This is a genomic window from Pacificibacter marinus, assembly GCF_018860665.1.
Taxonomy (GTDB): Bacteria; Pseudomonadota; Alphaproteobacteria; order Rhodobacterales; family Rhodobacteraceae; genus Celeribacter; species Celeribacter marinus_A.
Genome location: NZ_JAHKPK010000022.1, coordinates 1 through 230,686, shown reverse-complemented (window position 1 = coordinate 230,686; position 230,686 = coordinate 1). Strand labels below are relative to the sequence as shown.

At 51.8% G+C, this 230,686-nt stretch carries 218 protein-coding genes, 4 tRNA genes, 1 pseudogene and 1 riboswitch (1 of these 224 cut by a window edge); of the genes and pseudogenes, 129 read left to right on the top strand and 94 right to left on the bottom strand.

The window, feature by feature from the left end:
- The 10 genes from regB to KO497_RS07055 form a co-directional block, all read left to right on the top strand.
- On the top strand, positions 1-358 hold the end of the coding sequence (regB, locus tag KO497_RS07100; protein WP_215943268.1) for a sensor histidine kinase RegB. 1,037 nt of this gene lie to the left of the window's left edge; the window shows 358 of its 1,395 coding nt (coding positions 1,038-1,395); the start codon falls outside the window, past its left edge; it ends in the stop codon at positions 356-358.
- A 79-nt stretch (positions 359-437) separates the two neighbouring features.
- Positions 438-2,024, top strand: a complete 1,587-nt coding sequence (locus KO497_RS07095) for a PAS-domain containing protein (RefSeq protein ID WP_215943267.1) — start codon at positions 438-440, stop codon at positions 2,022-2,024.
- 40 nt (positions 2,025-2,064) lie between these two features.
- Entirely contained in the window at positions 2,065-3,087 is a 1,023-nt protein-coding gene (locus tag KO497_RS07090) for an aminoglycoside phosphotransferase family protein (protein WP_215943266.1), read from the top strand.
- Entirely contained in the window at positions 3,087-3,743 is a 657-nt protein-coding gene (locus KO497_RS07085; protein WP_252729553.1) for a nucleotidyltransferase family protein, read from the top strand. The genes KO497_RS07090 and KO497_RS07085 overlap by 1 nt, the downstream gene beginning before the upstream one ends.
- Positions 3,743-6,718, top strand: a complete 2,976-nt coding sequence (addB, locus tag KO497_RS07080; RefSeq protein WP_215943264.1) for a double-strand break repair protein AddB — start codon at positions 3,743-3,745, stop codon at positions 6,716-6,718. Before KO497_RS07085 ends, addB begins: the two co-directional genes overlap by 1 nt.
- On the top strand, positions 6,715-10,113 hold the full coding sequence (gene addA, locus KO497_RS07075; protein ID WP_215943263.1) for a double-strand break repair helicase AddA: 3,399 nt from the start codon (positions 6,715-6,717) through the stop codon (positions 10,111-10,113). The genes addB and addA overlap by 4 nt, the downstream gene beginning before the upstream one ends.
- Positions 10,114-10,168: 55 nt before the next feature.
- The gene (gene trxA, locus KO497_RS07070) at positions 10,169-10,489 is read left to right on the top strand and encodes a thioredoxin (protein ID WP_215943262.1); all 321 of its coding nucleotides are present in this window, start codon (positions 10,169-10,171) and stop codon (positions 10,487-10,489) included.
- Between the two features lie 136 nt (positions 10,490-10,625).
- Entirely contained in the window at positions 10,626-11,183 is a 558-nt protein-coding gene (gene hslV / locus KO497_RS07065) for an ATP-dependent protease subunit HslV (protein WP_252729552.1), read from the top strand.
- Positions 11,180-12,481, top strand: a complete 1,302-nt coding sequence (hslU, locus tag KO497_RS07060; protein WP_215943261.1) for an ATP-dependent protease ATPase subunit HslU — start codon at positions 11,180-11,182, stop codon at positions 12,479-12,481. Before hslV ends, hslU begins: the two co-directional genes overlap by 4 nt.
- Before the next feature lie 72 nt (positions 12,482-12,553).
- Positions 12,554-13,798: an MFS transporter gene (locus KO497_RS07055; RefSeq protein WP_215943260.1), complete on the top strand. Its 1,245-nt coding sequence runs from the start codon at positions 12,554-12,556 to the stop codon at positions 13,796-13,798.
- Here the strand turns inward: KO497_RS07055 and KO497_RS07050 are convergent.
- The 3 genes from KO497_RS07050 to KO497_RS07040 are packed head-to-tail and all read right to left on the bottom strand — an operon-like array spanning position 13,760 to position 16,082.
- The gene (locus KO497_RS07050) at positions 13,760-14,386 is read right to left on the bottom strand and encodes a Smr/MutS family protein (RefSeq protein ID WP_215943259.1); all 627 of its coding nucleotides are present in this window, start codon (positions 14,384-14,386) and stop codon (positions 13,760-13,762) included. The two genes, KO497_RS07055 and KO497_RS07050, sit on opposite strands and share 39 nt — an antisense overlap.
- Positions 14,383-15,426, bottom strand: a complete 1,044-nt coding sequence (gene mltA / locus KO497_RS07045; RefSeq protein WP_215943258.1) for a murein transglycosylase A — start codon at positions 15,424-15,426, stop codon at positions 14,383-14,385. The genes KO497_RS07050 and mltA overlap by 4 nt, the downstream gene beginning before the upstream one ends.
- Positions 15,423-16,082, bottom strand: coding sequence for a Tim44/TimA family putative adaptor protein (locus KO497_RS07040; RefSeq protein WP_215943257.1), 660 nt, complete (start codon positions 16,080-16,082; stop codon positions 15,423-15,425). The genes mltA and KO497_RS07040 overlap by 4 nt, the downstream gene beginning before the upstream one ends.
- Before the next feature lie 106 nt (positions 16,083-16,188).
- On the opposite strand from KO497_RS07040, the gene KO497_RS07035 reads away from it, so the two are divergent.
- Together KO497_RS07035 and secB are read left to right on the top strand one after the other, a co-directional pair.
- A complete protein-coding gene (locus KO497_RS07035) occupies positions 16,189-16,689 on the top strand; it encodes an FxsA family protein (RefSeq protein ID WP_215943256.1) in 501 nt (166 codons plus the stop codon).
- A 58-nt stretch (positions 16,690-16,747) separates the two neighbouring features.
- Entirely contained in the window at positions 16,748-17,251 is a 504-nt protein-coding gene (gene secB, locus KO497_RS07030) for a protein-export chaperone SecB (RefSeq protein ID WP_215943255.1), read from the top strand.
- A 9-nt stretch (positions 17,252-17,260) separates the two neighbouring features.
- On the opposite strand, the gene dnaQ is transcribed toward secB, so the two are convergent.
- Genes dnaQ through KO497_RS07010 form a run of 4 tightly spaced genes read right to left on the bottom strand, consistent with a single transcriptional unit; the run spans position 17,261 to position 20,039 of the window.
- Entirely contained in the window at positions 17,261-17,995 is a 735-nt protein-coding gene (gene dnaQ, locus KO497_RS07025) for a DNA polymerase III subunit epsilon (RefSeq protein ID WP_215943254.1), read from the bottom strand.
- Positions 17,988-18,605: a dephospho-CoA kinase gene (gene coaE, locus KO497_RS07020; RefSeq protein ID WP_215943253.1), complete on the bottom strand. Its 618-nt coding sequence runs from the start codon at positions 18,603-18,605 to the stop codon at positions 17,988-17,990. Before coaE ends, dnaQ begins: the two co-directional genes overlap by 8 nt.
- Positions 18,606-18,612: 7 nt before the next feature.
- Complete coding sequence (locus tag KO497_RS07015) at positions 18,613-19,443, bottom strand: shikimate dehydrogenase (protein ID WP_215943252.1); 831 nt, start codon at positions 19,441-19,443, stop codon at positions 18,613-18,615.
- Entirely contained in the window at positions 19,440-20,039 is a 600-nt protein-coding gene (locus KO497_RS07010; protein ID WP_215943251.1) for a Maf family protein, read from the bottom strand. Before KO497_RS07010 ends, KO497_RS07015 begins: the two co-directional genes overlap by 4 nt.
- Positions 20,040-20,448: 409 nt before the next feature.
- On the opposite strand from KO497_RS07010, the gene hemJ reads away from it, so the two are divergent.
- The 7 genes from hemJ to KO497_RS06975 all read left to right on the top strand — a co-directional run bounded on the left by hemJ (position 20,449) and on the right by KO497_RS06975 (position 27,834).
- Positions 20,449-20,901, top strand: coding sequence for a protoporphyrinogen oxidase HemJ (hemJ, locus tag KO497_RS07005; protein ID WP_215943250.1), 453 nt, complete (start codon positions 20,449-20,451; stop codon positions 20,899-20,901).
- Between the two features lie 124 nt (positions 20,902-21,025).
- Positions 21,026-22,297: a transcription termination factor Rho gene (rho, locus tag KO497_RS07000; RefSeq protein ID WP_215943249.1), complete on the top strand. Its 1,272-nt coding sequence runs from the start codon at positions 21,026-21,028 to the stop codon at positions 22,295-22,297.
- Positions 22,298-22,322: 25 nt separating this feature from the next.
- On the top strand, positions 22,323-23,612 hold the full coding sequence (mnmE, locus tag KO497_RS06995) for a tRNA uridine-5-carboxymethylaminomethyl(34) synthesis GTPase MnmE (protein WP_215943248.1): 1,290 nt from the start codon (positions 22,323-22,325) through the stop codon (positions 23,610-23,612).
- Positions 23,613-23,627: 15 nt separating this feature from the next.
- Entirely contained in the window at positions 23,628-25,511 is a 1,884-nt protein-coding gene (mnmG, locus tag KO497_RS06990; protein WP_215943247.1) for a tRNA uridine-5-carboxymethylaminomethyl(34) synthesis enzyme MnmG, read from the top strand.
- Positions 25,508-26,125, top strand: coding sequence for a 16S rRNA (guanine(527)-N(7))-methyltransferase RsmG (gene rsmG, locus KO497_RS06985; RefSeq protein ID WP_215943246.1), 618 nt, complete (start codon positions 25,508-25,510; stop codon positions 26,123-26,125). The genes mnmG and rsmG overlap by 4 nt, the downstream gene beginning before the upstream one ends.
- On the top strand, positions 26,118-26,915 hold the full coding sequence (locus tag KO497_RS06980) for a ParA family protein (protein ID WP_215943245.1): 798 nt from the start codon (positions 26,118-26,120) through the stop codon (positions 26,913-26,915). The genes rsmG and KO497_RS06980 overlap by 8 nt, the downstream gene beginning before the upstream one ends.
- Positions 26,916-26,919: 4 nt before the next feature.
- Positions 26,920-27,834 (top strand): ParB/RepB/Spo0J family partition protein, encoded by a 915-nt coding sequence (locus KO497_RS06975; protein ID WP_215943244.1) that lies wholly within the window; start codon positions 26,920-26,922, stop codon positions 27,832-27,834.
- A 3-nt stretch (positions 27,835-27,837) separates the two neighbouring features.
- Here the strand turns inward: KO497_RS06975 and hemW are convergent, their stop codons facing one another.
- From hemW to rph, 4 genes are read right to left on the bottom strand one after another with little or no spacing between them, the layout of a single operon-like run.
- Entirely contained in the window at positions 27,838-28,989 is a 1,152-nt protein-coding gene (gene hemW / locus KO497_RS06970) for a radical SAM family heme chaperone HemW (RefSeq protein WP_215943243.1), read from the bottom strand.
- A gap of 2 nt (positions 28,990-28,991) precedes the next feature.
- On the bottom strand, positions 28,992-29,375 hold the full coding sequence (locus KO497_RS06965) for a RidA family protein (protein WP_215943242.1): 384 nt from the start codon (positions 29,373-29,375) through the stop codon (positions 28,992-28,994).
- Positions 29,372-29,992 (bottom strand): RdgB/HAM1 family non-canonical purine NTP pyrophosphatase, encoded by a 621-nt coding sequence (gene rdgB, locus KO497_RS06960; protein WP_215943241.1) that lies wholly within the window; start codon positions 29,990-29,992, stop codon positions 29,372-29,374. Before rdgB ends, KO497_RS06965 begins: the two co-directional genes overlap by 4 nt.
- Positions 29,992-30,705 carry a ribonuclease PH gene (gene rph, locus KO497_RS06955; protein WP_215943240.1) on the bottom strand — a complete coding sequence of 238 codons (714 nt, stop codon included), beginning with the start codon at positions 30,703-30,705 and terminating at the stop codon, positions 29,992-29,994. Before rph ends, rdgB begins: the two co-directional genes overlap by 1 nt.
- 121 nt (positions 30,706-30,826) lie before the next feature.
- On the opposite strand from rph, the gene hrcA reads away from it, so the two are divergent.
- On the top strand, positions 30,827-31,891 hold the full coding sequence (hrcA, locus tag KO497_RS06950) for a heat-inducible transcriptional repressor HrcA (protein ID WP_215943239.1): 1,065 nt from the start codon (positions 30,827-30,829) through the stop codon (positions 31,889-31,891).
- A gap of 49 nt (positions 31,892-31,940) precedes the next feature.
- Complete coding sequence (locus KO497_RS06945) at positions 31,941-32,453, top strand: nucleotide exchange factor GrpE (protein WP_252729560.1); 513 nt, start codon at positions 31,941-31,943, stop codon at positions 32,451-32,453.
- On the opposite strand, the gene mutS is transcribed toward KO497_RS06945, so the two are convergent.
- Positions 32,450-35,077 (bottom strand): DNA mismatch repair protein MutS, encoded by a 2,628-nt coding sequence (mutS, locus tag KO497_RS06940; RefSeq protein ID WP_215943291.1) that lies wholly within the window; start codon positions 35,075-35,077, stop codon positions 32,450-32,452. The two genes, KO497_RS06945 and mutS, sit on opposite strands and share 4 nt — an antisense overlap.
- 167 nt (positions 35,078-35,244) lie before the next feature.
- On the opposite strand from mutS, the gene KO497_RS06935 reads away from it, so the two are divergent.
- Positions 35,245-37,509: an NADP-dependent malic enzyme gene (locus KO497_RS06935; RefSeq protein ID WP_215943237.1), complete on the top strand. Its 2,265-nt coding sequence runs from the start codon at positions 35,245-35,247 to the stop codon at positions 37,507-37,509.
- 16 nt (positions 37,510-37,525) lie between these two features.
- Complete coding sequence (locus KO497_RS06930; protein WP_215943236.1) at positions 37,526-38,401, top strand: ribokinase; 876 nt, start codon at positions 37,526-37,528, stop codon at positions 38,399-38,401.
- A 67-nt stretch (positions 38,402-38,468) separates the two neighbouring features.
- Here the strand turns inward: KO497_RS06930 and KO497_RS06925 are convergent, their stop codons facing one another.
- Positions 38,469-39,692 (bottom strand): argininosuccinate synthase, encoded by a 1,224-nt coding sequence (locus KO497_RS06925; protein WP_215943235.1) that lies wholly within the window; start codon positions 39,690-39,692, stop codon positions 38,469-38,471.
- Positions 39,693-39,829: 137 nt separating this feature from the next.
- On the opposite strand from KO497_RS06925, the gene KO497_RS06920 reads away from it, so the two are divergent.
- On the top strand, positions 39,830-40,579 hold the full coding sequence (locus KO497_RS06920; RefSeq protein WP_215943234.1) for a hypothetical protein: 750 nt from the start codon (positions 39,830-39,832) through the stop codon (positions 40,577-40,579).
- On the top strand, positions 40,576-41,832 hold the full coding sequence (gene ilvA / locus KO497_RS06915) for a threonine ammonia-lyase IlvA (RefSeq protein WP_215943233.1): 1,257 nt from the start codon (positions 40,576-40,578) through the stop codon (positions 41,830-41,832). The genes KO497_RS06920 and ilvA overlap by 4 nt, the downstream gene beginning before the upstream one ends.
- Here the strand turns inward: ilvA and KO497_RS06910 are convergent.
- Positions 41,829-42,161, bottom strand: coding sequence for an Hpt domain-containing protein (locus tag KO497_RS06910; protein ID WP_215943232.1), 333 nt, complete (start codon positions 42,159-42,161; stop codon positions 41,829-41,831). The two genes, ilvA and KO497_RS06910, sit on opposite strands and share 4 nt — an antisense overlap.
- Before the next feature lie 213 nt (positions 42,162-42,374).
- Here KO497_RS06910 and KO497_RS19405 point away from each other — a divergent pair.
- Both KO497_RS19405 and KO497_RS06905 read left to right on the top strand, forming a co-directional pair.
- Positions 42,375-42,701 (top strand): annotated as a pseudogene (locus KO497_RS19405) (response regulator); the annotation flags it as partial.
- 33 nt (positions 42,702-42,734) lie between these two features.
- Positions 42,735-43,589: a PP2C family protein-serine/threonine phosphatase gene (locus tag KO497_RS06905; RefSeq protein WP_354668099.1), complete on the top strand. Its 855-nt coding sequence runs from the start codon at positions 42,735-42,737 to the stop codon at positions 43,587-43,589.
- On the opposite strand, the gene KO497_RS06900 is transcribed toward KO497_RS06905, so the two are convergent.
- Positions 43,552-44,007 carry an NUDIX hydrolase gene (locus KO497_RS06900; protein WP_215943230.1) on the bottom strand — a complete coding sequence of 152 codons (456 nt, stop codon included), beginning with the start codon at positions 44,005-44,007 and terminating at the stop codon, positions 43,552-43,554. The genes KO497_RS06905 and KO497_RS06900 overlap by 38 nt on opposite strands.
- A gap of 77 nt (positions 44,008-44,084) precedes the next feature.
- Here KO497_RS06900 and KO497_RS06895 point away from each other — a divergent pair, with 77 nt between their 5' ends.
- The 5 genes from KO497_RS06895 (at position 44,085) to KO497_RS06875 (ending at position 48,611) form a co-directional block, all read left to right on the top strand.
- Positions 44,085-45,086 (top strand): Hsp33 family molecular chaperone HslO, encoded by a 1,002-nt coding sequence (locus KO497_RS06895; RefSeq protein WP_215943229.1) that lies wholly within the window; start codon positions 44,085-44,087, stop codon positions 45,084-45,086.
- Positions 45,070-45,669 carry a CoA pyrophosphatase gene (locus tag KO497_RS06890; protein WP_215943228.1) on the top strand — a complete coding sequence of 200 codons (600 nt, stop codon included), beginning with the start codon at positions 45,070-45,072 and terminating at the stop codon, positions 45,667-45,669. The genes KO497_RS06895 and KO497_RS06890 overlap by 17 nt, the downstream gene beginning before the upstream one ends.
- A complete protein-coding gene (locus KO497_RS06885; RefSeq protein WP_354668098.1) occupies positions 45,666-46,829 on the top strand; it encodes a CCA tRNA nucleotidyltransferase in 1,164 nt (387 codons plus the stop codon). The genes KO497_RS06890 and KO497_RS06885 overlap by 4 nt, the downstream gene beginning before the upstream one ends.
- On the top strand, positions 46,826-48,043 hold the full coding sequence (locus KO497_RS06880) for a class I SAM-dependent RNA methyltransferase (protein WP_215943227.1): 1,218 nt from the start codon (positions 46,826-46,828) through the stop codon (positions 48,041-48,043). Before KO497_RS06885 ends, KO497_RS06880 begins: the two co-directional genes overlap by 4 nt.
- 67 nt (positions 48,044-48,110) lie before the next feature.
- Positions 48,111-48,611 carry a L,D-transpeptidase family protein gene (locus KO497_RS06875; protein WP_215943226.1) on the top strand — a complete coding sequence of 167 codons (501 nt, stop codon included), beginning with the start codon at positions 48,111-48,113 and terminating at the stop codon, positions 48,609-48,611.
- Between the two features lie 22 nt (positions 48,612-48,633).
- On the opposite strand, the gene KO497_RS06870 is transcribed toward KO497_RS06875, so the two are convergent.
- Positions 48,634-49,170 (bottom strand): CAP domain-containing protein, encoded by a 537-nt coding sequence (locus KO497_RS06870; protein ID WP_215943225.1) that lies wholly within the window; start codon positions 49,168-49,170, stop codon positions 48,634-48,636.
- 161 nt (positions 49,171-49,331) lie between these two features.
- Here KO497_RS06870 and KO497_RS06865 point away from each other — a divergent pair, with 161 nt between their 5' ends.
- Positions 49,332-49,925 carry a L,D-transpeptidase gene (locus tag KO497_RS06865; RefSeq protein ID WP_215943224.1) on the top strand — a complete coding sequence of 198 codons (594 nt, stop codon included), beginning with the start codon at positions 49,332-49,334 and terminating at the stop codon, positions 49,923-49,925.
- Positions 49,926-49,987: 62 nt separating this feature from the next.
- On the opposite strand, the gene hemH is transcribed toward KO497_RS06865, so the two are convergent.
- Both hemH and KO497_RS06855 read right to left on the bottom strand, forming a co-directional pair.
- On the bottom strand, positions 49,988-51,073 hold the full coding sequence (gene hemH, locus KO497_RS06860; RefSeq protein WP_252729551.1) for a ferrochelatase: 1,086 nt from the start codon (positions 51,071-51,073) through the stop codon (positions 49,988-49,990).
- Between the two features lie 53 nt (positions 51,074-51,126).
- Positions 51,127-51,963 carry a methyltransferase domain-containing protein gene (locus KO497_RS06855; protein ID WP_215943223.1) on the bottom strand — a complete coding sequence of 279 codons (837 nt, stop codon included), beginning with the start codon at positions 51,961-51,963 and terminating at the stop codon, positions 51,127-51,129.
- A 39-nt stretch (positions 51,964-52,002) separates the two neighbouring features.
- On the opposite strand from KO497_RS06855, the gene KO497_RS06850 reads away from it, so the two are divergent.
- From KO497_RS06850 to KO497_RS06835, 4 genes are read left to right on the top strand one after another with little or no spacing between them, the layout of a single operon-like run.
- The gene (locus tag KO497_RS06850; RefSeq protein WP_354668097.1) at positions 52,003-52,725 is read left to right on the top strand and encodes a ComF family protein; all 723 of its coding nucleotides are present in this window, start codon (positions 52,003-52,005) and stop codon (positions 52,723-52,725) included.
- Between the two features lie 35 nt (positions 52,726-52,760).
- Positions 52,761-53,018, top strand: a complete 258-nt coding sequence (gene grxC, locus KO497_RS06845) for a glutaredoxin 3 (protein WP_215943222.1) — start codon at positions 52,761-52,763, stop codon at positions 53,016-53,018.
- A gap of 4 nt (positions 53,019-53,022) precedes the next feature.
- The gene (locus tag KO497_RS06840; RefSeq protein ID WP_215943287.1) at positions 53,023-53,859 is read left to right on the top strand and encodes a carbon-nitrogen hydrolase family protein; all 837 of its coding nucleotides are present in this window, start codon (positions 53,023-53,025) and stop codon (positions 53,857-53,859) included.
- Positions 53,856-54,305, top strand: a complete 450-nt coding sequence (locus KO497_RS06835) for a MarR family winged helix-turn-helix transcriptional regulator (protein WP_215943221.1) — start codon at positions 53,856-53,858, stop codon at positions 54,303-54,305. The genes KO497_RS06840 and KO497_RS06835 overlap by 4 nt, the downstream gene beginning before the upstream one ends.
- 8 nt (positions 54,306-54,313) lie before the next feature.
- Here KO497_RS06835 and ubiG read toward each other — a convergent pair whose 3' ends face one another.
- Positions 54,314-55,060 carry a bifunctional 2-polyprenyl-6-hydroxyphenol methylase/3-demethylubiquinol 3-O-methyltransferase UbiG gene (ubiG, locus tag KO497_RS06830; protein ID WP_215943220.1) on the bottom strand — a complete coding sequence of 249 codons (747 nt, stop codon included), beginning with the start codon at positions 55,058-55,060 and terminating at the stop codon, positions 54,314-54,316.
- Positions 55,061-55,146: 86 nt separating this feature from the next.
- Here ubiG and pip point away from each other — a divergent pair, with 86 nt between their 5' ends.
- From pip to infB, 5 genes are all read left to right on the top strand, one after another.
- A complete protein-coding gene (gene pip, locus KO497_RS06825) occupies positions 55,147-56,124 on the top strand; it encodes a prolyl aminopeptidase (protein WP_215943219.1) in 978 nt (325 codons plus the stop codon).
- 153 nt (positions 56,125-56,277) lie between these two features.
- Positions 56,278-56,877 (top strand): ribosome maturation factor RimP, encoded by a 600-nt coding sequence (gene rimP, locus KO497_RS06820; protein WP_215943218.1) that lies wholly within the window; start codon positions 56,278-56,280, stop codon positions 56,875-56,877.
- 3 nt (positions 56,878-56,880) lie between these two features.
- Positions 56,881-58,503, top strand: a complete 1,623-nt coding sequence (gene nusA, locus KO497_RS06815) for a transcription termination factor NusA (RefSeq protein WP_215943217.1) — start codon at positions 56,881-56,883, stop codon at positions 58,501-58,503.
- Between the two features lie 23 nt (positions 58,504-58,526).
- Positions 58,527-59,159: an RNA-binding protein gene (locus tag KO497_RS06810; RefSeq protein ID WP_215943216.1), complete on the top strand. Its 633-nt coding sequence runs from the start codon at positions 58,527-58,529 to the stop codon at positions 59,157-59,159.
- On the top strand, positions 59,156-61,669 hold the full coding sequence (gene infB / locus KO497_RS06805; protein WP_215943215.1) for a translation initiation factor IF-2: 2,514 nt from the start codon (positions 59,156-59,158) through the stop codon (positions 61,667-61,669). Before KO497_RS06810 ends, infB begins: the two co-directional genes overlap by 4 nt.
- Positions 61,670-61,768: 99 nt before the next feature.
- Here infB and KO497_RS19280 read toward each other — a convergent pair whose 3' ends face one another.
- From KO497_RS19280 to KO497_RS06790, 4 genes are all read right to left on the bottom strand, one after another.
- The gene (locus KO497_RS19280) at positions 61,769-61,894 is read right to left on the bottom strand and encodes a hypothetical protein (RefSeq protein ID WP_289846664.1); all 126 of its coding nucleotides are present in this window, start codon (positions 61,892-61,894) and stop codon (positions 61,769-61,771) included.
- Between the two features lie 154 nt (positions 61,895-62,048).
- Positions 62,049-62,447, bottom strand: coding sequence for an 8-oxo-dGTP diphosphatase MutT (gene mutT, locus KO497_RS06800; RefSeq protein ID WP_215943214.1), 399 nt, complete (start codon positions 62,445-62,447; stop codon positions 62,049-62,051).
- A gap of 9 nt (positions 62,448-62,456) precedes the next feature.
- A complete protein-coding gene (argJ, locus tag KO497_RS06795) occupies positions 62,457-63,701 on the bottom strand; it encodes a bifunctional glutamate N-acetyltransferase/amino-acid acetyltransferase ArgJ (protein WP_215943213.1) in 1,245 nt (414 codons plus the stop codon).
- A 46-nt stretch (positions 63,702-63,747) separates the two neighbouring features.
- Positions 63,748-64,590, bottom strand: a complete 843-nt coding sequence (locus KO497_RS06790) for a peptidylprolyl isomerase (RefSeq protein WP_215943212.1) — start codon at positions 64,588-64,590, stop codon at positions 63,748-63,750.
- 179 nt (positions 64,591-64,769) lie between these two features.
- Here KO497_RS06790 and secA point away from each other — a divergent pair, with 179 nt between their 5' ends.
- Both secA and KO497_RS06780 read left to right on the top strand, forming a co-directional pair.
- Complete coding sequence (secA, locus tag KO497_RS06785) at positions 64,770-67,472, top strand: preprotein translocase subunit SecA (protein ID WP_215943211.1); 2,703 nt, start codon at positions 64,770-64,772, stop codon at positions 67,470-67,472.
- A 188-nt stretch (positions 67,473-67,660) separates the two neighbouring features.
- A complete protein-coding gene (locus KO497_RS06780) occupies positions 67,661-69,265 on the top strand; it encodes a phosphate ABC transporter substrate-binding/OmpA family protein (protein ID WP_215943210.1) in 1,605 nt (534 codons plus the stop codon).
- On the opposite strand, the gene radC is transcribed toward KO497_RS06780, so the two are convergent.
- The 4 genes from radC to KO497_RS06760 all read right to left on the bottom strand — a co-directional run bounded on the left by radC (position 69,228) and on the right by KO497_RS06760 (position 74,372).
- On the bottom strand, positions 69,228-69,995 hold the full coding sequence (gene radC / locus KO497_RS06775; protein ID WP_215943209.1) for a RadC family protein: 768 nt from the start codon (positions 69,993-69,995) through the stop codon (positions 69,228-69,230). The genes KO497_RS06780 and radC overlap by 38 nt on opposite strands.
- Before the next feature lie 84 nt (positions 69,996-70,079).
- On the bottom strand, positions 70,080-71,234 hold the full coding sequence (dnaJ, locus tag KO497_RS06770) for a molecular chaperone DnaJ (protein ID WP_215943208.1): 1,155 nt from the start codon (positions 71,232-71,234) through the stop codon (positions 70,080-70,082).
- Positions 71,235-71,307: 73 nt separating this feature from the next.
- Positions 71,308-73,230 carry a molecular chaperone DnaK gene (gene dnaK / locus KO497_RS06765; protein WP_215943207.1) on the bottom strand — a complete coding sequence of 641 codons (1,923 nt, stop codon included), beginning with the start codon at positions 73,228-73,230 and terminating at the stop codon, positions 71,308-71,310.
- A 320-nt stretch (positions 73,231-73,550) separates the two neighbouring features.
- Complete coding sequence (locus KO497_RS06760) at positions 73,551-74,372, bottom strand: ABC transporter permease (RefSeq protein WP_215943206.1); 822 nt, start codon at positions 74,370-74,372, stop codon at positions 73,551-73,553.
- Between the two features lie 146 nt (positions 74,373-74,518).
- On the opposite strand from KO497_RS06760, the gene cysQ reads away from it, so the two are divergent.
- The 8 genes from cysQ (at position 74,519) to KO497_RS06720 (ending at position 83,542) form a co-directional block, all read left to right on the top strand.
- Positions 74,519-75,316: a 3'(2'),5'-bisphosphate nucleotidase CysQ gene (cysQ, locus tag KO497_RS06755; protein WP_215943205.1), complete on the top strand. Its 798-nt coding sequence runs from the start codon at positions 74,519-74,521 to the stop codon at positions 75,314-75,316.
- Positions 75,316-76,116, top strand: a complete 801-nt coding sequence (locus KO497_RS06750) for a 3-deoxy-manno-octulosonate cytidylyltransferase (protein ID WP_215943204.1) — start codon at positions 75,316-75,318, stop codon at positions 76,114-76,116. Before cysQ ends, KO497_RS06750 begins: the two co-directional genes overlap by 1 nt.
- A 182-nt stretch (positions 76,117-76,298) precedes the next feature.
- Positions 76,299-77,195: a UTP--glucose-1-phosphate uridylyltransferase gene (locus tag KO497_RS06745; protein WP_215943203.1), complete on the top strand. Its 897-nt coding sequence runs from the start codon at positions 76,299-76,301 to the stop codon at positions 77,193-77,195.
- Between the two features lie 9 nt (positions 77,196-77,204).
- Positions 77,205-78,191: a UDP-glucose 4-epimerase GalE gene (gene galE / locus KO497_RS06740; protein ID WP_215943202.1), complete on the top strand. Its 987-nt coding sequence runs from the start codon at positions 77,205-77,207 to the stop codon at positions 78,189-78,191.
- Positions 78,192-78,203: 12 nt separating this feature from the next.
- Complete coding sequence (locus tag KO497_RS06735; RefSeq protein ID WP_215943201.1) at positions 78,204-79,223, top strand: glycosyltransferase family 2 protein; 1,020 nt, start codon at positions 78,204-78,206, stop codon at positions 79,221-79,223.
- A gap of 285 nt (positions 79,224-79,508) precedes the next feature.
- Entirely contained in the window at positions 79,509-80,441 is a 933-nt protein-coding gene (locus KO497_RS06730) for a glycosyltransferase family 2 protein (RefSeq protein WP_252729550.1), read from the top strand.
- Positions 80,438-82,135: a beta-1,6-N-acetylglucosaminyltransferase gene (locus KO497_RS06725; RefSeq protein WP_215943199.1), complete on the top strand. Its 1,698-nt coding sequence runs from the start codon at positions 80,438-80,440 to the stop codon at positions 82,133-82,135. Before KO497_RS06730 ends, KO497_RS06725 begins: the two co-directional genes overlap by 4 nt.
- A gap of 3 nt (positions 82,136-82,138) precedes the next feature.
- A complete protein-coding gene (locus KO497_RS06720) occupies positions 82,139-83,542 on the top strand; it encodes a nodulation protein NodH (protein WP_215943198.1) in 1,404 nt (467 codons plus the stop codon).
- A 9-nt stretch (positions 83,543-83,551) separates the two neighbouring features.
- Here the strand turns inward: KO497_RS06720 and KO497_RS06715 are convergent, their stop codons facing one another.
- From KO497_RS06715 to KO497_RS06680, 8 genes are all read right to left on the bottom strand, one after another.
- A complete protein-coding gene (locus tag KO497_RS06715; RefSeq protein ID WP_215943197.1) occupies positions 83,552-84,016 on the bottom strand; it encodes a PTS sugar transporter subunit IIA in 465 nt (154 codons plus the stop codon).
- A 46-nt stretch (positions 84,017-84,062) separates the two neighbouring features.
- Positions 84,063-84,638: a ribosome hibernation-promoting factor, HPF/YfiA family gene (gene hpf, locus KO497_RS06710; RefSeq protein WP_215943196.1), complete on the bottom strand. Its 576-nt coding sequence runs from the start codon at positions 84,636-84,638 to the stop codon at positions 84,063-84,065.
- 251 nt (positions 84,639-84,889) lie between these two features.
- Positions 84,890-85,627 (bottom strand): LPS export ABC transporter ATP-binding protein, encoded by a 738-nt coding sequence (gene lptB, locus KO497_RS06705; RefSeq protein ID WP_215943195.1) that lies wholly within the window; start codon positions 85,625-85,627, stop codon positions 84,890-84,892.
- Positions 85,627-86,133 carry a lipopolysaccharide transport periplasmic protein LptA gene (gene lptA / locus KO497_RS06700; RefSeq protein ID WP_215943194.1) on the bottom strand — a complete coding sequence of 169 codons (507 nt, stop codon included), beginning with the start codon at positions 86,131-86,133 and terminating at the stop codon, positions 85,627-85,629. Before lptA ends, lptB begins: the two co-directional genes overlap by 1 nt.
- Positions 86,134-86,152: 19 nt before the next feature.
- A complete protein-coding gene (gene lptC / locus KO497_RS06695) occupies positions 86,153-86,752 on the bottom strand; it encodes an LPS export ABC transporter periplasmic protein LptC (protein WP_215943193.1) in 600 nt (199 codons plus the stop codon).
- A 9-nt stretch (positions 86,753-86,761) separates the two neighbouring features.
- Entirely contained in the window at positions 86,762-87,724 is a 963-nt protein-coding gene (locus KO497_RS06690; protein ID WP_215943192.1) for a KpsF/GutQ family sugar-phosphate isomerase, read from the bottom strand.
- Positions 87,725-87,782: 58 nt separating this feature from the next.
- On the bottom strand, positions 87,783-88,394 hold the full coding sequence (locus KO497_RS06685) for a ribonuclease D (RefSeq protein ID WP_215943191.1): 612 nt from the start codon (positions 88,392-88,394) through the stop codon (positions 87,783-87,785).
- A gap of 128 nt (positions 88,395-88,522) precedes the next feature.
- A tRNA-Leu gene (locus KO497_RS06680) sits at positions 88,523-88,609 on the bottom strand.
- Positions 88,610-88,750: 141 nt separating this feature from the next.
- Here KO497_RS06680 and KO497_RS06675 point away from each other — a divergent pair.
- Complete coding sequence (locus tag KO497_RS06675; protein ID WP_215943190.1) at positions 88,751-89,737, top strand: complex I NDUFA9 subunit family protein; 987 nt, start codon at positions 88,751-88,753, stop codon at positions 89,735-89,737.
- A gap of 74 nt (positions 89,738-89,811) precedes the next feature.
- Here KO497_RS06675 and KO497_RS06670 read toward each other — a convergent pair whose 3' ends face one another.
- Positions 89,812-90,618, bottom strand: coding sequence for an undecaprenyl-diphosphate phosphatase (locus KO497_RS06670; RefSeq protein WP_215943189.1), 807 nt, complete (start codon positions 90,616-90,618; stop codon positions 89,812-89,814).
- 228 nt (positions 90,619-90,846) lie between these two features.
- Here KO497_RS06670 and KO497_RS06665 point away from each other — a divergent pair, with 228 nt between their 5' ends.
- The 5 genes from KO497_RS06665 (at position 90,847) to queG (ending at position 99,601) form a co-directional block, all read left to right on the top strand.
- Positions 90,847-92,280, top strand: coding sequence for an NAD(P)-dependent oxidoreductase (locus KO497_RS06665; protein WP_215943188.1), 1,434 nt, complete (start codon positions 90,847-90,849; stop codon positions 92,278-92,280).
- A 115-nt stretch (positions 92,281-92,395) separates the two neighbouring features.
- Positions 92,396-96,931 (top strand): glutamate synthase large subunit, encoded by a 4,536-nt coding sequence (gltB, locus tag KO497_RS06660; RefSeq protein ID WP_215943187.1) that lies wholly within the window; start codon positions 92,396-92,398, stop codon positions 96,929-96,931.
- Positions 96,932-97,051: 120 nt separating this feature from the next.
- Positions 97,052-97,822, top strand: a complete 771-nt coding sequence (mtgA, locus tag KO497_RS06655) for a monofunctional biosynthetic peptidoglycan transglycosylase (protein WP_215943186.1) — start codon at positions 97,052-97,054, stop codon at positions 97,820-97,822.
- Between the two features lie 51 nt (positions 97,823-97,873).
- Entirely contained in the window at positions 97,874-98,539 is a 666-nt protein-coding gene (gene fzlA / locus KO497_RS06650; RefSeq protein WP_215943185.1) for an FtsZ-binding protein FzlA, read from the top strand.
- 30 nt (positions 98,540-98,569) lie between these two features.
- A complete protein-coding gene (gene queG / locus KO497_RS06645) occupies positions 98,570-99,601 on the top strand; it encodes a tRNA epoxyqueuosine(34) reductase QueG (protein WP_215943184.1) in 1,032 nt (343 codons plus the stop codon).
- A gap of 12 nt (positions 99,602-99,613) precedes the next feature.
- Here the strand turns inward: queG and KO497_RS06640 are convergent, their stop codons facing one another.
- Positions 99,614-100,114, bottom strand: coding sequence for a hypothetical protein (locus tag KO497_RS06640; RefSeq protein ID WP_215943183.1), 501 nt, complete (start codon positions 100,112-100,114; stop codon positions 99,614-99,616).
- Between the two features lie 61 nt (positions 100,115-100,175).
- Positions 100,176-101,045, bottom strand: coding sequence for a branched-chain amino acid aminotransferase (locus tag KO497_RS06635; RefSeq protein ID WP_215943182.1), 870 nt, complete (start codon positions 101,043-101,045; stop codon positions 100,176-100,178).
- A 166-nt stretch (positions 101,046-101,211) separates the two neighbouring features.
- Here KO497_RS06635 and KO497_RS06630 point away from each other — a divergent pair, with 166 nt between their 5' ends.
- The 5 genes from KO497_RS06630 (at position 101,212) to dxs (ending at position 105,564) form a co-directional block, all read left to right on the top strand.
- Entirely contained in the window at positions 101,212-101,718 is a 507-nt protein-coding gene (locus tag KO497_RS06630) for a MarR family winged helix-turn-helix transcriptional regulator (protein WP_215943181.1), read from the top strand.
- The gene (locus KO497_RS06625; RefSeq protein ID WP_215943180.1) at positions 101,715-102,410 is read left to right on the top strand and encodes a response regulator; all 696 of its coding nucleotides are present in this window, start codon (positions 101,715-101,717) and stop codon (positions 102,408-102,410) included. The genes KO497_RS06630 and KO497_RS06625 overlap by 4 nt, the downstream gene beginning before the upstream one ends.
- 101 nt (positions 102,411-102,511) lie before the next feature.
- Complete coding sequence (locus tag KO497_RS06620) at positions 102,512-102,754, top strand: exodeoxyribonuclease VII small subunit (RefSeq protein WP_215943179.1); 243 nt, start codon at positions 102,512-102,514, stop codon at positions 102,752-102,754.
- Entirely contained in the window at positions 102,754-103,620 is an 867-nt protein-coding gene (locus tag KO497_RS06615; protein WP_215943178.1) for a polyprenyl synthetase family protein, read from the top strand. The genes KO497_RS06620 and KO497_RS06615 overlap by 1 nt, the downstream gene beginning before the upstream one ends.
- A gap of 15 nt (positions 103,621-103,635) precedes the next feature.
- Positions 103,636-105,564 (top strand): 1-deoxy-D-xylulose-5-phosphate synthase, encoded by a 1,929-nt coding sequence (gene dxs / locus KO497_RS06610; protein ID WP_215943177.1) that lies wholly within the window; start codon positions 103,636-103,638, stop codon positions 105,562-105,564.
- A 1-nt stretch (position 105,565) separates the two neighbouring features.
- Here dxs and KO497_RS06605 read toward each other — a convergent pair whose 3' ends face one another.
- Entirely contained in the window at positions 105,566-106,426 is an 861-nt protein-coding gene (locus KO497_RS06605; RefSeq protein ID WP_215943176.1) for an SDR family oxidoreductase, read from the bottom strand.
- 136 nt (positions 106,427-106,562) lie between these two features.
- On the opposite strand from KO497_RS06605, the gene KO497_RS06600 reads away from it, so the two are divergent.
- The 3 genes from KO497_RS06600 to KO497_RS06590 all read left to right on the top strand — a co-directional run bounded on the left by KO497_RS06600 (position 106,563) and on the right by KO497_RS06590 (position 109,395).
- Positions 106,563-108,041 carry an AMP nucleosidase gene (locus KO497_RS06600; protein WP_215943175.1) on the top strand — a complete coding sequence of 493 codons (1,479 nt, stop codon included), beginning with the start codon at positions 106,563-106,565 and terminating at the stop codon, positions 108,039-108,041.
- Between the two features lie 129 nt (positions 108,042-108,170).
- Positions 108,171-108,458 carry an HU family DNA-binding protein gene (locus KO497_RS06595; RefSeq protein WP_215943174.1) on the top strand — a complete coding sequence of 96 codons (288 nt, stop codon included), beginning with the start codon at positions 108,171-108,173 and terminating at the stop codon, positions 108,456-108,458.
- Between the two features lie 70 nt (positions 108,459-108,528).
- Complete coding sequence (locus KO497_RS06590; RefSeq protein ID WP_354668096.1) at positions 108,529-109,395, top strand: DMT family transporter; 867 nt, start codon at positions 108,529-108,531, stop codon at positions 109,393-109,395.
- A gap of 1 nt (position 109,396) precedes the next feature.
- Here KO497_RS06590 and aroC read toward each other — a convergent pair whose 3' ends face one another.
- Positions 109,397-110,500, bottom strand: a complete 1,104-nt coding sequence (gene aroC, locus KO497_RS06585) for a chorismate synthase (protein ID WP_215943173.1) — start codon at positions 110,498-110,500, stop codon at positions 109,397-109,399.
- Positions 110,501-110,600: 100 nt separating this feature from the next.
- Positions 110,601-110,703, top strand: a riboswitch (TPP riboswitch).
- Between the two features lie 43 nt (positions 110,704-110,746).
- Between aroC and thiB the strand changes: the two genes are divergently transcribed.
- The 3 genes from thiB to KO497_RS06570 are packed head-to-tail and all read left to right on the top strand — an operon-like array spanning position 110,747 to position 113,929.
- Positions 110,747-111,721: a thiamine ABC transporter substrate binding subunit gene (thiB, locus tag KO497_RS06580; RefSeq protein WP_215943172.1), complete on the top strand. Its 975-nt coding sequence runs from the start codon at positions 110,747-110,749 to the stop codon at positions 111,719-111,721.
- Positions 111,697-113,247 carry a thiamine/thiamine pyrophosphate ABC transporter permease ThiP gene (locus KO497_RS06575; protein WP_215943171.1) on the top strand — a complete coding sequence of 517 codons (1,551 nt, stop codon included), beginning with the start codon at positions 111,697-111,699 and terminating at the stop codon, positions 113,245-113,247. Before thiB ends, KO497_RS06575 begins: the two co-directional genes overlap by 25 nt.
- A complete protein-coding gene (locus KO497_RS06570) occupies positions 113,234-113,929 on the top strand; it encodes a thiamine ABC transporter ATP-binding protein (protein WP_215943170.1) in 696 nt (231 codons plus the stop codon). The genes KO497_RS06575 and KO497_RS06570 overlap by 14 nt, the downstream gene beginning before the upstream one ends.
- Positions 113,930-113,982: 53 nt before the next feature.
- Here KO497_RS06570 and KO497_RS06565 read toward each other — a convergent pair whose 3' ends face one another.
- From KO497_RS06565 to petA, 3 genes are read right to left on the bottom strand one after another with little or no spacing between them, the layout of a single operon-like run.
- Complete coding sequence (locus KO497_RS06565; protein ID WP_215943169.1) at positions 113,983-114,774, bottom strand: cytochrome c1; 792 nt, start codon at positions 114,772-114,774, stop codon at positions 113,983-113,985.
- A 17-nt stretch (positions 114,775-114,791) separates the two neighbouring features.
- Positions 114,792-116,117 (bottom strand): cytochrome b, encoded by a 1,326-nt coding sequence (gene petB / locus KO497_RS06560; RefSeq protein ID WP_215943168.1) that lies wholly within the window; start codon positions 116,115-116,117, stop codon positions 114,792-114,794.
- Between the two features lie 11 nt (positions 116,118-116,128).
- Positions 116,129-116,692, bottom strand: a complete 564-nt coding sequence (gene petA, locus KO497_RS06555) for a ubiquinol-cytochrome c reductase iron-sulfur subunit (protein ID WP_215943167.1) — start codon at positions 116,690-116,692, stop codon at positions 116,129-116,131.
- 260 nt (positions 116,693-116,952) lie between these two features.
- Here petA and KO497_RS06550 point away from each other — a divergent pair, with 260 nt between their 5' ends.
- Positions 116,953-117,618, top strand: a complete 666-nt coding sequence (locus KO497_RS06550; RefSeq protein ID WP_215943166.1) for an outer membrane protein — start codon at positions 116,953-116,955, stop codon at positions 117,616-117,618.
- Here KO497_RS06550 and KO497_RS06545 read toward each other — a convergent pair.
- The 3 genes from KO497_RS06545 to dapF are packed head-to-tail and all read right to left on the bottom strand — an operon-like array spanning position 117,615 to position 120,387.
- Positions 117,615-118,280, bottom strand: a complete 666-nt coding sequence (locus tag KO497_RS06545; protein WP_215943165.1) for a glutathione S-transferase — start codon at positions 118,278-118,280, stop codon at positions 117,615-117,617. The genes KO497_RS06550 and KO497_RS06545 overlap by 4 nt on opposite strands.
- The gene (gene mtaB / locus KO497_RS06540) at positions 118,277-119,539 is read right to left on the bottom strand and encodes a tRNA (N(6)-L-threonylcarbamoyladenosine(37)-C(2))-methylthiotransferase MtaB (RefSeq protein WP_215943164.1); all 1,263 of its coding nucleotides are present in this window, start codon (positions 119,537-119,539) and stop codon (positions 118,277-118,279) included. The genes KO497_RS06545 and mtaB overlap by 4 nt, the downstream gene beginning before the upstream one ends.
- On the bottom strand, positions 119,539-120,387 hold the full coding sequence (dapF, locus tag KO497_RS06535; RefSeq protein ID WP_215943163.1) for a diaminopimelate epimerase: 849 nt from the start codon (positions 120,385-120,387) through the stop codon (positions 119,539-119,541). The genes mtaB and dapF overlap by 1 nt, the downstream gene beginning before the upstream one ends.
- Positions 120,388-120,490: 103 nt before the next feature.
- Between dapF and KO497_RS06530 the strand changes: the two genes are divergently transcribed.
- Positions 120,491-120,566, top strand: a tRNA-Lys gene (locus tag KO497_RS06530).
- Positions 120,567-120,712: 146 nt separating this feature from the next.
- Here the strand turns inward: KO497_RS06530 and KO497_RS06525 are convergent.
- The 3 genes from KO497_RS06525 to KO497_RS06515 all read right to left on the bottom strand — a co-directional run bounded on the left by KO497_RS06525 (position 120,713) and on the right by KO497_RS06515 (position 124,618).
- Positions 120,713-121,411, bottom strand: coding sequence for a GntR family transcriptional regulator (locus KO497_RS06525; protein WP_215943162.1), 699 nt, complete (start codon positions 121,409-121,411; stop codon positions 120,713-120,715).
- A 140-nt stretch (positions 121,412-121,551) separates the two neighbouring features.
- Positions 121,552-123,396, bottom strand: a complete 1,845-nt coding sequence (ilvD, locus tag KO497_RS06520) for a dihydroxy-acid dehydratase (protein WP_215943161.1) — start codon at positions 123,394-123,396, stop codon at positions 121,552-121,554.
- Between the two features lie 172 nt (positions 123,397-123,568).
- Entirely contained in the window at positions 123,569-124,618 is a 1,050-nt protein-coding gene (locus KO497_RS06515) for a LacI family DNA-binding transcriptional regulator (protein ID WP_215943160.1), read from the bottom strand.
- Positions 124,619-124,920: 302 nt separating this feature from the next.
- Here KO497_RS06515 and KO497_RS06510 point away from each other — a divergent pair.
- A tRNA-Arg gene (locus tag KO497_RS06510) sits at positions 124,921-124,997 on the top strand.
- A 302-nt stretch (positions 124,998-125,299) separates the two neighbouring features.
- Positions 125,300-126,514, top strand: a complete 1,215-nt coding sequence (locus KO497_RS06505) for a helix-turn-helix domain-containing protein (protein ID WP_215943159.1) — start codon at positions 125,300-125,302, stop codon at positions 126,512-126,514.
- Positions 126,515-126,881: 367 nt separating this feature from the next.
- Here KO497_RS06505 and KO497_RS19095 read toward each other — a convergent pair whose 3' ends face one another.
- Positions 126,882-127,352, bottom strand: a complete 471-nt coding sequence (locus KO497_RS19095; RefSeq protein ID WP_252729547.1) for a hypothetical protein — start codon at positions 127,350-127,352, stop codon at positions 126,882-126,884.
- Positions 127,353-127,722: 370 nt separating this feature from the next.
- Between KO497_RS19095 and KO497_RS19090 the strand changes: the two genes are divergently transcribed.
- From KO497_RS19090 to KO497_RS06490, 3 genes are all read left to right on the top strand, one after another.
- Positions 127,723-128,277 (top strand): hypothetical protein, encoded by a 555-nt coding sequence (locus KO497_RS19090; protein WP_252729546.1) that lies wholly within the window; start codon positions 127,723-127,725, stop codon positions 128,275-128,277.
- 6 nt (positions 128,278-128,283) lie between these two features.
- Entirely contained in the window at positions 128,284-128,514 is a 231-nt protein-coding gene (locus tag KO497_RS19085) for a hypothetical protein (protein WP_252729545.1), read from the top strand.
- Positions 128,515-128,632: 118 nt separating this feature from the next.
- Positions 128,633-128,917 carry a hypothetical protein gene (locus tag KO497_RS06490; protein ID WP_215943156.1) on the top strand — a complete coding sequence of 95 codons (285 nt, stop codon included), beginning with the start codon at positions 128,633-128,635 and terminating at the stop codon, positions 128,915-128,917.
- 593 nt (positions 128,918-129,510) lie between these two features.
- On the opposite strand, the gene KO497_RS06485 is transcribed toward KO497_RS06490, so the two are convergent.
- From KO497_RS06485 to hsdR, 5 genes are all read right to left on the bottom strand, one after another.
- Positions 129,511-131,358, bottom strand: a complete 1,848-nt coding sequence (locus KO497_RS06485) for an ATP-dependent nuclease (protein WP_215943155.1) — start codon at positions 131,356-131,358, stop codon at positions 129,511-129,513.
- A 9-nt stretch (positions 131,359-131,367) separates the two neighbouring features.
- Positions 131,368-132,129, bottom strand: a complete 762-nt coding sequence (locus tag KO497_RS06480; protein WP_215943154.1) for a hypothetical protein — start codon at positions 132,127-132,129, stop codon at positions 131,368-131,370.
- A 91-nt stretch (positions 132,130-132,220) separates the two neighbouring features.
- Complete coding sequence (locus KO497_RS06475) at positions 132,221-133,975, bottom strand: restriction endonuclease subunit S (RefSeq protein ID WP_215943153.1); 1,755 nt, start codon at positions 133,973-133,975, stop codon at positions 132,221-132,223.
- Positions 133,972-135,450, bottom strand: a complete 1,479-nt coding sequence (locus KO497_RS06470; protein ID WP_215943152.1) for a type I restriction-modification system subunit M — start codon at positions 135,448-135,450, stop codon at positions 133,972-133,974. The genes KO497_RS06475 and KO497_RS06470 overlap by 4 nt, the downstream gene beginning before the upstream one ends.
- Entirely contained in the window at positions 135,451-137,805 is a 2,355-nt protein-coding gene (gene hsdR / locus KO497_RS06465) for an EcoAI/FtnUII family type I restriction enzme subunit R (protein ID WP_215943151.1), read from the bottom strand.
- A 121-nt stretch (positions 137,806-137,926) separates the two neighbouring features.
- Here hsdR and KO497_RS06460 point away from each other — a divergent pair, with 121 nt between their 5' ends.
- Positions 137,927-138,151 (top strand): helix-turn-helix domain-containing protein, encoded by a 225-nt coding sequence (locus tag KO497_RS06460; RefSeq protein WP_215943150.1) that lies wholly within the window; start codon positions 137,927-137,929, stop codon positions 138,149-138,151.
- Between the two features lie 306 nt (positions 138,152-138,457).
- On the opposite strand, the gene KO497_RS06455 is transcribed toward KO497_RS06460, so the two are convergent.
- Positions 138,458-139,159, bottom strand: a complete 702-nt coding sequence (locus KO497_RS06455; RefSeq protein WP_215943149.1) for a helix-turn-helix domain-containing protein — start codon at positions 139,157-139,159, stop codon at positions 138,458-138,460.
- A 137-nt stretch (positions 139,160-139,296) separates the two neighbouring features.
- Here KO497_RS06455 and KO497_RS06450 point away from each other — a divergent pair, with 137 nt between their 5' ends.
- The 3 genes from KO497_RS06450 (at position 139,297) to KO497_RS06440 (ending at position 141,883) form a co-directional block, all read left to right on the top strand.
- A complete protein-coding gene (locus KO497_RS06450; protein ID WP_215943148.1) occupies positions 139,297-139,533 on the top strand; it encodes a hypothetical protein in 237 nt (78 codons plus the stop codon).
- A 243-nt stretch (positions 139,534-139,776) separates the two neighbouring features.
- On the top strand, positions 139,777-140,814 hold the full coding sequence (locus KO497_RS06445) for a site-specific integrase (RefSeq protein ID WP_215943147.1): 1,038 nt from the start codon (positions 139,777-139,779) through the stop codon (positions 140,812-140,814).
- A 472-nt stretch (positions 140,815-141,286) separates the two neighbouring features.
- Positions 141,287-141,883 carry a hypothetical protein gene (locus KO497_RS06440; RefSeq protein WP_215943146.1) on the top strand — a complete coding sequence of 199 codons (597 nt, stop codon included), beginning with the start codon at positions 141,287-141,289 and terminating at the stop codon, positions 141,881-141,883.
- Positions 141,884-141,887: 4 nt separating this feature from the next.
- Here KO497_RS06440 and KO497_RS06435 read toward each other — a convergent pair whose 3' ends face one another.
- A complete protein-coding gene (locus KO497_RS06435) occupies positions 141,888-142,589 on the bottom strand; it encodes a winged helix-turn-helix domain-containing protein (protein WP_215943145.1) in 702 nt (233 codons plus the stop codon).
- Complete coding sequence (locus KO497_RS06430) at positions 142,561-142,863, bottom strand: hypothetical protein (RefSeq protein WP_215943144.1); 303 nt, start codon at positions 142,861-142,863, stop codon at positions 142,561-142,563. The genes KO497_RS06435 and KO497_RS06430 overlap by 29 nt, the downstream gene beginning before the upstream one ends.
- A 190-nt stretch (positions 142,864-143,053) precedes the next feature.
- On the opposite strand from KO497_RS06430, the gene KO497_RS06425 reads away from it, so the two are divergent.
- The 4 genes from KO497_RS06425 to KO497_RS06410 all read left to right on the top strand — a co-directional run bounded on the left by KO497_RS06425 (position 143,054) and on the right by KO497_RS06410 (position 146,122).
- The gene (locus KO497_RS06425) at positions 143,054-143,578 is read left to right on the top strand and encodes a hypothetical protein (protein WP_215943143.1); all 525 of its coding nucleotides are present in this window, start codon (positions 143,054-143,056) and stop codon (positions 143,576-143,578) included.
- A gap of 290 nt (positions 143,579-143,868) precedes the next feature.
- On the top strand, positions 143,869-144,132 hold the full coding sequence (locus KO497_RS06420) for a hypothetical protein (RefSeq protein WP_215943142.1): 264 nt from the start codon (positions 143,869-143,871) through the stop codon (positions 144,130-144,132).
- 142 nt (positions 144,133-144,274) lie between these two features.
- Entirely contained in the window at positions 144,275-144,886 is a 612-nt protein-coding gene (locus KO497_RS06415; RefSeq protein WP_215943141.1) for a ribonuclease HII, read from the top strand.
- Positions 144,887-145,021: 135 nt separating this feature from the next.
- The gene (locus KO497_RS06410; RefSeq protein WP_215943140.1) at positions 145,022-146,122 is read left to right on the top strand and encodes a site-specific DNA-methyltransferase; all 1,101 of its coding nucleotides are present in this window, start codon (positions 145,022-145,024) and stop codon (positions 146,120-146,122) included.
- Positions 146,123-146,347: 225 nt separating this feature from the next.
- Here the strand turns inward: KO497_RS06410 and KO497_RS06405 are convergent, their stop codons facing one another.
- Together KO497_RS06405 and mutY are read right to left on the bottom strand one after the other, a co-directional pair.
- Positions 146,348-147,487, bottom strand: coding sequence for an alkane 1-monooxygenase (locus tag KO497_RS06405; protein WP_215943139.1), 1,140 nt, complete (start codon positions 147,485-147,487; stop codon positions 146,348-146,350).
- 43 nt (positions 147,488-147,530) lie between these two features.
- The gene (mutY, locus tag KO497_RS06400; protein ID WP_215943138.1) at positions 147,531-148,580 is read right to left on the bottom strand and encodes an A/G-specific adenine glycosylase; all 1,050 of its coding nucleotides are present in this window, start codon (positions 148,578-148,580) and stop codon (positions 147,531-147,533) included.
- A 104-nt stretch (positions 148,581-148,684) separates the two neighbouring features.
- Between mutY and KO497_RS06395 the strand changes: the two genes are divergently transcribed.
- Positions 148,685-149,254, top strand: a complete 570-nt coding sequence (locus tag KO497_RS06395; RefSeq protein WP_215943137.1) for a DciA family protein — start codon at positions 148,685-148,687, stop codon at positions 149,252-149,254.
- Entirely contained in the window at positions 149,251-149,922 is a 672-nt protein-coding gene (locus tag KO497_RS06390) for a DsbA family protein (RefSeq protein WP_215943136.1), read from the top strand. The genes KO497_RS06395 and KO497_RS06390 overlap by 4 nt, the downstream gene beginning before the upstream one ends.
- Positions 149,923-149,925: 3 nt before the next feature.
- Here the strand turns inward: KO497_RS06390 and lpxK are convergent, their stop codons facing one another.
- The 3 genes from lpxK to KO497_RS06375 are packed head-to-tail and all read right to left on the bottom strand — an operon-like array spanning position 149,926 to position 152,459.
- Positions 149,926-150,918, bottom strand: a complete 993-nt coding sequence (gene lpxK / locus KO497_RS06385) for a tetraacyldisaccharide 4'-kinase (protein WP_215943135.1) — start codon at positions 150,916-150,918, stop codon at positions 149,926-149,928.
- Positions 150,915-152,201: a 3-deoxy-D-manno-octulosonic acid transferase gene (locus KO497_RS06380; RefSeq protein ID WP_215943134.1), complete on the bottom strand. Its 1,287-nt coding sequence runs from the start codon at positions 152,199-152,201 to the stop codon at positions 150,915-150,917. Before KO497_RS06380 ends, lpxK begins: the two co-directional genes overlap by 4 nt.
- A gap of 12 nt (positions 152,202-152,213) precedes the next feature.
- Positions 152,214-152,459: a DUF4170 domain-containing protein gene (locus tag KO497_RS06375; protein ID WP_215943133.1), complete on the bottom strand. Its 246-nt coding sequence runs from the start codon at positions 152,457-152,459 to the stop codon at positions 152,214-152,216.
- 166 nt (positions 152,460-152,625) lie between these two features.
- Here KO497_RS06375 and KO497_RS06370 point away from each other — a divergent pair, with 166 nt between their 5' ends.
- Together KO497_RS06370 and KO497_RS06365 are read left to right on the top strand one after the other, a co-directional pair.
- Positions 152,626-153,426 carry an HAD-IIB family hydrolase gene (locus KO497_RS06370; RefSeq protein ID WP_215943132.1) on the top strand — a complete coding sequence of 267 codons (801 nt, stop codon included), beginning with the start codon at positions 152,626-152,628 and terminating at the stop codon, positions 153,424-153,426.
- A gap of 3 nt (positions 153,427-153,429) precedes the next feature.
- Positions 153,430-154,662, top strand: a complete 1,233-nt coding sequence (locus tag KO497_RS06365; protein WP_215943131.1) for a glycosyl transferase — start codon at positions 153,430-153,432, stop codon at positions 154,660-154,662.
- 13 nt (positions 154,663-154,675) lie between these two features.
- Here the strand turns inward: KO497_RS06365 and KO497_RS06360 are convergent, their stop codons facing one another.
- Genes KO497_RS06360 through KO497_RS06350 form a run of 3 tightly spaced genes read right to left on the bottom strand, consistent with a single transcriptional unit; the run spans position 154,676 to position 158,366 of the window.
- Positions 154,676-155,461: an inositol monophosphatase family protein gene (locus tag KO497_RS06360; RefSeq protein WP_215943130.1), complete on the bottom strand. Its 786-nt coding sequence runs from the start codon at positions 155,459-155,461 to the stop codon at positions 154,676-154,678.
- The gene (locus KO497_RS06355; protein WP_215943129.1) at positions 155,448-156,794 is read right to left on the bottom strand and encodes a TldD/PmbA family protein; all 1,347 of its coding nucleotides are present in this window, start codon (positions 156,792-156,794) and stop codon (positions 155,448-155,450) included. The genes KO497_RS06360 and KO497_RS06355 overlap by 14 nt, the downstream gene beginning before the upstream one ends.
- A gap of 57 nt (positions 156,795-156,851) precedes the next feature.
- Positions 156,852-158,366 (bottom strand): DUF2125 domain-containing protein, encoded by a 1,515-nt coding sequence (locus tag KO497_RS06350; protein WP_215943128.1) that lies wholly within the window; start codon positions 158,364-158,366, stop codon positions 156,852-156,854.
- 178 nt (positions 158,367-158,544) lie between these two features.
- On the opposite strand from KO497_RS06350, the gene KO497_RS06345 reads away from it, so the two are divergent.
- Entirely contained in the window at positions 158,545-158,712 is a 168-nt protein-coding gene (locus KO497_RS06345; RefSeq protein ID WP_215943127.1) for a hypothetical protein, read from the top strand.
- Complete coding sequence (locus KO497_RS06340; protein WP_215943126.1) at positions 158,709-159,908, top strand: TIGR03862 family flavoprotein; 1,200 nt, start codon at positions 158,709-158,711, stop codon at positions 159,906-159,908. The genes KO497_RS06345 and KO497_RS06340 overlap by 4 nt, the downstream gene beginning before the upstream one ends.
- Here the strand turns inward: KO497_RS06340 and holA are convergent.
- The 5 genes from holA to KO497_RS06315 form a co-directional block, all read right to left on the bottom strand.
- On the bottom strand, positions 159,874-160,899 hold the full coding sequence (gene holA / locus KO497_RS06335; protein WP_215943125.1) for a DNA polymerase III subunit delta: 1,026 nt from the start codon (positions 160,897-160,899) through the stop codon (positions 159,874-159,876). The two genes, KO497_RS06340 and holA, sit on opposite strands and share 35 nt — an antisense overlap.
- The gene (gene lptE, locus KO497_RS06330; RefSeq protein ID WP_215943124.1) at positions 160,896-161,381 is read right to left on the bottom strand and encodes an LPS assembly lipoprotein LptE; all 486 of its coding nucleotides are present in this window, start codon (positions 161,379-161,381) and stop codon (positions 160,896-160,898) included. The genes holA and lptE overlap by 4 nt, the downstream gene beginning before the upstream one ends.
- Positions 161,368-163,929 (bottom strand): leucine--tRNA ligase, encoded by a 2,562-nt coding sequence (gene leuS / locus KO497_RS06325; RefSeq protein ID WP_215943123.1) that lies wholly within the window; start codon positions 163,927-163,929, stop codon positions 161,368-161,370. Before leuS ends, lptE begins: the two co-directional genes overlap by 14 nt.
- Positions 163,930-164,018: 89 nt before the next feature.
- Positions 164,019-164,582 carry a DUF3576 domain-containing protein gene (locus KO497_RS06320; RefSeq protein ID WP_215943122.1) on the bottom strand — a complete coding sequence of 188 codons (564 nt, stop codon included), beginning with the start codon at positions 164,580-164,582 and terminating at the stop codon, positions 164,019-164,021.
- A gap of 160 nt (positions 164,583-164,742) precedes the next feature.
- Positions 164,743-165,819, bottom strand: a complete 1,077-nt coding sequence (locus KO497_RS06315) for a porin (RefSeq protein ID WP_215943121.1) — start codon at positions 165,817-165,819, stop codon at positions 164,743-164,745.
- Between the two features lie 217 nt (positions 165,820-166,036).
- Between KO497_RS06315 and KO497_RS06310 the strand changes: the two genes are divergently transcribed.
- A complete protein-coding gene (locus KO497_RS06310) occupies positions 166,037-166,696 on the top strand; it encodes a YggS family pyridoxal phosphate-dependent enzyme (protein ID WP_215943120.1) in 660 nt (219 codons plus the stop codon).
- An 18-nt stretch (positions 166,697-166,714) separates the two neighbouring features.
- Here the strand turns inward: KO497_RS06310 and KO497_RS06305 are convergent, their stop codons facing one another.
- Both KO497_RS06305 and ribA read right to left on the bottom strand, forming a co-directional pair.
- Positions 166,715-167,236 (bottom strand): L,D-transpeptidase family protein, encoded by a 522-nt coding sequence (locus KO497_RS06305; RefSeq protein ID WP_252729543.1) that lies wholly within the window; start codon positions 167,234-167,236, stop codon positions 166,715-166,717.
- A complete protein-coding gene (ribA, locus tag KO497_RS06300) occupies positions 167,236-168,324 on the bottom strand; it encodes a GTP cyclohydrolase II (RefSeq protein WP_215943119.1) in 1,089 nt (362 codons plus the stop codon). Before ribA ends, KO497_RS06305 begins: the two co-directional genes overlap by 1 nt.
- Positions 168,325-168,511: 187 nt before the next feature.
- Between ribA and KO497_RS06295 the strand changes: the two genes are divergently transcribed.
- From KO497_RS06295 to KO497_RS06260, 8 genes are all read left to right on the top strand, one after another.
- Complete coding sequence (locus tag KO497_RS06295; protein ID WP_215943118.1) at positions 168,512-169,198, top strand: response regulator transcription factor; 687 nt, start codon at positions 168,512-168,514, stop codon at positions 169,196-169,198.
- Positions 169,199-169,416: 218 nt separating this feature from the next.
- Positions 169,417-170,094 (top strand): amino acid ABC transporter permease, encoded by a 678-nt coding sequence (locus tag KO497_RS06290; protein WP_215943117.1) that lies wholly within the window; start codon positions 169,417-169,419, stop codon positions 170,092-170,094.
- The gene (locus KO497_RS06285; RefSeq protein WP_252729542.1) at positions 170,091-170,777 is read left to right on the top strand and encodes an amino acid ABC transporter permease; all 687 of its coding nucleotides are present in this window, start codon (positions 170,091-170,093) and stop codon (positions 170,775-170,777) included. The genes KO497_RS06290 and KO497_RS06285 overlap by 4 nt, the downstream gene beginning before the upstream one ends.
- 42 nt (positions 170,778-170,819) lie before the next feature.
- Positions 170,820-171,608: a transporter substrate-binding domain-containing protein gene (locus KO497_RS06280; RefSeq protein WP_215943116.1), complete on the top strand. Its 789-nt coding sequence runs from the start codon at positions 170,820-170,822 to the stop codon at positions 171,606-171,608.
- Positions 171,609-171,786: 178 nt separating this feature from the next.
- Positions 171,787-172,575, top strand: coding sequence for an exodeoxyribonuclease III (locus KO497_RS06275; RefSeq protein WP_215943115.1), 789 nt, complete (start codon positions 171,787-171,789; stop codon positions 172,573-172,575).
- 55 nt (positions 172,576-172,630) lie between these two features.
- Positions 172,631-173,536, top strand: a complete 906-nt coding sequence (locus KO497_RS06270; protein ID WP_215943114.1) for a thioredoxin family protein — start codon at positions 172,631-172,633, stop codon at positions 173,534-173,536.
- 26 nt (positions 173,537-173,562) lie between these two features.
- On the top strand, positions 173,563-174,198 hold the full coding sequence (locus KO497_RS06265; protein WP_215943113.1) for an LON peptidase substrate-binding domain-containing protein: 636 nt from the start codon (positions 173,563-173,565) through the stop codon (positions 174,196-174,198).
- Positions 174,198-174,386, top strand: coding sequence for a Trm112 family protein (locus tag KO497_RS06260; RefSeq protein WP_215943112.1), 189 nt, complete (start codon positions 174,198-174,200; stop codon positions 174,384-174,386). Before KO497_RS06265 ends, KO497_RS06260 begins: the two co-directional genes overlap by 1 nt.
- A 21-nt stretch (positions 174,387-174,407) precedes the next feature.
- Here KO497_RS06260 and KO497_RS06255 read toward each other — a convergent pair whose 3' ends face one another.
- Positions 174,408-175,631, bottom strand: a complete 1,224-nt coding sequence (locus tag KO497_RS06255) for a UbiH/UbiF/VisC/COQ6 family ubiquinone biosynthesis hydroxylase (protein ID WP_215943111.1) — start codon at positions 175,629-175,631, stop codon at positions 174,408-174,410.
- A gap of 124 nt (positions 175,632-175,755) precedes the next feature.
- On the opposite strand from KO497_RS06255, the gene KO497_RS06250 reads away from it, so the two are divergent.
- The 4 genes from KO497_RS06250 (at position 175,756) to KO497_RS06235 (ending at position 182,073) form a co-directional block, all read left to right on the top strand.
- Positions 175,756-177,084, top strand: a complete 1,329-nt coding sequence (locus KO497_RS06250; RefSeq protein ID WP_215943110.1) for an amidase — start codon at positions 175,756-175,758, stop codon at positions 177,082-177,084.
- A 129-nt stretch (positions 177,085-177,213) separates the two neighbouring features.
- The gene (locus KO497_RS06245) at positions 177,214-178,395 is read left to right on the top strand and encodes an aminotransferase class I/II-fold pyridoxal phosphate-dependent enzyme (protein ID WP_215943283.1); all 1,182 of its coding nucleotides are present in this window, start codon (positions 177,214-177,216) and stop codon (positions 178,393-178,395) included.
- A gap of 11 nt (positions 178,396-178,406) precedes the next feature.
- Entirely contained in the window at positions 178,407-181,355 is a 2,949-nt protein-coding gene (locus tag KO497_RS06240; protein ID WP_215943109.1) for a DNA translocase FtsK, read from the top strand.
- A 106-nt stretch (positions 181,356-181,461) separates the two neighbouring features.
- The gene (locus tag KO497_RS06235) at positions 181,462-182,073 is read left to right on the top strand and encodes a LolA family protein (RefSeq protein WP_215943108.1); all 612 of its coding nucleotides are present in this window, start codon (positions 181,462-181,464) and stop codon (positions 182,071-182,073) included.
- 49 nt (positions 182,074-182,122) lie between these two features.
- Here KO497_RS06235 and KO497_RS06230 read toward each other — a convergent pair whose 3' ends face one another.
- On the bottom strand, positions 182,123-182,707 hold the full coding sequence (locus KO497_RS06230; RefSeq protein ID WP_215943107.1) for a lytic transglycosylase: 585 nt from the start codon (positions 182,705-182,707) through the stop codon (positions 182,123-182,125).
- An 87-nt stretch (positions 182,708-182,794) separates the two neighbouring features.
- Positions 182,795-183,676, bottom strand: a complete 882-nt coding sequence (locus KO497_RS06225) for an AEC family transporter (RefSeq protein WP_215943106.1) — start codon at positions 183,674-183,676, stop codon at positions 182,795-182,797.
- Positions 183,677-183,761: 85 nt separating this feature from the next.
- Between KO497_RS06225 and hspQ the strand changes: the two genes are divergently transcribed.
- A complete protein-coding gene (hspQ, locus tag KO497_RS06220) occupies positions 183,762-184,088 on the top strand; it encodes a heat shock protein HspQ (RefSeq protein WP_215943105.1) in 327 nt (108 codons plus the stop codon).
- A gap of 13 nt (positions 184,089-184,101) precedes the next feature.
- On the opposite strand, the gene KO497_RS06215 is transcribed toward hspQ, so the two are convergent.
- Complete coding sequence (locus tag KO497_RS06215) at positions 184,102-184,563, bottom strand: ATP-binding protein (protein WP_215943104.1); 462 nt, start codon at positions 184,561-184,563, stop codon at positions 184,102-184,104.
- Positions 184,564-184,582: 19 nt separating this feature from the next.
- Positions 184,583-184,927: an STAS domain-containing protein gene (locus KO497_RS06210; RefSeq protein ID WP_215943103.1), complete on the bottom strand. Its 345-nt coding sequence runs from the start codon at positions 184,925-184,927 to the stop codon at positions 184,583-184,585.
- A gap of 205 nt (positions 184,928-185,132) precedes the next feature.
- On the opposite strand from KO497_RS06210, the gene KO497_RS06205 reads away from it, so the two are divergent.
- Together KO497_RS06205 and KO497_RS06200 are read left to right on the top strand one after the other, a co-directional pair.
- Entirely contained in the window at positions 185,133-185,780 is a 648-nt protein-coding gene (locus tag KO497_RS06205; RefSeq protein WP_215943102.1) for an RluA family pseudouridine synthase, read from the top strand.
- An 86-nt stretch (positions 185,781-185,866) separates the two neighbouring features.
- The gene (locus tag KO497_RS06200; RefSeq protein WP_215943101.1) at positions 185,867-186,520 is read left to right on the top strand and encodes a peroxiredoxin; all 654 of its coding nucleotides are present in this window, start codon (positions 185,867-185,869) and stop codon (positions 186,518-186,520) included.
- Between the two features lie 515 nt (positions 186,521-187,035).
- Here KO497_RS06200 and pnp read toward each other — a convergent pair.
- Complete coding sequence (gene pnp, locus KO497_RS06195; protein ID WP_215943100.1) at positions 187,036-189,165, bottom strand: polyribonucleotide nucleotidyltransferase; 2,130 nt, start codon at positions 189,163-189,165, stop codon at positions 187,036-187,038.
- Between the two features lie 401 nt (positions 189,166-189,566).
- Here pnp and KO497_RS06190 point away from each other — a divergent pair, with 401 nt between their 5' ends.
- The gene (locus KO497_RS06190; RefSeq protein WP_252729541.1) at positions 189,567-190,184 is read left to right on the top strand and encodes an SGNH/GDSL hydrolase family protein; all 618 of its coding nucleotides are present in this window, start codon (positions 189,567-189,569) and stop codon (positions 190,182-190,184) included.
- A gap of 417 nt (positions 190,185-190,601) precedes the next feature.
- On the opposite strand, the gene KO497_RS06185 is transcribed toward KO497_RS06190, so the two are convergent.
- From KO497_RS06185 to KO497_RS06165, 5 genes are all read right to left on the bottom strand, one after another.
- Positions 190,602-192,617, bottom strand: a complete 2,016-nt coding sequence (locus KO497_RS06185; RefSeq protein WP_215943098.1) for an alpha-amylase family protein — start codon at positions 192,615-192,617, stop codon at positions 190,602-190,604.
- Between the two features lie 75 nt (positions 192,618-192,692).
- The gene (locus KO497_RS06180; RefSeq protein WP_215943097.1) at positions 192,693-193,829 is read right to left on the bottom strand and encodes an ABC transporter ATP-binding protein; all 1,137 of its coding nucleotides are present in this window, start codon (positions 193,827-193,829) and stop codon (positions 192,693-192,695) included.
- 9 nt (positions 193,830-193,838) lie between these two features.
- Positions 193,839-194,660 carry a carbohydrate ABC transporter permease gene (locus KO497_RS06175; RefSeq protein WP_215943096.1) on the bottom strand — a complete coding sequence of 274 codons (822 nt, stop codon included), beginning with the start codon at positions 194,658-194,660 and terminating at the stop codon, positions 193,839-193,841.
- Complete coding sequence (locus KO497_RS06170; RefSeq protein WP_354668095.1) at positions 194,657-195,568, bottom strand: carbohydrate ABC transporter permease; 912 nt, start codon at positions 195,566-195,568, stop codon at positions 194,657-194,659. Before KO497_RS06170 ends, KO497_RS06175 begins: the two co-directional genes overlap by 4 nt.
- Positions 195,569-195,622: 54 nt before the next feature.
- Entirely contained in the window at positions 195,623-196,915 is a 1,293-nt protein-coding gene (locus tag KO497_RS06165; protein ID WP_215943095.1) for an ABC transporter substrate-binding protein, read from the bottom strand.
- Between the two features lie 390 nt (positions 196,916-197,305).
- Here KO497_RS06165 and KO497_RS06160 point away from each other — a divergent pair, with 390 nt between their 5' ends.
- Both KO497_RS06160 and KO497_RS06155 read left to right on the top strand, forming a co-directional pair.
- Positions 197,306-198,343 (top strand): LacI family DNA-binding transcriptional regulator, encoded by a 1,038-nt coding sequence (locus tag KO497_RS06160; protein ID WP_215943094.1) that lies wholly within the window; start codon positions 197,306-197,308, stop codon positions 198,341-198,343.
- A 28-nt stretch (positions 198,344-198,371) separates the two neighbouring features.
- A complete protein-coding gene (locus KO497_RS06155; protein ID WP_215943093.1) occupies positions 198,372-199,970 on the top strand; it encodes a GH39 family glycosyl hydrolase in 1,599 nt (532 codons plus the stop codon).
- Between the two features lie 219 nt (positions 199,971-200,189).
- On the opposite strand, the gene rpsO is transcribed toward KO497_RS06155, so the two are convergent.
- Together rpsO and KO497_RS06145 are read right to left on the bottom strand one after the other, a co-directional pair.
- Complete coding sequence (gene rpsO / locus KO497_RS06150) at positions 200,190-200,459, bottom strand: 30S ribosomal protein S15 (RefSeq protein ID WP_215943092.1); 270 nt, start codon at positions 200,457-200,459, stop codon at positions 200,190-200,192.
- Between the two features lie 155 nt (positions 200,460-200,614).
- The gene (locus KO497_RS06145) at positions 200,615-200,911 is read right to left on the bottom strand and encodes a DUF5665 domain-containing protein (RefSeq protein WP_215943091.1); all 297 of its coding nucleotides are present in this window, start codon (positions 200,909-200,911) and stop codon (positions 200,615-200,617) included.
- Positions 200,912-201,065: 154 nt separating this feature from the next.
- Here KO497_RS06145 and KO497_RS06140 point away from each other — a divergent pair, with 154 nt between their 5' ends.
- Positions 201,066-202,445, top strand: a complete 1,380-nt coding sequence (locus KO497_RS06140; RefSeq protein WP_215943090.1) for a calcium-binding protein — start codon at positions 201,066-201,068, stop codon at positions 202,443-202,445.
- A 14-nt stretch (positions 202,446-202,459) separates the two neighbouring features.
- Here the strand turns inward: KO497_RS06140 and KO497_RS06135 are convergent, their stop codons facing one another.
- Genes KO497_RS06135 through rbfA form a run of 3 tightly spaced genes read right to left on the bottom strand, consistent with a single transcriptional unit; the run spans position 202,460 to position 204,347 of the window.
- The gene (locus tag KO497_RS06135) at positions 202,460-202,969 is read right to left on the bottom strand and encodes a DUF1643 domain-containing protein (RefSeq protein WP_215943089.1); all 510 of its coding nucleotides are present in this window, start codon (positions 202,967-202,969) and stop codon (positions 202,460-202,462) included.
- 32 nt (positions 202,970-203,001) lie between these two features.
- Complete coding sequence (gene truB / locus KO497_RS06130) at positions 203,002-203,907, bottom strand: tRNA pseudouridine(55) synthase TruB (RefSeq protein ID WP_215943088.1); 906 nt, start codon at positions 203,905-203,907, stop codon at positions 203,002-203,004.
- Complete coding sequence (gene rbfA, locus KO497_RS06125) at positions 203,907-204,347, bottom strand: 30S ribosome-binding factor RbfA (RefSeq protein WP_215943087.1); 441 nt, start codon at positions 204,345-204,347, stop codon at positions 203,907-203,909. The genes truB and rbfA overlap by 1 nt, the downstream gene beginning before the upstream one ends.
- Positions 204,348-204,451: 104 nt before the next feature.
- Here rbfA and dapB point away from each other — a divergent pair, with 104 nt between their 5' ends.
- Complete coding sequence (gene dapB / locus KO497_RS06120; protein ID WP_215943086.1) at positions 204,452-205,261, top strand: 4-hydroxy-tetrahydrodipicolinate reductase; 810 nt, start codon at positions 204,452-204,454, stop codon at positions 205,259-205,261.
- A 40-nt stretch (positions 205,262-205,301) separates the two neighbouring features.
- Here dapB and KO497_RS06115 read toward each other — a convergent pair whose 3' ends face one another.
- Positions 205,302-205,508, bottom strand: a complete 207-nt coding sequence (locus KO497_RS06115) for a DUF1674 domain-containing protein (RefSeq protein ID WP_215943085.1) — start codon at positions 205,506-205,508, stop codon at positions 205,302-205,304.
- 47 nt (positions 205,509-205,555) lie between these two features.
- On the opposite strand from KO497_RS06115, the gene KO497_RS06110 reads away from it, so the two are divergent.
- The 10 genes from KO497_RS06110 to KO497_RS06065 all read left to right on the top strand — a co-directional run bounded on the left by KO497_RS06110 (position 205,556) and on the right by KO497_RS06065 (position 218,651).
- Positions 205,556-206,836, top strand: a complete 1,281-nt coding sequence (locus KO497_RS06110; RefSeq protein ID WP_215943084.1) for an RsmB/NOP family class I SAM-dependent RNA methyltransferase — start codon at positions 205,556-205,558, stop codon at positions 206,834-206,836.
- A 98-nt stretch (positions 206,837-206,934) separates the two neighbouring features.
- The gene (locus KO497_RS06105; RefSeq protein ID WP_215943083.1) at positions 206,935-208,680 is read left to right on the top strand and encodes a heparinase II/III family protein; all 1,746 of its coding nucleotides are present in this window, start codon (positions 206,935-206,937) and stop codon (positions 208,678-208,680) included.
- Between the two features lie 58 nt (positions 208,681-208,738).
- Positions 208,739-210,328 (top strand): bifunctional phosphoribosylaminoimidazolecarboxamide formyltransferase/IMP cyclohydrolase, encoded by a 1,590-nt coding sequence (purH, locus tag KO497_RS06100; RefSeq protein ID WP_215943082.1) that lies wholly within the window; start codon positions 208,739-208,741, stop codon positions 210,326-210,328.
- A gap of 18 nt (positions 210,329-210,346) precedes the next feature.
- Entirely contained in the window at positions 210,347-210,820 is a 474-nt protein-coding gene (gene lspA, locus KO497_RS06095) for a signal peptidase II (protein ID WP_215943081.1), read from the top strand.
- A 54-nt stretch (positions 210,821-210,874) separates the two neighbouring features.
- Positions 210,875-211,378, top strand: coding sequence for a DUF3035 domain-containing protein (locus tag KO497_RS06090; RefSeq protein WP_215943080.1), 504 nt, complete (start codon positions 210,875-210,877; stop codon positions 211,376-211,378).
- Between the two features lie 87 nt (positions 211,379-211,465).
- Positions 211,466-212,815, top strand: a complete 1,350-nt coding sequence (locus tag KO497_RS06085) for a M16 family metallopeptidase (protein WP_215943079.1) — start codon at positions 211,466-211,468, stop codon at positions 212,813-212,815.
- Complete coding sequence (locus KO497_RS06080; protein ID WP_215943078.1) at positions 212,812-214,131, top strand: M16 family metallopeptidase; 1,320 nt, start codon at positions 212,812-212,814, stop codon at positions 214,129-214,131. Before KO497_RS06085 ends, KO497_RS06080 begins: the two co-directional genes overlap by 4 nt.
- 45 nt (positions 214,132-214,176) lie before the next feature.
- On the top strand, positions 214,177-216,108 hold the full coding sequence (mutL, locus tag KO497_RS06075; RefSeq protein WP_215943077.1) for a DNA mismatch repair endonuclease MutL: 1,932 nt from the start codon (positions 214,177-214,179) through the stop codon (positions 216,106-216,108).
- Positions 216,105-217,415, top strand: coding sequence for a DNA recombination protein RmuC (locus KO497_RS06070; RefSeq protein ID WP_215943076.1), 1,311 nt, complete (start codon positions 216,105-216,107; stop codon positions 217,413-217,415). Before mutL ends, KO497_RS06070 begins: the two co-directional genes overlap by 4 nt.
- Positions 217,416-217,487: 72 nt before the next feature.
- On the top strand, positions 217,488-218,651 hold the full coding sequence (locus KO497_RS06065) for an MFS transporter (RefSeq protein ID WP_215943075.1): 1,164 nt from the start codon (positions 217,488-217,490) through the stop codon (positions 218,649-218,651).
- 91 nt (positions 218,652-218,742) lie between these two features.
- Here KO497_RS06065 and ykgO read toward each other — a convergent pair whose 3' ends face one another.
- Together ykgO and KO497_RS06055 are read right to left on the bottom strand one after the other, a co-directional pair.
- On the bottom strand, positions 218,743-218,868 hold the full coding sequence (ykgO, locus tag KO497_RS06060) for a type B 50S ribosomal protein L36 (RefSeq protein ID WP_085850311.1): 126 nt from the start codon (positions 218,866-218,868) through the stop codon (positions 218,743-218,745).
- A 59-nt stretch (positions 218,869-218,927) separates the two neighbouring features.
- A tRNA-Val gene (locus tag KO497_RS06055) sits at positions 218,928-219,002 on the bottom strand.
- 175 nt (positions 219,003-219,177) lie between these two features.
- Between KO497_RS06055 and KO497_RS06050 the strand changes: the two genes are divergently transcribed.
- The gene (locus tag KO497_RS06050) at positions 219,178-220,038 is read left to right on the top strand and encodes an N-formylglutamate amidohydrolase (protein WP_215943074.1); all 861 of its coding nucleotides are present in this window, start codon (positions 219,178-219,180) and stop codon (positions 220,036-220,038) included.
- 20 nt (positions 220,039-220,058) lie between these two features.
- Here KO497_RS06050 and KO497_RS06045 read toward each other — a convergent pair whose 3' ends face one another.
- Entirely contained in the window at positions 220,059-221,309 is a 1,251-nt protein-coding gene (locus KO497_RS06045; RefSeq protein WP_215943073.1) for a DNA polymerase IV, read from the bottom strand.
- 94 nt (positions 221,310-221,403) lie between these two features.
- Between KO497_RS06045 and KO497_RS06040 the strand changes: the two genes are divergently transcribed.
- From KO497_RS06040 to KO497_RS06030, 3 genes are read left to right on the top strand one after another with little or no spacing between them, the layout of a single operon-like run.
- The gene (locus tag KO497_RS06040) at positions 221,404-222,297 is read left to right on the top strand and encodes an SPFH domain-containing protein (RefSeq protein ID WP_215943072.1); all 894 of its coding nucleotides are present in this window, start codon (positions 221,404-221,406) and stop codon (positions 222,295-222,297) included.
- A gap of 8 nt (positions 222,298-222,305) precedes the next feature.
- Entirely contained in the window at positions 222,306-222,593 is a 288-nt protein-coding gene (locus KO497_RS06035; RefSeq protein WP_215943071.1) for a hypothetical protein, read from the top strand.
- Between the two features lie 8 nt (positions 222,594-222,601).
- Entirely contained in the window at positions 222,602-223,045 is a 444-nt protein-coding gene (locus tag KO497_RS06030; RefSeq protein ID WP_215943070.1) for an NUDIX domain-containing protein, read from the top strand.
- Here the strand turns inward: KO497_RS06030 and pyrF are convergent.
- Entirely contained in the window at positions 223,042-223,746 is a 705-nt protein-coding gene (gene pyrF, locus KO497_RS06025) for an orotidine-5'-phosphate decarboxylase (RefSeq protein ID WP_215943069.1), read from the bottom strand. The two genes, KO497_RS06030 and pyrF, sit on opposite strands and share 4 nt — an antisense overlap.
- A 237-nt stretch (positions 223,747-223,983) precedes the next feature.
- On the opposite strand from pyrF, the gene clpB reads away from it, so the two are divergent.
- The 4 genes from clpB (at position 223,984) to msrQ (ending at position 230,026) form a co-directional block, all read left to right on the top strand.
- Positions 223,984-226,602, top strand: coding sequence for an ATP-dependent chaperone ClpB (gene clpB / locus KO497_RS06020; protein ID WP_215943281.1), 2,619 nt, complete (start codon positions 223,984-223,986; stop codon positions 226,600-226,602).
- A gap of 211 nt (positions 226,603-226,813) precedes the next feature.
- The gene (locus KO497_RS06015; protein ID WP_252729540.1) at positions 226,814-228,310 is read left to right on the top strand and encodes an FMN-binding glutamate synthase family protein; all 1,497 of its coding nucleotides are present in this window, start codon (positions 226,814-226,816) and stop codon (positions 228,308-228,310) included.
- Between the two features lie 67 nt (positions 228,311-228,377).
- The gene (msrP, locus tag KO497_RS06010) at positions 228,378-229,322 is read left to right on the top strand and encodes a protein-methionine-sulfoxide reductase catalytic subunit MsrP (protein WP_215943068.1); all 945 of its coding nucleotides are present in this window, start codon (positions 228,378-228,380) and stop codon (positions 229,320-229,322) included.
- Between the two features lie 65 nt (positions 229,323-229,387).
- Positions 229,388-230,026 carry a protein-methionine-sulfoxide reductase heme-binding subunit MsrQ gene (gene msrQ / locus KO497_RS06005; protein ID WP_215943067.1) on the top strand — a complete coding sequence of 213 codons (639 nt, stop codon included), beginning with the start codon at positions 229,388-229,390 and terminating at the stop codon, positions 230,024-230,026.
- Positions 230,027-230,686 lie beyond the last annotated feature (660 nt).

The window sequence follows — 230,686 nt, the reverse complement described above, 5'->3', positions numbered from 1 at the left end:
GTCTTGGACGAAAGACGTCATTCGCGTGCGCATCATTGACGACGGCGCGGGGTTTCCTGCATCGGTGATCGGCAAAATCGGGGACCCATTTATGCGCAGGCGCAGGCGCGAGGACGATGTGGAAAAACGCCCTGCCTATGAGGGCATGGGTCTGGGGCTTTTCATTGCCAAGACGCTGTTGGAACGCACCGGCGCGGACATTTCATTTGCGAACGGATCGCCCTCCCATGATCAGCATTTGCATGCGGGGAGGCGCTCTGGCGCTATTGTCGAACTGGTTTGGCCGATGTCGCGGATTGCAGTGTCAAAGGAAGAGCAAACCAAGGCCTTAGGCGAAAATGTGCTGTTTGAGCATTGAAAATTCGATGTTTTAACGGACCATTAACCTAAATTTTGAATTGTCATCCCCAACGCGATCGCGCGCAAAGGGGATTCTCATGACTGCCGATACAGTGCTTACGCTTTCGATTATGTGCCTTGGAACGCTTTGCACAGCATTTCTGGTTCTATACGTATTGGCATGGCTTGGCGGGCGCAAAACGGCGGCTGACACCATTGCCCTGCACGGCGACGACAGTGATATTATATTCCTGTTCGATGACGAAACTCTGATCAACGCCACGAAATCCGCGCGTCATGTGATCAGTGCTGCAGCGGAAGTCGGTTCTGATTGGTCGCGCCTACTCAGCGTGCTGCTGCATCGGTTCCCGACGTTTCAAACAGATATCAGTGAGCTCGCTGATCTGGGACAAATCGATGTGAAATCTCGTGACGGCGGTGCGGTTTTGCGTTGTGAGTGGCGCAATGGGCTTGCGCGCGTGTCATTGCTGGATCTGGAAACGGTGCGCGATGATGTGGACATGGATCACCATTCTCTTGCGGCCATGGAACAGGAACTTGAAACCCTGCGCGCCACATCTGAACATGTCCCGTTTTTGGTTTGGCGTGAGCTGAAAGATGGCACCATAAGCTGGGCCAACTCTGCCTATGTTGCGCTTGCCGATGCGCAATTGCCCACCGGCGACATTCCCAGATGGCCGCCCCTGTCTTTATTTGACACCAAACAATTGTGCTCCACCACACCGGGCGCATTCAAACGTCTTGCTTTGACCAATGACACTGCTGGTGATCACCCTTATGAAGTCTTCCCGACGCCAGTGGGAGACGACACATTGTTCACCGCCATTGCAGCAGACCGCACTGTTAAGGCCGAAAAAGCGTTGCGAGAGTTCCGCCAAACACTGACCAAAACCTTTGCGCATCTCACCATCGGACTTGCTATTTTTGATCGTGATCGCAATCTTGCGCTGTTCAACCCTGCCCTTATGGATTTGACAACTCTACCTGTCGACTTTCTATCCAATCGACCTGCCCTGACCGCATTTTTGGACCGACTGCGCGATATGAAAATGATGCCTGAGCCCAAGGACTACAAATCTTGGCGTCAAGAAGTTTCCGAGTTGGAAACAGCCGCAAGTGTCGGACAATACGAAGAGATTTGGTCCCTGCATGGCGGAGTAACTTACCGCGTATCTGGCAGACCCCACCCCGATGGCGCCATTGCGTTTTTGTTCGAAGACATCAGCGCCGAAATGTCGCTCACACGGCGCTTTCGAGCGGAAATAGAAACGGGCCAAGCCGTGTTTGATTCCCTAGATGAAGCCATCGCGGTGTTTTCAAATGATGGTACACTGCTTATGGCCAACAGCGCTTATACCTCGCTTTGGGGGGCTGACGGCTTGGAAGACGCCCGCGATGTCGGCGTGATGGACGCCACACGTCTTTGGCATTCGAAATGTGCACCCAGCCCTATTTGGGGTGATGTACGTGATTTTATTGGTCGTATGGGCGAACGCACAGAATGGACAAATTCAGCACGCCTATGGGATGGCCGACGCTTGAACTGTCGCTTTGTCCCGCTGGCCAATGGGCAAACATTGGCAGGGTTTTCACCAGAAGAAACCACGCAGTTCGTCCGCCCCATCCCCCAACCCCAGGCCGATCCACGCTTCGTCGAGATGTGATCTCGCTTGCCATGGCTGTTGAGCGGTTTAATGTCGGCGCATGGAAAAACGTGCGCAGCTTTTAGATAACTTTCTATCCACAACCGATTGGCGAACAGCCAAACGTACTCCTCTCGCGGGGGATGCGTCTTTGAGACGTTATGAACGTTTGCTTGATGAGACCACGGGTCGTCATGCGATTGTGATGGATGCCCCGCCAGAAAAAGGCGAAGATGTCCGACCCTTCTTAACCGTCGCGGCCTATTTGCGTGCCAATGGGTTGGCCGCACCTGAAATATATGAGGCCGATGAATCCAACGGCTTTTTGGTTTTGGAAGACTTTGGGCATGATTTGTTTGACGTTGTTTGCGATGCGTCGCCTGAACATGAGCGCAGCCTTTATACCGCTGCGGTTGATGCTTTGGTCGTGTTGGCGCAGGCCCCTGTTTTGGCTGGCGCGAAAGACTATCATCCGAAAATGCTTGATCTCGCGCTGGCCAGTTTTCGATGGTACGCCGAACCTGCGACAGATCACGATCTCAGCGATGCGCACGCGGCCTGTCGCGAGGCATTGACGCCATTGATTGCCTCTTTAGGGGCGGGATCCGTCACAACCTTGCGCGATTTTCATGCACAAAACCTGCTTTGGTTGCCGACGCGCCCTGCCCCAAAAAATGTTGGCTTGTTAGACTTTCAAGACGCCATGCTGGGGCATCCTGCCTATGATTTAATATCCCTGACCACCGATGCACGACGCGATGTCTCACCGGATGTGCAAAAGATGTGCGTGGAGCGTTTCACCCAAAGCATGTCGTTTGATCCTGAACAGTTTGCACGCGAGGCGGCGATTTGTTCTGTACAACGGAATTTGCGCATTTTGATGATCTTCGCGCGTATGTCGCTGTATTTCAAAAAGCCGCATTACGTCGATCTGATTCCGCGCGTTTGGGGGCATTTGATGACGGACCTTGCCCATCCAGATTTGGTGGATGTAGCGAAGATAATCACATCTGCGATCCCTGCACCGACCCCTGAGATTCTTGGAAAGTTGAAAGCGCAATGCGGCACTGTCTCGACACTGTAATGTTTTTTTGCGCAGGCCGTGGCACGCGGATGCTTGAGCTGACACAACATCAACCGAAACCAATGATCAACGTGGCGGGGCGGCCACTGATTGATCATGCAGTTGACGCCATGGGCGACATCCCGCGACAGTTTGCCAATCTGCACTACCAGCCCGAAATTTTGGAAAAACATCTAAAATTGGCTGGAATCGAGCCTATTTTTGAAACTGATTTGTTAGAAACCGGCGGTGGGTTAAAGCACGCCTTGCCCCTGCTGGATCGTGATGCTGTTTTCACAATGAACACCGATGCGGTGTGGTCTGGTCCTGCGCCAGCAGAGTTTTTGCGCATGCATTGGAACCCAAACATTATGGACGGGCTGCTGCTTTTAATCCCCAAGGCCAATGCCGTCGGTCATAAAGGTAGTGGTGATTTTTTGCGCGCTATTGATGGCACTCTCTTACGCGGCGCTGGTGATGTTTATACGGGACTTCAGGTCATCAAAACCAAGTATGTTGCAGAGATTGAACAGTCACATTTCTCGCTCAATATGGCTTGGGAAACGCTTTTAACCCGTAGAACGCTATATGGTGCGATATATTCGGGCCACTGGTGTGATGTTGGATATCCCGATGCTATTCCACTTGCTGAATCTATGTTGGAGATCCATTCGTAATGTTCACTGAAACAGACCGCCCCCGCGTTTACGGCCTGCCCTGCGGCGTGCGCTTTCCATTCGCGCTTAAAGACGGACTGATGGAGCGATTAAAGTTGCAATCGCCAGACGCCTTGGCGCGAGTGGAAATTTTCGTGAACTCATCACGGATGCGCAAAGATTTGAAACTGGCGTTTGACGATGGGGGCACGCATTTCTTACCCAAAATCCGTCTGATCACCGATCTGGGCACCGACATTGCGGCGCGCGATGTGGCCACAGGCGTGTCCGGTTTACGGCGTCGACTTGAACTATCGCAGCTTGTGGCGCGTTTTTTAGATCAAGAGCCTGATTTTGCAGCACGCTCAACCATTTACGATTTGGCAGACAGTCTTGCGGGTTTGCTGTCTGAAATGCACGACGAAGGCGTATCGCCAGCGGATTTGGACGCGATCAACATCGAAGATACATCCGGCCATTGGACACGGGCACGGCGATTTATGTCGATCATTTCTACTTTTTTCGATCCAACGCAAAACCAACCCCCGATGCCTGAGGCGCGATTGAAGATGGTTGTGGATTTGCTGAGCGACAGTTGGAGCGCCACGCCCCCAAGTCATCCGATTATCGTTGCGGGGTCAACAGGGTCGCGGGGGACCACCTCGGCCTTTATGAAATTGGTCGCGAGCCTGCCACAAGGGGCTGTGGTTTTGCCTGGTGTGGATTTTGATATATCGGCCGAAACTTGGGATAAAATTCATGAGACAGACGCCTTTGAGCATCCGCAGGCACGCTTTTCGGCTTTTGCTAATAAGCTGGGCATATCGCCCCGTGGCATTGAAAAATGGGTGAAAAACTCTGATGAAAATGTGACCCTAAACCAGCTTGTATCGCTTGCTTTGCGCCCCGCTCCCGTCACCGATCAATGGATGACCGAAGGGCCGAATTTCAAGAATGTATCAGATGCTTGCAATGATTTAACTTTGATCGAAGCCCCAGATTCACGATCAGAAGCTGTCAGCATAGCCTTGGCACTTCGCAAGGCGGCCGAAGACGGTAAAAAGGCCGCGCTGATCACGCCCGATCGTGCACTTGCCCGTCATGTCACCGCTGTTTTGGATCGGTGGGACATTGCCCCCGACGACAGTGCGGGCATTCCGTTGAACCAAACTCCACCAGGTCGGCTGTTGCGCCACGTGTCAACAGCGCTTGGTCGGGCCATATCATCAGAGGATCTGTTGGTTTTGCTCAAGCACCCGCTGGTCGCGCGCGGCATGTCTGATGATGAGGGCATTCGCGGTTATCATTTGCTATGGACGCGCAACCTTGAGCGCCATCTGCGTCGCTATGGGCCTGCATTTCCCAAGCGTAATGACCTGTTGGCTTTTGCGGAAAAAAAATCTGATGATGGCACCATTGATACCGCGCTTGTCGCATGGGCGATGTGGGCTGCTGACATCATTGAGCGTCTCGAATCCAGCCCAATAGCTCATCTATCGGATCATTTGGATCATGTGATAGAGCTGTCTGAAACGTTGGTTTGCGGACCAAAATCAACTGATGCGACAGAGTTATGGGCACAGTCTGCGGGCCGCGAAGCTCTGCGCGTGGTGACAGAGCTAAAATTTGAGGCGCCACACGGTGGTCAGATGACCACATATGAATTCGCTTCAATGTTCAATGCCATCGTAGGGCGCGGTCTTGCGCGCGATCCGTCACCCAAACATCCCGACATCATGATTTGGGGCACGCTTGAGGCCCGCGCTCAAGGGGCTGATGTGGTTATTTTGGGCGGATTGAATGAGACTGTTTGGCCCGCAGCCCCTGCCCCCGACCCATGGTTCAGTCGCGATATGCGCAAACAAGTCGGGCTTTTACCCCCCGAGCAACAAATCGGCCTAGCCGCGCATGATTTTCAGCAATCCATAGGGGCCAAAACGGTGATCTTAGCACGCGCCAAACGCAACGCCGAGGCAGAAACCGTGGCGTCGCGTTGGGTGATACGGCTCACCAATCTGCTGGCGGGTATGTCAGATGACGGCGCAAATGCACTGGCACAGATGCGTGCCCGTGGCGATGTGTTTGTCGATATGGCCCGTGTGCTTGAGCGCCCCGATGTAACAGTTCCGCTGGCGCAACGGCCCAGCCCGCGCCCCCCTTACGCGGCGCGGCCACGACAATTGTCTGTCACACGGATCGAAACTTTGGTGCGCGATCCTTATCAGATTTACGCCAGTCGCGTGTTGCGATTGAGCAAACTGAACCCTTTAACGCAAGCTGCTGATCCGCGTGATCGCGGCACCGCCTTTCACAAAGTCATGGAAGAGTTCGTCGCAGATAGCTCTGATAAAACCGATGAAACACCATCTGAGGCCGCCGCACGGCTGATTGCAACCGCAGAGCACGTTTTGGAAAACACAGTGTTGTGGCCTGCCGCACGCCGCGTTTGGTTGGGGCGGTTGAAAAAAATTGCTTTGCCTTTGGTTCTACGAGAGGCCGAAAACCGTGAAATAGGCACGCCCATCGCCACGGAAGCCAAAGGCGGTTACCACTTTAAAGACATTGATTTTTCTCTCACCTGCGAGGCAGATCGCATCGACGAGACCAAAGGTGGTGACTATATTATTTACGATTATAAAACCGGGTCGCCACCGACGAAAAAGCAAACCGAGACCTTGAAAATGCAGCTTCATCTTGAGGCCGTAATGCTTGAAAACGGCGGATTTAAGGGACTCAATACCGGGCGCGTGTTTGAACTGGCTTATCTCGGCCTAGACGGAAACACCAAACAAACCCGCTTGCCGTTATTGCCTGGCGATACACAAAAAATCGAAGACCGCTTTATTGATCTGATCAAAAACTATGACGATCCCGAACAGGGCTATACCTCGCGGCGGATCGTTCAAAGCGTATCCTTTGCCGGTGATTTCGATCATTTGGCGCGCGTGGGTGAATGGTCTGACAGCGACGCGCCTTTTCCGGAGGATGTGCAATGAACTTGCTTGATGACGCAACTCTGCGCCAAATCGCGGCTGCGAAACCTGACAGTTCGACTTGGGTGTCGGCCAATGCGGGTTCTGGCAAGACCAAGGTGTTGACGGATCGCGTGGCACGATTGTTACTGGCGGGCACGCCGCCGCAACATATTTTGTGTCTGACATACACCAAGGCTGCGGCCTCTGAGATGCAAAACAGGCTGTTCAAGCGGCTTGGAGCTTGGGCAATGATGCCTGATGACACTTTATCGATTGAGTTGAAAGCCCTTGCGCCAGACACCCTTTTGACAGACGAGGAGATGCGTCACGCGCGCACTTTATTTGCCCGTGCTGTCGAGACCCCGGGTGGATTAAAAATTCAAACCATTCACTCGTTTTGTGGAGCATTATTGAGACGATTCCCGCTGGAAGCGGGTGTTTCACCACAATTCAAGGAATTGGATGATCGCGAAACCAATGCCATTCTGGCTGAGGTTTTAGATGCTTTGGCCGAGGGTCAAGGCCGTGATGCGATTGATGCAGTTGCCACACATATTTCAGGGCAAGACGACATTGACCCGTTGCATTTGGCACAGCAGATCGTGCGCAAACGCGAGGCCTTTCATCCGCCTGTTACTTCAGAAGACATCTGGAAATGGTTTGGTCTAACGCACGGATATGATGAGCAAGATTTGCTTGAATCTGTGTTTCTAGGCGACGAAGATCATGCGCTGAGCAGTGCTGCCACAGCCATGGAGGCTTCTCCAAACAAAACCGATGTAAAGGCAGCCGCAATGCTGCGCACTTGGGTTGGTGCCGCACCATCAGTGAGTTTGTTGCAAGATATGATCGGTACGTTTTTGGTCAAGTCCGGCGAAAACCAAGGGCTGACACGATTTGGGCGTGCGAACGCAGGGCTACCGACCAAGAAATGCGCGACGCTTGAACCAGAAGCCTTGCGGCAACTTTCCGAATTAATGGAGCGCGTGTCGGAGGCCACAGACAATCTGCGTGCACTGCAATCTGCGAAAAAAACCGCAGCGCTGCATCAATTCGCAAGCGCGCTGTTGCAACCCTATTTCGATACCAAAGCACGGCTTGGCTTGCTGGATTTCGACGATCTGGTGCAAAAGGCGCGGGATTTACTGTCGATTTCTAGTGTCGCACAATGGGTGCTGTTTCGCTTGGACGGCGGTATCGATCATATTTTGGTGGACGAGGCGCAAGACACCAGTCCCGATCAATGGACGGTGATCAGGCTGCTGGCCGAAGAGTTTACAGTGGGCGAGGGTGCGCGACCCAATGTGACGCGCACGATCTTTGTTGTCGGCGATAAAAAGCAGTCGATTTATTCGTTTCAAGGGGCTGCGCCTGAAGCTTTTGACCAGATGAAGCACCATTTTGAAGCGCGACTTGGGGATGCAGGGCATACCTTGCAAGACATTGCATTGCAGCACTCTTTTCGGTCCTCACCTGCAATTTTGAACATGACGGACCAGACTTTTGCGCAATCTGATGGGCAAGGCGTTGGAGGCGACACGCATCACATCGCGTTTTTTGAAGATACCCCCGGACGTGTGGATCAATGGCCATTGGTCGAACCTGAGCCTGTGGAAGCTGATCCCGATGACTGGGAAAATCCGACCGATCTGATCGCCCCTGAACATCACAGCATTCGACTTGCAGGGATGGTGGCCCGCAATGTCAAAGACATGATCGAAAAAGGCTCGATTCCTCGTAAAGGCAGTGAAAATACTCACATTGAGCCAGGCGACATATTGATTTTGGTACGCAACAGATCGGGGTTGTTTTACCCGATGATCCGCGCGCTTAAAAAGCTGAACCTGCCTGTTGCAGGGGCAGATCAGTTGATTTTGAATGACGAGCTGGCCGTCAAAGATATGACATCGCTTTTGGCATTTTTGTCGCTACAAGATGATGATTTGGCCTTGGCTGAGGCATTGAAATCACCGTTGTTTTGCTGGTCTGAACAAGACCTGTATTCGCTCGCACACAAACGTACCGCGGCAACCTTGTGGCGTGAATTGCGTGCACGGCGTGACGAATGGCCTGTCACTGCGGATATTTTAGATGATTTGCGCAAGACATCTGACTTTTTGAGGCCATATGATTTGATCCAGCGCGTCTTGGTGCGTCATGGCGGACGTAAAAAGTTTTTGGCGCGGCTTGGCAATGAGGCCGAAGACGGGCTTGATGCGTTGCTGCACCAAGCCTTGCATTATGAGACCACACAAACGCCGAGCCTGACGGGGTTTATCGGTTGGCTTGGGGCTGAGAAAATCAAGCTCAAGCGTGTATTGGATGAGTCTTCGAACCTTATCCGCGTGATGACAGTACATGGATCTAAAGGGCTGGAAGCGCCGATTGTGATTTTGCCCGATACCTTGCGTGAAACCAGCGAGCCGAAAGACGAACTTGTCGCGCTTGAGCATGGCGGGATCGCATGGAAATCGAGCAAGGAAAACAATTCTGAGGTGCTTAAAGAGGCTCTAACCCAGCTCAAAAATAAGAATGACGACGAAGAGCGGCGGCTTTTATATGTGGCGATGACGCGGGCGGAAAACTGGTTGATCGTCGCGGGCGCAGGCAAGATAAAAAAGGACGGCAGCTGTTGGTATCAACTGGTTGAAAACGGCATGCTGTCTGCGGGCGCGGTTGAGCAAGCTTTTCCAAGCGGCATGGGAAAGCGCTATGCACATGGGGTTTGGCCCACGCGCACAGGTGATACCGCCATAAAGTCAGAGAAAACAACCGCACTGCCAGATTGGGTGCAAAAAACCGCTGCGATTGACGAGGAACCAAAAGTGTTTTTATCACCCTCGGATCTGGGTGGACCAAAAGCGTTGTCAGGATCAGCGTCAAACCGTAGCGAGGACGCCGCGATGCGCTATGGCAGTCAGTTGCATTTGCTGCTGGAACACTTGCCCAAGCACCCAAAGAATGACTGGCCAGAGATTACACGATCGTTGCTTGGATCAGGTGAATTATTTGCGACTTTGGCTGAGTTAGAGCCGCTTTTGAACGAGGCAACGCGCACCATTGAACATTCTTATCAATGGGATGTCTTTGGCGATAAATCCTTGGCCGAGGTGCCGTTTTCGGGCGTTTTGCCATCGATGAACAATCATCCTGTGCATGGCATTATTGACCGGTTGATCGTTGAAGATGACGTGGTGCGTGTGGTCGATTACAAATCAAACGAAGTTGTCCCCATGACGCCGTCAGAAGTACCCGATGGATTGTTGCGCCAAATGGGCGCTTACTTAGAGGTCTGTTCTGCCATTTATCCAAACAAAAAAATTGAGGTAGCGATCTTGTGGACCCGCACTGCGACGCTTATGCCGCTGCCACACGATATGGTGATGTCTGCCCTACAAGATGCCGCTACATCTTGACCCTTTAAGGCAGGACACATAGGTTCTGCTCAACATTGAAATCAGGAGAAATCAAATGGCCACTGTTGCTGTCACAGATGCAAGCTTTGAAGCCGACGTTCTTAAATCCGACATCCCAGTGATCGTGGATTTCTGGGCTGAATGGTGCGGGCCTTGTAAACAAATCGGCCCAGCGCTTGAAGAATTGTCTGCCGAATTTGAAGGCAAAGTCAAAATCGTCAAAGTTAACATTGATGAGAACCCAAATTCACCGGCACAATTTGGTGTGCGTTCTATCCCAGCACTTTTCATGGTGAAAAACGGCGAAGTCGTGTCCAACAAGGTTGGCGCTGCGCCAAAAACTGCGATTTCCAGCTGGATTACTGAAAGCGTTTAAGGCTTTTGGGAGCAGAATTTGAAAAGGGGTGCCAATGGTGCCCCTTTTTGTTTGTGTGGCGTTCAATTGGTTGTAACCCCCGCTTGAACCCTCATAAATGAAACCGCATATAAAAACTTCATTGAAAGGACACATCATGGCTGATGATCAATTCCCAGGCTGGCATGGCACCACCATTATCGGTGTACGCCGCGGCAATGAGGTCGTTATCGCGGGCGACGGGCAGGTGAGCCTTGGACAAACTGTAATCAAAGGCACTGCGCGCAAGGTGCGCAGGCTGAAACCAGGCGGGCATGAAGTGATCGCAGGCTTTGCGGGATCGACGGCGGATGCATTTACATTACTTGAACGCCTAGAGGCAAAACTTGAAGCCACACCCGGTCAATTGGCTCGCGCAAGCGTGGAGTTGGCCAAAGATTGGCGCACGGATAAATACCTGCAAAAACTTGAAGCGATGTTGATTGTCACCGATGGCACTGAGCTTTTGGTCATCACGGGTGCCGGCGATGTGCTTGAACCTGAGCATGATATTGCAGCGATTGGGTCAGGCGGCAACTTTGCCTTGGCCGCCGCACGCGGATTGATGGCCACTGATAAAACTGCCGAAGAAATTGCCCGCGAAGCCATGGCAATTGCTGCGGATATTTGCGTGTACACCAACGGAAAATTGACCGTGGAGACGATTAAATCATGACTGACCTAACCCCACGCGAAATCGTATCTGAGCTGGATCGCTTTATCATCGGACAAAACGACGCCAAGCGCGCTGTGGCTGTGGCCCTGCGCAATCGCTGGCGGCGCAAGCAATTGGTGGATGATCTGCGCGATGAGGTTTATCCGAAAAACATCTTGATGATCGGGCCAACGGGTGTTGGTAAAACCGAAATATCACGTCGTTTGGCAAAGCTGGCCCGTGCGCCGTTTATCAAAGTTGAAGCCACTAAATTTACCGAAGTGGGCTATGTGGGCCGTGACGTAGAGCAGATCGTGCGCGATTTGGTCGATGCGGCGATTGCGCAAACCCGTGAGTACATGCGTGAAGACGTAAAAGCCAAGGCGCATCAAGCCGCCGAAGACCGCGTGATTGAAGCGATTGCAGGCACAGATGCCCGTGCGCAAACCCGCGAGATGTTCCGCAAAAAGCTGAAATCTGGCGAGTTGGACAACACTGAAATTGAACTTGAAATGCAAGATACATCCTCGCCAATGGGGGGCTTTGAAATTCCTGGTCAACCGCAAATGAGCGGGATGAACCTTGGGGATATTTTTGGCAAAGCCTTTGCGGGGCGCACCGTTAAAAAGAAGATCAAAGTGTCGGACAGCTACGATCTTTTGATTTCGGAAGAAGCCGATAAGCTGCTCGATGACGAGACAGTGACCCGCGCGGCGTTGGACTCTGTTGAACAAAACGGCATCGTGTTTTTGGACGAAATCGACAAGGTCTGTGCGCGAGCTGATGCGCGTGGTGCTGATGTTTCACGTGAAGGCGTGCAGCGTGATTTGCTGCCGTTGATTGAGGGCACAACAGTGTCGACCAAACATGGCCCAGTGAAAACTGATCATATTTTGTTTATCGCCTCTGGCGCGTTCCATGTGGCAAAACCGTCAGATTTGCTGCCCGAATTGCAGGGACGCTTGCCCATTCGCGTTGAATTGCAAGCCCTGAATGAAGGCGATTTTGTACGGATTTTGACGGAAACCGACAATGCTCTGACCCTGCAATACACAGCCCTAATGGCCACCGAAGAGGTGACAGTGTCGTTCACGGCGGAAGGCATCAAAGCCATCGCATCGGTCGCCGCTGAGGTGAATACCAGCGTCGAAAACATTGGTGCGCGACGTCTGTACACGATTTTGGAACGGGTGTTTGAAGAGCTGTCTTTTGCAGCCCCTGATCGAAGTGGTGACACTGTTGTGGTGGATGAGGCTTACGTGCGCGCAAGCGTCGGCGACATGGCACAAACTGCTGATGTCAGTCGCTTTATGCTATAGATCAAAATTGCACAGGGCTTGATCTGTGACGATTTGCTCTTTCTTTTTCATGGGCAAAGCGTACATGGACCTATGAGCTATATTCATTTTATCATCCAAAACGCCCGTTGGTTGCTGGCCGGTTTTTTGCTGTGCCTAACGTCGTCCTATGGGCAGACGTTTTTCATATCTGTATTTGCTGGAGAAATCCGCGCCGAATTTGGCCTAAGTCACACAGCTTGGGGCTGGATTTACGCTATCGGAACCATGGTGTCAGCTGCGACGATGGTCTGGGCGGGGACGCTGACGGATCGGTTCCGCGTGCGCCAATTGGCACCTGCCGTGTTGGTCGGGCTGGCGCTGGCCTGCTTATCGATGTCATTCGTGCCAAATGCTATGGCTTTGGTCGGCGTGATCTTTGCGCTACGCCTGTTTGGTCAAGGCATGTCAGGGCATATTGCTATGGTCGCAATGGCGCGCTGGTTTCATGCCACAAGGGGGCGGGCCTTGTCTGTAGCCTCGCTGGGGTTTGCAGTTGGGAATGCGATCTATCCGCTTATTTTCGTCGCTTTAATGGCCTATTTCAGCTGGCGCGAGCTTTGGGTTCTGGCAGCAGGATTGGCGGTTTTTCTGATCCCCATGATTATGTGGCTGTTGCGCACTGAGCGTACCCCGCAATCGATTTCGAAATCTCACGCATCGCTTGGCATGAATGGCGTTCATTGGACGCGCCATCGGATGCTGAAGCACTGGTTGTTTTGGATGGCCATTCCACTGATTGTTGGCCCACCAGCATGGGCTACGGCGCTTTTTTTCCAGCAGGTACCATTGGTTGAGGCCAAAGGCTGGGCGCTGTTGGATTTTGTGGCCTTGTTCCCGATTTTGACGCTGGGCTCGGTGACGTTTAATGTCGCCGCAGGAGCAGCTGTCGACAAATGGGGCGCAGGGCGTTTATTGCCCTTTATGATCGTGCCTTTCGCAGTCAGTTTCATGATGATTGCCGCAAGTGACACCTTGCTGATGGCGGGGGTGGCGATGGTGTTTTTAGGCATGGGAATGGGATCACAAGGGACTATTGTGGGCGCCTTTTGGGCCGAGCATTACGGCACACAATTCATCGGATCGATCAAAGCGGCAGCCATGGCTATCGTTGTGCTTGGGTCTGCAATTGGTCCAGCGGTATCGGGATCCATGCTAGATGCGGGCATAACCTTTGACACCCAGTTGATAGTCTATGCGGTGTATTTTCTATCGACTGGTGTTTTGGCCTATTTTGGCACCAGAAGCGCGCGCGCGCTGTTACCCGCCTCGCCGAAGGTAGACGTAATAAGCGCCTGAGCCACCATGGGACAAATGCGCTTCGTTCACCTGCATCACAAGCAGGCGCAAAGGGCCTGAGCGCAGCCAATGCGGTGTTTGGTTTTTAAGCACGCCGATACGCGTCGGAATAGGGCCGCCATCATCGCGATCTTTTCCCTTACCGGTGATCACCAAAACAAGCCGCAATCCCCGTGCATGTGATGAGATAATGAAATTGGTCAGGGCAGGGTGCGCTTGGGCCATGGTCATGCCATGCAGGTCGATACGAGCCTCTGGGGCAAGTTTGCCACGACGCATTTTGCCAAATTTTTTACGATCCATTTGCAAGGGCGCTTGCCTGATTTCATCGGAAATAGACGGCATTAAGTTGTGACGGGGTTTGGTAGGCTTGGCTTTGCTGCCCAACTCAAATTCTTTGATATGCTGGTGTAATGATTTGGTTGCCTCTGTGCGCTCGATGGCTTTGGGGGCCGGATGCACGGGCACGGCGGACATGCCATGTTTCACAGGTTTTGCATTGGGGCGCAGAGGAATGGCGGTTTTTTTAACCTCATCCCACAGCGAGCGATCTTCGTCGCTCAGTGATTTTGTGCGCCGCCGCGTCATCTGTTGTTCTGTTCCTCAAGTCCGTAGGCCAATTGAATGGGCATCAAGACCACCATGCGACCAGTATCGCGAATTCTGCCCGCGACGTCACCCGCGCTATCCCCTGTGCCGTAAAATATATCTGCGCGCTGTGCGCCTTTGATCGCAGACCCCGTATCTTGAGCGATCATCAAGCGGCGCAGCGGGGCCTCGCCGTCTTTTTCCAACCAGACAGGCGCACCCAAGGTGACAAAGGCAGGATCAACAGCGACACTGCGCATGGGCGTGATCGACCGGCTCATCGCCCCAATAGGACCTGAAGAGGCTTTAAGGGATTTGAGTTCTTTGAAAAACACATAGGACGGATTTTTGTACAAAAGCGCCTGCCCATCCACAGGATTTCGCCGCACCCAGTTTTTGATCACCTGCGCGGAAACTTGATGTTCGTTATAAACACCCATGCGGACCAGTTCTTGACCGATGGAGTTGTATTGATAGCCATTGTGACCTGCATAGCCGACACGAATGGTGCTGCCATTGGTCAATTGAATGCGACCGGATCCTTGGATTTGCAAAAAGAACAGCTCGACAGGATCATCCACCCAAGCGATCTCTAGCCCACGCCCTGCAAGCGCGCCTTCGCCAATGTCGCGTCGTGTGTGATAAGGGCTGGACTGAACCCGATCACTTGGCATTGCGTAAACAGGATAGCGATATGTGGGGGTGCGTACGCGCGACCCTGACAGTTCGGGTTCAAAATACCCTGTGAACAAGGGCTTGGCATCATCCGCGATCAAGACAGGTTTGAAAAACAGTTCAAAAAATGTTTTGGCGTTGGACTGATTTTGGGCCAAAGCGCAGATTTGTGGCCACTCAAATCCTTTGATGCGGTCACAGGTGTTTAAAAAAACATCCAGCGCATCTTGGTGGCTGTCATCATCCCAGCCTTGTAAGTCGGAAAAAGAAAGAATTTTTGCCACAGGCTCATCCTCGCACTGGGCAGGCGCCGACAGGGCCAGCACGGCTGCAAATGCAGCGCTTGCTAGCCCTCGAAAGATCATGCGCCAGTTGCGACCAATTGCCAGTTGGGGTCATTGCTGCCCATCTCGCGTGCAAAGGTCCAAATGTCTTTTTGACGTTTTACTTTGTTGGGGTCGCCCTCAACAATTGCGCCCGCGGCATCGCGTGCAACGGATGTGATTTCAGAAACAAAGCGCAGTTTGATTTCTTCTTCGCGCGCGGCTTCGTCCAGATCGACATCTATGATTTGGGATTCGTGCAGGCCGATGAATTGGGCTTCCACTGTCAGGCCAGCCTCTTTGCGGTTGTCGATAACATACTGAAATGCCTCCTCAACATCATCAGAAATGAAATCAGACACAGAGGATAGATCGCCGTTTTCAAAGGCCATCAAGATCATTTCATAGGCGGCACTTGCGCCTGTTAAAAATTCGGAGACGGTGAAATCAGGCTCGTTACGCTTGAGCACCAAAAGATTTTCCGCAGCACGCGAGCCTTCGGGAACGTTATCGATGATATCATGATCTACGCCGCCTTCGATCACTTCAAACTGACGTTTGGGTGTTTGGGTTTCAACGATAGGATCAACGCGAGGCTGCTCGAACCCGTCACGTGTGCCAAGGATATTGCGCAAGCGCAGGACTAAAAAAATTGCTATTCCGGCGAGAACCAGAAGCGAGACCAGTGAACTTCCCATCAATACCTCTTTTGCTGCAGAACGTAGTAAAATGCGCTCTTTGACCTTATGTAGGGTGTCGATGGTGCCAAGTCCACCAGTGCCTAGAAATTTGAGAGGAAGTTCTATGTGGTTATTTGCGCTTTTTGTTGCCGTCCCTGTGATTGAAATTGCCCTGTTTATTCAAGTGGGTGGGTTCATTGGGTTGTTTCCGACCTTGGCCATTGTCGTGTTGACGGCGTTTTTGGGCACTTACTTGGTTAAACAACAAGGCGCGATTGCGATGTCGCAACTGCGATCGTCCTTTGGCGAATTGCGTGACCCAAGTGAACCGCTTGCACATGGAGCGATGATTTTATTCTCTGGCGCGCTGTTGCTAACCCCTGGTTTTTTCACTGACGCCGTTGGTTTTTCATTGTTAGTCCCAGCTTTTCGCACGCGATTGTTCGTTGAGCTGCAAAAACGCATCAAAGTCCAAAGCTTTACCATGGGTGGTGGCGGCTCTGCTGGCTTTGGCGATACACAGCCTAGCAACACCCAAGATCCAAACACCATTGATGGCGAATGGGAGCCCGTTTCATCCAATGATATCGAGAATAATGACCCTTCAGGCTGGACGCGGCATTGAGCCGCGTTTTCCAACCTGATACAAAGTCGCAACTTTAGTTTTTTTGAGGAATATACAGATGGCCGAAACCGGTGAAACAGCTGCACCAGCAGCAGAAGTCAAAATGCAAGTTCTAGGCCAATTTGTGCGGGACATGTCTTTTGAAAACATTCTCGCACAAAAGGGTATCAAATCTGAAGGCCGTCCGAACATTTCTGTTCAGGTAGCTCTGGATGCGAAAAAACGTGAAGGCGCCGAGAACCAGTTCGAAGTTGCGATCAAATTGAACGTAAAATCCGAAACGGAAACTGGTGAGACACTGTTCATTCTTGAACTGGATTATGCTGGTATCTTCCTTATCGAAAACGTGCCAGATGCGCAGATGCATCCGTTCTTGATGATCGAATGCCCACGTATGCTGTTCCCGTTCACACGTCGCGTCGTTCACGACCTGACACGCGACGGTGGTTTCCCGCCGCTGAACCTCGATACCATCGATTTCGTGGCGCTTTACCGCCAAGACATGCTGCGCCGTGCCGAAGCTCAAAAAGCCGCGGCCCCTGCGGATGCGCCTGTTAACTAATAGCTGACGCTATTTGGTCCACAACGCGCCGTCGCCCAACGCCTCTACAAAGGCTGCATGGGCGGCGGCTTCTTCGTCTGTCAGGCGTGAAGGCAGGGCGACATCACGCCGTTTCGGACGCCATTGTTGTGACGCCTGCAAATCTTGCGAGGCCTTGTCGTCTTTTGGCTCAGGGGCCAACACCAAATCAGGCTGACGCCCACCGATCAGCTCAAGATAAACCTCAGCCAAAATTTCGGAATCAAGCAAAGCCCCGTGCAAGGTACGGTTTGAATTGTCGATGTGAAATCTGCGACACAGCGCATCCAAGGTGGCAGGCGAACCGGGGAATTTTTTACGGGCAATCGCAAGCGTATCCAGCGCTTGTTCCCACGGAATTTGACGCAAACCCGCTGCTTTAAGCTCTGCATTCAAGAATTTCATATCAAAGGCCGCGTTGTGGATCACCAATGTGCTATCGCCGATGAAATCCAAAAAATCCTGCGCGACTTCTTTGAACACAGGCTTATCCAGCAGGGTCACTTCATCTGCGCGTGCAGGGCGGGGCGGTTCTAAAATATCAGGACCAATCCCGTGCACTCCAAAAGCCCCTGCAGGCATGGTGCGTTTCGGGTTTATATATTGATGATAGGTACGCCCAGTTGCGAGATGATTATCGAGTTCAATCGCACCGATTTCGACCAAACGGTCGCCCGTCAGCGGATCAAACCCTGTGGTTTCCGTATCAAGAACGATTTCACGCATCTGGTGTCTCCTGTGGCTGATCCGGTTGAACACTGTCCAATATCTTTTGCACGGAGGCTTTGGCCAGTTCAATCGAAGATGTGTCGATAACAAAATCAGCCTGTGCGCGCTTGTCGGCATCTGGGGTCTGTTTTGCCAAAATCGCTTCAAATTGCGCAACTGTCATATTGGGTCGTGCCAAGACGCGAGCGCGCTGAATGTCAGCGGGCACAGACACCACGACAACAAAATCAACAGATGTACTCAGACCTGTTTCAAACAGCAAAGGCACATCTAAAACAACGATTTTGGCTAGATTTGTCTCTAAAAAGGCTTGTCTGTCTTGGGCGACCAAAGGATGCACAATCTGTTCAAGTTGGCTCAACCCTGATGGCGTTGCCTTGATCCAGTCTTTGAGAACCTCACGATCAACGGTGCCCGTTGTGGTGGCTTTGGGGCAAATTTTAGAAATGGCCTCAATGGTGTCGGCGTCACTGGAATAAAGCCGATGCACGGTGCTGTCGGCATCCCATACAGGCACACCAGCGGCTTTGAACATTTCAGCCGTGGTGGATTTTCCCATTCCGATGGACCCTGTCAGCCCAATCACAATTGGCCGTGAGTGTTTCATGAATCTCTCATTCGGTCAGAAGGACTTGGCGGGTCTCATCATCCACGTCTGGGCGCACGCCAAACCAGCGCTCGAACCCCGGTGCGGCTTGGTGTAAAAGCATGCCCAAGCCATCGACAGTCTGACAACCATTTTTGGCAGCGTTTTCTAAAAACGCGGTGCGCAGTGGCGTGTAAACTAGGTCGGTGACAACGGCTTTAGGCGATAAAGCGTCAAGCGGCACTTTGAACTCAGGCTTTCCCACCATGCCCAGCGACGTAGTATTAACCACAGTCATGGCACCCTCAAGCATATTGCCTGCTTGCACCCATTCATAGACAGTTACCTTACTGCCAAATTCGGCTTTCAATCCGTCTGAACGCAAGCGCGTGCGATTGGACAGGCGAATCTCGGTCACACCCACATCAAGCAAAGACGCGATCACCGCACGGGCAGCACCGCCAGCACCAAAAATGGCCGCAGGGCCTGCTTTAGGATCCCAATCAGCGTTGGATCGCAGGTTCTCAACAAAACCATATCCATCGGTATTATCTGCGTGAAGCTTTCCATCTGCCCTAAAAATCAATGTATTTGCCGCGCCGATCAGCGCCGCACGGTCTGTAACGATATCAGCAAGCGCGAGTACAGATTCTTTGTGGGGGATCGTCACGTTCGCACCGACAAATCCCATTTTTGGCATCATACGCAAGACTTCGGCCAGATCACTTTGAGCGACATCAAGATGCACATAGTGCCCTTTAATGCCATAACGTTTCAGCCAAAATCCATGTAAATCGGGGGATCTGGAGTGGGCTATTGGGGAACCGATCACGCCAGCCAATGGGATTTTATTGCTCATGATGAAATGACTCCTGTTTGGCCAAGGTATCCTAAAATTTCTAAGAGGGGCAGGCCTAGGACATTGAAATGATCTCCGTCTATACGTGAAAACAACCGCGCGCCTTCTTCTTCAAGTTTATACCCCCCGACTGAATGGCGAATGCTGTCCCAATTGCGGGTAACATAATCATCGAGATAAGCGTCAGAATTTTGCTTCATCTGCAATTTGACTTCGCCGATGTGCCGCCATTTGGGCTCACCACCTTCATATATAACGGCAGCAGACATTAATTTATGCCGCTCGCCGTTAAGTTCCGTCAATTGTGCGCGGGCCTCTTTGGGTGTTGTAGGTTTGGAAAACAACCGGCCTTTAAAGGACAAAACTTGATCGCAGCCCAAAACCACAGCTTCAGGCATTTTCATCGATATTTTGCGGGCTTTACCTTCGGCCAGTGCGTCTGCGATATCTCGTGGGGATGTTCCCTCTGCTAAGAGTGCATCTTTAATGCTTTCTTCATCAATCCGCGGCACATTTACGTCGAATGGCACCTTTGCATTGGCAAGCAAGGTCTGACGAATGGTTGAACCCGACGCCAGAATGAAAGTTTTGGTCATGTTGATGATCCTGTGGAAAAGACACACTGAACTGTGTTGGCCGATGACGGGATAACCATGTCATGAATGAATGGGCGGGAAAAGTCGGCAGTTTGGTATTTTTCGTGCGCGTGTTTTCCTAAGTAGATAAAAAAAAATAATGACTGTGGATGACATACCTCAAATCTATTAATTCAAAAATTATACATGACATGATCCCAGATACAGATGTGTTAAGTAATTGTTAAATTAATATTTTGTAAATTTATCCCCAGTATTTCTTTCGTATGAGAGTTAAAATTTTCCTTGTGCAAAACTCAAGGGGATAAGCTATTAATCCACACAATCCACAGGCCCTACTAACAACATCAACTCTTTTTACTTTCTTATATTATTATATAGATAGGCATAGAAACTCGGAGTGCATGAGATGAGTGATTTCCTATCAAGCCTATACCCATGGACCAAATCGCTTCACGTCATTTCTGTAATCGCTTGGATGGCTGGTATTTTTTATCTGCCACGTTTGTTTGTGCGTCATACAGAAAACGTAGAAATTGGCAGTGAAACCGATCTGCTGTTCCAAGACATGGAAAAAAAGCTGTTCAAGGTCATCATGAATCCTGCGTTTGTTTCCACTTGGATTTTTGGATTGAGCTTGGTGTTTACCCCAGGTGTTGTTGATTGGACCTCGGGCTGGTCGTGGATCAAAGCGGCTTGCGTGATCGTTATGACCTGGTTTCATCACTGGTGTGGGCACAGGCGCAAAGACTTTGTCGTGGGCAACAATCGTTTGACGGGCAAGCAATACAGGCTGATGAACGAAGTCCCAACTGTGTTGATGATCGTGATCGTCATCATGATTATCGCGCGTCCATTCTGAGAAACATTGACTCACGGGCGCGTCCTGTCTATTGAACCTTAAATCCCTGCCGTCCGGCATCACGGGATATTTCACACCACTTATAAAAAACGGATCGCTTGGCGGTCATAGTTTGGATGTCTCGATGACTGTAAATTCCCTCAATCTCTCTGATCTTAAAGCAAAAACGCCAAAAGACTTGCTGTCTATGGCGGAAGAGCTTGAGATCGAAAACGCGTCCACGATGCGCAAGGGCGAGATGATGTTCTCGATCCTCAAAGAGCGTGCTGAGGAAGGTTGGGAAATCACCGGCAACGGCGTTTTGGAAGTTCTGCAAGACGGATTTGGGTTCTTGCGCTCTCCTGAGGCCAACTATCTGCCTGGGCCTGACGATATTTATGTGACGCCTGAGATTATTCGCCAGTTTGGTATGCGCACCGGCGATACTGTCGAAGGGTTGATGCAATCCCCAAACGACAACGAGCGTTACTTCACGATGATCAGCATCACGCAGATCAACTTTGAAGAGCCTGAAAAAACCCGCCACAAAATCAACTTTGACAACCTGACACCGCTCTACCCTGATGAGCGTTTGAACATGGAAATCCAAGATCCGACGTTGAAAGATCGCTCAGCTCGCATCATTGATCTTGTTGCGCCGATTGGTAAAGGCCAGCGCTCATTGATCGTGGCGCCGCCGCGTACTGGTAAAACGGTTCTGCTGCAAAATATCGCGTCCTCTATCGGTATCAACCACCCTGAGTGCTATTTGATCGTGCTGTTGATCGATGAGCGTCCAGAAGAGGTGACAGACATGCAGCGTTCTGTGAACGGTGAAGTTATTTCCTCGACCTTTGATGAACCCGCATCCCGTCACGTTGCGGTCTGTGAAATGGTGATCGAGAAAGCCAAGCGTCTTGTGGAACACAAACGCGATGTTGTGATTTTGCTCGATTCTATCACTCGTTTGGGCCGCGCCTACAATACTGTTGTGCCGTCTTCAGGTAAGGTCTTGACCGGTGGTGTTGATGCCAATGCTCTACAACGTCCAAAACGCTTCTTTGGTGCTGCGCGCAATATCGAAGAGGGTGGGTCTTTGACCATCATCGCCACAGCTTTGATCGACACAGGCTCGCGCATGGATGAGGTTATCTTTGAGGAATTCAAAGGCACGGGTAACTCTGAGATCGTTCTGGATCGCAAAGTGGCAGACAAACGCGTCTTCCCTGCTATGGACATTCTCAAATCAGGGACGCGTAAAGAAGAGCTTTTGGTGGATTCAAAAGATCTTCAGAAAACCTATTTGCTACGTCGTATTTTGAATCCGATGGGCACGACAGACGCGATCGAGTTCTTGATTTCCAAGCTCAAGCAAACCAAATCAAATGCTGAATTCTTCGATTCGATGAACGCATAACATTTAATTATCAATGGGTTAGCCTATGGATACGATTTATGCTCTCGCATCCGCCCGCGGTAAAGCGGGCGTCGCAGTGGTCCGGATTTCCGGGCCTCTTGCGTTTTGGACTGTCGAAAAACTCACTGGGTCTGTTCCGAAGGCGCGCCACGCCTCCCTTCGAACGTTGAGGGATGATCAAGGCGATATTCTTGATAAAGCCTTGGTAATTTGTTTTGAACCAGGTGCGTCTTTTACGGGCGAACAAAGCGCAGAATTGCAGATACACGGTTCCATCGCCATCGTAAAATCCGTTTTGGAAGTGCTGTCAAAACTGGACGGGTTGCGTATGGCAGAGGCAGGTGAATTTACCCGTCGCGCACTTGAAAACGAACGCTTGGATTTAGCACAGGTCGAAGGCCTCGCAGATCTGATTGAATCAGAAACAGAGGCGCAGCGTAAACAAGCAATGCGGGTGCTGTCTGGCGCTTTAGGTGATAAGGCCTCTGGTTGGCGCACATCGCTAATCCGTGCAGCTGCTTTGATCGAAGCCACAATTGATTTTGCTGACGAAGAAGTCCCTGTTGATGTTTCGCCTGAGGTTCTTGAACTTTTAGCGGGCGTCATGCTTGAGCTTGAATCTGAAGTCTCCGGAGTGCGTATTTCAGAACGCATCCGTGAGGGCTTTGAGGTTGCCATCGTTGGTCCTCCCAATGTCGGAAAATCCACTTTACTTAATGCTCTAGCTGGTCGTGAGGCTGCAATCACGTCCGAAGTCGCGGGCACTACACGCGATGTTATTGAAGTGCGGATGGATTTGGTCGGCTTACCAGTGACTTTGCTTGATACTGCAGGTTTGCGCGACACCACTGACGTTGTTGAAACCGTTGGTATAGCACGAGCTAAAGAACGTGCAGAGACGGCAGATTTACGGGTGATCTTAGTTCCATCAGTGGATTCTGAACCTGAGATTATACCAAAAGACGGTGATCTTGTCGTTATCGGAAAAGATGACATAGGTACTGAATCTGACTTGTCGGTATCTGGTTTGTCGGGGCAGGGGCTTGATGCCTTGGTTGCGCTAATCTCGGATCGCCTGTCGTCAATGGCCTCTGGTGCATCCACTGCGACACGCGAGCGTCATAGAATTTCGATGATGACCGCTTTGTCCACTTTGGATTCGGCAAAAAATGAAGTACTGATGGGGGCAGACCGCGCTGAGCTTGCAGCTGAGGATATGCGTACAGCGATTCGTGCGCTAGATGCACTTGTAGGCCGTGTTGATGTTGAAAATCTTTTAGACGAGATTTTCTCAAGTTTTTGCATCGGTAAGTAACCGTAGACTTAAGGAATGTTTCACGTGAAACAACGAGATTTTGATGTCATCGTCGTGGGCGGCGGTCATGCTGGGGCTGATGCTGCGGCTGCCGCGGCGAGAACTGGCGTAAAAACTGCCCTTGTGACGCTGAAACTTAGCAATATAGGCGTCATGTCATGTAATCCAGCTATCGGAGGACTTGGAAAAGGTCATCTGGTACGCGAAGTCGATGCGCTTGATGGTGTCATGGCACGTATAGCTGATAAAGCTGGAATCCAATATCGCCTTCTTAATCGTCGCAAAGGTCCAGCGGTTCAGGGACCACGCGCACAAGCAGATCGCAAAATTTACCGTACTGAAATGTTGGCTGAGCTGTCAAATACACCAAACCTATCGATTATTGAAAGCGAAGTGACAGATCTCGTCATGGATGGCGGGCGCGTTTGCGGAGTGGTTCTTGGTGATGGTGTTACACTGACCTCAGGTGCTGTTGTTTTAACCACTGGGACGTTTTTGAACGGTATCATTCATATTGGAGACGTTCATCACTCCGGTGGTCGTATGGGCGATAAGCCGTCCATTGCGCTCGCAGATCGCTTGTATGGATTTGGTCTTCCTATGGGGCGTCTTAAGACAGGCACCCCCCCACGTTTGAGTAGTAAAACGATCAATTGGGATATTCTGGAAGAGCAGCCTGGTGATGACGAGCCGGTGATGTTTTCATTTTTAAATACTAAACCATCTGCGCGTCAGGTGTCTTGCGGCATCACGCATACAAACAAACAAACCCATGACATCATTCGCGCAAATCTAGAAAAATCCGCCATGTACGGCGGCCATATCGATGGCGTAGGCCCACGTTATTGTCCTTCCATTGAAGACAAGGTCGTCCGCTTCGCCGATAAGACGTCGCATCAAATTTTTCTTGAACCAGAAGGACTTGACGACGATACCGTGTATCCCAATGGCATTTCCACCTCATTGCCGGTGGATGTTCAGGAAGCATATGTGCGTTCTATCACTGGCCTTGAGAAAGTTGAGATTCTTCAACCAGGTTACGCGATCGAATATGATTATGTCGACCCTCGCGCCTTGCGCCCGACTTTAGAACTCCGCGATGTGCCCGGTCTCTTTTTGGCAGGCCAGATCAATGGCACCACAGGATATGAGGAGGCCGCTGCGCAAGGTCTTGTCGCTGGCCTAAATGCTGCAAAACTGTCTGCCGACACAGAACAAGCATTGTTCAGTCGCTCAGAATCCTACATCGGCGTCATGATTGATGATCTTGTCACGCGCGGCGTTTCCGAGCCTTACCGAATGTTTACATCTCGCGCAGAGTTCCGTTTGACTTTGCGCGCGGATAATGCAGACCAGCGCTTAACGCCTATGGGCATTGATCTCGGCTTGATCGGGGCAGGTCGAAAGGTGGCCTTTGATCAAAAAATGTCGCTGCTGTCTGCGGGCAGGGCGTCTCTTGAGGTTGCGACATTTACTCCGAAAGAGATGCGTAAGGCTGATATCAGCGTGAGCGAAGATGGAAATCGACGCAATGCGTTTGAAATTCTTTCATTCCCAAATGTGACGTTTTCAAACTTGGTCAAACTGGAACCATCATTTGGTAGTATCGATGAAATTATACAAAACCAACTGTCTTGCGATGCGCTCTACGCCAACTACATCGAGCGCCAGAATCGCGATGTTGAAAAAATGAAGCGTGATGAAGCTCATGAAATTCCTGATGATTTTGACTATTCGGAGCTAAAAGGTCTTTCAAACGAGCTTCGTTCAAAGCTGGTTGTCGTTCGGCCCCAGACCATCGGTCAGGCCTCTCGTGTTGAGGGTATGACACCTGCAGCCTGTACGCTTATTCTCGCACGGCTTCGTCAGGCTAATCGTAAGAAGGTTTCCAACGGATGAATACAGTAGAAGGTTTCGGGTTAGATGTTTCACGTGAAACATTTGAACGCTTGTCAGTTTATGAAGCGCTTCTCAAAAAGTGGAATCCAGTGATCAATCTGGTTTCAAAATCCTCAATTACTGACCTTCGAAACAGACATTTTATAGATTCGGCGCAAGTATTTTCACTTATGCCTGAAGGTGCAACAACTTGGGTTGATATAGGTTCTGGTGGCGGCTTCCCTGGCATGGTCTGTGCGATCATCTGTGCTGAAAAGTCACCAAAAACAATATTCCATTTGGTTGAATCAGACGTTCGTAAGGCGATATTTTTACGCAGTGTAGCGCGCGAGACTGGTGTGAGCGTTTATGTTCACTCGGAACGAATTGAAAAAATGGACTCTTTTGATGCTGATGTTTTGTCTGCGCGGGCTCTTGCCTCATTAGAAAAACTTCTTGAGTTTTCTGCGCCTCACTTGCAAAAAAACGGTGTAGCGCTGTTTCCAAAAGGAGAAAATTACAAGTCTGAGTTTGTAAAAGCTCAAGAAAATTGGCGATTTGACTGTGAAGAGCACCAAAGTATAACAGGTTCAAATTCGGTCGTTTTAAAAATAGGAAATATACAACGTGTCTGATCCTACGCGCCCACAATCACCAAAAATTATCGCGGTTGCAAACCAAAAGGGCGGTGTTGGTAAAACCACAACAACTATCAACCTTGCTGCTGCTCTTGTCGAGTTAGGGATGCGCGTTTTGGTAGTGGATTTAGATCCTCAAGGAAATGCGTCAACAGGGCTAGGAGTTGAGCCTGAGCAGCGAGACCGAACCACCTATGATCTGATCATGGGCGATGTCGATTTGGCTGAAATCATTCAACTGACTCATACTGAAGATCTATATGTCACGCCTGCGACAATTGATTTATCGTCGGCTGATATTGAAATGGTTGCCAATGAAAAGCGCAGTTTTTTGCTGCATGATGCTTTGCGTCAATATGCGATAGATGGATATGCATTGGATTATATCCTGATTGATTGCCCTCCATCTTTGAGTTTGTTGACGGTAAATGCCATGGTTGCAGCAGATTCGGTGCTTGTACCTCTTCAAAGTGAGTTTTTCGCGCTTGAGGGACTATCACAATTGATGTTGACCGTACGAGAAGTGCGACAAACAGCCAACCCAAAGCTTAGAATTGAGGGTGTGGTTTTGACAATGTACGATCAAAGAAACAATCTTTCGCGTCAAGTCGAGCAAGATGCCCGCGAAAATTTGCAAGATTTGGTATTTGAGACGGTGATTCCGCGAAATGTACGGATCAGTGAAGCTCCTTCATATGCTTTGTCCGTTTTAGATTATGATACAAATTCAAAAGGCAGCCAAGCTTATCGCGCTTTGGCAGTCGAATTGCTGAATAAACGGAGTTAGTTAGATGTCCCAACCACCTAAAAGTTCAAATAAGCCACGCGGTTTGGGCAGAGGGCTTTCAGCTTTAATGGCTGATATTCCCAACGACCCTGTTGTCGTCGATAGTGAAAGTGGCGCGCGCCGCGCGGATATGGTTGTGCCGATTGAGCGCGTTGAGCCAAATCCAGATCAGCCGCGTCGTCAGTTTGTGCAAGAAGACTTAGACGACCTTGCAAATTCAATTCGAGAAAAGGGCGTTATCCAACCTTTGATTGTGCGTCCAAGCCCTCGGGTCGACGGAAATTTTGAAATTGTCGCTGGCGAGCGCCGTTGGCGAGCGTCGCAGCTGGCTAAACGTCATGATATTCCTATTATTGTGCGTGAATACGATGATATCGAAGTGCTTGAAGTTGCGATTATCGAGAATATTCAGCGTGCAGATCTTAATTCGATCGAGGAAGCTGCCGGTTACAAGCAGTTAATGGAAAAATTTGGCCACACTCAAGAAAAACTGGCAGAAGCCTTGGGTAAAAGTCGCAGTCATATCGCGAATTTGATGCGACTGTTGCAATTGCCTGATGATGTACAAGGCTTCGTTGTGTCGGGTGATCTATCTGCAGGACATGCGCGTGCTTTGATCACGTCAGAAAATCCGTCTGATTTGGCACGTATCGCGGTTAAAAAGGGTCTTTCTGTTCGGGATACCGAGAAACTCGCAAAGCAGGAAAAATCTCCATCAGCATCAAAGGCTCGCGTTTCTAAACCCACCAGCGAAAAAGACGCCGACACGCGAGCGCTTGAGGGGGATCTATCTGCCGCCATTGGAATGAATGTCAGTATTGCCCATAAACCTGGAACTGAAAGCGGCGTATTATCTATATCATACAAAGACTTAGATGATTTAGATGCTTTGTGTCAGATACTATCGCGTGGAGTTTAAGGTTTAAGGAATAAGCTCTCGTAAGATTGCGTTTAACAATGGGCGACCTTTTGGCGTAACCAAAAGGCGCCCATTTTCTGTTGCGATCAAACCATCTTCACTCAAGTATTTGTTTTGAATGATAAAAGGGTGCCCTTGTAGAGCTGACGCGCGCTCCAGATCAATGCCTTCAGAAAGGCGAAGGCCCATCAAAAGAAACTCTGTCAGCTGCTCATCTGCAGGAAGACTGGTGCAAGAGCCTTCGCCAGAACCCGTTTTTCTGACTTTTTCAAGCCAAAGGGCAGGGGATAGCGGTGTATCTGTTGCATGTCTTTGACCATCTATGGTGAGACGGCCATGCGCACCGGGCCCAATACCCGCGTAATCGCCATAACGCCAATATATTTCATTGTGGCGGCTTTCAGATCCCTTTTGGGCGTGATTAGAGACTTCATAAGCACTCATGCCAGCCGCATCACAAATCTCTTGAGTGGCAAAATACATATCTGTTGCGGTGTCTTCAGTTGGCAGGCCGCGAAGTTTGCCGCGACTGTAGCGATCACCAAAGGCCGTGCCGTCCTCAATTGTCAGTTGATAGAGCGATAGGTGATCAACTGCCATATCAAGCGCTTCTTTCAGCTCGATCTTCCAATCATCCAAAGTTTGCTGTTGGCGCGCGTAAATCAGATCAAAGCTGATACGATCAAAGGAATCTCTTGCGATATCAAAGGCCTTACGCGCATCTTTAACGGTATGAAGTCGTCCCAATGCTTTAAGGTCATTCTCGCGTAAGGACTGAATACCCATAGATAGCCGATTGACGCCAGCGTCGCGGTAGCCGCGAAAGCGACCTGCTTCAACAGAGGTTGGGTTTGCTTCAAGTGTGATTTCGCAATTGTTGGCGAGTGTCCAACGGCTTCGAATACGCTCCAATATCGCCGCAATCAATTCGGGTGACATTAGTGAAGGTGTACCGCCGCCAAAAAACACAGAATTTAGTAATCGTCCCTGCGTTAGGGTCGAAATACGATCAATTTCCGACAGATACGCGGTCTGCCAATCTGCCTCGTTAATTGTGTTGGAAACATGAGAGTTAAAGTCACAATACGGGCATTTTGCTTTGCAAAACGGCCAATGAATGTAGAGACCAAAGCCACCGTTTTGCCAATCTTCCATGATTATCCCTTGAACGCTGTCACTTCGATTTCGATCAACATCTCAGGCTTGATCAAATCGGCGACAATCATAGTGGCGGCTGGGCGAATATCGCTCAAAACTTCGCCAAGTGCTGGAATGACTTCATTGACCAAATCGGCGTCGGTAATCGTGTATTGCACACGCACGATGTCAGTCATTTGAAATCCAGCCTCTACCAGTGCTTTGGAAATGGTGGCAAAACAATTTAGGGCTTGGTCAGCCACAGAGACAGGCATTTCCATCGTGGTATAATCGTATCCCGTGGTGCCTGAGACGAAACACCAGTCGCCTTGAGCCACGGCACGAGAATAGCCCATGGTTTTCTCAAAGTCGGAACCGGATGAAATTAAAGTACGTTTGCTCATTTTTTCAAATCCTTGAAAGGGCCATTGACGAATTTGGTAAAAGCATCAGCGCGGTGACTCATGGCTTGTTTAAGAGCTGGGTCCATTTCGGCAAAGGTGATGTCGTAACCAAGGGGCACAAAAATAGGATCAAAGCCAAACCCTTTGTCGCCACGCATTGGCCACACAAGACGTCCCTCAACTTTGCCCTCAAACACTTCATCGTGACCATCCGGCCAAGCAAGACAGAGCGTACAACAAAACTGTGCGAGCCGTGGCTCTGCCGCATTTTTGTTCTCAAGCATATCCCATACCTTTTTCATCGCCATGGGGAAATCGCGACCATCTGGCGTTTCAGCCCAATCGGCGGTGTAGACGCCAGGATCGCCATCAAGCGCATCTACCATAATCCCGCTGTCATCTGACAATGCAGGCAGACCGCTTTTCTGCGCGGCATAATGCGCTTTGATGCGGGCATTGCCAGCGAAAGTGTTTTCGGTTTCCTCTGGTTCGTCAAACCCAAGATCGCCCGCAGAGACCACTTCGATGCCAAAAGGTGCAAGCAGAGCTGAAATTTCGATCAACTTGCCTTTGTTGTGCGATGCTAGGACGATCTTTTTGCCATCAAATGCGCGCATTATGCCACCGCAGCGTTTTGTGCGGCAACCAATTCGGCAACGCCTTTTTCAGCCAAATCAAGCAATTGATTCATTTGAGCACGCGAATAGGTGGACCCTTCGGCGCTCATCTGAGTTTCAACCATTTGACCGTTGGCGAGCATAATAAAGTTACCATCAACGCCGGCTTCTGAATCCTCAGGATAGTCGAGATCAAGAATGGGCTGACCCGCGTAGATGCCACATGACACCGCCGCCACATTGGACATTAAAGGATCTGTGGTGATATCGCCCGCTTTGATCAGCTTATTGACAGCAAGACGCAGGGCAACCCAACCACCCGTGATAGAGGCACAACGCGTGCCGCCGTCGGCTTGGATCACGTCACAGTCGATGGTGATTTGACGCTCCCCCAAGGCCACACGATCAACGCCAGCGCGCAGTGATCGCCCAATCAGACGTTGAATTTCAACAGTGCGGCCACCTTGTTTACCTGATGCGGCTTCGCGGCGCATGCGTGATGTGGTTGAGCGGGGCAACATGCCGTATTCTGCGGTGACCCAACCTTGACCAGAATTGCGCATAAATGGCGGGACGCGGGGCTCTAACGTGGCAGTACACAAGACATGCGTGTCGCCACAGCGGATCATGCAAGACCCTTCGGCATGTTTGGTCACGCCTGTTTCGATGGAAATGTCGCGCATTTGGTCTAGTGATCTACCGGAAGGTCGCATATTTTGTCCTTTGACTGATGTTTGAACTGACATAGCCAAGTGTAGGCAATCGGTGCAAGTGTCATTGACCCTTACGCTGCATGTCTTTTAACTGCAAACAGACCTAAATTTTGGCGGACCTATGTCAGAGCGCACCAGTTTGATTACCGAAATGAACGACAGATCGCGTGAAGTTTTTCGCAAGGTCGTCGAAGGCTATCTTGAAAGTGGTGATCCCGTGGGGTCTCGCAGCCTGACGCGGACGATGAACGAAAAGGTGTCAGCCGCGACGATCCGAAATGTAATGTCAGATCTTGAATACCTTGGCTTGCTTGACAGTCCACATACTTCAGCGGGTCGTATGCCGACGCAGCTTGGGTTGCGGATGTTTGTCGATGGGCTTTTAGAAGTCGGAAAAGTTGATCAATCGGATCGCGATAAAATCGAAGAGACGGTAAACACAGATCAAAACGATGTCGGTGCGACGCTGGATCGTGTTGGGTCAGTGTTGTCAGGCATTACCCATGGCGCCAGCTTGGTTTTGACACCAAAACATGAAGCGCCCGTCAAGCATATCGATTTTGTTAGTCTTGATCCCTCGCGCGCGCTTGTTGTTTTGGTTTTTGCTGATGGACATGTGGAGAATCGCGTGTTCAAGCCACCTGTTGGGCAGACAGCGGCATCGATGCGCGAGGCTGCGAATTTTTTAAACGCGCTGGCGCAGGGTAAAACTCTGTCAGAGTTACGCCGCAGTGTTGAGATTGAGATTAAATCGCGCAGGCAGGAACTTGATACGCTGGCAGCGGAATTGATTGAAAACGGTGATGCATTTTGGGAAGGCGAAGGTCCGCAAAATGAACGCTTGATTGTGCGCGGGCGGTCAAACCTGCTGGGAACTGGTGCTGACGATGGCGATCTGTCGCGCATTCGAAGTCTGTTTGATGACTTGGAGCAAAAGCGGGATATTGCCGAATTCTTAGAACTTACCGAAGATGGTGACGGTGTGCGCATTTTTATTGGCTCTGAGAACAAACTTTTCTCTCTTTCGGGTTCCTCTTTGGTGGTTTCTCCTTATATGAACGCAGAACGAAAAATTATTGGTGCCGTTGGCGTCATTGGGCCGACTCGTTTGAATTATGGACGGATCGTTCCAATTGTCGATTACACGGCGCAGCTTGTTGGCAAAATTCTGTCCAGTAAGTCTTAAAAGGTGAAACATGACGGATTCGAACAAAGACTTGAACGCTGAATTCGATATGGAAGTTGATGATCCCATCGATTTCCTTGGCGAAGACGTAAGCGAAGAAGAAATCGAAAAGTTGCGCGCTGAGCGTGACGAGATGCGCGACCGCTTTATGCGGGCTATGGCGGATGCGGAAAATTCACGCAAACGCTCTGAGCGTGATCGCAAAGAGGCCGAAAACTACGGTGGCTCAAAGCTTGCGCGCGATATGTTACCTGTGTTCGACAACCTCAAGCGTGCGGTTGATACGATCACCGACGAGCAACGCGAAGCACAAGCAGCGCTGATCGAAGGCATCGAACTGACCATGCGCGAGCTTTTGAATGTGTTCAAAAAACACGGCATCGACGCTCTTGCGCCCGAAGTTGGCGATAAGTTTGATCCCAACATTCACGAAGCGATGTTCGAAGCAGCGCTACCTGGCACAAAAGCAGGCGACATCATTCAGGTGATGAACGTTGGCTTTATGATCCACGATCGCTTGTTGCGTCCTGCGCAAGTCGGTGTGAGCTCTACGCCAGCCTAAACCTCGGCGAGCGATTTGAGCTCGTACAGCAATTGCAGCGCCTCTCGGGGTGTCAGCTCGTCGGGAAGAATCTCGGCGAGCTTTTCTTCGACCTGACTTGGGCCCGCCTGTATCGACGCGGGCGCCGGAGCAGGATTGACTGAAAACAACGGTAAATCGTCGATGATTGCCTTGGGCGAGGTTTTGGTATCTGAATCACCTTTTTCCAAAGCCTGCAAAACCACGCGGGCACGTTCAACCACAGCATTTGGCAATCCTGCGAGCTTGGCGACTTGCACACCATAAGACCGATCAGCTTTACCCTTGATCACCTCATGCAAGAAAATTACATCGCCGTCCCATTCTTTAACCGCAACGGTGGCATTGTCCGCACCGCTCAACTTGTCGGATAGCGCTGTCATTTCGTGGTAATGGGTCGCAAACAACGCACGCGATTTATTGACGTCGTGCAAGTGTTCTAAAGTGGCCCAAGCGATAGACAGCCCGTCATAGGTTGCAGTGCCGCGGCCAATCTCGTCTAAAATAACCAAGGCGCGGTCGTCTGCTTGATTCAAAATGGCGGCGGTTTCGACCATTTCCACCATAAAGGTCGAACGACCACGGGCCAAATCGTCAGAGGCACCAACACGTGAAAACAGCTGCGATACGATGCCAATATGAGCAAAACGAGCAGGCACAAATGACCCCATTTGCGCAATCAGCGCGATCAATGCGTTTTGGCGCAAGAACGTGGATTTACCGGCCATGTTGGGACCAGTCAAAAGCCAGATCGCAGCCCCGTCATGCCCGTCGGTCAGATGGCAATCATTGGCAACAAATTGCGACTGACCTTGTTTGCGCAGGGCACGCTCAACAACAGGGTGACGCCCACCTTGAATTTCAAAAGATCGACCCGAATCCACATTAGGGCGCGTCCAATTTTCGCCAACGGCCAAATCAGCCAGCGCAGTGACAAGGTCAAATTCTGCTAAAGCACGAGACGCATCTGCAATGCGCGGCGCTACGGATAAAATAGCGTCGCGTAGTGTGGCAAATAGGCGTTTTTCAATCTCAAGCGCGCGGCCGCCGGCGTTGTGGATTTTAGTTTCCAGCTCGCTGAGTTCCAGCGTGGTAAACCGTACCTGGTTGGCGGTGGTTTGACGGTGAATAAAGGTTTCGTTCAGCGGTTCGGACAACATTTTTTCGGCATGCGTCGCGGTACATTCGATGAAGTAGCCCAGCACATTGTTGTGCTTTACTTTGAGGGATTGAATGCCCGTCGTTTCCGCATACTGCATTTGCAAAGACGCGATCACCCCGCGACCTTGGTCACGTAATGTACGACATTCATCAAGCTCTGCATCATAGCCTTCGGCGATGAAACCACCATCGCGTGCCAACAATGGCGGTTCGGCTACGAGTGCATCTTCTAATAGGTGGATGATCTGATCATGTCCTTGCAAAATGTCCATATTTTGCTGGAATAAGTCTGGTATTTGACTTGGAGTCATCGATTGAGAAATCGAAAGCGCTTGGATCAAGCCGCTGCGAATAGCTGTCAAATCACGCGGTCCGGCGCGGTCCAACCCAAGACGCGACAGGCTGCGTTCCATGTCGGGCACTTTGCGCAGCACATCCCGCAAGACATCGGCTTGCTTTCGGTTCGTGACGGAAAATTCTATGGCATCAAGCCGCGCCTGGATCACAGATACATCGCGTGATGGGCTGGATAGTCGTCGTTCCAGCAATCTGCCGCCTGCCGCTGTCACTGTGCGATCCATGGCGGCGATCAGCGATCCTTCACGCCCGCCGGACAGGGCGTGGGTGATTTCCAAGTTGCGTCGCGTTGCTGCATCAATTTGCATCGCGCCACCAGTATTTTCACGCAAAGGTGGGCGCACCAAAGGCAGTTTGCCTTTTTGAGTGATTTCCAAATAGTCGATAATCGCGCCCATGGCAGAGATTTCTGCCAAACCAAAGGGTGCGAAAGAATCCAAACTTGAGACGCCAAACAGATCTTGCAAGCGTTTTGCGGCTGATGTGCTATCAAAAGAACTGCGCGACAGAGGCGTGGTTGCAGCATCAAAATCAGGGACTAACTCGGCCCAATTTGATGTATTGGCCTCAGACACAATCATCTCAGAGGGGTTTAACCGCGCCAGTTCTGGCGCAAGGCGGATCAACGGGCAGGGCATCACGTGAAACGCGCCCGTTGAAATATCGACCCACGCCAATGCGCCCTCATCACGGACTTCTGCAAAGGCGGCGAGAAAGTTGTGGCGACGCGCTTCCAGCAAACTGTCTTCGGTCAATGTACCGGGAGTGACCAAGCGCACCACATCACGTTTCACAACGGATTTCGCGCCACGTTTTTTGGCCTCAGCTGGGCTTTCAAGTTGTTCGCAGACTGCGACACGAAATCCTTTGCGGATCAGCGTGTGAAAATAGCTTTCAGCGGCATGCACGGGCACGCCGCACATAGGAATGTCGTCACCATCGTGTTTGCCGCGTTTGGTCAGTGCAATATCGAGCGCTTGTGACGCTGCAATCGCGTCATCAAAGAACATCTCGTAAAAGTCGCCCATGCGGTAAAATAGTAAGGCATCTCGGTGACGTGATTTGATTTCGAGGAACTGTGCCATCATCGGTGTCACGGTAGGTTTTTCTGCGGCCACGTGGGAATTCCTCGAATTAAGTTGCGGCCCTAATTTAGCGACAGGGCTGGCAGCGTAAAGGGCACATACGTTCTTTTGTTGAGTGTGGGTGCTTGGCTCGTTAATAAGATTAGACTGGCAAAAAGGAGGCCCCCGAGATGCCCAAACCAAAACAAACTCGCGAAGAAGCATTGGCGTTCCATATGGATCCGCGTCCCGGAAAATTCGACATTACACCGAGTGTTCCAATGACCACGCAGAGTGACTTGTCTTTGGCTTATTCTCCGGGTGTTGCTGTGCCTTGTGAAGAGATCGCAGCAAACCCTGAGACGGCCTATGATTACACAAATAAAGGCAATCTTGTTGCGGTGATTTCCAACGGTACGGCTGTGTTGGGTCTTGGGAATCTTGGTGCGCTTGCGTCCAAGCCGGTAATGGAAGGCAAATCTGTTTTGTTCAAACGATTTGCGGATGTGAACTCGATTGATATCGAGTTGGACACCGAAGATCCCGAACAGATCATTCAAGCTGTAAAGTTGATGGGACCTACTTTTGGTGGGATCAACCTTGAAGATATCAAAGCCCCTGAGTGTTTCATCATTGAGCAACGCCTCAAGGAAGAAATGGACATTCCTGTATTTCACGACGACCAGCATGGCACGGCTGTGATCTGTGCGGCGGGCCTGATCAATGCTTTGCATATTTCCGGTAAAAAGATCGAAGACTGTCGCATCGTTTTGAATGGTGCGGGTGCGGCTGGGATTGCCTGTTTGGAACTGATCAAATCCATGGGCGCGCAGCATGACAATTGCATCATGTGTGACACCAAAGGGGTTATTTATCAAGGTCGTACTGAGGGCATGAACCAATGGAAATCGGCGCACGCCGCAAAAACAGATGCGCGGACTCTGGAAGAGGCAATGCAGGACGCGGATGTGTTTTTGGGGGTCTCTGCCAAGGGTGCGGTGACCGGTGATATGGTGGCCTCAATGGCGCCAAATCCTGTGATTTTTGCCATGGCAAACCCTGATCCAGAAATTACACCAGAAGAGGCGCATGCTGTGCGCGAAGACGCCATCGTGGCCACGGGGCGCTCTGATTATCCGAACCAAGTGAACAACGTTTTGGGATTCCCATACCTCTTCCGTGGGGCGTTGGATATTCACGCGCGGGCTATCAATGACGAGATGAAAATCGCATGCGCCCGCGCCTTGGCGGAGCTTGCCCGCGAAGATGTGCCTGACGAGGTTGCACTGGCTTACGGGCAAAAACTGTCGTTCGGGCGGGATTACATCATTCCGACGCCGTTTGATCCACGTTTGATTTACACCATTCCGCCGGCTGTTGCGAAAGCGGGTATGGACACTGGCGTGGCGCGTCGTCCGATTGTCGACATGGCCGGATATGAGCACGATCTTAAGGCGCGTATGGATCCAACAGCGCAGATTTTGCAAGGGCTCTATGCGCGTGCGCGTCAAGCGCAGGCGACGATGGTCTTTGCCGAAGGCGATGACGCGCGCGTCTTGCGGGCGGCTGTGGCCTATCAACGCGGCGGTTTCGGGCGCGCTTTGGTTGTTGGCCGTGAAGAGGACGTGAAACAGATGTTGAAGGAAGAAGGGCTGACAGAAACTGCGACAGAACTTGAGATCATCAACGCTGCTAATACTGAGCATTTGGACGCCTATAAGTCATTTTTGTACAATCGCCTGCAACGTTCAGGTCATGATCAAAAAGATATTCACCGTTTGGCGGCTCGTGATCGCCATGCGTTTTCTGCCCTGATGTTGGCCCATGGTCATGCCGATGGTTTGGTGACTGGGGCGACGCGCAAATCGGCTCATGTTTTGGATCGGATCAATTCTGTCTTTGATGCCACAGCTGCAGATGGTGCGGTGGGCGTCACGGCGCTTTTGCATAAAGGGCGCATTGTTTTTATATCAGACACTTTGGTGCACGAATGGCCTGACGAAAATGATTTGGCCGATATCGCAGAAGCAGCCGCACGTGTTGCGCGCGCGATGGGCATTGAACCGCGTGTGGCTTTTGCGTCGTTTTCTACCTTTGGCTACCCTGTGTCTGAGCGCGCCAGCAAAATGCATTTGGCGCCAAAAGTTTTGGATGATCGTGGTGTTGATTTTGAATATGAAGGCGAGATGGCGGTTGATGTCGCGCTTAATCCTGACGCGATGGCAAACTATCCTTTCTGTCGCTTGACTGGGCCTGCCAATGTTTTGGTGGTTCCTGCGCGTCATTCGGCGTCAATTTCGGTGAAACTGATGCAAGAAATGGCAGGGGCGACTGTTATCGGTCCTATTCTGACAGGGGTTGATAAGCCTATTCAAATTTGTTCAACGGTTTCGACTGTTAATGATATCCTGAACATGGCGATCTTGGCAGCATGTAAGGTCGGACAAGTAAATTAACAAAACAGGGAAGTGCATGACAATTTTTAATCTTGGGTCAGTGAATATTGACCGGTTCTATGCGCTTCCCCATCTACCTCAGCCTGGCGAAACTCTAAGTGCTTCGGATTATTCTGTTGGTTTGGGCGGTAAGGGCGTAAATCAATCTGTGGCCGCTGCGCGGGCAGGTGCTAAGGTGCATCATATTGGCGCTATTGGAAAATCAGACAATTGGGTGCGGGATCGGATCGAAAGCTATGGCGTCGATTGTACCTATTTGCGCGCATTGAGTGGCAACACGGGACATGCGATTATCTATGTTGATGCCGCGGCTGAAAACACTATCGTTTTGGACGCAGGTACGAATGCGCAACAAGACAGTGGCAGTATCGCCAAGGCGATTGAACTGGCAAAACCTGACGATACGCTTTTGCTGCAAAATGAAACCAACCTGCAGGCCCAGACGGCAAAACTGGCTTTGGACAAAGGGCTGCGCGTGATTTATTCAGCAGCGCCTTTTTCCATCGAAGCGGTTAAGCAGGTGTTGCCGCATGTATCGATATTGGTGATGAATGAGGTCGAGGCTGAGCAGTTGTGTCGAGAAATGGGGCTCACGTTAGATAAAATTCCAGTGCCGCAAGTTTTGGTGACTCTGGGAGCAAAGGGTGCCATGTGGCGATCTAATGAAACGGGCGAGGTGAATGAAGTGGCTGCGCCCAAAGTGACGGCTATTGATACGACAGCGGCAGGTGACACTTTTGCTGGATATTTTGCATCTGGGCTGGATTTGTGTCTATCGATACGAAATGCCATGGAATGGGCTACGCAGGCTGCGGCTTTGAAAGTTACGCGCCATGGTACGGCAGATGCGATTCCGACAGCGGCAGAGGTTTCTACGGTTCAGTCTATTTGAAACACGTAGCACTGTACAAAAAAGGGACGCAAATTGCGCCCCTTTTTCAATTCATAATCCTTAGTGATTATTTGAAACGACGATTGCGTGCCGCCAAAAGTTTCAAGCGCAAGGCGTTGAGCTGGATAAAGCCAGCCGCATCTTTTTGATCGTATGCGCCAGCATCATCTTCAAAGGTCACATGCGCTTCTGAGTACAGCGAATGGTCGGATGCACGTGCAACGGTGGATGCGGAGCCTTTGTAGAGTTTCAAAGTCACGGTGCCGGTCACGTGCTCTTGTGACTTGTCGATCGCTGCTTGCAGCATTTCGCGCTCGGGTGAGTACCAGAAACCGTTGTAGATCAGCTCGGCGTAACGTGGCATCAGGCTGTCTTTGAGGTGACCAGAGCCACTGTCGAGTGTGATTTGCTCGATGCCGCGGTGGGCTTCCAGCAAAATCGTGCCGCCTGGTGTTTCATAAACGCCGCGGGACTTCATGCCCACGAAGCGGTTTTCAACAAAGTCCAATCGACCGATGCCGTGTTTGCGGCCATATTCGTTGAGCGTTTCCAAAACTGTCGCTGGGCTCAAGGCCTCGCCGTTGATGGAAACCGCGTCGCCTTTTTCGAACCCAACTTCGATGAACTCAGGCGTGTCTGGCGCATCTTCTGGGTTCACAGTGCGTTGGTGCACGTATTCTGGTGCGATCTCTGCGGGATCTTCCAGAACTTTGCCCTCGGATGAGGTGTGCAACATGTTCGCATCGACAGAAAACGGTGCTTCGCCGCGTTTGTCTTTGGCCACAGGGATTTGGTGTTGTTCTGCAAATTCCAGCAAACGTGTGCGCGATGACAGATCCCATTCACGCCAAGGGGCGATCACTTTGATTTCTGGGTTCAGCGCATAGGCTGCCAATTCGAAACGCACTTGGTCGTTGCCTTTACCTGTCGCGCCGTGGGCCACGGCGTCGGCACCAGTCATTTCAGCGATCTCGACAAGACGTTTGGAAATCAATGGGCGCGCGATAGATGTGCCAAGCAGGTATTGGCCTTCATAAATCGCATTCGCGCGGAACATCGGGAAAACGAAATCACGTACAAATTCTTCGCGCACATCTTCGATAAAGATGTTTTCAGACTTGATGCCAAGCAACTCGGCTTTTGCACGTGCTGGCTCAAGCTCTTCACCCTGACCAAGGTCAGCCGTAAAGGTGACAACTTCACAACCGTATTCGGTCTGAAGCCATTTCAAAATGATCGAGGTATCAAGACCACCGGAGTAGGCGAGGACAACTTTTTTTGGCGCGGACATTGGCTTTTTCCTTTTGCGGATATCGCTTGGGCGATTACCGAGTTTTTGCACCAAGAGCAAGGTTTCACGCCCTGAAAGCTTTTTGTTTGCGCGTAAAAGCCCTAAGTGTTGCCTAATACATTTGGGAATGGATCGAGATGACTGGATATTTGCTGTTTAAACATGCTGTACAGCGCGTGTTTCGAAATTTGGATGACGCGTTGGCGATCTCTGGCTTGATCTGGATTGCGACCATGGCGGTCGTGATCATCGCGTCAACTTATGCACCAGCTATGCCTGCTACCGCAGAAGGATGGGGGGCCCTAACGATGAACCAAATCTTGATCGCGCTTGGGGCAAATATAGCCGTGATCGTGGCAAGTATTTGGATCGCGGTGGAATGGCATCGGTTTGTGTTGTTGGGTGAACGCCCTCAAACAGTCATCCCGCCGTTTCGCGCGGCATTGATGCTGGCCTATATGGGTAAATCCATTTTGTTGATGGTCGTTCTCTTTGCGATGATGTTTGTCGCGATGCTTGTTTTAATGCTTGTTATGGCTTTGGCTGGGGCTTTGCAGTTTCTTGTGATGGCCTTCATTATTTGTGCGGGTAGTGCATTGATGTATGGGTTTTATAGGCTGTCCCCTATGTTGCCTGCGGCCGCTCTTGGGACATCTCTTCCCATTCAAGACGCTTGGTCTAAAACGGAACCCTATAAGGCGCAGATATTTCAAGCCACGATTTTGATGATTTTAATGACATTGCTGTTGCAAGTGCCTTATGCATTTCTGGGATCAGGGGTCGTCGGGGTTGTGGTGTCTTTGGTCACGGGATGGATCGGTTTGATGGTCGGCGTTAGCCTGTTGTCGGCTATTTATGAACTGGCAACATCGAAGGCAGACAGATGACGCAAAGCACAGATATCACCGGACCCGCACGCGAGGCCACTCAGTTGGTCCGCAAGTTGTTTGAACCTACGCCATGTGCGCGCAATGATCACTTATCGCAAAAGTTTGACGCGGACATTTGGTTGAAACGTGAAGACCTTACACCTGTACGCAGCTACAAAATTCGCGGTGCGGTGAATGCGATGAGCCGCGCGCGTGCGCTAAATCCAGAACTTGATCTTTTTGTCTGCGCATCTGCGGGCAATCACGCGCAGGGTGTGGCTTTTGCTTGCCGCCATTTTGGTGTGCGTGGTGTCATTTTTATGCCCGTCACCACTCCCAAACAAAAGATCGAAAAAACCAAAATATTTGGTGGCGATAACATCGAAGTGCGCATGGTTGGAGACTATTTTGATGATACATTGGCTTCGGCCAAAACCTTTTGCGATGAGGCGTCAGGATATTTTTTGGCACCGTTTGATGACGTTGATGTCATCGCGGGGCAGGCCTCTGTTGCTGTTGAATTCATGAGCCAAATGGCCGAGGCTCCTGATGTGGTGATTTTACCAGTTGGTGGGGGCGGATTGTCGGCTGGCGTTGTTCAATATTTGGCACAAGTGGCACCCAGCACCGAGATTTATTTTGTGGAACCGAGCGGAGGTCCGTCTTTGGCCGCTGCTGTGACAGCCGGAAAGCCTGTGACGCTAAGTTCGGTCGATAGTTTTGTCGATGGCGCGGCAGTTGCGCAAATCGGCGCGATCCCATTTTCTGTGTTGAAACAGGTAGATCAAAATCACGTGCTGAAAGCGCCGGAAGACCGCATCTGCGCAACAATGATTGAAATGCTTAATATTGAAGGCATCGTTCTGGAGCCAGCCGGGGCGCTTGCGATCGATGCCTTGCAAGATTTGAAAGATGTGATCCGTGGGCGTAGAGTTTTGTGCGTTGCGTCGGGCGGAAATTTTGATTTTGAGCGGTTGCCTGAAGTGAAGGAGCGAGCTCAGAAATATCTGGAACTCAAAAAATACTTCATTTTGCGTATGCCGCAGCGACCAGGTGCTTTGCGTGATTTCTTGGATTTGTTGGGAGATACCGACGATGTTGCACGGTTTGAGTATCTTAAAAAATCCGCGCGTAATTTCGGTTCTGTTTTGATCGGAATTGAAACGGACCATCCAAAGAATTTTGATCGCTTGTTTTATAAGATGGATCAAGCTGGTCTTGTGTATAAAGACATAACCAATGACCAAGCTCTGTCTGAGTTTGTTCTTTAATTGGAAAAAATGATATCAGTTTTCGCTGTAAATTCAGCGCGCGATGCTTTGTAGGAAGCTAAGATTTCAGTCAAATCGACAGCGTCAGAGTGCCCGTTTGCTGAGGCAGTTTCTCCTGTTTGACAAAGACTTGAAAAGGACGCAAATCCCAAATTCATAGAACTGCCTTTTAAAAAATGCAGGTCTTGTTCAAGTTTGCTGCGATCCCTTGTGGTTTCAAGTCGTTCAATGACTTCATCCACCTCCTCAAGAAAGAGTTCAACAACTTCGCCAAAATCCTCGACGCCGACTTCATCACGTAATTCGGTAATGCGGTTCCAATCAATCATCTGGGCGCTCCTTTATGCCTCTTTCGCACAGGAGACTTAAAATCGCGTAACTTTTGGGAATCATTACAAACAATTTTATATTTAAGGCACCATTAAGTTGCGCAGGCCAATGTAACGCAAACCACGACATCTAGGTTGGAATAGTCATTGGCAATCGCGCAACAAAAGCAAGCATATCTTACATCCGCCCCTGGGCGAGGTGTCGTAAACAACGTGTTGGTTGTCGACGACTCGCGGGCACAGCGACGTATATTGTCATCCTATCTTGGACGATGGGGCTATACGGTGTTTGAGGCAGAGTCAGGGGATGCTGCTTTGGTGATTTGTGAAACGGAAAAAATTGACCTTATTGTTTCTGATTGGATGATGCCTGGACTTAATGGTCTGGATTTTTGCCGTATTTTCAGATCACTAGACCGTGAGAACTATGGGTACTTCATCTTGCTAACATCAAAGTCAGACAAGGCAGAGGTGGCTGAGGGGCTGGATGTTGGTGCTGACGATTTTTTGACGAAACCGGTTGCTGGCGATGAACTTTTGGCGCGTATCCGTGCGGGGGAACGTATCTTGCGCATGCAGCGTGAACTGTCTGCAAAAAATGAACTGGTCACTTCAACATTACAGGAAATTTCTGGGCTTTATGATTCGCTTGATCGTGATTTGGTTGAGGCGCGCAAACTGCAACAATCGCTTGTAAAAGACCGCTTCAAAGATTTTGATACGGCTCAGGTCTCGCTTTTGTTACGACCGAGCGGCCATGTTGGTGGCGATCTTGTTGGGTTTTTTCCTATAAATGACAATCAGTTTGGTGTGTTTTCAATAGATGTATCTGGTCATGGTGTTGCCTCGGCACTTATGACGGCACGTCTTGCAGCCTATTTGACGGGATCTACGTCTGATCAAAATCTTGCCATTACGCAGTCCGAAGACGGCACTCATATAGCCAAATCTCCTGCAGAAGTGGCAAAGGCGCTCAATACTTTGATGCTGAAAGAAATGGAGACGGATCTTTATTTCACAATGATTTTGGGGCATTTTGACCGGACAAATGGCAAGTTTGTTATGACTCAGTGTGGCCATCCCCATCCCGCGATTCAACGCAAAGAGGGAACTGTTGAGTATTTCGGAGTCGGGGGATTGCCGGTTGGCTTGATTCCAGATGCATCGTTTGATGATTTCGAAATTCAGATTTCGACGGGAGAAAGGATCATTTTACTGTCTGACGGTGTTACCGAATGCCCTGATGGTGCAAATGGCATGTTGGGTGAGGATGGCCTGATTGCGTTGATTGAAAACAATGCAGATCTGACTGGTAGCGCGTTCTTTGACACGATGCTTTGGGATCTGAACAACTTCAACAATGACAAAGATTTTCCCGATGATATTTCAGCTATCCTTCTTGAGTATACAGGCCCAAGTACTCAGTAACGGCAGCTCTGTCACCTGGGTTGCCAAGGCAATCGAGTGCTTGCGCAAAGGGCACCCATTTTGCGGCATGACCAACTTCAGTTGGATTTCCGAGACGTCGAACAGGTCGCGCGACGTATATTTTACACATTTTTTCCGCCCACATGTTGTAGTCAGGCATGAATACGAACCTACGAAAGGCATGTAAAAATAGTGGTTTTGAAATCCGCCAGCCTGTTTCCTCAATGACTTCACGATGTAACGCCGCGATTGGGGACTCGCCCTTGTCGATGCCGCCACCTGGAAGCTGAAACTCTGGTGTAGGGGCCGCTTGATGGGTCAACAGCAAAGAGCCATTCAAAGGCAAAATAGCGTATGCACCGGGGCGCAATGTATAGGAAATACCGTTTATTTTTGGATCACCATAGCGTCGAATCATATCTAGCCCTTTTCCCAGAGGTTGCCGCCCTTATATGAACAAGGTATGCCAACCTGCGACGTGCAAGGGAACCGAAAATGCTTGGATCAAAAATCGCTTGGGATGACACTGTTCTCCCGTTTCAACTCGATCAATCAGATGTGCGCGGCCGTGTGGCCCGTCTTGATGGTGTTCTTGAGCAAGTTCTCGAGCAACATGATTACCCCCCAGTGATCGAGGCGCTTGTCGCTGAAGTTGCTTTGCTGACAGCAATGATTGGTCAAACAATCAAATTGCGATGGAAGCTGTCTATTCAAATTCGCAGCGATGGCCCTGCACGCATTATTGCGACCGATTATTATGCGCCCACAGCTGACGGCAAACCAGCGCGTATTCGTGCATATGCTTCGTATGATGCGAACCGCCTTGACCCCAATGGAACTGCCTATGATCAAGTTGGTAAAGGTTATTTTGCGATTTTGATCGACCAAGGTGAAGGTAATAAACCTTATCAGGGTATCACGCCGCTAACCGCTGAGTCGTTGTCTCGCTGTGCTGAGGCGTATTTTGCACAGTCAGAGCAACTTCCAACACGTTTCGAGCTGGCTTTCGGTCGCTCTACGCTTGCAGGCGACGATGAAAAATGGCGTGCTGGTGGCGTTATGTTGCAAAAAATGCCTAAAGCATCACCAAGTGCGGCACCTCTTGAGAGCACAAGCGACGAGAGTTTGCTGACGGCATCCGATATTTTGGATGGGGATGACTTTGAAAACTGGAATCGCGCTAACATCTTGCTTGATACCGTTGATCCTCTAGAATTGATTGGACCAAGTGTGCAGCCAACAGATCTGTTGGTGCGTTTGTTCCATGAGGATAAACCCCGTGTGTTTGATGCTCAACCGGTAGCCTTTGGGTGCAGCTGTTCTGAGAAAAGCGTACGTAACAGTCTTTCAATCTATTCCGCGAAAGACATCGCCACGATGACAACTGAAGAAGGTACTGTGTCAGCGGATTGCCAATTCTGTGGCGCGCATTACGTAATGGACCCAAAAACTCTTGGGTTTGAAGCAAAGGCAAAGACCGATGGTGACGCGGATTGATAGACTGAAGATTGAACGGGCGCTGTCACTTGATGGCCGCCCGTCATCTGATTTTGATCTCAATCCTAAGGCGCGACCAAAAGCTGTTGTTTTAAAGCCCGCAGGCGTGCTGTTGCCGATTGTTGAACGAGACTATGGTTTGCAGCTAATTCTGACCAAGCGATCCTCAACGATCAAACACCATCCGGGCCAAATTGCGTTTCCGGGTGGGCGTGTCGACCCCACCGATGCCACACATATTGCGGCTGCTTTACGTGAAGCTGATGAAGAAATCGGCCTTCCGCCTGAAAATGTCGATGTGCTTGGCGAGTTACCCAGTCATGAAACTATATCGAATTATACCATGCATCCTGTGGTTGGCTGGGTGACACAAAATTTCACCCCTCGTTTGGAGGCGGCTGAAGTGTCCGAGATGTTTGAAGTACCTTTGCTGCATGTTTTGGATATATCGAATTACACCATTCAATCGCGCATTTGGCGCAGACAGGTCCGCAAGTTTTATACGGTCCCCTATGGTCCCTATTATATTTGGGGTGCCACCGCGCGGGTTTTGCGATCTTTCGCACAAAAGGTCAGCCTGTGAAGTCGGTAAAAACATACAGTTGGTTCCAAGCTGAAGTCACTCAAACTGTCATTAAAATGTTCAAATCAGCAGATCAATCGGCCTATTTTGTTGGCGGTTGTATACGCAACAGTTTGATGGGTGTGCCTGTCACCGATCTGGATATCTCGACGCCAATGCGGCCCGAAGCTGTGATGAAGCTTGCAAAATCGGCTGGGTTCAAAGCCATTCCCACAGGGATCGAACACGGAACAATCACTGTCATCGCGGGTGGAGAACCCTTTGAAATAACGACGTTTAGGCGTGATGTCGCCACAGATGGGCGTCGCGCTGTTGTCGCTTTTTCTGACAGTTTAGAAGAGGATGCATGTCGTCGCGATTTTACGATGAATGCGCTTTATGTGGATTTGGACGGTGTAGTCTTAGACCCGCTTGGCGGCATGGCTGATTTAAGGGCGCGCAAGGTGCGCTTCATTGGCGTGCCTCAGGACCGTATCCGCGAGGACTATCTGCGTATTCTGCGGTTTTTCAGGTTTCATGCGACATACGGCGATGCTGATGCAGGCCTTGATGCAGATGCACTGGCAGGATGTGCTGAAAACTTAGACGGCTTGAGTGGCCTGTCTAAAGAGCGCGTAGGATCTGAAATCATTAAACTGCTATCTGCGCGTGACCCGAGTGCCTCTATTGGCGGGATGGAGATGACTGGCGTTCTTCAAGCAATTTTGCCAGGTGCGTCTGGGCGTTCGTTTTACCCATATGTGTCACAAGAATTCCATATCGACCCCATGGCGCGACTTGCCGCGCTGGGCGGTGAGGATGCTGGGCCTTTGCTCAAACTGTCGAGAAAGCAATCTGTGCGGCTTGCGAAATTTAAAGATGCGATGGGCCATGGACGCTCAGTTTATGAGATCGCATTTGTAGAAGGTGCTGATATGGCGCTTTGTATTGCAGCATTGCGCGCGGCTGTGTTTGAGCAGCCATTGCAAACCGATGTAAGGGAGCAAATTTTGACGGCATCTAAGCAGGTTTTTCCGGTCAGAGCCCAAGATTTAATGCCCGAATACACCGGTGCTGAGCTTGGCGAGGCGTTGAAGACGCTACAACATGCTTGGCTGGCGTCCGGTTTTGCCCTAACCAAGGCGAAATTGATGCAAATATTGGAAACCAAGTCGACATGACACAGATAGAAATCACACGACTTGGGCACCACGGTGATGGTATCGCGGTTGGTCCAATCTTTGCTGCCAAAACATTGCCCGGTGAAATCGTTGAAGGCGACATCACTGGCGACCGTATCGTAAGCCCAAGCATTGTTACACCATCACCAGATCGCGTGAAGCCACCCTGCGTGCACTTCAAGGCCTGCGGCGGCTGTGCCTTGCAGCACGCGTCAGACGATTTTGTTGCGAATTGGAAATCCGATGTCGTGCGCACAGCCTTGTCGCATCAAGGCATTGATGTGCCGATTTCGAGTGTTTTTACTTCACCAAACCAATCGCGCCGCCGTGCGACTTTTGCGGGGCGACGTACAAAAAAAGGTGTTTTGGTTGGGCTGCATGGTCGTGCCTCTGGTACTTTGGTGCCTGTGCCCAATTGTGTGTTGATGACGCAAAAAATTATGAATGGGCTGCCTGCATTTGAGGATTTGGTTCAGATCGGCGGGTCTCGTCGTGTTGAGATGGCAATTACCGTGACGGATTCTGACGCTGGCTTGGACGTTTCTGTTGTTGATGGCAAAGAGCTCGATATGGAATTGCGTTCTGATTTGGCTGGCGTTGTTCGTAAATATGGGATCATTCGCCTGTCATGGAATGGCGATGAGGTTGTGCAAGAAACTCGCCCCTTTTTGTCATTTGGGCGCGCACGCCTTGTGCCGCCTCCAGGCGCATTTTTGCAAGCCACACGCCACGGCGAGCAATCTCTTATTGCCTTGATGAAAGAGGCTGTATCTGGCGCGGAGCGTGTGGTCGATCTCTTTTCGGGCTGCGGCACCTTTGCTCTGCCCATGGCCGAATTTGCCGAAGTTCATGCGGTTGAGGGGGAAAAAGCGATGCTTAACAGCCTGTCAGAAGCGTGGAAAACAGCTTCGGGGTTAAAGCCTGTCACGGTTGCCACGCGCGACTTGTTTCGCCAACCTTTGTTGCCGGATGAGTTGAACAAATTTGATGCGGCAATCATCGACCCGCCGCGTGCAGGTGCTTTGGCGCAAACGGGTGAATTGGCCAAAAGCAAATTGCAATCGATTGGTTTTGTGTCCTGTAACCCTGTGACATTTGGACGAGACGCCAAAACGCTTGTTGAGGCAGGCTTTGCAATTGATTGGCTACATGTTGTCGATCAGTTCAGGTGGTCGCCTCACGTGGAAATCGCGGCAAAATTCAGTCGCACCTGATACAGAATTTACTTTGAGCATTGTGATTGCTGGCGTATACGCAGCAAAAACAGGTTTGGATGTAATAATGGAACGCCGCAACGTTATAGCAGTCTTGGCTGCGGTTAGCCTTTTCCCCTCAGTTGCGTTTTCACGCACTTTAACCCCATATTCTGGGCCGCGCGTGACTCGTGTCGTGCTGTATAAGGGTAGGCGTCGTTTGTATTTGCTGAGCGGAACCAAGGTGTTGAAAAAATATAAGGTTGGCCTTGGGGGTGTTCCTGTGGGCCATAAGCAATTTGAGGGTGATGGAAAAACACCTGAAGGCAGCTACATTATTGATCGTAAAAACCCGCAGTCGCAGTATCACCTTTCGATTGGAATCTCTTATCCAAACAGCCGTGATATTGCCTATGCACGTGCATATGGCCGCAGTCCTGGTGGTGAAATTTTCATTCACGGCCGAGCGGGTGAACACAAAGGCCGCGGGCGTGATTGGACCGCAGGCTGTATTGCCGTAAAAGACAAACACATGGAAGAAATCTACATGATGGTTGCCACGGGAACGCAAATCGACATCCATCCTTAGGGCAGGTGCCGATCGCCGTGTTCTATTCAGTGCTGGCGAACTGCGGCGCTGCGCTACCCAAAATCATTGTCCACCAAAGTTTGCCGCCTTGTTCTTGGAACCATGCAAAGCCAAGGTCTGTAGCGCGAGAATCCAAAATGATCTCGCGTGTATCTGGCTGCTCCATCCACGCACCCAATGTTTCCAATTCGGATTCATATGTTTCCGAAATGTTTTCGCCGAGCATTGTGCCGATGTAGCCTGAGCGCGCAACGCGATCGATGGGCGATGATCCATCTGATCCGAAATGCCACGGGCGATTTTGGTTTTTCATGTCTTGCGAATGAGTGGCCGCCGCTGCGTTTAGGTTGGAATTCAACTTGATTTCTGGTGCGCCAGCTGCGGCGCGCAAGGCGTTGATTGAATCAAGCATACGGTATTGAACCTTGGCTTCTTCGCGCGCGCTGATCCGATAAACACGTGGCAGCGGTTTCCCGTCGGGCCCTAATGCGGGGGTGTTGCTTTCGCATGCACTTAGGCCGATAATGGAAACAAGAAGCAGAACAATGAAACGCGTCATTTTTTTAGTACCCTGAATACGATCTTAGAATCACCTATCCTGAAAATGATGTATGATCAAATCATGTCCGCGTGTTTTCGCCGCCAATGATTGTTTGATTTGCGACTGCGACAATCGCGCCATATACATGGCACTATGAAATAACTGTTTTGGGGTCCATTATGACCAATAAAGTCGATACCAAACTCTCAAGACGCGCCTTTGTAGCAGTGTCCACTGCTTGTGTGGCTGCACCTGCTTTGGCGCAAACTGACAATTCTACAGAAGTTGAACGCGATATTTCTGAAGTCGTACGTCGTAATATTTCGAGCTTTCGCTCTTTGGATTGGCGTCCGTATTTTGACAATACACGCAACGGCGCGATATTGGTCGATACGACATCCAGAGCATTACATTACTGGAGCGAAGATCAGTCAATTTACAAATTGTATCCGACTTCAGTCCCATTATCCGAAGACCTGACACGCCTTGGCCGGACATCTGTCATCCGCAAGGTCGAGGGGCCATCATGGGCACCGACGCCATCTATGCGCATTCGCAATCCAGAATGGCCAAGTTTTGTCGGACCAGGTCCGGACAATCCGTTGGGCACGCATGCTTTGTACCTGTCGTGGACCTATTATCGCATTCACGGCACGCATGACACACGTAAAATTGGTCGCCGTTCGTCAAACGGCTGCATTGGTTTGTATAACGAGCACATCAAAGAATTGTACGATCTCGTTGGCAACGGCGCGCAGGTTTTGTTGATTTAACGCAATTGCGTTGGCAGTTATATAATGGCGACCCTGTGATCGGGGCCGCCATTTTTTATGCCCTAAATCCAGCCTGCAAGATTGGTTTCGATGACTGTGCACAGCGCTGAAATATGCGCGTCGTCGTCATTGAGGCAGGGAATGTACAAGAAATCTTCGCCACCTGCGTGCTCAAAGCTTTCTTTGATTTCCTCGTTGATTTCTTCAAGCGTCTCGATGCAATCGGCAGAAAATGCTGGCGCGCAGATCGCGATGCTTTTGTTGCCAGCCTTTGCCTGACGCGCAACCTCTTCAACCGTATAAGGTTGAAGCCATTCTTCGGGTCCAAACTTGGATTGGAAGGTTGTCATGATTTCCGTATCCGCCCAACCTAGCTGTTCTTTCAGCAATCGTGTCGTTTTATGGCAGTGGCAGTGATAAGGATCGCCGCCTTCCTTTAGGTAACGTTCTGGTAAGCCATGATAGGAGCAAATCAGAATATCTGGTTTTTTTGCCGTACGAGCATAGCTGCGCTTAATGGATTGCGCCAAGGCATCGATGTATTCAGGTTTGTCAAAATAGGGCTCGACCGTGCGCACAGCGGGCTGCCAGTTTTCTTCCATCAACGCGCGAAAAAATTGATCGTTTGCCGTTGCGACCGTCGCACCTGCGTATTGTGGATAAAGCGGAAAAAACAGGATCTTCGTACAGCCCTCAGCAACCATTTCGGCCACCTTTGATTTGGTCGATGGATTGCCATAGCGCATGCAGTAATCGACCACCACCTCGTCACCATATTTAGACCCTAACGCGGCTGAAATGGCGGAGGTTTGTTGCTTTGTGATTGTCGCAAGCGGACTTTCATTAGCTTCATTGTTCCAGATGGATTTATAAGCAGCGCCAGATTTTGACGGGCGGACGGACAAGATGATGCCCTGCAATATTGGTTGCCATTTCCAAGCAGGGTAATCGACAACGCGTTTGTCTGACAAAAACTCACTTAAGTATTTGCGCATAGACCAATAGTCCGTCGCATCAGGTGTGCCCAAATTCGCCAGAAGCACTCCGATTTTTTGCTTTGGAATCTTTGGATGATCCGTTGTCGCATGCGCTGGGCAAACGGCATCGTCGGCATTTGTGTTGAGCCGTGTTGGCTTCATGGTTCCCATCGCGTGATCCTGTCTTTTTGTATTCTATTAGGCTAGGGCGCAGTCAAAATTGTTCAAGTCTGCGGTGCATCATTTGGTAAGTTGAATTCTTTTGCCCCAAGGGCATCGGCTAAGCGCGTTCTGGCCGATCCGGGCATCAAGGGCTTGGGTTGACTGGAATCTGGTGCCCAGCCGGTCAAAAACACCATATCAAAGGTTGCGTTCAACCGATCTTGGTCTGAGAAGTGTTTTTTGTAGAGTGTCTGAGTGAGATCAAACAGCGCGCGCGTCGCGGTTTTGCGGGATCGTGCGTGTAAGGCAGAGGTTTCTCCCATAGCGCGAAGATCGTGAATAAGCTGGTTTAGAGACGAAAATGTTACTTTCGTGGTGGTTTTGTCGGCCACAGGCAGAGCAAATGAGGCGCGTTGCAGCAAGCCACCTAGATCGCGCAGTTCCCCCATCGGTAACACCCGCGGTGACAGTCCGCCGGAGCATTCAATTTCGGCTTGCGACAAACAAGACCGCAATTCGTGAAGCGTTTGGTCGCCAAAAAACGCAGCGATCATGAGACCGTCAGGTTTCAGGGCGCGATTGCATTGAATGAGTTGACCAACTGGATCATTGGCCCAGTGCAAAGACATCGCATGGATGACCAGATCATGTTGGCGCTCTTGCAGGTTTAAAACATCATCATCGGCAACAACCGTTGCATCAGGGAACCATGATTGCCAAAGCTCGGGAAAACTCGTGACAATTGCTGGCGATGTAAACGGTTTGTTAACCATGTCGAGCCGATCTTGAATTTCAAGACGTGCCTCATGGTGCAGAAAAAAATCTCCCCCTATACGCTTGGCGCGCAGACGGTTGCGCATCAATTGAGCGCGATCAACAAGGGGGGAGGTATTGGACATAAGCTCTCTTCCGGTGAAGTTGGGCCAACTTAGGAAGTCATGCGGAAAATGCAAAGACTGGCGCGGTTCTTATACCCCCCTCAATGCCTAACATGCGACGAAATAGTCGACTTTGTGCATGGTCTTTGTCCAAAATGTTGGGCCGATACGCCCTTTATCAAGCAAAATGGTTGTGAAATGTGTGCAGCCCCGTTGATTGGTGAGGTCGAGAGTGGTGATTTGTGTGATTCATGTCGTGTTGTGCCGCGGTCGTGGTCGCGCGCGCGTGCTGCCTTGTTGTATGAGGGGAACGCCAGATCTATCGTTTTGCGTCTAAAGCACGGAGATAGAACGGATCTTGCCCATCCTGCTGGTGCTTGGTTGGCCGAGGCGGCGCGCCCTTTGGTGACGACAGATATGATTGTCGCACCTGTGCCGCTGCATTGGTTTCGCGGGGTTCGACGTAGGTACAATCAGTCTTTGCTGCTTTCACGCCGCGTATCACGGTTGTTGGAGCTGGATCACTGTCCAAATCTATTGCAAAGACGAATTGCCACACGCAAACTTGATGGCATGACGGCGCAAGAGCGTGCGGATGTCGTCTCGAACGCTATAGCTTTGAGACCGCATCACGTTCAGACACTTAAGGGCCGCCATGTTTTGTTAATCGATGATGTTATGACCACAGGTGCCACTTTAACGACCTGTGCTAAGGCCTGTCTGCAAGGCGGTGCCGTTCAAGTTTCCGTTGCGGTGCTGGCACGCGTTGCGAAGAAGAACTAAACCCTTATAGTCCTGCCGGACATAAAGGAAAAAACATGCAGCCTGTAACACTCTATACGACACCGATTTGCCCGTTTTGTATCGCCGCCAAGCGGCTTTTGGACAGCAAGGGGGTAGAATACACCAATCTTGATGTGATGGCTCAGCCAGAACTGCGCGCTGAAATGATGCAGCGCGCCAATGGTCGCCACACTGTGCCACAAATTTTTATTGGTGAGACACATGTTGGTGGATGCGATGAGTTACATCAACTGGAGCGCGCAGGAAAACTTGATCCGCTTTTGGCGGGGTAAGTATATGCCGAAAGTTGGTCTTGTCACGCTGAACTCTAGCGATGATCCCACGCAAAACCTGCATGTGGTGCAGAGTTATATTGATGAGGCCGCCGCGCGTGGCGCGCAGATTGTGATGACGCCTGAGGTTACCAACTGCGTGTCCACGTCGCGGGTGCATCAACAGAATGTGCTTTGTTTTGAGGCTGATGATTTAACGCTGCAAGCCTTGCAAAAGCAGGCTCTAACGCTTGGCGTTTGGCTCCTTATTGGATCATTGGCATTGAAAACGGGTGATGCAGATGGTCGCTTTGCAAATAGGTCGTTTTTGATCGGCCCAGATGGCATGATCAAAGCGCGCTATGACAAAATTCATATGTTTGACGTGACCCTGTCCGAGACAGAATCCTATAAAGAATCTGCTGGGTATCGCCCTGGAACAGAGGCCGTAGTGACGCAGACACCCCTGGGCGCCATTGGTTTGACCATCTGCTATGATGTGCGTTTCCCGCATCTTTATCGGTCTTTGGCGCAATCAGGTGCGGAGATTCTCACTGTTCCTGCTGCATTTGCTCAGGCCACTGGTCGTGCGCATTGGGAAGTTCTTTTGCGCGCGCGTGCGATTGAAACGGGCAGTTTCGTCTTTGCGCCAACACAGACAGGTCAACATAGTGAGACAAAAGGTGGTAAACGTAAAACCCACGGGCACAGCTTAGCGATTTCGCCTTGGGGTGAAGTGCTTTATGATGGTGGAATCGAATGCGGCGTCGGGATCGTGGATTACGATTTAAATGACGTTGCCAAAGCCCGTAGCGCCATACCATCGCTTCAACATGACAAAGAATTTAAGGCCTTAAAATGACGTCATCAACTGGCACAGATTCTTTGGCTGTGGCTCTTTTTTCTGAAATTTTTATGGCGGACCAGTTGGCGCGAAACCGTCTAACGAAAGCCCTGCCAAAAGGCATGGAGATCAGCCATTTTTCGGTGCTCAATCATTTGGCACGATCTGGCGAAGAGCGCTCGCCTGCACAATTGGCACGAGCGTTTCATGTGACGCGCGGGGCTATGACCAATACGTTGAACAAGCTGGAATGGGCGGGGCATATACATATTCGCCCAGACTGGGATGACGCACGTCGCAAGTTCGTGTCGATTTCTCCTGCGGGGAAAGCCGCACGAGACGCAGCTTTGGCTGCCATTACGCCTATCCTCAATCAGGTTGTCGAATCGATTGGGCAAGACAAGGTAAAAAATGCCCTTCCTGTGTTGCGTGAAATGCGCATTCGGCTTGAAAGTGACATATAAATGTGACCCTAAGCTGGCTTAATTGACGCTGTAACGTAGTTCACAGATAGATCGCGATCTGACAAAGACCATGTCCACAGAACCGGATTGAAGACAAAGCCTTTGCGATCAACAGGCGACAGGCCCGCATTGGAAATTAGGTTGAACAGCTCGTCCGGTGTAATGAATTTGTCCCATTCGTGGGTGCCGCGTGGCAACCAACGCATAACAACTTCAGCGCCTAAGATAGCCACAACGTATGATTTCGGATTTCGGTTTATGGTTGAACAAACCATCATCCCCCCCGGTTTCAGCAAAGTTTGGCAAGCATTCAGATAGGTTTGTGGATCGGCGACGTGTTCAACAACTTCCATGTTCAAAACCACATCGAATTGTTCGCCAGCCTCAGCCAAATCTTCGGCGGCGGTGTGGCGGTAGTCTATTTCCAGACCTGATTGTTCCGCATGAAGGCGCGCCACTGGCAAATTGCCTGCTGCGGCATCTGCCCCCACAACTGTGGCCCCAAGTCGCGCCATGGGTTCAGACAAAAGCCCGCCACCACAGCCGATATCCAACAGGCGCAGTCCTGTGAATGGTTTTGGGGTGCTCAGATCGCGTCCAAATTCAGCGGCGATTTGCGTTGTAATATAATCGAGACGACAGGGATTGAGCATGTGAAGCGGTTTGAATTTACCGTTGGGATCCCACCATTCGGCAGCCATCGCTTCGAATTTTGCGACTTCGGATGGGTCAATGGTGGACTGATGCGTTTGCATGATCCGTTCCTTCATGTTCAATTCGTATGTGATCAGAGTCGTGATCGAGATTTATTCTGAGCTATCATGCTCTATATAGGATTTCCATGAACAAGGTATCGGGCCAAAAGAGCGCATATAGTTATCTCTATCCCCAGCTTTCATCATATGATCAGCGGATGTTGGATGTTGGCGATGGGCATAGTTTATATATTGAGCAAAGCGGCAACTCCAATGGCATTCCTGTTGTGGTTCTGCATGGCGGGCCTGGGGGCGGTTGTAGTCCGTTTATGCGTCGGTTTTTTGATCCCGCGATTTTTCGCATTATTTTGTTTGATCAACGCGGCTGCGGGCGTTCTACGCCTTTTGCATCCGTAAAAAACAATACCACGTGGCACCTTGTGGCAGATATTGAGCGCATTCGTACCACTCTTGGCATTAAGCAATGGGTGGTTTTTGGTGGAAGCTGGGGGGCAACACTGGGTTTAGCCTATACCCAAGCGCACCCTGACCGTGTGATCCATTTGGTGTTGCGGGGTGTATTTTTGGGCATGCAATCTGAATTGGATTGGTTTTACGGCGGAGGCGCTGGGCGGTTTTGGCCAGATTTGTGGGAGGATTTCGTACGTGACATTCCCCAAGACGAACGCGATGATTTGATCGCAGCCTATAATCGACGCTTGTTCAGTGGTGATGTGGCTATTGAGAACAACTACGCAAAGATCTGGTCCAAATGGGAAAATGCTTTGGCGTCGATTGGGTCTAACGGCAAGGTCGGCGATCCGCCCATTCAGTTTGCGCGGGCGATCGCGCGATTGGAAAATCACTACTTTTCAAATCATGTGTTTTTTGAACATGACAGAAAGCTTCTAGATGACATTGCTGTGATGGCACATGTATCCGGCACAATCGTGCAAGGTCGCTTTGATATGGTTTGTCCACCACAAAGCGCATATGCCCTGCATAAGCTTTGGCCTAAGTCGTCACTTCATATGGTTGGTCTAGCTGGGCACGCTTTGTCAGAGACCGGAATTGCGGCAAAGTTGGTTGAAACAATGGATCATATTGGGCGCGTGATGCGATAGGGCTTGCAGATTCGACTATGTGGGCGTATATGCCTGTTCAACAGCGGCGCGATGGGTGATCCTAAAGCTCCACCGGGAAATATCAACGGGCCGCGCGCCCGTTTTTTTGTGCCCTTTAAAAGGCCCCCAAATGCCCGAAAGGCTAACTGGAATATGTCCGAACTGATTGCCAAAACCTCTATCGATCGCCGATTGGCCGAGATCGTGGGCCCTGTTATCGAGGGCATGGGCTTTGAGCTGGTGCGTATTCGTCTGATGTCATCGACAAAGTCGAAAACGCTACAGATTATGGCTGAACGCCCCGCTGGCGGCATCGAAGTCGATGAATGTGCTCAAATTTCCACAGCTGTTTCCGCGGTCTTGGATGTTGAGGATCCGATTGAAGACGAGTTCACGCTTGAAGTGTCCAGTCCCGGTATCGACCGCCCGCTGACACGTTTGAAAGATTTTGAGACCTTTGAGGGCTATGAGGCCCGCATTGAGACTGACGAAATGTTCGATGGCCGTCGCCGCTTTAAGGGCGAATTGGCTGGCGTCGAAGACGATGATGTTTTGATCAACATTATCGAACATGGCGAAACGGTTACCATCGGTCTTAAATTTGACTGGCTGTCAGATGCAAAACTGATTTTGACCGACGATCTAATCGCTGAAATGCTCCGTCAACGCAAAGCGACCGGCGCGATTGACGAAACCCAATTTGATGATGTTGAAACCGAAGACGGTTCCACTGACGACCTTAGAGAGGACTGAGACATGGCAATCACCTCCGCCAACCAGCTTGAATTGCTTCAAACCGCTGAGGCCGTGGCCCGCGAAAAAATGATCGACCCCAACCTTGTGGTTGAGGCGATGGAAGAAAGCTTGGCGCGCGCAGCGAAATCTCGCTACGGCTCCGAAATGGACATTCGTGTTCACATTGATCGCAAAACAGGTAAGGCCACGTTTACACGTGTGCGCACTGTTGTCGCCGAAGAAGAGCTGGAAAACTACCAATCCGAATTGACTATCGAGCAAGCCAAGCAATACATGGCTGATCCTGAAATCGGCAGTGAAATCACCGATGAAGTGCCGCCAGTTGAGCTTGGCCGTATTGCAGCGCAATCTGCGAAACAGGTTATCTTGCAAAAAGTGCGCGAAGCAGAACGTGATCGTCAATATGACGAGTTCAAAGATCGCGCTGGCACAATCATCAACGGTGTTGTGAAGCGCGAAGAATACGGCAATGTGATCGTGGATATCGGTCGCGGCGAAGGCATCTTGCGCCGCAATGAAAAGATCGGCCGCGAAACATACCGCCCGAACGATCGTGTGCGCTGTTTCATCAAAGACGTGCGCCGCGAAGCGCGTGGCCCACAAGTGTTCTTGTCGCGCACCGCACCTGAATTCATGTCTGAGCTGTTCAAAATGGAAGTGCCGGAAATATACGACGGCATCATCGAAATCAAAGCTGTGGCCCGTGATCCTGGGTCGCGTGCAAAAATCGCTGTGATTTCAAATGATGGTTCTATCGATCCAGTTGGTGCTTGTGTTGGTATGCGTGGGTCACGTGTGCAAGCTGTTGTGAATGAACTTCAGGGTGAGAAAATCGACATCATCCCATGGAACGAAGATGCGCCAACATTCCTCGTGAATGCGCTTCAGCCTGCTGAAGTGTCCAAAGTTGTTCTGGACGACGACGCGGGTAAAATCGAAGTTGTTGTTCCTGACGAACAGCTGTCCTTGGCGATTGGTCGTCGTGGTCAAAACGTGCGTCTTGCATCTCAGTTGACGGGTCTAGATATCGACATTCTCACTGAGGCTGAAGAATCTGAGCGTCGCCAAAAAGAGTTCGCGATCCGCACCAAATTGTTCATGGACAATCTCGACTTGGACGAATTCTTCGCACAGCTTCTTGTGTCCGAAGGTTTCACCAACTTGGAAGAAGTTGCTTACGTCGAAGTTGATGAATTGCTGGTAATTGATGGGGTTGATGAGGCCACTGCTGGCGAACTTCAGGCCCGTGCCCGTGACGTTCTTGAGGCCGCAAACCTCAAAGCGCTCGAAAACGCGCGCGCACTTGGTGTTCTGGACAGCTTGGTTGAATTTGACGGTCTGACACCCCAGATGATTGAAGCTCTGGCTGAGGATGGCGTGAAATCACTCGAAGATTTCGCAACATGCGCGGACTGGGAGCTTGCTGGTGGCTGGACAACGATTAACGGCGAGCGCCACAAAGATGAGGGTTTGCTTGAGAAATTTGACATGTCCTTGGAAGAGGCGCAAACGCTGGTCATGACTGCGCGTATTCAGTTGGGTTGGGTCGATCCTGCCGAGCTTGAAGGTGCAAGTGATGACGACGCAGATGTTGACGGCGAAACAGAGGAGGCAGAGGCCTAAAAGGTCTCGGTTTAGGTGATCTGATGTCCCGTGGTGGCCACAAGAAAACGAAAGATGATGGGGAACGTCGTTGCATTGTTTCGCGCGACGCGGAGCCTCGCTCTGGCCTGATCCGTTTCGTGATCGGCCCAGACGGACAGGTTGTTCCTGATTTGGCAGAAAAATTGCCAGGTCGCGGCATTTGGGTGAGCGCAGATCGCGCTGCCCTGGATGAGGCGGTCAAGAAAAAGCTCTTTGCCAAAGTGGCGCGTGCAGATGTTGTGGTGGCTGACGGGTTTGTGGATCTTATCGAACAAGGTCTACTCAAGCGCGTTGTGCATCTCATCGCATTGGCGCGCAAAGCTGGCGAAGCTGTGTGTGGGTTTGAAAAAGTTAAAGGATGGATTGCAGAAGAGCACGCGATTGTTTTGATGCAAGCCTCCGACGGATCTGAACGCGGTAAAGGCAAACTTCGGACGCCAGAGGGAGGCCGTTGGTTCGGTCATCTAACAAGCGCCGAATTGGGTTTGGCTTTCGGCCGTGAAAGTGTGATACATGGCGCGCTCGCGCGTGGTGGCCTCTCCGATAAAGTTGTAGAGGACGCCGCACGTTTGATGGGTGTGCGCGAGATAAACGGTGGAGAGCGCTCCGCCGGAAAGGGTAAGACGACGATATGAGCGATACTGATGGAAAAAAACCCCTTGGCCTTCGCGGCGGCCCCGGACAAGTAAAACAAAGCTTTTCTCACGGACGCACAAAAAGCGTTGTGGTAGAAACCAAGCGCAAACGCGTTGTGGTTCCAAAAGCTGGTGCTGCTAAGACAGGCGGCGGTTCTCCGCGCCTTGGCGACCCGTCTAAACGTCCTGCGGGCATTTCCGATACGGAAATGGAACGCCGGATGAAGGCACTTGCCTTTGCAAAGCAAAACGAGGCCGCGGAAAACGAACGCCGCGCTGCTGAAGAAAAATCTCGTGAAGAAGAGCGTGCACGCCGTCGCGCCGAAATTGAAGCCAAAGAACGCGAAGAGCAAGAGCGTCTTGCTGCCGCGAAAATTAAGGCTGAAGATGAGGCCCGCGACAAGGCTGAAGCTGAAGCAGCTAAAAAGCGTGAAGCGGCTCCTAAGCCTGCGCCAAAAGCTGCGGCTCAACCTGATGATCCTGCTGCAGCACAAGCTGCGGCGCAAAAAGCACCAGATCAACGCGGGCGTACATCGTCTGCGCCTGCAAAGCGCGACAATGACGACGCGAACCGCAATGCCCGTGCCAAGCAAGCTGACGACAGTCGTCGTTCTGGCAAACTGACAGTGAACCAAGCGCTTACTGGCGGTGACGGCAAACGTGTACGTTCCATGGCCTCCATGAAACGTAAGCAAGATCGTATGCGCCAAAAAGCGATGGGCAATAACGAGCCACGCGAAAAGGTTGTGCGTGATGTTCAGGTTCCTGAATCAATCGTCGTGTCCGAACTCGCGAACCGTATGGCCGAGCGCGTTGCTGACGTTGTGAAATCGCTCATGAAAATGGGCATGATGGTCACGCAAAACCAAGCCATTGATGCAGACACTGCTGAATTGATTGTCGAAGAGTTCGGTCACCGCATTCAGCGTGTGTCAGATGCTGACGTTGAGGATGTGATCCAGCAAATCGTCGACAAAGACGAAGACCTGCAATCGCGTCCACCAGTCGTCACTATCATGGGCCACGTTGACCACGGTAAAACGTCACTGCTTGACGCGATCCGTAAAACCAATGTGACCACTGGCGAAGCTGGCGGCATTACACAACACATCGGTGCCTACCAAGTGACAACCGAAGGCGGGGCACTGCTGTCCTTCCTCGACACTCCAGGTCACGCTGCGTTTACATCTATGCGCTCCCGCGGGGCTCACGTGACGGACATTGTTATCCTTGTGGTTGCTGCGGACGATTCCGTCATGCCGCAGACGATTGAAGCGATTGCGCATGCGAAAGCTGCGGAAGTGCCGATGATTGTTGCGATCAACAAATGTGACAAACCAGGCGCGGATGCACAAAAAGTGCGTGCGGAACTTTTGCAACACGAAGTGATTGTTGAAGAATTCTCTGGTGATGTTCAGTCCATCGAAGTGTCTGCGCATACTGGTCAGGGTTTGGATCAACTTCTAGAGGCTATCGCGCTTCAAGCGGAAATTCTTGAACTGAAAGCCAATCCCGATCGCGCAGCCGAAGGCGCTGTGATTGAGGCGCAACTTGATGTTGGCCGAGGTCCTGTTGCGACTGTTTTGATCCAAAAAGGTACGCTGAAACGTGGTGATATCTTTGTTGTTGGCGAGCAATGGGGTAAAGTCCGTGCGCTTGTAAACGATCAAGGCGAACGTGTTGATGAAGCTGGTCCATCTGTTCCAGTTGAGGTTCTTGGCCTTAACGGCACACCTGAGGCTGGTGATGTTTTGAACGTGGTCGACACGGATTCTCAAGCGCGTGAAATCGCTGAGTACCGTGCGCATGCTGCAAAAGAAAAGCGTGCGACTGCTGGTGCTGCAACCACACTGGATCAGTTGCTTGCGAAAGCAAAAGCTGACGAAACCGTGGCTGAGCTGCCAATTTTGGTCAAAGCCGATGTTCAAGGCTCTGCGGAAGCGATTGTTCAAGCGATGGAAAAAATCGGCAACGATGAAGTCCGCGTTCGGGTTCTACATTACGGTGTGGGCGCGATCACTGAGACAGATATCGGTCTTGCTGAGGCTTCCGGTGCTCCTGTGATTGGCTTCAACGTTCGTGCGAATGCTTCCGCGCGTAGCAGTGCAAACCAAAAAGGTGTGGAAATTCGCTACTACTCAGTGATCTATGATCTTGTGGATGATGTGAAAGCAGCGGCTTCTGGTCTTTTGTCTGCGGAAATTCGCGAGAACTTTATCGGTTACTCCGAAATTCGCGAAGTCTTCAAAGTGTCCGGCGGTGTCGGCAAGGTTGCCGGTTGTCTTATCACTGAAGGTGTGGCGCGTCGTTCTGCAGGTGTACGCTTGCTGCGTGACAACGTGGTTATTCATGAGGGCACGCTTAAGACGCTCAAGCGCTTTAAAGATGAAGTCAAAGAAGTTCAGTCTGGCCAGGAATGTGGTATGGCGTTTGAAAACTACGAAGACATTCGCGCTGGCGATGTTATCGAGCTCTTTGAGCGTGAAGAAGTTGTTCGCAATCTCGATTGATGCGAACCCTTTCCAGAATATAAAAAAGGCGGGCTTTAGGGCTCGCCTTTTCATTTATGAAATTGAAACGTGTTAGAAAGCTTCAATTCTGTTTCCGTCTTAGGAAATTGGTTTGCCTTCAAACGTCTTGTCGCCAACGCGAACAATGATCTTACCTGAGTTTGCTTCACCAACAAACAAGCCTTGTACGGAAATGTATTTTCCGAGAGAGATAGAACGCATCATAATAAAGCTCCCAATTGTCTATTATTGTTTCCATCCTAGTACATATTAGTTAATTTTGTGCCTACAAATTTTACTCAAACGTGAAATATTCGCACAAATGTTGTGCATATTACACAAAATAGACATAATTGTTGCGTTGGCACATATTAAAATGTCAAAGCCAGTCGCGAAGAATCGGAATCAGCGGAATATCAGCGGCGGGCATAGGGTAGTCGCGCAATGCGTTTGGCTTGACCCATTTGAGAACTTGGCCCTCACGCGCCTCGGGAATTCCATTCCACTTTCGGCAGGCAAAGACGGGCATCAATAGATGAAAGTCATCATAAGTGTGTGAAGCAAACGTGAGTGGGGCGAGGCATGAATTCCATGTCTCGATCCCCAATTCCTCGTGAAGTTCGCGCACTAAGGCCTGCTCAGGTGTCTCGCCTGCCTCGACCTTGCCCCCTGGAAACTCCCATAGCCCTGCCATGGATTTCCCTTGCGGCCGTTGAGCAAGCAAGACACGGCCATCGGTGTCGATAAGGGCCACAGCAGAGACAAGAATGAGTTTCATGAGCGCCCTTTAAGACCGATAATCAGCGTTGATGGTAATGTAGCCATGGGTCAAATCACAGGTCCACATGGTGCATTTGGAGGCACCCAATCCGAGGTCAACTTTGACGACGATATGTTCATTTTTCATATAATTGGCGCCGGCCTCTTCGGAATATGTCGGTGATACCCAGCCGTTCTCTGCGACCAACACGTCGCCAAACCAGATGGACAAGCGATCACGATCCGCTGTGGCCCCCGATTTTCCAACAGCCATAACAACGCGACCCCAATTGGGATCTTCGCCGGCAATGGCTGTTTTGACGAGCGGAGAGTTGGCGATGGAAGATGCGACTTTACGTGCATCTTCATCGTTTGTCGCACCAGTGACTTGCACCTCAACAAACTTTGTCGCCCCTTCACCATCCTTGACAACAAGGTGAGATAGCTCAAGCATTACATCTTGTAAGGCGTTGAAAAATTCTGTGGCTTCTGGTGTGTCGGCTGTGATTTCTGCGGCAGGCGATTGTCCCGTTGCTCCCACAAGCAGCGTGTCAGACGTTGATGTGTCGCTGTCGACAGTGATGCAGTTGAACGTCGAATCGGTGGCCTGTGATACGAAATCTTGCAGCAAGGGTTGCGCGATTTTAGCATCGGTGAAGATATAGACCAGCATTGTCGCCATATCGGGCGCAATCATGCCCGACCCTTTTGCGATACCGGAAATCTTGACAGGTCGGCCCCCAAGCGTGATCTGTGCGGATGCCCCTTTGGCAAAGGTATCTGTGGTCATGATCGCATGTGCGGCGTCAGCGATGCGATTGGGCGCAAGACTGGCTTTCAGATCGTCAATCTTTGTCGTGATACGTTCCCATTTCAATGGTTCGCCGATGACGCCCGTCGATGATGTGAAGATGCTTTTCTCGTCAAGATTTAGACTGGCCGCCACGGCTGCCGTGATTTTTGCCACGGATTCCAGTCCGCTCTTACCTGTAAAAGCGTTTGAATTTCCAGAGTTTACAAGAATTGCGGCGCCATTTGATGTGTCGCCCCCAAGTTTTGCCTGACAATCAAGAACAGCCGCTGATCGCGTCGAGGATTTGGTGAAAGTCCCCGCGATTACACTGCCAGCGCAGAGTTGCGCCAGCATCACATCGGTGCGACCTTCGTACTTTACGCCAGCTGCCAAGGTGGAAAAGGTTACTCCGTCGATGACGAGCAGATTAGGAAGACCACCCGCTGGTGCGAGGGGGGAAACAGAGTCAATCTTGGCCATATGTGGCGTCCTTATTGTCAGGATATCAAGTTGTCAGGGGGCCCAATCAATCGTTGAGCAAAGTGTCGTCACGCATCAATGCAGGATCAATGCCTTCGCTAAGTTCAATCGTGGCATCGGCTTGCAGCTCAGCCAAGCGGGCGGAGATCGCTTCGTCTTCGATGACAGAGGTCAGTTCGTCGCGTTCTGTTTCCAATGCTGGAACCTCTTGCAGGCGACTGTCGACGAGTTTGATCACGTGCCAGCCAAACTGGGTTTGCACAGGCGCAGAAATGGCACCGGGTTCCATCTCAATGACGGCCTGTTCAAACGGGGCAACCATCATGCCAATGCCAAACCAACCCAGGTCGCCGCCGTTTGGCCCAGATGGGCCTGTGGATTTATCTTTTGCCAGTTGGCTAAAGTCTGCGCCGTCTTCAAGTTCTGCAATAATGGCTTTGGCTTCGTCTTCTGTTTCGACCAAGATATGAGCGGCATTGAATTCGCGGCCGGGTTCAAACTCGGCGTATTTCGCGTCATATGCTGCTTTGAGGGCCTCTTCTGTGACGGCAGAGGCCGCGATGTCTTGCAATGCAGAGCCTGCAATCGCGATGCGCTGTTCGTTTTCGATTTGAATGGCAAGGGCTTTGCTCAAGTCGCCTGCTGATTGTTTAAGAAGTTCTTGTTGTACCATTTGGCTTAAAATACCATCGAACAACTGAGCGTCTTCTAATTCTTGATATTGGGGAGGCAACGAGGCGCGCGCGGCGATCACATGGCCCAGCGTGATTTGCGCACCGTTCACTGTCGCAACAACTGTGTCGGATGACATGTCTTCGGCAAAAGCGCCAGATGTGAGAGTGAGTGCGCTAAAAATGGCGGCGGCGATCACATTTGTGTGGTATTTCATGCGGAATTCCCTTCCATTCGCCGTCTAATTACGGCGCAACATTGACACTATAGGCACGGCCCCTTACATCGCTTGAGGTCTGGGTAGAGGTGCCTTCGGAACCGTTTTATGGTCTCGCAGGCAGCGGGGCAATCCCCCCTCTCACACGATCCTGTCAAGACGCACCGAGTGGAGAGAATATGCTGGTTGGAACAATCGCCAAAAAGATCTTTGGGACTCCCAACGACCGAAAAGTAAAAGCAATTCGTCCTATCGTGGCGAAAATCAATGCGCTGGAAGCTGAGTTTGAAAAGCTCAGTGACGAAGGCTTGATTGCGAAAACGCAAGAATTCAAGGACCGCGTTGCTAAGGGCGAAGCGCTTGACGCGATTCTACCCGAAGCCTTTGCGAACTGTCGTGAAGCTGCGCGCCGTGCTCTAGGGCTTCGCGCGTTTGATACGCAGCTTAAAGGCGGCATTTTCTTGCATCAGGGCAATATCGCCGAGATGAAAACAGGTGAAGGTAAAACACTTGTTGCGACATTCCCGTCATATTTGAATGCTCTAACTGGCAAAGGTGTTCACGTTGTCACCGTCAATGAATATTTGGCAAAACGCGACAGTGAATGGATGGCCAAAGTGTTTGCTGCTTTGGGTATGACTTGTAGTGCCGTTCATTCCGAACTGTCACCTGAAGACAAAAAAGCCGCTTACAATTGTGATGTGACCTATGCCACGAACAATGAGCTTGGTTTTGATTACCTGCGCGACAACATGAAAACGGAAATTGGCGATCTTATGCAACGCGGGCACAATTTCGCGATTGTCGATGAGGTCGATTCCATTTTGATCGATGAGGCGCGCACGCCCTTGATCATTTCCGGGCCTTCTGATGATCGGTCTGAGCTGTATGTGACCATCAATAAGTTGATTCCTGAATTGACTGAAGAGCATTTCGACCTTGATGAGAAAACACGCGGGATTTCTTTCACAGAAGCTGGCAACGAGTTTCTCGAGCAGCGTTTGTTGCAAACAGGTTTGCTGGAAGAGGGGCAGACTCTTTACGATCCCGAAAGTACAACCTTGGTCCATCACGTTAACCAAGGCCTGCGCGCACACAAACTGTACCAAAACGGCACACAGTATATCGTTCGTGATGGTGAGGCGATGTTGATCGATGAGCACACGGGTCGCATGATGTCGGGTCGCCGTTTGTCAGAAGGCCTACACCAAGCCATTGAGGCCAAAGAGGGTCTTAAAATCCAACCCGAAAACATTACGCTGGCTTCTGTCACCTTCCAAAACTATTTCCGCCTGTACGGCACGCTGTCTGGTATGACCGGCACAGCGACCACGGAAGCTGAAGAATTTATGGAAATCTACAACCTTGGTGTTGTCGAAGTTCCCACAAACCGGCCTATCCAGCGCGTTGATGAACATGACCGTGTGTATCGGTCTGAACGTGAAAAAATCGATGCCGTTTTGAAATCTGTACGGCTCGCCAATGATAAGCAGCAGCCTGTTCTTGTTGGCACAACTTCTATTGAGAAATCCGAGGCACTGTCTGAAAAGTTGACCGCCGAAGGGATTGCGCACAAGGTTTTGAATGCGCGCCATCACGAGCAAGAAGCGCAGATTGTTGCTGACGCAGGTAAGCTCGGCGCCGTTACAATCGCCACCAACATGGCAGGCCGTGGGACGGACGTTCAGCTTGGCGGTAACGTTGATCTCAAAGTCATGGATGCCCTTGCTGCGAATCCTGATGCGGATCCTGAAGCGCTTCGTGCCCAAATTGAAGCCGATCACGCCGAAGAAAAACGTAAAGTTATCGAGGCGGGCGGCTTGTATGTTCTCGCGACGGAACGCCATGAATCCCGTAGGATCGACAACCAGTTGCGGGGCCGTTCAGGTCGCCAAGGTGACCCCGGTCGTTCGGTATTTTTCCTTTCATTGGACGACGATCTTATGCGGATCTTTGGGTCAGATCGTTTGGATAAAATGTTGTCGTCTCTTGGTATGAAAGAAGGCGAAGCCATTGTGCACCCTTGGGTGAACAAATCGCTGGCCAAAGCGCAAGCTAAGGTCGAAGGGCGCAATTTTGACATCCGCAAACAGCTATTGAAGTTTGACGATGTTATGAATGACCAGCGCAAAGTGATCTTTTCCCAGCGCCGCGAGATTATGGAAGCAGACAACATCAATGAAATCGTGACGGATATGCGTCATGAGGTGATTGAGGACCTAGTTGAAGAGGCTATTCCCGCAAAGTCTTATCCTGATCAATGGGACGTCGAAAAACTTTACGTGTCTCTGCTGGAAAATCTGGGCCTTGATGTGCCGGTTAAGACTTGGGCTGAAGAAGAAGGCGTAGATGATGAAGACATCATCGAGCGTCTTATCAAGGTATCTGATGAAGCGATGGCCGAAAAAACGGCAGCCTTCGGTGAGACGCAGATGCGCCAGATTGAAAAACAGTTCTTGCTGCAGGCCATTGATGGCAAATGGCGCGATCATCTTATGACGCTTGAACATTTGCGATCTGTCGTTGGTTTCCGTGGCTATGCGCAACGCGATCCGCTCAACGAGTATAAGAACGAGAGCTTCCAGTTGTTTGAAACGATGCTTGATTCTTTACGTGTCGAAGTGACAGGAAAATTGTCTCGTGTTCGGCCAATGAATGAAGAAGAACGCAATGCGTTGATGCAGCAAATTGCCGCTCAACAAGCTGCCGCTGCGGCAGCTGCTGCAGGCGCGGCTGATGCCTCTCAACTCGTCGAAGACATTAAAGACGGTGCGCGTGATTTTGATGAAAATGATCCTGCCAGCTGGGGCAACCCTGCGCGCAATGATCTCTGCCCATGTGGGTCGGGTAAAAAGTTCAAACATTGCCACGGTGCGGTTTAGTTTAAATACCTGAAGTGAAACTTTTAAAAGCCGTTGCTCAGCAGCGGCTTTTCTATTTTCATTGCCGCTAAACCTGTGTTCTTCGCGTGTCAGACATTTATTGTTGATTTTATCCAGTTGAAAATAATATCCCAAACACCGACAGTCTGCGGGTTGATTTCGGTCGGTCATTACGTGAGGCGTAGGCTATGAGCTTTCTACATGTGGCGAAATGCGCTGTCTTTCTTTTGGCTTGTATCACAGCGAGTCCCTTGTTGGCGCAAGACGTTGCTTTGACGTCGCGCGATGGATCCGTGTCTGTGTCTGGAAACTTTCTAGGATTCGATGGTGAATTTTATCGGGTGGATACGGATTACGGCATTCTAACCCTCGATGGGTCTGGTGTTAATTGTGAGGGGCCTGGTTGCCCTGATCTCAACAGTTTTTATCCCATAATTCGGTTTTCTGGTGATGGTGCCGTGTCCGCATCTTTGCTACCGGCATTGGTTTCTGCCTTTGCTGCGCGTTATGGATATAACACTGAAATCTCTGTGACGCCGACGGAATATACGGTTGTTTTGACGGATTCCGTGGCGGGACTTCCGGCAGCGCAAATTGACTTGGTGCATACGTCTTCCGAAGAAGGCTTCGCCGATCTTGTTACTGAAAATACGGATATTGTTGTGTCGTCACGAGAAGCCAATCTTTTGGAAAAAGAACTGGCTAAAACGGCTGGCATTGGCGACCTGAGCGATCCAGTGCGGGCGCGCGTCTTGGGTCTTGATGCTATCGTGCCAATTGTGTCCCCGTCCAATCCTTTGTCTACGATCTCCCTAGATCATTTGGAAAACCTTTTGAATGGAACCATTCAAAATTGGTCTGAAATTGGTGGGCAAGATGCGCCTGTGTCGCTTTTTTTGGATGAATCGATTGTCGAGCTCGGATCGCCCTTGCTTGAACTTTTGCCAACACTCACTGTTGAAGATCTTGCTGATGGGGTAACGATCTTACCGACAACGCAGGCGGTTGTTGAGGCGGCAGAGGGCGACCCATATGGGCTGGCTTTTGGACGATTGTCGACAGTTGGCAAGGTTAAGGTTTTGGGACTAACCGGTGCGTGTGGATTTCGTACAGATGTTGTGTCCGTTGATGTCAAAACCGAAGACTACCCGCTGACGCAGCCTTTGTTTTTGTACACGCCCGCACGACGCTTGCCCAAAATTGCGCGAGATTTTTTGGATTATGTCTTGTCGCCAGCGGCTCAAATTGTAGTTGCACGGTCTCCGTTTGTAGATCAGGGCATTGAAGAGTTAACTTTTCGAGACCATGGGCGCCGCTTTGCCAACGCCATTCTTCATGCGGGGAATGAGATCGCGCTGGATGATTTGCAGGCTATCGCTGATGATCTTTACGGTGCGCGCAGGTTGTCTTTAGGTTTTCGGTTTCAAGGTGGCACTGCACAACTGGATGCGCAAAGCCGCTCTAATGTACAGCTTTTGGCGCAATTGGTTGAAGCTGGCGTTTACGATGGCAAACAGTTGGTGTTTGCGGGATTTTCGGATGGTCAGGGGCCAGCTGCTGCCAATGAACGATTGTCCACAAGGCGTGCGGCCGCTGTGCGAAACTCCGTATTAGCTGCACTTGGGGATGCCGCCGACATTGAACTTTTTCAAACATCAGTGCGTGGATTTGGCGAGGCCATGCCACTTGCCTGTGACGATGTGGCTTGGGGGCGCAGCCTCAATCGACGTGTCGAAATTTGGGTGAGAGATGGGCTTAAAGATAGCCCGTCGCACGAAAGCTCAACTCAGTAGACTTACCGATGATCAAATGATCATGGAGGTGGATATCTAATGCCTCTGCCGCGTCCCGAACTTGACCTGTCATGGCGATATCTTGATCTGACGGGGTTGGGTCGCCAGATGGATGGTTATGTACCAAAATGAGCGCTGAGGCGTTGAGTTCAAGTGCGCGCTTGACCACCTCGCGCGGGTAGACCGGAACGTGATCCACGGTGCCCTTTGCTTGTTCTTCGTCCGCGATCAGAATGTTTTTACGATCCAAGTAAAGCACGCGGAATTGTTCTGTTTCGCGATGTGCCATTGTGGTGTGACAATAGTCGAGCACCGCATCCCAGCCAGAGATGATGGGTCGCTGCATGACTTTGGCGCGGGCCAGTCTATGGGCTGAGGCTTCAATGATTTTGAGATCGCGCGCAACGGAGAGATCAATCCCGTCGATTTTGATCAAACGTGAGATTGGTGCGGATAACACGCGGTTATAATCACCAAAGGTATCTATCAAAGTCTGTGCAAGGGGTTTGACATCTGTGCGCGGCAAGGACCGAAATAAAACCAGTTCCAGCAATTCATAGTCTGGCATGGCTTGCGCGCCGCCGTCGACAAAGCGATCTTGCAGGTTTTGTTTTTGATTTCGCAGATAGCTTGGCGGTTTTGACGGCAAGACGACGGGACGGGCTTCGTCGAGGTCGAATAGCCACTGTGGCATTTCACGAAATTCTGTGGAGCGCGGAGTTGTTGTCATAAGACAATTCATCCGTCGATTCGCTGAAAATTTAGTTAACAGTTCTTAACCCGCAGACTGCATTCTGCGGGTTAAGATCGAAACTTAGCTTTTCATGCCATCCCAGAAGCTTTTGACCTTTTTGAAGAAGCTTGAGCTTTCAGGATTGTTTTTGTCTTCGCCCAGGTTTTCGAACTCACGCAGCAGTTCTTTTTGCTTAGACGTTAGGTTCACAGGGGTTTCAACGGCAAGTTCAATGAACATGTCGCCTTGGCCACCCCCACGCAGAGCGGGCATGCCTTTGTTGCGTAGGCGCATTTGACGACCAGATTGGCTGCCTGCGGGAATTTTCACCCGCGAACGCCCACCGTCAATGGTTGGTACTTCGATATCACCGCCAAGTGCGGCGGACGACATAGAGACAGGCACCGCACAATGCAGATGCGCGCCATCACGTTCAAACAAGGCGTGGGGCTGGACTTCGATGAAAATGTACAGATCACCGGTCGGCCCGCCACGCAGTCCAGCTTCACCTTCGCCAGCAAGACGAATACGTGTGCCTGTTTCGACACCTGCAGGGATATTGACGGACAGGGAGCGTTCTTTTTCAACGCGGCCTGCGCCACCACATTGACCACAAGGGTCTTTGATCATCTGGCCGATACCACCACAGGCAGGGCATGCACGTTCGACAGTGAAGAATCCTTGTTGTGCACGGACTTTGCCCATGCCTGAACAAGATGGGCAGGTTTGTGGTTCTGCGCCGTTTGCAGCGCCCGTACCCTTACAGCCACCGCAGCTGACGGATGTCGGAACGGTGATTGTTTTTTGTGTGCCTGCATAGGCGTCTTCTAGGGGAATGCGCATGTTGTAGCGCAAGTCAGAGCCGCGCTGCGCACGAGATCGCCCGCCGCCACGTTGCTGGCCCCCCATAAAGTCGCCGAAGAGGTCGTCGAAGACGTCTGAGAAAGCTGAGCCGAAGTCGCCTTGGCCGTGCCCTGCACCGGGACGTCCGCCGCCGCCCATACCGCCCTGTTCAAATGCCGCATGGCCATAGCGGTCATAGGCTGCTTTTTTGTCAGGGTCTTTAAGTGTGTCGTAAGCCTCGTTCGCTTCTTTGAACTTGGCTTCAGCTTCGGGGTTGTCAGCGTTGCGGTCTGGGTGAAATTCCATCGCTTTTTTGCGATAGGCTTTTTTTAGTTCACCAGCATCGGCGCCCTTGGCAACACCAAGCACTTCGTAGAAATCGCGTTTTGCCATGGATCATGTCCTCCAGAAAAGCGGCAGCCGGCACAAGGTAAATTTGCGCCGGCTCACCGAATTTCAATGCGGGTTACGAGCGCTTGTCGAGATCCTCGAAGTCAGCGTCGACGATATCGTCATCAACACTGGAAGGACCGTCGTCAGCTTCGTCCATACCTTCAGGTGCGGCTGCCTCTGCTTCGGCTTGTGACGCTTTGTAGATTGCCTCACCAAGCTTCATCGCCGCGTCAGTTACGTTTTGAACGCCAGAGCGAATCTTTTCAGGGTTCTCGGTTTCGAGTTGATCATTGAGCGCTGCGATTGCCAATTCGATAGCTTCCACAGTGGTCGGATCAACTTTATCGCCGTGTTCTTGAAGAGATTTCTCAGTGGAGTGGATCAGGCTTTCCGCTTGGTTCTTGGCTTCGACAAGATCCTTGCGCTCTTTATCCGCTTCCGCGTTTTCTTCGGCGTCTTTCACCATTTTCTCGATATCGTCATCGGACAGACCGCCAGAGGCTTGGATTGTGATCCGTTGCTCTTTGCCAGTGCCTTTGTCTTTGGCGCCAACTTCGACAATACCGTCGGCGTTGATGTCAAAGGTCACTTCGATTTGCGGCATGCCGCGCGGTGCTGGCGGAATGCCTTCGAGGTTGAACTGACCAAGGATTTTGTTGTCAGCGGCCATTTCACGTTCGCCCTGGAACACACGCAAGGTCACGGCAGACTGGTTGTCTTCGGCTGTCGAGAAGACCTGAGATTTTTTGGTCGGGATCGTAGTGTTGCGATCGATCAAGCGTGTGAAGACGCCACCCAAAGTTTCGATACCGATAGAAAGTGGTGTCACGTCAAGCAGAAGAACGTCTTTAACGTCGCCTTGCAAAACGCCAGCCTGAATAGCTGCGCCCATTGCAACAACTTCATCAGGGTTCACGCCTTTGTTTGGCTCCTTGCCGAAGAATTTTGTCACTTCTTCAATAACTTTAGGCATACGTGTCATACCACCAACGAGAACGATCTCGTCGATGTCAGATGTGGATAGGCCCGCATCTTTGAGCGCAGCTTGGCATGGTTTGATCGAGTTTTTGATCAAATCGCTCACAAGCGTTTCAAGTTTTGCACGCGTGAGTTTCATGACCAAGTGCAGTGGTTGACCGCCTTTTGGGTCCATAGAGATAAACGGTTGGTTGATCTCGGTTTGCTGGCTGGAGGAAAGCTCAATTTTTGCTTTCTCGGCCGCTTCTTTGAGACGCTGAAGCGCCATTTTGTCTTTGGTGAGATCTACACCGTTTTCTTTTTTGAATTCATCGGCGAGGTAATTCACGATGCGCATGTCGAAGTCTTCGCCGCCCAAGAACGTGTCGCCGTTGGTGGCTTGCACTTCAAACACGCCGTCGCCGAGTTCCAAGATGGTCACATCGAAAGTGCCGCCGCCGAGGTCATAGACCGCAATCGTTTTGGTATCTTGTTTATCAAGACCGTAGGCCAATGCCGCAGCTGTTGGCTCGTTGATGATACGCAAAACTTCAAGGCCAGCGATTTTGCCGGCGTCTTTTGTGGCTTGGCGCTGCGCGTCGTTGAAGTAAGCAGGCACTGTGATGACAGCCTGAGTGACTTCTTCACCGAGGTAGGACTCAGCGGTTTCTTTCATTTTGCCCAAGATAAAGGCAGAGATTTGAGACGGGGAGTATTTCTCGCCGCGCACCTCAACCCATGCGTCACCGTTGCCGCCATCGACAACTGCGTAAGGGAGGTTCTTTTTGTCTTTTGCCAAATGCTTGTCGTCATCGCGACGACCGATAAGGCGTTTCACAGCAAACACTGTGTTGTCTGGGTTTGTTACCGCTTGACGTTTCGCGGCTTGACCGACGAGACGTTCAGTTTCGGTGAAGCCGACGATGGACGGAGTTGTCCGCGCACCTTCAGCGTTTTCGATGACACGCGGTTGCGAACCATCCATAATAGCGACACAGGAGTTGGTAGTCCCGAGATCGATACCAATGACTTTGGCCATGCTCAAAATCCTCTTCTAGGCGATGTTATGACGCCGAGCCCCGAAGGCACCCTTTGTCAATCCCATGGTTTAAATCGGGTAAGCCCGATCAATGCTTCTCGGCGTATATAGGGAGACGATTTGGCCCCTGCAAGTTGTCGTGACGCTCAACAGCACGAAATTTAGTGTAACAGGGGCCGGAAACGCGGATTCATTGCAAAAAAATGTTGAAATAACCCTCGTAGCTGAAATTCTGTCGAAAATGATTTACGAAATCTCTTGGTATCACTTCGGCGTATGAGGGACATTTCTTGTGTGCAACTGTTGTGGTGAGGTCGGGATCAACGCCCAGCGCCCCAGCTTGCAGATGCACGGCTGCGTGTGAAGAATTCTGCGAGCAAGCCTATCGTAATAAATATAAGCGAAAATATAACAGGGTACATCACAGAACTGAAATGCGGTGAGTAGTTTACAAATGTGAATCCGCGGGCTTGATCAATACAATGGAACAAAGGGTTCCAAGAAAACATCGTTAAAATATATCCGGGCATCTGATTGGCGACGAACATTTTACCTGAGGTGATCATGTTGGCCCGCGTATAAATAGTTTGAACGATTTTCGTGAATTGTGGAAACCATGGGCTTAGGGCTAGCAAAACCATCCCGATAGCTACGCCAGAAAACCAAGCAATCAACATCATCATGAATGCGCCGGGCAGATATTGAAACGTGACGGTGCCCCAGCCTACAGAATAGGCGGTCAGAATGACGACGACAGATAGCACTTGGATATAAAGGGAACTCAACGCGGCCGACGTAATTGCGATGGCGGTGTTCATTGGCGCGTGCTGCATCATCGGTGATGTGGCGGATTCTGCCCCCATAACATCAGCGAGCGCCTTGTTGTGGGTCAAAAACAAAAAGATGCCCGTCATTATGTACAAGATGAAATCCCCGCGAATTGCGTTGCCGCGCAATCCGAGGATGGAGAACATGAAGACGAAGACCACCACCAAGATTAAAGTTTGCATTATATTAATTGCGAGCCCTAAAAGCGGGTTTCCGTGCGTTTTTCTAACGTGGCGTACAGTGTTGTGAAAAATGAGTTTCAAAATCGTGTTGGCAGCAGATAGGCCGCTTTGTTTTTGAGCATAATGAAACATAGTCAATAATCCTGTGACAGCTTTCACATCAGGTTAGCAGTGAATTCTTGCTGTTCCTTTAGCAACATAGCATAAAGCCGTAACGTAAAGTTATCAATGTGCGCGCGTATTCAGTGCGCGCGACACAATTTATTAGGAGCCAGACCTTGGATTTCGAAAAACTTACCTCGATCATGCGCACACTCGCACTCGAAGCCGGAGATAAGATCATGGAGATTTACAACTCCGATGATTTTGAAGTGAAGTCCAAGTCAGACGATAGCCCTGTCACCATCGCGGATGAGGCGGCTGATGCCTTGATCTCTGCAGGTTTGCGTGCTGAATTTCCTGATGTGACGTTGATCACCGAAGAGCAAGCTGACTCACATAGTCTGTCCGCTGATACGTTTCTGATCGTTGATCCGCTGGATGGCACCAAAGAATTTATCAATCGTCGCGGTGATTTTACAGTAAATATCGCTTTTGTTGAGAATGGTGTCCCGACACGCGGCGTTGTTTATGCGCCAGCCAAAGACCGTTTGTTCATCACGGGTGCGGATGGGCAGTCTTATGAAGAAGTGGGGCCTTTTGCGAAAGACACCTTAGGCACGCTCAACAAGATTTCAGTATCCAAGCCTGACAATGCCGGCCTGTTGATCGTTGCCTCTAAATCGCATCGCGATCAGGCGACAGAAGACTACATCAACAAGTACAGTGTCAAAGACAGCAAATCCGCTGGATCGTCTTTGAAATTCTGTTTGGTCGCCACTGGCGAGGCCGATTTGTACCCGCGTGTTGGCCGTACGATGGAATGGGACACCGCAGCCGGTCACGCTGTTTTGTCAGGTGCGGGCGGCCATGTCGTGCGTTTCGATAATCATGAACCGCTGACATATGGCAAAGACGATTATGCCAATCCGTTCTTTATCGCCTATGCGCCTGGTGTTGAGTTGAAGACTGCCTGATGTCAGTTCTTCTTGTCATTCCTGCCCGCTATGCCTCGACACGATACCCTGGAAAACCGCTCGTCGAATTGACGGGCGCTTCTGGCGAGAAAAAATCTTTGATTCGCCGCAGTTGGGATGCAGCTATGTCCGTGTCTGGCGTGGACAAAGTTGTTGTCGCGACGGATGATGATCGTATTCGCACCGCGTCCGAAGCGTTTGGGGCTGAGGTTGTTATGACCTCAGAATCTTGCGCGAACGGGACTGAGCGCTGCGCCGAGGCTTTGGAGAATCTTGGCGGGCAGTATGATATTGTCGTCAACCTGCAAGGTGATGCACCATTAACGCCATCTTGGTTTGTCGAAGATTTGATCAAAGGCCTGCGAGCTCACCCGACTGCCGAGGTCGCCACGCCTGTGTTGCGCTGCGATGGACGCGCTTTGAACGGCTTTCTGGCTGATCGCCGTGATGGGCGTGTTGGTGGTACTACGGCTGTCTTCGGTGCAGATAAAAAGGCGCTCTATTTCTCGAAAGAAGTTGTGCCGTTTACATCGCAAGTTTTTTCGGATGACGCTGCAACCCCCGTGTTCCATCATGTCGGTGTCTATGCCTATAGGCCTACTGCTTTAGACGCCTATCCAAAGTGGCCTGCTGGACCGCTTGAAACTTTGGAAGGGTTGGAGCAATTGCGTTTTTTGGAGCGAGATAGGCCTGTACTATGCGTTGAGGTCGAGGCGCGCGGGCGGCAGTTTTGGGAACTTAACAACCCAGAGGATGTTCCGCGCTTAGAGATTATGATGCGCGAAATGCATGTTAATTAATTTCAATGTACGATTTTCGCCACATTTATCTCGCAGATGGATACTTATTAAGCGGCGTTGCAAAACTGTGCCATAAAACAATCAAACTAACTCATAGGTGCTGACGAACCCGTGTCATAGACGTAGGGTGAGGTTGGTAAAAAATATTGAAGGTCCTGTTAACTTAGGACGAAGGAGTAAAGATGACACGTAAGGTTACGAAAGCTATTTTCCCAGTTGCAGGCTTGGGGACGCGTTTTCTTCCGGCGACGAAATCTATTCCCAAAGAGATCATGACGCTTGTTGACCGTCCTTTGATCCAATATGCAATTGACGAAGCGCGTGCTGCTGGCATTAAAGAATTTATCTTTGTGACTTCGCGTGGCAAAGGCGCTCTTGAAGATTATTTCGATCACTCACCCGTGCTGGAGCAAGAGCTTCGCAAAAAGGGTAAGACCGACATGCTTGAGGTGCTCAAAGACACCAATATGGACAGTGGCGCAATTGCGTACATCCGCCAGCATAAAGCGCTTGGTCTTGGTCACGCTGTTTGGTGTGCCCGTCGTCTTTTGAGCCCGAAAGAACCTTTCGCGGTGATCCTTCCTGATGACGTCATCGCGGCAGATAAGCCCTGTCTTCAACAAATGGTCGAAGCCTATCAGGACACTGGTGGTTCAATGGTAGCCGCGATGGAAGTGCCTAAAAGCAAGGTCAGCTCCTACGGCGTATTAGATGTTAAAGAAGATATGGGCGCATCTGTGTCTGTTAAGGGCATGGTTGAAAAGCCCGCGCCTGGCACTGAGCCCTCAAATTTGGCGGTGATTGGCCGTTATATATTGTCTCCTGATGTGATGAAAAACTTACATCAGATGAAACAAGGTGCCGGTGGCGAAATTCAATTGACCGATGCGATTGCGGATGAAATCACCGCAGGCCGTGATGTGTTCGGATATCGGTTCTCTGGGCAGCGATTCGATTGTGGTTCTAAAGCGGGTTACCTTCAGGCAGCAATTTCATTTGGTTTGTCGCGCCCAGAGCTTCGAGATGAACTTCAAGAATACCTTGATGAGCTATCCGTGACACGCGCAGCAGCACAATAAGGGTTTGAAATGACAAAAAATGTACTTGTGACCGGTGGAGCCGGTTATATTGGATCGCACGCATGCAAAGCATTGCGTGCGGCTGGTTATGTGCCGGTCACGTTTGACAATCTATCTACAGGTTGGGAAGAGGCCGTAAAGTTTGGCCCGTTCGAACAAGGCGATCTGTTGGATCGTGCGCGCTTGGACGAGGTGTTTGCCAAACATAAACCGATTGCCGTTATGCATTTTGCCGCCTTTAGTCAGGTTGGCGAAAGCATGAAGGACCCTGGAAAATATTGGCGTAACAACGTCATAGGGTCATTGCAACTGGTTGAGGCCGCCGCTGACGCTGGTTGTTTGAATTTCGTATTTTCATCCACCTGTGCGACCTTCGGAGACCAAGATAATGTTGTGCTGAATGAAGAATCCGTGCAGCTGCCTATCAATTCCTACGGTGCATCTAAGCGCGCGATCGAAGATATTTTGGCGAATTTTGAACAATCCCATGGCTTGAAAAGCGTGATTTTTCGATATTTCAACGTGGCAGGTTGTGACCCCGATGGCGAAGTGGGTGAGTTCCATCAACCTGAAACGCATCTTATTCCGCTTATGTTGGATGCTATCGCTGGCAAACGCGATGCGCTGACGATCTTTGGTACAGACTATGACACGCCAGATGGCACTTGTATTCGTGACTATGTACATGTGTGTGATTTGGTTGATGCGCATGTTTTGGGTCTGAAATGGCTTCAAGACGACAAAGGCAGTCGGCTTTTCAATCTTGGGACAGGCAAAGGCTTTTCTGTGCGTGAGGTGCTCGACGAATCGCGCGCTGTCACCAACAAAGAAGTGCCGCATGTCGAAGGTGACCGTCGCCCTGGCGATTGTACCAAGCTGGTGTCAGGCTCTGAGCGCGCTGTGACCGAGCTTGGCTGGACGCCTGAACGGTCAAATATGAAAACTATGATTGAAGACGCGTGGAATTGGCACCAAAATGGTCACTATGACAAGTAATCAGACGACCAGATGAGTATTTTACGGGAGGCTTGGCGCAGATACAAATTGCGCCTTAAGCATCGCCGGCTGCTGTTGCGTGCGATTCGTAAGCGTCGTGAACTGTCTTGTGCTGTCAATCGAACTAAAGACATTCGACCAAATGATATCCTGTGTTTTGCAACCGTGCGCAATGAAAGCGTGCGGTTGCCTTATTTTTTAAAACACCACAGGGCGCTTGGTGTTTCTCATTTTCTGATCGTCGATAACGCCAGCGATGATGGAACCACAGAGTATTTGAAGTCACAAAGTGACGTATCGCTTTGGATCACCTCTAAAAGTTACCGCGCATCGCGATTTGGGATGGATTGGCTCACATGGCTGCAAATGCGCTATGGACGCGGGCATTGGTGCGCCACGCTTGATGCGGATGAGGCGCTGATCATTCCGCATCACGACAGTCAAAATCTGCGCGGCCTTACGGATTGGTTGGACGCGCGTGGCGTGCCTGTCTTTTCGACCTTGATGTTGGATCTGTACCCCAAGACGCGATTGACTGAGGCGCACTACAGCATCGGAGCGCCGTTCACGGAGGCGTTGGGGTACTACGATGCGCAAGGCTATGAGTGGGAATTGCAGCCCAAATATCGGAATATTTCAATTCGCGGTGGGCCCCGAAAACGCAAGTTTTTCAATGACACTCCTGAGCTTGCGCCCCATATGCACAAAACACCCCTGATCAAGTGGAATTGGCGCTATGTTTATGCCAGTTCGACCCACATTATTCTGCCGACGCGGCTAAATATCGGGCTTGATGCGCGCTATAATTTGCCGACAGGCGTGTTGTTGCATGCAAAATTTTTAGATGAAGCGTTGAAATACTCGACCGCTGAGGCGGTACGCCAAGAACATTTTACCCATCCGCAAGATTACAACGCTTACTATGACCATGTCCTGTCTGATCCTATCCTTTGGGATGATGCATCTCGGTCTTATCGTGGCTGGCGTGCGTTGGAAGAGGACGGTCTATTGGTGTGTGGCGATTGGGTGTAGTCAAATCCCCGGGAGATTTGTTTCCAGTTTGACAATGCATTGTTTACGAAAACGGAATAAGTCCCTATTTAATTAGACAAAAGAAGGACTGCCAGTTTAGGATGCTGTCTGTTTGCATTGATGTGATCGGATAGTGAACAGTAGATTTTAAAACCTGTGCAGTACAAGGGGATCGCATAACCCCACACGATATGGAAAAGGGCAGCAGTGAGTCGACTAAAGCAATATCGCCTTAGACTTCGTCGCAAACAGCGACTTATTCGCGCATTTCGCAAGAGTCGCCAGTTGAGCTGCGTTCAAAACAATACAAATCGCATCGAAAAAGATGATGTTTTGTTGGTTTGCACCCTGCGCAATGAACGCATTCGCTTGCCCTACTTCATGAAGTATTATCGTGACCTTGGTGTGAAACATTTCTTGTTTGTTGATAATGACAGCGATGATGGATCCCGCGAATACCTGATGGACGCTTATGACGTCTCAATCTGGCACACAACGGCCAGCTATCGGGATTCATTGTTTGGCGTTCACTGGATGAATTGGATCGCGCGCAAATACTGTCACAATCACTGGACGCTGACGGTGGATGTCGACGAATTCTTTGTCTTCCCGTTTTGTGATACGCGCCCCATTCCTGCATTGACGGATTGGCTGGACAACTCCGGAATCAAATCCTTCTCAGCGATGCTGATCGACATGTATCCTAAGGGGCCTATTGACGCGCAGCCGTATCAAGATGGTCAGGACCCGATGGAAATTGCCCAGTGGTTCGACAGCGGAAACTATATGCTGTCGAAAAATCACGAGTTCCACAACCTGTGGATTCAGGGCGGGCCGCGTGCGCGATTGTTCTTTAGTGACGATCCTTATAACGCGCCTTCGTTGAACAAAATTCCTTTGGTGAAATGGCATAAAGATTACGTCTATATGCACTCAACTCATATGCTTTTGCCACGACGTTTGAATTATGTGTATGAGAAGACTGGCGGTGAAATGGCATCGGGCGCATTGCTGCACACTAAGTTTCTGAATACTTTTGTTCAAAAGACCGAAGAAGAAATGCAGCGCCGCCAGCATTACGCGGGCAGTCGAGAATATTTAGCTTATCATAACAGGATCAAAGACGATCCAGAGCTGTGGTGCAATTGGTCAGAAAAATATATTAACTGGCGGCAGCTTGAAATTTTGGGACTGATGTCAAAAGGGAATTGGGCATGAGTGTCGGATTTGTCATGTTGGTGCACGAAGCGCTTCATCGTGCCGAAGAGGTTGCGCGCCATCTTGCAGACCATGGATGCCCTGTCGTGATCCATGTCGACAAGCGCGTGCCCAAAGACACTTACTTGCCCTTCGTTGACAGCCTGTCTGATTTGGCCACCGTTAAGTTTTCCAAACGCCATACTTGCGAATGGGGCACTTGGTCGCTGGTGGCTGCGTCACAGGACGCGTCCGAGTTGATGCTTGATAGCTTTAAAGATGTGCGCCACGTGTACCTTTCATCTGGGTCTTGTTTGCCGCTGCGTCCGATCAATGACCTTATCAAATATTTAGAGTCGCGCCCGATGACCAATTTCATCGAAAGCGTCACCACAGAAGACGTGCCTTGGACTGTGGGCGGTCTGGATGCTGAACGGTTTACCTTGCGCTTCCCGTTCTCGTGGAAACGTCAACGCAAACTGTTCGATCGCTACGTGTCCTTGCAGCGGCGATTGGGGTTTAAACGTCAAATTCCTGAAGGTCTTATTCCACATTTAGGGTCGCAATGGTGGTGTCTGACTCGCCAAACTTTGTCGGCTATTCTTGGGGACCCTGATCGCAAAATTTACGACACCTATTTCAAAAGGGTGTGGATTCCAGATGAGAGCTACTATCAAACGCTGGTTCGGCTGTACTCTAACAATATTGAAAGCCGGTCTTTGACGTTGTCAAAGTTCGACTATCAAGGCAAGCCGCACATTTTCTACGACGACCATTTGCAGCTTTTGCGGCGCTCTGATTGCTTTGTGGCGCGCAAAATTTGGAGCAAAGCTGATCGACTGTACAATACGTTTTTGAATACCCAAATCAACCCGATGCAGGGGGCAGAGCCCAACCCTGGTAAAATTGACCGCATTTTTTCAAAAGCGGTTGAACGTCGAACTATGGGGCGTGACGGATTGTATATGCAAAGCCGTCAACCTGCGCATGGTCAAGGCAAAGGTAAAACCTCAGCTCCATACTCCATTTTTGAGGGGTTTTCGGACCTGTTTGAAGATTTTGATCAATGGTTATCTCAAGCTGTCAGTGCGCGGGTGCATGGCCATTTGTTCGCGCCCGAAGGGGTTGAATTTTCGGGCAATCAAAACGTATTTGCGGGGGCGCTATCAAACCACGCAGCACTGCGTGATTACAATCCGTGTGGATTTTTGACGAACATCATTTGGAACACGCGAGGCGAGCGGCAGTGTTTTATGTTTGGGCCGCGCGACAATCAAGAAATCAATTGGTTGATCGCGACTGATCCAAATGCGCAAATTTCGGTGATTTCTGGAGCTTGGGCTGTGACGTTGTTCCGGTCAAACAGAAATTTTTCGGACATTCGCCGAGAGGCCGCGCGCCTACAAAAGATTGAGGCAGAACATTTAGATATTTTGCGATCTCAGCACGTCAAAGCGCGTGTACGCATTTGGACTATGGCAGATTTTATCGACAGCCGTATGGAGCCGTTGCAAGCTATCATTGACGAAATTGGGCCGCGCAATGTACGCCGTTTGACGGAAGCGCCGCGAATGCGTGACCTTACAGGTTTTGGGCAGTTCCTTCAGAATTTGAAAAATCAGGGTATGCACCCGCACCTCATGGGGGACTTCCCGATGGGGCCCGAAGTCGAAAATGCGTCGTATGAGCGCAAAAAACCTTACTTGGTGAAATAAATTATGCCGCAACGTTATGACTACTTTGTAATTTTTGCTGAAATGCGGACGGGCTCCAACTTTCTAGAAGAAAACGTAAATTCCTACCCAGGTCTTAAATGTTGGGGGGAAATTTATAACCCGCATTTTGTCGGAAAACCGAGCAATAAAGATTTTGACGGCATCACCGTTGATAAGCGTGAAGCGAACCCTAAGGCGCTTTTGGACGCGCTTAAAAACAAGTCAAGCGGGCTTGATGGATTTCGCTACTTCCATGATCACGATCCGCGTATGTTTGATGTTATCATCAACGATCCGCGTTGCGCTAAAATCATTTTGACGCGCAATCCGCTTGAAAGTTATGTGTCGCGCAAAATTGCAGGTGCTACAGGTCAATGGCGTTTGGGCGATTTGAAAGATGCCCGCACAGCGAAAATCGAGTTTAATCAAGCTGAATTTGAAGAGATGCTCGAAGCCGTAAAAGCGTTTCAGAAAAAGATTTTGCGAAGCCTTCAAGCCAGCGGCCAAACCGCGTTCTACATCGCTTATGAAGACGTCCAAGACATTGATGTGCTCAATGGGTTGGCAAAGTATTTGGGTGTAGATGAACCGCGATCGAAAACGGTGCAAAAGACCAAAGTTCAAAACCCGTCCGGTCTTGAAGATAAAGTGGTCAATTACGCCGAAATGGTCAGTGCTTTGTCGTCGATCGATCACTTCAATTTGTCAAGTACACCTAATTTCGAGCCGCGCCGCGGGCCTGCTGTGCCTACCTTTGTCGCGTCAAACGGAGCGCCGCTTTTGTACCTTCCTGTGCGTGGCGGGCCAGAGGCTGCGCTCAAAGACTGGCTCGCGTCCTTGGGGAGCGATCAAGGCCTCATCGAAGGTTTCAGTCAAAAAACATTGAGAAATTGGAAGCGTACCAACAAGGGGCATCGCAGCTTTACTGTGGTGTCTCACCCTGTTGTCCGACTTCACCGTACGTTCTGTAAGCATATCGCAGCTGTGAGTAATGACACTTTTGGTGAAATTCGCGAACAATTGCGCACCACGTATAAACTGTCGCTGCCTGTCGATGGGCCGAATACTTCACCAGATGCACATCGTGCGAGTTTTATTAAATTTGCTAATTTTGTGAAGGGCAACCTTGGGGGGCAAACGTCAATTCGCGTGGATGGCGGCTGGGCGTCGCAATCAGAGGTCATCAATGGGTTTGCCGACTTTGCGGTGCCAGATCATGTTTTTCGTGAAGACGAACTGGCGCAAGAGTTGCTCCGGTTGCCCGGGGCCAAGGAATCAATTTTGGCCAAACCTGCTCAAGATACCCCATTCGCATTGGAGGACATCTATGACGCAGATGTTGAGACTGCGGTGCGCGGGGCTTATCAAAAAGATTACATGATCTTTGGGTTTAAAAGCTGGCGCTGAGCCTGTGGTTTAGGCCGCTTTTGTGGCGGGGGCAGAGGTCAAAATTGCATGAAGCGTAGCCGCATCGGTATTTGAGCGTAGCTTTGTACAGGTATCGGCGTTGCGCATTGTACGCGACACAAGCGCCAGAGCTTTTAGGTGATCTACGCCAGATTCGGCGGGCGCAAAGAGTGCAAAGACCAAATCAACAGGTTGGCGGTCTACCGCATCAAAATCAAGCGGCGTTTCAAGGCGCAAAAACGCGCCGACAACGCGGTCCAAGCCTTCGATGCGGGCATGCGGTAGTGCGACGCCATGACCAACACCCGTTGGGCCTAGGCTTTCACGTTCTTGCAAGGCATTGATCGCAGAGTTGAGTTCCAAACCATAACATGCAGACGCAACTTCGCCTAAATCTTGGAAAAGGCGTTTCTTGCTTGTCAATTTGGAAAAGACCTTGATGGCCTCTGGCTGCAAAATTTCAGAAAGTTCCATTTGTATATTTACCCGCCTCGGCTGTCGCGCGAGGCGGGCCAAGATCCTAATTCGCGTTGTTGGGGTCGATCCAGCCGATGTTCCCATCAGGGCGGCGGTATACGACGTTCACTCCGGTCTTTCCTTCTTTGTGGAACACGACGACAGGTGCGCCTGCAAGTTCCATCTGCATGACTGCCTCACCCACCGACAATGTCGGGATGTGAGTTTCCATCTCAGCGATGATTATTGGCTGCAAGGAATCAGGCTCTTGATCCTCTTCGTGCTCCGTTGCGGCGAGGATATACGATGAAGCGCCCACAAGTTCAACCGGTTCGGACCGATGAGAGTGATGATCCTTCAAACGGCGCTTGTAGCGGCGCAGTTGCTTTTCCATTTTTTCAGCACATTGATCGAATGCAGCATAGATGTCATGCGTGTGCGCATTGGCTTGTGCTGTAAGGCCTGTGGAGAGATGTACCACAGTTTCGCAGTTAAATTCTGCGCCACTCTTTGAAAAAACTACGGTCACATTGGTCGGGCGTTCTGCGTATTTGTCAACGACAACACCAAGTTCCGTTTTGACATGGGTTTGCAGGGCTTCACCGATGTCGATTTGCTTTCCGCTAATTTGGTACCGCATGATATCTCCTTTTCTTTATTTAGAACCACGCGTCGCACACAAAGTGCAGGCATGTGGATCCTTTGGATTTTGTGAATTGCGGGGGTTTGATGCTCAAACGTTTCTGGTGTCCCAATCTTGCGGTTGGGGATACGTCGGTGTGGTCTGGGCCAAAACGGGCCGCCCCACATTTTGTGAAACGATGGTTATGCATCAAGGGTATTTGGCTGCACAATGGGGGGGGATGTCAACCACAAGCTGTGACGTGGTTATCAAAACCGAAAGTTTTCGCCTAAGTAGACGCGGCGCACTGTTTCGTCTTCGACGATTTCGCGTGTTGTGCCTGACATCAAAACTTGGCCATCATGCAAGATATACGCACGATCGATAATTCCTAATGTTTCCTGAACGTTATGATCTGTCACAAGCACGCCGATGCCACGATTTTTAAGGTCGGATACAAGGCTGCGAATCTCACCGACCGCGATGGGGTCAACCCCTGCAAAGGGTTCATCCAATAAGACGTAAAACGGATTTGCCGCCAAACAACGCGCGATTTCGACGCGACGTCGTTCTCCGCCTGACAATGCAATAGAGGGCGCGCGGCGCAGGTGGCCGATGGAAAATTCACTGAGCAATTCTTCTAGGCGCTCGCGGCGAATCAATGGATCGCTCTCTGAAATTTCCAAAATGGCGAGAATATTGTCTTCGACGCATAGGCCGCGAAAGATAGATGCTTCTTGTGGCAGGTATCCAATGCCGAGTTTTGCGCGTCGGTACATGGGCAGCATTGCAATATCGAGACCGTCGACTATCACTTCGCCCGCCTCAGGTGTGACCAAGCCAGCAATTGAATAAAAGCAGGTGGTTTTGCCAGACCCGTTTGGCCCAAGCAAAGCGACAACTTCACCGCGATTGAGGTCAAGAGACACGTCTCTGATAACAGTGCGCTTGCGATAGCCTTTGCGTAGATTGCGGACGCGCAGGCCCAGTTCAGGAGTATCGGTCATTATTGTGTTCCGGTTTGAAGGATCGTTTTTACGCGTCCTTCGATCTGGCCGGTGCCTGTGGCCAAATCTACCACCATGCGTTGGCCAGACAGTGCATTTTGACCTTGGGTCAGTATGACATCACCAGTTAAGGTGACAGAGGCTGTATTGATATCATAGACGGCTTTTTGTGCTTCGATGGCTTCGCCCCCGTTTACAAAAGTCACGTCGCCAGAGGCAACGAGCTGTGAAATCTGGCTGTTATCCTGCGTGTCGTAAATTACTTCGACAGTGCTGGCGGTGAGGCGCAGTGATCCTTGACCAATCAACACATCGCCAGAAAAGACGGCCTTGCCCGTGGATTGATCAACGCTGAGCTGATCCGAGGTGATTTCAACGGGTAAGGAGCTGTCATGCTTTAGGCCACCAAAGGCAATTTGAGCGCCCTGAGCAAAAGCGGGAGCTTGAAAAAGTGTTAGTCCAATTGCGACAATGGCCGAAATCGATATAGATTTTAATAACTGCACTTTGATCCCCAAATTTTGCTTAAGGTTGGTATATCAGCTTAACGCGATTTTTGAAAACCAGAACATAGTCACCTGTTGCAGTGTCTTGTGAAATTTCCATAGACCCAGCTGAAATTTTGCCAGATGGAGCCTTTGCAAACACTTCCCCAGGGCTTTCAATTTTTGACATGTTCAATTTCGCTGCAATACGGTTTGTTGTGATTAAATAACCTGTTGTCGTCTCAAGACTTACGCCTCCTGACAGTTCGGCGATATTGCTTGGCCCGTCAATGACCACGTCTTTGGCTGACATCGATACAGCGCTTTGGTCTGGCATTTTGAGTTCAGCGTGAATTTGCGTCGTGTTGACGACGTCTCGATTGGATGGATCTGGACGAACGGTTGTCGCCGAAATTTCCAACTGTGCGCCATCATCCGTAACCGTTGCAAAGGTTGGCTCATCAAGTCTTTGTTCGCGTGCCAGAGATTCAATTTCTACGCGGGCATAGGGAATATCTGAGATCGTGTCAGGGCTGCGAGAAAACAGAAAAAGCGTCGCCAAAATCGCAAGACTGGCCAAAGGCAAAAATAATTTTGCGCGTGCAACAAGACGAGAGTGTAAATTGTCAAAGCGGGCCATAAGGCTTTCTTACACGATGCCTGCGCGAAGGCAGTCTTGAATTTTTAGAATACCGCAAGGCGTGCCATCTTCGGCGGAATTTCGCACAAATAGACAGGTGATAGAACGTTCATCCATACGCGCGAGTGCCTTTTCTGCAAGCGCATCTGCGGCAATCGTCATCGGATTTTCCGTCATAATGTCTCCAGCGTTTTTGGTAAGAAGTTCGTCAATATTGCGGCGTAAATCACCGTCTGTGATAATACCTGCGAGCTGCCCATCATCGCCCAAAACACCTACAACACCAAAACCCTTGGCCGAGATGACATCAAGCGTTGCTCGCATCGGAGTGTCGGCGGTGACTAAGGGCATGTCCGTGTTCATAAGATCGCTGGCTTTTGTCAGGCGTGCGCCGAGTTTGCCGCCGGGGTGAAGCATGCGAAAGTTGTCGGCGGTAAAGCTGCGGTGATCCATCAATGCGATCGCGATGGCATCGCCAAGCGCGAGCGTCATTGTGGTCGACGTTGTGGGCACAATACCTTGGTCGCATGCCTCTTCGGCTTTTGGTAAAATAAGTGGTACGTCACTGGCGCGAATGAGAGAGCTTTCGGGCTTGGAGGCCACACCGATCATAGGAATTTGAAACCGACGGGTAAAGGCGATGAGGTCGGCAAGCTCAGGGGTTTCGCCTGAATTCGACAGGACCAAAACAACGTCATCTTTGCCGATCATTCCAAGGTCACCGTGGCTTGCCTCAGCGGGATGAACAAAATGTGCGGGTGTCCCAGTAGAGGCAAATGTGGCGGCAATTTTACGTGCTATATGTCCTGATTTTCCCATGCCGGTGACGATAGTGCGTCCTTTGGCCTCTAAAATCAAAGAAGTTGCGGCGACAAAGTTGTCTCCCAAAGTGTCGGCAAGCGTCGTGAGAGCATCGGCCTCGCGACGAATCACGCGCTTTCCAACGGCTAGGAATGTTTGAGACTGAGTCATTGGGCATCTTTCTTGAACGGCGTTTGGTGGTCATGCATGAACATAATTGTGCGGGTCTTTAGTGTGAAAAAATATCTGCGTCAGGCCAGCCTTCGAGGTCCAATAGCGCGCGGGTGGGTAGGAAATCATAACAAGATTGCGCCAGTGCCATGCGGCCTTCACGCACAAGCATTTCATTCAATCGGTCTCGCAGTTTATGTAGGTACAAAACATCTGATGCCGCATAGTCTAGCTGGGCTTTGCTCAAATCGCGCGCGCCCCAGTCGCTCATCTGTTGATGCTTTGAGATATCGACCTTAAGAAGTTGTTCCAATAGGTTTTTCAACCCGTGTCGGTCTGTATAGGTGCGCACAAGTTTAGATGCGATTTTGGTACAATAAACGGGCTCTGCCAACGTTCCAAAAGCCTTAAACATCGCTGCGATGTCAAAGCGACCATAGTGAAAGAGTTTCAATACTTTAGGGTCCGCCAGCATCTTACAAAGATTGGGGGCTTCAGTTTGATCGGGCGCGATCTGGATCATATGCGCATGTCCGTCACCGCCAGACATTTGTACCAGACATAAGCGATCTCGATGTGGGTTGAGACCCATGGTTTCACAATCGATGGCCACCATCGGCCCAAGGTCAAGATCGTCGGGCAGATCACATTTGTATAAGAAATTCGTCACATCAGGCCTCTTGCACAGTTTGGCATTTAATATGTGACATAAGCACTTGTCGACACGCGGGCAAGTTTAACCAAGATGTGGCGCGAGACCTGTCATCCTGCATTCTATCGCGATCATTTTGGAATGTTTGGTGCCCAGGAGAGGACTCGAACCTCCACATCGTTGCCAATACTAGCACCTGAAGCTAGCGCGTCTACCAATTCCGCCACCTGGGCAGGTGTCGTAAGGTCGCGATGTAAAGAGGTGTTGCGGGGCTGTCAACGCAGATTCGATGGTTTTCATTGGTGATTATAGCGTCTTGTTCATTTGGTCGTGAAAAGCTAAGAAAAACATAGAAAATGGCATTGGAGATGCAGATGACGAAATTGGTCACCATCTATGGTGGAGCTGGCTTTGTCGGGCGGTATATCGCGCGGCGTATGGCAAAAGAAGGATGGCGCGTGCGCGTTGCTGTTCGTCGCCCAAACGAGTCGCTTCACGTAAAACCTTATGGGGCGGTCGGTCAGGTCGACCCTATTCTGTGCAACATTCGCGATGACGCTTCAGTGCGTGCTGCGATGCAAGGCGCAGATGCAGTTGTGAACTGCGTGGGGGTTTTAACTGAAAAGGGTAAAAACTCTTTTGCTGCGGTTCAAACCGACGGGGCTGCGCGCATCGCGCGTATCGCTGCCGAAGAAGGCGTTGGCAACTTGGTTCATCTGTCGGCGATTGGCGCCGATCTCGAATCTGAAAGTGAGTATGCAAAAACCAAAGCTGAGGGCGAACAGGCTGTTCTTGCGTCTTTCCCGTCTGCTGTGATTTTACGTCCGTCAGTTGTGTTCGGTGTGGAAGATGATTTTTTCAACCGCTTTGCCGAGATGACAAAATTTGGCCCTGTTTTGCCTTTGGTTGGCGGTGAGTCAAAGTTCCAGCCTGTCTATGTTGACGATGTCGCACAGGCTGTTGTTAAGGCTGTGTTGGGTGATGCGCCTGCAGGCATTTATGAGCTGGGCGGTCCTGAAGTGGACACTCTTAAGGGTCTGATCCACAAAATGCTCGGCTTGATTCAGCGTCGTCGTCTTGTTGTTGATTTGCCGTTCTTCGTTGGTAATTTAATGGCAACGGGTTTTGGTTTTGCGCAAACCATGACGCTTGGGCTGTTCCACAACAAAGTTTTGACGCGTGATCAGGTTAAGAATCTCGCCAATGATTGTGTTGTGTCATCTGACGCAAAAAGCTTTGCAGATTTGGGTATTACGCCAACAACTATGGATGCCATTTTGCCTGAATATCTGTGGGTTTATCGCGATTCGGGGCAATATGCTGATATCCGCGACAGTGCGAAAAATCTGCACAAAACCTAAAGTAGTTGATTTTGAAAATGTAAAAGGCGCGCTCCAATATTTTGGGCGCGCCTTTTTGTGCGAATTTGAAAAATTTATACGCTGTAAGAAATGATCAAAAGTACAGCGCCAAGAATAACACGGTAAATGACATAAGGCGTAAAGCTCACGGAGCGCAAAAGCCGCATCATCAACACAAGCGCCCCCAGTGCCGCGATAAATGCGAACGCGGCACCTATGCCTGCGTATTTCAGCAATTCCCAGTCTGCATCGCCTGCAACTTCTGCACCGAGCAAAATGCCTGAGGCCAAAATGGTTGGAATCGACATTAACATGGCAATTTTTGCGCCGTCTTCACGGGAGTACCCAAGCGCACGTGCGCCGGTGATTGTGATGCCTGAACGCGATGTGCCAGGGATAAGGGCAATCGCTTGCCATAGGCCAAGTATGATGGCGTCTTTGATTGACCAGTCTGTGTCAATCTTGTGCGTGGGGCCTTTTTGATCGAACCAATATAGAACCAAGCCAAAGATTAACATTGTCCAACCAATCACGCGAATGGATCGCATGGCGTCGGATAGGCCAGTGACTTTGATAACGAGGCCGAGAATGATGACTGGGATGGTCGCGATAAGCAAAAGAAAGGCAAGTTTCGCGCCTGGCGTGTCAATTTTTCCGGTCAACATGCGCGGAATGCCTAGCAGGCCAACTTTAACGTCTGACCAAAAATAGGCGACCACAGCGCCCAATGTGCCGATATGAACAGCCACATCGATAGCTTGGCCTTGATCGTCGATTCCAACAAAATAGGGTAGTAGAATCAGGTGACCCGAGGATGAAACAGGTAGAAACTCAGTAACACCTTGAATTAAGGCGACGAGAAATAAGTAAAAGAGGCTCATAGGGCGGTCCTTGGTGTTCTGATGATGAAGTGATAAACTCTTTTAAACTCAATAAGAAGCTTCAATTAATGTCACTATTATTGACCTATTATTTATGATTTATTGTCCGTAGTGGGTTAGTGTCCGGTCATAAACGACATATAGGGCAGCACTTATGACTTTTCTTTTGTGCCAGTTCTTTGTACATAGCATATAAATTCAAATTCAAACCTACGGAGATATTGTGTTATGGCCAAGGAGCCTATGCTCAAATTTGTGAACGTTGGACGGGATATGCCCGAAAAACGCGACGCAGGCGACCGTAAGGAAGATTTCTTGGAAATCTACGGTGACTTCATTTCTGCGAAAGCTGAAGAACAAGCCTCCCGCTGTTCGCAGTGTGGTGTGCCTTACTGTCAGTCGCATTGTCCGCTTCACAACAACATTCCCGACTGGTTGCGCTTGACTGCAAGTGGGCGCTTGAAAGAAGCGTATGAGCTCTCGCAAGAGACCAACGCATTCCCTGAGATCTGTGGGCGTATCTGTCCGCAGGATCGTCTGTGCGAAGGCAACTGTGTGATTGAACAGTCTGGTCACGGCACGGTCACGATTGGTGCTGTTGAGAAATACATCACAGACACCGCATGGGAAAACGGTTGGGTTGAAGGCATCAAGCCGCATACAGAGCGCACTGAATCTGTGGGTATCATCGGGTCTGGTCCCGGCGGTGTTGCTGCCGCTGATCGTTTGCGTCGTGCTGGCCTTCAGGTCACTGTCTATGAACGCTCCGATCGCGCTGGCGGTCTGATGACTTACGGTATCCCAAGCTTCAAGCTTGAAAAAGACGTGGTCATGCGTCGCATCGATCAGCTGAAAGAATCAGGCGTTGAATTTGTTTTGAACTGCAATGTTGGCGAAGACATCTCTTTTGACGCTTTACGCGAAAAGCATGACGCCGTTTTGATCGCTACTGGCGTTTACAAATCTCGTGACCTTCAAGGTCCAGGCGCTGGTTCTGAAGGTATCGTCGCTGCGCTGGACTATTTGACAGCATCTAACAAAGTTTCGTTCGGTGACACTGTTGCAGAATTTGACAGCGGTGCATTGAACGCAAAAGGCAAAAAAGTCGTGGTTATCGGTGGTGGTGACACGGCGATGGACTGTGTGCGCACAGCGATTCGTCAAGGCGCCACATCGGTGAAGTGTCTGTACCGTCGTGATCGTGCCAATATGCCAGGATCGCAGCGCGAAACACAAAACGCCGAAGAAGAAGGTGTGGAATTTGTCTGGCTTGCAGCGCCTAAAGGTTTTGCAGGTAATCCTGTCACGGGCGTTATGGTGCAAAAAATGCGCTTGGGGACGCCGGATGCCTCAGGTCGTCAATCTCCTGAAGTGATCGAGGGTGCGGACTATGTTGAAGACGCAGATCTCGTGATCAAGGCGCTTGGGTTCGAGCCAGAAGAACTTCCAAAGTTGTGGAATGCTGATGGTTTGGAAGTCACGCGTTGGGGTACAGTTTTGGCTGATTTCAAAACGCATGAAACCAAATTGCCGGGCGTTTACGCCTGTGGCGATATTCAGCGCGGTGCATCTTTGGTTGTTTGGGCTATCCGTGATGGACGCGAAGCGGCTGATGCTATTGTTGAGCAGGTCAATGCCGCTGCAAGCGTTGCAGCCGAGTAAATTTTAACGATCGAGAGGCGCGCGGATGAATTGCTTTCACGCAGTCACATGCCGCCCCTCTCGGTCTACACTGAAGTCTTTCGACCCCACCAAACGATAAGGAAGGGTTACCAATATGACAAAATATGATGAAAGCTGGGCCGCTCGCGAAGAAGCCAAACGCGAATGGATGGCACAAAATTCTCTCTTCCGTGAAGAAGATGAGCACTCCTCTTGTGGGGTTGGTCTTGTTGTTTCTGTCGACGGCACAAAATCTCGTAAAGTCGTTGAAAACGGTATTTCTGCCCTCAAAGCGATCTGGCACCGTGGTGCTGTTGATGCGGACGGCAAAACGGGTGACGGCGCAGGTATTCACGTGCAGATCCCTGTTCCATTTTTCTATGATCAAGTGAAGCGCACCGGCCACAAGCCCCGCACAGATGAAATGATCGCTGTTGGGCAAATCTTTCTGCCGCGCACTGATTTTGGCGCTCAAGAAACCTGCCGCACGATCATCGAATCCGAAGTTCTGCGCATGGGGTACTACATATACGGTTGGCGTCACGTCCCAGTGAGCGTTGATTGTTTGGGCGAAAAAGCCAATTTGACACGCCCTGAAATCGAACAGATTTTGATTTCGAATTCCAAAGGCGTGGACGAAGAAACATTCGAGCGCGAGCTTTATGTGATCCGTCGTCGTATTGAAAAAGCTGCTTTGGCCGCCGGCGCACAGTCTTTGTACGTTTGTTCACTCTCTTGCCGCTCTATCATCTACAAAGGCATGATGCTGGCTGAACAGGTCGCAGAATTTTACCCTGATTTAATGGATGAACGGTTTGAATCTGCGTTTGCGATTTACCACCAGCGGTATTCCACAAACACCTTCCCGCAGTGGTGGCTTGCGCAGCCGTTCCGCATGTTGGCTCACAACGGTGAGATCAACACGTTCAAGGGAAACAAAAACTGGATGAAGTCGCATGAGATTCGCATGGCTTCGACCACATTTGGTGACACGGCTGAGGATATTAAACCAATCATCCCGCAAGGTGCATCTGATTCTGCAGCACTTGATGCTGTGTTCGAAGTTTTGGTGCGCGCTGGGCGGTCTGCACCTATGGCGAAAACGATGCTCGTGCCTGAAGCTTGGTCGCAGCAAGCTGTGGAACTGCCACAGTCTTGGCGTGACATGTATTCTTACGTGAACTCCGTGATGGAACCATGGGATGGCCCTGCTGCCTTGGCGATGACGGACGGTCGTTGGGTCTGTGCAGGTCTTGATCGTAACGGCCTGCGTCCGATGCGTTACGTTGTGACGGGTGATGGACTTGTCATTGCGGGATCTGAAGTGGGCATGGTGCCGACTGATGAGGCGACTGTTGTTGAAAAAGGCGCGCTTGGACCAGGTCAAATGCTGGCTGTCGATATGACTGATGGTAAGCTGTACCACGATACAGAAATGAAAGATAAACTCGCCGCAGCGCAGCCGTTTGGCGACTGGGCGGGTAAGATCAATGATCTTGAAGAAAGCTTATCTGGCTTAGAGGAAAAAGCGATCTTTAGTGGTGTGGATCTAAAGCAGCGCCAAATCGCGGCTGGTTATTCCATCGAAGAACTTGAGCAAATTCTTGCGCCTATGGCGGAAGATGGCAAAGAAACTTTGGCCTCGATGGGGGATGACACGCCCTCTGCGGTTTTGTCTGAAAAATACCGCCCGTTGAGCCACTTCTTTCGTCAAAACTTCTCACAGGTCACCAACCCACCAATTGACTCATTGCGCGAATATCGCGTGATGTCACTCAAGACGCGGTTCGGAAACTTGAAAAATGTGCTGGACGAAAGCAGTTCACAGACTGAGATTTTGGTGCTCGACAGTCCGTTTGTCGGCAATGCTCAATTTGAAACGTTGAAATCAAAATTCAACGCGCCGATGACCGAAATTGATTGTACTTTCCCAGTTGATGGCGGCGCGAATGCATTGCGTGAAGGGCTTGATCGCGTGCGTGCCGAGGCCGAAGAAGCTGTGCGTTCAGGTGGCGGTCACATCGTATTGACGGATCAAGGTCAAGGCGCTGATCGCGTCGCGATGCCGATGATTTTGGCGACCTCTGCGGTGCACAGCTGGCTGACTCGCAAAGGGTTGCGCACGTTCTGTTCTATCGGTGTGCGTTCTGCTGAATGTATCGATCCGCATTACTTTGCAGTCTTGATCGGCTGTGGTGCGACCATCGTGAACGCTTACTTGGCCGAGGACTCGCTCAATGACCGTATCGAGCGTGGTCTGTTGGATTGCACGCTGACTGAAGCTGTCGCGCGTTACCGTGCTGCGGTTGATGCAGGCTTGCTAAAAATCATGGCGAAGATGGGTATCTCTGTGATTTCGTCCTATCGTGGTGGTTTGAATTTTGAAGCTGTTGGTCTTTCTCGCGCGATGTGTGCTGAGTTCTTCCCTGGAATGCAGTCACGCATTTCCGGTATCGGTGTTGGTGGCATCCAGAAGAAACTTAAGGCAGTACACGCGCAAGGCTTCTTGGGTGGCAATACTTTGCCCATCGGTGGTTTCTACAAATCGCGTAAATCTGGTGAAACTCATGCGTGGGAAGCGCAGTCGATGCATATGCTGCAATCGGCCTGTGACCGTGCATCCTATTCTATGTGGCAACAATACTCTGCCAAGATGCGGTCTAACCCGCCGATCCACTTGCGTGACCTTTTGGACGTCAAACCTTTGGGTAAACCTGTGCCAATCGAGGAAGTGGAATCTATCACTGCAATCCGTAAGCGCTTTGTGACACCGGGTATGTCGTTGGGGGCTTTGTCTCCTGAATCTCACCGCACTTTGTCTATTGCGATGAACCGCATTGGTGCGAAATCTGACTCTGGTGAAGGTGGCGAAAGCCCTGATGATTTCACGCCAGAGCCAAATGGTGACAATGCCTCTGCAAAGATCAAACAGGTCGCATCAGGCCGGTTTGGGGTCACAGCCGAATATCTTTTGGCCTGTGAAGAGCTTGAAATCAAAGTGGCTCAAGGCGCAAAACCCGGTGAGGGTGGCCAGCTTCCAGGTATGAAGGTCACAGACCTTATCGCCAAATTGCGTCACTCGACCAAAGGCGTGACTTTGATCTCTCCGCCGCCGCACCATGATATCTATTCTATCGAGGATTTGGCGCAACTGATCTATGATCTCAAGCAGATCAACCCACGCTGTAAAGTCACTGTAAAACTCGTGGCGTCCTCTGGTGTTGGCACGATTGCAGCCGGTGTGGCCAAAGCGAAAGCGGATATTATCCTTATTTCGGGGCACAACGGTGGCACTGGCGCATCCCCTGCGACCTCGATTAAATTCGCAGGTCTGCCATGGGAAATGGGTCTGACTGAAGCGCACCAAGTTCTGTCTATGAACAACTTGCGCGAACGTGTGACATTGCGCACCGATGGTGGTTTGCGCACAGGGCGTGACGTGGTTATGGCTGCGATGCTGGGGGCCGAAGAATACGGCATCGGTACCGCGGCATTGATCGCGATGGGTTGTATCATGGTCCGTCAATGTCAGTCGAACACTTGCCCCGTGGGTGTGTGTACGCAAGACGACGATCTGCGCAAAAAATTCACTGGCAATGCGGATAAAGTGGTCAACTTGATCACATTCTATGCGCAAGAAGTGCGTGAAATTCTGGCCTCTATCGGCGCGCGCTCTATGGATGAAGTGATCGGTCGTGCCGATCTGCTGACACAGGTGTCACGTGGCTCTGCGCATCTTGACGATCTTGACCTCAATCCGCTTTTGATCACCGTCGATGGCGCTGACAAGATCGTCTATGACCGGTCAAAACCACGCAATGCTGTGCCTGATACGCTGGATGCGCAAATCGTCTCTGATGCGGCGCGTTTCTTGAAAGACGGCGAGAAAATGCAGCTGTCCTATGCGGTGCAAAACACGCATCGGACTATTGGTACACGTACGTCCAGCCACATTGTGCAGAATTTTGGCATGCGCAATGACCTTCAAGATGACCACTTGACTGTGAAGCTCACAGGTTCTGCGGGCCAATCTTTGGGTGCTTTCGCGGCCCCTGGTTTGAAGATCGAAGTGTCAGGTGACGCCAACGATTACGTCGGTAAAGGTCTGTCTGGCGGTATCATCGTGGTGCGTCCGCCTATGCATTCACCTTTGGTTGCGTCCGAGAACACTATTATTGGCAACACGGTTCTTTATGGCGCCACTGACGGCTACCTCTTTGCGGCTGGTCGTGCAGGCGAACGTTTCGCTGTGCGAAATTCTGGTGCAACTGTCGTGATCGAAGGCTGTGGTTCCAGCGGTTGTGAGTACATGACTGGCGGTATCGCGGTGATCCTTGGGTCCATCGGTGCGAACTTTGGTGCGGGTATGACGGGTGGTATGGCTTACCTTTATGACCCTGAAGGCACTGCGTTCCAATTGATGAACCACGAGACTTTGGTGACTTGTCCTGTGACGGTTGAATACTGGGAAACTGAGCTCAAATCTTTGATCGAACGTCACGTACGAGAAACTGGATCTGTTAAAGCGTCAGAAATTTTGTCCAACTGGGATGTTGAAAAAGCCAACTTCTTACAAGTTTGCCCCAAAGAAATGCTGGTGCATATCAAGGCGCCTCTGTCTTTGGAAAAGGGTGCAATTCCTGCGGAATAAAGCGGAAGCCTTTAAACAAATTGAAGCCCCCAAGCGATTGGGGGCTTTTTATTTTGCCAAAAATAAGTGTTTTTTGCGCGATGTCTTGACCTGACGCGCGAGACCATGAATCACTGCGCTATGGCTAAGACATCCAAATCAACCAAGACGACCAAACGCAAAACCAAAAAGACGACAAAGCCTTTGCGTCCCGTTGCAAAACGCGATCCCTTACGGCTTGGCTTTTTTGCGCGACTGCGGCGACGCGCCTTTCAATTGGTGTTCGCTATGATCGGGCTCGGGCTCATCTGGATTTTAGCCTACACAGTGCTGCCCATACCCACGACGCCTTATATGGTGTCCGAAGGGCGTGTTTCGAACGGCGTTGATTATCAATGGGTGCCTCTGGAAGATATCGCCCCTGTCCTGGCGCGATCTGTGGTTGCGGCCGAGGATGCGAATTTTTGCGATCACTGGGGGTTTGACCTTGGCGCAATCCGCGCAGCCATTGATGAAGGGGCGGGACGCGGCGCGTCGACGATTTCCCAGCAAGTGGTCAAAAACGTGTTTCTTTGGCATGGTCGATCTTGGTTGCGTAAGGCGCTGGAGGCATTGGTGACGCCAATTGTTGAATTGACGTGGAGCAAGCGGCGTATCCTTGAAGTTTACTTAAATATCGCTGAATTTGACGAAGGTGTCTTTGGCGCAGAGGCTGCGGCGCGCACCTATTTTGGTGTTGGCCCCGAAGAACTGTCTGCCAGACAAGCCGCTCAACTTGCGGCGGTTTTACCTGCGCCGAAATTGAGAAACGCAGGCAATCCTGGGCCATTTGTAAAGCGGCGTGCCGCGCAAATCGCCGATGGTGCCGCGACAATTCAAGCGGACGGGCGCTCAGCGTGTTTCGAGGATTGAATTGCCCGCGCTTTCACGGCACTTAGGATAAAAACAAAAGAGTACTGTGCAATGATCCGACTGTTTCATGTTCCCCTGTCCCCATTTTGTCGCAAAGTGCGTTTGAGCCTTGCAGAGAAAAAGCTCGAAGTGGAGCTTGTTGAAGAGCGGTATTGGGAGCGCGATCCCGATTTTTTGCGTCGCAATCCCGCAGGAAAAGTGCCCATTTTACGCATCGATGACATGATGCTGTCCGAAAGCGCCGCGATTTGTGAATATATTGAGGAAAAATACCCCAGTCCGTCTTTGATGCCAAACGATCCTGAAGGACGTTTTGAAGTTAGGCGCATGGTGTCTTGGTTTGATGATAAATTTCACCATGAGGTGACGTCGAATCTTTTGTACGAGCGGGTGAACCGCAAATTGACCAAATCAGGTTATCCTGATTCGAAAAACGTCAAAGCGGGTTCGAAGGCGATCAAGTTCCATTTGGATTATATGGCTTGGCTTTTGGACCGTCGCCGTTGGCTCGCGGGCGATGCGATGACTTTGGCCGATTTTGCGGCCGCGGCGCATCTGTCATCTCTGGATTACATTTCGGATGTGGATTGGAACCGGTCTGCCGTGGTCAAGGATTGGTATGCAAAGATCAAATCACGTCCGGCTTTTAGGTCCCTTTTGGCTGATCATGTCTCAGGGTTTCCACCGCCACCGCATTATGCCGATCTCGATTTTTGATATAGGCTAGTCCAAAAAGAGGCGCGAACAGTGGCAGTATTGGACAAAGAAACGGTGCGCCAGCAGGCCTTGAAAGAAGGGTTTTCGCAGGTTGGCTTTGCCCGCCCTGAGTTGCCTGAGGCGATGGGGCGATTGCAGCAGTATGTTGATTTAGAACGCCATGGCCAAATGGCATGGATGGCCGACCGTATGGCATGGCGCGGTGACCCTTCAGCGCTGTGGCCTGAGGCCAAATCGGTGATCATGCTGGCCGAGTCCTATACGCCAGACGATGATCCTATGGAGGCCATCAAGCGCTACGATGCGGGGGCCATTTCAGTTTACGCGCGCAATCGCGATTATCATGACATCGTTAAAAAACGGCTTAAACGCGTTGGGCGGTGGCTGATCAATCAGGCGGGCGCTGATACTGAAATCAAAGTGTTCGTCGATACCGCACCTGTGATGGAAAAACCTCTCGGAGCAAAAGCGGGGCTGGGCTGGCAAGGCAAGCACACCAATCTGGTTGGCCGCGAGTTGGGCAGTTGGTTCTTTTTAGGTGCGATCTTTACAACGCTTGATTTAGATCCTGATCCTGCTGAAGTTGACCACTGTGGGTCTTGCACGGCCTGCCTGACGTCCTGTCCGACAGATGCGTTTCCTGCGCCGTATCAGATAGATGCGCGGCGCTGTATATCTTATTTGACGATCGAACATCATGGACCGGTGGATGAGAATTTAAGGCCTCTGTTGGGCAATCGCATCTATGGGTGCGATGATTGTTTGGCGGCTTGTCCGTGGAATAAATTTGCGGTTGAGGCCGCAGATATCCGCTATCATGCGCGCGCAGATTTGGTGTCTCCACCATTATCGGAATTGGTCATATTAGATGATGCAGCTTTTCGAGAACGCTTTTCAGGATCTCCGATTAAACGCATTGGTCGCAACCGGTTCGTACGCAATGTGCTTTATGCTATTGGTAACTCTGGTGATAAAACGCTTAAGCACTTGGTAAGTGCGCTGCTGGCTGATCCAGATGAGACAGTCGCAGAGGCCGCAAATTGGGCCATGGCGCGGTTATGATTGGTTGAAACGCTAACTGTCAAAAAACCGAAACCAAGGCGTTGAGGTGTTCGTGTTCTCAAGGTCTTCTTGTTTTTTGGCCTGCGCATTTAGGTGGGAATTGATCATCCGTTCGGCGCGTACTGCCGCTTTGACGCCATGTGCGGCTTGTGTGATAGGGTAGGGACCGATGCGACTTAATCCGACTAAGTATGTGACTGTGATGTCTGACGTATTTGGGACTGTGCGAAACTTGACATCTACGCCGCTTCCTAAGATCTCGAATGTCGCTTCTAGAGCTTTTATGTAATCGCTTTTTGAAGAGTGTTTTGGGGCTCGATCACCAATCGAAACAACGGCGATAATTTCACCAGAACTTTCGATCAAACCTGCCTCGGTCAGACTGTCTAACGTAATACCTAGAGGGCGAAAGTTCGGATTCTTGGTGATGAAATAAGCTAATAAGCTCAGTGCAGCGGGGAGCACAATAAAGGTTGCGACCAAGCTGACAATAATTGTTTCTCGTTTAACCAAATGACCTCTCCGCCAAATATCGCCGATGATATTTAGCAGAAGAGGCTTAAGTTTTCCTAACTTAGCTGCGTACCAGCTTTTCGTAGGATTCGGCGATGTCGCGTGTTAGCGCACCGACTTCAAATGTATGCGTGCCAATTAGGCCAACGGGGGTCACTTCGGCGGCCGTTCCTGTTAGCCAGCATTGCTCAAATCCGTCAAGTTCTTCGGGCATGATCACGCGCTCATGGACAGCGATGCCCTTGTCTTTGAGCATTTGAATGATGGTTTGGCGGGTGATGCCGTTCAAGATCGCATCAGGGATCGGCGTGTGTACCTCGCCGTCTTTCACAAAGAAAATATTGGCGCCGGTCGCCTCAGCAACATAGCCGCGGTAGTCCATGAACAATGCGTCGGAACAGCCTTTTGCTTCGGCAGCGTGTTTGGACATTGTGCAGATCATGTAAAGGCCAGCGGCTTTGGCGGCTGTTGGAATTGTTTCTGGCGACGGGCGTTTCCATTTGGCGATATCAAGTTTCGCGCCCTGCATTTTCGCGTCGCCGTAATAGGCGCCCCATTCCCAAGCTGCGACAGCCATGCGCACGGGGTTTTTGTTTGAGGCAACACCCATATCTTCGCCAGAGCCACGCCAAGCCACCACGCGGATATAAGCGTCTGTCCAGCCATTTGCTTCAAGAACTGCATATTTGGCCGCTTCGATTTCATCGATAGTGTAAGGGATCGGCATGTCCAAAAGCTCACCAGAGCGCAGCAGGCGTTCTGAATGTTCGCGGGATTTGAAAATCTTACCTGAATAGCAACGCTCGCCTTCGAAAACAGAAGATGCGTAATGCATTGCATGGGTTAGAATATGGACCTGAGCGTCGCGCCATTCGACGAGCGCGCCGTCCATCCAGATTTTACCATCGCGATCTTCGAATGAACCGGCCATTTTTCTATTCCCTATAGCTGTGCAATTTGCAATTGTTGCGTGTAGATAGGATATATTTAACATTATCTTACGCAAAACCTGTTATGCGCTAACAATTGCGACTTGGAATGTCAATATCGCTGACTTAAAATGCTTATAGGTTACGCAGATTGTGAATGGAGACACTGTGGCAGACGGCAAAAGTACACGCGGTGGCGAAAGCCTGTTGTTTTTGACTGACGAGCAATTGCGCCGCGGGATTGAAGCGATGTTTTTCGCTTACCGAGGGTTTACTGCGGATCCAGATAGAATTTTGGACAAGCACGGATATGGGCGGGCGCATCACCGCGCTGTTCACTTTATCAATCGTGCGCCAGGTGCGACAGTGAATGCTTTGCTTGATGTCTTAGGGGTCACCAAACAATCGCTCAATCGTGTGTTGCGTACTTTGATCGAAGATGAATTGGTCGAAAGCCGCGTTGGACAAAAAGACAAACGTGAACGGCATTTGTTTTTGACGCCCAAAGGCAAGTCGTTAGAGGCTGAGCTTTCAGAAGCGCAACGTGCACGCATGCGCACCGCGTTCAGCAAGGCAGGACCAGAGGCTGTCGCAGGCTTTCGTGAAGTGTTAGAAGCCATGATGGATACTGACCAGCAACTCTATTTCAATGCGTTAAAGGAGAAAGACACTTGAGTGATATTCATCTTCTCATTGTTGACGACGATGAACGTATTCGCCAGTTGCTGCAAAAGTTTTTGATCCGCAACGGGTTTTGCGTGACCGCGGCACGAGACGCGGCTCATGCGCGTAAGCTTTTGGCTGGGCTAGAATTCGATATGATTGTCATGGATGTGATGATGCCAGGTGAAGATGGTGTGACGTTGACGCGCAGTCTGCGTCAAAGTTTGGCAACGCCGATTCTGTTGCTGACGGCCAAAGGCGAAACCGAAGACCGGATTTCTGGGCTTGAGGCTGGGGCGGACGATTACTTGGCCAAACCGTTTGAGCCAAAAGAATTATTATTACGTATCAATGCAATTTTGCGTCGTGTGCCGCAGGCCGAAGAGGCGGTGACATTGCCTAAATACCTGCATTTGGGCGACTTTAGATACGATATTGAGCGTGGCGAGTTATGGCAAGGCGATAAAATTGTACGTCTGACCCAAACAGAAGCTCAACTTATGCGTATTTTCTCGGCCACTCTTGGCGAGACTGTTTCTCGTAGTGAGTTGGTGGAAAAGCTTGGCCGAGACGGTGGGCAAGCTCAAGAGCGTGCTGTAGATGTGCAGATCACACGGCTGCGGCGTAAGTTCGAATCTGATCCGCGCCAGCCACGTTTTTTGCAAACCGTGCGCGGTGCTGGATATATGTTGAGTCCAGAGTGAAAATCACTGAGGTCGGATTCGACAGGGAACTGGCCAAGAGGTGGTCAAGTCATGTATGCAGCCCATAATGTACCGAGATAAATCTTTGTGGAGACGTCGATATGACTGAGACGACTGTGTCTGAATTGAGCTTTGAAGCTGCGATGGCTGAGCTTGATCAAGTTGTGGCAAAGCTTGAACGTGGTGAAGTGGCGCTGGACGACAGCATCAAGCTGTATGAGCGTGGTGCGGACCTAAAAGCTCATTGCGAAGCCAAGTTGAAAGACGCCGAAGAAAAAGTTGAAAAAATCTCAGTTGGGTCCGACGGCAAACCTGCCGGAGTTCAAGCTGTCGAAGGCCTTTGATGCAAACCGAACTCGATCGCTGCCGTCACTTGGTGCAGACCTGTTTTGCCGAGGTTTTTGCCCCCCTTGGGCAATCACCTGTTGAATTGGGTCTTCAATATGCCCTTAGCGGTGGCAAGCGTCTGCGCGCTTTGTTGGTGCTAGAAAGTGCGGCTTTGCACGATATTGAACCCACTCAATCTGTTTGGTCTGCCGCCGCGATCGAGGCGATGCATGCCTATAGTTTGGTGCATGACGATTTGCCGTGCATGGATGACGATGATTTGCGTCGTGGCCAACCAACGGTTCATAAAAAATGGGACGAAGCCACTGCAGTGCTTGTCGGTGATGCTTTGCAGACCTTGTCTTTTGAATTGCTCTCACGCGCGGAAACATCCCCTTCCAGCCAGATTAGGATCGATTTGATTGCGTCTTTGGCGCGGGCCTCTGGTGCGCAAGGTATGGTACTTGGGCAGGCACAGGATATCGCGGCTGAGACGGCTCTGACGCCCTTGGATTTGGCCGCGATAACAGAACTTCAAGCCAACAAAACTGGCGCGCTGATCGAATGGTCTGCTACGGCGGGTGCTATTTTGGGCGGAGCAGATCCGCAGCCTTTGGCGCGTTATGCGCGGGCTTTAGGATTGGCTTTCCAAATTCAAGATGATGTTTTGGATGTCATCGGCGACTCAGGGAAGACCGGTAAAGCTGTCGGTAAAGACCAAGATGCAGGCAAGGCGACGTTCGTGTCGTTGCTTGGGTTAGAGGCAGCACAAAAACGCGCGGCCTCACTTGTTGATGAAGCATGTGAGGCAATTGGCCCCTACGGGATTCGCGCTGAAACCTTGCGCGCGACGGCGCGGTTCGTTATTTCCCGCGAAACCTAAGAAAGATGATGCGCCATGTCTGATCTTCCTGACACGCCGACCCTTGATCGTGTAGCGACACCTGCGGACCTTAAATCCCTGTCGGATACCGAGCTGAAACGCTTGGCGGGAGAGTTGCGCGCGGAGACGATTTCGGCAGTGTCTGAAACAGGTGGGCATCTGGGCGCTGGCCTTGGCGTGGTCGAATTGACCGTTGCGTTACATGCTGTGTTTGACACCCCAAAAGATCGATTGATCTGGGATGTGTCGCACCAGTGTTATCCGCATAAAATTCTGACAGGTCGCCGTGATCGGATTCGGACCTTACGCCAAAAAGGCGGTCTATCTGGGTTTACCAAACGTTCTGAAAGCCCCTACGACCCGTTCGGCGCTGCACATAGCTCGACATCTATTTCCGCAGCACTTGGGTTTTCTGTGGCGCGCGATTTGGGCGGTGCACCTGATCCTGCACTTGGTGACGGTATTGCTGTCATCGGTGATGGCGCAATGTCGGCCGGCATGGCCTTTGAGGCGATGAACAATGCTGGCCATTTGGGCAAGCGATTGTTTGTGATTCTCAATGATAATGAAATGTCGATCGCTGAACCTGTCGGCGCGCTGTCCAGTTATCTGTCACGCCTTTATGCGGGTGAACCGTTCCAAGAGCTTAAAGCAGCCGCCAAGGGCGCTGTCTCCTTGCTGCCGCCACCGTTCCAAGACGGGGCGCGTCGTGCCAAAGAAATGCTAAAGGGCATGACAGTTGGCGGTACGATGTTTGAAGAGCTAGGATTTTCCTATGTGGGCCCAATTGATGGTCACGATATGGATCAGCTTTTGTCCGTGTTACGCACTGTAAAGACACGTGCAACTGGACCTGTGTTGATTCACACGATTACGAAAAAAGGCAAAGGTTACGCACCGGCTGAGCGGGCAAGCGATAAGGGCCACGCGACGGCCAAGTTTGATGTCCTGACAGGCAAGCAGGAAAAAGCCACTCCAAATGCACCATCTTACACGTCCGTGTTTGGGAAAGCTTTGGTGCAAGAAGCATCTTTTGACGATAAAATCTGCGCAGTGACTGCCGCGATGCCTGATGGCACGGGGCTTAATTTGTTCGCGGAGCGCTATGGGTCGCGGTGTTTTGATGTTGGTATCGCTGAACAGCATGGTGTGACTTTCGCTGCGGGTTTAGCAGCTGGCGGCATGAAGCCATTTTGTACGATGTATTCGACTTTTTTGCAGCGCGGATATGACCAAGTGGTACACGATGTAGCCATTCAGCGTCTGCCTGTGCGCTTTGCGATTGATCGCGCTGGCTTGGTTGGCGCTGATGGCGCCACTCATGCGGGGTCGTTTGACATCGCGTTCTTGGCCAACTTGCCGGGCTTTGTTGTAATGGCAGCGGCTGACGAGGCTGAGCTGGTCCATATGGTTGCGACTGCTGCGGCGCATGACGATGGGCCTATTGCGTTCAGATACCCGCGCGGCGAAGGCGTTGGTGTTGACATGCCAGAGCGCGGTACGCCGCTTGAAATCGGCAAGGGCCGTATTGTGCAATTTGGTGCGCGGGTCGCCATTTTGTCGTTTGGTACGCGTCTTGATGCGGTCAAAAAAGCTTGTGAAAGCTTGGCACAAAAGGGCATCACGCCGACAATCGCTGACGCACGATTTGCCAAGCCTTTGGATCATGATCTTATACGTGACTTGGCTGAAAAACATGAAGCTCTGATCACGATCGAAGAGGGCGCTATCGGTGGATTTGGGTCACATGTCGCCGACTTCTTGGCCAATGAGGGTGTGTTCGATCTAGGACTTAAGTTTAGGTCTATGGTTTTGCCGGATACCTTTATTGATCAGTCTAGCCCTGCCGATATGTATGCGACTGCTGGCTTGAACGCCGAAGATATAGAAGCCAAAGTTCTTCATGTTTTGGGTGTCACCGACATCGCATCAAAACGCGCGTGAGTTAACTTTCGGACGCCAGCAGCGCATTGAGCCCCGTCATGTAGTCTGGGTAGATCAGCTCGACCCCAAGTTCCGATTTGATCCGGTCGTTTTTGACCTTTTTGCTTTCGGCATAAAAGCTGCGGGCCATGGGCGTCATGTCAGCTGTCTCAAAATCTTGAGCTGGCGGTAATGGCAACCCAAGTAGTTCGGCAGCATAGCCAATAACATCTTCGGGCGGCGCCGCCAGATTGTCGCAAACATTAAATATTTGGCTGGATTTAGGCCGATGTATCGAGGCCAAAAGCACTTGTGCGATGTCGTCGACATGAATGCGTGAAAAGACTTGGTTCGGTTTGATAATTCGTCGTGCAGTCCCATTGCGAACTTTGGCAAAAGGGCCGCGACCTGGGCCATAAATCCCCGCAAGTCGGAAAATTTTGAGGTTTAACCCTAGGTCTTGTGAGACCTTAATCCACTGTGACTCTGCTGCGACGCGCGCTTTTCCGCGCGCTGTGGCAGGTGTTAAGGGAGATGTTTCATCAACCCATCCGCCGTCACGATCGCCGTAAACGCCTGTTGTTGACAGATAGCCAACCCATTCTAAATTTTGAGCGGTTTTCAGGTCTTGCAGGTGATTGAGCAAAAAGGGATCGCCGTCACTTGTTGGCGCGGCTGATATAAGCAGATGTGTGGCGTTTTTGATATCATCAGAAATGTCGTCATCTGGCGTCACGCGAATATTTACCCCTGTTTCACGCAGGGTTGGGGCCTGTTCTGCGTTCCGTATTGTGCCTGTGATGGTCCAGTTCGCGGGCAAAAGTAGCGCGCCGAGTGCTGTCGCGGAATATCCGTAACCATAGGAAAAAAGATGAGCTGACATGAATTGATGTCCCGTTTGTAAAAATCACCGCGTGCTGGGCTTGCGTCATCCTAAGAGTTGGTGACAATTGTGCAACCAAAGGTCGATATTCAAGACCTGATTGGACCAATGAGTTTAGAACGGAGTTGTTGTGGTGATGTCGAACGCAGGACTGAAACTTGAAACGCCACCAAGGCGTGAGTCTGAATTGTTTTCAGATGCCAAAGCAGCCGTTCAAAGGCTCGAAGAGCTATATACCGAAGCCACTCAGTTTTTAACGGAACGTTTTTCTCGAGTCGCTGAAGGCGCTAAGCCTGTCGCAAAATTTCGTGCCTATTACCCTGAAATTAGAATCACTGTGCGGTCTTATGCGTCGCAGGACAGTCGTCTGTCTTTTGGTCATGTTTCCAAGCCTGGGATATATTCGACAACTGTCACACGCCCTGACCTGTTCCGTAATTACCTGACATTCCAGCTTCAACAACTGATTGAAAATCACGGCGTTCAGGTTGAAATCGGACCGTCGCAAACGCCGTTGCCAGTGCACTTTGCTGTCGCAAATGATGACAGCGTAACGGTGCCGCAAGAGGGCGTGATGGATTACCCCTTGCGTGATGTGTTTGATGTGCCTGATTTGGCGACAACCCACGATAACATCGTCAACGGCTATGCCTTTCAGTACGAAGACGGATCAGAGCCATTGGCGCCGTTTACAGCGCAGCGCATTGACTATTCTCTCGCGCGACTGTCGCACTACACGGCAACGGATGCCAGCCATTTTCAAAACCATGTTCTGTTCACAAACTACCAGTTCTATGTCTCTGAATTCGAGGCCTATGCGCGTGAGCAGCTTGCAGACCCAAGTAGCGGCTATACGAGTTTCGTGAGTACGGGGAATGTTGAGATCACTGACCCTAACACTCCGATTGATCCGATCACCAAGATGCCGCAGATGCCGACCTATCATCTTAAGCGTGCAGATGGGTCTGGTGTGACTTTGGTGAACATCGGTGTTGGACCGTCAAATGCTAAAACCGCAACCGATCATATTGCGGTGTTGCGCCCTCACGCTTGGATCATGGTGGGGCATTGTGCAGGCCTGCGAAATTCGCAGCGATTGGGTGATTTTGTTTTGGCACACGCTTACCTGCGCGAAGACCATGTGTTGGATGCGGATCTCCCAGTGTGGGTTCCTATTCCTGCATTGGCAGAAATTCAAACCTCACTTGAAAATGCGGTTGCTCAAGTCACCCAGCTTGAAGGCTATGAATTGAAACGCATCATGCGAACAGGGACAGTTGCGACGATCGACAACCGCAATTGGGAATTGCGCGATCAATCTGGCCCGGTTCAGCGGCTGTCGCAATCACGCGCTGTAGGGCTTGATATGGAAAGCGCTACGATTGCTGCCAATGGCTTTCGCTTTAGGGTCCCATATGGGACGCTTTTATGTGTGTCCGACAAGCCCTTGCATGGCGAATTGAAGCTGCCAGGCATGGCGTCTGAGTTTTATAGAAGCCAAGTTTCTCGACATTTGTTGATCGGTATTCGCGCGATGGAAATTTTGAGAGACATGCCCATTGAGCGCATTCACAGTCGAAAACTGCGCTCATTTGAAGAAACGGCCTTCTTATAAGGCGGAAAATCGCTGTAAAAGGGGCGAAAAGTGACGTGTTTTATACACTAACCGTTGTGTGCGCCTACTATATTCGCTTAGAAATGCCCGATACCCCCTAATCCAAGGGGGACACGAGGAGATACAGACATGTCGAAACCAATGACAAAAACACAGCTTATTGCCGCTTTGGCAGAAGAGCTGGCCGCAGACAAAAAAACAGCTGGTGCTGCTCTTGATGCCGTTGTTGCAATCATCACCCGCGAAGTTTCTGCTGGCGGTGCCGTGACACTTCCAGGTGTTGGCAAAATCTACTGCCGTGAACGCCCAGAGCGCATGGTGCGCAACCCACAAACGGGTGATCAAATGAAAAAAGACGCAGACAAAGTCGTGAAAATGACCATTGCCAAAGCGCTTAAAGACAGCGTGAACGGCTAAGGCTTGTACGCAGTATTTTTAAAGGGTCGTGCATTTGCGCGGCCCTTTTGCATTTCTAGGTGGGCATAAAGTGAAAGCAGATTTTAAAACGACCTTGATGGGGGTTGCTTTCATTTTGATGTGGTCATCGGCCTTCACCTCAGGACGGATCATCGTTGCCGATGCGCCTGCGTTGGCGTCGCTGTCTTTGCGATTTTTCATGTCCGGAGTGGTCGGTGTCGGCTTAGCGCGTGTGCTTGGTCAATCATGGACGTTTACGGGGCAGCAATGGCGCGCGATTATCATCTTTGGTGTGTGCCAGAATTCTGCTTACCTTGGATTGTATTTTTTGGCGATGAGATCGGTTGAGGCGTCATTGGCCTCGGTCTTGGCATCCTCGATGCCTTTGGTGGTGGCGCTGCTCTCGATTCTATTTTTGCGAACACTTCCCAAACCCATTGCTTTACTTGGTCTAGGCATCGGCTTTTTGGGCGTGCTATTGATTATGGGGACGCGCTTGTCGGCAGGCAGCGATATGGTTGGCATCTTGATGTGTATCTTCGGCACCGTTGCGCTGGCCATTGCCACGCTTTCTTTGCACTCTGTCGGCGCTGGGGCAAATGTTTTGATGGTGGTGGGTCTACAAAGCTTGGTTGGCAGTTTTGTGCTTGGGATTATATCCCCATTTATCGACACATATGAGATCACCATGTCGACCCAACTCGTGGGGGCAATGCTCTACATCACTTTTGTGCCGGGCCTGTTTGCGACATGGTTGTGGTTTAAGCTGGTTGAACGCATTGGCACAATCAAAGGGGCCGCATTTCACTTTCTAAACCCGTTTTTCGGAGTGGCGATTGCGGCCCTTGTGCTTGGTGAACAGGTAAACGGCTGGGATCTCGTGGGTGTTGTTACCATCATGGTGGGTATCTTGGCCGTTCAACTGTCTAAGGCGTAATCTATTCGCCGAAAACGCCCAAAGGCGTTTCACCGTTTTGACCGCGATGCAAAAGCAGGTGATCCAAAATCACGCAGGCCATCATCGCCTCGCCGACTGGAACAGCGCGGATACCGACGCAAGGGTCGTGGCGACCTTTTGTGATCAAATCGGTGTCTTCGCCCGCTTTGGTAATGGTTTTGCGCGAGGTTAGGATCGAACTCGTAGGTTTTACCGCAAAGCGCACAACCAGATCCTGTCCTGTGGAAATCCCGCCCAAAATCCCGCCAGCATGATTGGACATGTAGCGCGGGCCATCATTGCCCATGCGAATTTCATCGGCGTTCTCTTCGCCGGTCAGGCGTGCGGCATTCATACCTTCGCCAATTTCAACGCCTTTAACAGCGTTGATAGACATCATAGCGGATGCCAAATCAGTGTCGATCTTGGCATAAATCGGTGCGCCAAGGCCCGCAGGTGCCCCTTTGGCAACCACTTCAATCACTGCGCCTACGGACGAGCCCGATTTGCGGATGTCGTCGAGATATGCTGCCCAGTTTTTAGCTGTCACGGCACTGGGCACCCAAAAGGGATTGTTGTCGATTTCTGCCATATCGCGTGCGCCAATGATGCCGTTTGGCCCGATTTGGGTCATATACCCTTTGATCTCTAGGTCTGGGATCAATTGCGCCAAAGCAGCACGCGCCACACCGCCAGCCGCTACGCGTGCTGCCGTTTCGCGCGCTGAAGAGCGGCCACCACCACGATAATCGCGAATGCCGTATTTTTGGAAATAGGTGATGTCTGCATGACCGGGACGGAATTTTTCAGAAATATCACCATAGTCTTTTGAGCGTTGATCCGTGTTGCGGATCATCAATTGAATGGGCGTGCCTGTTGTTTTGCCATCAAACACACCTGATAAAATTTCCACCTGATCAGGTTCGCGACGCTGGGTTGTGTATTTCGACGTGCCGGGTTTGCGTTTGTCGAGCCAGACTTGCAACATCTCTTCTGTCAGATCAATGCCCGGAGGGCAGCCGTCAACAGTTGCGCCAAGCGCAGGTCCGTGGCTTTCACCCCAAGTGGTGAAACGAAAGAGATGGCCGAATGTATTGATGCTCATGCTGTGCTCCTAGATCGCCCTTGGTTTAACGGGTGTTTGGCTTGGCGAAAAGGGGGCTAAGTGTCTTGAGCTTGCGCTTTGTGGTTTTGACGCTAAATTGCGCCTTACCTCGGGGTGCCACCACATGTGGCTGAGATGCGCTTTGCGGACCCGTAGAACCTGAACCGGCTAACACCGGCGGAGGGAAGGTATTCGCATCATCAAGACGCGACCTTTTTCTTCGCCCATTTTTGAATGGAGCGAGCTATGAACCATAGCCTGACACTTGCGGCCAGCCTTTTGGCCACCTCTGCTTTTGCTGATCCTCTTACAATTTACGCACCTGATTACTTTGGCTCTGAATGGGGCCCCGGTCCAGCGATCAAGGCCGCGTTTGAAGAAACTTGTGAGTGCGAAATCGAATATGTGACGGGCGACCTATTGCCCCGACTTTTGCTTGAAGGGGAACGCACGAATGCAGACATCGCCATTGGCTTTAACTCTGATGTGACCAAAAAAGCCCGCGAATCGGGTCTATTTGTGCCCCATAACGTTGATACATCTGCGCTGACTTTGCCGCTTGATTGGGTGGATGACACGTTCTTGCCGTTCAACTGGGGCTACACCGCATTTGTGTACGACAACACAAAAATCACCAATCCGCCCACCAGCTTTGTTGAGCTTGTAAACAGCGATGAGGATTGGAAAATTGCGATTCAAGATCCGCGGACATCCATTTCGGGCCTAGCGCTGATTCTTTGGGGTAAACAGGTTTTCGGTGATGATGCCGAAGCTGAATGGGCCAAGCTTGCGCCGAAAGTGACTACTGTCACCAAAGGTTGGTCTGAAGCTTACGGCATGTTTACAGACGGCGAAGTTGATATGGTGTTGTCCTACACGACATCGCCTGCCTACCACATCATCGCCGAAGAAGATCAAACCAAGTCTGCGGCGTTGTTTGATGAAGGTCACTATTTCATGGTCGAATTGGCCGCCAAGTTGAAAACCACAGATCAGCCTGAGCTGGCGGATCAATTCATGGCGTTTATCATGGATGAAAAATTCCAAAAACTTATTCCAACTGCCAACTGGTCTTACCCTGCGGCTTTGCCGAAAGAGCAGTGGCCTGAGGCCTTCTCTCAACTCAACTATCCTGAAAAAGCGATCTTCTTAAATGAAGATGAAGCCGCTGCATTGCGAGACGAGGCAATCGCCGAATGGCGCACCGCGTTCTCGCAATAGGTCCTTGGCCGGGGCTGATTGTCGCTGGATTGGTGACGTTTTTCAGCCTCGGCACCTTGGTGGCCGTTGCCTTTCGGGCAGATACAATTGGTGGGCTTGATCCCTTTGACGTGGCTGCCGTGCGCTTTACTGTTGTGCAGGCTTTTGGGTCGGCTGTTTTATCCGTCGCCTTGGCCATTCCAGTTGCTAGGGCTTTGGCTCGGCGCTCGTTTTGGGGGCGACGTGCGCTGATCACGTTGTTGGGCGCTCCGTTTATTCTTCCCGTTATCGTTGCGATTCTAGGCCTGACGGCTGTTTTTGGTCGCAATGGGGTTGTTGCTTATGGTCTGAGTTTGGCTGGATTAGAGCCGATTTCGATCTATGGATTCCATGGCGTCCTACTGGCACATGTATTTTTCAATTTGCCTCTGGCCACGCGCCTCTTGATTCATGGATGGGGCTCTGTTCCTGCAGAGCAGTTTCGTCTTGCCGCCTCGCTTGATTTTTCTTGGCGCGATGTGTTTTGGCATATCGAATGGCCTATGTTGCGCTATCTTGTGCCCGGGCTTTTGGTCATCATTTTCCTGATTTGCACCACCAGTTTTGCTGTCGCTTTGACCTTTGGTGGTGGACCAAAGGCGACGACGGTGGAATTGGCCATTTATCAAGCTTTCAAGTTCGATTTCGATATCGGCAAAGCCGCTCTTTTGGCTGGCGTGCAATTTGCGATATGCGGGGTGGCTGCATTGGCATCGCTTTGGTTGGCTGTTCCGCAAGCTGTTATGGGCGGACAAGATCGTAGGCTTCAGCGGTTTGGCTCGCAGCGCTTGACGACGAAGATCATTGATTGCGCTTGGATCACATTCGCGACGCTGTTTTTGGCCGTGCCGTTGTTGGTTATTTTTATGCAGGGCGTGCCTTATGTTTTGACGTTGCCTGTCTCAGTGTGGTCGGCTGCGTTACGGTCATTGGTGACGGCATTGGGGTCGGCTGGCTTGACGATTGTCTTTGCTGTATCCTTGGCGCTTGTGGCCTTGCGCTGGCGCTGGCTGGAAGGCTTGGGCATGTTAAGCGTCGCGGCATCGCCATTGGTGATGGGGACGGGGCTGTTCATTATGGTGTTTCCATTTGTGGACCCTGCGCGGATCGCGCTGCTGATCACAGCTTTGGTCAATGCCGTGATGTCGTTGCCGTTTGTGTTGCGCTCTATTGGACCGGCTGTGCGGGCTTGCGAAGATCGATTCGGGCCGCTGTCTGACAGCCTAGGGATGACTGGATGGGCGCGGGTGCGTTTGGTTATATTGCCTCGTATTCGTGCGCCGTTGGGATTCTCTGCGGGACTGGCGGCGGCGCTGTCTATGGGCGATTTGGGTGTTGTAACGCTATTTGCGCGTCCTGATGGAGCCACTTTGCCGTTGCAGATTTATCGATTGATGAGCGCCTACCGGATGGAGCAAGCGATGGGGGCTGCGCTGTTGTTGCTGTTTTTAAGTCTTGCGCTGTTTTATCTGTTTGATCGAGGAGGGCGTGGTCATGCTAAGTCTTGAAGGCGCAATGATTGCGCAAGATGGTTTTACGCTAAAGGCGGATTTCAGGGTTAAGGCGGGTAGGCGTGTCGCTGTTTTGGGCCCGTCTGGTGCGGGCAAAAGCACCTTGTTGGCAGCCATTGGCGGCTATGTCACTGTCACGCAAGGCGATATCGTTTGGAATGGGCGCAGCATTTCTAATTTACAGCCAAATCAGCGACCTGTGTCTAACGTCTTTCAAGACAATAATCTGTTTCCGCATATGACCGCACTGCAAAACGTCGGGCTTGGGGTCAATCCAAACCTACGACTGAATGCGGCGGATAAGCAGCGCGTATTGGATGCTTTGATTGCTGTGGGTCTTTCTGGGATGGAAGATCGCTTACCTGCTGCTCTGTCAGGGGGACAGCAAAGCCGCGTCGCATTGGCGCGATTGTTGGTGCAACAAAAGCAGCTGGTGCTTTTGGATGAGCCGTTTTCGGCGCTGGGGCCAGCGATGCGGATAGAGATGGCTGATCTGGCGCAGGCTGTCGGTGCGCGGATTGGTGCGACTGTGATGATGGTTAGTCATGACATCAAAGATGTGGAACGGTTCGCCGAAGATGTTCTGTGGGTGGAGGACGGTATTTGTCACTTACCAAGGGCGTTGGATGATTTTTTAAATGATCCGCCTGCTGGGTTTACTAGCTATGTCGGAGAGTGAATGAAAAAAGGCGCCCCAAATGGAGCGCCTTTTCTTTTGATATCAGCCTGAGTTTACAGGTCGAATTTTTTGCCTTTGTGCGGTGCCCACAATTTTTTGTTTGTGAGGTAGAGCAAAACAGTCAGCAAGAAGAGGAATGTCACAGCGACAAAACCAGCTTGTTTGCGGGCCATCATTTTGGGCTCGGCTGTCCACATCAAGAACGACGCAACATCTTCGGCTTCGTGGTGCAGCTCGTTGGAGTGACCGTCAGCGAATTCAACGTCTTCACCGTAAAGTGGTGGCGCCATAGCGATCCATCCACCTGGGAAGGCAGTGTTTTCATAGAAGGTTGTGCCAGCTTGTTCCTTTTCTTCACCGGTGTAGCCGGTGAGAATGGATGCGATGTACTCGGGGCCACCGATGCCGTTGACGAACTGGCTGATGCCTGTGCCCATCGGGCCATGAAAGCCAGCGCGTGCTTTTGCCATCAAAGATAAGTCAGGCGCGTTTGACAAAGATGAGCTGGGAAAGAAGTCTGCGGGTATACGTGCGCGGTCATCGTCAAGATCAGCATCATAGATATCGAACTGAGAGGCGTAGGCGCGCACTTGATCTTCTGGCAGGTGTGGACCGCCTTCATCGCTGAGTGTGCGAATAGGCACGTGTTGTAAACCGTGACAGGCAGAACAGACTTCGGTGTAGATCTGAAGACCACGTTGAAGTTGGTTCTGATCATATGTGCCAAACGGGCCTTCGAAGCTGAAGTCCACGTCATGTACGTGACCTTCGTCGCCTGCAGCCATCGCCGCACCAGCGCTAAGCGCCAGTGCAGTAAAAGCGGAGAGAGTAAGTTTCTTAAACATAGTTCCTAAGTCCTTTCTCACTCTGCCGAGTCTTTGGCAGCGCCAGGATAGTGAGCCACGAAGTCATCTTCGATGGTCGCAGGCAGTGGCAATGGTTTCTCGAACACGCCGAGAAGTGGCAAGATCACCAAGAAGTAGGCGAACCAGTATGTCGCGCCGATCAAGGAAATCCAATCATGTGGGAATTCAGTGTCACGTGCACCAACCCACATTAGAACCATGAAGTCGACGCAGAGCAAAGCGAACCACCATTTGAACATCGGGCGGTATTTGCCTGACCGTACAGAGGATGTGTCGAGCCATGGTGCCAAGGCCATAACAAAGATCGCACCGAACATCGCCAGAACACCAAAGAATTTCGCGTCAACGATGCCCGCTGTGATGAAGGACGTGAATTGTACCGCCCAAACATCAGCCGTGAAGGCACGCAGAATCGCGTAGAACGGCAAGTAGTACCATTCAGGAACAATGTGCGACGGTGTCGCGAGAGGGTTCGCCGGGATGTAGTTGTCAGGGTGACCGAGGTAGTTTGGCATAAAGCCAACAACAGCAAAGAAAGCCACCAAAACGACGCCCAGAGCAAAGAGATCTTTGATTACGAAGTATGGCCAGAACGGCAATGTGTCTTTTTTCGCTTCTTTGACAGAACCACGACGCACTTCAACACCAGTTGGGTTGTTGTTGCCAGTGTGGTGGAACGCCCAGATGTGAACAATCACAAGGCCAGCAATCACGAAGGGCAGCAAGTAGTGCAATGAGAAGAAGCGGTTCAGCGTGGCGTTGTCCACAGCAGGTCCGCCCAAAAGCCATGTTTGCAAGGCGTCACCAACGAATGGGATCGCACCGAACAGGCCGGTGATCACAGTCGCGCCCCAGAAGGACATCTGACCCCAAGGCAAAACGTAGCCCAAGAAACCAGTCGCCATCATCAAGAGATAGATGAGCATGCCGATGATCCATGTGATCTCGCGTGGGGCTTTGTATGAGCCATAGTAGAGACCGCGAAAAATGTGCAGGTACACAGCGATAAAGAACAAAGACGCGCCGTTTGCGTGCAAGTAACGCAACATGTGGCCGCCGTTCACGTCGCGCATGATGTGCTCAACAGAGGCAAAGGCCAGATCAACGTGTGGGGTGTAATGCATCACCAGAACGATACCGGTGACGATTTGCAAAACCAGACAGAAGGCTAGGACAATGCCCCAGATCCACATCCAGTTGAGATTTTTCGGAGTCGGCGCCGTTAATGTCGCATGGACAAGGCCAATAATTGGCAGGCGGCTATTAACCCACTTTTCGATACCTGTTTTAGGTTCGTAGTGGTCGTGCGGAATACCAGACATCAGTTTCTCCCTCAGCCCAATACAATTTCAGTGTCGCCATCAAAGGCAGCTACTGGAACAGGCAGGTTGCGTGGAGCTGGGCCTTTGCGGATGCGGCCAGCTGTATCGTAGTGAGAGCCGTGACAAGGGCAGAACCAACCACCAAAGTCGCCAGCGCCATCGCCCAAAGGCACGCAGCCAAGGTGCGTACAAACGCCCATCATCACCAACCATTCGCCGTTTTCGTCCAGCGTACGGTTTGCATCAGATGCATCTGATCCTGCCGCGATGTTGTCATTTTCAGCGTTGCCATCAATCAACACGGAAAGATCAACGGCGCGCGCCGCGGCGATTTCGTCTTCGGTGCGGCGACGAATGAAAACGGGCTTGCCGCGCCATTTCACAGTCAGCTGTGTGCCAACTTCGATATCGCTAATGTCGACGCGAATAGAGGCCAAAGCCTTAACATCCGCTGAGGGGTTCATTTGGTTGACCAGCGGCCATACTGCGGCTCCTGTCGCGACTGCACCAGCACCAGCTGTGGCGTAGTACAAGAAATCGCGACGGTTGCCTTCGTGTTCGTCTGCGTGGGACACGAGCAATTCTCCATTGTCTCAAGCCGGTCTTCCGGCCAATGCATAAGAAGGCCACGGTTTCCCGTTGCCCTGCTGAGGCGCTTTTAGCCCCGTCATCGCGCCACGTCCAGCGTGCATTACGTCGCAAGTGGGGCGCGTTGTCGCGGGAACACAGTTTGAGGTCCTCAGACTGCCAAAGCTCTGTTGTCAAAGCGCGGTTGACTCGTTTAACAACAAGGCGCACTTTGTTTTGCAATTTCTCTTAATATCTGGACATGCTCATGTTTCGAACACCTTTAGCCGTGCTTTTCTCAGCCGCCCTTACAGCTGTCCCGCTGTCTGCGCATGCCGAGACAGAACTTTCTTTTTATGGGGGCTATCAGACCTCACCTCACTCAGTCATCACGGGTGATGATCCTGAGGCGACATGGACGGACGAATTTACGGCTGGCTTCGAGGGCAAAAGTTTTGAAGCACCGCCCTATTACGGGGTGCGTGCTACACATTGGAATTCAAACAACTGGGGCTGGGGGGCAGAGTTCACTCACAGCAAAGTTTATGCGGACGATGAAACGCGTGCGAAAAATGGCTATGATCGGTTCGAGCTTACCGACGGCCTCAATATCTTTACCGTCAACCTGATGCGCCGCTGGCCAGCTCAGTGGGGGGAAAAGCTGACCCCGTATGTTGGGGGTGGTCTTGGCTTTGCTATGCCACATGTCGATATTGAAGCCACAGGCGGGTCACATACGTTTGGGTATCAAGTGACGGGTCCCGCCATGCGGGCGACGGCCGGTGTCAGCTACGCTTTAAATGACCATTGGGGTGCTTTTGCCGAGTACCAAGGCACGTTTTCTATGAATAATATCGATTTGGATAATGGCGGGTCGCTTGAAACCAAGATTATCACCAATGCGCTCAATCTTGGTGTTAGCTATTCTTTCTAGCTTACTGGTTGTTTGAAATCTGGAAAATACCCGCTTGGTGTACCCTCAGACCACAGCGGGTATTTTTGCATTATATCTGCAAAACGGCTTGAGGCTAAAAACCGTTCCAGCCATCCTTTGACGCCAACCCAATCCTGCGAATCAAACCAAGCGCGGTCCACATTTGCGAACTGGCGCACAAACGTGATGGTTGCTAGGTCGGCCAGACAGGGTCGATCTGAAAACAGCCAATCAGTTTGGCGTAGCTGTGTATCGACAGTCATCAGAATCGCTTCTGCATTTGCGCGCTCAACCTCTCGATTAACGCCTTCATACCGCGTCGCGTATTTGTAGCGATCAAGTGCGGTCTTGAATGGACCTTCAATGGTTGAAATCCAATTTGCACCCTCAGCGGGCATATCCAACAGACCTTCGGGATCGTGCTGCTCCAAGGCCCAGTCCATAATATCTCGGCTTTCGTCAACAACATCTGTTCCGCCAAGCCACAACACAGGCACAGTCCCTTTGGGCGACAGTTCCAACATATGAGCGGGCTTATCGCGCAATACAATTTCACGCACTTCTACCGTGGTCCCGGCGCTCAACAGTGCCAAGCGCGCACGCATCGCATAGGGGCAGCGGCGAAAGTTATAGAGAATCGGGTGAGTAAGTGTGGTCGTCATGCGATCAATTGCGTGCCATTGAGACCAAGGATCGTTGTGGTGATCAATGATCCTTCAGTTTGGGCCGTGTCAAAATGCACTTCGGTAAATTGCTCAGTGCGGCCCATGTTCGGGTTTTCCATTAAAATATGATGGGTCCGGCCAACTTGCGCGGTCAAATGCCTCTGCACTTGAGAATCCCCTGCGGCGCGCAACTGTGCTGCACGGGCCTTGATCACATTGCCATTCACTTGGCTGGGGATTTTGGCGGCGGGCGTTCCTTCGCGTTTGGAATATGGGAAGACGTGCAGCCATGTCAGATCGCAATCACTGACCAGTTTCAGGGAGTTCTCGAAATGCGCATCTGTTTCGGTCGGAAAGCCCGCGATGATATCCGCGCCAAAGGTCATGTCAGGGCGCAATTTTTTCGCGTCCTCACAGAATTTAATCGCATCATCGCGCAAATGCCGCCGCGCCATCCGTTTGAGGATCAAATCATCACCATGTTGCAGTGACAAATGCAGATGAGGCATCAGGCGCGGCTCGGTTGCGATGGCTTCCATTAGCGCATCATCCGCCTCGATAGAATCAATTGAACTGATGCGCAGACGCGGCAAATCGGGGATGAGTTTCAAAATCCGCATGACCAAATCGCCAAGACGCGGCAAGGCGGGCAAATCAGCCCCCCATGAGGTCAAATCAACGCCCGTCAAAACGACTTCGTTATAGCCCTTGTCCACAAGCCGCTTGATCTGATCGACCACCACGCCCGCAGGGACCGAGCGCGAATTGCCGCGACCATAGGGGATAATGCAAAACGTGCAGCGATGATCACAACCGTTTTGCACTTGCACATAGGCGCGGGACCGCGTGCCAAACCCGTCGATCAAATGCCCTGCGGTCTCCGTCACGGACATAATATCATCGACCTGAACGCGCTCTGTCTGGCCAATGAAATCAGGCCCCATGGCATTCCATGTCTCCGCCTGCATTTTTTCGGTGTTGCCGACCACTACATCGACCTCATCCATGCTGGAAAACGTGGCCGGTTCGGTTTGTGCCGCACAGCCCGTGACAATGATCTTTGCCTTTGGGTTTTCACGACGTAGCTTGCGAATCTCTTGGCGAGCTTTGCGCACAGCCTCTGCTGTGACAGCACAGGTGTTGACCACCACGGCATCTTGCAGGCCTGCTTTTGCGGCAAGTTCTTTCATCGCTTCGGTTTCATAAGCATTCAGGCGACAGCCAAGCGTGGCAAAAATCGGTGGATTGGCAGTCATTAGATTTGCTCCAAAAAGGCGGTGCTAAAGCTGCCTGAAAACACCAAGGTTGTTGGCCCCGTCATCCAAACGCCATCGTCGCGCCAGTCCAGTGTGATCCAGCCGCCGTCCATCTCCATACGTACCTTGCGTTCTGTCAGGCCGCGCGTGGCAGAGGCCACGACAGTCGCACAAGCGCCAGAGCCGCAAGCCATAGTAATGCCCGCACCACGTTCCCACACTCGCATCCGAATTTCATCGCGACTGCGTATTTCGGCGAATTCCACGTTGGTGCGCTCAGGAAACAGCGGATCATGCTCAACAGTTGGCCCAAGGCTATTCACATCGACAGTTTCGGCATTCTCCACAAAGAACACAGCATGAGGGTTGCCCATGCCGATAGCAACGGGATCGCCCGCAAGCGGAAGGTGTGCGATGTCAACATCATGCGACAGCGGCACCTGATCCCAGCTCAGTAAAGGATGACCCATGTTTACAGAGACCTCATCGCCCGCGCGCACGGCCTGTAAAATACCGCGTTCGGTGCGAATGGTCACCGTGTCTTTGCCAGTCTCATCAATCAGCAACCGCCCGACACAGCGCGTGGCATTGCCACATGCGCCTGCGCGTGATCCATCGCTGTTCCAAAAATCCAAATCAATGTCAGCAGCATCCGAGTCGCGAATCTCTGCCAGCTGGTCAAATCCGACACCGCAGTTCCGATCTCCGATCGCTTTCGCCAAGGCAGGCGTTATCTGCGCTTCGCGTCCTCGCGAGTCGATAATGACGAAATCATTGCCAAGACCATGCATTTTAAGGAAAGAAAGCGTGGTATCGTCGGCGCGGGTGGTGTTTTGATCGGTGTTCATGTTGGGGCATATAACCCTTGATGACATCTTTTAAAAGATATTCTCAGTTTTGTGCTTGACGCTACCGGTGTGCAACGGTAAATCCGCCCCACCACTAAGAAGTGGGCCCTTAGCTCAGCCGGTAGAGCAACTGACTTTTAATCAGTAGGTCGATGGTTCGAACCCATCAGGGCTCACCACTTCTTCTTTTAGTGTGGTTCAAAAGAGCGCCCCTTGGGCGCTCTTTTTGTTTGTGCCCTGATATTTCAAAGTCTTATCAGAATGGGTTGTCCAGAGTTGTGGTTGCAGCAGGGACATTGCAACCTATTTTGTAATAGGGTGTCATTTACATATGACGAAAATATGTGGGGTGCTGACGTTCCAACGGTACGATGCGTTCGATCAATTGTTGCAGGTGGGCTGACATGGCTGCACGGGCGGCATTTGGATCTTGCACTTTGATAGCATCCAGAATTGCGTGATGTTCTGCCACCGCTTCTGCGGGGCGGCCTTGCTCGGGCAACAATAACATGCGTGCGCGCCGCAATTGTAACGACATCTGACCTGCGGCAAGAACGACTTTGGGATATCCTGTGAATTCCAAAATCATATGATGAAAATCCACATCGGCTTCAAAAAAGCCCTGATAGTCACGGTCATCCACAAGCAGGCTCTGTAGGCGCAGGTTTCGTGTAAGTCGAGTAAGCTGCTCTTCTGTGCGCTCTTTAGCGACCTTGGCCACGGCTGCCACCTCAACTGCTTCACGCAGAAAGCTTTCCTCGCGTAGTTCAGAGACTGAGAACTGTGAGACGCGCGTGGCAGATTGTGGAATGATGTCGACCAGACCATCCGATGACAATCGCCCCAAAGCTTCGGCAACAGGAGAGCGCGACACCCCAAGATGTTCGCATAATGCACCTTTGCGCAGAACCATGCCTGGCTCGAATGTCATGTCTAAAATTTTATTGCGTAGCGCCGTGTAGACACGTTGTCCCAAAGGGCCTTCGAGTGAGTCGATATCAAGCGCAAGGGTCTGGTCGGGCATCGTTCGTCCTTTAGGCGGCATGTTAGTTGACGTATGGGTCAAGTCAAGTTTGACTGCTTGCTATGCCATCCGTCATGCACAGGCCATAAAAAAACGCCGCCCCATATGGAGCGGCGTCGTGATCTTGGTTGTGATGTCGCTTACTTTTTATTGTCCGGCAAAATGCGAACAGCCCCTGTGGCCGCTGATGAGGCAAAGGCGGCATAGGCCTTGAGCGCAGTTGAGACAAAGCGCGGACGGTCTTTAGCAGGGGCCCATGGCAATGGACCAGCAGCTTCGCGGCGTTTCGCGATTTCCGCGTCAGAGATCGCCAAATGGATCTTGCGGTTCGGGATGTCGATCTCGATCGGATCGCCATTCTGTACTAAGCCGATCAAGCCGCCTTCCGCCGCTTCAGGGGAAACGTGGCCAATCGATAGGCCAGAGGTACCGCCAGAGAAACGACCATCAGTGAGCAAAGCACATTTTTTGCCCAAGCCTTTGGATTTCAAATATGACGTCGGGTAGAGCATCTCTTGCATGCCCGGCCCGCCTTGCGGGCCCTCAAAGCGGATCACAACCACATCGCCGGATTCCACTTTGCGAGTCAAAATGCCCTGAACCGCATCGTCTTGGCTGTCAAACACATGCGCTTTGCCGTTAAATACAAGGTTGCTGTCATCCACACCCGCCGTTTTCACGATACAGCCGTTTTCAGCCAAGTTACCGAACAAAACAGCCAAGCCGCCGTCTTTGGAAAACGCGTGTTCAACTGAGCGCACAACACCATTCTGGCGGTCGTCATCCAGCTCTTTATAGCGGTTGTCAGTCGAGAAGGCCTGCGTGGTGCGCACGCCGCCGGGGGCCGCGCGATAGAACGAGTTGGTCTCAGGCGTGTTGGCGACTTTGATGTCCCATTTGGCAATCGCCTGCGCCATTGAATCAGAGTGGATAGTTGGCACATCGCCGTGCAGCAAACCGCCACGGTGCAATTCGCCCAAAATGCCGAAAATGCCGCCCGCGCGGTGGATGTCTTCCATGTGTACGTTGATCGTGTTTGGCGCAACTTTACACAGGCACGGTACTTTGCGTGACAGGCGATCCATGTCGGCCATGGTGAAATTTACGCCGCCCTCATGCGCAATCGCCAAAAGGTGCAAAACTGTGTTGGTCGATCCGCCCATCGCGATGTCCAAAGACATGGCGTTTTCGAAAGCTTCGAAATTTGCAATGTCACGCGGCAACAGGCCGGGCTTTTCGTCTTCGTAATGGGCTTTGGTGATTTCGACGATCTTGCGACCTGCTTCCAAAAATAGTCGCTTACGATCGATATGTGTCGCCAAAGTGGAACCGTTTCCGGGAAGAGCCAGACCCAAAGCTTCGGCCAGACAGTTCATTGAGTTCGCTGTAAACATACCAGAACAAGACCCACAGGTCGGGCAGGCGTTTTCTTCGATGTCTTGAACTTGCGCATCGGTGTATTTGTCATCTGCGGCGGCAACCATGGCATCCACCAAGTCGACTTTGACTTCAAGGTCATCGATGGTCACTTTACCAGCTTCCATAGGGCCACCGGAGACAAAGATCACCGGAATGTTCAGGCGCATCGCGGCCATCATCATGCCGGGGGTGATTTTATCGCAGTTGGAAATACACACCATCGCATCCGCACAATGCGCGTTGACCATGTATTCGACAGAGTCTGCGATCAATTCGCGTGAAGGCAGGGAATAGAGCATTCCGTCGTGGCCCATGGCGATGCCATCATCCACAGCGATTGTGTTGAATTCCTTGGCAACCCCGCCAGCCTCTTCGATTTCGCGGGCCACCATTTGACCGAGATCTTTCAGGTGCACGTGACCGGGCACGAACTGGGTGAATGAGTTCACAACAGCGATGATCGGCTTGCCAAAATCGCCGTCTTTCATACCTGTTGCACGCCAAAGGCCACGAGCCCCTGCCATATTACGGCCATGGGTGGAGCGGCGAGATTTATAATGAGGCATATTGCTAACTTTCGTATTCGCGTGAGACCGACAGAACCAAAGGTCCAATGGTGTAGAATGGGCAAACGCCCAAACATTTGGAGGGATACATACGAGGTTTGGCGACGCATTTCCAGTTGGTACACCAAAATAGGGCGCGCCAAAGTGATGTGTACCGCTTTATCTTTAAACTTTATTGCTTTTTGACCCGCTTGAGTGTGTCTCCAAAGTCTAACGAAGGCTCTAAAGTGATCAATTCTTTTCCTGCGGCTTCGGGATTCGCAGCACGTTCGGCGATGATTTGCGCGGCTGCGCGACCAATTTCAACACGACAAGCATCCATTGTGGCAAGCTGGCGGGGCAGACCATCTAGGAATTCGATGCCATTAAATCCTGCAAGGCCGATCTGGCCCGGCACGTCGATGTTGTTGTCGAGACAATACAGCAGGCCGCCGGCACCGATCATGTCGTTTGAGTAATACAGAAAGTCGAGGTCAGGCGTGCGGTTCAAGATGGTTTCGGTCATCTCGCGGCCCTTGGCCAGCGCGGACCCACCAGAGTAAAATTCTTGATCAGCCACTTCTAAGCCCGCCTTGGCAAGTGCTTCTGTAAAGCCTTCAAAGCGTTTGCGTGCACGGTGATCCAGCGGCATCTTTGTGCCAAGAAAGCCGATCTTTTTATATCCTGCATCCATAATCGCCTGCGCCATTTTGCGACCCGCACGGCGGTGCGAAATCCCAACAGCCGCATCAACAGCGTCGCCGTCTGTGTCCATAATTTCAACGATGGGAATGCCTGCGGCTCCAAGCATCGCTTTGGCGGCTTCTGTATGCTCAAGCCCCGCGATAATTACGCCAGACGGACGCCATGACAGCATTTCATACAACACGGCTTCTTCGCGTTCAGGTTTGTAATGTGTGACACCAACCACGGGTTGAAGTTCGGTGTCGTCCAAAATTTCTGAAATACCCGTCATGACCTCTGGAAAGACCATGTTGGATAAAGACGGGATGATCACTGCCACCAAATTGACGCGTGATGAGGCCAAGGATCCCGCGATTTTGTTGGGCACATAGCCAAGCTCGCGCGCGGCGGCCAACACTTTTTCGCGGGTCGCTTCAGACACATCACCACGATTGCGTAAAACGCGGCTTACAGTCATTTCAGACACTCCAGAGGCCTCTGAGACGTCTCTTAAGGTCAAAGGGCGTTTGGGAGTTGGTCTGATAGGGCGTTGTGTCATTGTGTGCGGGCCTTCACTACATTTTGTAGTCATGACCATACAGGGAAAATCGCCCTTGTCCACGCGCAGCAATGTCGCTATGTTATCGCTAACAGGCTTTGAACCCATGGTTTCGGCCAAAAAGAACATCCGAATCGTCCTGCAAGCTCTCTAACTCTCAGTGCGGTCTCGGATTTAGAGGGGGAGTGGTGGGCCAAATTCGCTCCCCCTTACCTAATCCCAGCAATGATATACGCCTGCTCATAATATCCAGATGCGATAGGCTTGCCTTTGGCGTCAACGCAGGTAAAACAAAACCGCGTGGTCCCGTGGCTCAACTGGATAGAGCAGCCCCCTCCTAAGGGGCAGGTTACTGGTTCGAATCCAGTCGGGGTCACCAAATTTAAACTTAATATCAATGACTTGCGAGCGTTGTGTGCGTGCTTCTTGCAGCTTCGTGCGGGATTTTACGTCGATTTTCGGCGCAGGATCACGACTCGCCTGTACAAAACCCGTACACCGGCGTCGAGATTGGTTCAGTCCATCTGGGGTGTTGCCAAAGAAAAACCTCGGTTCGGCGGCAACCGAATCCGAGGCACATTTCATAGCAGGCGCAAAATTCTGCTTAGATAAGTATAGCGCATTGAACGCTCCTGTCACAACGAAAATTCTGCCCAATGGCTTCCGTCTTGGGAGATGCCAATGACACATGTGTTAAAGCATCGCGGACTACCTGACGGAATGACACGATGGGAGCTCTATAGCTATCTGGTCAAAGCTGCGAAGCATTTCGGCCTAACCCACGCAGCTCTCAAATATCTGCGCTTTGCGATCTCTAAGACTCAGGATCAAGACTATGCCGCTGATAGAATTTGCGCAATATGGCCATCTGTCGCGGAAACCGCCTCGCAGCTTGACACGGACCCTCGACAGATAGCGAGAGCCGAGACGCTTCTTGTGGACTTAGGACTAATCATCAAATCGAGCGCCGCACGTTGTCGGCGCTACGGTGTCAGGTCTGAAAAATTCATCCGGTATGCCTACGGCATCAACCTCGCCCCGCTTGTGGAAAGAGCGCGCGAGATCGAATTAGCTGCAAGAAAGGCCTGCTTTGAGAAGGATGAAGCCAAACGCCTGCGCCTACACATTCCCAAACTACTGGAACGGGTCGGTATTGCTGGAGACTCTTCGGCTGCTGCTGCGGCGGAAGTAATCCTGCCGTCTCGTCGCCCCTCCCGTATCTGGCGCTATGACCGGTTAAAGGAGGTTGCTGAGGCTCTGGAGGCCCTGATCGACACATTTGATGAAGAACCCGTGGCAGTGGAAATGTCCGACCGGAGCGACACGTTTGTCGCACACAGGGAATGTAAAAAAACAAAATTAAAAAGAAGTAGCGAGGATCAGCCAGAACCACAGCTGTCTCCGGCACAGTTCTACGTTCTTGCCAGCAAGGGTCTTCAGGATGCGGTGATGCAATATGCGCCCCCTGGCGGGCCGCCGGATTGGCGGAGCATCCCAGAGGCAGCGAAGGCTTGGGCTGAGGTGAAGGAAATTCCGGCGGGTCTTTGGCAGAAGCAGGTCAACTGTATCGGACAGCAGAATACGGCGATCTGCCTTCTGCTAGTGGACCGGAATGCCGAGAGAAATGGCAGTTTACACCATGTCGATGATATGCGCCGCGCGTTCTTTGGCTTGGGGCGAGACACTGCCGAGCGCGGATCCGCACTGCGTGGATTGATTGGAGAACTTCAAGGGCTTCGACGTCAAATGAGCACCAATGACGGCACGAACGACGCATCTGGATTAGCGCCACGGGGTGGTGGTGAGATCGCCTCCCATAAGGCAGGCGAGCCACCGCACCGCAGCCGCCAAGGGCGGCTATTAAAAGAAACTGAGCATGGTTTCCCCAAAAGCTGAAGGAGGGTAGAATTATGGTCACGAGACGGAAAACAAGTTCACCCACGTCTTACGACGCGGGAACAGGCGAGGGGGCTGCGCCCCCTTCGAACCCCCGAGCAGTTTCAGTCGCCAAGTACACAGATCATCTTTCCAAATCGATTACCTTTCGAGTTTCACAGCTTGAGAAAGAAGCGTTGGATGACATCACCCGACAGGCCCGCCGCCCGTTGGCGGAGTTGCTTAGAGAAGCTCTGGGGCTGGTGACATCGGGCCACCGAACCAGCGTACCGATCGCGCCGCCAGAACTGATGCGTGCTGTGGCCCGCATTGAGGCTGACATGGATGAAGTCACGCGCATGCTTCGGGATTCCGAGGTTGAGAGTGGTTATCTCGACCGACTAGCAATTTTGAGCCTGTTGGTCGGCATTGATCGAAATCTGGGTAAGTTGGCGCACAGGCATTGGAGCTGGCGATGATGGTCAAGTTCTTCAACCATGGTCAGGGCAAAGCCGCGCCAGCCGTGAACTACCTCATTGACGAGGTCGTCGTGGACTACGACCAGCACCGTCAGCCCAAACGGGATGCTGCGGACAAGGTCAAACGCACCCGCCGTTCGATCATGCCTGAGGTTCTGAAGGGTCATCCGGAGCGCATGATCGATCTCGTGGACGCGGTTCCACATCGCTGGAAGTATAAGTCCGGCGTGCTGAGCTTTGCTGCCGAGGATGCCCCGTCCGAAGCAAAGCAGCGCCAGCTCATGGAGGATTTCGAAGCCTTCGCCTGCCCCGGACTGCAACATGATCGGTGTCGGATGCTCTGGGTCCGTCACCTTCATGCAGGGCGTGTCGAGCTGCACTTCCTTATGCCTCGTATGGATCTCCTTACCGGAAAGTCGTTGAACGTCGCCCCACCAGGCCACGAGAAATCATACATGGCGTTCATGGACCTGCATAATCGCCGTCACGGATGGGCGGACCCGATGGACCCCGCACGGGCGCGCGCTGTGAAAACTGTCACTGAAGCGCCCGAGCGGGCTCAGACGCGAGCAGAGGTGAATGAATGGGTCGAGACCCAAGTCGAGTTCGGGGTGATCCACGACCGCAAGACGTTACTCAGAGCACTCAAAGGCATCGGTTTCGAGATCCCGCGAGCCGGGGAGATTTACGTTACCGTCGCAGACCCGGACTTGCCTAAAAATAGATGGCGCTTGAAAGGAGCATACTTCAATGTCGACTGGACCGCAGACACAACTCAACCCCCGCATCCGACAGAGCATGGATCAGATGCTAGAGGCTCAGCTCGACTCGCTGCAATCCCAATTGGAGAGCTCGAACGGCGCGTTACGGAAGACTGCGCAAAGCGCCGCACGTACAATCTCGAACGATTTGGAAGGCCTGAAAAGCTTCTCTCGCGACACGACCCAGCAGTTGAAGGCAGAGGTCGAACTCCGCAAGACGAAGATCGAAACCTTAAATCGGGAGCTGGAACAACAGCGCCAAAGGCACAGCAAGATCGTGACCAAAAGGATGGTTGTTCTAGTCTTATTCGGAGTGACCTTAGCAGGAGTAACGACAGCCGCCACCGCATTTCTAGGCGCGAAAACCGCGACAACACGGCCACCAGAACCATCGACGCAGCTGATCCCAGAGCAGCTGACAGGCAGCCGGATTACCCGTGGCGTAGGGGGCTTGGGGCAAGTGATCGTCATGCCGCTGGGGCTGGTGCCCGCAAGGTGCCCAATCGGCACCGGTACGAACCGAACTTGTTTGAAAATGGAGTGATCCCCGATGACCCTAACACCACTCGAGAACGAGTTGCTCGCCTGCGTAGAAGAATTGGAGAAGACCGTCTCCGCGTGCATGCAGCGGCAGCTCGAGCAAGAGAAGGCGCTCGCCGACTTGCAGAACAAATTGAGCGCCTCGTTGTCGACCTTGCAGGACGCCTTCGAGGCAGGGTGCAGGCCGCGCGGCCAGGTCAAGCCCGAAACGCCGAAGAAAACAGGCTTCATCTTCAAGTGAACGTAAATGGCACGAATGGGCCGGAGCATTAACAAGGAAATGATAGGAAATGTCGCAGGAAACTGAGCAGAAAAGACCGCCACGAAGCCGTTACCCTGTCCAAACACGGGAGCGGGCAGTGCAGATGGTAATCGATATTCGTAAGGATCACCTGTCACGTTGGGCGGCTATAAAGGCGGTCTCCACGCACGTCGGATGTGCGCCGAAGACGCTGCTGGAATGGATCAGGGACAGTGGTCAGGAGGAAAATATCGATGCAGCGCTTCAAACGGCCCCCGAGAGTGGTGCCGTGATGGGGAAGGCAGAGCTTGAGCTAGCGAATCATAGGTTGCGTGCAGAAAACGCAGTGCTGAGACAAGCCTGTCTGATTTTTGCACGTGACCTAGATGATAGTAAAATCTAATATTGCATTGATATGCGAGATATTTTCACTTTGAACAGTCAGTCGATAAATACCTACTGGAAGGGTGTGTAGCCGCGGTGGTCGCCTTGGTCTCGTCGCGAGCCGGAAAAATCCCCATGACCGAGCGAGACGTCAAGTATCGAGAGAGCGATTGGGGAGTTTTCCGGCGGATGTGGGTAATGCAATGCAAACAACGAATACAACGTCCGAAATCACCAAATCTAGCCAAGGCCAAAGCAAATTTGCCACGCCTGATCTGTAAAGCGAGTGCATGGTCTCTCACGCCCCACTTTCTGCGTAAGCATCAATTTTATCAACAGAATCGGCGTATTCTGTTGATAAACTCCCATACAGCGCGTTGATCCTAAATCGGGCAGAACAAAATTCTGATTTACCCAAAGCTCAACGGCGCCACAGGGCTGCAATGAGATCGTCGGGGAACGATTTCCCACTTTTTCAAAATTTGCAGATGCAGCACAGAGTTTTTCAACAGAATGGGCGGTTAGGAGACGTTCGCTGCAGGTGCGCGAGCATTGACACAGACGGACCGAAGCGGAAGTTGTAGGATATTTACCTGGCCGCTGATTTGGATGCTATTGGCCGATAGTATGCAGGATAAAATCAAAAACGGGTCTGGCGGGCTCAAACGCAGCAGGCGGTAGAGCGGGAACTATTTCCTTAGCAAAGGTTGCCTTGTCACCCTTGAAGCGCTGAAAATTGCCGGGGCGCGTCGGATCGATTTCAAAATGTGCGCCTACTCCAGGCGCGTCACGAAAAAGCAGCTCCATTGGAAAACTTGACTTGCTTTTATAATGCTCCCCGGTGGCTGCGTTCACAACTTGTCCGTAACAGCTATGTTCCTCGGAAACTGGCAACATCAGGTTGTAGCCGTCCACTCCATTCCGCTTTCTGGTCAAACAACGCGAAACATTGTTTTGAACTACTTGACTGTGGTTCATGTTCCATTCGTTGTAAGCTTCATCCCAATCATACAACGCAAAAATTGTGCGCCCCTGATTGTCTTGGTAGAATTCGTCGCTTCGCATCAAACGGCCAAGTGTTGTGCAAGAAAACGCGCTCAATATCTCAAAGGGCCGGTTCACCTCTGCTCCATACAACTTGCGCCAAGCCGTTTCGAAGATGATTTCGTCCGTTACTCCCTCAACCATGAGTACTGGCCCATTGGTGTTCTTGAGATTGTGGTAAATGTTGAGGCGCGCCTCACGCTCACTAAACGTAATTAGCCCAGCCGAGAGTGACTGAACTACTGCCGCTTTATCACGCTGCACCGCCGTGACGTTGCCATCCGCAATCTCGAAAAGGCGTATCTGCGGTTCATTGGCCTCGACGATCGTCGAAGCACTGTGACTGCTGAGTAGAACGTGATTGGTCTGCGCGGCTTCGGTCGCGGCGATGTCTTCAACCTGATTGAGAAAGCAAAACTGCCATTCAGGATGCAGAAAAGAGTCTGGTTCATCGAGGAGCGTGATGCAGTTACGGTCTTTAAAAAATTCGGTAATGGCGAAAATGTAGGTGGATTGAAACTGACCATCGCTAAAATCGCCGACAAGGATCGGCCTGCCGTCGCCCAAGCCGATCGGAATGGACAAGCCCTCGAACATGCCAAGTGTTTTCAGATTGTCGAATTGGCGAAAAAGGTCAGACGAGGACGCGTCGGCAAACTCTTCACGGAAGAGCTCAATATTAATACGGATAGTATACCGATCTTGCCCATGGTCATAAATCGAGTCTCGTGTGAACTCGCCCCGGACACAGTTGAGCAGCCTTTCAACGAATACGAGTGATTGGCCCTCTGCCCCCCATAGGAACGAAGCCACATCGCCAACTTCGACATGGCTGTGGTTAAACTTGGGCGGCGACAGCCGAAGCCTGACGGTTTCAGACGTGACTTCGATCCCCAGCTTCTGGCAGATATAGCGACGGGCCGCGCATTCGTCAGGCTGCATCAACAAGATCGAAAGGAGCATCTCCTTGTACTCAGCCCCGATGCTGATGAACTCCCGCGCTTCCTCGCCTGTCCACTTGCGGTTCCGACGTGCGTAGGCGCGAGCGTACTGATCTACGGTAGACGTGATTTTGTCGCTGTGACCGGAATAGTAGATGATCACGTTGTCGGGTGTCAGCGCGTCCGCGATTTTCGAACGGTTCGCTCCGTTGACCTGCAACTGGCCACCCTCACGACGTACGCGCACATCATCGCCATCGATCTCGTAGAACAGATCGAAGTCGAAACTGATCTCGCTGCGCCGCTTCGTCGAGGCGAAGACGAAGTTGAAGATTTCCACCAGCGCCTCGAAGAAGTTGGACTTACCCGTGCCGTTCTTGCCGACGAAGATGTCGAGGAAACTGTCGCCGTCAAAGGTGAGCGTGAAGTCGCGAAGGTTCTTATATTCGCTGATCCAGACAGATTTTAGGCGCATAGATTTCCCTTATGTCTTCACGAAGGTCAGTTGGGCGTCGAGGATAAAATAGGCGAGGATCGCGGCTTGGGCTTCGAGCGGTTGGTCGCGGATCATCTGCAGAACCGGATCGCGAGGCCTTCGTTTCTTCTTCAAGAACTCAACAGTCTTTTCAAGCAGTTGCCGGTTCTCAATCGCACTCTGCGCGCGCTGCCCAACGACCGGAAGCCAGCTATCAAGGCTCTGAAACTTTCGTTCAAACGGGTGCGGTTCTTTGGAATACACGTAGCCAAAACTATCATTCGGCTTGAAGCTGACGTGATGATCCTTCGTGTCGTCCGGCAAAATGATCTCATTGGGCGCGAACATGGCCGAGGCCTGGGACACAACCGTTCCGGCGCTGTAGGCGTCTGAGAATTCCTTGGGGGTGTGTATCTGGCTGGTCACGTAGAAGACGGCGTTGCCGAGCGCTTCGAGCCCCTGCAGCGCCTTGTGTTGGCGGTACTTGCCATTCTTGTGCAGATTCATGCGATAGACCTTAGGATCCGCGTAAAGCCCATCCTTTATCTCCCGTGCGCTTTTGCGCTCCAGGACATAGGAGCGCTTCAGCTGGAAGAAGACGGGTGTTGATCCGTCAAGGGTGACCTCGACATCATAGCCCTTCGTCGCCTCTGCGCCTTGGCTGATAAAGTCGGGGGCTTTGGGGAACTTGCCGTCAAGCACATAGTTTTGTTCCAGCTCGCGTAGGAAAGCGAAGCCAAAAGTCAGTTCGGTGAAATCAGGCCAGGGCATCAGCAAACCTCGCGCAAAGACGAGAGGTTGAGAGAACTTTCACAAGTTTCGTACGTTCGTGGCATAAGACAGAACTTAAATGCATGTTTTCTCAATGAATTTTGGAGGTAAGGGTATCGGCCAGTGACTTTGAAAGCACTGCGCGAGCTTGAAGTCGTCTCGATAAATTGGAACTTAAGCCAGAAAGAAGTTCAAGCTTTTCAGCTATGGCCACTTGTTCTTCGATGGGTGGAACTGGGATCAGAAACTGTGAGATATTTCCCATGCTCAAGTTTGCGCGTGCGTTATCAACTTGTTTGTCAAACATATAGCCGCGACAAAATTCGCTATTGAAGAACGCTATCAAAAATCGAGAATCAAAAAGCCCTGGAAGAACTCGTATCAAGCAAACTGCTTGATTAATGTTCGCACCATCAGGACCAGGGTAAATAGCCGTTCTACCTATGGACGCACCGACAATGTTCATTAGGTAATCACCGGCCTTCAAAATAGAACGAGGCTCAACTGTATTGAACTTTCTCTCAACAAATTTCGGGTTGTCGAGAAGCATTTCGAAACGGCCTACATTTTCACTAGTCACAAACATGACCTCACTTGGATCATCAGTGTAGGAAACACCTTGCCATTTTGGAGATGAGCCCTTTGTGATTAGAACGGCAGCTTCCCCGAGTCTTAGCCAAGACCAGCTACTTGGTAGAATAAACGGCCAGTCCAAAACTTCACTAGTTGCCTTAGCCTTAAAGGCTTTTGCTTCTTTTCTGGCGACAAGAGCCGCACGCGTTTTCCTAGCAGTTTCAAGTAAACTTATACTACTTATTGATAGGTCTTGCTTTACTAGAAGACCCATCATGCCAAGCTGAAGAACTGTTTTGTCCAGTTCCGCCAAGCTCTCCTCTGTCGTAAACAGCGTGTCGAAGTGGGCTTCGATGCGGATCCAGTTTTGGGTGAGGTCTTCGGGGGTTTGGCTGTTGGTGAGGGTGGCGAGGCAGGTGTCGACGAGGGTTTGATGCGCCTTAAGGCTGTCCTCGGCCTGCCGCTCCAACGCATCACACAGCGCCATCAGTTCATCCACCTTGGCTACGATGCGGTGTTGTTCTTCGGTAGGTGGAAGCGGCACCAAGCCAGAGAAGAACTGTTTATCGTTAATGGCCGGATACGCGATACCAGTTTGGCACCCTTCAACATAGGAGATGAAGGTTGGTGAGCGGAAATAGCGATATAGGTAAGAGGCCGAGACTCCGTCGAATGGATGCACGATAGCAAAGGCGGTGCTCGCAATCGGCTCAGGTTCAAAGGTCTCCGTGATGACCGCAATATTCAGCAAATATGGGCGAACCGTGGAATAGACGACGGTCCCATTCCGAACCAACTTGCGCGCCCGTGATGGCGCTTTGCTCGCCTCAAGAACCGTTGGCTCAGAAACCAGCCCCAGCTCTTTATTGATGGAACCAACGTCGATGTAGGTAAACTGGCTTTCGGGAACCTTCTGCCCCCAATCGTGGCCAAGCTGAGATACGCGGCACCATGTCCAGCCGCGCGGAAGTTCAAAAGGAAGTTCTGATGCGGCGATCTTGGCAACCGGCTTGGGTTTCTTGATGATGCCCTTGGCAAACATCTGGGCCTGTTGAAGATGCAGTTGGTCAAGCAATCCATCCGCAGGAACATCGGTATCATCTTGCGGAACCAACTTGCCCCGCACTGCTAGCTCCAGGATTAATTCCCGCAGCTTCTTGATCCCATGAAGGCTGACACTGCCTCCATTGCCTCGTCCTGCACTGGATTTCTTTTCGGTCGCCGCCGTCCAGATATCCAGATGGTCGGTGATCAGCTGGTTCACATCTGTCACGGGCGGCCCCCATTTAGCGCATCCGACAAGATGGACTTCAACTGATCACGCAGCTTTTGAATGTCGTCCTGCGCGATCCGGTAGTCCTCCAACAGATCGTCAGGGTCCAAGTTTTTCTTCGCAGCCTCAAACGGGTTCTTGTCGTCGAGATTGAAACCACGCTGTTCGAAGTATTCCACGCTGCGTTTCCACGCCTGATTGGTCTCCTTGCGGGCCTTGAACCCATCGGCCTCATCACCCCACCAGTCGATCTCGGGCTGGAACTCCGCGAACTGCATGGGCTTGGATTTGTTGTAGTTTTTCACACCTTCTGGATAGGGGTGTTCGTAGAACCAGACATCCGTCGTCGGTTCACCCTTGGTGAAGAACAAGATGTTGGTCTTGATGCCCGTGTAGGGGTTGAACACGCCGTTGGGCAGGCGGACGATGGTGTGCAGATTGCACTCGGTCAAAAGTGACTCTTTCAGCCGTGTCTTCGTGCCTTCGCCAAACAGAAAGCCATCAGGCAGGACGACAGCGGCGCGGCCGTGTTTCTTGAGCAGCTTGATGATGACCGCGATGAACAGATCAGCTGTTTCGCGGGTGCGCAGGCCTGCGGGGAAGTTCTGCTCGATCCCGTCTTCCTCGATCCCACCAAAGGGCGGGTTGGTGATGATACAGTGTACGCGGTCCTTGTCGCCATAGTCGCGGTAGGGTTTGGCCAACGTGTTATCGAGGCGGATGTTCGAGGGGCTGTCAATCCCATGCAGGATCATGTTGGTCATGCAGAGCATGTAAGGCAGCGGCTTTTTCTCGACCCCCTTGATGGTCTTTGCGAGCTGCTGGCGGTCCTTGCTGGTCTTGGCGTAATGCTCTTTTTTATGATCGATTGCGCAAGTCAGAAAACCGCCCGTCCCGCAGGCAGGGTCGAAGACGGTTTCATCCAACTTAGGGTCAACGCGGTTCACGATGAAGCGGGTCACTGCGCGGGGTGTATAGAATTCGCCAGCATTGCCCGCACTTTGCAGGTCGCGCAGGATTTGCTCATAAATGCCGCCAAAAGTGTGCCAGTCTTCGCGGTTGTTGAAATCGACCTCGTTGATCTTGTTAATGACCTGCCGCAGCAACGTGCCGGATTTCATGTAGTTGTATGCGTTCTCGAAGACGCGCTGGATGATTAACGCCTGTTCTCGCTGCGGGCCTTGCGTCTTCACAGGAGCCTTCAGCTTTGGAAAAAGCGTATCTTGCACAAAGTCAAACAGGCCTTCGCCGGTCAGGCCTTCGCGTTCGCCCGCCCAATTGCGCCAGCGCAGATTGTCGGGAAGAGCCGACACAAAGTCGTCATCGATGAGTTCAAGTTCCTGTTCGCGGTCATCGAGAATCTTTAGGAAGAACATCCACACCATCTGGCCGATGCGCTGCGCATCACCATCGACACCCACGTCTTTGCGCATGATGTCCTGTATCGCCTTAATGATGCTGGTAAGATCACCCATTTATCCGTCCGCCTGTCTGTATATCTGTTGCTCAAGCTCTCTAACGGCTTGTTCGTATTGTTCTTTGCCGCCGAACACATCGCGGATGATCTCGACCGGTGTTCCAATCTCATCGAAGGGGTCAAGACGCAAGACGCGGGCGTCTTCGATTGTGCTCACCCCTTCGTCTGCATACTTGTCCAGAAGCGCCCACAGAACCTTGCGGACCTCGTCGCCGTATTTTGTGAAGTAGTTGCGCTTCTTGACGTTTTTGGCACGCTCCGCGCGTGTGAGGGGCGGCTGGTCGTATGCGATGTGGCAGAGCAGATCGAAATCGCCGAAATCCTTACCGACCTCTTCGGCCAAGTTCTCCAACAAGATGCCATGCTCCTCCAGCTCTTGGATGATCGCGGCCTTCTTGTCAGCGTCGTTCCACTTGCGGATGAAGTCGTCCAAGGACGAAAACTCCGTCAAAATCTGTTTCCGCGCAAATTCCTTGTAAGATTCCGTGATCAAGGCACCGTCGGGACCAATGAAGCTGACTCGTTCCGCAATGATCTCCACTTCGACGCCGCTGACGACCAGCTTGGTTATGCCAGTACTATCTGGCGGTTCCAAATGATCGTCTTCCGGATCAATTGGGGGATCAGGAGGTTCGGGTGGATCATTATCGCCTGGCTCGTAGATTACGACCGCTTCCCCGTCAAAATCCGGGTCGTTAAAGAGCTCTGTTGCTTTTTTGAAATCCATGATGGTGAAGTACCACTTGCCATGCTCCTCATCGACGCGAGTTCCTCGCCCAATAATTTGCTTAAAGGTGGTCATGGATGTGATCGTTTTATCGAGGACTATCAGCTTGCAGGTCTTCGCATCTACGCCGGTGGTAAGCATTTCGGATGTTGTAGCAATGACGGGAAACTTGCTTTCCGGGTCGATGAAGTTGTCCAAAGCGGCTTTGCCATCCTCCTTAGTATCGCCGGTGATACGCCTTACATATTGCGGATTATCAATCGCGATCTGGCCGGCAGCGTTTACGATTGCCTTGCGCATCCGCTCAGCGTGGTCGATGTCTTCGCAAAAGATGATGGTCTTGCTGAAAGGGTCAGTCGCGTTGAGGAGCTGTATCACCCGCGCTGCAACCAGCTTGGTGCGTTGGTTCAGCACCAGAAGTCGATCCATGTCTTTCTGGTTGTACTGTCGGTCTTCAAGCGGGTTACCGAGATCATCGATGGCGCCAAGCGGCGGGGTCCAACCTTCGACATCTTTATCGATATCGATTTTAACTACTTTGTAAGGCGCTAGAAACCCGTCTTCGATCCCTTGTTTTAGACTATAGGTGTAGGCTGGTTCGCCGAAATAGGTGCTGCTTGAGACATCCTTGGTTTCCTTTGGCGTCGCCGTCAAACCAATCTGTATGGCACCCTCGAAATACTCTAGGATTTCACGCCACTCCGAGTTTTCAGATGCACTTCCGCGATGACACTCATCTACGACGATTAAATCAAAGAAGTCTGGAGAAACGGTCTTGAACGTCTTGTCACCTTCCTCACGGCCCGTAAGTGACTGGTATAGACCCAAGTGTATTTCATAAGACGGATCAATCCTCCGACTTCCAATTTTGGTCATCACAGAACCAAAGGGCTTAAAGTCATTCACAAGTGTCTGATCAACAAGAATGTTACGATCAGCCAAAAACAAGATGCGCTTTGCAGCACCAGCCTTCCAAAGCCGCCAAATGATCTGAAAGGTCGTGTAGGTCTTGCCGGTTCCGGTCGCCATGACCAATAGCACTCGATTCTTGCCCTTCGCGACAGCTTCAATGGTGCGGTTGATCGCTTCGGCCTGATAATACCTCGGCTCTTTGCCTGACCCGTCATCATGGTATGGCTCCATCAGCAAGGTTTGCTCACCACCTTCAATGCCACGGAATGATTTGTAACGTGCCCAAAGGGTTTGGGGGTCTGGGAACGCAGTCAAAGAAAGAGATGTTTCAATTTCTTCGCCGGCACTTGGGTGCTTGTTGTGTTGTTCGAAACCATCGCCATTTGAACTGAAAGCCGTTGGAATCTGCATGATCTCGGCGTAGCCAAGCGCCTGCTGCATCCCGTGTCCTACAGAATGGTTGTTGTCTTTGGCCTCCAATACAGCCACTGGAAGAGACGGCTCCCAAGATAGGACATAATCGGCAAATTTCTTTTTCTTCTTGTTGCGGGAAGACATGTTCCCGCGGACGATGATTGGCCCCGGCGTCAAAGTCACTTCTCGCCTTATCTGGGTCAACTGATCCCAGCCAGCGCGTTTCAGTGCTGGAGTAATATAGAGGTCACAGATATCGGACTCACTGAGATTCTTCTTCTCTCCAGGGGGCAGCGACATTTGCTTCAAATACTCCAAAAATTCCCTTTGCGATGTTGTACAGAGCGAAGGTTCTGATGCTGTACAATTATACGCAAAAGCGTATACTAGCTAGTGTAATCTTTTCTACAATGGACGTGCGATGACCAGCCTGATTTCTAGCCCGCAACGCTTGGGTGCTCTGCTCGCCGAAGCTAGAAAGGCTTCCGCCTCTACTCAGGCTGAAATCGCGGAACGCGCTGACCTTCGGCAGGCAACGGTTTCAAAAGTAGAAAATGGTGATCAGGGTGTACGGTTAGAAACAGTACTATCCTTGCTAGAGGCGAACGAACTCGAGCTCGTGGTGCGAAAAAGTCAATTTTACTAGGATCTTGACCCATCAGTAAGGTCGACGCGACTACCCACGATTTGGCCCCACGGGTCAACGTTTTGAGCCGAAAAATGCTGCGCGATGCACGAACGTCCGGTTCGACGAGCCGCTCTGCAGCAACTAGCTCTCTAGGTGGACGGCGGCTTAGGGCCGTTCGCGTTGACTTGCGCCCCAAGGACACCGCGCAAAGCTGGAGGGAACTTGGGGAGAAGGTCAGTCAATCACAATCAACATATTTACTCCATCAAATCTAGGACATCGCGACAGGTCTTTGTGCTACTTAGCAGGAGACTTAAGACCGCGTTAACCGCTACCCGGATACTTCTTTTTTGCATCACGGGCTCGCCGTTTCGCTCGACGCTCCTCCTCTTGTTCCTCACTCCAGTGATCTTCGACGCCGTCCCAACCCCAGCCGCCGTCCTGATACCACTGGTTCAGATTGCGCCATTCTTCTTTTACCCGCGTAAGAACTGAGGTTGTCTTAGCTTCGCCAAGCTCTGCGACTTCCCCCGCAATGTTTCGAGCTGGTCGTTCAGCATCAACGGGCAAATACAGATCTTGCTCTGACAGCAACGCCATCGCCTCGTTGTAGCGATCGATGACCATGTCGCGTGTTTCGGGCCAGACTGGATCTTGGCGGACGTTTAACAGATCATGTATGTCTACATCGCCGCGCGCTAGGATTTGCAAAAGAAGCGAGCTGGGTATGTCATGCTCCCCGCTCTCGTATCTGCGATAGGTTCGGATCGAGCAGCCTAGTTCATCGGCCATTTGATCTTGGGTCAGATCCCGCTGTCCGCGATACTTTCGAAGACCTTGGCTAAGGCTCATTTCACGCCGACGGTAGCGCCTCTCGGCGGTTCGGGCTTCTTCAGTTTCGGTTTGTTGACCAGCTTGCGAGCGTTCGATTTGCTTGCGTCTAGTCCAGCCCTTTTGCTGAGCAGACATTGTCGAACGAATCACTAAATTGTCTTGTTCTGGGTCGGGTTTGAACCTGAATGGCATTGAGTGCTCCTTCATCTGATCGACAACCTGCCAGATTTGGCCGCTTTCCCTAAATATGAGGAAACATAAATAAAATCATTTACTTAACCAACTTTGGACGCCCATATTTAGCTAAGGAAAGCAGTCTGGAGGCGCAGATGAACAATACATTTGAGAACGCAGTAACGCCAGAGATTTGGTGCGAGAGGTTGCGCTCACAGGGCGCAGATATTTCAGCCCGTGCATTGCGCGCCAAGGCGCGTGCGTGTGGACACTACTATGCCTTGGGTCGCGCGATGCTTCTTTCGCCCGAGCATGTGGAGACGATCTTGTCTGTCGAAGGGGCGCAGACGCGCAAGGGTGGCCGAGCAACAAAGGTTTGGGCTCATGGGTGATAGAATGCATCAAAATAGCTATCCGGCGAACCCAAGTAACAGAGGTCGTTGTGGCTCTGCAATTCTGGACAACGGAAAATCGCCGGCGGAATGGGTCAGCTGGTTAATGGAGCATCGTCAGGTATCCATTGCTGAGCGCACCCTTCGAGAAAAGGCCAATAAACTGGGCGCGTGCTTTCGGATCGGCAACGCGATGATCATTACGCCCGAACAGATCGACGAAATATTGAGGGAGGGTAGAAAATGCCACTCAGCACATACAAAAGAGGGGAAATTTACTGGGCGAAAGGCTGGATCGAGTACAACAGCCGCCCAATCGCTGGCCCATACCGGAGAAGTACACGCGCTTCTACAGAGAGCGGCGCGTGGGACTGGATAGCTGCGGAAACCGAGGCGCAGATCAATCGCCACCTTTTCGGCGAGTCGCACGCACGAACTTTTAATGATGCGATCTTGTCATACCCTGTGACGCAAAAAACCGCGAGACAGCTGATCCCAATTGCGGAGGAGATCGGGAAAATGCCCCTTGGGACCATTACCGGTGCCTTGCTGCTAAGCCTTGGCCCGAAGCTCAAACCTAATGCGGGCACCGATACATGGTGGCGCGAGGTTGTCACGCCAGCACGCGCCGTCATTAATTACTCTCACCACAAGCACGGCACACCAATGATTAAAGTGCTACGGTACAAAACGAAGGAACGTCATGATCAAGATCGGCGCCGAGGAAAGGTAGGTCGGATAAAGCGGCAGCCTTCAGACCGAGAATGGGTTGAGGCTTTCTGTCGCCACGCTGATCCTTACAATGCAGCTATGCTCCGCTTCATGTTCGAGACGGCGGCGCGCATTGATCAGGCGATTTCTCTTGTCCCAGACGACTTGGATCCACATGAGCCGAAAGTTAAGCTTAAAGCGCAGAAAGGGCACGATCAGTGTCAGGTCACGGTTTCTCCGGAAATGATGGAAGAGTTGCGAGCGTTGACGCCTAAGCGACCAAGAAATCGTCAGACCGGACAATTCTTCGAAGCGCGTGTGTTCGGATACAAGACCTCCACAGGCTATGCCTGCCGTTGGAGAACAATTTGCAAGCAAGCGAAGATCCCCTTCCTGTCAGCGCATGCTGCTGGTCGACACGGATACTACACGGAACTGGTTGTTCGCCAAGGGGTCGATCCTGTTACTGCGGCCAAGGCGGGGAGATGGTCTGATGTGGCGTTGCCGTTGAGGATTTATGCTCACGATGAAGATAGTGAGGCGTCTGTACGGGCTCATTTTCGTACATAATCAGTACACTTACCGTCCTGTACAGGTTATAGTTAATTGAAAAATAAGGAGTAATCAGAATATGAAGTCATCCCTCCTAAGGGGCAGGTTGCAGGTTCGAATCCTGCCGGGGTCACCAGCACCTTTTTAAGCATCTGTTCTTCCTATATTCTATTGAATTTCGGAGCTTTGGTCAGTTGAGTTGGAACCTTTTGTGCCTTTTTCGTGCTGCTGAGTACCTTTCGCTTGGTGAAGTTACAGATGTAGTGCTCAATCTCTGACAGGCTTTCATGCCCAGTCCGGGCGCCGATTTGTGCAAAAGGTCCTCCTGCTTCGGTGAGTGCTCTCGCTCGGCTTTTCCGTAGCCCACATACCGAACGATCCGGAATGCCTGTTACGCTGGCTTTGGCAGCAAACCATTGGCCCGCCTTGATGATGTGGGACTTCTCGTGAATTGTGGTTATCCTCGCCCGAATACCGTTTCTAAGCCATCTTGAAACTCTTCTTTGCCAATCAAATTGTGGAACAGCTTTACGGGGCTAAGACATCTGATCAGCAGGTGTCTCGAGGGGAAGAAGGCCTGCTGAAATCCCCGACCGATCAATTCGTTGTCGCACGGCGCGGAAGTGATTTGCCTTATCCACTGCAACAGACTTTGGAAGACGAGATTTGTCGCGATCTACAAGCCAAACTGCATGATGACCTGAGAGATGAAGAGATTGTGCGTTTGATCGTCGGCCGCGCTGCCATAGTCGCTTCATATAGCGAAAAAGGGGTGGCGCAGATGGATGGCAAGGCAAATTGCAACTTTTGCATTCGGGTAAAGCGATTGCAGGACAACGGTATGGTTTCATGGAATGCGGACATTGATCGACTGTTCGCAGCGGTGCAACATGTCTCGTTTTCGGTGATTTTTTTCTCGTCGAGAAACCCCCTAGGGCAGCGAAGCAATTCATCCCGATCGTTGAACGAATTGGCCATTTTTCGTTTCTTATCCCCATTTAGAGTCAGGGAAGGGGTTCACGGCCAACTGTTCGCGTGGATGTTAAGCGATATTTTCGGCATTCAGGGGCGAGGATTTGTTGGCTGAGACCTTAAACCATCTTGATCACATCTTGCGGCACTGACAGCATATAGCCTTTGCGTGCGATGTTCTTGACCAAAAGTTCGCTCATCATTTGATTGCCCAAAGTATCGCGCAGGCGTTTGATCCGTGTGGCCCCCGCAGCCTCGTCACAGTCAGATGCATCTCGCCCCGACACGACGCTTTCGATTTCGGCACCACTGAGCACGTCGTCATCCATACGCGCTTCGGCCAGCACACAGAGCGTTTCGATCGCAGCACCTGTCAGCTTGAATTCCATATTGTTCAAATAGACGGTGTTCTCAGCGCGTGAAATCATCAACGATGAAATTTGAATACCCTGCTTGTCGATTTCTAGCATGCGTTTGTTGAGGCCCAAAATGGTCAGCAAAAAAACCAAAGAGGCCACAAGCAAAGCTGTAGCGAAGAGCATCAACACGAAAATCACCACACGGTAACTGGTCAAGGTATCGGAGAAGGCTGTGCCAGATTGGGCAAGGATTTCCAGCAGTTTGATTTCTGCATGTGAGGTCAGGTTGTCGTTTTCGACAAAGATCGCTTCAACCCGCGCATTGAACGCGTTGGCGTCAGGCAGGTTGGCGAACAACAGCCCTGCTGCGATGAGTAAAATCAATACAATCGCGATGACGCCAAACGACAGCACGCGCCCAGATTTAGACCCGTCAGTAACGGAGGAAATAGGATCCAGCACTTTCTTTTTTCCCTTGCAATGCGGCCTCATCGACAAAGCCAACGACCGACAACAAAACCCAACCATCTGCCGCAAGGCGTGGCGCGAGAGCAGCCTGTGCGGCTGACGCGTTGCACTGGGCGTCAAGCACTTCGGCGATACCGTAATGCAGTTTCAACGGGTTGTCCCGCTTTGCTTTATATTCGGCATAACAGGCAGCATTGGCGCTCATGGGCAGTACAGCCAAGGCAAGGGCTGCTGCAATGAGGCGGGGGGGAATAAATGTGTGTGTCATGTGCGAACCCTGCCCAATTGGCGATTGTTATTCAATATCAAAGCCGCCAGCACGTGTTGATAGCATATAACATTTCACTGATATTGAGCGGCAAAGACCAATGGCCCCATTCCTGTTTCATCGACACCCCGCCAGTCACCCAAGCGACGGCGCAGATCCCTTAACGGGCTCATAGCAGGAAGGACACAACATGAAGATGCCGAACAGAACATACAAACGACGCACCCCTAAATTTGCCGCAGGTCTTGTGGCGCTTTCGATGGCTGTCACCGCAGCTTATGCGACGCCAGCCCGCGCTGGTGATGCCGATGTCGCCCGTGCCATTGGTGGCTTGGTCACCTTGTTTGTTATTGGCAAGGCCATTGAAAACTCTGGATCGAAATCGAATACCCCTACAGTCACACGCAAAGTCATTGTCGACGGGCACGGCAGGCATAATGATCATGATCGCCGTGCCGCCCGCAAGGATACTTTTGAAATTCCAAACGCTTGTGTCGTCTCTGTGCGTGACAAACGTAAGCGCGTTCAATCGGTTGCCTTGGAAAACTGCGTAATGCGTGAACGTCGCTCTGCTGTGGCTTTGCCGCGCGCCTGCGAGACTAAGGTGAGTACAAAGCGTGGCCGCACTGATGCTTATGATGTGGGTTGTCTGAACAACTTTGGTTACCGTGTTACCCGTTCAAGCGGTGGCAATGGCAGCCACGCTTTGCGCTGATCTGACATAGAATACGCGTGTTTCATGTCCCCATGTGCCGCGTTACCTTGGCGGGTGGATTGTCGTTCCACCCGTCCTTTTCCCGGTGAGTCCCACCAAATAGCTGAATATGCACTGCGGTACCCGTAGAGCCGATGTGCGATAGGTAGTCTTTTGGACGCAACAGATTTTTTTTACCATTTGGTCATTGACCACTTATGCTGTTGCTCTCACCATACGACGTTCTGATTACTATAGTTTAATTATGCTGCTCTCTCGGGATGGTGGCTTAGTCTTTATGAGGAAATAAAATGAAATTTAAAATATTGGCTGCTCTTGCAGCTGTTGTCACCCTTCAACCTGCTGTCTCTTCTGCTGTAGAGGTTCCCCCCTGCGAGGCGCCCGCAGTGTTGATTTTGGGATATGGCCAAATGTTTTGCCAAAAACCAATGGATTTCAAAATCGAAGGTGTGAACCGCAAAGTGATCATCGTCGAAGAAGGTTTTGCACGTCCGCTCAAAATCAGCAAAGAGCTGCAAATGGATATTTTGAAAAGCGCTAAAGAAAAGCGTTAAAGGCCGTTTTGATTTTTTTGCGAAGGTGACACAGCTTTAGCATATCAAAATTGGTGCCTTTCCCTGACGATTGCAGTTTGTCGGGGGAAGGTATCCGCGAATGGGTCTTGCTCTTGGGCCTGCCATAGGCTTTCAAAGTCTCATGACATATACACCAGATTTTTCATTCGAGACCGCCGCCACAAAGCGCGGTTATTCGCGTGTCGCGGGCGTCGACGAGGTCGGCCGCGGCCCACTGGCCGGTCCTGTTGTGGCCGCCGCCGTTTGGCTTGATCCTGACAATATCCCCGACGGGATGAACGATTCCAAAAAACTGACCGCGAAACGGCGCGAGGCTTTGTATGATCAAATCCTTGCCGTTGCCGATGTCTCTATCGCGTCTTGTTCGGTGGAAGAAATCGATGAGATTAATATTTTGCAAGCCTCTTTGCGGGCGATGGAACGCGCGGTGGCAGGGCTAAAAATCCACGCTGATTACGTGCTTGTCGATGGCAATAAAATTCCCGCTGCCTTTGGGGTGAATGCCGAAGCAATCGTCAAAGGCGATGCGCGCTCTTTGTCGATTTCTGCAGCCTCAATTGTGGCGAAAACATGGCGCGATAGGTTGATGGTGGATTTGGCGCAACAGTACCCCGGTTATGGATGGGAAAAGAACGCAGGTTACGGCACCAAATTGCATATGGAAGGCTTGGCCAAATTTGGGGTGACCCCACACCATAGATGTTCGTTCAAGCCTATACACAATATGTTGTAGCAAGCATTTTTCTAACACATTGATTCAATAAAGAAATTGACCTCGAATCACCTATGACTCATCTTAGGCGGTACATAACGACACCAAAAATGGTGCGATTGTATCGCTCGTAAGGGCGTTTCTGTGAGGCAGAGCATGACTAAAAATACACGCAAGGAAGCCCCCGCGCTTCCTCTCAATACAATTATGTCCGGTGATTGCATCGAGGCAATGAACAGTCTTCCCGAAGAATCAGTTGATTTGATCTTCGCGGATCCTCCCTACAACTTGCAATTGCGTGGCGATCTGCATCGTCCTGACAATTCCAAGGTTGACGCGGTGGATGACGATTGGGACCAATTCGACAGCTTTAGAATTTACGACGATTTCACCCGTGAGTGGCTTAAAGCTGCCCGCCGCATTCTGAAACCGAATGGCGCGATTTGGGTGATCGGATCTTACCACAACGTATTCCGCCTTGGCGCAGAACTTCAAAACCAAGGCTATTGGCTTTTGAACGATGTTGTGTGGCGCAAATCCAATCCGATGCCAAACTTCCGCGGCAAACGGTTCACCAATGCGCATGAAACATTGATTTGGGCGTCAAAAGGCGAGGGCGCGAAATACACCTTTAACTATGACGCACTCAAAGCGCTGAATGAAGGCGTTCAAATGCGCTCTGATTGGGTTTTGCCAATTTGCAATGGTGGCGAACGGCTTAAAGACGAAGACGGCGAAAAAGCGCATCCGACGCAAAAGCCACAAAGCCTGCTGCACCGCCTGTTGGTCGCAACGACCAACCCCGGTGATGTTGTGCTTGACCCCTTCTTTGGTACAGGCACCACGGGTGCTGTCGCAAAAATGCTGGGCCGTGATTTCATCGGCATCGAGCGTGAAGAAAAATACCGTAAGGTTGCCGAGAAGCGCATCAAAGCGATCCGCAAGTTTGACTCAGAAGCCTTGACCGTAACGGCGTCCAAGCGGGCAGAACCACGTGTGCCATTTGGTCAATTGGTCGAACGCGGCATGTTGCGCCCGGGCGAACAGTTGATGTCTATGAATGGTCGTCACAAAGCCAAAGTGCGCGCTGATGGCACGCTCATCGGCAATGATATCAAAGGGTCTATCCACCAAGTGGGGGCGCATTTAGAAGGCGCGCCAAGCTGCAACGGTTGGACCTATTGGACCTATCAGCGCGAGGGTAAAAACGTGCCCATCGACTTGCTGCGTCAGCAAATCCGCGCAGAGATGAACTGATCTCTCAAAATCTTTTCCACCAACATCAAGAGCGTCCTTTGTCTGCATAACCACAGGCAAAGGACCAACATTCTGCCGCCCAGATCTTTGGGCGGCCTATAGAGATGCGCGTGCATCACAGTTTACCGCCTGATGCCAGTGGTCTGACTTCCACGGCATCCCCTTGCCCCGTCTTTATGGCGGGGCTTTTTTTGTGTCCTATGATGCGGTGATTGAACCCGTTAATTACAGACGTGGCAAAGGATTGGTGCCGTGCTTATACGGTTCCCAATCTTCAAACGTCGCCATGTCAGGATAGTATTGTTTGCGCCACGCTTTTACGCGCGGGTTCATGATGCGCCGCCACCACGGCGGAACCATGGCCGCAAAAGTCATCACCGGATAGCCATAGGGCAATTGTGGTGCATCCTTTTCGGAATAGTTTTGCAACAACGGAAAGCGCCTGTCGGGCTTATAGTGATGATCCGAATGACGTTGCAGGTTGATCAGCAGCCAGTTGGTTGCCATTTGCGCGGCGTTCCAACTGTGGTGGGGTTTGACATGTTCGTATTTACCCTCGCCCAAATGACGACGGGTCAGCCCATAATGTTCAACGTAATTTGTCAACTCAAGCTGCCAAATGGCGATGAAGGCCTGCCAGATGAACAGGCAAAACCCCATAGTGCCGCCCAGTAATACCGCCAAAAGCAAAGCACTGAGTTGCAAGCTCCAATAGCGAAAATGCGGGTTGCGAGGATGAAACGCAGACAGGCCGCGGCGTGCTAACAGCGCTTTTTCAGCCTCCCAGGCAGACACAGGCCCTTCGCGTAACACACGCCAAAAGAAGTGATGAAAGCCCTCATTGTATAAAGCGGTCACAGCATCCCGGCGTGTTCCTACATGTTTGTGGTGCACCAAAAGATGCTCGGTGCGAAAATGCGAATAAAGCACGGAAGCCAGAAGTAAATCCCCCAACCAGCGCTCAACCCGATTGCGTTGATGCAAAAGCTCATGTGCATAAACGATGCCGATGGTGCCGGATGAGACGCCAAGGCTAAAGAACAACACGATCACCTCAACCATCGTCAGATGATCAGTATGGGTTACAAAGTAGATCAGCCCATAGATCATTACGAACTGGATAGGGAACCAGATCATCGTGATCAATCTATACAAAGCCAGCTCTGATGGGTCTGTCTCTGGGTCAGGGTTCTCGGTGTTCATACCCAAAAGGCGGTCTAAGATTGAAAACAAATACCACGCGTAAACAGGTACCAAAAACGTGGTCCAGCCGCCATAAGTCGCACCAAGTAAAAGCAAGGGGATGACCCCTAATGACAGCCAAAAGGGTAATGCGTTGCGGGTGCTGATGGAGGACATGTTCATCGGGTTTGGTCCTTAGAGTTTGCGTCTTAGCACAGGCTATAGATCATTGGCTAAAATGAGGTTGCGCCACATCAAACACCTTTCGCATAACCGTTGGCAAATCCGAAGGTTGAAATTCATTTGCCCCCAAAGTCAGCAGTGCCTCGGGTGTGTTCGCAACAGATCGAGAGATCATCACGCGCAAGAACAAATGGAAATGGGTAAAGGTGTGTTTGATCTCGCCTACTTCAGTCCAATCGGCAGCAAAAGGCGGGATGTCCTGCGCGGCCTCGTCCCAAGGTGACCCTGGCCAGCCAAGCATTCCGCCAAGTAATCCCTTGTCCGCACGCCGTTCCATCACCCAAGCGCCAGAGGTCGTTTGCGCGACATAGGCAAAGCCTTTGCGCGTGGGTTTCACAGGTTTCGGCACTTTCTTCGGCAACGCGGCGGCCGTGCCATTTTTGCGCGCCAAACAGGGTGTGGCCCATGGGCAAATGTCGCATTTAGGGGATTTCGGCGTGCAGATCGTCGCGCCCAAATCCATGATCGCTTGCGCGTAATCGCCGGCACGTTTTTGCGGTGTGGTGCGTGTCGCTAACTCGGTCAGCTGTGGTTTTGACAGCGGTAAGGGCTCATGTATGTCATGCAAGCGCGACATCACTCTTTCGACGTTTCCGTCCACCACGGTTTCCGGCAAATCAAATGCAATCGAGGCGACGGCGGATGCTGTATAAGGCCCGATGCCCGGCAATGCCAAAAGCGATGTGCGGTCTTGAGGGAAAATGCCGCCATGATCTGCCACTACAGCTCGCGCCCCTTTGAGCAAATTGCGCGCACGGGCGTAATATCCAAGGCCTGCCCATTCCCCCATCACCTGATCATCAGGGGCGGCGGCAAGGTCTTGCACTGTCGGCCAGAGGTGGGTGAAGCGTTCGAAATAGGCTTTCACCGCGGCTACTGTGGTTTGCTGCAGCATGATTTCTGACAGCCAGATTCGGTAGGGATCAGGGTTAATGCCTGCCGCGCGCTTGCTGGGACTGACGCGCCATGGCAAATCGCGAGCGTTTTCATCATACCAAGCCAGCAAAGACTGAGCTAATTCCCCGTGTTTCATAATGTGTTTCACTCCGTCACGTAATCTTTAGCGGCTGTCATCGGGTTTTGTCTGGTATCGCGGGGACCTCAAGTTAGAATAGGGCTTGAGATAGGATACGCCAGATGCGCAAAGCAAAAGTCACAAAGAAAACGCCCCCGATTGCCGCCGCTGGCATTAAGCGACGCAAAAAGGGATTCGAAATGACATCGGGTCTTTTGCAATCACGGATTCGCAAGGCAACGGAAACGCGTGGGTTTTCGGAAATGCGTCTTTTGACGCATTGGACTGAAATCGTTGGTGAACAAACCGCCGCTATGGCGCGTCCGATTAAGGTGAGTTACGCCAAAGGCGGGTTTGGTGCGACGCTGGTGCTTTTGACCACTGGGTCTTATGCGCCGATGTTGCAAGCCGAGCTGCCCAAAATCCAAAATCGCGTCAACGCGGTTTATGGATATAGCGCGATCAGCCGCATCCATATCACGCAAACCGCGCCCACCGGTTTTGCCGAAGGACGTGTGCAATTCGAACACGCCAAAGAAAAGCCGCCCAGTCAGCCAAGCCCAGAGGTTTTGGCCGAGGCGCAAGAACTGTCCTGCGGGGCACAAGATGAACACCTGCGCCGAGCGCTTGAAAAACTGGCCAGCAGCTTTCTGCACCGTGCCGACAATACAATGAAAAAGGTAGACCCATGAACAGACGTAATTTCTTGATGACCACAGCCTTGGCTGCTTTGGGCGTTGGCGGCGCCTACCTATATACCTCACCTGCACCGGTGACGGATTTCCTTGTGACACCTGCCATCGCACAAGATACGGCAGACATCGATATGTCGATGGTTAAAGATTTGGTCATGGGCGATGAAAATGCACCAATCGAATTGATTGAATACGCGTCCTACACCTGCCCGCATTGCGCAAATTTCCACACGACTGTGTTCAAGCAGCTCAAAGAAAACTACATCGACACGGGCAAAGTGAAATTTGTGTATCGCGAAGTGTATTTCGACAAATACGGTTTGTGGGCTGCGATGGTTGCGCGCTGTGGTGGTGATCTTCGGTACTTCGGTATCAATGCCATGTTGTATGAACAGCAAAGTGAATGGATTGGTGGTGGTCAGGATGCGATGGAAATCGTTGAAAACCTGCGCACCATCGGTAAAAAAGCTGGCCTGTCAGACGCCGACTTGGATGCTTGCATGAACGACGGCGCTATGGCGCAGGCTATGGTCGCTAAGTTTGAAGCAGAGGTGGCTGAATACGACGTATCAGGCACGCCAACTTTGATCATCAATGGCGAAAAGAATTCGAACATGTCCTATGCGGATCTGTCCGAAAAACTTGACAATATTTTGAACGGCTAAGGTTTAGGTGATCCCGATCTGCGTCAAGACAGCGTCGATCGGGGTCTCATCTTGGATGGTCATGCGCACAGGTAAGGTAAGCACCTTCATTTGAAAGGCGTGGGGCAAACGCACCGCGTCTTTTTCCGTTGTAACCAGTTGTGCATCCAATGTTGCGGCCTCAATTTCAAGCCGTTTCATCAAGGTGAGGGGTAGGGGCTGATGATCGCGCAAAGCCTCTTTGCGGATCAATGTTGCCCCCAATCCCTCCAGAGTCGCAAAGAACTTTTCGGGATGACCAATGCCGGCAAAGGCCAATGCGCGCAGACCGTTCCAGTCCATGCCTGTCTCAAGTGGCGCAAGCTGGGCGCGAACTTGTGGCAGTGAAATATGACCACCCCAAGTCGTATCAAATCGCGATTGTGCTGCTGCATCGCCGATGGAAATGACGATATCCCCACGCTTTAGACCCACATCAACAGGTTCTCGCAGTGGCCCTGCAGGCATCACCCGTCCATTACCAAAACCACGATGGGCATCGACCACAACAAAGGTGGCGTCTTTGATAACGGACGGATTTTGCATGCCGTCATCTAACAAAATAACATCCGCGCCACCCGCTTCAGCAGCTTTCACACCAAGCGCGCGATCTTTAGACACCCAAACTGGCGCAAAAGCCGCGATCAATAACGGCTCATCCCCGACATCATCTGCAGAGTGCTCACGTTCCACAACGCGCACGGGGCCTGCGAATTTGCCGCCATAGCCACGCGACACCACGTGAACGGTTTTGCCCATCGCTTGCAGTTTTTGCACCAGTGCGATCACGGTGGGGGTTTTGCCGGTGCCGCCTGCGTTGATATTGCCGATGCAAATCACAGGGACAGAGGCTTTGTAACCGGATTGCGCCACGCGCCGCGCCGTGGCGTTGGCATAGACCTGCGCCAAAGGGGACAGCAGCTTTGATTGCCAGCCGGGCCGCTTGGGCGTATTGGACCAAAACGACGGAGGGGTCATGCCATCATCTCTTCGCGCATATCCAAAATGTCTTGGGTCAAAGCCGCCACTCGATCTGTCATTTCCGCCCCTGTTGAGCACACATCCCACGCAGCGCTGGCCATTAATGCGGCACTGTCAGGGGCCAATAGTTCGTTGATTGCATCGCCTAAACTGGTGCCACATTTTATCACGCGCGTGGCCTTGGCGGCGCGAAACCGTGCATATCCGTTGGTATGATTGGACACATTCGGCCCATGAACGATTGCCGAGCCAAATACCGCTGCGGCGTAGGGGTCGGTTCCGCCTGCATTGACGATGGACTGACCCAAAAACGACACGGGCGCGAGGCGATACCACAGACCGTCCTCTTCGCCAGCAATTACGATCAGCACCTGAACGGGCTCTGAAATTTTTGCGTGGTCGGCGCGTGATGCGGCGTTTAACCCTTGGTCGGCGCAATGGGTTTCGATCAGGGGAATCATATTGGGATCTTGAGTTGAGACGATTAACAGCAATCGGTGGGCGCGCCGCAGCGCTGCCTTGTGGGCGCGCATGACGTCGTTGATTTCACCGGTGGCAATATTTGCTGCGAACCAAACTGGGCGGGTGCCGATCTCGGCTGATAGCGTTTCCAATTCGGTTTCATCGAACTGAGGCACGGTTGCACCTTCTTCCATATAACCAAGAATTTCGATGTTATCGGTACTGAGGCCTGCGCGGCGCCACGAAATCGACTGGTTCGCGTTGGCTGCGAATACATGTTCGAATAACCCCAATGTGGCATTGCGAAGCCCAGGAATAATTTGAGGGATCGCGAGTACATTTTGGCTATTTGGTGCATCGATGGATATCGACGGAACGCCGCGCAGGCGGGCTTTCTCGATCAAGGCTGGGCGAAACCCACCGCCAACCCAAATCAAACAATCGGGTTCCCAATGGGCAAAAAACCGACAGATAATAGACAGGCGTTCGTCGGGAGCCTGTGTCATCAACAGCCCTTCAGGCAATTTGTCAGGCAGGGGCGCTTTAAAAGTGATGGTCAAAAGTCCATGCAAATCGGGTTCGTTTTCACGTAACCGGCGAAACAGTTCAAGGCAGGCGGGAATTGCGCGTTCGGTTCCTGCCGTCATCCAAATAAGCCGTCCCTTGGGGCGTTCTGGCAGATTTCGCGCAAGTCGCTGGTTGCGCACGTCATCGGTGATAGCGCGCGATTGGACCAGTTGGTCAAGCAGATGAACAGTGGACGCCTCGGATCGAGACGAAAACGCCGAATATGCGATGAGAGATAGGGATCTGGCCATGCGGCCTAAGCCTTACGTGTCGGGATCTTGAGCTGCGGGAGCTGTGGCGTCTACGTCACGCAGACTGCTTAGATCCGCAATGAAATACCGCATATGCGCGTTGTCTACAGTGCGCTGAGCTTCGGCCTTCCACGCAGAATGTGCGGCAGGGTAGTCTGGAAAAATGCCGACCACATGAATGTCGTCTACGTTTCGGAAAGTCGTTGTCGATGGGTCAACCAATTCGCCACCAAAGACCAAATGCAAGCGTTGTGTCATTTTTCTCTCCGTTTGAGGATCTAAGCCGCACCCTAGTCTAATGCCGTCCATGGTCAAGATGTGCGATGTGAATGATTAAAAATTAGGCGATATGGTTTTGTTGCCAAAAAAACGGGCGCTAACTGTTGTTCTTTGTCTGCGGTTTGGCTCATTATTAGGCATGTCTATGACACCAAATACAGCGACGAAATTGATCGTCTTCACCGACCTTGATGGCACTTTGCTTGATCACGATAGTTACAGTTGGTCTCCGGCTATACCCGCGCTTGAAATGATGAAAACACTTGGCGTGCCGCTTGTTTTGGCCAGTTCTAAAACGGCTTATGAACTTGTTGTTCTGCGCAAAGAGTTGGGGTTTGAACACTGTCCTGCTATCGTTGAAAACGGCGCAGGGTTGCTGCCTGCCTTTAAGGAACCAGATCAAAACGCAGCACAACACACACAAATTTTAACGGCTTTGTCTGATCTGCCGCCCGCGTTACGTGTGCAGTATGAAGGGTTTTCCGATTGGAGCGATGCAGAGTGTGCTGAGAAAACGGGGCTTCCTTTGGCGCAAGCGAGAAGCGCGCGACAACGCCAGTTTTCAGAACCGGGCCTTTGGTCTGGTACGCAAGATGAATTGCAAGATTTCGAGACAAAATTGGCTAAAAAGGGCATTTTTGCGCGCCAAGGTGGTCGCTATTTGACCCTATCGTTTGGCGCGACCAAGGCTGACTGGATGTCCAAAATTTTGGATGGTTTTAACCCGAAGCCGTTCACAATGGCGTTGGGCGATGCGCCCAATGATGTCGAAATGATTGTTGAGGCTGACTTCGGTGTTATCATCAACAACACGCATGGTGCAGGTATCCCTCGGCAAAGTGATACAGCCGAGGCGTCGATTGTCAGAACAACACAGTCTGGCCCCAAGGGCTGGAATATTGAGGTGCAAGCGCGCCTCAAACAGTTATATGTAGAAGAGGAATAGAGTATGGCAGATTTTCACCAAGGTGGGCATGTCGCCACGCTGCACAATCTTCGCGTTCATCAACCCGAGGCATTGGTCAGCGAACTTGAAGCCTTTGCCGCCTCGCGCAAAATCACTCTGATTCTGCCGTCGCTGTTTTCCGAGCTTGAGGGCGAAGCGCTGCCCGATATCATTGATGAGTTGAACAAGGTCAACTTTATCCACCGCATTGTCATTGGTCTGGATCGCGCCAACGAGGAACAATACCGTTATGCGCTGAAATTCTTTTCCAAGCTCAAAGCAGACCATGTTGTATTGTGGAACGACGGGCCACGGTTGAGTGCTGTGGATGAGAAACTTCAAAACCTCAAACTGTCACCAAGTGAACCTGGCAAAGGACGAAATGTTTGGTTTTGTATGGGCTACACGATTGCTCAAGCCGACAGTGCCGTGGTGGCGGTGCACGACTGTGATGTGTTGACCTATAGTGCCGATATGTTAGCGAGATTGGTGTACCCTGTAACCAATCCTCGCTTTCCCTATCAGATGTCGAAAGGCTTTTACCCGCGTGTGGCAGAAGGCAAATTGAACGGGCGCGTGTCGCGCCTTTTGGTCACGCCGATCTTGAGCGCCATGGCGAAAGTCTTGGGGCCACGCGAGTATTTGGATTTCATTTCCGACTTCCGTTATCCTCTGGCGGGCGAGTTCGCGATGCGCACATCTATTTTGCCAGATATGCGTATTCCCTCGGATTGGGGGCTGGAAATTGGACTGCTGTCAGAGGCTTGGCGCAACCTGTCACCGCGTTCTGTCTGTCAGGTTGAGATTTCAGATCGCTATGATCACAAGCACCAAGTGCTATCCGAAGAAGACGCCTCTCAGGGCTTGTCGCGGATGTCTGTCGATATTTGCAAGGCGCTGTATCGCAAGTTGGCCGCAGACGGCACGGTGTTTTCCGAAGAGATTTTCCGTTCCATCAAAGCCACGTATTTCCGCGATGCTCTTGATTTGATAGAGACCTATTTTAACGACGCGCAAATGAACGGATTGCATGTCGATCGCCACGTCGAAGAAAAAACGGTTGAGCTGTTCGCGTCAAACATCATGCACGCGGGTCAGGTGTTTTTGGACAATCCGATGGAGACGCCGTTTATTCCCAACTGGTCGCGCGTTCATGCCGCCGACCCCGATATTACCACGTCGATGTTGGATGCTGTTGCGCAGGATATGAAAGACTTCGGTTCCGATAAGACGTAGGGCTTCATAAGGTCTATACTGCGGGCGCAAGTCGTTCCAAAATGCGGTCAGTCAAAATCGGATTGGCTGCAATAAACCCGTCAAAGGCAGGCGTTAGATTATTGAATTCTGGCGCTTTGCCATGGCGGTCTGTCACTTTCGCGCCAGCTTCCGTCGCGATCAGCGTGCCTGCGGCGACATCCCATTCCCAAGTGTTGCGCAAGGCCAGCATCGCGTCATAACGACCTTCGCCAACAAGCGACATGCGGTAGGCCAACGACGATCGAAACTTGCGGGCAAAGTCTGGGCAACCATCAAGCCAATACTCGGGCAAAAGATTGCGACCTGTTGTCAACAGACGCGTGTTCGTAAGGTCTTGGTGCTGGCTGACGTGCAAGGGCATTCCGTTCAAAGTGGCCCCATGGCCTGTCCGTGCTGCATACAGACGTTTGCGTATCGGCAAATAAACCACCGCCGCAATCACTTGGCCCTGTTCAACCACAGCTAAGGAATGTGCCCAATTGTGATCGCCTTCGATAAAGCTGCGGGTGCCATCAATCGGATCGACTATGAACACGCGATCTTTTGACAATCTAGCATCCGTGTCGTGGGTTTCTTCAGACAGCCAGCCATAATCAGGCCGTGTGCCCAACAGCTTGGCGTGCAGCATGCGATCGACTGCCAAATCTGCTTCGGTCACGGGGCCTGCGCCGTCTTCTTTGTCCCATGATTTTGGGTGCTTGCGCCAAAAGGGGCATGCGATATCGCCTGCGGCCTTGGCTGCTTCGATCAAAAGGGTAAGATCATCATGCGCCTGCAATGGTCATACCTTCTACCAACAAGGATGGTACAACGCGGCTGAGATGCGTACGTGCGTCGTTGGCTGGGATGATGCTTTTCAACATTTCTCGCAGGTTGCCCGCAATGGTGCATTCATTGACGGGATAGGTGATCTCGCCATTCTCGACCCAAAATCCGGACGCACCACGTGAATAATCACCAGTCGTCGGATTGATCGATGAGCCGATCATCGAGGTGACCAAAAGCCCCGTGCCCATGTCTTTGATCAAGGCATCGCGCGACTGATCGCCTTGGGTTAGAGACACATTTGTCGGTGACGGTGAGGGCGGGGAGCTGACCCCGCGCGAGGCATTTGAGGTGCTGCTCAGCCCAAGTTGACGCGCTGTCGCCAAATCCATAGTCCAGCCCATCAAGACACCGTTTTCAACGATGGCGCGCTCGGCTGTGGGCAGACCTTCGGCATCAAACAACCGCGACCCAGAGGTGCGTTTGCGATGTGGTAATTCGGTGACGTTTAAATTTTTTGGCAAAACCTGTTCGCCCAATCCATCACGCAGCCAACTTGACCCGCGCGCGATGGCCCCCCCGTTGACCGCTGCCAAAAGGTGACCAAGCAAGGTGGATGACACACGTTCATCAAAGAGCACTGGAAAGGATCCGGTTTTGGGCTTGCGTGCCCCAACGCGGGCCAGCGTGTTTTGTGCCGCGCGCAGTCCGATCTCTTCTGCGCTCATCAAATCCGATTGAAATATCCGACTGTCGCCAAAGTAATCGCGCTCCATATCAGATCCAGAGCCCGCAATCGCGACACAGCTGAGCGCGCGATCAGAGCGCTCATATCCGCCCTCAAACCCGTTGCTCATGGCAATGTGAATTTGACGACGCCCATATGCGGCCGAGGCCGATTGCACCTGTGAAATACCATCACAGCCCAAAGCAATGGCTTCGGTACGGCGTGCGTCCTCTTCCAATTCGGCCGCTGGCGGTTCATCCGTTGGATCAAACATTTCCAACACACTGCAATCGCGATTATTGGCCAGCTGGCTTGCATCCGCGAGACCAATATAGGGATCATCGGGCGACAGCTTTGCCATAGCGACAGCACGCTCTGCGATGGTTTGGATGGTCGCATCACGCACATCAGAGGCCGACACACAGGCTTGCTTTTGCCCGATCAGCACCCGCAATCCGATGTCCACGCTTTCAGAGCGCTCGGCATGTTCCAGCGCACCGCCGCGCACGTCTATCGACACGGATGTGCCAGTGATGGCGATGGCATCGGCTGCATCCGCACCGTTGGCTTTTGCGGCTTTCAAAAGGGCAGCGGTCAGCTGTGAAAGGTCTTTATGCATGGCGTCCTCGGGTAAACTTTGGTGGATGGCGCGAGGGACGCGCTATCCGAAAGGGCCTTAAAATGGCAGGGGTTGCCCGTTGACGGTCACGTTGCCTGCCTCGTCCAATATGACATCCGTGATGAACGAGTCTTCGCCTTCGCCGGGGCGCGCGAACATGCTGAGCATCACTTTGGCAGTGGTGCTCATTTGTGGTGGAACGAGCCCAGTTTGCGCCAATGTGTCGATCAAGGCGTTGCCGCCGGTCAATGACAGCGTTGCTTGCGCCGTTTTAAAGGGCAAATCCGCACCTTTAAAATCACCTTGATCGACAAATAGCGCATCGCCTGTACCTGTCAATGTGGCGCCCGCGACAGACAAAAACAGCTCGTTGAGCATCAGGTTTGTAGGAAACAGCGGCAATCCGTCCTCGCTTTTAGTCATGATCTCAGTCGGGTTCAGCAGGTCCACGTTCAGCATCATATCGCCACTGACATCAAGTTTCAGCGTGGCAGGGTCATGCGCCATTTGCGCGCTGGGGTCGAGGATCATCCAAGCGATCTCAGGCAGACGTAGGTTTTCAAGTGCGAGCTTCAGGCCAAAGGATTTTTCATCTTCACTGGCCAAGAACGGCATAGTTAAACTGAAATCAGTGCTTTCAATGCCGAAATCAACCTGTGGGAAAGGAATAGCAGAGCCATCCAGAACAACTTCGGTATTGGTCGTTGTGCCAGCATAGGTCAACGCCCCATCCGTAACGGTCATGCCAAGTGTCGAGGCCTCGGTTTCACCGACGATATGCATCATCTGTTCAGCGCCGCCCGTCGTTACCTCAAACGCGGTATTTCCCATTGTATAAGTGCCAGTACCATTCAGCGTTTCGAGGAACCCAAGGGGCGAATCTGGCGGGGTGGCGCTGGTGGTGAAATTAGCATTCAGGTTGAAAGGCGCGATTTTGTAGCTCGTGTATAGTGTAATGTCTGGTGTTGTTCCATCAGACATCATGCTGACTGCATCGGCCTGCATATCCCATGATGATGATACATCATCACCAGAGGTCGTTTGGGTTGCAACGCCTTGTACGCCAAGCAGCGTGATGATTTGTTCAGGAACGAGCGCAATTCCGTCTTTGACCTGCTTCTGGGTGGCGTATGTGATCGATCCGGTCAAAATATCAAAGCTCAAATCGTCAGCGGTGCCCGACGCAATCATCACGTTGTCCATGGCCATGGTGCTTGTGATGGCCATCGGTTCCATCCCAAGATCGAGACGTCCTTCAACGAACATATTGTAAGTCACAACATCGGGGATCTTAATCTCGACTTTGCCACCGCTCATTTGCGTCATGATGATTTGAGGAATGGTGCCGTTGAGGGACATAATATCAGAAAGCCCAGGCATGGTGATGGACACGTCATGTGCAATCAGCGTGTCACCCGTGTCTTTCAGCTCAGCTGCAGTCCATGTCTGGCCAGAAATTTTGGCCATCAACAAACCTTGCGCCCAAACCTCTTGTGGTGTGACGTCAGCAAACGCTGTCGTTGCGGAAAAAAGAGCCGTACTCGCAACCAGAAACGACGTATGATATTTCATATCTTATCCAATCAAAACTTTGCACCAGAGTCTCATGCAATCGAAGGGATGGTCAAGGCTGGATGCCGCATCAAATGCGCATTAGAGTCGGGAAAACGGCAAAGGGATCAGATGATCGATTTATCCGCAAAATAATGGCGATCCCTTATACTTTGCGCAAAGGCATTGGACTGACAAAATGATTGATGTGACCCGTGATGACGACTTTTGGATAGTGACCTTAAACCGGTCTGAAAAAGCCGATGCTTTGACTGCAGGTATGCTGAGAACACTGTTCATGATTGACCTGCGTGACACCGCCAAGGTCTCTCATAATCCAGGCATCAAAGGATTGATTTCCCAATGACCCAAAATCTACCTATCGAGACGGTAGAAGCACTTGTCATCGGGGCTGGACCGGCAGGGCTTATGGCCGCTGAAGAACTGGGGCGGGCTGGCGTTCAGGTTATCATCGTCGATGCCATGCCGTCCCCCGCGCGTAAGTTTTTGATGGCTGGAAAGTCGGGACTAAATCTGACGAAAAGCGAAGATATGGGTGTTTTCCTAAGTCAATTTTCACCTTGTCCACCTGCTTTGAAAATGGCGTTGGATGCCTTTGGTCCAACTGAGGTTTCAGCATGGGCAGAATCCCTTGGACAATCTGTTTTCATAGGATCAACGGGGCGGGTGTTTCCCAAAACGATGAAGGCCTCGCCGTTGTTGCGCGCATGGCTTGCACGGCTTGATGGCTACGGTGTGGGGCTGCGCCGTCAGTGGCGTTTGATTGGGTTTGATCAAAAGACTGCGGTTTTTGAGACACCTGACGGTGAACGTCGCATTCAAGCTAAAGCAACAGTGCTCGCTATGGGGGGGGCAAGTTGGGCCAGATTAGGCTCGAATGGCGCATGGGCCGAGTCCATGCTTCCTGCGCAGATCGCACCGTTTAAGCCGGCGAATTCTGCGCTATCCTTCTCATGGAGTCCGCATATGGCGCGGCATTTTGGTCGCGCGGTCAAAGGCGTGTCTTTGTGTTGTGGGCCGTATCGATCACGTGGTGAATTTGTCATTTCTAAACGCGGGCTGGAAGGCGGGGGGATCTATTCTGTGTCCCGTGGTGTGCGCGACGGACATAAATTGTATATTGATCTGCTGCCCGACATGCCTTTGGATATTGTGACATCGACCCTAAATCGGCGTAAATCAAAAGAAACGGTGGCGAATTTCTTGCGAAAATCCTTGCGTCTGACGCCAGAAAAAATAGCGCTCGTAATGGAATTTTCCCGCCCACTGCCTAGCGATCTTGCACCGGTATTGAAAGGTTTGAAGATTGCAGCCGCAACGTTGCGTCCGATGGATGAAGCCATTTCCACGGCGGGCGGTTTGCGGTTTGATGGCCTCAGTGAAACACTTGAGCTTGCCTATATGCAGGGCGTATTTGCTTGCGGAGAAATGCTGGATTGGGAAGCGCCCACGGGGGGCTATTTGCTAACGGCTTGTTTGGCCACGGGCAAGCTTGCAGGGCAGGCTGCTAGCGACGTTGTGCGAGCATCGCAAGGCGAATAAGCGCGCGTTCCATCACGGCCATATTGGGGGCTTTGGACGCAGATCGCAGCGTCAAATCTGTATCGGTCAGCACCCCAAGGGCCACTTCCAATTTATACATGCCCCAACTGCTTGCCTGACGGGTCATCTTGTCACGACGCGGTCCGAAAATCGGTGGACGCGCGCGCGCGATACCTGCAGACGCGCCACCCGGATCAGACGCTGCCGCGTGCAGGGCACGAAAATGGCGCATGGCAAAAATCGAGATGGCGACAGGATCGATGCCTTGGCCTTCGATTTTGCGCATGATTGGGCCCAGTTCAACTGTGCGCCCTTCGGCAACGATATTAAGCACATCGTCAACATCGGCCTCCGATGTGGCAGGGGCGCAGTTGATGATATCGTCAGAGGTCACAGCCGTCGCATCGCCGATTTTATATAGTGCGAGCTTTTCCAACGTTTGACGAAAATCACCGGGATCCAAGCTGCGCGACAGCACTTCGATATCGGTCATCGCATCGGGGGAAATTGTACCGATGCCTGACTTTTTCAAAGTCTCTTCGATTTCGGCGCGGGATGGCGGATCGGCATAGATCGCGGCGGCAAAAGCATTGGGGTGCGATTCGAAAAACTTGCGCAGCTTGGACGTCGCTTTGAGATTGCCCGCTGTGATCACCACCTGCGCATCACCGTTTTGCCAATCGGCCATCGCTTCGATGATCACAGGGGCCAGCTGTTCGGTGACATCCTCAACAAAGGCCACGCGTGGACCTGGGAAAAATCCTTGAGCTTTGATCGCGTCCGCGAGCATGGATTTGTCTTTGCGCAGCTCGCCCGCTGACATGCGTGTTAGGCGCATTTCTTCTTCGCCTTGCGGGCCGATCAATGCATTGATGAGGTCTTGGCGTTTGAGCGCAATACGCATGGCGTCAGCGCCAAAAAATAATACTCCAGCCTTGTTAGGGTCTGGTTTCGCGAAATATCCAACAGATTCGCGAGGGGACAGTTTCATGCTGTTGCTGCCATTTTTGCATGAATTTGTGCTGCGATTTGATCGGCCAAAATCGACATCAAGCGGTCATAGGCATCGCGTGTTGCGGAGACAGATGACACCGTTGATCCTGTTGCAGAATAGGCGGTAAAGCTGCGGACCTCACCAGAGGCAGCAGTTTGTCCGTCGCTGGTGCGTACCAATGTGTACTTGGCAGAGCCTGTGACGTGATAACGCGTGATCTCTTGGTCTGTTGTGATGCCAAGTCCGTCTTCGTCTGTGTCGATTGAGAAGGTCAAAAGATATTGTTCATCGGTGGCCTGCGCAAAAATGCTTTCGAGCTCATGTGCCAGCGTAAAGCCTTCGCGCGTGTCTGAAGATTCGACACGAATCTTGCCGCGTAGTTTTGAAGCCGTGCCATTTGGGCCATAAGCAGGTTGAAAACCGCAGCCCGCGAGGGCCACGGCAGAAAGCAAAAAGGTTCTGCGATTAAACAACAACATTGACGATACGCCCTGGCACCACGATGAGTTTTTTCGGTTGCCCACCATCGAGCGCCCGCACAACAACGTCGGTCTTTAGGACAAGCTTTTCAACCGCTTCTTTCGACATGTCTTTGGGCACTGTGATTTCAGCGCGGCGTTTGCCGTTGATCTGGATTGGCATGGTAACGGAATCTTCCACCAACATGGCCTCATCCGCGACGGGCCAAGGGGCGTGTACGATCAGGCCTTCGCCCCCCAAAAGCGACCACATTTCCTCGGCCAAATGCGGCGTCATTGGCGACATCAATTGCGCCAATGTTTTCAGCGCAAAGCGTTTCGCCTCGCGACCTGCTTTGGATTTGGCGATGAAATTGGTGAAACCATACAGCTTGGCGATAGACGCGTTAAACCCAAAACTGTCGACGCCCAAAGTCACCTCGACGATGGCTTTATGTGCGGTGCGAATCAGATCTTCGTCGCCTGTGCCTTGCTCAGGTTGATCGCCAAGCTCAGCTGCCAAGCGGTGCACACGGGTGAGGTGCTTGGCAGAGGCTTCCGCTCCAGAGGCGGTCCATTCCACATCGCGTTCGGGCGGGCTGTCGGACAGCACAAACCAACGGGCCGTGTCTGCGCCGTATTGTTTGATGATCTCAACTGGATCGACGACATTGTTCTTGGATTTCGACATCTTAGCTGATGGAATCACGGTGATTTTTTCGCCTGTGGCTGCCACAACAGTCTCGCCATCGCGTTCTTCCACTTCCTCTGGGTAGTGGAAAATCGCGCGGCCATGCTCATCAGTGCGCTCTGCGTTTTGATAGATCGCATGGGTGACCATGCCTTGGGTGAACAATGCGTTGAACGGCTCGCGGGCGCTGTCTGGCAGGTGGCCTGTTTCATTCATCGCGCGGGCAAAGAACCGCGAATAGAGCAGATGCAAAATCGCGTGTTCGATGCCGCCGATGTATTGATCGACATTCATCCAGTAATCGGCGTCTTCCGCGATTGTGGGTGTCGTGGCCTGAGGCGCAGTAAAGCGTGCGTAATACCAAGAGCTGTCGACGAATGTGTCCATCGTGTCGGTTTCGCGCAGCGCATCTTTGCCGCAATTTGGGCAAGCGCAGTTGCGCCATGTCGGGTGACGATCCAGCGGGTTGCCTGGGATGTCAAAGCTCACATCATCAGGCAGCTCAATCGGCAGGTTTTCTTTTTTCTCGGGCACAACACCACAGGCATCACAATGGACAACAGGGATCGGGCAGCCCCAGTAGCGTTGGCGCGACAAGCCCCAATCGCGCAGGCGATATTTGGTCACGCCTGTGCCAACGCCGTTTGATTCGCAAAAATCAACAGCGGCCTCGACAGCCTCGTCGCCAGTTTGAACCTCTTCACCGCTAAAGCCACGGATAAAGCGAACCTTTTCGGATTTGAGCGGCACATAGGCCTCATTCGCTTTGGCCTCGCCCTCAATCGGTTCAAAAACAGGTGCGATCGGCAGGTCGTATTTGGTGGCGAATTCGAAGTCGCGCTGATCATGCGCAGGGCAACCAAAGACAGCGCCTGTGCCGTAATCCATCAAGATAAAATTGGCGATGTAAACTGGTAATTCCCAAGCGGTATCAAAAGGATGACGCACTTTCAGACCAGTGTTCAATCCCAGCTTTTCAGCCTTTTCAATCGCTTCTGCCGTGGTGCCACCTTTGCGGCACTCTTCGCAGAAGGCCGCGATTTCGGGATTCTCGTCAGCAAGCGCTTTGGCCAGCGGGTGATCCGCAGAAATGCCAACAAAAGACGCGCCGTTCAATGTGTCAGGACGTGTGGTGTAAACCTCGATCCGATCTTGATTGGCAGGGCCGTCGATCAACGAGAACGAAAACTGCAATCCGCGAGATTTGCCAATCCAGTTTTTTTGCATGGTTTTGACCTTGTCGGGCCAATTGTCCAAATGGTCGATCGATTCCAAAAGGTCTTCGGAATAGTCGGAAATTTTAAAGAACCACTGCGTTAACTCGCGACGTTCCACCAAAGCGCCAGAACGCCAGCCGCGGCCATCTTCGACCTGCTCGTTGGCAAGCACAGTCATGTCGATGGGATCCCAATTGACCACAGCGTTTTTGCGGTACACCAAGCCTTTGTCGAGCATATCGATAAACATAGACTGCTGCTGACCGTAATATTCAGGATCACAGGTCGCAAACATCCGCGTCCAATCTATCGACAGGCCGAGCGGTTTCATTTGATCGACCATGGTGTCGATATTGGCGTAGGTCCATGTTTTCGGGTGTCCGCCAGAGGCCATCGCAGCATTTTCGGCGGGCATGCCAAAGGCGTCAAAGCCCATAGGGTGCAAGACGTTATGGCCAGTTGAAGATTTATACCGCGCCACAACATCGCCCATGGTGTAGTTGCGTACGTGTCCGATGTGGATACGGCCCGAAGGATAGGGGAACATCTCAAGCACGTAATATTTGGGCTTGCTTTCATCACGTTTGGCAAGAAAGACCTCGCCTTCGTTCCAAGCTTTCTGCCATTTGGGTTCAAGGTCGGCAGGAGTGTAGCTGGTCATGTGTCGTATCCTTCGGGTCTTCATCAAAACGCCGAGCACGTCGGCTCGGCGTGATCTTAAGGTATGGTTTTAACGCGGTGGCGCTTGCGTTACTTACCGCTGCGCAACTGGCGCGCGCGAGTTAAAATTGCGTCTTCGACAGCGTGAACAGTGTCGTTGGTCACAGCGCCGCCGCGGGTATAAAGGGACAGGTTCAAAGTGCGTGCATCAAGCGCGGGATCGGTGACGTGAATCACTGCGCGATAGCTGCGTCCGCCGCCGGGGGGCGTGCCGTATCCGGTGATGATCACACCAGTGAACGGATCAGCCGATTGCACAGGCAGAAAGGACAGCACATCAAGGGCTGCGTTCCAGATGTATTTGTTGACTTGCGCGCCAGCTTCCAGTGAACCACGTCCACCACCAAGAACTTTGCGACGATTGGCTTGTTCGATCACGATCACTTCGCCAGTGGCCAACTCAACAGCTTGGCCCGTTTTGCGGGTGTCCACGGTTTCGCCCGCGACTTGGGTCGTGCGCCCGCCGCCTGACAAAGATCCTGATCCGATCGACCCGACGCTATTGCCAACAGATCCAAGACTGCCATTGCCGCAGCCGGTCAAAGTGAAAGCGGCTGCTAGGCCGAGCAGAGCGGTGGTTTTCAAGCGGAGCATACTGTGGTTTCCCTAACGATCAATCGCGGCAACCGTATCGCCCAATGTCAGGATGAACAAGACCTTTGGCAGCGCCGAGGCGCGTGCAAAGCAAAGACCTGCACAACGAAAAGGGCCGCCCCCGAAGGAGCGGCCCTAGAAAGTCTAAAGTCTTAGTGACTTAGAAGCTCAAAGAAAGTGCAACTGTTGTACCGTCGAGAAGCTCGTAGCCGCCAACAACTGTGTCGATGTCGTCACCGCCGCCAACGTTTGTTTGGTCAGCGTAGGAAGCAAGAACAGATGCGCCGCCACCGAGGTCGTATTCAGCGATGAAGTAAGCGCCGAAATCGTCGTCTGTGAGGCTGTCACCGTCAACGTAACCAACTGTAAGTACCAGCTCGTCCATTGTGTATGAACCGCCGAGGCCGTACTCGTCAGAACCGTTGAGTGATTTGTAGTAAGCTTTTGCTTCGATTGCGTTCGCAGCGTATGCAACGGACACACCGTAGTTGTCGTCGAGAGCTGTTTCAGACACGTAGAATGCGCCAAGAGTGATGTCGCCAACTGGGTATGAAACTTCGATACCTGTTGAAGATTCACCTTCTGAGTCAGCGTATGCAACAGTTACGTCAGCACCAGCGAATGATGTACCAACAGCAAGAGCAAAGATCTCTTCGTATGTGTAGTCGCCGTTAGCGATCGCGTCTGCAGAAGACTCAGCCGCTGTAACTGCTTCTTGGTATGCAGCAGAGAAGCTTACGTTGCCGAATTCGCCTTTAACACCGACAGAAGTCTGGAATGTTTCGCCAGTGTCTGTGTCTACGCCAGTAGAGATTGCGCCTTCGATGCCGCCGAACATACCGGAAACTTTAAGAACGTCTTCGCCGTCAACTGCGGAGAAGTTGTCTTCGTCCATTTCAGAAACGCCAGAGAAGTATTCAGCAGCTGCGTACTCTGTATCGCCGAATGTCAAAGCGTATGTGCCGTTAGACAAAGACAAAGTGAGATTGTCGTCTGAAGTGAAGTCATCGTCGTTGTTTGAGCTGAACTCTTCGAGTTCAAAACCGTAAGTTACAGTCGCTGTCCAACCGTTGTTCAACTCTTGTGACATAGTTACGTCGAGATCAACGTCAGCGTAAACGCCGTCAGTGTGATCGTCGTTGTAGCCCAATGTCGCTGAACCGGAGAATGAAACGTCAGCTGATGCGGCGCCAGCGAAGGCGACGATGGCAGCTGAGGAGAGAAGAATCTTTTTCATTGTTACCCTCGTGGATTTGAAAAATTTGTTCATGCTAGGTCGTCCAGCACATGACGAGACATTTGCGGCTTATCTGGCTTTGGGTCAAGTGAACTGAGACGGTGTGATGCGCTCTGGCAATAAATGATGCAACTTGGTCACACACCGGTTGCATCACCAGCCTGCACTGGCCTAAACATCCCTTAATGATCAAGTTTTATTGGGTTTGGAGGCCGTCATGGGGCTGAGCGATATTCAAAATAGAGTCGAAAAAGAGGCCCTTCGCGTGGGCAGAGACCCCAAAACGGCACAGCTTATCGCAGTTTCAAAGGTTCAGCCGAATGCGCGAGTCGAACAGGTTTTGCAGCAAGGGCAGCGAGTCTTTGGCGAAAATCGCGTTCAAGAGGCGGCTGGAAAGTGGCCTGCGTTCAAAGAAGTCTACGCGGGCGTCGAGTTGCATTTGATCGGACCGATGCAATCGAACAAGGTGCGACAAGCGATGGGTCTGTTCGATGTCATCCATACAGTGGACCGTCCTAAGATCGCGCAGACAATTGCGCGTATCAAAGACGAGACAGGATCTTGCCCGCGTCTTTATATACAGGTCAACACTGGGGCAGAGCCGCAAAAAGCGGGCGTTTTGCCCGACGAGGCCGACGCCTTTATAGAGATGTGTAAAGAATTGGGCCTGCCGATTGAGGGGCTGATGTGTATCCCGCCCTCTGATCAAGACCCGTCCGCGCATTTCGCGCTATTGGCCGATATCGCCAAACGCAATGGCTTGGGCGGTCTATCGATGGGCATGTCGGGTGATTTCGAGCAGGCCATCGCACATGGCGCGACATATGTACGTGTTGGGTCTGCGATCTTTGGCGAGCGGACGCACGAAGGCACGTAAATCAGCTAGGCCATAAGTCTAGCGTATTATAAGACGGGTGCTGGGTGTCAGGTGTTCCACGATCCAACGTAAATGATCGGCACGAAAAGCCACGCAGCCCTCAGTCGGATAACGGGGTCTGCGCCAGCGGTGCATAAAAATGGCTGAGCCTTTATGTGCTGTGGCGTCTGGCCGGTTCCAATCGGTGATCACCACAAGGTCATATAGACGGTCCCCGCGGCGCAGTTTTTCGTGACTGGATCCAAAAGGTGCTTTGACCAATAGATTATAATCAGGGTGATCGGGCGCATCGCACCACAGATCACGAGGCAGAATCATCTCAGCATTGATCGGTCCCGTGATTGAGGGCGTTCGATCGGCGCGATACAGCACGCCTGGCATCGCATGCACACCACGTGGAGAGGCTCCATCGCCCTCGCGTTTGTCAGATGTGGTGCCGCCTTTGCCGAAAGAGCAGGGAAAACGCCGCCCCATAAAGCGTGCACCCCATTTGGTGACGACAATGTCTTTGGCTGAGATCGGCGCATTTACAGGGCGCATTATAGTAAGTGTCCTGATTTTTCCGCCTTGGTCGCAAGATAAGCGCTGTTGTGACTGTTTTTGCCAACTTCCAACGGCACGCGAGACACGACCTCGATGCCCTGATCTTGCATACGGGCGATCTTGGCGGGGTTGTTCGTCATCAAATTGACCGCGCTGAATCCCATTTCTTTCAAGATAGCCGCCCCGATACGGAAATCACGTTCGTCGTCCTCAAACCCAAGACGGTGATTGGCTTCTACCGTATCAAAGCCTTGGTCTTGTAACGAATAGGCGCGCATTTTGTTGGCGTGGCCGATGCCGCGCCCTTCTTGGTTAAGGTATAACAACACGCCGCTGCCCATTTCACCCATATGTGTCAAAGCAGCATGCAGCTGTGGGCCGCAATCGCATTTGAGCGAGCCAAATATATCGCCAGTAAAGCAGGCCGAATGCAGGCGGGCCAGAACAGGCGCATTCCTGTCGGGTTTGCCAATTTCGATGGCAAAATGCTCTGTGCCACCATCATCGGGGCGAAACACATGCACCCGTCCGGCGTTATGGGCCGCAAGTGGCACGCGGGCGTGCACCACATCCTGCAGCGGCGCGAGCAGTGACATATAAGGAGAGGCCTCCTCTGCGGGAACCACGGTCAAACCATTCTGTGCCGCAAGGGTCATTGCGTTATCAGTGTTCACAAGTAAGACAGCGGGCAGCAGTTGCGCAGATTTGGCCAGCTTGATTGCAGCGCGGTGACGTTCGGCGCAGCCCTCGCGCGCACTGACAAAGGGCCCTTTCAGTGGCGAGGCCAAATCATCCGCAGGGTTTGCTATGGCTTCGATCCACGATGTTTTGGCATCTGCGGGCAATTCCAGCCGCGCGATATCACCGTCATAGGCAGGCGCTTTAAGCGTCGTGGCCCTGCGCGCGGTGATGGCCAGTACAACAGGCCCGATGGATTTAAATGTTTCTAGCCTGTCTTTGGATAGATGTTCTGCCGCAATCGCCAAAGACATACCTGTGGCCGAGCGCAACACAATCGGCACCCCCATACGCAAATCAGCGCGGGCGCGGGCGATCAGTTCGGGCAGGCTAGGGGCTAGGCTCATGTTAATTTCCATAAATATCACTGCGCTATGTGTAGTGAGCTTTTTCAGAAAGTGAAACATATCGCGTGAATGTGAAACATACCCCGTGAAAATGACACGGTTGCGTGAGGGCGCTGTTGTAAATCTTGCCGAAAGCGTGAAGCCACATCACATCATGAGCAGAGATAAACAAAGGAGGGCATTCAAAATGGCCACTCTCAAAAAAATTCTGCTGGTGGACGATGACGACGATCTGCGCGAAGCGCTGAGCGAGCAGTTGGTGATGACAGAAGATTTCGATGTTTTCGAAGGCGACAGTGGTGCGGCCGGCATGGAGCGAATCAAAGATCAACATTACGATCTGGTGATGCTGGATGTGGGTCTGCCCGACACTGATGGTCGAGAGCTGTGCAAATTGATGCGCAAAAGCGGTGTGAAGGCGCCCATCTTGATGCTCACTGGGCATGACACGGATGCCGATACCATTTTGGGTCTGGATGCGGGGGCCAATGACTATGTGACCAAACCGTTTAAATTCCCTGTGCTTTTGGCCCGTATTCGCGCGCAGCTGCGCACGCATGAGCAATCAGAATCCGCGGTGTTCCAGCTTGGCCCGTATTCGTTCCAACCTGCGCAAAAGATGTTGGTGACCGAAGATGAAAAGAAAATTCGTCTGACCGAGAAAGAAACCAACATTCTCAAATATCTTTACCGGTCCTCTGAAACCGTTGTGCCGCGCGATGTGCTGCTGCATGAGGTCTGGGGCTACAATGCTGGCGTGACCACGCACACGCTTGAGACACATATCTACCGTTTGCGCCAAAAGATCGAACCTGATCCCTCGAATGCGCGCATTCTTGTGACGGAATCCGGTGGGTATCGTTTGGCGTCCTAAGCGGCCACGCTGACTTAATATATATATGACAAGACCCTGATCGTTTTGATCGGGGTCTTTTTTTGTGCGTTTGGTTAAAAATAGGTCTTCTTTTTCGGCATCGCTTGGAATGCACTTGTGTCAAGTACGCGCCGCCTTGAACCGCCCCAGCGTCGCCTATTGTCTCAGCTCAAGTACGTGATCGTACATGAGATTGTAGACACAAAGATCGGCCATATATGGAACTGCGCTTTTTCGAAATTTACCGAAACCCCGAATATCTTTGGCTTTTGGCCGAAGGCATCACCTTGAGCGCTGGCGTGACGCTGGCTGGCGCTGTGCTGGGGTTCATTTTGGCGCTGGGCTTGGCCGCCGCGCGCTATGAAAAAATTCCTGTTCTGCGCTATATATCAGCCGGTTATGTGGATTTCATTCGCAACACACCACTCATTGTTCAGTTGTTTTTCGTGGCTTTTGGCCTGCCGCAACTGCTTGGCTATGTTTGGCCATTTTGGGCTCATGCCGTCTTGGCATTGATGTTGAACTTTTCGGCCTATTTCGCCGAAATTCTGCGGGCAGGGTTTCAGGTGGTCGATACAGGCCAGCATGATGCTGCCAAAGCTTTGGGCATTCCGCGCTATATTCAATTCATCAAAATTATCGTGCCGCAATCGATTGCGCAAATGTTTGCGTCGCTCAATTCGCAGTTCATCTTCTTGTTTTTGACCACAGGTGTAATTTCCGAGATCGGCGTGCGCGATTTGACCAATGCAGGCCTTTATATCGACAGTCGCACGTTTCGGTCATTTGAAGTCTTCTTCACCCTGACCGTGCTGTATATCCTGCTGTCTTTGGCCTTTAAGGCCTTGATGTACGCAATTGAGAAGCGCGCCTTTCGTTGGAAAACAGCACGATGAGAGATTTATTTATTTCCCTGATGGGCAAGCCTGACGGCATCATTTTGTTCCAGCTGATCGAAGCCACGCAATTCACGATTTATCTGTCTTTGATCGCCTTTCTTGGTGGTGGAATCATTGGCGGGTTGGTGACTTTGCTTCGCATCATGCCGAATAAAACCGCGAAAAGCATCGCTGTCAGCTACATTTGGCTATTCCAATCCACGCCGCTGCTGATGCTGCTGTTCCTCACGGGACTTGGCGCGCCCGCGCTCTTGGGTATTACCATCGACCCTTGGATCGCCGCGATATTTTCGCTGACGATTTATGCCTCGGCCTATCTGGCTGACGTTTGGCGCGGGGCGATTGAAAGCGTGCCGCAAGGCCAATGGGAAGGCGCGCGTGCGATTGGGCTTGGGTTCTACCTGACCTTGCGCAAAGTGGTCTTGCCGCAAGCGCTGAACATCGCTTTGGCGCCGACTGTGGGCTTTATGGTGCAGATCATTAAAGGCACTTCGCTGGCTTATATCATCGGGTTTCATGACCTTATGGCGATCGGCAAGCGCTGGGCCAATGCCCCTGTCGAGGGCTCAGAACCCTTCGTGATTTATCCGCTCATGGCGCTGATTTATTTCAGCCTTTGCTATCCGCTGACCCTGTGGTCGCGCTGGTTAGAGAAACGCCTTGGGTCGCCCGCCCACTGAATTCACCCATTCAAAAATTTTATTCACCTCAAGGAGACCCCAATGTTGAATATTAAAGTAAAATCCCTGATCGCAGCCGCAGCGCTGGCCTTGCCATTTTCGGCCCCCGCCCACGCGGACCTGTCCGATATTTTGTCTGAAGGCGTGATCAAAATCGCTGTGCCAGAAAGCTTTGCGCCTTTCGGGTCGCTTGGTGTTGAAGGCGAACATGTTGGCTATGACGTTGATGTTGCGAAACTTTTGGCCGAAAATCTTGGCGTAGAGCTTGAAATCGTGCCGGTTGTGTCCAAACAGCGTATTCCTTTTCTTGAAACAGAGCGCGTTGATTTGGTGATCTCGTCATTGGGGGCCAACCCTGAGCGTGCGAAATCCATCTGGTTCTCTGCTGCCTACGCGCCTTTCTATTCTGGTGTCTTTGCATCTGACGACACAATGATTAGCTCTGCCGCTGATCTGTCTGGGCTGACCATCGGCGTGACCGGCGGCAACTTGGAAGACCTAGAACTGTCCAAAATCGCGCCAGAGGATGCCAAAATCGTGCGTTTCGGCGATGATGCGGCCACTCTGTCTGCCTATACGTCTGGTCAAATCGACGTGTTGGTCACAGGCAACACAGCTGCGGCGCAGTTGACTGTTGATCACCCCGAAATCAGCATCGCCACCAAGATCATCCTGAAAGAAAGCCCTGCGTTCATTGGTGTGAAAAAAGGCGACTTTGATCTGCTGCAATGGGTCAACGTCTTTATCTTGCACAAAAAACTGGGCGGCGAATTGGACGTGATTTCCCAAGAGTGGTTCGGTCAGCCATTGCCCCCACTGCCAACATTCTAAGACGTAGTATTTTTTGATTTGAAAAGGCCTCGCATGTCGGGGCCTTTTTGCATGTTGGTTTCGGGCGTGTGGCAATCGTCTTCAATTGATCCAGTTCTGGGTGGCGCTGGCGGCAAAGGCCGATTAACCTGACGACCAAACGTAAAGGCCGTCTTGGCCAAATCGCAGGGACTTACACATGTCATTCACACTTGCCACTTGGAACATCAATTCAGTCCGCCTGCGCGCACCGCTTGTTGAAAAACTTTTGTCCGAGCAAGCCCCCGATGTGTTGTGTCTGCAAGAGTGTAAATCCCCCGTCGATAAAATCCCGCTCGAGGGCTTTCATGCGCTGGGCTACACCCACATGGTTGCGCGCGGACAAAAGGGCTATAACGGCGTTGCGATCTTGTCAAAACTGCCGATTGCGGATGCGGGAGGCGAAGATTACGCCAGCTTGGGCCATGCGCGCCACGTTGCGGGCAAGCTGGAAAACGGTGTGACCATTCACAACTTTTATGTGCCCGCTGGCGGTGACAAACCCGACCGCGAGATCAATGAAAAATTTGGTCAAAAGCTCGATTACCTTACTGAAATGCGCGACGCCTTTCATGCGGCAAAACTTGAGAAATCGATCCTTGTGGGCGATTTGAACATCGCGCCGCGCGAAGACGATGTGTGGGACCACAAAAAGATGCGCAAAATCGTCTCGCATACAGAAATCGAAATCGAACATCTGGCCCAGACACAAGAGGCAGGCGGTTTTGTTGACATCACCCGCCAAGACATCCCCGAAGGGCTTTTGTACAGCTGGTGGTCATATCGCGCCAAAGATTGGGACGCCGCAGATAAGGGCCGTCGTTTGGATCACATTTGGGGCACATCCGATATTTCAAACGCTGCACATTCCAGCCGTGTTCTGCGCGACGCCCGTGGATGGGTCCAGCCGTCTGACCATGCGCCAGTGTTTGCCACCTTCGACCTTTAATTCTGCTGCCAACCGGCGCATATAAGGCACAAGCAAAGTTACAGGAGAGACCCAGATGATTGAACTCGGGACACCCAAAACCCCCACTGCGGGTGCGCATATTATTGACGTAAACGAAGACACCTTTATGGCTGAAGTCGTAGAGATGTCGAAAACGGTCCCTGTGATCATCGACTTTTGGGCGCCTTGGTGTGGCCCATGCAAAACGCTTGGGCCTGCTTTGGAAGCGGCAGTCAACGCCGCCGATGGCAAAGTGCGCATGGCCAAAATCGATGTCGACAAAAACCAAATGCTTGCAGGGCAAATGCGGGTTCAATCAATCCCGACTGTTTTTGCCTTTTGGCAAGGCGAGCCGATCGATGGCTTTCAAGGCGCACTGCCGCAATCCGAAATCGATGCTTTTGTCGCCAAACTGCTGGACCTCGGTGATGACGGTGGCTTGGACGCGGCGGTCGAGGCGGCCGATGAGATGTTTGAGGCAGGCGATATTGACGATGCGGCGGAAACCTATGCGGCGATCTTGGAAGAAGACTCTAAAAACGTTGGTGCTTTCGCAGGTCTTGCTAAATGTCGTATCGCGCAAGGCGCATTGGACGAGGCCGAAGCGGTCTTGAACGGTATGCCTGCTGAGATTTCCGAAAACCCAATGATCGAGGCCGTTTTCGCGCAAATAGCACTGGCTCGCGAAGCCGAAAACGCAGGTCCAGTTGCCGATCTGACCGCAGCTGTCGCGGCTGATCCCGCTAATATGCAAGCGCGACTTGATTTGGCGACTGCCTTGCACGCAAACGGCCAAGTCGAAGATGCCGTAGACGCGCTTTTGGCAGCGTTCAAACAAGATCGCGATTGGAACGAGGGTGCAGTCAAAGAACAATTGTTCAAGATTTTCGATAGTTTAAAAGCCAACGATCCGATTGTTTTGAACGGCCGGCGCAAATTGTCGTCCATGATATTTGTCTGATGGGACTGGCGGGCTAAGTCATGGCTATGAAAAATTCAAATGATCTGCCTTTGACGCTGCCCGTCTTTCCTTTGCCTGGTGCGCTTTTGTTGCCGCGCACGCCTTTGCCTTTGCACATTTTTGAGCCCCGTTATTTGCAAATGGTCGAGGATTGCATGAAAACCCCCGAACGCCTGATCGTTATGGCGCAACCACGCGGTGGGGCGGCGGGCGATCGTCTGAATGCCATTGGCTGCGCAGGACGTTTGACGGGCTTTAACGAGACCGATGACGGGCGTTATATGATCACGTTGACTGGTATTTCGCGCTGTCGTATCGGCGATGAAATTGACGGATTCGTACCCTATCGGCGCGCGACTGTTGACTGGTCCGGTTTTGAACGAGACCTTGGCGGGGCGGAACACGATAAGGGGATGGATCGCAAAGCGATGCTGACACTGTTGCGGCGGTATTTTGCTGAGGAAGAGTTCAATGTCGATTGGGACGGGTTGGCTGGGGCCTCTGACGAGGTTTTGATCAACTCCATTTCGATGCTTTGCCCGTTCGATGCGGAAGACAAGCAAGCCCTGCTCGAAGCACCGTCTTTGTCGACACGCCGAGAAACGCTCGTCACACTTATGGAATTTGCCCTACGTGGCGGCACCAACGAGGACATGATGTAATGACACCTGATGAAATTCATTTTGATCGCAGAATGCTTGAAGCCTTGGTGTGCCCGCATACACGCGGTATTTTGATCTATGATGCCGAGGCGCAAGAACTGGTGTCGAAAACGGCAGGTCTGGCCTATCCCATCCGCAACGGTATTCCGATTATGCTGATGGACGAAGCGCGGCGTTTGGACGACTGATCTTAACTCAGGCAGCTTGTGCTAAAGCGGTTTGCCCTGCATCAGTTTGGGTAAATCGCCACTGACGCCCGCCGCCTCGCGCATGGCTGCACGGCGCAAGGATGGCAGGGCGTTTACCACACCCATGCCCAGATCACGTCCTAAACGCAGCAACGGGTTGTCGTTTGAAAACAACTTGTTGAACCCGTCTGTCATCGCCGCCTGCGTGGTGACATCAAAGCGGCGCCACTGCTGGTAACGGCTTAATACATTGATGCGCCCGATGTCTTCGCCGCGCCGATGCGCATTCACCAAGACTTCGGCCAGCGCGCCCACATCCTTGAAACCTGCATTCAAACCTTGCCCTGCAATCGGGTGCATCCCGTGGGCGGCGTCACCAACCAAAGCCACGCGATCAGATGCAAAGGCATTGGCCAAGGTTAAGTTTAACGGATAGGTAAATCGCTTGCCCGCCAAAGAAATTTCGCCCAGAAAATCGCCAAAACGCGGGCGTAACACGTCCAGATAATCTGCATCTGACAGCGCGTTTATATCGGCTGCGACGCTGGTTTTTTCGGTCCAAACGATCGAGCTTTTGTTGTCTGGCAAAGGCAAAATGGCCAAGGGGCCAGCGGGCATGAAATATTGATGTGCGCAGCCCTCGTGGGGCAACTCATGCGCAATAGCGCAGACCAAAGCTGTCTGATCATAGCCCCAGCCGGTGCGCGCGATGCCAGCACGCTTGGCCGTGCCCGAGGTGCGCCCATCGCAGCCCGCAATCAAGGCGCCCGACAGCGTTGTCCCATCCTCCAATGTCAGATGCGCGCCCAAAGCGTCCACAGTTTGCGCGGCCACTGAGCCTGTCACTTGCGTGATGCGCGGATGTTTGGTCAATGCGTTTAGCAACGCGCGGCGCAAAAAACGATCCTCGACCATAAACCCGACAGGTCCGTCATCGGTTTCAGCGTGGTCAAATTCCAACACGAACGGCGCAGGGCCGTCGCCCGATTTGCCGTCTGTGACTTTGACGTCCAAAATGGGTTGGGCATTGTCGTACACTATGTCCCAAACGCCCAAAGCTTTCAGTAACCTTTGCGACGATACCGACAGCGCATAGCCGCGTCCGTCAAAGCCGTCATCCGCCAAAGCAGAGGCGCTGAGACGGTCAATGATAGTCACGTTTAAGCCAGCGTTTGCAAGGGCCAAAGCCAAAGCCGGGCCATTGAGCCCACCGCCCACAATCAGGATGTCATTTGAATCTGTCATGCCGTCAATATGGCGCGCAATGCGGGATTGTCCATGCGTGTTTGTGCCGCTAGCTTGGGGCAAAATAATACGAATTGTTATTCGACGTTATCTTGACACCAAACTGACGACAAAGAGGCGACCCATGTCCAATATTTTCAAAAAATCCATGTGCGATTTGGGCCGTCATGTCGGGGCGGGGGCGCTGGATCCGCTCGACATCACGGCGCAATATCTGGACGCCGCCGAGGCGCATCCTAATGGGGCACGTATATATGCCCGCATCACGCGTGAGCGTGCGCTGAGCGAGGCAGCAGCCGCCAGTAAGCGTGCCAAGTCTGGTACGCGGCGCGGGCTTTTGGATGGGGTGCCTGTGTCTTGGAAAGACCTGTTCGACACATCGGGTACAGCAACAGAAGCTGGATCAGGCCTGCTTGAAGGACGCGTGCCAACTGATGACGCCGAAGTGGTGCGCCGCGCCACAGCAAGTGGCCTTGTGTGTTTGGGCAAAACCCATATGAGTGAATTGGCATTTTCAGGTTTGGGCCTCAATCCGGTAACAGAAACAACGCCTTGTGTGAATGATCTTGCCGCCGTGTCTGGCGGCTCATCGTCAGGCGCTGCGGGATCTGTCGCGTTTGAATTGGCCCCCGGGGCTATCGGCACAGACACCGGTGGATCGGTGCGCATCCCTGCGGCGTGGAATGATTTGGTGGGGTTGAAAACCACTTCGAACCGCTTGCCATTGACAGGTGTGGTGCCACTGGCTGAGTCGTTTGATACCGTTGGACCTTTGGTCAAAACGGTTGAGGACGCGGCCGAGGTCTTTGCGATTTTAGATGGCACGCCAGCGCCGAATCTGCGTGATGCGTCGCTTAAAGGCAAGCGTCTTCTGATGTTGGAAACTGTTGCTTTTGATGACATTCGCGAGGCCCCTTTGGCGGGATTCGAGCGCGCAGTGCTGCGGTTGAAAGATGCTGGTGCTATTATTGAACGTGGCGCGGTGGATGTGGTCGAGCAAGCAATGGCGCTGTCGGGTATTTTATTTCCCGCAGAAGCTTATGGCACATGGCGCGATGTGATCGAGGCCAATCCAGATGTGATGTTCCCGCCGATTTTAGAGCGCTTCCGCGCGGGCGGCACTGTTATGGCGGCGGATTATGTCGATGCTTGGCGCAAATTGCAGATGTATCGTGCAGAGTATTTGGCCGCCACAGCTGGCTACGATGCGGTGATCTTGCCCACGGCCCCGATTTTGCCGCCCAATATGGACCGGCTTTTGACCGACAACGACTATTATGTGACCGAAAACCTTTTGGCGCTGCGCAATACGCGCATTGGCAATTTGATGGGGCTGACGGGATTGACGCTGCCGACAGGTGTGCCGTCCACTGGGCTTTTGCTTCAAACCCCGCCAAATACCGAGCACGCGCTTTTGCGTTTGGGGGCAGCGGTAGAGCGCGCCTTGGCCTAAAAGTCACAGGTCCGCACGACTGGCATTGAAAAGGCGCGTCTTTTTCTGGACCGTTTGACTTGAACGCGGTAACGTAGCTTCAAACAAGCGGGCAAAATGATCCGTAAAGACGAGGCAGTAGCAGTAATCATGACGTTTCCTGAGCGGTTTTCGAACCTGCCTGAATATGCGTTTCCGCGTTTGAGAACCCTTCTCGATGCGCATGCGCCAGGCGGTGAGATCATACATATGACCATCGGCGAACCCCGCCATGCGATGCCCGATTTTGTCGGGGATGTTATGATGCAAGCTGTTGATCTGTTTTCCAAATATCCCGCCAATCATGGTACGCCAGAATTGCTTGACGCAATCGCTGGTTGGGTCAAACGTCGCTTTGATGTGGTGGTTGATCCGGCCACTCAAATTATGACGCTTAACGGCACACGCGAAGGCCTGATGAATGCCTGTATTGCGCTCTCGCCTGAAACCAAGCGCGGCAAAAAACCAGTCGTTTTGATCCCCAATCCGTTCTACCAAGTTTACGCCGTGGCCGCAGCGACGGTCAGCGCGGAACCCATTTTTGTGCCAGCGACAGCAGAAACGGGGTTTTTGCCAGATTACGCTAGCTTGCCTGACGAGATTTTGGACCGGACGACCGTGGTCTATATTTGCAGCCCGTCGAACCCCCAAGGCGCCGTGGCGCCGCGTGACTATTTGTGTGATTTGATTGCTCTGGCAGAAAAACACGATTTCACGATTTTTGCCGACGAATGCTATTCCGAGATCTATCGCGGCGCGGCCCCAGTGGGCGCGTTAGAGGCGGCACAAGATTTCGGCGCTGATCCTGAACGTGTGGTGATTTTCCATTCCTTGTCAAAACGCTCTAACCTACCAGGATTGCGCTCTGGCTTTGTGGCCTCTGGCCCGAAAAATATCGAACAGATCAAACAACTGCGGGCTTATTCCGGGGCGCCATTGCCGTTGCCCATTCAAGCGGTATCTGCACGGGCTTGGGCTGATGAAGCCCATGTGGCCGCATCGCGCGCGCTTTATGTTGAAAAACTAGACCTAGCCGATGAAATCTTTTCTGGCATTGATGGAGCAGGCGCGCCGCAGGCTGGTTTCTTTTTATGGCTTCCTGTGGAAGACGGCGAAAAGGCCGCATTGAAACTATGGACTGAAACGGGCGTGCGGGTTGTTCCGGGCGCTTATTGGTCACGAGACGTTCAGGGGCACAACCCTGGCAAAAACTATATTCGGGTCGCTTTGGTGGCCCCAAAAGCAGAGACACAGCACGGGCTTACAACGCTTCGTGACTGTTTGTACGGTTGAAAGAGGCGAAAATGGCATCCTATCAGGCACGTGGTCGCGACCCACTTTTTGACAAAAACACCCAAGCGATTTTAGAACGCAGAGGGCGAGAACTGGTGGGGATCGGGCTGTTGCTTGGCGCTGTGATTATGGCGTTGATGTTAGGATCGTATTTGCCTGAGGACCCAAGCTGGTTGTCGGCCACCGATGCGCCAGTAAACAATGTCTTTGGACGCATGGGCGCGTCAATTGCTTCGCCCTTGATGATCATTGTTGGCACGGCGTCTTGGGGTATTTCAGCCGTGTTTGCCGTTTGGGGAATACGCTTTGTTACCCACCGTGGGGCAGAGCGGTCTTTGTCACGCGTGGTGTTTGCGCCGATCTCGATTGCCTTGATTGCTGTTTATGCGTCAACCTATGCCAGCGTTGGCGTGCAAAGTCATGGCGGTCTATTTGGTGATACTGTTTTGTCGGCTTTGATCCAGATGCTGCCGCTCACACCCGCTTTGGCATTGAAAACATTGGCTTTCGTGGCATTCTTTGCCGCTGTAGCCATGACGTTGTTTGTGTTTGGGTTTACACGTCAAGAGTTGCGCACTTTAGGTCGCTTTATGCTTTACGGGTTGATCGGACTGTATTCTTTGATTTTGCACGCAACTGGTAAAGCCGCACGCGGTTCTGTCGCAACAGGTCAACGTATTGTGGTGACAGCCAGTGAGCGCCGTGCGGAAAAGCAGCGTATTTTGGCGGAAAACCAAGCCCTGTTTGAGGCTGAACAGGCCGTTGCCCCGCGTGTCGTGCGCGCTGAATCGCATCAAGACGATGTGTTGGAACAGCCAGAGCCGACAGAATACGCAGAAAAATCTGGCCTGTTTTCCAAAATGCCTACCTTGTTGAAGCGTACTCCAGATGTTTCGTTGCAGCCTGAGCTGGTTGAGCCAGAATTGGCACCAGAGCCGGATGTGGGTGGCGGATTTGATGATCGCATTCGCAGCAAAATTTCAAACGTGGTGAATGCGCGGGTGCGGGCCGGCTCACGGGCGATTTCGACGACAGGTGGTCGTGTCGAGCCGCCGTTGTCTGCTGCACAAGCGGCCGTGGCGAAGTATAAAAAAGGCCCGAAACCGATGATCTTCTCTCAACCTGCGCCCTCTGTCGCGGCAGAGACTGAAGCAAGGTTTGATGATCCGGCGACTTACAGCGATGAAACGCTGGCCTATGCAGATGATAATTATACCGAGGGTTATTCTGCAGCCCCCACGGGTTACGTACCGGTGGATTATGACGATGACATCGCACTGGATACGCCCGAATATGTCGCGCCAAATGCAGCACGTTACGAGCCTGCTGTAACTGCACCAGAGCCAAAACGCGTTGTGCAGCATCCAGTTCGTAAACCTGCGGTGAAGTCAAAACAAGCCCAAGCCGAGGCGCAGCCCGCGTTGATATTCAAGTTTGAAGAAGCCGTTTACCAGCGCCCACCTTTATCTTTGTTGGAGAGTGCCGATACCGTTGAGCGGTTTACGTTGTCCGATGAGGCTTTGGAAGAAAATGCGCGCATGTTGGAAAACGTGCTGGATGATTACGGCGTCAAAGGCGAAATCGTTTCTGTGCGTCCGGGCCCAGTTGTGACCATGTATGAACTTGAACCTGCGCCCGGTTTGAAGGCCTCACGCGTCATTGGTCTGGCCGATGATATTGCGCGTTCCATGTCTGCGCTTTCTGCGCGTGTGTCCACTGTGCCGGGTCGCACTGTGATCGGGATCGAGCTGCCGAATGAAAACCGCGAGAAAGTTGTCTTGCGTGAAATCCTGTCAGCGCGTGATTTTGGCGACAGTAATATGAAGCTGCCGTTGGCTTTGGGCAAGGACATTGGCGGTGATCCCATCGTGGCCAACCTTGCCAAAATGCCTCACTTGCTGATCGCTGGTACCACCGGTTCGGGTAAATCTGTGGCGATCAATACCATGATCTTGTCGCTTTTGTACAAGCTGACGCCGGATGAATGCCGGATGATCATGATCGATCCCAAAATGCTTGAGCTGTCTGTTTACGATGGCATCCCGCACCTGTTGTCGCCTGTTGTCACCGATCCGAAAAAGGCTGTTGTGGCGTTGAAATGGACCGTGGCAGAGATGGAAGATCGTTACCGCAAGATGTCCAAAATGGGCGTGCGTAACATCGATGGCTATAATGGTCGTGTGAAAGAAGCGCTGGCCAAAGGCGAAATGTTCTCGCGCACTGTGCAGACTGGATTTGACGAAGAAACCGGCGATCCGATTTTCGAGACAGAAGAGTTCAAGCCCGAAACCATCCCCTACATTGTTGTGATCGTCGACGAGATGGCCGATTTGATGATGGTGGCTGGTAAAGAGATCGAAGCCTGTATTCAACGGCTTGCGCAGATGGCGCGGGCTTCGGGCATTCACATCATCATGGCGACGCAACGTCCGTCTGTTGACGTGATCACCGGTACGATAAAAGCCAACTTCCCGACACGGATTTCGTTCCAAGTCAGCTCGAAAATCGACAGTCGCACAATCTTGGGCGAACAGGGTGCTGAACAACTCTTGGGCATGGGTGATATGCTTTACATGGCGGGCGGGTCGAAAATCACCCGCGTACATGGGCCGTTTTGTTCTGATGAAGAAGTCGAAAAAATCGTATCCTACCTCAAATCTTATGGTCCGCCGTCTTATATCGGGGGGGTGGTAGAAGGTCCGCCGTCTGACAAAGAAAGCAGCATCGATGCTGTTCTGGGCCTGTCCTCAGGCGGGAATTCCGATACAGAAAATGCTCTTTACGACACGGCTGTGGCCATCGTCATCAAAGATCGCAAGTGCTCGACTTCCTACATCCAACGTAAGTTAGCGATTGGCTATAACAAAGCCGCGCGCCTTGTTGAGCAAATGGAAGACGAAGGCGTGGTGTCCGCGGCCAACCATGTGGGCAAACGCGAAATTTTGGTGCCTGAACGGTAAAACATCTTGTCGCGTGATGTGCAGGTCTTTGCTCATCACGCGACCTTCCTGTTTATGTGATCAATTCTGGGATGTTCTGACACGCAAAGCGGCTTATATTGAGCGTATGAAAACACTTCGTTTCGCATTTGCGCCCGTTATCGCGTCTATTTGTTTCGCCCTTCCCGCGGCGGCTGAAAAGCTGTCGCTGAATGAGCTGTCTACTTATCTCAATTCGCTTGGCACTGTTCAGGCCGATTTCGTTCAAAAGAACGATGATGGGTCTTCTGCCCGTGGCGTGTTGACGCTTAAGCGCCCCGGTCGGATGCGCCTGTCTTATGGTGGCGAGAATGACCCATTGGTGCTTGGTTCGGGCGGGCAGGTGGGCGTGTTTGATCCCGGCTCAAACGAGCCACCTCAACGGTTTCCCATGTCTCAAACGCCCTTGTCTTTGATTTTGGCAAACAATGTTGACTTGTCTCGGGCGAAAATGGTGGTTTCTCACACGGAACAAAATGGTGACACCGTTGTGCGTGCCCAAGATCCTGAGCATCCAGAATACGGGTCTATCGATTTGATTTTCGGTGATACGCCTGTCTTGAAGGCTTGGGTCATTCATGATGAAGGTGGCGGATCGACCACGGTTCAACTGACCAAAATGCGTCTGGGAGGAACAGTGCGAGATGCCGAATTCAACATCAGAGCGGAAGCGCGTCGCAGGGGCACACCGATCGAATAGTTAAAGCGTGTTTTGCCTCACGCCCACAGTGAGCATGAGGCAAAGCGTATCAAATTTTATTGCAAGATTTCAACTGAGCATAATAGCTGTTGGACCGCACGCTTGCTTCCGATGCAACGCGCAATAGCCATGGTTTCGAATTGTAACTGCCGCGCGCATAACCGGTGCGCCCCTCATGATAGGCCAAGTATTGTGACCGCGCATCGGTTTTTGCGATCCCAAGAACATCGGTGGATTTCGCCATATACCAGCCCATGAAATCTGTGGCGTCGTTGATCCTGTCGCGTTTCGCACCAAAGCGGCGCTGATCTTCACGGTACTCATCCCATGTTGCATCAAGGGCTTGGGCATATCCATAGGCAGAGCTTTGACGCCCCATGGGAATTACCCCCAGAACGAACCGATATGGGGTACGTGCGTTGCCGATGAATTTACTTTCTTGGTACAATACCGCCATCTGTACGTTCACCGGCACGCCCCATTTGCGCTCAGAGGCTTTCATCGCCCTCAAGTACGCAGGGCGCTGGTTCACGATTGAACAGGCGTTATCGAGATTGCGTGGTGCCGAAAAATTGCCGCTGCCACAAGCGGCAACCAGCACCAACAGTGCCATCGCACGAAGACCTTTTCTCATAACTGCTCTCATGTGTTATTTTTTCCAAGTATACCGCGTTTTTGTCTCACCGTAAAATGGCTTTCTTGTGAGTGAGCCGTTTCTTGATCAAACAACAAAAGCCAGCAAAAGCGGCAAATACAACACCGACAACAGGGTCGAGGCGACAACAAGTCCGGCAACGTCTTCGGACTTAGCTCCGTATTTTTCAGCGAGCAGATAGGACGTGACAGCAACGGGTGTCGTGATTTGTAGAATCAAAACTGCATAAGGCACCGAGGATAAGCCAAACCATTTGCCAAGAACAACAGCGATGCCTGTGCAAATCAAGGCTTTGAACACCGACAACATGGCGGCCTTTCCTAGGCCGCGCGGCTCGAGGCGCGCCACGGCGACACCGAGCGTGATCAGCATGGTTGGGATCGCGATTTGTCCCAATAATTCCAAGGTGTTCATCATAAATGTAGGGATTGTCCAGCCTTGCCATAAGAACACAGACCCTAAGAGTGTCGCCCCCACAAGGGGTTCCTTTAAGGCCTTGCCGATAGAGCCGCCACCAGCCGTGATGTAGACACCGAAGGTGAAAGACCAAATCGCCATGACCGCAAAAATGATGATGGCATAGCTGAGGCCTTCGTCGCCGAATGCGAAATAGGCCAAGGGCAGACCGAGGTTGCCGACATTGCCGAAAATCAAAGGGTTTAGAAAGGTACGGGTTTCCAGTTTGAGAATTTTCACAGCAAGATACATAATCACCGTCACAGCTCCGTAAGCGGCGATTGAGGCCAAGGATAATTTGGTTAATGCTGTGGGGTCGATTTCGGCTTTGACCAATGCTGTAAAGATCAAAGCGGGAACTGACAAAGTCATGGCCAGCTTGGTCACGAATTCAATACGGTACTCGTGACCGGTTTTGACCCAAATGAAGCCTATCGCGGCCAAAAGAAAGACTGGCGACACAATTTCTAGGACTGTTAGAATTAAGTTCACAGACTGTTTCCTGATTAATCGGCCGCCCCCCGTGGACACTGCCAGCCGGAAAAGTCTAATAACGTGCAACGGGGGTTGCAATGTTATGTTGAAAACACGCGCCAAATATCATTTAGGACAGGTTGTTCGTCATCGAAAGCATCCCTTTCGTGGCGTGGTTTTTGACGTGGATGCCATTTTTGCCAATACCGAAGAGTGGTATGACGCCATTCCCGAACAAAGCCGACCTAAAAAAGATCAGCCATTTTATCATTTATTGGCTGAGAATGATCAAAGTTACTATGTCGCCTATGTTTCAGAGCAAAATTTGATTGCTGATTATTCTGGCGTTCCTGTGGAGCACCCAGATCTTTCGGATCTTTTTGGACCGTTTGAAGATGGCACATACCCGCTTCATTTTCAGATGAACTGAGATTGGGAGTGGGCTAATGCTCACTTTCAAATGGGAGTCTGAAGGACAGTGTGTTTTGGTTTGCATGGCGTGCGTAATGCAGGTCGCGTGTCAGGTGATGGATGAAGAACCAACCAAACCCACCTTCTGGTAAATCCGAGATGTCGCATGTCACGTCTTTGGGCGCGCCTTTAGGAAGCTTGCCGTTTGGCATCGAGCGCCCCGTATCGATGACTTTGCAATGCAGCGTATCTTGTGAGTAATCCAAATGCGCCTCAATCAGTCCAGTGTCACTGTTGGCGTAGGCATGTTCAACAATATTGTTAAGCACTTCCGCGATGACGAGTTCAACCGTGCTCCAGTCATCTTGTGATAGGCTAAGATTGGACATGCCGGATTTAATAGTCATGAGGCCGCGCCGCACAGATCGATCATTTGCGGGAATGACCAAGCGCAGGACGCCATTTTTCCCATGATAGTTTCTATCGCTGCTCATGCAAACGTCCGAAATTTTTTCAGGACGCATCGGCAATGCTCGCCATCGCCGAGGTGGCATCGTCGTGAATTGCGAAAACAGTGTCCATGCGTGTCAGGTGGAACACCTTTTGGACAGCAGGCTGCAAAGAGGCAAGTTCAAGTGTTTGCTCTGCTTTCTTGGCCTTGAGCGCAGCAACTACGGCGCCCAGCCCTGAACTGTCTAGAAATTCAACTTGGGACATATCAAGCACAACACGGCTTGGCCCAGCGTCTGTGAGTGTGCGCATTTCATCTTTAAACTGGATGGCGCAAACTGCATCAATTCTGTTTTCGCAGATTGTTACCAAACGCGCGTTATCGAAGTCTTTGTGATTCAATTTCATTTGACACCTTTTGATCGAATTCAATCTGATCCTAAGAAAAATGTCTTACCAAGGCGTTTGCGGCGCTCCAAAACCTATCCAAAATTGTCACGGCTTTAGATATAAATTTATCCATTCATTTAATCTTCCCTTTGGACAATTGGACTATGGTGCATGGGCAAAGAGCTATTGGTCAACGCGTGGCGAACATGATATTCGGCTGCACATGAGCGATACATATAATCCCCCGCAAGTCCCGCTGGATGTGATCCACGCAGATCATCAAATTTTGATTGTAAACAAACCTGCTGGGCTTTTGTCGGTTCCGGGTAAGGGCGAGCATCTGTCAGATTGTTTGATGGCGCGCATTTTGGGTGCTTTTCCTGAAGCCTTGCTGATACACCGTCTTGACCGCGATACCAGCGGTGTGATGGTTTTTGCCTTGACGCCCCATGCACAAAAACACATCGGGCAGCAGTTTGAAAAACGGCGCACGAAGAAAACCTATGTGGCGCGTATCTTTGGCAAGCTGGAACCGAAAACGGGCACTGTCGATCAGCCGATTATCGTGGATTGGGAAAACCGTCCTTTGCAAAAAATTTGCCATGACACCGGGCGCGCGGCGCAGACCGATTGGCGGGTGCAACGCTACGACGAGACAGGCACGCGGGTGCGGTTATATCCGCACACCGGGCGGTCGCATCAGCTGCGGGTGCATATGCTGTTTTTGGGACATCCGATAATTGGCGATCCGCTGTATGCCACGGGCGACGCGCGTGATGCGCCGCGTTTGATGTTGCATTCCGAGAACCTGAAATTCCGTCACCCTGATGGTGGGGCTGGCGTAAGTTACACCGCGAAGTGTCCGTTTTAATCCCCTTTAAGTCACATGAGATGGGGGGTGTAATTGGCCGTCCGATTGCTTATCTTAATCTATAGATAATCAAAGGGAGTGGACTGATGAGTCTTCGCATTAATACGATTGTACCGAACTTTACGGCTGAAACAGACAAAGGAACGATTACGTTCCACGATTGGATTGGCGATTCTTGGGCTATTTTGTTTTCTCACCCAAAAGATTTTACGCCTGTATGCACCACCGAATTTGGCGCAGTGGCGCAGTTGGCGGATGAATGGGCTGCACGTGGCACCAAAGTGATCGGCGTTTCTGTGGATGGTGTTGAAGAGCACAAGGGCTGGAAAAAGGACATCGAGTCTTTTGCGGGTACAACGGCTGATTTTCCGATCATCGCAGACAGCGATTTGGCCGTGTCCAAAGCCTTTGATATGCTGCCAGAAGACGCGTACATGCCCGATGGCCGCACCCCTGCCGACAGTGCCACTGTGCGCTCTGTTTTCATCATTTCGCCTGACAAAAAAGTCCAGTTGATGATGACTTACCCTATGTCTGTAGGCCGTAACTTTGCCGAGATTTTGCGAGCTCTGGATGCCTTGCAAAAAACATATGGCGCGCCTCTTGCGACACCTGCGAACTGGGTGACTGGCCAAGACGTTGTTGTGGCTTTGTCGCTTGATAATGACGCAGCAGAGGCCAAATTTGGCGCGCTTGATATCAAGCTGCCTTATCTGCGTATGGCCAAAGATCCCAAGTAAAAATTGAGGGCTGGCAGACCTCTGACACGTCGTCTCTTCGCCCTGCTTTTCGCATTTTACGTGGGAAGCAGGGCGCGCAACCTTAAGAAACATGACCACATTTTTCGATTCAACGCGTTGAGCAGGGCGGTTGTGCTCTTTGGTCTGGACGCAAAGTTGCCGAATTGTCCGATTTGGTGCAGATCGTTGCCTGGTTCGGGGGCGATCCTTTAAACATTATCGGTTCTGGGTCTTCTGCCGGCAGCTTGGATACGGAGGCATTGAGCGCGCCTGCGCTTTTGTTGAATGGTGCCGTTAAGCTTTCAGCTTCCTCTTAACGTTCCCGCGCTATTGGCTTGATTGAAGATTTGCGTATGCCTTTTTTTGGGGGGCAGACGCGCACTGTCGCATGTGATCGAAAACCGTAACGATGGCACCGCAGCAGCATTTGTGAAACGGCCGTCCCAGTTCATTTTTACTACGTCAAAAGCCCCACGAAAATCGCGGGGCTTTTCTTTTTTGTGAGAAAGAAAGGCTTACTCAGCTTTTTCTTCAACGATTTCTTCACCAGTTGCTTGATCAACCATTTTCATGGCCAAACGCACCTTGCCGCGATCGTCAAAGCCCAAGAGTTTAACAAAAACTTCTTGGCCTTCTTTGAGCACGTCAGATGGGTGGTTCAAACGACGGTTTTCGATTTGTGACACATGTACAAGACCATCACGTTTGCCGAAGAAGTTCACAAAGGCGCCAAAGTCGACGACTTTAACAACTTTACCTTTGTAGATTTTGTTTTCTTCAGGCTCTGCAACGATGGAGTGGATCATGTCGTAGGCTTTTTTGATCGCTTCAGCATCAGAAGACGCGATCTTGATGATGCCTTCGTCGTTGATATCGACTTTCGCGCCGGATGTTTCCACGATTTCGCGGATCACTTTACCGCCGGAACCGATCACTTCACGAATTTTATCCGTTGGGATCTGCATGGTCTCAATCTTAGGAGCGTGCTCAGAGAAAGAAGACGCGCCAGACAAAGCTTTGTTCATTTCGCCCAAAATGTGCATGCGACCTGCTTTGGCTTGCGCCAAGGCTTTTTCCATAATCGCTGGCGTGATGCCGGCAATTTTGATGTCCATTTGCAAGGACGTGATGCCGTTTTCGGTACCAGCCACTTTAAAGTCCATGTCGCCCAAGTGATCTTCATCACCCAAGATGTCAGACAAAATAGCGTATTCGCCATCGTCTTCCATGATCAGACCCATAGCAACACCAGCCACAGCAGATTTGAGCGGAACGCCCGCATCCATCATGGACAAGGAGCCACCACAAACAGACGCCATAGAAGACGAGCCGTTTGATTCAGTGATCTCGGACACAACACGTACAGTGTACGGGAAATCTGTTGCAGCAGGCAAAACAGCCTGAAGCGCGCGCCATGCCAGTTTACCGTGACCGATTTCACGACGACCTGGGCCAGACACACGGCCAACTTCGCCCACAGAGTAGGGAGGGAAGTTGTAATGCAGCAAGAAGTTGGATTTGAAGTTGCCGTGCAGCGCGTCGATGAATTGCTCATCATCGCCGGTACCCAAAGTGGTCACGACCAAACCTTGTGTTTCGCCGCGTGTGAACAGGGCAGAGCCGTGTGTACGTGGCAAAATACCAGTTTCAGACACGATAGGACGGATCTGATCCAGCGCACGACCATCGATACGTTTGCCTTCGCGAACAACAACGCCGCGCAAAACGGATGATTCAAGGCCTTTCAAAGCAGACCCAAGGTTCGGGTCTTCAAGCTGCTCTTCGGTCAATGTCGCCAAGATCGCTTCTTTAGCCGCTGAAACAGCCGCAACGCGTTCTTGTTTGTCGGTGATCGCGTAAGCCGCTTTCATCGCGTCTGTACCAGCGGCCGCAACTGTCGCTGCCAGGTCCGAGTAATCAGGCGCTTCGAATTCGAATGGCTCTTTCGCGCAGGCTTCAGCCAGTTCAACGATCAAATCGATCACAGGCTGGATTTGCTGATGCGCAAAGTTCACAGCGCCGAGCATTTCTTCTTCGTTCAGCTCGTATGCTTCTGATTCAACCATCATCACGGCATCTTTGGTGCCGGCGACAACCAGATCAAGACGTTGATCAGGGTTGTTGCGCAGGTCCTGCATGTCGTCGACTGTTGGGTTCAAGATGTATTCGCCATCCTCAAAACCAACACGCGCACAAGCGATCGGACCGCGGAACGGCGCGCCTGAAATCGTCAAAGCAGCAGAGGCCGCGATCATCGCAACAACGTCTGGGTCGTTGACAAGATCGTGGGACAGAACTGTACACATCACGAGAACTTCGTTTTTGAAGCCTGGAACGAACAGTGGGCGGATTGGGCGGTCGATCAAACGCGCAGTCAGCGTTTCTTTTTCCGTTGGGCGCGCTTCGCGTTTGAAGAAGCCACCTGGAACTTTACCAGCCGCGTAGTATTTCTCTTGGTAGTGCACTGTCAGGGGAAAGAAATCCTGACCAGGCTTTTGTTTGCGAGCAAAGGTCACGTTGGCCATGACAGATGTTTCGCCCAAAGTGGCGATCACTGAACCGTCGGCCTGACGCGCAACTTTACCTGTTTCCAGTGACAGCGTTTCTTCGCCCCACTGGATTGATTTTTTCACTTCATTGAACATGAATTTAGCATCCTAATTGGGAGTGCCCTGACCCCTGTCAGGTCTCCCGTGATATATAGCGGCCCCATTGCCGCCGATCCCTCTATCATTCTTCACAGCACGGGGATCATCGCGCTACGTCTCAGATAGTCCGCCCATACACGAAATACCTGTGTTTGGGAAGCCATCTATGCGCAGACCCGTGCAAAGGCCTGCTTTCAACGCAGTGTTTTGTTCTTTACACTGGCTTGATACAGGTCTCCCGAACTAAGATCCGCCCTGTGGTCTTAATCCCTTTGTCGTGAGATTTCTTTATGCGTTCCCTTTTGTTATCTCTGAGCGTTCTAATTGCAGGGGTTTGCATCCCTCATGTCGCGCAGTCGCAGTCAGAGTCACAGACCCTTCAAGCCGAGAGTAAAATCTTGGCCATCGGCGATTCTTTGATGGCGTGGCATAGCGCGTCAGGCGCCTCCATTGCGCATGTCGTCGGTCAAGCGTTGAATGAACCGGTGCTTAACCGCGCGATTGGTGGCGCAAAAATCATCCATGCTTTGCCCGTCACCGGTGCGCTCGGGTTTAAAATTTCCGCGCAGTTCTCCTCAGGCCAGAACGCTACGCCAAAAGATTGGGTGATCATGACAGGGGGTGGTAATGACCTGTTTTTGGGCTGCGGGTGCAACAAATGCGAACGGCGTATCCAACGTATGATCGACCCAAAAGGCCAGTCCGGTGAAATTCCGAAACTCATTGCTAAAATTCGCCAAACTGGTGCGCGCGTGGTCTATGTCGGATATCTGCGCAGCCCCGGCGTGGACTCCGTCATTGATGCATGCTTGCCCTTTGGAAACGAATTCGAAGCGCGTATCGCCACCATGGCCGAAGGCGATGACGGCGTGTTCTTTGTGTCGCTTGAGGGGCTCACCCAAAACGGCGACAGATCTATGCATGGTGTCGATATGATCCACCCCTCGCGCAAAGCCTCAAACCTGATCGGCCAACGCGTGGCGGATGTGATCCGCAAAGCCGACAAGACCCGATGACGTGATGTTTGGGTGCTCGCATCATCTTGGCCTAAACCGTGAGAGGTGCTTAAGGGCGCATAGGACAACGGAATAGGCGAACGGTATTTTCGACCTAAAGCCGCCATCCGCACACTTTGCAGTGAACGGTGGTAAAGAGCCACACTTAGACTTCAGGTTTTATACTGCATGCGCTCACAGCTAAAATATTACTACAGCTGCTAAGATTTACGTGACGCAAGACGCAGCGAGATAATCAGCCGTCCGCTCTCAAATTTAGGTCGTCGCACAAGCCTCAATAGCAATCAGGCAACGTTATGACCAAAACCTCTACGGTACATTATGATGTCGACGGGCAGGGCATCCAACCCGTCATCTTAGCACGCTGTCCAGTTTTGCCGGACCACGTCACGACATTAATCTGTCAAAAGCAATAGATCAGACGTAGCTAACTTCGATCATCTGATGCCCGCGAACCTGCGGCACCGTAAACGCGATCCGATCTTCTGTTGTGGTGAAGGGCAACGCCTCGTCCTCTGGCACGAGGCGCACTTTCGCAACCTGCGACGTCACGTGTAGATCAACAATGACATCGTGCAATGACACCAAATCCTGAATGGGCTGGATCGCCTTACCTTCAAGATTGCCTCGTTGAACTGGCGTAGCGAAAAGAAGATGCACCACATCACGATTCTGCGCACTCTGATGACGCACTGTGACTCGTCCCGCGCGGGGTAAGTTAACCTTGACCAATGGCGCGTCTTTCAGGGCCAAACGGATGGTCTGTTCGGCGATTTCCAACATCGCCACGGATCCGGCCGTGAAATAGCTGGTGAAGATCGGATGCGCCAGATAGGTGAAATTGCCCTTGCGTACACCGGCCGCAAAACCGGATGCGTCAGGTTTGCTGGGGGCATTTACGTGGCCGGAAAAATGCCGCGGGGTGCGGTCAAAATAGGGTGCGTAAATCTCACCGAGGGATGTGCCATCGGAAACGGTTATCTGTTCAGACGGTTGATACATGAACAGGGGATCGTTTAGGTTTTCTGCGCGTAATTCGGGCACGGGCAACACGTAATCGCCCTGCGTGTCGTCGGACGTACCATGCCATGTTGCGCCGACATCAAAGCCAAAACCGGTTTCGGGGTCGATGCCGCTTTTGCCCGTTAGTAAAACCTGTCCGCCTGCGCGGGTGAAGTCTTCGATTTTGCTTTGCAGCGCGGCGTCCACGCGGATGACGTCTGGTAGGATCAACAGTTTATACAACGTGAAATCAGACTCGCAATCCAGCACGTCAAAAGCAAACTGGCCTTCTAGAAGCACGCGCGATGCGCCACTATCTGGTCCTTCAAACAGGTTTTTGGCGTCATTGGGCAGGCCTGTGAAATCCAGCGGGTCGATGGCTTCGGCGCTGAGAAGGCCGATCTGGGCGCGGTTAACGCTGTCCTCGGCCCAAGGTTCGCGGTCGGCAACCCATTTAAACGCGGGGCCGATAATGTTCATCGTGGAGTCATCAATTTTGCCCGTCGGGTGCAAATGGTCGCCAATAGAACAGCGCGCCCCGTGGGCCAGCATCGCGCCACATTCGTAAATCAGTGCTTCGGGCTTTTTGTAGCCGCCGACCTCGCCCCAATGAAAATGAAACTTGCCCGTCATCCCCAAAAATGGAATTCCGACCGTGTCGATATATCGCGCGCTCAGCGGGAAGTGATCGTATCCCCAGCCAGCGGTGGGCAGGGATTCCAGCTCTAGGTGGCTGTAATAGTTGGTGTAGTGTTTCCTGCGGCCCTTGCGCACGTGGCCAGCATTAAAGAATAGCGGCATTTTAGGGTCGTGTTTGCGCACAGAGTCAGTCACACGCTCAAAGAAATTTTCCATCGAATGTTCGGTGAACTTGCGTTGATCTTGCGGGCAGGTCCAATCCATGCCGAGCGCATCCATCCCGCGTTGCGCGGACACAGAAACGCTTGGCAGTTGCAGTGCGATATCTATGAATATGCCGTCTCCATCAGGATAGCGCTGCATTACCTCTTCGGTTTGGCGGCACAGGTAATCAAGATACGGCGTGGAATAATCGAGGAATGCCCAGCCGGCACCGTTGGGGTTCGTTCCTTCTCGGGGTGATCCCCCGTCTGGTGAAATCGTGCGCCATTCCGGATGGTTCGTCGCGGCCAGTTCATCCCATGTCGCGGATAGATAAATGGGTGTTTTGATGTTAACCGCGTGCAATGCGTCAATCTGCGCACGCAGCAGGTCGAAATCCAAATTCGGGTGCATCTCGCCAATCCCGGTCGGGTGAAACGAATATCCGTGGTGGCATTTTGAAAAGACCGTAACACTGTCCGCATGGGCATCATAAAATGCCGCGCCGAACGCCTTCGGATCGAATTGTGAGCCGATGTCAGGGATTTGGCCTGACGTGTGAAAATCTAGGTGGATCTGTCGGTAACGCATCAGGGGTTCTCTATTCGGTTGGGGGTCGCTGCGCCCAGAAAGGGCAAGGATACGGTTATTTCGAAAACCAGTGCGTTACGGCGCGGTCTGGGTGATTGGGTAGCGCACTGTCTCACCTGCCTCATTGAACAAAAACACACCCTCTTGCGGGATGCCGAGGCTGATATCGTCCCCGATTTGTGCGGTGATCTGATTAGATTTATGGACCGCAAAAAGGGGATCTTTGGCGTCAGGATCAAGTGTTTTGACCGGATCGGCGTTCACATAAAACAAGGTTTCGCGGCCCAGACTTTCGATGACAGAAATCTTCGCTGGTATTTTCCACGGCGCGGTGTCGTTGATGCTTTCGGGACGAATACCGACTGTCACTTTGTCACCGCTGGCCATGGGGCCGGAATCAGAGCTGAGCGAAATTTCCAAATGATCCGCAATGCCATCAATCTTGATGGATGCAGTTTGTGCGTTAATTGCGGCGATTTTTCCGTCAAACAAATTGATGCGGGGCGAGCCGAGGAATTCTGCGACAAACCTGTTCGCCGGTTTGTTGTACAGTTCAAGCGGCGTGCCGATTTGTTCAATGTCTCCGCCGTTCAGTACTATAATACGGCTGGCCATGGTCATAGCTTCGACCTGATCGTGGGTGACGTAAATCATGGTCGCACCCAGTTCGGCATGCAAGTGCCCCAGTTCAACCCGCATCTGCGCCCTCAGGGATGCGTCGAGGTTGGACAGCGGTTCGTCAAACAAAAACACGTCCGGCGAGCGCGTGATCGCGCGTCCAATCGCAACCCGTTGACGCTGGCCCCCGCTGAGCATTTTGGGCCGTTTGTGCAAATGGTCCGTGATGCGCAGGGTTTTTGCGGCACGTTCAACGGCGACCTTAACGTCTGCTTTTGACTGGCCCGCCATTTTCAACCCGAAACCCATGTTCTGCGCCACGGTCATATGCGGATAAAGCGCGTAGTTTTGAAACACCATCGCAACGCCGCGATCAGCGGGTTCATCGCGCGTAATATCGCGCCCGCCCAGTATCAGGCTGCCGGATGTAATGTCTTCTAGCCCAGCAAGCGAACGCAGAAGTGTGGATTTGCCGCAGCCGGATGGGCCTACCATGACGATAAATTCGCCTTCTTCGACGGAAAAGCTCACGTCGTTGATGGCCCGAAAGGCACCATAGTCTTTGACGATGTTTGTGATTTCGAGGAATGACATGTGTAAACCCTATTTCCCAAGGCCCGCGAGCGAGCGAACGAAGTATTTTTGAAGCACGATAAAGACGAGCAGCAGCGGCACGGTTGCCAGTGACAATCCCGCCATGATTGCCGGCCAGTCCGAAGTGAATTCCCCCTGCAATTGCAGGATGCCCACGGGGATCGTTTTGCGCCCTGGGCTGTTCAATAGCAAAAGCGCGAGCAGGAATTCGTTCCAGACAAACACCGCCTGAAAGATTGCCGCGCTGGCAACTGCCGGCCCTGACAAGGGTATGATAATGCGAAAGAATATTTGCTGTTTCGAACATCCATCCAGCCGCGCGGCTTCTTCCAGTTCTTTCGGAAAATCCAGAAAAAATGCAAAAAACAGGATCACAGTGAACGGGATACCATAGGCCGAGGTAACAATGATTAGCCCCACGTAGCTGTTCACGAACCCAGCGGCGGACACCATCTGATACAGGGGCACAATGACCGCAGCGACGGGCACAGCGAACCCGACCACGATGGCAATATAGGCCATTCGCAACCAGACTGATTTGGCGCGGGCAAGCACGTAGGCGGCCGTGCCGGACACCAGAATAATCAACCCGACCGAAGACACAGTGATCAACGCGGAATTGGCGATAAACCATCCCAGCCCCACACCCCACGCTCGTTCAAAACTGTCCAGCGTTAAGGCCGATGGCAGGTCGTAGGGGGCGGTAAACATCTCTCTTCTGGTTTTGAACGACGCCAGAACCATCCAAACCAGCGGCATCAGGACGAAGGTGCTCCAGAGTATCATGATGCCGTAAAGCGCGATTTTTGTTATGCGAAATTTAGACATCATGCTTGGCGGCTCACTTTTAGTTGCAGCCAGCCGATCAGCACCGCGATAAGCAGCAGAACGACGGCGATGGCGTTGGCATACCCGAGATTTCCGAGCGTGAAGGCTTGTAAATAGGTATATGTACCAAGAACTTGCGTCGCATTGGCTGGCCCGCCTTTGGTCAGAACAAAGACGAAATCGAACACTTTAAACCCGCCGATCGTGGTGATTAGCACCGCGACAATCAGGATGTTTCGAATGGACGGCAGCGTGATGTACCAAAACGCGCGCAATCCGCGTGCGCCATCAAGGGCCGCGGCTTCATAGCGTTCTTGGGGAACGCCTTGCAGGCCCGCGAGGATTAGCACCATCATGAAACCTGTCTGCTGCCACGCGGCCACACCAAGTACGATCCAGATTGAGATTTTCGGATCACCCAGCCAGCCCAGCGACGGGGGTGTCAGCCCTACGGACTGGACGATTTTATTCAGCATTCCGATATTGGGATCAAGGATGATCAACCAAACGACGGCCACGGCCACCGCTGATACGATCACCGGCATAAAAATAATGGTACGAAAGAAGGTGGACCCGAATGTGATACCGCGATCCAGAATCGCGGCCAGCACGCAACCGATGCCAATTTGCAGCACGATCGAGCCAAACACGATGATCAAATTGTTCTTAAGGCTGACCCAGAAAATTGAATCCTGAACCAGCTTGATGTAGTTCCCCAAGCCAACAAAGTCACGTGTTGGCGACGTTAGCCCGTAGGAATACAGCGACCCTGATATGGCCAGCATGGCGGGTACGAAAATAAAAATCATGCACAGCGACAGAGCGGGCAAAAGTAAGATGGCGTTGCTGGCACCAGACGACATAGTTCGTCTGCCGCCAGCTTGTTTTTGTGTACCAAAAGGTGAATTCACGTGAAGGCTCCTTATAAATGTCACCTGATGGTGGGCGACGCAGATGCGCAGGGATTACATCGCGTCCTGTGCAGCGATGGCAACGGCGCGGATGTCGGCCATGACTTCCTCGGGGGTTTTGGTTCCGTTAAGGATTTCAACACCAGCGTCGAGGTAGGCGTTGGACACGTTGTTTTCCAACAGCACGTCCAGCACGTTTACCGATCCCGTGGCGGATGCCATGTCTTCGGCAATCCATTTGTAGTGTTCGGTGCCATCGACCGTATCAATCAAGGTTGCGTTAGACGGGATAGCTTCCATCGTGGACGCGAACTTGGCTGCGTTTTCATCGCTGACAAGAGAACTGATCCATTGCGCGACGAGTTCAGGGTGTTCCGTTTTTGCAGAGACTTGATACCCGGTCGGAACAAGGAAACCAGCACCGGGATCACCCGCGCCGCCTTCAAAAGCCGGCAGGCGGAACAGGCCAAACTCGGTAAAGCCTTCGCCGTGGAACTGCGCAGCGCACCATGATCCGCAATAAATCATCGGTGACGCCTCGGCAGAGAACATTGCGTTTGCAGATTCATGGGCGGTGGCGTTTGGCGCGCCTTCGAAACAACCCGCGCTTTGCAGATCAAGAACAGCCTGCCATGCGGTCACGTAACCGGGGTTTGTGAACAGCTCATCCGCGGGGGCGGACAGGTTGTAATCTGCCGCGGTGCCCGCATCGCCCAACACACGGTGGTTCAACATCGTGATCAGGTGGTTCAGTTTCCAACGGTCATTATTGCCCAGTGGCCAGGGCACGATGGATGAATCGATTTCGCGGATCGATGTGCACAAACCGCCAAGTTCGGCAATTGTTGTGGGTTCGGACAGGCCGTGTTCTTCAAAAAATGCCGTACTGTAGTAGAAATATTTCGACACGGCATGGGTCGGCATCCCGTAGTAGCGACCATCAATGGCAAACGAAGACAGCCAGCCGTCGCTCATTTCATGGGCGAAGCCGCCTTCGGCATTTGCGTATTCTGTCAGGTCCAGCGCCAGCCCGTCACGGGCGAGACGCATGGCGTCTTCACCGGACCAGTTGAAGAACACATCCGGCGGGGACGATCCTGCCAGCGCGATCTGGATTTGAGTTTTGTAGGCTTCGTTGGGGAATGTTTCAAAAACGAATGTCACGCCTGGGTGTGTTTCAGAAAATTCGGCAGCGGCATCTAAAAGGAACTCGGCCTCGCCGCCGCCCGCATCCGCGAGATTCCACATTTTGATTTCTTGCGCGTTCGCGCCGCCGGCAGCACCCAGCACGCCAAGCGCAAGTCCGGCAGCCGCAATACGACTGCGGTTTTTCATCAGATAGCTCATCGATTTCCTCCCTGAATGAGATTTCACCATGAAATCTCCGCCCCCTCTCAATAGTCGCGCCCACACGCCAAAAGACTGCTCACCGAAGTAGGAAAGGCCGCTACTGTCTGAATGGCGATGCCCTCCCGAGCACCAAAGCCACCTATCGAAAGGTTTCGATATATAGTTGACATAAGCAATCTACACCTGTCAACACCTCGAAAAAATAAAGTAAAAAATCTAAGTAAGTATTACGTTTAGAAGGATAAATATAGAATATCGTAACTCGTCTAGAGCTATATCGATAAGAATATCTTGCTAGATCGTTTCGATTCGTTCTATCAAGATTGCCAATACAGTGGCGTGCGCGCTATCTCATTCCTGTAGTTCGGGTACAAAGGGTTCTGACAAATGGCGACGATCAAAGATGTGGCCAAGTTGGCCAAGGTGTCAATTTCTACCGTCTCACTTGCCTTAAACGGAAGCGAGCGCGTCAGCGCGGACACCTTGAAGCGCATTCAAGATGCGGCAAATTCAGTCGGCTATTCCCCAAATCCTCTGGCTCAAGGACTGAAAGCGGGGCGCAGCCGGATGATCGGCATGGTGCTCGCCGACCTCGCCAATCCGTTTTATTCTCAAATGCTTAAGCAGGTCGAAAACCTCTTGATCGACCACCAATACCTCGTCGTTGTCGCCAGCTCACGTGGCAATGCAAAACGTGAACGTGCGATTCTCGAAACACTTGCCTCGCAACGGGTGTCCGGTATCATTCTATCTTCGCACATCACGTCGCCAGAGGATGTGGCCTACCTTAAATCCCTGAAAATCCCGATGGTCCTCGTGGATCACAAAGTTGACGGCTTTGCTGCTGATTTCGTCGGCTGTGACAATCGCATGGCCAGCGCTATGCTGACCGAACGTTTGATCCGCGAGGGGCACACACGAATCGCGCATTTGGCGGGTGTCGAGGGGCTCTGGACCGCGGAGGAGCGCAATCAAGGGTTTCGAGCGACTATGGCCGCGTTCGGTTTAGAGGTTGACGAGAGTCTCATATTGCACGGCGATTACGATGGTGACATCGGATACAAGCAAGCCATGCGGATGTTGGTGCGTCCCGACAAACCCACGGCCGTGGTCGCCGCCAACAATGTGATGGCGCTTGGCGCGCTGCAGGCCATGCGGGATTTAGGCATCAAATGCCCCGAAGAAGTCTCACTGACCGCAATCGATGATGCCCCGTGGAGCAAAGTCATCGAACCGAAAATGACCATGGTGGTGCAAGACGTTAACGAAATTGCAGAAATGGCGACCCGTTTTCTGATCGACCGCACCACTCCTGCAGGCGCTGATATCCCACCTAGAGAACACATTCTGGTGCCGCAGTTTGTGCTCGGCCAAAGCATCGCTTCGCCTGTGAAGGCAGCGAGTTTTCAGGATTCGGCACCATAGGCAACGCGGCGAGGAGGCCATCATTAAAATGAATATCAACACACAAGACCTGATCGTCAGCACCAAACATCAAGGTGAACCAATCGCCCCGTTCTGGACCCATTGCGTTGGTGCTGGCCGCGCAGCCGAAGGCCTGCGTGCGGATTGGCAGACCCAACTGCGTGATCTCGTTAAAACCCACGGTTTTCGTTACATTCGATTTCATGGGCTCTTTCACGATGACATGTTCGTTTATCGAGAAGATGAAAACGGCAACGTCGCCCCTTACTTTCAATACGTAGATGCCTTGTTTGATGCGCTGCTGGACATGGGCATCCGCCCCTTTGTCGAATTTGCCTTCATGCCGACTGCAATCGCCGAACACAAAAAAACGGTCTTCTGGTGGGGCGCAAACGGGGCGCCGCCCACTGACTATGACAAATGGCAGGAATTGGTTCGCGCTACGACAGCCCATTGGGTTGACCGATACGGCATTGATGAGGTCCGCACGTGGTATTTTGAGTGTTGGAACGAGCCAAACCTGAAACCGTTCTTTATCGGCACGCGCTCGCAATATCTAGAACTCTATAAACGCACAGCAATCGCCGTTAAAGCCGTCGATCCCAGCTTGCGTATTGGCGGGCCTGCGACCAGTAACTATGTCCCCGATGAACGGTTCGCGGGCGAGATCGAAGACACAAGTAAACATGCGGAGGTTCTAAATGTTGAAGACCTGTCGACGATGGACTGGGAGCCAGTCTGGCTGCAGGAATTTTTCACCTATTGTCGGGCTGAAAACGTGCCTGTCGATTTTATTTCTGTGCACCCGTACCCGACAGACTGGGCGCTTGACGAACACGGCCAAGGCGCGCGGCTTACGCGTGACAAGGACGCAACCCCCCGCGATCTCGCCCATGTAAAGTCTATCGTCAAAAATAGCCCCTATCCGAATGCTGAAATTCATTTGACAGAGTGGAGTTCAAGTTCAAGCTCGCGCGATTACACTCATGACTATCTTCAGGCGGCGACATTTGTTGTGCGGGCCAACCTTGAAGCTACAGGCTGCGTTGACTCGATGTCCTACTGGGCCTTTAGCGATATTTTTGAAGAAGAGGGCGGTGGGCAAGAACCCTTCCACGGGGGGTTCGGCATGATTAATCAACATGGAATTCCAAAACCAACCTATCATGCCTACCGTTTTATGTCTGCTTTGGGCGATCACCTATTGGCCCGTACCAAAAACGGCGTCATCACCCGACACGGACAAACCCAAAACGTGACTGGTCTGTTTTACAATTACCCTGATGAGGTCACCCAATCTGTGCCCGCCTCTTTCAACACGCGCGATGTGGCTGATGCTATTCTTGCGCAAGGTACCTCCCGCACAATTACCGTCAATATCACAGATTTGCCCGCGAACACAGATTACCAGATAGAGATCGTAGACAAGGATCACGGCAACGCGATGGCGAAGTATCAGGCTCTCGGGTACCCACTGAACCTCAGTCGAAGTGACGTTAAAGACATAAAGGCAGCCGCAACAAATACACGTCGGGAAAATGTTTCAAGCAATGCAAAGGGTGAATTAAATCTATCCATAAATCTGCCAGCCTGGGCAATTGCGCTTCTTAACTCGGTTGAAGACTAAAGCGGCAAAGGGTTGAAGCACAAATGACCTTTAAAACATGTAAAGTGAGGTGGGTTGAAATGTTTAAACAATTGAAAAGACGCGCCGCAATGTTTTGTAAGGGTTGCAAAAGTGGGCGGTTGCAACGTGCGGTGGGGGTACGGAATTGGTTAACGTGACATGCAAAAAACGCGCCCCGAGGGACGCGTTTTTCTCAGATTAGATCTGATCACAAATCGCTTAGCGACGCAGGCCGAGGCGCTCGATGAGCGACTGGTAACGTGCGGCGTCTTTGCCTTTGACGTAGTCAAGAAGTTTGCGGCGCTGCGCAACCATCATCAACAGGCCACGGCGACCGTGGTTGTCTTTTTTGTGTGTTTTGAAGTGCTCGGTGAGCGTAGCGATGCGTGAGGAAAGGATAGCAACCTGAACTTCGGGTGAGCCAGTGTCACCTTCTTTGGTTGCGAATTCTTTCATGATGCGTGCTTTATCTTCTGCAGTAATCGACATCGGGGTCTCCTTTATAAGGTTAGGGTACGAAGACGGCACAAGCCGGGATGTCGTCCAGCAGGGCCCATGAATCACCCGCATAATTTGATGCGGATGGGGGCGTATAGGCGGATTCTGCGCAAAAGGAAAGTTTTTTGCGCAACGTACTGGTGGTGCTAGTTGCCGTCCCCCGTAGAGGTGGTGTCGGTCATGATTTCAGCGGCAATTTGTTTGGCCCATTCGCCGATGATCGGAACCACTTCGATTTGGTTCAAGATATAGCCGACGATTGACACAACGATTGTGGCGCCAGCAACGGACCCAAAGCCAAACGCCAAGCCGCGCAGGAAATTGAACCACATCAGGCGCCAAGTTGAATCGTGCAGGCGAATAAAGCGATGCGCATTGAGACGGGCCACTTCTTGGCTCAGTTTTTCGATGTCATTTGACGAGTCTTTGAGGGGGTCACTCATAGTGGATTCCATTGATGTGATAAAACTTTACAGTCGTATTCTGAAATTAACCTTTATTAACGACAGTTTAGGTTAAAGTGTTTTTAAAATGTTCTTCTGATTCTTCAATCATATGTGCTATAGGAGACGTTGTGAATAAGTGGTGAGGTAAGCTATGCTTTGGGCATTGGCGCTTTTGGGGATGCTACCAGCGGCTTTCGTCTTTGGGGATGGAGGTGCTGATACTGATGAGGCTGACAATAATTCTGACGGTACGAACGCCTCTGAGACTGTGAGCCAAGATGACCTAGCTGTCGACATTCTCGATGAGGGAGATGTTGAGGAGGTTTCTGAAGAAGATTCCGATCTGCAATCTGTGCATTATGACGCGGTATCGAATGGTTTAGAGACCACCTATAGCGATTTCGCAGTCGGGGAAGACGAAATCACCCTTCATTTGACAGATGATGGCAGCGGTGAATTTATCGTGGACACGATACAAGACCCAGAGGCTGGCGCTATTGGCGTGAGTTTGAGTTACTTCGACGGAGAGACTGAAACAACGCTCAGTTTTCCCGGTCTTGATGAAGTCCCTGCAGAAGATATTTTTATAGGTGTAACGTCGCAAGAAACGGGCGAAGAGACGCTTTATAATCTTGAAACTATCGGTGATTTTGGTGCGATTTTACCCGATGATCCAGATGTGCCCGCTGAGCCTGGTGGTGAGTCTATAGACCTTGTCCTTGCGCCATCTAATCCGGATGTTCCCGCAATGCCGTCTGGGGTAAATGATCTTGATGGTCCGGCTTTAATGCCCAGTTCCCCAAGTGAGGATGATCACGTTTTTGATCACGTCTTAGCTGATGGTGGTGACACGCTTGTCCTCAATGACGATCCATTTCAAGGTGGATTTGACGCCGATATTGTGACGTCAGGTGATACTGTGAGCATCGAAACGGATTACGCTTTGCATCAGATTACTGGCAGTGATGATGATGACACAATCGTGCTTGGTGATGATGCGGCTATTGTTCAAGCGGGCGCCGGCGACGATTCCGTTTATGCTGGCGAAGGTACGGCGATCATTTCTGCTGGTGACGGGGATGATGTAATTTTCGGCGGTGATGACGTTGGTTCGGATTATCTTTTGGATGGCGGCGCAGGCGATGATGACCTGTCAGGAGGAGAGGCTGATGAGGTCTTGATTGGTGGCCTTGGTGCCGATACGCTTTCGGGCGGCGCGGGCGATGACACCTTAGTTTTTGATCAGCAAGACTCCGCAAGTGGTGGCGCAGGCAATGATACGTTTTGGTTGTATTCTGATGGCGATACTGATGCTGATTTTGCGCAAATTACGGATTTTGCGCTGGGCGAAGATATCATTCGGGTGACGTTGCCAACGGAAGCCGAGGAAGCAGGTGATTTTGTTGTCGAGGTGACGCAGATCGAAGATGGCAGTGGGTCGCAAGTCTTGGTCAATGGTGATGTGATTGCAGTTTTGCAAGGCGCCTCCAATGTTACTGCAAGTGATGTTATTGTCGATTATGCGATCTAATACTTAGGGTGGATCTACGGAACCCAGATCTGAGGCTGCTCACTGTACGCGATGTAAAGCGGGTGTTTTGGGTGCCCTGCTTTAGACAACCCCAAATGATACAAGGGCTGATGTGTTTCACGTAGCATCTGTTCGACATACTGCCCGCGTTTTAAATGCTCTCCATGTGTGCCCCATGCACAGACTATCGTATCGGCCCAAGCGGAAAACTCCAAAATCGTCTTGTCGTTCTCAGAGCCAATGGGGTCTGTGGCTGCTCGCATTTGGCGTGGATCTGTATCGCGCCACGCGAAGATATTTGTCACGCAAAAGGCCCCATAGCCAAGTGTTCGTGCTCGGCGCTCACAACGTTCCACTGTTGGATCGTTTTGAACTTCTGTGGCTGTCGATGGATTGAGCATGACAAACAACACTTTAGGAACTTGGTTGTCCCAAACGCGGGTTAGGGCATAGCGATATCGCTCGCAATCAGAATAGACTGCGGTTGAGGGCGCGTCGCCTTTGGTGTGTGTGCGTGTGATCATGTCACCAAACCCAATCGCATCGCTTGATGTTGTTACAGGTTGAAGACGCGGCTCGGGTGGACTTCGCCCGCTTTGTAGATGCCAACAGCGACGGGTTGGTCGTTGTAAGACACCCAAACTTCATCGCCATATTCAGCCGTGCCGCCAAGCACCATACCCGGGTTGCCATTCTTTAACTTGGCAGCACCTTCGGCGGTTGCTCGCATTTCTTCCAAAGCACCGAGACCTTCGGAGACAGGCAGGATATATTCGTCCAAACCTTCGGTCTTGGCCAGCTCGTTGATCAAATCAATGGTCACGCCATCATCGGTTTCCCAAGGACCAGACCATTCGCGGCGGAGCCATTCGACATGGCCGTAACATCCCAAGAATTCACCCAAATCGCGTGCGATAGAGCGGACATATCCACCCTTGCCGCAAGTCATTTCCAGCAAAACATGATCTGCATCGGTGCGCTCGATCATCAGCATTTCATCGACATAAAGTGGACGTGCGGAGATTTCGAAATCTTCATCTTCACGTGCCAATTTATAAGCGCGTTGACCGTCGATTTTGACGGCGGAAAACTTTGGTGGCACCTGCAAGATATCACCAACGAATTGCGGCAAAGCCGCTTCGATTTCCGCGTCTGTCGGGCGCAGATCGCTGGTGGTGATCACTTCGCCTTCAGTGTCGTCAGTATTGGTCGCTTGACCCAAGCGCACAGAGAATCTGTAGCACTTCAATGCATCGGTGATGTAGGGAACCGTTTTGGTCGCTTCGCCCAAGGCAATCGCCAAAAGACCTGTGGCCTCGGGATCAAGAGTGCCTGCATGGCCTGCTTTTTGTGCGTTCAAGGCCCATTTAACTTTGTTCACAACAGCGGAAGACGTCATGCCTGCGGGTTTGTCGACGATCAGCCAGCCGTGCACGGCGCGTCCTTTTTTGACCCGCGCCATTATTCGTCTTCGTCCGATGTTGGTGCGTCTTCATCGGGTGTGTCGACTTTGTTTAAATCCCGTTGAATGCGTTCGTCTTTGAACAATTCACGTGTCGCGTCCATGCGGTCAAATGTGTCATCCAATTCAAAGCGCAGTTCAGGAATATGTTTTATTGTCAGAGCCTTGCCAACGTGGTGACGGATCAGACCCGTCCGGCGACGCATCGCTTCAAGCGCTTCGGCTGCGCCATCGCCCCCAAGCGGCATGATGTAAACCGTCGCGATGCGCATATCGTTTGTCACGCGGACCTCGCCGACTGTAATCGACAGGGCTGTGATCGCAGGATCATGGATTTCACCACGTGCGAACATCTCCGACAAGCGGCGGCGGATTGCTTCGCCAACGCGAAGGGTGCGGTGCGAACCTGATTGTCCGCCTGAATTTGTACGTCTAGCCATAGAGGCGAAATAGTCGTGATTGCATGTTCTTGCAAGCAAGGCTTTGCCAAACGCGGAACATAGGGGTAAACCTCGGCCAAAATTTTAGGATAGGAGCCCATAAAATGACCGACCTTCCAGGCATCGTGATTACAGGAGCATCTGGCCGCATGGGGCAGATGTTGATTAATACTGTGATGGGGTCCGACAAATGCAAACTTGTGGGTGCAGTTGAGCGCACGGGGCACGATTGGGTCGGGCGTGACGTCGGCGAGGCGATGGGTGGCATGCCGAATGGTGTGATCGTCACCGATGACGCACTTGAAGCCTTTTCCCATGCTCAAGCTGTGATCGATTTCACCGCTCCTGCAGCCACTGTCGCGTTTTCGACCTTGGCCGCGCAAGCGCATTGTGTGCATGTGATCGGGACCACAGGTATGACGGACGATGACATCGCCAAGCTGAGTGCCGCTGCACATCATTGCACGATTGTGCGGGCTGGAAATATGTCTTTGGGTGTCAATCTTTTGACCAAGCTAACCAAGATGGTGTCGGAGGCTTTGGACGCGGATTTCGATATCGAAGTCGTCGAATCGCATCACAATCGCAAAGTCGATGCGCCCTCTGGTACGGCCTTGATGTTGGGCGAGGCCGCTGCAGAGGGGCGGGGTGTCAAGCTGGCGGATGTTTCTGATTCTGGTCGCGACGGTATCACGGGGGCCCGCAAGCGTGGTGACATCGGGTTTTCAGCCATTCGTGGTGGCGACATCGTGGGCGAGCACGACGTGATGTTCCTTGGCGATGGCGAGCGAATTATTCTGCGCCATGTTGCATCGGATCGGTCTTTGTTTGCCAAGGGCGCGTTGAAGGCGGCACTTTGGGGGCAAACGCAGAAACCCGGCGAATACGATATGATGGATGTTTTGGGGCTCTAAAATCGCAGGTTTTTTTGAACGCAGGATAAATTCCTTGTGCTCAAAAATCGACAGCGATGCCCTTTTTCTCGTAGTCGCCATAGCGCACAGGTTCTGGTCCGTCGCGGCCACCAAGTTCAAGTGGCATGGCGGCAAGTTCCGCGTCGCGTTTGATGCGGCGCTCTTCGGCTTCGGCCAGAGCGCGCTGAGCGGCCTCAGGAAGGTGGCTAATATCACGCGCTTGCGGGTTTGACGTTTCGTCGGTCATCGGGAAATCCTTGTTCGGTTCATAAGACTGATATACGAGGCAAAGCCATGAAAACAAGATCATCAAAAGACGCGAGCCTCGATGCACGCCGCGCAGCGCTTGCGCTTCTCGATGCCGTTACGATTGAAAAACGGCTGTTGTCCGAAGTTTTGCCCAGCAAGACCGAGCGCCTAGACCCGTCTGAGCGGGCTCGCGCACAGCGGCTGGTGACGGAAAGCCTGCGGGCGATGGATCGCAGTGACCGCATGCTTGGGCCGCATTTGACCAAACGCCCTGCGCCGCATGTGATGAATGCACTGCGTTTGGGGGTTTATGAGATCTGCGGTGCGAGCGAGGCGTCGCACGGCGTGGTGAATTCTTATGTGTCTTTGATGCAAGAGCGCACAAAAGCGAGCCATTTCAAGGGGCTGGTTAACGCGGTTTTGCGCAAAGTGGCGGACGAGACTGAGAAATGGGACACATTGCCCGTGCCGATGATGCCTAAATGGCTGCGTAAACCTTTGTTGGCAGATTACGGCAAAGAGGTTGTGGCAGCGATTGAAGCTGCTCATGCAAAAGGCGCGCCGCTTGATTTAACCTCGAAAACGGGTGGCACAGATGTGGCCATGGCTCTAGGGGCGGACATCTTGCCAACGGGCAGTTTGCGCCTCAGTTCTGCTGCGCAAGTGACCAAGCTCAACGGTTTTGAGGATGGTGATTGGTGGGTGCAAGATGCCGCAGCCGCATTGCCCGCGCGCATTTTGGCACCGCAAAAAGGCGAACGAATCTTGGATATGTGTGCGGCCCCAGGTGGGAAAACGCTACAAATCTCGGCGGCGGGCGCGGAAGTGACCTCGTTGGATGTGTCGGAAAGCCGGATGAAGCGTCTCGTTGAAAATCTTCAACGGTGTTATTTGCCTGCGATTCCCGTTGTGAAAGACGCGCTTGAGTTTGAAGATGAGCCTTTCGATGCCATTTTGCTTGATGCGCCCTGTACTGCGACAGGCACGATTCGCCGTCACCCTGATTTACCTTATTCCAAGGACGGTTCTGAATTTCCGGGTCTGTTCGAGCTGCAAGAGCACATGATTGACCGTGCGCTGACACTGCTGAAACCGAATGGTCGTTTGGTTTATTGTACCTGTTCGCTGCTGATTGATGAAGGCGAAGAACAGGTCAGAGATGCTTTGGCGCGCCATCCCGATTTGCGTGTTGATTTAGATGCGTTAAAAATCTCGGGCGTTGAAACGGATTGGATCGGGCCTGAGGGTCTGCGCACGCGGCCTGATTTTTGGGCAGAACGTGGCGGAATGGACGGATTTTTCATAACAGTTTTCCGCCGGTCTTAAAACAGGGGCGAAATCACCGATGACAGGATAGGTTGTAACCTGTATCTAGATCGCAAACCATAAACGCCTTGAGCAATGCAGGGTGAGGCAGACAGAGCATGTCGCAAACCGAAGACTGGCGCGCAAAACTGACCCGCCGCATGAACAGGTTTCATGCGTGGCGTGCGGCGCGTGCGCGTGCGGCGACCGGATTTGTGTCGCAGCCTGAACCCAAGTCTATTGGCTCGTTTGCCAAAGGGCGTCAGCTGATTGCGGGTAATTTTCTATTTGCAGGCCAATTGGTCGAAGCGCCCAAAACTGCCATTTGGGATTTGAATGTCACGAGCGACGCCTTTGTCGCGGAATTGCATGGCTTTGCATGGCTGGATGATTTGGCGGCTGTCGGTGACATGAACGCACGAACCCGTGCGCAAGAGTGGATCATTTTGTGGATGGACCGTCATGCGCGCGGCTCTGGTCCGGGGTGGACGCCTGATTTGACGGGCCGCCGTTTGATCCGTTGGATCAACCATGCTTTGTTTTTCCTGTCAGGCCAAGACACGCCTGTTTCCAATGCTTTTTACAAAACTCTGGCGCAGCAAACCATTTTCTTGTCGCGCAGATGGCATACGGCATCGCAAGGTCTGCCAAGGTTCGAAGCTTTGACAGGACTGATTTACGCAGGACTGTCTTTGCAAGGGATGGAAGAGAACGTTGATCCTGCGGTCAAAGCTTTGGCGAAAGAATGCGAAGAGAACATCAACGCCGAAGGGGGGCTGACAACGCGTAACCCAGAAGAGCTGTTGGAGGTGTTCACGCTGTTGACTTGGGCTGCCGCCGCTTTGTCCGAGGCGGGTCGCATTGCGGGCGACCATCACATTGCCGCCATCGAACGGATCGCGCCCACGCTGCGGGCTTTGCGTCATTCTGATGGAGGGCTTGCGCGCTTTCATGGTGGAGGGCGTGGCATCGAAGGCCGACTTGACCATGCGCTTGCCAGTTCTGGCAATACATCGCAACCGTCAAAAGGTTTGCATATGGGGTATTTGCGTCAATCGGCTGGGCGCACCTCGATTGTCACAGATGCTTCGCCGCCACCCGCGCGGGAAAACTCATTTAATGCGCATGCCTCGACCTTGGCGTTCGAGTTGACATCTGGGCGACGCCCTTTGGTCGTGAATTGTGGTGCGGGTGCAAGTTTTGGCGATGAATGGCGTCGCGCTGGGCGAGCAACGCCGTCGCATTCGACCCTTGGTATCGACGGATTTTCGTCATCGCGCCTTGGGGCAAAACGATTGATCGGAGGCCATATGCGTGAGCTGTTGGTTGATACACCCGATGACGTACGGCTGGAAATTCGCAACACCGACGAAGAGCTTGGATTTGTGGCGGGGCACAACGGATATGTGCGCACCCATGGTTTGACGCATGTGCGCCAGATCGATTTGTCCGCTGACGGGCGCGGGATTGCAGGCGAAGATACATTGGCCACGATCACCCGTGCGGACGAGACGCAATTCGATCGCATGATGGACAAGCTTAAGCTGCAAGGCATCCCGTTTCATGTGCGCTTTCACCTGCATCCTGATGTCGATGTCGCGTTGGATATGGGCGGTGCGGCTGTGTCGATGGCGCTTAAGTCTGGCGAGATTTGGGTCTTTCGCCATGACGGGCGGGCGAAATTGAGCGTGGAACGGTCAGTTTATTTAGAAAAAGGCCGATTAAAACCCCGAGCAAGCAAACAAGTGGTTCTATCTGCCGCCGCAATGGATTATGCGACGCGCGTCCGTTGGACTCTGGCGAAGGCACAGGACACGCCAACAACTTTGCGAGATCTTGAACGAGACGACGACATTTTGACCTGATCTGAAATGTGATCTGGCTTGCTGGATCACCAAATGACTGCCTATCTGGGGACTTCTGATGACTGATCTTTATCCGGTGCGCCGCGCGCTTCTTTCTGTTTCTGACAAAACGGGTCTGGTTGACCTTGGCAAGGCGCTTGCCGCACGTGGTGTTGAGCTGTTGTCGACCGGTGGCTCGGCCAAGACGCTGCGTGACGCGGGACTTGAGGTTAAAGATGTGGCCGATGTCACAGGCTTCCCTGAGATGATGGACGGTCGTGTGAAAACACTGCACCCGAAAGTGCACGGAGGCCTTTTGGCGCTGCGCGACAATGAGGATCACGTCAAAGCGATGGCGGATCACGACATTGGCGGTATCGATTTGTTGATCGTGAATCTTTACCCATTTGAAGCCGCTTTGGCGCGTGGTGCAGAGTACGACGAGATGATCGAAAACATCGACATCGGTGGTCCAGCGATGATCCGCGCCTCTGCGAAAAACCACGGTTTCGTGACCACGGTTGTGGATGTTGAAGACTACGATGCCTTGCTGGCCGAGCTGGAAGCCAATGATGGTCAAACATCCTATGCTTTCCGTCAAAAATTGGCACAGATTGCCTATGCCCGCACCGGCGCTTATGACGCGGCAGTGTCCAACTGGATGGCTGACGCGATTGGTGATGCTGCGCCGCGCCGCCGTGCTTTCGCGGGCACCATCAAGCAAACTTTGCGTTACGGCGAAAACCCGCACCAGTCTGCGGCTTTCTACACAGACGGTTCAAACCGTCCCGGTGTCGCGACGGCGACCCAGCATCAGGGCAAAGAGCTGTCCTATAACAATATCAACGACACCGACGCGGCGTTTGAATTGGTGGCAGAATTTGATCCTGCTGAAACCCCAGCGGTTGCGATCATTAAGCACGCCAATCCTTGTGGTGTCGCTAAAGGTGCTACGCTTTTGGACGCCTATAAGAACGCGTTTGATTGTGACCGCACCTCCGCATTTGGTGGCATCGTTGCCTTGAACCAAGCGCTGGACGCGGAAACTGCCGAAGCCATCGTCGAAATTTTCACCGAAGTTGTGATTGCCCCCGGTGCGACGGATGAAGCCAAAGCGATTTTCGCCAAGAAAAAGAACCTGCGCCTACTCACAACCGACGGTTTGCCAAATGTTTTGGAAGCCTCACACACTGTGCGTCAGGTCGCTGGTGGTCTGTTGGTGCAAAACAAGGATGCTGGCTTTATCAGCTTGGACGATCTGAAAGTTGTGACCAAAGTGGCCCCCACTGACGCGCAACTCCAAGACATGCTGTTCGCATGGAAAGTGGCAAAGCATGTCAAATCCAACGCGATCGTCTATGTCAAAGATCAAGCGACAGTTGGCGTTGGCGCTGGGCAAATGTCCCGTCTTGATTCTGCATTGATCGCAGCTGCAAAATCCAAACGAATGGCAGACGCCATGGGACTGGACGAACCCTTGGCTGTTGGCTCTGCTGTGGCTTCTGATGCGTTTTTCCCATTCGCGGATGGTTTGCTTGAGGCTGCTGCGGCTGGTGCGACATGTGTGATCCAGCCGGGTGGCTCTATGCGCGATCAAGAAGTGATCGATGCTGCTGACGAGGCGGGGCTTGCGATGGTTTTCACCGGTATGCGTCACTTCCGTCACTAAGCAAGGTTAGGATTAAACATGCGTATCACGGCTTTGACAGCTCTGATCATTTTTATGGTCGACCAGCTTTCCAAATGGGTCGTGGTACATGCGCTTAATCTGCGTTCTGTTGGTGAAATCAATGTGTTTCCGCCGTTTTTGGTGTTCCGCATGGCGTGGAACACCGGCATTAACTTTGGCCTCTTTTCCCAATACGCAGCGATGCTGCGCTGGGGATGGGTCGCCTTGGCGATTGTTATGTCTCTTTGGGTTTTGACATGGGTGAGGCGCGAAAATTTTGGCTGTATCGGTAACCTCAGTGCGGGGCTATTGGTCGGCGGGGCCTTGGGCAATGCGATTGATCGTGTGCTTTACGGCGCTGTTGCAGACTTTTTGAACATGTCGTGTTGCGGCTTTGCGAACCCCTATTCCTTTAACGTCGCGGACATCGCAATTTTCGCAGGCGCATTCGGACTTATTCTTTTCACAGGTGACACGCAAAAGCGTGCGTGACCTTGCCGCAAGGTTGCGTTAGAAACGGTCAGACGGTTAGGGCGGAGAGAACATATGTTGCACGCAAAGAGTATTCGAATGGTTATGTGTTCGGTGATTTTGATCGCCGCAACCGCCTGTGCGCCCAAGTCTACGATCACACCGGCCGCTGTGGGAGCAAGTCCTGACGAGTTCTCGATTACGCCCGTCAAGCCGCTGGAATCACCAAAAGACTTTGCTGCGCTGCCTGCGCCAACTTTGGGTGGGGTAAATCTGACAGATGCGACTCCAAAAGCCGATGCTATTGTGGCCTTGGGCGGACGAACCTCAACGGCTACAGGTGTTGATGGTGGCATTGTGACCTATGCATCGCGTTATGGTGTTGACCAAAGCATTCGTAGCGATCTGGCTGCATCCGATGCGCGCTTTCGCAAGTTGAAAACGGCAGCTCCATCATTCCCTTGGGTCCAAAACAAGTACGAGCGCGCCTATCGCCGCTTGGCGCTTGACCCTTGGGCTGAGCTTGAGCGTTTGCGCGCGCTTGGTGTGCTTGTGCCCTCTGCACCTCCTAAGAGTTAAACACTGTTCACTTAACCGTCAACGGCGCTTGTCCTCAGCTTAGAGAGAGGTCAACTATAGGCGTGAACGTTGTTTGAAGGTGAACGCATGAAAACTCTTTTGAGTGCTTTTTTTATTGGCTTGGCATTGCCGGTTGCCGCGGCAGATATTTCCAGCTTTTCGCTCGACAATGGCATGCAAGTTGTCGTCGTCGAAGATCACCGTGCTCCTGTCGTGGTGCAAACTGTTTGGTACAAAGTGGGCGCAGCCGACGAGGTACCGGGCAAAAGTGGAATCGCGCATTTTCTTGAACATTTGATGTTTAAAGGCACGGATAAAATGAAGGCTGGCGAATTATCGGCCACTGTCACTCGCAATGGCGGTTCTGATAATGCTTTCACAAGTTGGGATTACACCGCTTATTATCAACGTGTTGCAGCTGACAGACTGCCGTTGATGATGGAAATGGAAGCGGATCGTATGCGCGGTTTGCAGATGACCGAAGACGATGTCGCGACAGAACGCAATGTAGTGCTTGCTGAGCGCAATCAACGCACAGACAGTGACCCAGACGCTTTGTTTCGCGAACAGATGCGTGCAGCACAGTTCCTAAATCACGGCTACAGTATCCCGATTATTGGTTGGCGTCATGAAATTGAGCAGCTCAATCGTGAGGATGCTTTCGCGTTCTATCGCCAATACTACGCGCCAAATAATGCGATTTTGGTTGTTGCAGGGGATGTGGACCCTGACGAGGTGAAATCCCTCGCAGAGACCTATTATGGCCCGATAGAACCGACTGTCGGCTTGCAAGACCGTGTGCGCCCAACAGAACCACCACAATTGGCAGAGCGGCGTATGACCATGCGCGACGCCCGTGTTTCGCAGCCCTATGTCACGCGCAGTTATATAGCGACAGAGCGCAATCCAGGCGATCAGTCTGAGGCGGCAGCACTAGAATTTTTGGCCAGCTTATTGGGTGGCGACGGGGCCACATCGTATCTTGGGCAAGCTTTGATGTTTGAAGACCCGAAAGCGATTTATGTCTCTGCGTTTTACAACGGAACATCGGTCGACTTGGGCAGTTTCGGATTGGTTATTGCACCTGTTCCTGGCGTGTCTTTGGAAGAGGCCGAGATCGCATTGGATGCAACAATCGCGAAATTCCTAGAGGAAGGCGTCGATTTAGAACAGTTTGACCGCCTTAAAACCCAGCTGCGTGCCTCGCTGATTTATGAGCAGGACAATATCGAAAGCCTCGCGCGTGGGTACGGACAAGACCTGACCATTGGTTTAAGCATTGAAGACGTAAAGGCCTGGCCTGAGGTGCTGGATGCTGTCACCCCCGAAGATGTCATGGCTGCGGCCAGACGCGTTTTCAACAAATCCAACGCAGTGACAGGATTTTTGATGCCTGAGATTGCATCAGAAGACATGCAAAAGGACGCTGTACAATGAAGCCTTTTATTTCCGTGATCGCCGGTGCCACATTGGCTATCGTTGGCGCAATATCACCTGTCTTTGCTCAGATTGACGTTCAAGAAATTACCACTGAGGCAGGCATAACCGCGTGGTTGGTAGAGGAACATTCGATTCCTTTCACAGCGCTTGAATTGCGCTTTAAAGGGGGTACGTCGTTGGACCGTGCGGGTAAGCGCGGCGAGATCAATTTGATGATGGCCACTTTGGAAGAAGGCGCCGCCGATCTGGATGCGCAAGGTTTTGCCAAGGCACGCGACAGTTTGGCTGCGCGATTTGACTTTGATGCAAACACAGATTCGGTCTCGATTTCAGCACGTTTTTTGACCGAAAATCGCGACGAGGCCGTGGCTTTGTTGCGTATGGCTATTATGGAGCCGCGCTTTGATCAGGCGGCGGTGGACCGTGTGCGTGGACAAGTGTTGTCGAACATCGAGTCCAATACAACGTCGCCAAACGAGATCGCTTCTTCGACATTGAACGCGCTTGCCTTTGGCGACCATCCCTATGGCAGCTCACCTAGTGGCACGACTGAAACAGTTTCGGGCCTGACGCCTGAAGATATGTCGACGGCGCACACCCGTGCCTTGGTCAAAGATCGCCTGTATGTCTCAGCCGTGGGCGACATCACAGAGCCAGAACTGGCTGAACTCTTAGATGGCTTGTTAGGGGATTTGCCGCAATTTGGTCCAGAACTTCCCCCCTACGTCGCTCCTGCACTCACGGGGGGCGTGACCGTCGTGCCGTTTGAAACACCGCAATCTGTCGTGATGTTTGGCCACTCTGGCATCAAACGCGACGATCCTGATTTTATTCCTGCTTATATCGCCAACGAAATCATCGGCGGCACACGGGAATCGCGCTTGATGCAAGAGGTGCGCGAAAAACGTGGACTGACCTATGGCATCGGATCCTATCTTGTGCCTTACGCACAATCCGAGGTCGTTTTAGGACAATTTTCATCGGGTAATGCTGTAACGGCGCAGGCTATTGATGTGGTGAAAGACGAATGGCGTAAACTCATTGATGATGGCATCAGTGCGGAGGAACTTGAAGAGGCCAAAACCTATCTGACAGGGGCTTACGCTTTGCGGTTTGATGGGAATGCGCCGATTGCCAGTATCTTGGTTGGGATGCAAATGTCAGGGCTGGAACGCGATTACATTGTGCATCGCAACGACTTGGTGAATGCAGTGACGCTGGATGATCTCAACCGCGTTGTGCGTGAATTGTACAAGCCCGAAGAGCTGACCTTTGTCGTCGTTGGTCAACCGGATGATCTAAAATCTGATTGATTTGAACATGGCCGAATCGGGAGGCCTCATGCTATTTCTTGTGTTATGAATTCTCCTGACCTCAATATAGGCCAATCTGGGCCAGCCGCATCACGCCCTGTTATCCGTCAATTGGATGAAGGCGCGATCAATCGAATTGCTGCGGGCGAGGTGGTTGAACGCCCCGCTTCTGCGGTGAAAGAACTGGTTGAAAACGCTATCGACGCAGGTGCGCACCGGATCACTGTCGACTACGCCGATGGTGGCAAGACCTTGATCCGCGTGACTGATGATGGCTGTGGCATGACCGCCGATGATCTTCCGCTTGCGTTGTCACGCCATGCGACATCTAAGATCGACGGCACAGACCTGTTGAATATTCACACCTTTGGTTTTCGGGGCGAGGCGTTGCCATCGCTTGGCGCTGTTGGGCGTTTGAAAATCACGTCACGGGCTGAGGGGCATGACGGCGTGTCTTTGTCCATTTCGGGTGGACGCATTGATCCAATCAAGCCTGCTGCCTTGACAAAAGGCACTGTTGTTGAGCTGCGTGATCTGTTTTTCGCCACGCCTGCACGGTTGAAATTTCTGCGCACGGACCGTGCCGAAGCCAAAGCTATTTCTGATGTGGTCAAACGTCTGGCTATGGCTGAGCCCTTCGTGGGATTCGTGCTGCGTGACGTGTCGGGCGGCGGTGAGGGTCGCGTGACGTTTCGCGCTGATCCGCAAACGGGTGATATGTTTGATGCGCTGCACGGGCGACTGGCGACAGTGTTGGGAAAAGAATTCGCGGAAAACGCTTTGGCAATTGATGCAGAACGCGAAGGCTTGCACCTGACGGGCTATGCCGCCTTGCCGACTTATTCGCGTGGGTCCTCTGTGGCGCAGTTCTTGTTCGTCAACGGGCGCCCCGTGCAAGATCGTCTTTTGCTTGGAGCTTTGCGTGCCGCTTATTTTGACTATCTCAGCCGTGATCGTCATCCCGCTGCTTGTCTGTTTATCGACGTTGATCCGCACCGTGTGGATGTGAACGTGCATCCTGCCAAATCCGAAGTCCGGTTCCGTGAACCCGCCGAGGCGCGCAGTTTGATCGTATCTGGCCTGCGCAACGCTCTGGCCGCTGCAGGGCATCGTGCCTCGACAACAGTTGCTCAAGACACGTTGAAAGCGATGCAGCCAGAAACACCATTCTTGGGTCGTCAAAATCCCGTCCAAGCCGATGATGCTGCGCCGCGCATTTATCAGATGGATCGGCGTGGGGCCTCTGGTTATACGATGCCGCCGCGCCCATCCGCTGGTGGTGTTCAAAACAGTTATGACTGGCAAGCGCCCGAGCGCACTGATGTGCCTGGTTTCGCTGAAATGACATTACCATCCGCGCGAGTCGAAGATGCGGTCCCTCAGCCTGCCGCAGAAAAATTGCCGCTTGGGGCTGCGCGCGCTCAGGTGCATGAAAACTACATCATCGCGCAAACCGAAACAGGTATTGTGATTGTCGATCAACATGCGGCCCATGAGCGGCTGGTCTATGAGAAACTCAAGAAACTGATGGCCGAAAATGGCGTTGCGTCGCAAGCGCTATTGATTCCTGAAGTGATCGAGTTGGGCGCGAACGATGCGCAAACATTGCTTGATTTGGCTGATGATTTGGCAGGGCTTGGCTTGGTGATCGAGGCCTTTGGCGCTGGGACTATTGCTGTGCGCGAAACGCCTGCGATCTTAGGCCGTGTCGATGCTTCAGCGATGATTTCGGATATATTGGATGAATTGGCAGATCTTGGTGACAGTCACACGGTACAAGCCCGTATCGAGGCGGTGTTGTCACGTGTTGCCTGTCACGGGTCCATACGCTCAGGGCGTTGGATGCGCGGTGAAGAAATGAACGCACTGTTGCGTGAGATGGAATCAACGCCGCATTCGGGACAATGCAATCATGGCCGCCCGACCTATGTGGAGCTCAAGCTCTCGGATATTGAACGTTTGTTTGGACGCACATGATGATTTTTGATGACCCTCAAATGCAGATCTATGCGCTGATTGGAGGCGCGGTGATCCTCCTGCTCATCTTGTTAATGCTGTGGTCTGTGTTGCGCAGTGCGTCGAAATCTATGGCGCAAATGTCCATGCTTGGACACCGCGTTGAACAACTATCGTCGAGCCAAGATCACTTGAGTGGCAGTCTTAACAGCGTGGCACAAACGCAAGCCATCGCGCAGAACCAGCTGACCAATTTGATGGAGCAGCGGCTTGGTGAAGTGCAGTTAAACCTGCATGAAAACCTGTCGGCCTCGCAACAGCGTACGGGGGAAAACCTCGCGAAGATGCAGCAGCAGATGTCAGATAACATGGCCGCGCAGCAACTCAAGCTGCAAGAGAACCTATCGCAAATGCAGATGCGCACCAACAACGCTATGGCTGAGATGCAAGAGAAAATGGGGCAAAGCCTGATGGGCAGCGCCAAGCATACGGCGAGTTCTCTGGGTGAGCTGCAAGAGCGTTTGCAGACCATCGACAAGGCGCAGGCTAATATCGAAAAGCTGTCGGGCAATGTGTTGTCGCTGCAAGATATCTTGTCGAACAAGCAAACACGTGGCGCGTTTGGAGAAATCCAACTCAACGATATCGTTGGCAAAGCGCTGCCAAAAGACAGCTATACGCTACAAGCGACACTGTCGAACGGCAGACGTGCGGACTGTTTGATTCATTTGCCCAATCCCCCTGGATCAATTGTTGTCGACAGCAAGTTTCCGCTTGAGGCCTATGAGGCCTTACGGCGCGCAGGCACCCAATGGGAAGTGAATGAAGCGGCCAAGATGATGCGCTCGGCCGTGAAAAAGCACATCAGTGATATTTCAACCAAATATATCATTGAGGGCGAAACTGCTGGTGGTGCCTTGATGTTTTTGCCCTCTGAGGCTGTGTATGCCGAGTTGCACGCCAATTTTCCCGAGTTGGTGCGAGAGGGATTTGATAAACGTGTTTGGATTGTATCGCCCACCACCTGCATGGCGACGTTGCACACGATGCGCGCGATTCTAAAAGATGCACGGATGCGCGAACAAGCGGGTTCTATTCGCAAGGAACTCGCACTGTTGGCGGGCGATGTGGATCGGCTTGGCACTCGTGTGGGCAATTTGGATCGCCATTTTGGGCAGGCAGCAAAAGACATCGAAGACATCAAAATTTCGGCAGATAAAGCTGGCAAGCGTGCGCACAGACTGGATCATTTCGATTTCGAGGAGCTGGCAGCAGATACGCCCGCTGTGCAACCGACCGATGTGTTACCGTTGACGCCTAAGGTCTGAGTGCATTTTTGCCCTTAGGGAGTGCAAGGATTGAGGTTGCCAAGAAGCAGCTCTGAGGGCATCACTCCCCCGATGGCAGTTGTAAAACGAACCCCCTTTATTTTGGTCATAGTGTTGTGGCTCAGCGGTGTCTTGGCGGCAGGCCAATTCGCTAAAATCTCGGTGACATTTCCCTATTTTCGCGAGGTATTCTCGTCACATGGGGCGGCGCTTGGGTTTCTCGTCTCGCTGGTTTCAACGGTTGGCTTGGTCTGCGGGCTATTTGCTGGCGCATTCATCGCCAGAGTGGGCGCGCGTAAGCCGCTAATTGTGGCACTTTGCTTAGGCGCTGGTTTGTCAATCTATCAAAGTTCGATCCCAAGCTTTGCACCGTTTTTGATCAGTCGCTTGTTGGAGGGGCTTTCACATCTATTGGTTGTTGTCGCAGCTCCCACAGTTTTGGGGCAGGTGACAGAACCGCGTCATCGTGCCGTGACGATGGCGTCGTGGAGCACAGTTTTTGCTGTGTCCTTTGCTGTGTTCTCTTGGGGTGGGACCCCGCTTGTGGATCACTTTGGGGTGCCCTTTTTGTTTTTGTGCCACGGCGTGGGCATGGCCATCGCCGCGTTTGGTGTATGGACTATTCTTCCGAGTAACATCATCCCACGCTCGCCTGATCCATTGACGTTGCGAGCCATCTTAGCGCGCCATATTACGGCCTATACTTCACCTTGGATCGCAGCACCGGCAGCGGGCTGGTTTTTTTATGCAGCCGGATTTGTGGCTCTGGTCACGGTGATGCCTGATTTCTTTACACCAGAGCACCGTCATGCACTGGTCGGCATTTTGCCTTTGTCGGCGCTGTGTGTTTCTATGACTTTGGGCATCGCTTTGGTGCGGCGTTTTACCTCTGTACCCGTGATCATCGGGGGCTTTTGTATATCGATGGTCATGGCACTGTCTTTGGCGTTTGGTGCGCCTGTTGAATGGGCTGGCATAGCGATTTTAGCGGCGACAGGCCTTGCGCAAGCCGGTAGCTTTTCGGCCATTCCGGTTTTGAACGTGACACCGCAAGACCAAGCTCTTGCCAATGGGGCGCTGGCGCAGTTGGGCAATGCTGGCAATATGGTTGGCACACCGCTGTTGATCCTGCTCACCAGTGCCCTTGGTCTGAACGGGCTGATCATTTTTGCGGCCACAACATTTGGCTGTGGGGCTGTGATCCATCTTTGGCTGGGGCGGTTGCGCAGGGCCTGAGCTCATTGAAAATGTTTATAGAGACCACCCAAACAAAAGAACCGTTCAGTTTCCTGAACGGCTCTTTTAATTTAGTAAGCTGCTGAAGCTCTTAGCCTTGACGGGCTTTGAAGCGTGGCTGCGTTTTGTTGATCACATAAACGCGACCTTTACGGCGCACAATGCGACAATCGCGGTGCCGGCTTTTCAGCGAGCGGAGTGAGTTGCGAACTTTCATGTCCAGTCTCCTTATCGCGGCGCCTGCGTGCGCCAGTTAAAACCTATCTAACGGAACGATGGTGGGTATAACAAGGTTCGAACTTGTGACCCCTTCGATGTCAACGAAGTGCTCTACCACTGAGCTATACACCCATTTTCGTCCAAGGGAGCATTACGTTTTAATTGATCCGGCCACAAGGGTGTTAGCAATCAAAGCGTAGGTCGTTCCCACGTCAGTCCGAGGGCGTATAAAAGGAGTCGGAGCATTGATCAAGGGCTTTTGGAAAGGAAAATCGAAAGCTATAGTTTTCTGTGAAAGGGCAACGACATGAACAAGGTTCCTTACCGGCTATGCCGACCTGAAAAGCGCACGTCATGCGTTGTGTTTTCCTCGCCTCACAGCGGGTGCGAATACCCCACCGACATGCTGAAACGCTCGGTTTTAGACCCTTTTTCGCTCAGATCGTCCGAAGATGCCTATGTTGATCGGCTTTTTTCGGACACGCCCAGCTATGGTGCTATATTTTTAAATGCAACCTATCCAAGGGCTTGGGTCGATTTGAACAGAAGAAGTGACGAGCTGGACCCTGCGTTGATTGATTCTGTTTTCGGGCGTGGATTGAATGCGCGGGTTTTGTCAGGCTTGGGCGTGATTCCCCGCGTGGTGGCGGGAGGGCGCGCGATTTACAGCGGCAAGCTTACGCGCGCAGAGGCAGATATGCGAATCGCCCAAGTGTGGCAGCCATATCACTTAATGCTAGAGACGCTTTTGCGTGAAACCAAGACCTTGTTCGGACAAGCACTGTTGATCGATTGTCATTCGATGCCACGCGAAGCGCTCAAACATGTCAAAACCCCAAGCGGCGCACGGCCCGAAATTGTGATTGGGGATCGTTATGGTGCCTCTGCAAGTGGTGCATTGGTTGACAGTATCGAGGCCGCGTTTCGCGCCGAAGGGTTTGAAGTGCTGCGCAATGTGCCTTTTGCGGGGGCCTATATTTCCCAACACTATGGGCGACCAAGTCAGCATCAGCATTGCGTCCAAATTGAAATTGATCGTTCGCTTTATATGGATGAGAAAACTCTGGTTCCTTTAGGCGATTTTGAGAATGTTAAGCAAAGACTCAGCGGTGCTGCACGCCGTATTGCACAATTGGACGCGGGACGACTGCCTTTGGCGGCAGAGTGATCAGCGTGCGAACCCGATGGTTACAGCGACCGACCTTTGATAATCGCGTCTTTGCCGAACTTGCGGCGAATTTCGTCACGAGCCCGTTCCGCATCCGCGCGTTTACCAGCACCGGGGTCAAGCATGTCAGCCGATAGATTCGCACCATCGTCTGAGACGAGATTGCTGATGCCAACGCCGATTAATCGGAAAGGCCCCTCAGCGATGGCTTGGTCCAGTAACCCGCGTGCGGTGCGATAGATTTGATCCGCTAAATTCGTAGGACTGGATAACGTTAGGCGTCGGGTTAAAGACGTATGATTGGCGCGTTTCAGTTTTAAAGTAACGACATGGCCCGCTTGCGCCTTTGTCTTGGCGCGATCAGAGACTTGTTCTGACAAACGCCAAATATGTTTATCGAGCACATCTATCGCCATGGTATCCGCTGAAAACGTTGTTTCTGTTGAAATGGATTTGACGGTTTGGCGCTGTGAAATGCGCCGCGCATCTAGCCCGCGTGCCAGATGCCATAGGTGATCGCCCATCGATCCAAAACGGAGATGCAAATCATCGCGTTCCCATCGGCGTAAATCGGCAAAGGTGCGAATGCCAGCTTTCTCAAGCGAGGCTTGCCCGACCTTGCCAACACCCCAGATGAGTTTGATGGGCTTATCCGCGAGAAAGCTTTCGGTTTCCGCCAATCCGATGACAGAAAACCCGCGCGGTTTATCCAGATCAGAGGCGATTTTGGCCAAGAATTTGTTGTGGCTGAGGCCAATAGATCCCGTGAGGCCAAGCTCATGCTGCATACGTTTGACCAATCGCGCGAGAATCACAGCTGGGGGCGCGCCGTGCAAAGTTGCTGTACCACTGAGGTCCATGAAAGCCTCATCCAGAGACAAAGGTTCCACCCTGGGCGTCAGCTCGTCCATCATTTCGCGAATGGCTTTCGAGGCCTCACTATAGGCCGACATACGCGGTGGGACGATCACGGCTTCGGGGCAAAGTTGTAGGGCTTTGAACATAGGCATGGCGGACCGTACGCCTTTGACCCGCGCGATGTAGCAGGCAGTAGATACAACCCCGCGCTTGCCGCCACCGATGATCACAGGCTTGTCGCGCAGATCGGGGTTGTCGCGTTTTTCAACCGAAGCAAAAAAAGCGTCACAGTCCATATGTGCAATGCTTAGATCGTAAAGCTCAGGATGCGATAGCACACGTGGTCTGCCACAGGATGGGCAGCGCGTGCCAGCCTCAAAGGTGGTCAAACAATCACGGCACAGATTTGGCATCGAACCCTCGGTTTTGGACTTGCTGCTCTATACGTGCAGATTGAATTTGGATAGACACTACCTAAATAGATACAAACAAACGAGTGGTGTAGTCATGGTTGAATATGGAATTCCTGCGTTTTTGACAGGTGGTAATCTTGTGGTTCTGGCGATTGCCGCGTTTATTGTTTTGCTCGTCTTCAAAGGCGTGCGGATCGTGCCGCAGTCTGAGAAATTCGTCGTCGAACGTTTTGGTCGTTTGCGCACAGTGCTTGGGCCTGGGATCAACTTTGTAATTCCATTGATTGACCGCGTGGCACATAAAATTTCCATTTTGGAACGCCAATTGCCCAATGCGATGCAAGACGCGATTACGTCTGACAACGCTTTGGTGAAAGTGGAGACTTCAGTGTTCTACCGCATCACCGAACCTGAGCGCACGGTGTACCGTATTCGGGATGTCGACGGTGCGATTGCCACCACTGTCGCTGGTGTTGTGCGCTCTGAGATCGGCAAGATGGAACTCGACCAAGTGCAATCGAACCGGTCCAGTCTGATCGAGACGATCAAAGCGCAGGTTGAAAGCGCTGTGGATGATTGGGGCATCGAAGTCACGCGGGCTGAGATTTTGGACGTGAACCTTGATGAGGCGACACGCGCCGCGATGCTGCAACAGTTGAATGCCGAACGCGCGCGGCGTGCGGCTGTGACTGAGGCCGAAGGATCGAAACGTTCTGTCGAATTGAACGCCGATGCACAACTCTATGCGGCTGAACAAATCGCCAAAGCGCGCCGCATTGAAGCAGACGCCGAAGCCTATGCTACGGCTGTTGTGGCCGAAGCGATCACCGAAAACGGCATTGAAGCCGCGCAATACCAAGTGGCGTTGAAACAAGTCGAGGCGCTGACGGCTGTCGGCAACGGCACGGGCAGTCAAACCGTGATCGTGCCAGCCGCCGCGCTTGATGCCTTTGGTGATGCGTTTAAGTTGTTCGGAGGCAAGAAATAATGGATCCGATGACGCCAGTCGATATTTGGGCGCTTTGGTGGGTTTGGGGCCTCGGGGCTGTTGCTCTGTTAGTGCTTGAAGTCTTTGCGCCGGGGTTCCTGTTTTTGGGATTTGGGGCAGGGGCGGCCGTTGTAGCGGCCCTTTTGGGGCTTGGCCTTGGGTCAGGCAACCCTGCGATCTTGGCGCTTATCTTTGCTGTTGTTTCGATGGCGGCTTGGTATGTCATGCGCCGCATCTTTGGGGTGCGTAAAGGCCAAGTCAAAATCTGGGACAAAGACATCAACGATGACGTTTGAAGCCCCCTATGTCTAACGACGCTGTTGACGATTTTGATGGCGCGAAAATAGCAATCTTGCGCGGGGAAGATGTTTTGACGCTTCTGCGCGATGATCAGCCTGACATAGCTTTTCCCAATCAATGGGACTTACCGGGGGGCGGGCGTGAGGATGTCGAGACGTCGATTCAGACCGTCACGCGCGAGCTTTTCGAAGAACTGTCTGTGGTGCTTGATCCAAGCAAAATTGTCTATCACGCCAAAGAACAAAAATCACTGGCACAGCCAGATGTGACTGTACATTTTTTTGTCGCGCGTTGGGATGATCTGCCAGACAGTGACATTACATTGGGGGACGAGGGCCAGCGTTGGTGCTGGATGCCTGTATCAGAATACTTGTCGCGCAAGGACTCGATTGAGACAATGCGCGCAAGATTGTCGCGCGCACTTATGACGCTCAATGAAACGATTTAGGCGTTTTTGATCTCATCCAAGATGGCCAAAGCCGCTTGGCGTGGATCGGTTGCTTGCCAAATAGGTCGGCCAACAACCATGTGATCGACACCGTCTTTGATGGCTTGCGCTGGTGTTGCCACGCGTTTTTGATCGCCAAGCGCGGCACCTGTTGGGCGCACACCGGGGGTAACGATCAACTTGCCAGCGGCCTCAGGCAGGGCGCGCACAAGTGCTGCTTCTTGTGGCGAACAAATCACGCCATCTGCGCCAGCGCGCAGCGCATTACCTGCGCGCTCTTGGACCAAATCTTTGATCTCACCTGATTTGATCAGTGCGCCATCCAAGTCAGCTCGATCCAGGGATGTCAAAATGGTGACAGCAAGGATTTTCATGTTAGATCCCGACGCGCCTTGTTTGGCGGCCTTGACCACATAAGGGTCGCCGTGGACCGTCAGAAAATCGATATCGAATTGCGCCGTGCCACGCACCGCGTTTTCCACAGTCGCGCCGATGTCAAAGAACTTCATATCGAGAAAAATCTTTTTTCCGTGCTCTTGTTTGAGCTCATTGGCCAAAGCCAGCCCGCCACCTGTGAGCATACCCAACCCGATTTTATAAAAGGATACTGCATCACCAATCTGTTTGGCGACCTCAAGGCCTTTGATCACGTTTGGAACGTCGAGGGCTACGATTAGGCGGTCATCTGCGGGTGAGGTCATGGTCTGGCTCCTATGATTTGCACCTCTCATATTGCCATCACTGACGTGAGACAAGCGGTGGCTATTATAACATGTCTTTGTATCGCTGACATTGCGTCACATCAGGGCGTAAACTTCTCGTATCTGTGATCTTGAATTGGGGCCAAGTGCCAACCACATAAAGATCAAGGTTCTACCGCAAAGCGCGCCGCATTTGGGCGCTGTGCATCTGGAACGCTTATTTGAAAGGATACGATGATGGACATGGAAAAGTTCACAGAACGCTCACGCGGGTTTTTGCAGGCTGCACAAACCATTGCGATGCGCGAAAGCCACCAAAAATTAAGCCCTGAGCATTTGCTTAAGGCGCTCTTGGATGACCCCGAAGGGCTTGCCTCTGGATTGATCACCAGCGCGGGCGGCGATGCGAAAGTCGTGGCAGAAGTCGTCGATGCAGCGCTGGCCAAAGTGCCGCGCGTCTCTGGCGATGCAGGGCAAACCTATATGGATCAATCCACCGCCAAAGTGCTGGACGAGGCAGAAAAAATAGCCACCAAAGCCGGCGATAGCTTTGTGCCGGTTGAGCGTATTTTAACCGCGCTTGCCGTGGTGAAATCTGCCGCGAAAGATGCGCTTGTGGGCGGCGGCATCACGGCGATGAAACTCAATGCAGCGATCAATGACATCCGCAAAGGCCGTACGGCTGACAGTGCCTCTGCCGAAGATGGTTATGATGCGTTGAAAAAATACGCGCGTGATCTGACTGAGGCTGCCGAAGAGGGCAAGATCGATCCCATCATCGGACGTGATGAAGAAATTCGTCGTGCGATGCAGGTTTTGTCGCGCCGCACTAAAAACAACCCTGTTTTGATAGGGGAGCCGGGCGTGGGTAAAACCGCGATCGCTGAAGGTCTCGCTTTGCGTATCATTGATGGCGATGTGCCTGAATCCCTGCGCAACAAAAAACTGATGGCGCTGGATATGGGCGCGCTGATTGCTGGCGCAAAATATCGCGGTGAATTCGAAGAGCGGCTCAAAGCGATTTTGAAAGAAATCGAAGCGGCCTCTGGTGAAATCATTCTGTTCATCGATGAAATGCACACGCTTGTTGGCGCGGGCAAAAGTGACGGCGCGATGGATGCGGCAAACTTGATTAAACCTGCGTTGGCGCGTGGCGAGCTGCATTGTATCGGCGCGACCACTTTGGACGAGTATCGCAAATACGTCGAAAAAGACGCGGCCTTGGCACGGCGTTTCCAACCAATCATGGTTGAAGAACCAACCGTTGAAGATACGATATCCATTTTACGCGGCATCAAAGAAAAATACGAAGTGCACCACGGTGTGCGGATTTCGGACGCAGCATTGGTGGCGGCAGCAACGCTGTCGCATCGTTACATCACGGATCGATTTTTGCCGGACAAGGCTATCGATTTGATCGACGAGGCTGGCAGTCGTTTGCGCATGGAAGTGGACAGCAAGCCAGAAGAGCTGGACCAGTTGGATCGCCAAATTTTGCAGCTTCAGATCGAGGCCATGGCATTGTCTAAAGAGGATGATGACGCCTCAAAAGACCGTTTGCAAAAGCTCGAAAAAGAGCTGGCTGATTTGCAAGAGAAATCCGCAGGCATGACGGCCAAGTGGCAAGCCGAGCGTGACAAGCTGGAAGGTACACGTGATCTGAAAGAAAAACTGGATCGCGCCCGTGCTGATTTGGAAATCGCCAAACGCGAAGGCAATTTGGCCAAAGCGGGCGAGCTGTCTTATGGCGTGATCCCGCAGTTGGAAAAGCAGGTGGAATCTGCAGAAGGTCACGAGGCGCAAGACTTGCTGGTCGAGGAAGCCGTGCGTCCTGAACAAGTCGCCGAAGTGGTTGAGCGTTGGACGGGTATTCCAACCTCTAAGATGCTTGAAGGCGAACGTGATAAATTGTTGCGTATGGAAGACGAGCTGCACAATCGCGTCATTGGTCAACACAGTGCAGTGCGCGCTGTAGCCAATGCTGTGCGCCGAGCGCGTGCTGGTTTGAACGACGAGAACCGTCCTTTGGGGTCGTTCTTATTTCTTGGGCCAACGGGTGTGGGAAAAACCGAGCTGACCAAAGCCGTCGCCGAGTTCTTGTTCGATGACGACAATGCGATGGTTCGGATTGATATGTCCGAGTTTATGGAAAAACACGCCGTTTCCCGCTTGATCGGGGCACCTCCCGGCTATGTTGGCTATGACGAAGGTGGCGTTTTGACCGAAGCTGTGCGGCGCAGACCTTATCAGGTGGTTCTGTTCGACGAAGTTGAAAAAGCACATCCTGATGTGTTCAACGTGCTGTTGCAGGTGCTTGATGACGGTGTGTTGACAGACGGCCAAGGGCGGACTGTGGATTTCAAGCAAACACTGATCATCCTCACGTCAAACCTTGGGGCGCAAGCGCTTAGCCAGATGCCTGATGGGGCTGATCCTGCGGCGGCAAAACGCGATGTGATGGATGCCGTGCGGGCACACTTCCGGCCTGAGTTCTTGAACCGTTTGGACGAGACCATCATATTTGACCGTTTGGCGCGGGCAGATATGGGGGGTATCGTTAAGATCCAGCTTGGGCTTTTGGACAAACGCCTTGCGCGGCGCAACATGTCTATCGTGCTTGATGATGGGGCCAAAGCTTGGCTTGCGGATGAGGGGTATGACCCTGTGTTTGGGGCGCGTCCGCTTAAACGTGTGATCCAACGTGCTTTGCAAGATCCGCTCGCGGAACGTTTGTTGGCTGGCGACATTAAAGATGGTGAGTCTATTGAGGTTACTGCAGGCGCTGAGGGATTGATCATCGGTGATCGCAAGGGCGCTTCAAATCGTCCAAAGCCAGATGACGCGATTGTTCATTAAACGTTGATTTAAATTGGCTATAGTGAAAGGCGGCTCCCAAAGGAGTCGCCTTTTTCGTGTGATATTCGGCGGTGACAATCTGTTCTTATCCTGCATGCGAAAGTATGCTGAAAAAATAGGCAAATTTGAGGGGTGGATAGCGCTAACAGAGTTGTCTCTTATTTTTTTTATGGCAGGGTCGCGCCAATACAAATCGGGTTAGGAAAGTAATATGTGGATTTGGGCAATGGGTGCGCTGCAAGTGATGGCGCTGTTTTTTGTCTTTGTGTTAGGTGCCGTGGTGCTGGGCGCGATAGTGTTGTATGTGTTTGATAAGCGGCAAACACGCGATGCTGTTTTGCGCAACTATCCAGTCATTGGGCATTTCCGGCATTTGTTTACAGAATTGGGTGAGTTCTTTCGCCAGTATTTCTTTGCGATGGACCGTGAAGAATTGCCGTTCAATCGGGCGCAGCGTGATTGGATTTACCGCGCGGCGGATAAAAAGGGCAATACCATTGCGTTCGGCTCTACTCGGAATCTGTCGGTGCCCGGCACGACCATTTTCGCAAATGCAACCTTTCCGCCGCTTGATGATCAATTCGCGACCACGGACCCGATGGTTATTGGCGAAAATTGCCGCACACCTTTTGTCGCCAAATCGATTTTTAACATCTCGGGCATGTCTTTTGGCGCAATTTCAAAGCCTGCGGTCTTGGCTTTGTCCCGAGGCGCCAAAGAAGCTGGCATTTGGTTGAACACGGGCGAAGGCGGGCTTTCCCCGTTTCATCTCGAGGGGGGCGCTGATTTGGTCTATCAAATAGGCACCGCAAAATACGGCATTCGCGACGAGGCTGGCAATCTTGATGACGATAAATTGCGTGCCATGGCCGCACATGAAACCGTCCGTATGTTTGAAATCAAACTGAGCCAAGGCGCAAAGCCGGGCAAAGGCGGTATTTTGCCCGCCGCCAAAATCACGCCTGAGATTGCGCAAATCCGTGGGCTGAAACCAGGCGAAGACGGCATTTCGCCCAATCGTCACCGCGAAGTGGATGACTTTGGTGATCTTTTGGACTTCATCGGCCACATCCGTGAGGTTACGGGCAAACCTGTTGGTTTCAAGTTTGTGGTTGGTTCGTCACGCCCATGGGCTGAATTCTTTGCCTTGATCAAAGAGCGCGGAGAAGATTCTGCTCCAGACTTTATCACCATCGACGGTGGTGAAGGCGGCACGGGTGCTGCGCCAATGCCTTTGATGGATTTGGTTGGCATGCCTATTAAAGAGTCGTTGATCCGCATTGTAGATCTGCGCGACAAATACGGGTTGCATGATCGTATTCGGATCATCGCCGGCGGGAAGCTGGTGAACCCTGCGGATTTGGCATGGGCCATTTGTGCCGGCGCGGATTTCGTATGTTCGGCGCGCGGTTTTATGTTCAGCCTTGGCTGCATTCAAGCGCTGAAATGCAATAAGAATACCTGCCCAACGGGGATCACGACACACGACCCGCATCTACAAGGCGGCTTGGTTGTCGAAGACAAATACAAGAAAGTGGCGGCTTATGCTGTTGCGTCAATAAAGGAACTGGAAACCATTGCGCATTCGGTTGGCGTGCTTGAGCCGCGTCAAATGCGTCGTCACCATGTTCGGATTGTACAGGCGGATGGCACGTCGCGAGAGTTAGAGCGCATCGTGCCAAGTTACAAAGAGCCAACGAAGACGTGACATGAGTTTGCTTTGAGAAATGCGCGTGGCGGGCTATCTATAATGAAATAACCGTGGAGAGCCCGTCATGACTTTTAAAAGCGACCTGAAATATTCAGCCATTACGCCGGAAAGCACTTACATCAATCGCCGCAGCTTAATGAGTGGTTTGGTCGGAGGAGGTGCCGTACTTGGTACTGGGTTGCTGGGGGCATCTCCTGCACGCGCACAAGACGCGCCTGATTTCGAAATTAAAGGGTTCGATACAACTGAGAAGCCAAACACATTTGAAGAGATTACGTCCTACAATAACTTCTATGAGTTCGGCACTGGCAAAGAAGACCCCGCGAAGAACGCGCATACCTTGACGACCGATCCTTGGGCTGTGGAAATCGATGGTTTGGTTGATCGTCCGGGCTCATATGATCTCGCAGATATCTTGGCTAAGGTGGATATCGATGAACGCATCTATCGTTTCCGTTGTGTCGAAGCTTGGTCGATGGTTATCCCTTGGAACGGTTTTGAGTTGAACCAGTTGCTAAATTTGGCGGGCATTCAGTCCTCTGCCAAATATGTGCGCTTTGAGACTCTGTTCCGCCCTGAGGAGATGCCAGGTCAAAAGCGCGCCCTGCTGGATTGGCCTTACGTTGAAGGATTGCGCCTTGATGAGGCTCTGCATCCTTTGACGCTTATGGCGACGGGTCTGTATGGTAAGGAATTGCCAAATCAAAATGGCGCACCGCTGCGTTTGGTCGTACCTTGGAAGTATGGCTTCAAATCTATCAAATCGATCGTAAAAATCACACTGACAGATACCCAGCCGCTCAACACGTGGAAATCGATCAACGCGAAAGAGTATGGCTTTTACTCAAACGTGAACCCAGAGGTCAGTCACCCGCGTTGGACCCAATCCTCTGAGCGCCGCATCGGTGGCGGTCTGTTTGCCCCTCGCCTGCAGACGGTCAAGTTCAACGGCTACGAAGAGCAAGTCGGCGATCTCTACAAAGATCTGGATCTGACAACAAACTACTAAACCATGTCACATCATCAGGGGCAGCCTCGGCGGCCCCTTTTTGTTGCTCTGTTTAAGGACGCTCGATGATTTCTCTCTCCACTGTCACGCAAACCAAACAAGCCATCGCCCAATCCGTGAATGGGGGTCTGCGTCGCATCCCTGCGTGGCCGCTTTATATCGTCGCTGTGATTCCGCCTGTTTTCATGTTTTTTTCCGCCCTGAACGGAAACCTTGGCGTTGATCCTGTAAAGTCTCTTGAGCACGAAATGGGCGAGTTGGGACTTCAGATCTTGATCGCCGTGTTGGCGATCTCTCCGTTACGTCGGTTTACTGGTATCAGTTTGATCAAGTTTCGCCGTGCTCTTGGGCTGATCGGGTTCTTCTACATCTTCTTACATCTTTTGGTTTGGCTGGTGCTCGATGTGCAGATCGTCGATCAGATCGTAAAGGACATACTAAAGCGGCCTTACATTACCATTGGGATGGCAGCCTTTGTTCTGATGATCCCATTGGCAATCACATCGAATAACTGGTCCCTACGCAAGCTTGGCCCCAAATGGCGCAGCTTGCACAAGCTCACCTACCCTGCGGTGATACTGGGTGGGGTGCATTTCGTTTGGCTGGTCAAAGGCTGGCAACTTGAGCCGTTGATTTACTTGGCCGCCATCTTGGGACTTCTGGCATTGCGCATTAAGCCGAAAAGGCGCGTGGCCAAGTCTTGAGCCGTGTTAAGGTCTGTGGAATCGCCATTTCTACTTGCTCCGAGTCGCATTCGTCGCATCACATTACCACATCTAGTGGCGGAACTGTTCGGGGCAACAAGTCTGGTTTGATGGAGGGCGAACTGAAAGCCAGCAATTGAAGCGTGACCGCATAAAGTTACATATTTTAATACTATTTTTCAGCACCTTACGTTGTTTTTCAAGAAAGTTTCATAAAGAGTGCAAAAAGCTCTTGCGAAGGTGCTGCACTCGCCTTAGAACCCCCTCTACCGGCAGCGAGCAATTGACTGCGGGGCGGACGGAGCGGAGCGGCTGAGATGTTGCGAAGTGAGGTTTGGAAGTAAAATCAGAGGTTTAAGTTAGGCGGGCGCGCTGGAGAGATTTGGCGCACTGGTCTGGTTTTTGTCGCTGTCTAGGTTGGCTTAGGTTGATTTAGCGCTCTTTGACATTGATAATTACTGAAGAGATATGTGGGCGGTTTGGTTCATTCGATGGATCGAACGTCTGTATATCGCGCTCTTAGGGAGTGGTTTAGGCCGCTACCGATTATAGAGTGTCAGCTTCACTGTTTGTCGGCTTTTGTTATCTTTGGATAACTTCAGCACGAGAAACAGAAAGTCCTAGCTTTCAGTAAGGCTAGGCGATGTGCAGAGGTTCTAA

Coding starts and splice junctions, on each gene's coding strand:
- KO497_RS06070 (WP_215943076.1), top strand. CDS start 216,105: ATGATGATTTTTGATGACCCTCAAATGCAGATCTATGCGCTGATTGGA.
- fzlA (WP_215943185.1), top strand. CDS start 97,874: ATGATCCGACTGTTTCATGTTCCCCTGTCCCCATTTTGTCGCAAAGTG.
- KO497_RS07035 (WP_215943256.1), top strand. CDS start 16,189: ATGTGGTTATTTGCGCTTTTTGTTGCCGTCCCTGTGATTGAAATTGCC.
- KO497_RS06430 (WP_215943144.1), bottom strand. CDS start 142,863: ATGACACACACATTTATTCCCCCCCGCCTCATTGCAGCAGCCCTTGCC.
- KO497_RS06175 (WP_215943096.1), bottom strand. CDS start 194,660: ATGATGTCTAAATTTCGCATAACAAAAATCGCGCTTTACGGCATCATG.
- KO497_RS06600 (WP_215943175.1), top strand. CDS start 106,563: ATGTCGAACGCAGGACTGAAACTTGAAACGCCACCAAGGCGTGAGTCT.
- KO497_RS06455 (WP_215943149.1), bottom strand. CDS start 139,159: ATGCCATTCAGGTTCAAACCCGACCCAGAACAAGACAATTTAGTGATT.
- KO497_RS06470 (WP_215943152.1), bottom strand. CDS start 135,450: ATGGGTGATCTTACCAGCATCATTAAGGCGATACAGGACATCATGCGC.
- pyrF (WP_215943069.1), bottom strand. CDS start 223,746: ATGACCTCACCCGCAGATGACCGCCTAATCGTAGCCCTCGACGTTCCA.
- KO497_RS06365 (WP_215943131.1), top strand. CDS start 153,430: ATGGCAGATTTTCACCAAGGTGGGCATGTCGCCACGCTGCACAATCTT.
- hrcA (WP_215943239.1), top strand. CDS start 30,827: ATGTCAGAGCGCACCAGTTTGATTACCGAAATGAACGACAGATCGCGT.
- KO497_RS06155 (WP_215943093.1), top strand. CDS start 198,372: ATGAATATCAACACACAAGACCTGATCGTCAGCACCAAACATCAAGGT.
- mutT (WP_215943214.1), bottom strand. CDS start 62,447: ATGAAACTCATTCTTGTCTCTGCTGTGGCCCTTATCGACACCGATGGC.
- KO497_RS06015 (WP_252729540.1), top strand. CDS start 226,814: ATGTGGATTTGGGCAATGGGTGCGCTGCAAGTGATGGCGCTGTTTTTT.
- KO497_RS06485 (WP_215943155.1), bottom strand. CDS start 131,358: ATGCGCCTAAAATCTGTCTGGATCAGCGAATATAAGAACCTTCGCGAC.
- KO497_RS06635 (WP_215943182.1), bottom strand. CDS start 101,045: ATGGCCGGTTCATTCGAAGATCGCGATGGTAAAATCTGGATGGACGGC.
- KO497_RS07090 (WP_215943266.1), top strand. CDS start 2,065: ATGGAAAAACGTGCGCAGCTTTTAGATAACTTTCTATCCACAACCGAT.
- KO497_RS06910 (WP_215943232.1), bottom strand. CDS start 42,161: ATGATTGATTGGAACCGCATTACCGAATTACGTGATGAAGTCGGCGTC.
- KO497_RS06035 (WP_215943071.1), top strand. CDS start 222,306: ATGACGCCAGTCGATATTTGGGCGCTTTGGTGGGTTTGGGGCCTCGGG.
- mtgA (WP_215943186.1), top strand. CDS start 97,052: ATGGCTAAGACATCCAAATCAACCAAGACGACCAAACGCAAAACCAAA.
- msrQ (WP_215943067.1), top strand. CDS start 229,388: ATGATTTCTCTCTCCACTGTCACGCAAACCAAACAAGCCATCGCCCAA.
- KO497_RS06105 (WP_215943083.1), top strand. CDS start 206,935: ATGTCGCAAACCGAAGACTGGCGCGCAAAACTGACCCGCCGCATGAAC.
- lptE (WP_215943124.1), bottom strand. CDS start 161,381: ATGTTGTTGTTTAATCGCAGAACCTTTTTGCTTTCTGCCGTGGCCCTC.
- KO497_RS06835 (WP_215943221.1), top strand. CDS start 53,856: ATGACGTCATCAACTGGCACAGATTCTTTGGCTGTGGCTCTTTTTTCT.
- secB (WP_215943255.1), top strand. CDS start 16,748: ATGGCCGAAACCGGTGAAACAGCTGCACCAGCAGCAGAAGTCAAAATG.
- KO497_RS06165 (WP_215943095.1), bottom strand. CDS start 196,915: ATGAGCTATCTGATGAAAAACCGCAGTCGTATTGCGGCTGCCGGACTT.
- purH (WP_215943082.1), top strand. CDS start 208,739: ATGACTGATCTTTATCCGGTGCGCCGCGCGCTTCTTTCTGTTTCTGAC.
- KO497_RS06720 (WP_215943198.1), top strand. CDS start 82,139: ATGCCGCAACGTTATGACTACTTTGTAATTTTTGCTGAAATGCGGACG.
- aroC (WP_215943173.1), bottom strand. CDS start 110,500: ATGAGCATCAATACATTCGGCCATCTCTTTCGTTTCACCACTTGGGGT.
- KO497_RS06690 (WP_215943192.1), bottom strand. CDS start 87,724: ATGACTCAGTCTCAAACATTCCTAGCCGTTGGAAAGCGCGTGATTCGT.
- dnaQ (WP_215943254.1), bottom strand. CDS start 17,995: ATGCGTGAAATCGTTCTTGATACGGAAACCACAGGGTTTGATCCGCTG.
- KO497_RS06570 (WP_215943170.1), top strand. CDS start 113,234: ATGCTAAGTCTTGAAGGCGCAATGATTGCGCAAGATGGTTTTACGCTA.
- thiB (WP_215943172.1), top strand. CDS start 110,747: ATGAACCATAGCCTGACACTTGCGGCCAGCCTTTTGGCCACCTCTGCT.
- lptB (WP_215943195.1), bottom strand. CDS start 85,627: ATGACCGATACTCCTGAACTGGGCCTGCGCGTCCGCAATCTACGCAAA.
- KO497_RS06205 (WP_215943102.1), top strand. CDS start 185,133: ATGAGCGATACATATAATCCCCCGCAAGTCCCGCTGGATGTGATCCAC.
- grxC (WP_215943222.1), top strand. CDS start 52,761: ATGCAGCCTGTAACACTCTATACGACACCGATTTGCCCGTTTTGTATC.
- rpsO (WP_215943092.1), bottom strand. CDS start 200,459: ATGTCGATTACTGCAGAAGATAAAGCACGCATCATGAAAGAATTCGCA.
- mutS (WP_215943291.1), bottom strand. CDS start 35,077: ATGATGGCACAGTTCCTCGAAATCAAATCACGTCACCGAGATGCCTTA.
- clpB (WP_215943281.1), top strand. CDS start 223,984: ATGGACATGGAAAAGTTCACAGAACGCTCACGCGGGTTTTTGCAGGCT.
- KO497_RS06760 (WP_215943206.1), bottom strand. CDS start 74,372: ATGTTTCATTATGCTCAAAAACAAAGCGGCCTATCTGCTGCCAACACG.
- KO497_RS06050 (WP_215943074.1), top strand. CDS start 219,178: ATGAACAAGGTTCCTTACCGGCTATGCCGACCTGAAAAGCGCACGTCA.
- KO497_RS07010 (WP_215943251.1), bottom strand. CDS start 20,039: ATGACCAAAACTTTCATTCTGGCGTCGGGTTCAACCATTCGTCAGACC.
- mtaB (WP_215943164.1), bottom strand. CDS start 119,539: ATGACTGCCAATCCACCGATTTTTGCCACGCTTGGCTGTCGCCTGAAT.
- KO497_RS06200 (WP_215943101.1), top strand. CDS start 185,867: ATGAGTCTTCGCATTAATACGATTGTACCGAACTTTACGGCTGAAACA.
- KO497_RS06855 (WP_215943223.1), bottom strand. CDS start 51,963: ATGTCCAATACCTCCCCCCTTGTTGATCGCGCTCAATTGATGCGCAAC.
- KO497_RS06235 (WP_215943108.1), top strand. CDS start 181,462: ATGAAAACACTTCGTTTCGCATTTGCGCCCGTTATCGCGTCTATTTGT.
- KO497_RS06245 (WP_215943283.1), top strand. CDS start 177,214: ATGACGTTTCCTGAGCGGTTTTCGAACCTGCCTGAATATGCGTTTCCG.
- KO497_RS06065 (WP_215943075.1), top strand. CDS start 217,488: ATGGCAGTTGTAAAACGAACCCCCTTTATTTTGGTCATAGTGTTGTGG.
- KO497_RS06595 (WP_215943174.1), top strand. CDS start 108,171: ATGTCGAAACCAATGACAAAAACACAGCTTATTGCCGCTTTGGCAGAA.
- KO497_RS06675 (WP_215943190.1), top strand. CDS start 88,751: ATGACGAAATTGGTCACCATCTATGGTGGAGCTGGCTTTGTCGGGCGG.
- petB (WP_215943168.1), bottom strand. CDS start 116,117: ATGTCTGGTATTCCGCACGACCACTACGAACCTAAAACAGGTATCGAA.
- KO497_RS06320 (WP_215943122.1), bottom strand. CDS start 164,582: ATGCTCCGCTTGAAAACCACCGCTCTGCTCGGCCTAGCAGCCGCTTTC.
- KO497_RS06285 (WP_252729542.1), top strand. CDS start 170,091: ATGAGAGATTTATTTATTTCCCTGATGGGCAAGCCTGACGGCATCATT.
- KO497_RS06865 (WP_215943224.1), top strand. CDS start 49,332: ATGACCAATAAAGTCGATACCAAACTCTCAAGACGCGCCTTTGTAGCA.
- KO497_RS06240 (WP_215943109.1), top strand. CDS start 178,407: ATGGCATCCTATCAGGCACGTGGTCGCGACCCACTTTTTGACAAAAAC.
- holA (WP_215943125.1), bottom strand. CDS start 160,899: ATGAAACTGTCCCCTCGCGAATCTGTTGGATATTTCGCGAAACCAGAC.
- KO497_RS07085 (WP_252729553.1), top strand. CDS start 3,087: ATGTTTTTTTGCGCAGGCCGTGGCACGCGGATGCTTGAGCTGACACAA.
- KO497_RS06160 (WP_215943094.1), top strand. CDS start 197,306: ATGGCGACGATCAAAGATGTGGCCAAGTTGGCCAAGGTGTCAATTTCT.
- KO497_RS06745 (WP_215943203.1), top strand. CDS start 76,299: ATGACACGTAAGGTTACGAAAGCTATTTTCCCAGTTGCAGGCTTGGGG.
- KO497_RS06110 (WP_215943084.1), top strand. CDS start 205,556: ATGAAAACAAGATCATCAAAAGACGCGAGCCTCGATGCACGCCGCGCA.
- KO497_RS06460 (WP_215943150.1), top strand. CDS start 137,927: ATGACCAGCCTGATTTCTAGCCCGCAACGCTTGGGTGCTCTGCTCGCC.
- KO497_RS06615 (WP_215943178.1), top strand. CDS start 102,754: ATGCAAACCGAACTCGATCGCTGCCGTCACTTGGTGCAGACCTGTTTT.
- KO497_RS06565 (WP_215943169.1), bottom strand. CDS start 114,774: ATGTTTAAGAAACTTACTCTCTCCGCTTTTACTGCACTGGCGCTTAGC.
- KO497_RS06790 (WP_215943212.1), bottom strand. CDS start 64,590: ATGAAATACCACACAAATGTGATCGCCGCCGCCATTTTTAGCGCACTC.
- KO497_RS06080 (WP_215943078.1), top strand. CDS start 212,812: ATGAAGCCTTTTATTTCCGTGATCGCCGGTGCCACATTGGCTATCGTT.
- KO497_RS06525 (WP_215943162.1), bottom strand. CDS start 121,411: ATGCCCGACCAGACCCTTGCGCTTGATATCGACTCACTCGAAGGCCCT.
- KO497_RS07040 (WP_215943257.1), bottom strand. CDS start 16,082: ATGGGAAGTTCACTGGTCTCGCTTCTGGTTCTCGCCGGAATAGCAATT.
- KO497_RS06350 (WP_215943128.1), bottom strand. CDS start 158,366: ATGAAATATCATACGTCGTTTCTGGTTGCGAGTACGGCTCTTTTTTCC.
- hpf (WP_215943196.1), bottom strand. CDS start 84,638: ATGCGGTACCAAATTAGCGGAAAGCAAATCGACATCGGTGAAGCCCTG.
- KO497_RS06315 (WP_215943121.1), bottom strand. CDS start 165,819: ATGAAAAAGATTCTTCTCTCCTCAGCTGCCATCGTCGCCTTCGCTGGC.
- KO497_RS06390 (WP_215943136.1), top strand. CDS start 149,251: ATGAACAGACGTAATTTCTTGATGACCACAGCCTTGGCTGCTTTGGGC.
- KO497_RS07095 (WP_215943267.1), top strand. CDS start 438: ATGACTGCCGATACAGTGCTTACGCTTTCGATTATGTGCCTTGGAACG.
- KO497_RS06255 (WP_215943111.1), bottom strand. CDS start 175,631: ATGACAGATTCAAATGACATCCTGATTGTGGGCGGTGGGCTCAATGGC.
- KO497_RS06085 (WP_215943079.1), top strand. CDS start 211,466: ATGAAAACTCTTTTGAGTGCTTTTTTTATTGGCTTGGCATTGCCGGTT.
- hslU (WP_215943261.1), top strand. CDS start 11,180: ATGACTGACCTAACCCCACGCGAAATCGTATCTGAGCTGGATCGCTTT.
- infB (WP_215943215.1), top strand. CDS start 59,156: ATGAGCGATACTGATGGAAAAAAACCCCTTGGCCTTCGCGGCGGCCCC.
- KO497_RS06210 (WP_215943103.1), bottom strand. CDS start 184,927: ATGAAATTGAATCACAAAGACTTCGATAACGCGCGTTTGGTAACAATC.
- KO497_RS06345 (WP_215943127.1), top strand. CDS start 158,545: ATGATTGATGTGACCCGTGATGACGACTTTTGGATAGTGACCTTAAAC.
- dapB (WP_215943086.1), top strand. CDS start 204,452: ATGACCGACCTTCCAGGCATCGTGATTACAGGAGCATCTGGCCGCATG.
- mutY (WP_215943138.1), bottom strand. CDS start 148,580: ATGAAACACGGGGAATTAGCTCAGTCTTTGCTGGCTTGGTATGATGAA.
- truB (WP_215943088.1), bottom strand. CDS start 203,907: ATGGCGCGGGTCAAAAAAGGACGCGCCGTGCACGGCTGGCTGATCGTC.
- ribA (WP_215943119.1), bottom strand. CDS start 168,324: ATGAGCCTAGCCCCTAGCCTGCCCGAACTGATCGCCCGCGCCCGCGCT.
- KO497_RS06135 (WP_215943089.1), bottom strand. CDS start 202,969: ATGATCACACGCACACACACCAAAGGCGACGCGCCCTCAACCGCAGTC.
- KO497_RS07055 (WP_215943260.1), top strand. CDS start 12,554: ATGAGCTATATTCATTTTATCATCCAAAACGCCCGTTGGTTGCTGGCC.
- KO497_RS06180 (WP_215943097.1), bottom strand. CDS start 193,829: ATGTCATTCCTCGAAATCACAAACATCGTCAAAGACTATGGTGCCTTT.
- KO497_RS06575 (WP_215943171.1), top strand. CDS start 111,697: ATGGCGCACCGCGTTCTCGCAATAGGTCCTTGGCCGGGGCTGATTGTC.
- KO497_RS06380 (WP_215943134.1), bottom strand. CDS start 152,201: ATGGCCAGATCCCTATCTCTCATCGCATATTCGGCGTTTTCGTCTCGA.
- rbfA (WP_215943087.1), bottom strand. CDS start 204,347: ATGGCTAGACGTACAAATTCAGGCGGACAATCAGGTTCGCACCGCACC.
- pnp (WP_215943100.1), bottom strand. CDS start 189,165: ATGTTCAATGAAGTGAAAAAATCAATCCAGTGGGGCGAAGAAACGCTG.
- KO497_RS06305 (WP_252729543.1), bottom strand. CDS start 167,236: ATGCGCCCTGTAAATGCGCCGATCTCAGCCAAAGACATTGTCGTCACC.
- KO497_RS06850 (WP_354668097.1), top strand. CDS start 52,003: ATGCGGAAAATGCAAAGACTGGCGCGGTTCTTATACCCCCCTCAATGC.
- KO497_RS06115 (WP_215943085.1), bottom strand. CDS start 205,508: ATGACCGACGAAACGTCAAACCCGCAAGCGCGTGATATTAGCCACCTT.
- KO497_RS06890 (WP_215943228.1), top strand. CDS start 45,070: ATGGTGACGCGGATTGATAGACTGAAGATTGAACGGGCGCTGTCACTT.
- KO497_RS19280 (WP_289846664.1), bottom strand. CDS start 61,894: ATGATGCGTTCTATCTCTCTCGGAAAATACATTTCCGTACAAGGCTTG.
- hslV (WP_252729552.1), top strand. CDS start 10,626: ATGGCTGATGATCAATTCCCAGGCTGGCATGGCACCACCATTATCGGT.
- argJ (WP_215943213.1), bottom strand. CDS start 63,701: ATGGCCAAGATTGACTCTGTTTCCCCCCTCGCACCAGCGGGTGGTCTT.
- trxA (WP_215943262.1), top strand. CDS start 10,169: ATGGCCACTGTTGCTGTCACAGATGCAAGCTTTGAAGCCGACGTTCTT.
- KO497_RS06340 (WP_215943126.1), top strand. CDS start 158,709: ATGACCCAAAATCTACCTATCGAGACGGTAGAAGCACTTGTCATCGGG.
- KO497_RS19090 (WP_252729546.1), top strand. CDS start 127,723: ATGTCGACTGGACCGCAGACACAACTCAACCCCCGCATCCGACAGAGC.
- mnmG (WP_215943247.1), top strand. CDS start 23,628: ATGTTTCACGTGAAACAACGAGATTTTGATGTCATCGTCGTGGGCGGC.
- addA (WP_215943263.1), top strand. CDS start 6,715: ATGAACTTGCTTGATGACGCAACTCTGCGCCAAATCGCGGCTGCGAAA.
- KO497_RS06480 (WP_215943154.1), bottom strand. CDS start 132,129: ATGCCCTGGCCTGATTTCACCGAACTGACTTTTGGCTTCGCTTTCCTA.
- KO497_RS06140 (WP_215943090.1), top strand. CDS start 201,066: ATGCTTTGGGCATTGGCGCTTTTGGGGATGCTACCAGCGGCTTTCGTC.
- KO497_RS06045 (WP_215943073.1), bottom strand. CDS start 221,309: ATGCCAAATCTGTGCCGTGATTGTTTGACCACCTTTGAGGCTGGCACG.
- radC (WP_215943209.1), bottom strand. CDS start 69,995: ATGACAACAACTCCGCGCTCCACAGAATTTCGTGAAATGCCACAGTGG.
- msrP (WP_215943068.1), top strand. CDS start 228,378: ATGACTTTTAAAAGCGACCTGAAATATTCAGCCATTACGCCGGAAAGC.
- KO497_RS06215 (WP_215943104.1), bottom strand. CDS start 184,563: ATGAGCAGCGATAGAAACTATCATGGGAAAAATGGCGTCCTGCGCTTG.
- KO497_RS06370 (WP_215943132.1), top strand. CDS start 152,626: ATGACACCAAATACAGCGACGAAATTGATCGTCTTCACCGACCTTGAT.
- KO497_RS06290 (WP_215943117.1), top strand. CDS start 169,417: ATGGAACTGCGCTTTTTCGAAATTTACCGAAACCCCGAATATCTTTGG.
- rimP (WP_215943218.1), top strand. CDS start 56,278: ATGTCCGAACTGATTGCCAAAACCTCTATCGATCGCCGATTGGCCGAG.
- mltA (WP_215943258.1), bottom strand. CDS start 15,426: ATGATCTTTCGAGGGCTAGCAAGCGCTGCATTTGCAGCCGTGCTGGCC.
- KO497_RS06280 (WP_215943116.1), top strand. CDS start 170,820: ATGTTGAATATTAAAGTAAAATCCCTGATCGCAGCCGCAGCGCTGGCC.
- hemJ (WP_215943250.1), top strand. CDS start 20,449: ATGAGTGATTTCCTATCAAGCCTATACCCATGGACCAAATCGCTTCAC.
- KO497_RS06715 (WP_215943197.1), bottom strand. CDS start 84,016: ATGGAACTTTCTGAAATTTTGCAGCCAGAGGCCATCAAGGTCTTTTCC.
- KO497_RS06420 (WP_215943142.1), top strand. CDS start 143,869: ATGAAATTTAAAATATTGGCTGCTCTTGCAGCTGTTGTCACCCTTCAA.
- ykgO (WP_085850311.1), bottom strand. CDS start 218,868: ATGAAAGTTCGCAACTCACTCCGCTCGCTGAAAAGCCGGCACCGCGAT.
- KO497_RS06735 (WP_215943201.1), top strand. CDS start 78,204: ATGAGTATTTTACGGGAGGCTTGGCGCAGATACAAATTGCGCCTTAAG.
- KO497_RS06935 (WP_215943237.1), top strand. CDS start 35,245: ATGCCCAAACCAAAACAAACTCGCGAAGAAGCATTGGCGTTCCATATG.
- rdgB (WP_215943241.1), bottom strand. CDS start 29,992: ATGCGCGCATTTGATGGCAAAAAGATCGTCCTAGCATCGCACAACAAA.
- KO497_RS06670 (WP_215943189.1), bottom strand. CDS start 90,618: ATGAGCCTCTTTTACTTATTTCTCGTCGCCTTAATTCAAGGTGTTACT.
- KO497_RS06505 (WP_215943159.1), top strand. CDS start 125,300: ATGACACATGTGTTAAAGCATCGCGGACTACCTGACGGAATGACACGA.
- KO497_RS06395 (WP_215943137.1), top strand. CDS start 148,685: ATGCGCAAAGCAAAAGTCACAAAGAAAACGCCCCCGATTGCCGCCGCT.
- addB (WP_215943264.1), top strand. CDS start 3,743: ATGTTCACTGAAACAGACCGCCCCCGCGTTTACGGCCTGCCCTGCGGC.
- KO497_RS06515 (WP_215943160.1), bottom strand. CDS start 124,618: ATGACACAACGCCCTATCAGACCAACTCCCAAACGCCCTTTGACCTTA.
- secA (WP_215943211.1), top strand. CDS start 64,770: ATGCTGGTTGGAACAATCGCCAAAAAGATCTTTGGGACTCCCAACGAC.
- KO497_RS06895 (WP_215943229.1), top strand. CDS start 44,085: ATGCTTGGATCAAAAATCGCTTGGGATGACACTGTTCTCCCGTTTCAA.
- rsmG (WP_215943246.1), top strand. CDS start 25,508: ATGAATACAGTAGAAGGTTTCGGGTTAGATGTTTCACGTGAAACATTT.
- KO497_RS06945 (WP_252729560.1), top strand. CDS start 31,941: ATGGAAGTTGATGATCCCATCGATTTCCTTGGCGAAGACGTAAGCGAA.
- KO497_RS06550 (WP_215943166.1), top strand. CDS start 116,953: ATGTTTCGAACACCTTTAGCCGTGCTTTTCTCAGCCGCCCTTACAGCT.
- KO497_RS06145 (WP_215943091.1), bottom strand. CDS start 200,911: ATGAGTGACCCCCTCAAAGACTCGTCAAATGACATCGAAAAACTGAGC.
- KO497_RS06415 (WP_215943141.1), top strand. CDS start 144,275: ATGACATATACACCAGATTTTTCATTCGAGACCGCCGCCACAAAGCGC.
- rph (WP_215943240.1), bottom strand. CDS start 30,705: ATGCGACCTTCCGGTAGATCACTAGACCAAATGCGCGACATTTCCATC.
- KO497_RS06450 (WP_215943148.1), top strand. CDS start 139,297: ATGAACAATACATTTGAGAACGCAGTAACGCCAGAGATTTGGTGCGAG.
- dxs (WP_215943177.1), top strand. CDS start 103,636: ATGTCTGATCTTCCTGACACGCCGACCCTTGATCGTGTAGCGACACCT.
- KO497_RS06405 (WP_215943139.1), bottom strand. CDS start 147,487: ATGAACATGTCCTCCATCAGCACCCGCAACGCATTACCCTTTTGGCTG.
- KO497_RS06665 (WP_215943188.1), top strand. CDS start 90,847: ATGGCCAAGGAGCCTATGCTCAAATTTGTGAACGTTGGACGGGATATG.
- KO497_RS06810 (WP_215943216.1), top strand. CDS start 58,527: ATGTCCCGTGGTGGCCACAAGAAAACGAAAGATGATGGGGAACGTCGT.
- KO497_RS06250 (WP_215943110.1), top strand. CDS start 175,756: ATGTCCAATATTTTCAAAAAATCCATGTGCGATTTGGGCCGTCATGTC.
- lptC (WP_215943193.1), bottom strand. CDS start 86,752: ATGGCCCGCTTTGACAATTTACACTCTCGTCTTGTTGCACGCGCAAAA.
- KO497_RS06905 (WP_354668099.1), top strand. CDS start 42,735: ATGCAGCGTGAACTGTCTGCAAAAAATGAACTGGTCACTTCAACATTA.
- KO497_RS06090 (WP_215943080.1), top strand. CDS start 210,875: ATGTTGCACGCAAAGAGTATTCGAATGGTTATGTGTTCGGTGATTTTG.
- hspQ (WP_215943105.1), top strand. CDS start 183,762: ATGTTGAAAACACGCGCCAAATATCATTTAGGACAGGTTGTTCGTCAT.
- KO497_RS19085 (WP_252729545.1), top strand. CDS start 128,284: ATGACCCTAACACCACTCGAGAACGAGTTGCTCGCCTGCGTAGAAGAA.
- KO497_RS06355 (WP_215943129.1), bottom strand. CDS start 156,794: ATGCATAAAGACCTTTCACAGCTGACCGCTGCCCTTTTGAAAGCCGCA.
- KO497_RS06040 (WP_215943072.1), top strand. CDS start 221,404: ATGGTTGAATATGGAATTCCTGCGTTTTTGACAGGTGGTAATCTTGTG.
- KO497_RS06270 (WP_215943114.1), top strand. CDS start 172,631: ATGATTGAACTCGGGACACCCAAAACCCCCACTGCGGGTGCGCATATT.
- gltB (WP_215943187.1), top strand. CDS start 92,396: ATGACAAAATATGATGAAAGCTGGGCCGCTCGCGAAGAAGCCAAACGC.
- KO497_RS06265 (WP_215943113.1), top strand. CDS start 173,563: ATGAAAAATTCAAATGATCTGCCTTTGACGCTGCCCGTCTTTCCTTTG.
- KO497_RS06930 (WP_215943236.1), top strand. CDS start 37,526: ATGACAATTTTTAATCTTGGGTCAGTGAATATTGACCGGTTCTATGCG.
- KO497_RS06260 (WP_215943112.1), top strand. CDS start 174,198: ATGACACCTGATGAAATTCATTTTGATCGCAGAATGCTTGAAGCCTTG.
- galE (WP_215943202.1), top strand. CDS start 77,205: ATGACAAAAAATGTACTTGTGACCGGTGGAGCCGGTTATATTGGATCG.
- coaE (WP_215943253.1), bottom strand. CDS start 18,605: ATGAAACACTCACGGCCAATTGTGATTGGGCTGACAGGGTCCATCGGA.
- KO497_RS06295 (WP_215943118.1), top strand. CDS start 168,512: ATGGCCACTCTCAAAAAAATTCTGCTGGTGGACGATGACGACGATCTG.
- dnaK (WP_215943207.1), bottom strand. CDS start 73,230: ATGGCCAAAGTCATTGGTATCGATCTCGGGACTACCAACTCCTGTGTC.
- KO497_RS06750 (WP_215943204.1), top strand. CDS start 75,316: ATGTCAGTTCTTCTTGTCATTCCTGCCCGCTATGCCTCGACACGATAC.
- KO497_RS06275 (WP_215943115.1), top strand. CDS start 171,787: ATGTCATTCACACTTGCCACTTGGAACATCAATTCAGTCCGCCTGCGC.
- KO497_RS06870 (WP_215943225.1), bottom strand. CDS start 49,170: ATGACGCGTTTCATTGTTCTGCTTCTTGTTTCCATTATCGGCCTAAGT.
- KO497_RS06425 (WP_215943143.1), top strand. CDS start 143,054: ATGAAGATGCCGAACAGAACATACAAACGACGCACCCCTAAATTTGCC.
- ilvA (WP_215943233.1), top strand. CDS start 40,576: ATGACGCAAAGCACAGATATCACCGGACCCGCACGCGAGGCCACTCAG.
- KO497_RS06920 (WP_215943234.1), top strand. CDS start 39,830: ATGACTGGATATTTGCTGTTTAAACATGCTGTACAGCGCGTGTTTCGA.
- KO497_RS06375 (WP_215943133.1), bottom strand. CDS start 152,459: ATGACACAACGCTTGCATTTGGTCTTTGGTGGCGAATTGGTTGACCCA.
- KO497_RS06900 (WP_215943230.1), bottom strand. CDS start 44,007: ATGATTCGACGCTATGGTGATCCAAAAATAAACGGTATTTCCTATACA.
- KO497_RS07050 (WP_215943259.1), bottom strand. CDS start 14,386: ATGACGCGGCGGCGCACAAAATCACTGAGCGACGAAGATCGCTCGCTG.
- hsdR (WP_215943151.1), bottom strand. CDS start 137,805: ATGTCGCTGCCCCCTGGAGAGAAGAAGAATCTCAGTGAGTCCGATATC.
- lspA (WP_215943081.1), top strand. CDS start 210,347: ATGCGTATCACGGCTTTGACAGCTCTGATCATTTTTATGGTCGACCAG.
- KO497_RS06605 (WP_215943176.1), bottom strand. CDS start 106,426: ATGTCAGCTCATCTTTTTTCCTATGGTTACGGATATTCCGCGACAGCA.
- KO497_RS06725 (WP_215943199.1), top strand. CDS start 80,438: ATGAGTGTCGGATTTGTCATGTTGGTGCACGAAGCGCTTCATCGTGCC.
- KO497_RS06310 (WP_215943120.1), top strand. CDS start 166,037: ATGGGGCTGAGCGATATTCAAAATAGAGTCGAAAAAGAGGCCCTTCGC.
- KO497_RS06620 (WP_215943179.1), top strand. CDS start 102,512: ATGACTGAGACGACTGTGTCTGAATTGAGCTTTGAAGCTGCGATGGCT.
- hemH (WP_252729551.1), bottom strand. CDS start 51,073: ATGGGAACCATGAAGCCAACACGGCTCAACACAAATGCCGACGATGCC.
- KO497_RS06880 (WP_215943227.1), top strand. CDS start 46,826: ATGACACAGATAGAAATCACACGACTTGGGCACCACGGTGATGGTATC.
- KO497_RS06230 (WP_215943107.1), bottom strand. CDS start 182,707: ATGAGAAAAGGTCTTCGTGCGATGGCACTGTTGGTGCTGGTTGCCGCT.
- dapF (WP_215943163.1), bottom strand. CDS start 120,387: ATGAACACCGATCAAAACACCACCCGCGCCGACGATACCACGCTTTCT.
- KO497_RS06185 (WP_215943098.1), bottom strand. CDS start 192,617: ATGCGTTACCGACAGATCCACCTAGATTTTCACACGTCAGGCCAAATC.
- ubiG (WP_215943220.1), bottom strand. CDS start 55,060: ATGCAAACGCATCAGTCCACCATTGACCCATCCGAAGTCGCAAAATTC.
- KO497_RS06925 (WP_215943235.1), bottom strand. CDS start 39,692: ATGTCCGCGCCAAAAAAAGTTGTCCTCGCCTACTCCGGTGGTCTTGAT.
- mutL (WP_215943077.1), top strand. CDS start 214,177: ATGAATTCTCCTGACCTCAATATAGGCCAATCTGGGCCAGCCGCATCA.
- leuS (WP_215943123.1), bottom strand. CDS start 163,929: ATGACCAGCTACACTCCTGCCGACCTTGAACCCAAATGGCAGAAAGCT.
- KO497_RS06965 (WP_215943242.1), bottom strand. CDS start 29,375: ATGAGCAAACGTACTTTAATTTCATCCGGTTCCGACTTTGAGAAAACC.
- rho (WP_215943249.1), top strand. CDS start 21,026: ATGACTGTAAATTCCCTCAATCTCTCTGATCTTAAAGCAAAAACGCCA.
- ilvD (WP_215943161.1), bottom strand. CDS start 123,396: ATGCCTCATTATAAATCTCGCCGCTCCACCCATGGCCGTAATATGGCA.
- hemW (WP_215943243.1), bottom strand. CDS start 28,989: ATGGAAGATTGGCAAAACGGTGGCTTTGGTCTCTACATTCATTGGCCG.
- KO497_RS06840 (WP_215943287.1), top strand. CDS start 53,023: ATGCCGAAAGTTGGTCTTGTCACGCTGAACTCTAGCGATGATCCCACG.
- dnaJ (WP_215943208.1), bottom strand. CDS start 71,234: ATGGCAAAACGCGATTTCTACGAAGTGCTTGGTGTTGCCAAGGGCGCC.
- KO497_RS06410 (WP_215943140.1), top strand. CDS start 145,022: ATGACTAAAAATACACGCAAGGAAGCCCCCGCGCTTCCTCTCAATACA.
- nusA (WP_215943217.1), top strand. CDS start 56,881: ATGGCAATCACCTCCGCCAACCAGCTTGAATTGCTTCAAACCGCTGAG.
- KO497_RS06445 (WP_215943147.1), top strand. CDS start 139,777: ATGCCACTCAGCACATACAAAAGAGGGGAAATTTACTGGGCGAAAGGC.
- pip (WP_215943219.1), top strand. CDS start 55,147: ATGAACAAGGTATCGGGCCAAAAGAGCGCATATAGTTATCTCTATCCC.
- KO497_RS06780 (WP_215943210.1), top strand. CDS start 67,661: ATGAGCTTTCTACATGTGGCGAAATGCGCTGTCTTTCTTTTGGCTTGT.
- mnmE (WP_215943248.1), top strand. CDS start 22,323: ATGGATACGATTTATGCTCTCGCATCCGCCCGCGGTAAAGCGGGCGTC.
- lpxK (WP_215943135.1), bottom strand. CDS start 150,918: ATGACCCCTCCGTCGTTTTGGTCCAATACGCCCAAGCGGCCCGGCTGG.
- KO497_RS06545 (WP_215943165.1), bottom strand. CDS start 118,280: ATGACGACCACACTTACTCACCCGATTCTCTATAACTTTCGCCGCTGC.
- KO497_RS06975 (WP_215943244.1), top strand. CDS start 26,920: ATGTCCCAACCACCTAAAAGTTCAAATAAGCCACGCGGTTTGGGCAGA.
- KO497_RS06875 (WP_215943226.1), top strand. CDS start 48,111: ATGGAACGCCGCAACGTTATAGCAGTCTTGGCTGCGGTTAGCCTTTTC.
- KO497_RS07015 (WP_215943252.1), bottom strand. CDS start 19,443: ATGAGCAATAAAATCCCATTGGCTGGCGTGATCGGTTCCCCAATAGCC.
- KO497_RS06030 (WP_215943070.1), top strand. CDS start 222,602: ATGTCTAACGACGCTGTTGACGATTTTGATGGCGCGAAAATAGCAATC.